Source organism: Pantoea sp. E956-1 (genome assembly GCF_982223955.1).
This window is the reverse complement of sequence record NZ_CEUYZP010000002.1, coordinates 1-226,793: the sequence shown is the minus strand read 5'-3', so window position 1 is coordinate 226,793 and position 226,793 is coordinate 1. Positions and strand designations below refer to the sequence as shown.

The window sequence follows — 226,793 nt, the reverse complement described above, 5'->3', positions numbered from 1 at the left end:
GCGCCACCGAGGGCACCGTCTGAATCACATTCAGTACGCCGAACACCCCACCCTGCCAGCCAGGCCGCCGGAACAGCGTGACGCCCAGCGGCAGCGCAATCATCAGCGCAGGCAGCACCGTTCCTGCCAGCAGGGTGAGATGACGGCTCAACGCGGCATCAAACACCGCGTGGCGGTTGGCATACTCTTTCAGCAGGGAGAGATCGCTGAGCTGGCCACTGAACAGCAGCAGCAGCGGCAGCAGCCAGACCTGCAGATTGAGCAGCAGCTGTGCCAGCCGATGACGGGTCAGTTGCCGCACCTGATCGGTGATCAGCAGCAGGATCAGCGCGCCGCTGCACCACAGTCCGCTGGCAAAGCTGGTGCGCGCCAGACGGCTGCCCTGCTGGCTGAGTAAAGTGGCCTGATGACCGCTGAGCCAGATAATCGCCGCCAGCATCAGTTCTGCCGCCAGTAGCGCCACAATCAGCGTAAGGCGGCCAGGCTGTCGCCACAGCAGCAGCCACAGCGTCGCCAGCGGCAGCAGCAACAGCCCGAAGCGGCTAATCTGCCAGCCCATCAATGGTTCACCCGCCACCAGACGGTTCGGGGCGAAGTTCAGAAACGGCAATGCCACCAGCGCCAGACTCAGCAGCGTCAGCAGCAGCAGTGCCACCGGCTGCTCAATCGGACGGCGTATCGCTTCCCGCGATATCTGCATCGGTTACAGCAGCTTTTTCTGCTGCAGCCATTCGGTCGCTACGCTGCTGGCATCCTGACCGTCGACCGCGATTTTGGCGTTGAGCTGTTGCAGCGTCTTCTCATCAAGCGCGCTGAACACCGGCTTCAGCCACTCTGCAATCTGTGGATAGGCTTTGAGTACCGATTCACGGATTACTGGCGTCGGCGCATAAATCGGCTGAACCCCTTTAGGATCGCTGAGCGTCTGCAGACCTAATGCCGCCACCGGACCGTCGGTGCCGTACGCCATCGCCGCGTTTACGCCGGAAGTCTGCTGTGCCGCTGCGCTGATGGTGACAGCGGTATCGCCGCCCGCCAGCGACAGCAGCTGGTCCTGCTTGAGGTCAAAGCCATAGGCTTTTTCAAAGGCGGGTAAGGCATCGCTGCGTTCAATAAATTCTGCTGAGGCCGCCAGTTTGAAGGTGCCGCCTTTTTTCAGCCAGGCGCTGAGATCCGCCAGAGAGTTGAGCTGATTTTTTTCAGCCAGATCTTTTCGCACAGCGATAGTCCAGGTGTTATTGGCCGGAGCCGGTGTCAGCCAGACCAGATGGTTTTTCTCCGCATCCAGCTTCTTAACCTTTTCGTAGCCTTCAGCGGCATTTTTCCAGGCGCTGTCTTTCTCATCATTGAAGAAAAATGCACCGTTGCCGGTATATTCCGGATAGATATCAAGTTCGCCCGCCGTGATGGCACCGCGTACCACCTGTGTGGTGCCGAGCTGAATTTTATTGACGGTTTTTACCCCGTGCTTTTCCAGCACCTGAAGGATCACATTGCCCAGCAGCGATCCTTCGGTATCAATTTTTGAGCCGACCCGCACCGGATCTGCCGCGTGTGCCATCCCCATGCTGAGCAGCAACGCGCTGACACCTATCCAACCCCGAATTCTGACCATGACTTTTTCCTTATCGCAGTGTGTTGTTTTTACGTTTTGTTCATGCGTAATAATTCACAAGGCGTTGTGCGCCTGCGCGTTCAGGCTGCTCACCTGCCGCTCTGCAGGAGGCTGGCAAGGTATGCAGCGGAATTATCTGCCTTAAAAGCGTAGCCTGGCGTAGCGGCGATGCAGCTGACTTTATCGCAAATTGATAACGATTTGAGATTATAAATTCATCTCATATAACCGAAATGAATTTACGTCTGGGCGTCTAAACGGCTATTCTCGGAAATCTGTTTTTATAATAAAAGACGCACAACATCATGTCCGACCTGACCTCTTCCGCCCATGTGGCAACAGCAGGGAGTTCGCCCGGTGGCGAAACACAGTGGATCCGCAGCGCAGCTGACGTCTCCCGATTAGTGAACAGTGGCGACAGCGCCCGTAATAATGCCCGTATTGTGGTGGCGATTGCGCTGGGGGGCGTCTTCCTTGACGCCTACGACCTGGGTGCGCTGGCCTTTGGCATCAAAGACATTACGCGCGAATTTAATCTCACCCCGACCGGCACCGGCATGGTCGCCTCGGCAATCACCTTCGGGGCCATTATCGGCGCACTGATCGGCGGCTATCTCACGGATAAAATTGGCCGTTATCGGGTGTTTATGGCCGATATGTTCTTTTTCGTGGTGGCGGCTATCGCCTGTGCGTTTGCCCCCAATGAGTATGTGCTGGCCGGCGCGCGTTTTGTGATGGGCCTGGGGGTCGGAATCGATCTGCCGGTGGCGATGGCGTTTCTGGCGGAGTTTTCCCGGCTGCGTGGCAAGGGGAATAAAGCGGCCAGCGTGGCGATGTGGTGCCCAACCTGGTATGCGGCGATCAGCATCTCTTATCTGCTGGTGCTGCTGCTCTATGCCGTGTTACCCGAAAGCCACACCGACTGGCTCTGGCGGCTAATCCTTGGTTTTGGTGCCGTTCCGGCGATTATCATCATCGCCATCCGTAGCCGTTACATGAGCGAATCCCCGGTTTGGGCGGCGAATCAGGGCAACCTGAAAGGTGCCGCGGCGATTTTACGCAGTGCGTGGAATATTAATGCCCAGGTGGCGCCCGACGCCGCGCTGACGCCTGCCACACCGGTGCGCAAGGCGAGCTGGCGTAACTATGGTGCGCTGTTACAGGGTGTTTATCGCCGCCGTACATTGCTGGCGACCATCACTTCCATTGCCTCATCCTTTGCTTATAACGCGGTGGCGTTTGGCTTGCCGGTGATCATCTCCAGCTTCTTTGCCCAGTCAATGCTTACCACCATTCTGGTGTCGCTGGCGCTGAATCTGCTGTTCGCCTTTGTCGGCGGGATACTGGCGGTGCGACTGGTGCCGCGCCTCGGGGCGTGGAAGATGTCGGTGGCGGGTTATGCCTGTCAGTGCGTGGCGCTGCTCGGGCTGGCGCTGATTGGTCGTCCGGAAGGCGGTCAGGAAGCCGCGCTGGCGATCGGCATGCTGGCGCTGTTCCTGTTTGGACAGGGATTCGGGCCTGGCTCCCATACCATGACGTTTGCGTCGCTGAGCTATCCGACGTCGCTGCGCGGCGTGGGTGTCGGCTTTAACCAGACGCTGATGCGCGGCAGTTCTACCGTTTCGCTGTTTCTGTTTCCGGTGCTGGTCGCGGCGCTGGGCACCGGCGTGTTCTGGGTGATCTTCCTGGCACCACTGGCGGGCCTGCTGGCGCTGCTGGCGATCCGCTGGGAACCGTCGGGTTATGATGTGGATGCGGAAGATTTCGAGCTGCAGCGATAATCAACGGCCAGGGCGTGGATAGCGCGCCGGCTCAGGGAGCAAACGGGCTCATAACCCTGGCGCATTGTTTACCCCGGCCCGGCTTCGCCGGCCAGCATTGAAACCGCACCTTAGTGCGGTTTTTTTATGCCGTAACTGCCGGGAAAGGAAACTGCTCCAGATAGTCCGGGATGCGCGGGAAGGTATGCAAAAACCACGGTGTGAACTGCTGTGGCTGCTGCTGCATCTGCTGCTCAATCAGCGCCATCGGGCGATAATCCCAGGCATCCGCTTCCTGCGGATTCAGCTGCGGCAGGCTGTCGCAGACGGCAAAGAAGACGTGACCATACTCATGTTCAGTCAGGCCATTGCTCAGCTTCAGGTTGTAGCTCAGCTCAAACACCGGCGTCAGCGTCACTACCATCCCCATCTCTTCACGCAGACGGCGCTCGGCGGCGTCGCGGGTTGATTCATGGGGATAAGGATGACCACAGCAGGTATTACTCCACAAGCCACCACAATGATATTTATCGCTGGCACGCCGCTGTAGCAACAGCTCCTGCCGGGAATTGAAGACGTAGACCGTCACCGCGCGGTGCAGTAATCCTTTTTCATGCACTTCCAGCTTTTCCATCTTGCCGGTGGGACGATCGAGGTGGTCAACGAGGATAACTTCAATAGCAGACATGGCGTTTCCTTGAGATTATTCCCAACTATTCTGGCACAGAATGAGCGGTTTGGGCGGATCATCGAGGATTTTTTACCCGGGTCAGGCGGAGATAAGCGGATGACGCAGAGAGGAAATCAGGCCAGCAAGGCTGGCCTGGAGAGGGATTACAGTCGGAAGCTCTGAACCACCCGCTCAAGCTGGGTGCTCTGCGATTCCATCGCCTGCGCGGCAGCAGAGACCTGCTCCACCAGCACGGCGTTCTGCTGCGTGGTGCCATCCAGTTGGGTAATCGCAACGTTTACCTGTTCGATGCCCAGGCTCTGTTCGCGGCTGGCTGACATGATTTCGCTCATCAGCGTTGTCACACTGCTCACGCCCTTCATCAGCTCATCCATGGTCTGACCCGCCTGCTCGACCAGCGCGCTGCCGGTATCGATGTTCGCCACCGACTCTTCGATTAACTTTTTAATCTCACGCGCCGAATTGGCTGAACGCTGCGCCAGGTTGCGCACCTCCGATGCCACCACCGCAAAACCGCGACCCTGTTCACCCGCCCGTGCGGCTTCTACTGCGGCGTTCAGCGCCAGGATATTGGTCTGGAATGCGATGCTGTCGATCACGCTGATGATATCGACCACTTTACGGGATGAGTGATGAATCTCGCCCATGGTGGTGACCACCTGACGGACCACTTCGGTGCCACGTGCGGCCACCTGCGAGGCATCCCCCGCCAGCTGGTTAGCGTGGGTGGCGTTGTCGGCGTTCTGACGCACGGTGCCGGTCAGTTGCTCCATCGACGCGGCCGTTTCCACAATCGAGCTGGCCTGATCTTCGGTACGGGAGGAGAGATTGGCGTTGCCGCTGGCAATTTCCCGCGACGCGGCGGTGATCGCCAGCGCGCTGTCGCCCACCTGCTGGAGCAGCCCCTGCAGATAGCTGATGAACTGGTTAAAGCTCTGCGCGACGGCGTTGAACTCCGGGCTGTTGCTGGCTGGCAGACGCTGAGTCAGATCGGCACCACCAGTCGACAACGCTTCGATATTGCTGTTCAGCACGTTAAGACGTTTCATCATGGCGCGGACAAAGCCCAGCGACACCAGCAGCAGGATTATCGCCAGAGGGATCTGCACCAGGCCCAGACGGGTCAGCATGTTGTGCGACTGCGCTTTCAGCAGGCTGGTTGGCAGGCTGCTGGCGAGATACCACGGGCTGCCGGGGATGGCCTGCACGAACAGCGTCTGCTCGCCTTCACTGCTGTCATAGGTGGTTTCCAGCGGCTGATTGCCAACACCGTTAAGCAGCGTTTTCAGCGGTACTGCCATCGGCATCTGCACGTCAGCCAGGTTTTCGAGCTTCGGTGCAGCATTCACCAGCGCGCCATTGCCCACGACTTTACCATCGGCTTCAACGATCAGGACGTTGCCCTGAATGGTTTCACCCATCTGCTTCGCCAGCTGGTTAAAGAACCCCAGCGTCACGTCGATAGTGGCGACACCCCAGGCCGTGCCATTTTTGTAGATGGCCATAGCACAGTTGGTACGCGGCTGCGGGCTGGCGGCATCCTGATAGGCTTTTGCCCAGGCACACTGGCCTTTTGGCGCGGCCATGCCATCTTTGTACCAGGGTTGCTCCCAGTATTTGTCAGCCGCGTCGGAGTTCCAGTAGGTGTTCACCTGCAGTTCATTGCTGGCATTACGGGCAAAGAAGCTGCTGTCCTTCTCTTTGGCCGGGTCACGACGATTTGGCAGTGGCCAGATCCCGCCACCAAACACATTGCTGTCCTGATACTGGTTAACCAGCGTCGGTAACAGGGTGTCGATGGTGGCGCTGTCCATGACGGATGCGGCTTCGGTAATGGCGCGCTGCTGGGCCTGAACGCGGTTCATCTGTTCAACGATACCGGAAGCCAGTGAATCCACCTGATAGCGAACCAGACGGCTTTCGCTATCGACCAGCTGTGGCGCGACAAACTGATTAATAACCCAAACTGTAACGAGTAAAAGCGCAACAAAGAACGCGATCATTGTTGCGGTGAAGCGGGATTGTGTTGTTTTAAACATCTTTGTTCCCCTGAACCTGGTGCGGCGCGATTGCCTGATCGGGTTTAACGGCACGGCAAACAGGAACTTGAGATGGGCAAGATCACATATTTGAGAAATGTTTGATTTATGTAAAAATTTAATTTCAGACAGGAACTATCACGTCCCCGGCGGGCGCCGGGGAATGGGCGAACAGCCGCATTATTGCTGGCCTACTCTTCTGAACTGACGACCTGCTGGCGCGGACGGAAGATGTGATTATTGCCATCCGCCGTTAACAATTCCCGTAACTTCTGACCGCCATGTTCATCCGCCTGCGCGAACTGCCGCTCCGCTTCCGTAATCGGCGTAGTCCAGAGCAGTGTCGGGCGATCGCCGTCGCGTTTTGGCAGCGAGAACTGCACCTGTTCGGTTGCCAGCTCATTGGCGAGCAGGAAGCTTTCAAAGCCGACGGGTGCCACTTCCGACGCCAGCGTATGGCCCTCGCCCAGCCAGGTCAGACGCGCCCACGGCAGATGCACGAACTCCGCCAGCGCGCTGGCCATCTGCACCGCGTTGCCTTCGGTCATGACCTCACCGTCAACCGCCATACCGAGTTCAATGCGGCGATACTGCGGTGCCAGCTCATCAAACAGATAATCGACCTGCGGCATTGGCCGGATGCTCATGCCGATGGTCAGGAAATACCAGACGCCCTGATGCCAGTGCTGGGAGATCGCCATCGGCGGCCAACTGCCCTGATCGATAGCGTAATATTTCACTGACTCGCCAAAGCGCGCCTGATAGCAGGCCATCAGATCGTTCTGCACCTTATCCCACTCGCTGCCGTCGTGCCATTCGCGCCAGAACTGACGCTGATGCTCCGCACGGGCGTAGTAGTCATTGGTTGATGCCGACCCCAGCGGTGCCGTCAGCCGGTTCTTTTTGATGCAGCCCGCAGAGAAGCTCACCTGCTTCTCCTGATAGAGGCTCCAGCCAGGGATCACCGCCAGCAGCTGGCCGTAGTACCACAGCGCCGCGCCATCATCACTCGGCTCCCATAGCACCTGCAGACCCGCCGGATCCAGCGCGGGTTCGGCTTCCAGATTACGGCAATACTCGGCGCTGAGCAGCGGCGCTATGCCCTGCTCCATCGCCTCGCTATCTTCCTGCGCTGGTGCCGGCAGCAGGTTTCGTAGCCAGCAGCCGCGCACCGCATACTGACTGCGGAACAGGTCGGTTGGCCAGATGTAAAAATAGGCAGTGCGCTCATCCTGTTCGACAATGGCGGTCAGGGTGCGCTGCTGATTGTGGACTTCAGCAATCAGGGATTTGTACGTCATAATGCCTCGACAAAGCCTGGAGGAATCCATTTTCCCCGAGAATAGAGCAGGATCCTGGCTGCGGCTATCTGAGACAAGGGTAATAGTCTCAAAGTGTGGGAGTTGGAGGGGTGGTGAGGAGTACAGCAGGCGCAATTGGCGGGAGCAGAGGCCCATCCGGCAGCATACTCATACCATCACGGTCTGATAATGCTCTTACAGTAACGGGTGGATGCAGCGAAGGAGCGCGATGCACTGCCCAATAAAGTTAACCGGATACGGTGTTGACTGTAGCGTTCACTATGGTTATCAGACTGACTTTTCTAATCAATGGTACACATATCGTCCTGTTTAATGCTTTTTGAAAAAACCTTTCAGCAACCATAAAAGCGCAACAGACATAATGATAGAAATAAGGATATTGGCTGAGAGTACAAAGTCGATGGTTGCCTCATCGCCATTAATATTGAAAAAACCTGCGATGGCATAAAAGAATGTTACCGGCACTATGACAGCAATAGCTTTTGAAATAGCAATCGCACAAAAAACAAACAGAAAAATAGTTATAATAAAGCGCATCGTTAGTATACCTTTACCGTTCCATAGGCTTTGAGCTGGCTGCCCGGGATGTTAAGCGTTGGGCCAGATTTAAGGAACATGTCGCGCATGTAATTGAACTGAAGAGCATGTTGAAGTGTGATGCAGCCTTCACTCAGCCCTAATGGCCCAATAGGGTGCAGACGGAAATTGCCCCGCCTGATGCCTTGTACAAACGTGTAGTCATCAATTTTTCCATCGTCACGAAATAGTCCAAACCATGTTGAGCGATCCGTACCGTATATGTCTTTCAACAACCGTTCTCTAAACGGTCCCAATCTTCCGCCTGAAGGTCGTTCTACAATAAAGTAACGGCCACGAACTATTGGGCCTATATCGGGTACGTTTGTTTTTTCTGGATTATTGCGGCCTTCTTTTTGACCAGAAAAAGCAGGAAATGTACCAATACCAGGGCAGCTCAGGCTGGTCATTTCACGCTGGTCATTTCACGCCGATTGAGAAGTAAATAGCAGCTATATGACATGAGAACTCCATTCCTTATGTGCGAATATAGTAGATCCACTTGATTCTAAAAATTAACTATTGCCTTTTGGTAGTGCAATGTCAATTGTGCCCGGCATCTGCATTTGAGTGGCTGACTGAAGGGACGTTACCTGTTCCCGCAGGAGGGCAAAAAAACCGCCAGGCGGCGGCTCGCCTGAATTTACCAACTTTTATCAGGACTCTTTGTAAAAGAGCCGCCGTGGACAGTGGCATCAATGGCATTACGGCAGTCTTCGGTACCGCGTGGATCAGAGGCTTTCGTGCATTCCTCATATTTAGCTTTGCGCTCCGCGTCATGCGCTTTATACCAATCAATACTCTTCGCGCCAGCATCGCAACCGGTAAGCAGCGTGGTGGCCAGCAAAACCAGTGAAAGCAGTCCTGCTTTCATCAGATCTCCCTTTAGAGAATTAATTGCGACCGCAGTTATAGAGCAGTAGTGCGCCCGAACGAATGAAGCAGGGACTGTAAAAAACAATGGCCGCTATGAGCGAAAGGCGGACATTGCTAACAGCGTTCTGTGAGAATTAGTAGGAAGAAGTTTAGTATAATGCTGTTTTTACACAGCGGCCCGTCCGGACTAAAACCTGTCGCTTTTCGCTCAACCAGAAAAAGGAACCTGTACATGGCAGAGCTATCGAGCATGCAAACTGACGTTGTACGGCAGCACACCGTTCCCCGCTTTCTGTTGGAGCACTTTGGATCATCGGGAAAAAAGAAAAAACACAGGAAGCAGCTGTTCGCTTTCGATAAAGAGAGCGGGCGAGTTTTTGCAACCAACGTCAACGATGCCACCGTCCGGAACACCTTCTACAACGTTGATAATCATCCGGAACATCTCAGCCTCGAACCAATGCTGTGTCAGTATGAAGGGCGCGCCGCATCGGTTATCACCAAAATCCTGCAGAAAAAAAGCCTCAGTATTCTCAGTAAGGTAGAGAGGCTTGACTTGGCGATGTTTACCGCTATTCAGCAGATGCGCACACACAACCAGTATGAGCAGATCAAGCATATCTCGCATTCATTCAAGAAAAAACTTCTGGATATGGGACTATTTGATCAATGGGTCGATGAATTCTCGCTGTCACCTGATACTGAGCTAGGAGATGTTCTTCAGATAATTGCAGGGGACGCGTCAGAAGCAAAAGGGATGTTTCTGGAAATGCTCAGCGAACAACATACTGAAGCTAATGTGTTTATGCAGAAAGATTGGCACTTGCTCGAAACCTCTCTTGACGCCCCCTTTTACATTTCAGATAACCCTGTGTCCCTGTTCAACGGAATATCCCATCCCGGACGTGGCAATCTTGGACTTGCTCTTGAGGGCATTGAAATTTACCTGCCGCTATCCTCCACGATTACGCTGGCGATGCTCTGCCCGTCTCTTGGAGAAAAAGTCAGGCAAGAGCGTGCCTTTATACAGCACTGTATTGCCAATAACATCAGAATTAACGGACACAATCTTTTTGACGAGCTTGAGCGCGTGAATGAGCTTCTGGAAGGGGATGTGATCCGTGCGGATGCTGCCCGGGTTGAGCACCTCAACTGGTTACAGACAGGGCGGGCAGAGCAGTATATATACTGTCAAACAGATAATTTCGATCTTGTACGTGAGATCCTCATTGAGAGTCCAGTGCTGAAAACCGGGCCTAGGATGACAGTATCATGACTACACGGTCCGGGGCGGGGATGAGCGATGCTGAAATTCACGTTTCCTGCTCCCTCCGCATCTGCATTTGGTAATTGCGTACCGCAGTATTCAACTCATCAACATAGCGGCCAAATTCACCGACGGCATACATCAGAAATCGATCATCCATAAGTACTTTATTAAATAAGGTGATTGAAATACCAGCGTTCTCAGCCATAGCGCGAGGAATACCTCGCAGGATTCGTTTCTCAGATTCGGTTTTTTTTGTTGGCTCACAGGAAAGTGTTTGATAGTTGTCTGCAACACCATCGTTATGAGCCATGATATTTCGGATCACTGCTAAATGATCGACATCCTTTATACTTTCACCGCCAAAATTGCGTTTAAGACGCTTGTGGCAATCTTCAATCGTCTTGTGCGTTTTATCTGTAGCCTCGCATGAAAGTTCGTCCATAAGTTTGAGGCAATCAACCATACGGTGTTCGAACAGGCCAAAAATGGTAAGAAATGTGGAGCGGCGTGTAAGCTGTGCAATCAGATGCTTATATGTAGATCTAACTTCGTCTTGATCATAGCCAACGCATGAGCCGCATGAATAGTAGGTGCGTTGAAACGTTGTAATTTGCCCATCTTCATGTTGCCGTTCGTCTGAAAATCCCCCCGACTCAACGGCCCCCGGCTCATCAGCATCAATTAGAGTACGGGATATATTCGCTTCAGCCTGCTCCGCAAGCATCTTCATAACAGGTATCGAAGAAATCGCTCCCCATAAACTTAAGCTAAAAAAAATTTTTGCCATGTCCTGAAATCCTTAGGTATAACCCGTCTAGCTCGGATTTTAGCGCTAACCTGAACTGGCCCAGGTATTTTTAAACAATTTATTTTAAAAATGACAGCTTTGGGCACGTATCGGCCAGTGAGATTGTTCGCAGGCAAGGGCAGCCATGAGCGAATTGCGGACATTGGACTTTCCAAACTTACAAAGTAATCTAATTTTTAGGGTTATCGCGGGATAAATGGACAGAATTGGCAGATTTTACAGGAGTTATACATCAAGGAATAATTTCCATGTCCCGCAGGCTATACCGCGCTTTGAGTCGGTTTTGAAATTCAGTTGTACTCTCGACCTTCTGTAAGTTCTTCCGCCTCCAAGACCAAATTGAGACCTTAATTTATCTTGATAAACACCGCTAATTAGTTTGAAAATGGTGCAATTTCTCCACACAGGGTTTACCCAAATGGCTATGTCACCTCCTCCTATTTTTGAAGGCGACGACTATTACAGCGTCTCTGAAGAATTTTTCAGCAAACTACCAGCTGATCTAAGAGCGCCTTTTGAAAAAATAATGAAGATAGGGGCGGAGATTATTAGCGGTTGCGATAAAGAGATTGAAAGTCTGATTAGACTTATAAAGGTAATACCTACTACAACAAGCCTTAGTTACATTTATCGTCGGCTTCGTACGACCAAGTTTGAAATCACTACTGAATCGATGCTGGAACAGGAGATGTTAACAACCGCTTTTGTGGTCTGCTATGCACGCTTGTTCGCCAAAAGCAATGGCACTTACGTTCTCCAGCGGAATGATCTCCCTGTCCACCTACGGGCTGTTCATGATGATCTGTATAAAATTCGTAACGAACGTTATGCCCATAACGGAGGTCATAAATCGATTGATAGTTTAGTAGGGTTTGCGTTCAGCGGCACACAATTTTATGTACAGCCGCAAATGAGTTTAGGGCTTCATATAGGTGGAAGAAACGAGTGGGAAGACCTAATCAAATTCATCGACGCTTCAATTCACGAACGGCTTTATAAAATACTTGCACGTTTGAAGGAGCAAACGGGCTATGAGTGGATATTTCCAGACGGCCCGACACCAAGTTGGGTGGGCGATTACGGCGATTGAATAAGTCGTGCGAATTGATCACCATCATTGAACTTCAAAGCCCTCAGTCCATAGGCGCGCTTTTAAAACTCTTTTACGGAACACCGAAACCGGGCCATCAGCCCGGGCAAGAGCGCCAGAGCTAAATTTTTCTCTTCAATTTAGTTCAGACAGGATCAATGACGGCAAGTTTGGTCCATTCCTGAAAACCAGCTTTAATGAGATCTTCTTTTAATTCTTTAAGGCATGATTTTGGTACAGCCAGCCAGAATAAGTTCTTGGCCCGAGTTATTGCGACATACCCGATACGTCCTTCTTCATCACCTGTACCTGAAAGCAGTGCTTTGATATTGGATTTCTTAGCCACATACATAACCGCACCGATAGACTCCCCTTTAACCTGATGAACCGTCTCGACTCTTAGCCCGTGTCCTTGAGCCGAAACTGAACTGGTCAGTGTCTGATCTGGTAATAATTTCTTAGTAAGTTTAGTTCCTACATTGCCAGCAACTTTATATCCGCAGTGCTTTTCAATCTCTGCGAGAAGCATTTTAACATTCGTTAATAGCTTGGAGTGCCAGTCGGTCTTAGCCACAAGCGCAGACGAAGGGAGTCCCAAATCAGCGTTGCGACTGAAACACCATAGTAATCGCTTTATTCCCTTCATCTCAGGATCATGTAATACCCCCTGAAGTCTAGAACTGAGGCTATGGGGTATATCCTCCAATAAGCTGAGAATAGCCCGGCAGACCAAATTAAAGCATCCATGATAGTCACCATGCAGATCCCTTAACAACGATGCTTCTGCTAACACCTTGACCATACCTTGTCCTGGAGGGGTAGTCCTACCCGCAATTACTGCGGCTCTGTCTGCTCCCCGACAGAGGAGCACAGCATCCTGATGTTGCATGCCTAACTCATCAATATGGGCCTTGAATGCATCAATTAATTTGGGAAGTTCCAAATCCTTGTATCCGATAAAATAAGCTCCACCTTGTTCTCCCTGGCGGTATGGTTCGTCTTGGCGGCCACTAATAATGTTGGCGATATTTATGATTGGAAGCAGGGAACGATAATTGCGAGTAAGCTTGTAGCCGGTAACTTCTGCACGATCCTCATAGCTATTCAGGAACTCACCGTCAGCACCAGCGAAGCCATAAATCCCCTGATTAACATCCCCGATAAGCGTAACCTGAACCTCTGCAGTAATGAGTTGCTTTAAGATTTCCTTATGCAGTGTTCCCAAATCCTGAGACTCATCGACAAGTATGTGCGGGTAGCGGGTTGCCAGCGCCCTCAATACCGCAGGTTGAGAATCTAGGGTCCTATACACCCAGTATCGACCAATATCATGAGTGTAAGCTCCTAAACGTCCAAGGTCATGAATAATCCTTAAAACCTTAGCTTTATCAAGAATTTCAATGTCATTTCTTACATCGGAATAAAAGACAAAGTCCCCATTCAATATGCTTATTTTTATGTCTTTTAATGGCAAAGGGGGGTGACCTTCACGCCAATATTTAAACCTAGCAAGAAAAGGTTCAGAACCTGACACTAAGTATGCAGCCTGAGGTGCGGCCATAGTCCTGTAAGCATGGGGACGTAAAATATGTTTGGTAAAAAACCCGTCAAGTGTATCGACTTCCACCCTTCGACGATTAGCATCGTCTGGTAGGCCAGCAGCGAGCTCCGCATATCCTGCATTGAAGGTATTGACAGCAACATTGGAGAAAGACAACAGCACAACGCGGCCGCGACTGTTTTGCATTTTCTGTCGAATGGCAATCAGGCGCCGAATGGCTGTAGCTGTCTTCCCGCTTCCTGCGCACGCAGTGACAGCAATTGGCCCTAACGGTGCTTCTATGATATCTATCTGTTCCTTTGATAGTTTCAAGGCTTGACCACTCCATGACAGACATGCTGAATAGCTTTTTTGAGGTACTCAGGGACTTCAAAATCATTTTCTTTCGAAATCTGTTCTGCTAATGCCTGGGCGAATCGACCTTTCTGAATATTGCCGTTGCCTTTTCGCTCAAACATTCCGCAGAACAACGCTTTGGTTTTTGCGGTATTGTCTGGCTGTGCATCAACTATATTACGCAGAGCTTTAGAGATTTTTGGATGCGGGTCGGCTAATGCAGTAAGCATTGGGTCGCGGTTCGCCTCAATGAGTGCCAGATCATATTCAAGGGTCTTCAATCCATGAAAAACTTTTACGAAATTATCCTCCAGACTCTTCATCTTGATGGTATTTGCCGATAACCGCACCTGATCTCCCAACGCTGGGTACACCTCTTTCCTTTTAACTTTTTTCTTTTTCTCAGCATTGCCAGCAGGCTCTTCATCATCAAGAGCATCTGTTTCTTCCTGGTAGGCAGCCTCAGAAAGTAAGTCATCAATTTCCTCTTCAGCCTGTTCACCCTCTACCACGGCTTTAACTTCTTCTTCAAATGGATCTGCATCGGTTACTACAGCGACGGGAATTCGCAGCCCCTGCTCTCCAAAAAGCGGGAGGAAGGAGTCAAAATTAAGTCCCTCAACGCTAATGAGACTGACCCCATATCCCTTGAGATCAAAGTTTATCTTCTTAGCAAGCGCGTCAATCAACATGAGTTCTGCTGCGCCTTCAACAAAAATCACCCGTCGTGCAAAAAATAGTTCAGCCCTTGTTACGTCCAGATACCGCTCTAACTTTTCACGTTTTCCCTTTTCAAATTTTATATCACGTGGAAAAAAGGTCTCAACGCCAGCTTCGTTTTCGATCAAGCATACAAGAGAGTCCAGCTTTGAATTACTGGCAAAATTTGGGGAATGGCTGGTGACAAATAGTTGTACAGGCTTTTCGCCTTCACTCGTTGGAATTCCTGCAAGGTATTGCAGCAATACGCGCTGCAATTGGGGATGCAAATGCGCTTCAGGTTCCTCAATAATCAAACTCCTGAAAGCAGAATCAGTATTTTTAGCCAATTCACTAAGTACTACCGCCATGAAGATCAGATTATTGAAGCCCAATCCATTCTTATCAATCTCCATGGCTTCAGCCGTCAGGGTCAGTCGGGAAGAGAGGCGCTGAAAATCAGTCACGCTGAGCCCGACGGCAAGCTCCTGCGCTAGCTGAGCACCCATCATGATATCATGTCTGGTTGATATCGCTTTATGGGCACTCTGAAGGGATTTGTCTTGTTTAAGTGTTTCGTCAAGTTGCTTTAAAGCCGTATTTATTGCGTCACGACCTGCATCATCGGTGAGCAAATGAAGTAATCGAGCCAGCTGGCTGTTACGGTTAGGACGAAGACCTTGCGCGGCATCGCGGAGAGGCTGGAGATAGACCCCCCGAAGGTTCTCCATCATATCTGAGGTAAGCGAAACTTCTGGGTGATCACCGCACCAACGCCGGACTTTGAATCGTCCCGTCTTATCCATATCGGTATACTGGACATGGATATGCGCCTCCATGGTCTTGTCCCCATTTGGCTTGAGGGCAGTAATAAAGTCCGCTTCATCTTCAAGGCTAAGATCTCGGAAGACAAAATGGAAACTTATATCACCAGTTGGATCACCCTCATGCGGACGGTGTCTATCAGAACCATCGAGGCGAGGATAATTCTCATCATGACCTGCAAGAAGCGTTCGGAGTGCATCGATTGCTGCACTTTTCCCTACGTTGTTTGGGCCTACCAGAACATTTAAACCGGGTTGAAATTTCAGCGTGGCTTCACGCAGTTTGCGAAAATTCTCTATAGTGAGCTCTGCAAGATACATAAGGATCCCTGTCCTATATTGCTATTCTGAATAAATTACGCGAAGCGTGAAATTATACCAGCTTGAATTACGAGCATATTTGAAGCCAAATTATAATATTTGAGTTGATGCCAACTTATAACCACAGGCATTAGTGAATAAGCACGTATCTATTGACCTGCGTCCAATTTTTTGACAGGAAATTTCTATAGAAACGTCCGCTTCTGGCACAAAGCGGACGTTGGTATCTACTTCAATCAGCCTATTGTACCTAACTCCGACAAATTGGCTGCCTTAACAAAGCACGTATCCAGGTGCAGATATCAACTACTCCAGTTGCGTAATCCTTTATGGGCTACAGTAATCCACCCTTTTACCAGTGAACCCCTCACCCCACCCTGCCCATCCGCACCATCGCCCGATACCAGGCTCCGCGCTGAATCGACCACCTTAACCCCACCGCAATCGCATTGATCTTCCGGTCAATGATCGCCTGTTGAAAGCGGCCGATCTCAGTACCGGACATTGCCTGCGCCCAGGCTGGCATCAGCCCGAACCCCGACTTCAGCATGATTTTCATCACCGGTTTTGCCTGCCAGCTGGGTGCAGGGGCATTCATCAGCAATCGCGTTACTTCGGCAGTGCGCTGATCAAAGCGCAGCTCTGAACGCATCTGTTGCAGGTAATCCGCGACGTCGACGACGCTTTTAGGGACCTTCTCAGCCCCCAGCGCTTCGGCAATCTGTGCCGCTTCCTGATAGTACTGATCCTGTTCGGCGCGGCTTAGGTGTGGATTTTTGTAGCGCAGATGGGCGGCCAGAAAACGGCTGGTCTCCGCCACATGCACCCAGGTCAGCAGATGCGGATCGCTGGCGGCATAGGATTTGCCTTCGCTGTCGACGCCGCTGACTTTCAGGTGAATGCGTTTCACCCGGTCGATCAGCGTCTGTGCATCCTGCGAATTACCGTAGGTGGTCACCGCAATAAACTGACTGGTGCGCCGCAGGCGGCCCATCATATCTTCGCGGAAATTAGAGTGATCCCAGACGCCCGCCAGTGCCGCCGGATGCAGCATCTGCAACAGCAGCGCGCTGATCCCGCCGCACATCATGGAGGTGAAATCACCGTGGACGCGCCAGATCACGCTGTCCGGGCCAAACAGGCCGGGATCGCCAGGCGGTTGAGAGAGGTCAAATTCATTCATCGACAGGCCGTTAAGGCGGAATACCTGCTGCTGAATGCGGTCACGCAGATTAATCATAGCGGCTCTGATAGTGGATATGACGCGGCGCGCCGTAGCAGGACGCTAACGACGCGCCGCATCACCTTCCCCTGATGTCAGGGGAAAGGCTGACGGTTATAAATAGTTGAACTGCCCATCCTCGGTACGAACGGAATCGAGTCCAATCATCACGTTGAATTTGCCGGGCTCTGCAACATGCTGCATCTGCTGGTTCCAGAACTTCAGTGCATCCACGTCGATTCTAAAGGTCACGGTTTGCGACTCGCCCGCTTTCAGCATGATGCGCTTAAAGCCACGCAGCTCCTGCACCGGACGGCTGATGGAAGCGACCGGATCGTTGAGGTACATCTGCACCACCGTCGCGCCATCGCGTTTACCACTATTGGTCACGGTCACGCTGGCTTCGATGCTGCCGTTACGCGGCATGGTCGGTGAGGACATTTTTATCGGCGACACGGTGAAAGTGGTATAGCTCAGGCCGTAACCAAACGGATAGAGCGGGCCATTAGCCGCATCGTAGTAGTGCGACGTGTATTTGTTCGGCTTCGCAAAGTTGTAAGGGCGGCCGGTTGGCAGATGGTTGTAGTAGATCGGAATCTGACCCACTGAACGCGGGAAGGAAACCGGCAGTTTGCCCGACGGGTTGTAATCGCCGAACAGCACATCGGCGATGGCGTTGCCGCCTTCAGTGCCGCTGAACCAGGTTTCCAGCATCGCATCGGCCATCCGATTTTCATTCACCACTGACAGCGGGCGTCCGTTCATCAGCACAATCACCAGCGGCTTACCGGTGGCTTTCAGTGCCGCTAACAGCTTCTGCTGGCTCGGCGGGATCACCAGGTCGCTGCGGCTGGAAGCTTCGTGCGCCATACCCTGCGCTTCGCCCACGGCGGCAACCACCACATCGGCCTGCTTCGCTTTGGCGACCGCGTCATCAATCAACTGCTGCGGTGAACGCGTATCCACGGAAACCGCCTGCTCATAGAGGTTCAGGAAGTCCTGAATCCCTTTGTTGTCGGTGACGTTGGCACCCTTCTCATAGAGCAGCGTAGCCTTGCCTTCGGTGGCATTGCGCATGCCCTGCAGCAGCGAAACAGATTGCTTCGCCACGCCAGCGGCGGACCAGCTGCCCATAATGTCGCGCTGACTGTCTGCCAGCGGACCAATCAGGGCAATAGTGCCCGATTTTTTCAGCGGCAGCGTTTCCAGACGGTTTTTCAGCAATACGATACTTTTACGCGCGACGTCGCGCGCTTCAGCCCGGTGCAGACGGCTTTCCGCATTGGTGTCCTGCGGATCGCTCTCTTTCGGACCTAAATGGCTGTAGGGATCGTTAAACAGGCCCATGTCATATTTGACGTTGAGCACATGGCGCGCCGCATCATCAATCTCCGCCATGGTGACGGCGCCGCTCTTCACCAGAGCGGGCAGATACTTGCTGTAATATTCGTCGCTCATGCTCATATCGACGCCCGACTTCAGGGCGATGCGAACCGCTTCCTGCGGATCGCTGGCAACGCCATGTTTGATCAGCTCTTTGATTGCGCCGTGGTCGCTGATGGTGATGCCTTTGAACTTCCACTTATCGCGCAGCAGATCTTTCAGCAACCAGCTGTCCGCCGTAGCGGGCACGCCATTGATCGAGTTCAGCGCCACCATCACGCCGCCGCTACCCGCATCCAGTGAAGCTTTGTATGGCGGCAGATAGTCCTGGAACATGCGCTGCGGGCTCATGTCCACGGTGTTGTAATCGCGTCCGCCTTCAACTGCGCCGTAGAGCGCGAAATGCTTCACGCTGGTCATCACGCTGTAGCGATCGGCAGCACTTTTGCCCTGCATCGACTGCACCATGCTGCGACCCATTTCGCTGGTGAGATACGTATCCTCACCGAAACCTTCGGAGCCACGGCCCCAGCGCGGTTCACGGCTGACATCCACCATCGGCGCCCAGGTCATGTTCAGGCCATCGTCGGCCGCTTCATAGGCAGAGACGCGCCCCACCTCTTTCACCGCATCCAGATCCCAGCTTGACGCCAGGGCTAAAGGAATCGGGAAAATGGTGCGCTGACCATGAATAACGTCGTAGGCGAAAAACAGCGGGATCTTCAGGCGGCTGAGCTGCATCGCCTGATCCTGCATCGCGCGAATATCCTGACGGGTTACGGTATTAAAAATCGCGCCAACCTGACTCTTCTGAATCATGTCGCGAATCACTTCTTTCGGATTATCAGGTCCGACGCTGATTAAACGCAGCTGGCCGATCTTCTCGTCCAGCGTCATTTTTTTAAGCAGTTGATTAACGAAGGCATCCCGCGCCTGCTCGGTCATCGGGTGGTTACCTGGCACTGTCTCAGCCAATGCCGGTTGCATCGCGAGGGAGACAGCGAGACTAACAGAGTAAATCCATTTCATCAGGTTGGGTTCTCTTAAGTAACTGCGCAATATCGAATTAACAGGCGGCAGTGTGCCACAAGATGAGAATAGCAGGTAGCTGCCGCTGTCACACTGCGTTGAGGTGAGTTGACGTGCTACAGTTAGGACGCACTGATAAGACAAGGGAATTGCTCATGATACAAACCTCTGCCCTGCTTTCTGACCTGCGCCGCCTGGTCGGCCCCACCCATCTGCTGACTGAACCTGAACAGACCGCGCGCTATCGCAAAGGCTTTCGCTCCGGCGAAGGCGAGGCGCTGGCGGTGGCGTTTCCCGGTACGCTGCTGGAGCTCTGGCGGGTACTGCAAACGCTGGTCAATGCCGATGTCATTATCCTGATGCAGGCGGCGAATACCGGCCTGACCGAGGGCTCGACGCCGCACGGCGACGATTATGATCGTCCGCTGGTGATTGTCAGCACCCTGCGGCTGGATAAGCTTCAGCTGATCGACGAAGGCCAGCAGGTGCTGGCGTTCCCCGGCAGCACACTCTACCAGCTGGAAAAAGCGCTGAAGCCGCTGGGGCGTGAACCCCACTCGGTGATTGGCTCCTCCTGTATTGGTGCCTCGGTGCTGGGCGGCATCTGTAATAACTCCGGCGGATCGCTGATCAAGCGCGGACCGGCCTACAGTGAAATGGCGCTGTTTGCCCAGATTGATGCACAGGGAAAACTGAAGCTGGTGAACCATCTCGGTATCGATCTTGGGACGTCACCGGAAGAGATTCTGGGGCGGCTGGATGACGACCGCTGGCAGCCTAAAGATGTGCAGCACGATGGCCGCCACGCCTCCGATCATGAATATGCCGACCGGGTTCGTGAAGTGGATGCGGATACGCCCGCCCGCTACAACGCCGATGCGCGTCGCCTGTTTGAAGCCTCCGGTTGTGCCGGGAAGCTGGCGGTCTTCGCGGTGCGACTCGATACCTTCGCCAGCGAACCGCAGCAGCAGGTGTTTTACATCGGCACCAACGAGCCCGACGTTCTCAGCGATATCCGCCGTCACATGCTGGCGCATTTCACCCATCTGCCGGTGGCGGGCGAATATATGCACCGCGACATCTATGACATTGCGGAAGTCTACGGCAAAGATACCTTCCTGATGATCGACAAACTGGGCACCGACAAGATGCCGCTGTTTTTCACGCTCAAGGGGCGGGTTGATGCCTGGCTGAGCAAACTCTCCTTCGTTAAACCGCACTTCAGCGATCGCCTGTTGCAGCGCCTGAGTAAACTGTTTCCGGCGCATCTGCCGAAACGCATGAAGCAGTATCGCGACAAATATGAACACCATCTGATGCTGAAGATGTCTGGCGACGGCGTGGCGGAAGCGCGTAACTATCTGCGCGACTACTTCCGTGAAGGCGGTGGCGAATTCTTCGAATGCGAAGGCAAAGAAGGTGCGCACGCCTTTCTGCATCGCTTTGCAGCGGCGGGTGCGGCGGTGCGCTACCACGCAGTACATGCTGATGAGGTCGAGGACATTCTGGCGCTGGATATCGCCCTGCGTCGCAACGATGCGGACTGGTTCGAAACCCTGCCCGAGGAGATCCGCGCCTCGCTGAGCCATCGTCTCTACTATGGTCACTTCTTCTGTCATGTGTTTCATCAGGATTACATCGTCAGAAAAGGCGTCGATGTGCATGCACTCAAAGCGCAGATGCTGGAGATTCTTCAGGCGCGGGGCGCTGAATATCCCGCTGAACATAATGTCGGTCATCTCTATCAGGCCAAACCGCAGCTGGCGGCGTTCTATCGCCAGCTCGATCCCACCAACAGCTTCAATCCTGGGATTGGCAAAACCAGCAAGCAAAAAGGATGGGCGGTGAAGCAGGTTTAATCGCCTTATCGTTCAGCCTGCTTATCAGAGCAGGCTGAACGTCACACAACGAGGAAGCCCGCTCGCCCCGCGACTTGCCTTTGCAACAGTCCTGCCAATAACTCACATCTTTATCAGAAAATTAATTCCCCTTCCCATATTGCACCTGCTTTATTTTATCTCATCGGGTTATGCGCAATAGTTCACAAAAAACCCTGCCACCAATTGATATTTCGCGTCGCGAAAAATAGATTGTCGCCATAAAAAATTCATAGCAAGCATCTTAATTTCATTCAGGGAAGAATGGTCATGCGAAAAATTAATTACGCGTTAACGTTAATTGAAATAGCCAGCGCAATAATAGCGTCAACAGCAATAAGTTCTTCACCGGCTTACGCCAGCGGATTTATTGAGGGCTCATCGCTGAAAGGTAATCTTTTTTACTGGCAGCGTCAGCGAGATCGCAGAGACACCGATCCCGCCAGTGAATATCAGGGGCAGTATCGGGCTAATTTACATCATGCCTCGCTCAACAGTAATCTCGACTATCAGTCAGGCTATGCCGGAGAGTGGATTGGTCTGGACCTCGCCATTTTTGGTGCTGCTGAGCTTTCTAATAGCGGCCCTGCCGCACCCAATGAAATTGGCTTCAGTAAGGCGCGTACCCGCTGGGATGAAAAGTGGAATGGCGACAGCGGTGGTGCTTCTGTTTATAAAGCCGCACTGAAAGTAAAATATAACGATTACTGGTTGCGCGCCGGTTATATTCAGCCAGCCGGCCAGACAATTATTGCGCCACACTGGAGTTTCTTACCCGGAACCTATCGCGGCGTCGAAATTGGTGCGCTGTATGATTTCCAGCAGGCCGGTGCATTATCACTCTCATGGATGTGGAGCGACAAATATAAAGCGCCCTGGTATCGTGATTTATATAATTTTCGCCAGGCTGATGGCAAAACATCTGTCAGCTACCTGCATTCGTTCGGCATGAAATATGACTTCAGGAATAACCTGGTGCTTGAGGGCGCATTTGGCCAGGCGGCGGATTATATGGATCAATATTTTGCCAAAGCCTCGTGGTCAGCCACGCCCGGCGGCAATGCACTCTACACCAGCTATCAGTTTTACGGGGCGCACGACAAAGTAGCGGGCGGTGCCGCTAATCCCCGTGATGTCTATGAAGGCCTGGCCTGGTTACAGGCAATCACGGTCGGTTACACCGTCGGCCCGGTTGATCTGCGCCTGGAAGGCAGCTGGGTCAAAGCAGAGGGGAATCAGGGCTTCTTCCTGCAGCGCATGACGCCAGGCTACGCCAGCTCCAATGGACGACTGGATATCTGGTGGGATGCCCGCTCCGACTGGAACGCTAATGGCGAAAAAGCGATCTTTGCCGGGGCGATGCTCGACTTAACGCCGTGGCAACTGGCGGGATGGAAAGTGGGCGCATCGTACGTCTGGGGCTGGGATGCCAGACCCGCCACGCTGCCCACCGTTGACCAGAGCCAGCGGCTGAAAGAGTCTGCCTGGAACCTTGATCTGATCTATCAAATCCAGCATGGCCGCGCCAAGGATACCCAGTTTAAACTGCATTACACCCGCTACGACAATCACAGCAATCTGCCCAGTTACAGCGGCGGTTACGGCAACATTTTTCAGGACGAGAAGGACATCAAATTTATGGTTATCGTGCCGTTTACCCTGTTCTGACGCCCTGCAGACTCCCGGATATCTCTTCAGCAGCAAGGATGAATCAATATGTTTAAGTTAAGCCTTATCGCGCTCACTCTGCTGGGCGCTGCAGCCACAGGTCACGCCAGCTCGTCAGCGCAGCAGGTAGTGAATCAGATCAGCCAGTTTGGCGTCACTTATCAGGTGAACGATAATCAGGCCGCTCTGCATGGCATCGACTGCGCCGCGCTGGGTGCCGACTTTGCCGCCTGCAATCGCGCCACCATCACCCTGACCAATAACGGCCCTGCCCTGACCGACAAACACTGGGCAATCTACATGAGCAACGTCCACCAGACGCTGCGGGTCGATAACGAACAGTTTAAAATGACCCACCTGGTCGGTGACTTAACCCGGCTGGAGCCGACAGAGAAATTTACCGGCATTGGCGCGGGCGAAGCGGTGCAGATTCCGATCGTTAACGAATACTGGCAACTGTTTGTCACGGATGTGATGCCGCGCTGGTATGTGACGTCCGGGCTGGCCACCCCCAAAATTATTGCCAGCACCGATCATGAAGATCCCAGCCAGTTTGTGTTGCCGCTGGGTGATCACTGGCGGCGCAGTGCCGATGACCGGAATATCCTGATGCAACCCGCCAGCCGGTTTGATAAAAACAGCGATGTTGCCACCCTGCCCGCTTCCGCGCTGCGGGGTCAAATCACACCCACGCCGCTTGAAGTGAAACTCCGTCCGCAGGATGCCGATCTCAGCCGTGGCGTCAGTCTGTCTCTGACCGGGCTGACCCGTGAAACCGGTGAGGCGGTAAAGCAGCGTCTGACCCTGCTCGGCCTGAAAGAAGCGCCTGATGGATTTGCCATCACGACGCAGATCAAACCGGATCACTTCAGCGGCAAACAGGCTAAACCGGGCGCATACGATCTGGATATCACTCCCCGCCGCGCCATCGTGGTGGGCTACGATGCTGCCGGTGCGTTCTACGGTCTGATGTCGATTCTCTCGCTGGTTCCAGGTGAAGGCGCGCCGCGTATCGCCACGCTGACAGCCCATGATGCGCCCCGCTTTGCCTATCGTGGTGCCTTTCTTGACGTTGCCCGCAACTTTCACAGTAAACAGGCGGTCATGCGGCTGCTTGATCAGATGGCGGCCTGGAAGATGAACCGCTTCCACTTTCACCTCAGTGACGATGAGGGCTGGCGGATTGAGATTCCCGGCTTACCGGAACTGACTAAAATAGGGGCTAAACGCTGCCATGACCTGAGCGAACAGCGTTGTCTGCTGCCGCAGCTCGGTTCCGGTCCGTTCAGCGATAACAACGGCAGCGGCTACTTCAGTCGTGCCGACTACATCGAGATTGTGAAATATGCGCAGGCCCGTCACATTCAGGTGATCCCGGAAATTGATATGCCCGCCCATGCCCGTGCGGCCGTCATCGCCATGGAAGCGCGCTATCAGCGGCTGATGAAGCAGGGACAACCTGAACAGGCCAGTGCGTATCGCCTGATCGATCCCACCGACGACTCCAATACCACCTCGGTGCAGCTCTATGACCGCACCAGCTATCTCAATCCCTGCATTGCGGGTGCGCAGCGGTTTGTCGATAAAGTGATCGGTGAAGTTGTGGCGATGCACCGGGAAGCGGGGCAGCCGCTCGGTGTCTGGCATTTTGGCGGTGACGAAGCGAAGAATATCCGGCTGGGGGCTGGCTACTCGGATAAACGCGACCCTAAACCGGGCACCGGTCTGCGCGACTGGAGTAAAGAAGATCTGCCGTGGGCGAAATCACAGGTTTGTCAGGCGCTGGTGAAGAGCGGCAAAGTGGACGATCTGGCGCACCTGCCGAGCTACTTTGCCCTGACCGTCAGTGACATCGTTAACCGGCACGGCATTAGCAAAATGCAGGCCTGGCAGGATGGTTTAAAACATGCCAAAGATGCGGCAGCCTTTGCCACACCGCGCGTCGCGGTCAACTTCTGGGACACCCTCTACTGGGGCGGTTTTGACACAGCCAGTGACTGGTCACAAAAAGGCTACGACGTGGTGATCTCCAGCCCCGACTATCTCTATCTGGATTTTCCGTATGAAGTTAACCCGCTGGAACGCGGCTATTACTGGGGCACGCGCTTCAACGACGAACGCAAAATCTTTGGCTTCGCGCCGGACAACCTGCCGCAGAATGCTGAAACCTCGGTGGATCGCGACGGCAACTTTTTCAGCGCCAAATCAAAGAAGCCCTGGAGCGGTGCTTACGGCATTTCGGCCCAGCTGTGGAGCGAAACGGTGCGCACTGACGCTCAAATGGAGCACATGATCTATCCTCGCCTGTTTGCGGTAGCGGAACGAAGCTGGCACCGCGCCAGCTGGGAGCAGGATTACAAGGCGGGTCAGGAGTATACAGGGGGCAAAACCCATCTGGTCGATCAGCAGGCGCGCCTGTATGACTGGCAGCGATTTTCCAATCTGCTGGGACAGCGGGAACTGGCGAAGCTGGATAAGGCGGGCATCGATTATCGCCTGCCGGTGCCGGGAGCCAGAATCGTTGATGGCGTCCTGTCGATGAATGTGGCCTTACCGGGCGTGACGCTGGAGTACAGCCTGGACAAGGGCACAAACTGGCAGCGCTACGATGCCACCAGACCGCCGCAGGTCAGCGGTGCGGTGGCAATTCGCTCGGTGAGCCGCGACGGGCAGCACACCAGCCGCGTTGAATCCCTGTAGAAAGCGAAGTGTGAACGGGCTGAAAAGCCAGCGTTTGAACATAAAAAAGGCCGACAGAAGTCGGCCCTTTGATTGCTGCCAATCCTGAAGCAAGGTGAATCTGGCAGCAATGAAGAAACTTAATGCGCTGGGAACACGGTCAGAAGAGGAAAGCGTCCCACGCCATGGACAAAAACGTCAGGAGCGTTTTTGAACAACGCAAAGCGTTGGCCCGGCTACGGGCGCACCTCAGGGATGAGGTGCGTAATTGCGTGGGCCGAGCATGTCATGGATGACAGCTTTTGCGTCTTTCCGATCTGACCGTGTTCCCTGTGCCAGCTCGATTACACAGCTAACCGGGCCACACTGTATTTACCATCAGAGCCGACAGAAGTCGGCCTTTACACACCTAAACCTGGCTCTCTTAAACCAGCTTCTCTTCGGGTACCGGCTCCGCACCCGCCATCTGCTGACGGCGCTCGATAATCATGGTTTGCGGTGTGGAGAGCAGGATGCCCTCTTTACGCAGACGCGTCAGAATATCGAACAGCAGGTCACTCTTCGCCCCTGCGATCTGGCGCTGACCCGCCACGTTACCGGTGACGCTCAGTATAATTCCCTGCTGAGTCAGATCTTTAAACGAAACGGATGGTTCTGGCGTCTCCAGAATGCGTTCATTTTCGTTGTAGACCTCCAGCAGAATATCGCGCACTTTCGCCGGATCGATGTCGAGCGGGAAAGTCAGCGTAATCGTGACCACCCCCTGCGCATTGCCCATGGTGGCATTGCGCACGTTCTGCGAGATAAACTGCGAGTTCGGCACAATCACCGTGGATTTATCGCCCAGCTGGATCTCGGTGGCGCGCACGTTAATCCGGCGGATATCCCCTTCGATACCGCTGATACTCACCAGATCGCCAACCTTCACTGGCCGCTCGGTTAACAGGATCAGCCCCGAGATAAAGTTCTTCACAATTTCCTGTAAGCCAAAACCGATACCTACCGACAAGGCACTGACGATCCAGGCCAGCTTATTCCACTGTAGCCCCATGATCGACAGGGTCAGCAGGATGATCAACACATAACCGATGTTGCTGAACAGTGTTACCAGCGACACCCGCATGCCCACATCCATGGTGGTTTTCGGCAGAAAATCGTTGTCGAGCCAGCGGCGCACTGAGCGCAGCACATAAATGCCGACGATCAGGCAGATTATCGCATTCACCATGTGTGCCGGAACGATGTTCAGGGATTCAAGCCCTTTACCGCCCCAGAACTCAATCACTTTTTGCAGCAGCTCAATCGGCGTTGATGAGGCAAAGGTCCCGTTGACCAGCGCCAGTGCCACAACCAGCACCAGGAAGGTTTTACCGATGGCCGTCAGCAGCGTAGCCGTTTGCTGCAGATGACGCTCATTGATGTTAAGCGAACTCTGAATGCGGCGACCGGTTGCGTTACTGGTCGAGAACAGGCTCTCACAGCCATCATTGAGCAGATGACTGAGGAAGTAGAACGAACCAAACAGCAGGCCGCACCAGATCACTTCATAACTCAGGAAGCGCGCCAGCGTGACGTAACCGATGAGCAGCGACACCAGAATGGCGATGCCGGTCAGCGTCAGGCCCATCTGGATCAGTCCGACCAGCGTTGAGCGCGCTTCCGGCGGTGTGCCCGCCTGGGTCATACGGCGACGAACGCGGTTGGTGCGCATGCTGATCGCCAGCGCGGTACTACCAATCAGCAGTGCCGTCAGGCCGTTGGCAAAAATAGTGGTATTCAGGCTGGTGCCGACGCTGTAGTTAAACGCCTCGACCGTCTGGAAGATAAAGACCAGCACCGCGGTGATCGGTGGAAACGGTTTTAATGCCATCGCCACTTCATTGGAGATGGTCGGTAACCGCCAGCTGGGCCGGCGGGTAGAGAGGAAAGCGCGTCCCAGTCCGGCAATCAGGCCACAAAAAACACTGAGCCGAACCAGTTGATCCACAAAGTCCTGAACGTTTTCAGAAACTTCATCACGGCGGGTAAAGGCCAGGGCGATAAAGTTAAAGGTGAGGACGACGGCCACCAGAGTGGTCAGGGCTATCGCTGCCGCCAGGAAACTGCGACGTAACTTCCCTTCCGGCAGTTTGTGAATGCTGACCCAGGCCAGAAACTCTTCGCTGTAACGACGGCCGGCCGTCATCACTAACAGCGCAGCCAGCAGCCAGAAGACACTGCCCACGCGCCAGCCCGGCTCCCATGAAAGTACTGCGGTGTCCTGCAGCTCCTGCAGAAACTCACCGATTTTCTCGCCATCCAGATCCTGACTATTGAGCAACGGTGACCAGAAACGCGGCCCCAGAATCGTGCCAGAGTTGAGCGCCAGCTGGCTTTTCAACTGGTCACGACGCAGGTTAGTAATCTGCGAGGAAAGCGTCAGCGCACCATTTTTAATGCCTTCGGCCTGTTTAATCTGGTCGTCGAGTTTACTTTTCTGACTCTCCAGCGCGTTACGCTTGCGCGTCACTTCCGGCGTCTCTTTTACGCCGCTGTCGGCCTTGGGTGCTGGCCCCAGTACCTGCAACTGGGCATCCAGTTGCTGGCGATCAGGGATCAGCGCCTGTCCCAGCGTGTCGGCATTACCAGAGAGCTCAAGCGCCATTTCATTCAGCTGAGTCAGCTTGTTTTCGCCAGCATCGACCGAGACCTGACTTTTAATTTTATCGAGGATCTTCTGCATTTTCGGCAGTTCAACCGCGGCATTCAGCTTCGGCGGTGTGTCCTGGTCCTGAGCAGCACTGGTCGTATCATCCGCGGCCAGCGTCAGCGCCGGGGCAAATGCCACCAGCGCCAGCATTAACAATGCAAAAAAGGATCGTAGCTTAAACATATGAGTAAGATTCCGGCAGCTTAAATCAGGCGATCGTCCCTCGCCAGTCGCGCGTAGTGTAGGGCTTTGCAAGGGATGGCAATATAGGAATAACGGGCATTTTTCGGGCTAATTCCGGGCGGTCAGAGGCGTTAAAATGGCTTTAAGCCTCTGACCGCGTTCTCCCGGCGTCCTGCTCAGCCTGCAGGCAATACCCGTGCACGCAGTGCGCGACACCGGCTGTTTTCTACTCGACGTCGGCGCTGCTGGCCCCATTACTGGCGACCTGACCCGACTTCTGCTTTTTATACGCCAGCGCGGCGGCTGGCACCGGCGCCGCTTTACCGGTCTCAATCCAGCTGCGCAGACGGTTAGCGTCGGCGAAGTGGGTATATTTGCCAAAGGCATCCAGCACCACCAGCGCCACCGGACGATTATTAATCATGGTGCGCATCACCAGGCAGTGGCCCGCCTCATCGGTGTAACCGGTTTTGGTCAACTGAATGTGCCAGTCATTTTTATAAACCAGATGGTTGGTATTGCGGAACGGCAGCGCATAGCTCGGATGGGCAAAAACCGCCGTCTCCTCTTTAGTGGTGCTGAGCGCGCCAAGCAGCGGATATTCCCGCGTTGCTTTGAGTAATTTAACCAGATCCTGCGCGCTGGAGACGTTTTGCGTCGACAGGCCGGTTGGCTCCACATAGCGGGTCTGTTTCATGCCCAGTGACCGCGCTTTCGCATTCATCGCCCGGATAAAGGCGTTATAGCCGCCCGGATAAGCATGAGCCAGGCTGGCGGCAGCGCGGTTTTCCGAGGACATCAGCGCCAGCAGCAGCATATTCCGGCGGCTGATCTGGCTGTTGAGCTTAACGCGTGAGAAGACACCCCGCATTTCCGGCGTCTGGCTGACATCGACGGTTATCATCTCATTCATCGGCAGATGCGCATCCAGCACCACCATTGCGGTCATCAGCTTGGTGATAGAGGCAATGGGCCTGACCCGATCCGGGTGGCTGGAAAACAGCACTTTATTGGTTGTGAGGTCGACAATCATCGCACTGCCAGAGGCGATCTGCGGCTGAGCAATAGGCGCCAGCTGCGACAGCGACGTCTTCGCCTGCGCCGGAAGTGAAACAATCTGCCCTGAAACGAGCAGCGCCAGCGAAAGCAGGGTGGAACGAATTTTTGCAGGCATCGTAGAAAAAACCCGGTTATGAATATGTACTGTGTCAGACCGACACAGGCCGCCCGCGTCAGTCAGGTCAGAGCGAAGGCTGGCAGCAGCATCATACGCTTAAGGTTAAGAGATTTCCTGGTGAGAGTGTTTCCGGGCGTAAAAAGAGAACTGCCGCCAGGGCGGCGGCAGTGGCCGGTCAGAACAGATGCGGTCCATATCCCCACAACACCACGGTTAATGCCAGTAACACTTCAAATACCAGCACGCCGATGGCCAGCGTTGAACCGGAAAAGCGCAGGCTCTCGTCACGGTCAATATTAAGAAACAGTGGAATACCGATATAGAGCAGATAACCGGTGTAGAGCAGCGCCAGCGCGCCTGCCAGAACACAGAGCCAGACCAGCGGATAAAGCGCCACCAGTCCACTGAGAAACAGCGGTGTAGCCACATAGCCCGCAAACACCGTACAGCGCTGGACGCCGGGGCGCTGCGGATAATCACGTGCCATCCAGTGAATCACGCGTCCCATTACCGCGACGCCACCCAGAATAATCAGATAGAACAGAATGCCAAGCCCGATCCCGGTCAACAGGTTGAGTTGCACATATTGCCCCTCGCCCAGATTCCAGCCCAGTTGCGTTGTACCGATAAAGGCGCAGATCACCGGAATCGCCGCCATCAGCAGAACATGGTGGGTGTAATGGTGCGATACGCTCTCATTCTCTTGCTTGATATGACGCATTTCCTGATTAGGATGCGCCAGCAGACCCCAGACATGATTCATAGATTCACTCCTCTGATGCAGTGGGCCGCCCGGTGATGCATCCGTCTTTGGGGGGCAGCGTCCTCTCAAGTATAAACGGCAGCAAAACTTTCGTGGTGACCGGACAAAAAAACAGCATAAATAAACGGACCGATGAGGTACGGGCAGAAGCGAAGCCAAATCGCGTATAGACTGGAAGAAACAGTCACTGAACAGGGAGGGTCATTTTGCATCTGGATATCAACGCATTAATTACGCAGTACGGTTATCTGGCACTTTTTATTGGCTGTATCGCCGAGGGAGAAACATTTACGTTGCTGGGCGGCGTCGCCGCGCATGAGGGACTGCTGCATTACGTGGGGGTCGTGCTGGCCGCCATGGGTGGCGGTATTGTCGGCGATCAACTGCTCTACTGGATCGGCCGTCGCTGGGGCACGCGGATCCTGCACCGTTTTAAGAAGCATCAGGATAAAGTGGTGAAGGCGAACCGCCTGATTAAACGCCGTCCCAGCCTGTTTGTGATTGGCGTGCGCTTTATGTATGGCTTTCGTCTCATTGGCCCAATCATCATCGGGGCCAGCCGCCTCAATCCGATGAAATTTTTTATTCTTAACGTCATCGGGGCGGCCATCTGGGCGCTGATCTTTGTCACACTCGGCTATTTCGCGGGCGGCATCATCGCGCCGTGGCTGCATAAACTCGACCAGCACCTGAAGCATCTGCTGTGGCTGGTCGGCGCAGTGGTATTCGCGTTTGCGCTGCGCTGGGTGATCCGCCGCTGGCACACCCGTCGCGCCGATCAGTAATGAATGAACCACGGCTTCGTCAACGACCGCCTCCATCTATAAGAGTAAGCTGACCGGTGATACAGGTCGCCGACGCTGAGCAGCGCAAGGCGACCACGTTAGCGATGCCGTGGGCACTATCTGCCCCCCTCTCTCCCTTCTCTCTCATTAAACCGTGCGTTAACCATCTGTGCCCAAACGAAGCCGCATCAGATGACTCAGCTATAGTTAGGATCGACACTGACAGGGGGATAAGGATGAGTAAGGTAAAACGTAAGATTGAAGACCATGGCGTGATCGGAGATTTGCGCACCTGCGCACTGGTCGCGAATGACGGCACCATTGATTACCTCTGCTGGCCGGAACTCGACAGCCCGTCGGTCTTTGCCGCCCTGCTCGACAGCGATGATGCCGGACTTTTCTCCCTGGCCCCTGACTGGCCCAACGCGCGACGTCAGCAGCTCTACCTGCCCGATACCAACATCCTGCAGACCCGCTGGCTGGATGATGAAGGCGTGGCGGAGATCACCGACTACATGCCGATTTGTGATGATAAGAATAAGCTGCCGCGTCTGATCCGGCGGGTCAAAATGGTACGCGGCAGCGCGACCTTTAGCCTGCGCTGTTCACCGCGTCACGATTACGCCCGGGCGCAGACCCGGGCAGAAGCGCACAACGGCTGTATCGATTTTCACGCCGAGGGCCAGCCGTCGCTGCGTCTCGCCGCCAGTGTGGTGATGACACTGGAGGATGAAAGTGCTACCGCTATCTTCACGCTACAACACGGTGAACATGCCCAGTTTGAATTTGGCAGTGTGGATGATGCGCATATCGAAGCCCTGACCACCGAACACTGCTTTGAAGAGACGCTGAACTACTGGCGACGCTGGAGTGCCCACAGTAACTATCAGGGACGCTGGCGCGAAATGGTGCAGCGTTCGGCGCTGGTCCTCAAACTACTGACCTCACATCAGCACGGCTCTATTGCGGCAGCGGCAACCTTTGGCCTGCCCGAAGAGCTGGGCGGCGAACGCAACTGGGACTATCGCGCCTCCTGGATCCGTGACGCCTCGTTCAGCATGTATGCCCTGATGCGGCTGGGCTACACCGATGAAGCCAAACACTTTACCCACTGGGTTGGTCGCTGCGTTGAAAACAGCCATCACGATGAGATGCGCCTGCAGGTTATGTACCGGCTGGACAGCGGCACCGAACTGCACGAGATGGAGCTGCTGAATCTCTCCGGCTATGCCGACTCTCGTCCGGTGCGCATCGGCAATGACGCCTGGCAGCAGACCCAGCTCGACATCTATGGCGAGCTGATGGATGCGGTCTATCTGGCCAATAAATATGGTGAGGCGATCTCCCAGCGCGGCTGGGAACATGTCGTCAAAATGATCGACTGGCTGTGTGACAACTGGAAGCAGCCCGATGCCGGTATCTGGGAGATGCGCGGTGAACCGGAACATTTCCTGCATTCACGTCTGATGTGCTGGGTGGCGATGGATCGCGCGCTGCGTCTGGGTATGAAGCGATCGCTGCCGATGCCTTATGAACGCTGGGATCGGGCACGCCGGGAGATCCGCGAAGATATCTGGGCTAACTTCTGGAACAGTGAGCGGGGCCACTTCTCTTCGACACGTCATGGCGAACATCTCGACGCCTCAATGCTGCTGATGCCGCTGGTGCGTTTTGTGGGCGCCACCGACCCGGACTGGATTGCCACACTGGATGCGATCAAAACCAACCTGGTCAGCGACGGTATGGTGCGCCGTTACAATACGCATGAGACGCCCGCCGATGGCCTGAAAGGCTCAGAAGGGTCATTTGGCGCCTGCTCCTTCTGGTATGTCGAGTGTCTGGCGCGCGCGGGCCGGATTCAGGAAGCGCATTTTGAATTTGAAAAGTTGCTGAGCTACGCCAATCCACTGGGCCTCTACGCGGAGGAGTTTGACAGCCACGGCCATGCGCTGGGCAACACGCCGCAGGCGCTGACCCATCTGGCGTTAATCAGTGCCGCCTTTTTCCTGAACCGCAAACTCAGCGGCGAACAAACGCAGTGGCAACCGTAGTCAGGGATAAGCCCGGAAAGCCCCATTTTTAGCGCCCTGCTTTCCGGAAATGCGCTAACATCCGCGGTGAATTTACGTAAAGTATTGCAGGCAGGTTAAAATCCCGATTCACAACGTCAGATTAATGAACATATAATGCGCAGCAGGTCACATTGGCCAGCATGAATTCGACACACTGAACAGCCTGAAATATGGCGATAAAGAATTGTAAAATATGAAAATCATTCGCGCTTTCGCTTCAATCGCACTGGCTCTGGCGGCGTTCAGCCAGTCAGCCTTTGCTGTGGTTTACCCGTTACCGCCGGCCAACAGCCGTCTGATCGGCGAAAATATCGAAATTACTGTCCCTGAAGACAGCAAACTGCCGCTGGAAGCTTTTGCGGCGCAGTACCAGATGGGCCTCAGCAATATGCTGGAAGCCAATCCGGGCGTTGACGTTTATCTGCCTAAGGCTGGCAGCAAAATGATCATCCCTCAGCAGCTGATCCTGCCGGACGCACCGCGTGAAGGCATTGTGATTAACAGCGCGGAGATGCGTCTTTACTACTATCCGAAAGGCAGCAAAACCGTGGTGGTGTTGCCTATTGGTATCGGTGAGCTGGGTAAAGATACCCCGATTAACTGGACCACAGCGGTAGAACGTAAAAAAGATGGCCCGACCTGGACGCCAACCAAAGGCATGCATGCGGATTACGCGGCACGCGGTGAAACCCTGCCCGCGGTCTTCCCGCCAGGCCCGGATAACCCGATGGGCCTGTATGCGCTCTATATCGGTCGTCTCTATGCGATTCACGGCACCAACGCCAACTTCGGTATCGGCCTGCGCGTGAGCCATGGTTGTGTGCGTCTGCGCGCTGACGATATCAAATGGCTGTATCAGAACGTGCCAGTCGGTACGCGCGTACAGTTCGTTGATCAGCCGGTAAAAGCGACCGTGGAGCCAGACGGTTCACGCTATGTAGAAGTGCATAACCCGCTGTCGACCACCGAAGAGCAGTTCAACTCGCGTGAGCTGGTGCCGATTACGCTGAATCAGGCGGTGAGCAAAGTTCTGGTTGATGCCAGCGTCAATCAGGATCAGGTTAATGGCGCGATTCAGGGCCGTACCGGTATGCCAGTAAAAGTGAACGGCGTGGAGAACAACATCCAGACTGCGCCAGTTCCGATGCCGGAAAACCCGCAGGCTGCGCCACAGGAAGAACCAATGACGCCAGTCACCTCTCAGGGCGCAAACAGTGGTGCCGCGCAGCCACAGCAGCCGGCCACTGAGCCAGCCGCACCGGCCGCTCCGGTAACCCCAGCAGCACCTGCAGCCGCGGCCAATACCAGCTCGTAATTGCCGCTCTGCTTTCAGAAGCCAGCGCCTGTCGCTGGCTTTTTTATTGCCTGCGTTTGCGCATTTTTCCCGTCACTCCGCTCAGAATGCCCTGTCCGACGATCATTAATCTGTCATATAAAGCGCGTATCACACTGCGTTGACCCGGTGCAAATTAGCATCCGGCATCAGCCACCAGAGGTACACCATGAGCGAAAACAGTCTCTCCTCCTCATCAGCCCGAGGTCGCCCCGATTTCAACGGCAAAAATAGTCGTTTCAGTAAGCCGCTGTTCTTTATTTTGCTGGTTGCCGGACTGGCGTTCGCCGGCCTCAATCTGGTCCGCGATGTTGAAGAGACCAACATGCCGGTCACCAGCTATCTGCCGTTCTTTCTGCTGGGGCTGGCACTGCTGATTGCACTCGGCTTTGAGTTTGTGAATGGCTTTCACGATACCGCCAATGCCGTGGCGACCGTGATCTACACGCATTCGCTGACGCCCGGCGTTGCGGTGGTCTGGTCCGGTTTCTGTAACTTTCTGGGTGTGCTGCTCTCCAGCGGCGTGGTGGCGTTTGGCATTATCTCACTGCTGCCGGTGGAGTTGATCCTGCAGGCCAGCAGCGGCAGCGGGTTTGCCATGGTCTATGCGCTGCTCTTCTCAGCGATTATCTGGAACCTGGGCACCTGGTATTTAGGGCTGCCGTCGTCGTCGTCCCATACGCTGATCGGCTCAATCATCGGCGTCGGCGTTGCCAATGCGATGCTGCACGGACGCAGCGGTCTGAGCGGGGTTGACTGGGATCAGGCATTGAAGGTCGGCTATGCACTGCTGCTGTCGCCGGTGGTCGGCTTTGTCTGCGCCGGGCTGCTGCTGTGGGTGATGAAACTGTTTATCCGCAATCGCCAGCTTTATCAGGCGCCGGAAAGCAATCAGCCGCCACCGGTCTGGATCCGCGGCCTGCTGATCCTGACCTGTACCGGTGTGTCGTTTGCGCACGGCTCCAACGATGGTCAGAAAGGGATGGGGCTGATTATGCTGATCCTGGTGGGCACCATGCCTATCGCCTACGCCCTGAACCGATCGCTGCCACCCGATCAGATCCCGCGCGTCGCGGCGCTGAACGAAGTGACCGCCCATCAGCTGCTGCAACTGCAACCCGCGTCAGCCAATCCTCCACCGGCCCGTGAGGTACTGACCGGCTTTGTTGGCAGCAACAGCATGAATCCCGACGTACTGCCCGCACTGGCGATGACGCTGCGCGAAGTCGGCGATGAGATTCGTCGTTACGGCTCAATGGAAAACATTCCGGCGCAGGCGGTGACCAATACCCGCAACCAGATGTATCTGGCGTCAGAATCGATCAAACATCTGCAGAGCGCCGAGGTCAGACTGCCGCAGGAGACAGAACGCAACCTCAAAGCGGTGAAAACGGAATTCGACAGCGCCACCCGCTTTATTCCGATGTGGGTGAAAGTGGTGGTGGCGATTGCGCTGGGACTGGGCACCATGGTCGGCTGGCGCCGGATTGTGGTCACCGTGGGAGAACGGATCGGTAAAACCCATCTGAGCTATGCCCAGGGCGCCAGCGCCGAACTGGTGGCGATGATGACCATTGGCGCGGCAGACAGTTTCGGTTTACCGGTGTCTACCACCCACGTGCTCTCATCCGGCGTGGCGGGCACCATGGCGGCGAACCGTTCCGGCTTGCAGCTCTCGACGCTGCGTAACCTGGCCGTCGCCTGGATTTTAACGCTGCCGGTATCTATTCTGCTCTCTGCCCTGCTTTACTGGGTGTTCAGCCATTTTTAACGGTCTGCGGCTTATCGTCATTCAGGCGATAAGCCGCTGCTGCCAGTATAGCCGCAGGGTAATCAGCAGCGCCCCCAGCACCATCAACGCCGCTGCCAGATAGACTGACTGCATCCCCCAGTGGCCGATGAGCAATCCCGCCACCGGGCCGGTTAAACCCAGGCCCAGATCGAGAAAAGCGGAATAGGTGCCCAGTGCAGAGCCCTGATCCTGACGCTCAACCCGTTTAACCGCCTCAACGCCCAGCGCCGGAAAGACCAGAGAAAATCCGCTGCCGGTAAGGAATGCGCCCGCCCCGACCAGCCAGGCGCTGTCTGCCTGCCAGATAATCAGCAGTCCCAGACACTCCAGCAGGAAAGAGAAGAGCGACACGCGCAGCCCGCCGAAGCGGGTAATAAAGCGACCAAACCCCAGACGCACCAGCACAAACCCCAGGCTGAACAGCGTCAGCGCATAGGCCGCGCCCTGCCAGTCACGGCTGGCAAAATAGAGGGTGATAAAGGTGGCGATAACACCAAACCCGATGGTGCCGAAGCCCAGCGCCAGGCCATAAAGCCAGACGCGGGAGAAGACGCGGTGAAACGGAATGCGCTCGCCCACGCTGACGGTTACCGCCGGTTTGCGGCTGGCCATCAGATAGCCCGCCACGCCCATCAGCGCAATCAGCCCGGCAAATCCACTCATACCAAATTCACTGTTCAGCAACACGCCCAGCGGTGCACCAACGGCCATTGCCAGATAGGTCGCAACACCGTTCCAGGAGATCACGCGCGCGGTCTGCATCGGCCCGACGATGTTCATACCCCACAGGGTTGACCCGGTACTGCTAAAGCTTTCACCCACGCCGAGAAACAGCCGCCCGATGGCCAGCAGCGCCAGACTCAGCCACGGCCAGTCGCTCAGCAGTGCGGCCACGATAGTCAGCACCCCACTCATACCGCAGCAGAGCAGTCCCAGCATCACCACCCGCTTTGGCCCAAGGCGATCGGCCAGACGGCCCGACTGCGGACGGCTGAGCAGCGTCGCAAAATATTGAATGCTGATAATCAGTCCGGCGATAAAGGAGCTGAAGCCAAGATGATTTTTAACGAAGCCTGGCAGCACGGCCAGCGGCAGTCCGACAGAGAGATAGCAGAAGAAGGTGAAGATAATAACGGAGAGGATTCGTTTGTTGAGCTGGCTGTTGCTCAACGCAGCGGTGTCAGACATAGCAGGCAAAGGGTCCAGGAAATTTTCCCCACTATACCGTCAGGCCGCTAAGGGGTCGCCTGATTTTTTATCACAAACCATGAACATGTGCATGACGATCAATCGCCTGTGCAATGTCGCCCGACGATTTTAACGCACGGATTTCGCTGAATAAGCCATCGGCTTCGCCATAGGCTTTGCGCAGATAACCGAGCCACTGTTTGATACGCGCCACGTGATAGAGGCCGGTATCGCCCTGCTTTTCCAGCCGGCTGTATTTCTGTAATAACCGCACCACATCAGGCCAGGCCATCGGCGGTTCGTTATATTTCACTACCCGGCTCAGGTTGGGGATGTTCAGTGCGCCACGGCCAATCATCACCGCATCGCAGCCGGTTACCGCCATACAGTGGTGCGCGCTTTGCCAGTCCCATATTTCGCCATTGGCAATCACCGGAATGCGCAGCCGCTGACGAATATCGCCAATCGCCTGCCAGTTGATCGCCTCTGCGCGATAGCCCTCTTCTTTGGTCCGCCCATGTACCACCAGCTCGCTAGCACCGGCCTGTTGCACCGCATCGGCAATCTCCAGACTGCGGGCGCTGGAGTCCCAGCCGAGCCGCACTTTCACCGTCACCGGCAACTCTGCAGGCACCGCCTCACGCATCGCTTTCGCGCCGCGATAGATCAGATCGGGATCTTTAAGAAGAGTTGCGCCGCCTCCGCTGCCGTTGACCAGTTTAGAAGGACAACCACAATTGAGATCCACACCCCACGAGCCCAGTTCCACCGCACGTGCGGCGTTCTCGGCTAACCATTCGGGATGCTGCCCCAGCAGCTGCATACGCACCCGCGTGCCGGAAGGCGTGCGGCTGGCGTTATGCAGTTCGGGGCAGAGACGGTAGAAAGATTTTACCGGCAGCAGTTGATCGACCACGCGCAAAAACTCAGTGATGCAGAGATCGTAGTCGTTTACTTCCGATAACAGCTGGCGTACCAGTGAATCCAGCACGCCCTCCATCGGTGCCAGTAAAACCCTCATACTCAGACGTTTCCGGTACGCTTCGCTGCTGCCGGACGACGCGGACGGGCTGCGGGCCTATCGCCCTGAGGAGCGGCCTGGCTCTGACGACGCGCCTGAGGACGCTTTTCGCCGGATGAAGATGAGCGCGATGCGCCTGCACCCTGTCCGCCCTGGCTGCGACCACGGCCGCCGCCGCCACCTGCACCGCCGCGAGACTGCTGCTGACGACCGTTGATGATCGGCTCCGCTTTGATGCTCGGATCGGGTTCATAACCCTCAACGGCCAGACGCGGGATTTCACGCTTCAGCAGACGTTCGATATCACGCAGCAGTTTATGCTCATCGACGCAAACCAGCGACAGTGCGACACCGGTCGCCGCCGCACGGCCGGTACGGCCAATACGGTGAACGTAATCTTCGGCGACGTTAGGCAGCTCGTAGTTCACGACGTGTGGCAGCTCTTCGATATCCAGGCCACGGGCCGCGATATCGGTGGCAACCAGGACGCGAATACCGCCTGATTTGAAGTCGGCCAGCGCGCGGGTACGTGCACCCTGGCTTTTGTTGCCATGGATCGCGGCGGCGGAGATGCCATCTTTGCCCAGCTGCTCGGCAAGGTGGTTCGCGCCGTGTTTGGTCCGGGTGAATACCAGCACCTGCTGCCAGTTGCCTTCGCCAATCAGCTGAGACAACAATTCACGCTTACGCTTCTTATCAACGAAAGCCACCTGCTGCGCGACCTGCTCGGAGGCGGTGTTGCGGCGAGCCACTTCAATCATTTCCGGGTTGGTCAGCAGTTTCTCAGCCAGGCCTTTGATCTCATCAGAGAAGGTGGCAGAGAACAGCAGGTTCTGACGTTTGGCCGGCAGACGGGCCAGCACGCGACGGATGTCGTGGATAAAGCCCATATCCAGCATACGGTCCGCTTCATCCAGCACCAGAATTTCGACCTGTGACAGGTCAACCGCATTCTGTTGTGCCAGATCCAGCAGACGTCCAGGCGTTGCCACCAGGATATCGACGCCGCCACGCAGTTTGACCATCTGTGGATTGATGCTGACGCCACCAAACACCACCATGGAACGCAGCGAGAGATATTTGCTGTAGTCGCTGACGTTTTCGCCGACCTGCGCCGCGAGTTCACGGGTTGGGGTCAGGATCAGGGCGCGCACCGGGCGACGACCACGGATGGGCGTGGCAGTAGCAGAGAGTTTTTGTAACATCGGTAAGGTAAAGCCGGCTGTTTTGCCGGTGCCGGTCTGGGCGCTCGCCAGCAGATCGCGGCCTGCCAGCACAACAGGAATCGCCTGGCGCTGGATAGGTGTGGGTTCGCTGTAGCCTTGTTCGGCGACCGCGCGCAAAATATCGGCACTCAGGCCGAGAGAGTCAAAAGACATTAAGTGATTTACTCCGGTCCGCTCTGACCGTGATTCACGGTGTAGTTTTCAGAGGGATAGTGACGCCAGCCAGGGCTGACGCGTGAAAAGGGCGCAAACTACGATGCGTAAGCGGGCGAGTGTAACAGCTTTAAGAGCAGTGTGCGAGATAGCTCACATTTCCTGACACAACTTAACCGCCTGAAAACAGGAAGGCCACCTTCCGGTGGCCTTCAACTTAACTACGTTTGTTTTCGATTCGTCGCGGTGGCTCTTTCGCCAGCAGCGAGACCAGCGCCGGACCCAGCAACATCACTACGCCGAGACACGCCAGCAGCAGGTTGTTGTGGTAAATACGCGACACCAGGAACAGTGTCATCATGGCGGCGCCAAAGTAGTAAGTGGTGGTCGCTTCTTCAAGATAATCGCCGAGAGTACGTAAACGGGCAATGCGCTGTGTCACCAGCATGGCAACAAAAACCAGTGCGTACATCGCCACCAGCGTGCTGCAGACATCAACCAGCGCTTTGTGTTTCCAGCCCCAGATCAGTGCAGCGATCACCAGCAGATGCATAGCAATATGCAACAACGTCTGACCCGTGATGATTTGAATACGATTAGACCATTTCATTCAGTTCTCCTGGCAGACCCAACAGGTCGCCCAAGTGCTACCGGCACAAGCCGGAAACGATTTCCTCAATGTAAAACAATTTTCGGATAACGCCCTAATTTTCGCCCTCTTTCACCACCCATTTGTGACAAAGACTACACTTTGATTCTATTGATGATGAAAAGGAGTGCGTCGCGAGTATGCCACAAAACAAGCAAGGATTTTCAATAAAAGTCCTGACGATCAATACACACAAGGGTTTCGCCCCTTTTAATCGCCGCTTCATCCTGCCCGAATTACGCGACGCCGTTCGCGCAACGGAGGCGGATGTGGTCTTTCTGCAGGAGGTGATGGGCACGCATGCCATCCACTCCCTTAACCATGAGGAGTGGCCCGAGTCTCCTCATTATGAGTTTCTGGCCGACACCATATGGAACGATTTCGCCTATGGGCGTAATGCGGTCTATCCGGAGGGTCATCACGGCAATGCGGTGCTGTCTCGCTTCCCGATCGCCGACTATGAGAACCGGGATATCTCGGTGGCGGGCAGTGAAAACCGCGGCATGCTGCACTGCCAGATCGCCCTGCCCGAGCCGCACGGCACGCTGCATGTCATCTGTGTTCATCTGGGCCTGAAAGAGGCGCATCGTCACGCGCAGATGAAGAAAATATGTGAAATGGTCAACTCACTGCCGCCCGACGCGCCGGTGGTGGTGGCGGGCGATTTCAACGACTGGCAGCGACGCGCTAACGCTATCCTGAAACATGGCGCAGGCCTGAAAGAGGTATTCAGCATGAAAACCGGACGCCCGGCGCGCACCTTCCCGGCGCGCTTCCCGATCCTGCGGCTCGACCGCATCTATGTCCGCAACGCCACCGTTAGTCATCCGTGGGCGCTGCCGCGCAAGCCCTGGTCCCATCTTTCCGACCATGCGCCGCTGGCAGTGGAGATTCACCTATGAATTTTAGCTGGCAGGAAGGCAACCGGCTGCTGTTGCTGGAAAATGGCGAAGCATTTTTCCCGCGGGTCTTTGGCGCGATCCAGCGGGCGGAACATACGGTATTAATCGAAACCTTTATTCTGTTTGAGGATGACGTGGGCAACGCCCTGCACCGCGAACTGCTGGCGGCAGCCCAGCGCGGCGTGCGGGTCGAAGTGATGGTAGATGGTTATGGCTCTGCCGAACTCTCCGACAAATTTGTTAACAGCCTGACCAGCGCTGGCGTGCGTTTCATCTATTACGATCCGCGTCCGCTGGTGATGGGGATGCGCACCAACGTTTTCCGCCGTCTGCACCGCAAAACCGTGGTGGTGGATGACGTGGTGGCCTTTGTGGGCGGCATTAACTTCTCGGCCGAGCACAACACCGATTATGGCCCGGAAGCCAAACAGGATTATGCGGTGCAGGTCAAAGGCCCGGTGGTGGGTGACATCGCCCGCTATCTGCAACAGGCGATTGGTAGCGAACAGAATACCCGCCGCTGGTGGGGATCGCGCTCTCATCGTCCGGCGGTGAACGCCACGCCTGGCGATGCTCAGGTGCTCTATGTTTATCGCGATAACGACGAGCATCGCGACGACATCGAAGTCCACTATCTGGAGATGCTGCGCGAGGCGAAGCGGGATGTGATTATCGCTAACGCCTACTTCTTCCCGGGTTACCGGCTGCTGCGTGAGATGCGCAACGCCGCGCAGCGTGGCGTCCGGGTGCGACTGATTGTGCAGGGTGAACCGGATATGCCAATTGTGAAGGTGGGCGCGGAGTTGCTCTACAACTATCTGGTCGATGGCGGCGTCGAAGTCTACGAATATATCCGTCGCCCGCTGCACGGCAAGATCGCGGTAAAAGACGACTACTGGGCCACCGTCGGCTCCAGCAATCTCGATCCGCTCAGCCTGTCACTTAACCTTGAAGCCAATCTGATCATCCACGACAGGCCGTTTAACCAGACGCTGCGTGACAACCTGGAAGCGCTACTGGCCAACGATTGCCAGCGCGTGCAGGAAGATCGCTTACCGCCGCGCAACTGGTGGCAACTGAGTAAAAGCGTGGTGGTGTTCCACTTCCTGCGCCATTTCCCGGCCATTGCTGGCTGGCTGCCGGCGCATACGCCGCTGCTGGCCCAGGTGGATGCGCCGGTACAACCAGAAATGGAGACGCAGGATCGCGTTGAAACTGATAACCCGGGAGCAAAATCCTGATGGCAAAAAAACATCCACGCTGGCAACTGGCAAAAAAGATCCTCACCGTGCTTTTTTTCATCGCGGTGGTGGTTCTGCTGGTGGTCTATGCCCGCAAAGTGAACTGGGAAGATGTTTACGACGTCATCGTTAACTACAACCGCTTTGTGGTGCTGACCGCCGCCGGGCTGGTGGTGCTGAGTTACCTGGTGTATGGCTGCTACGACCTGATCGGCCGCGCCTACTGCGGCCATAAGCTGGCCAAGCGGCAGGTGATGCTGGTGTCATTTATCTGTTACGCCTTTAACCTGACACTGAGCACCTGGGTAGGTGGCGTCGCGATGCGCTACCGACTCTATTCACGCCTGGGTCTGGAGAGCGGCACCATTACCCGCATCTTCTCTCTGAGCATCGCCACTAACTGGCTGGGCTATATTCTGCTGGCAGGCGTGGTGTTCAGTGCGGGCATGGTGTCGATCCCCAGCGGCTGGTTTATTGGTGAGACCACACTGCGGCTGATTGGTGTCGCTCTGCTGGTGCTGGTGGCGATCTATCTGTGGGCCTGTGCCTTTTCAAAGCAGCGTCGCTGGACGATTAAAGGCCAGACGCTGCAGCTGCCCTCGCTGCGCATGGCGCTGCTGCAGTTTGCGGTTTCCTGTGCCAACTGGATGGTGATGGGAGCGATTATCTGGCTGCTGCTGGGACGGGACGTCGGTTATCCGATGGTGCTGGGCGTGCTGCTGATCAGCAGTATTGCCGGGGTAATCATTCATATTCCGGCGGGCATTGGCGTACTGGAAGCGGTCTTCCTGGCGCTGCTTAGCGGTCAGCACGCTTCGCATGGCACTATCATTGCGGCGCTGCTGGCTTATCGCGTGCTCTACTTTATCCTGCCGCTGCTGCTGGCCCTGGTGCTCTATCTGGGGCTGGAGAGTCGGGCGAAGCATCTTCGCCAGAAGAACGAGCAGAAGTTGCAGAAGTCGTAATAAAAAAGGGGAGGCGCAGACAGTGCGCCTCCCCCGCTACTCCCTCAGACTTAACGGCGGTTGCCGAAAATCCGCAGCAGCATCAGGAACAGGTTGATGAAGTCGAGATACAGGGTCAGTGCGCCCATAATCGAGTAGCGACGCAGGTTTTCCGTATCGCGGGCATCGATCTGCTCACCAATATTTTTCAGCTTCTGCGTGTCATAGGCCGTTAACCCCACAAACACCACCACCCCGATGTATGTAATCGCCCACATCAGCGCCGGGCTTTTCAGCCAGAAGTTCACCAGCGACGCCAGCACGATGCCGATCAGCGCCATAAATAGCAGGCTGCCAAAACGGCTGAGATCGCGTTTGGTGGTATAGCCGTAGAAGCTCATCGCGCCAAACATCCCGGCCGTGATAAAGAAGGTGCTGGCGATCGAGGAGTTAGTGTAAACCAGGAAGATACTCGCCATGGTCAGGCCGGTCAGTGCCGAATAGAGCATAAACAGCCCGGTTGCCACGGCCCCGCTCAGGCGATGCACCATACCTGACAGGAAGAAGACCAGCCCCAGCTGCACGATAATCAGCCCGAAGAAGGTGATCCGGTTAGCAAACACCAGCTCCATAATCGCTGGCGTGCGCGCAGCGTACCAGGAGACAAACGCCGTCAGTAACAGACCGCAGGTCATCCAGCCATAGACCTGCGCCATATAGGCTTGTAAACCGCGAGATGCGGATTGAACGATGGAATCATTTCGTGGATATCGGTCCATGATGCACCTCTTGTTAAACGGATGAGGACCGGCTCCACACAGGGAACCGGAGGAATAACCTGGCCTGGCAGGCATACGTTGTTTCTGTTTCAGCCCCTGTGGCCAGCGACAGCGCGACACAACCGCCACGGGCCCGTACGGCCTGATGAGGATGCGCACAGTTCAGGGCCAGCATAACAAGAATAGTCGCCCGGAACTGGCTCTAAGTGTGGCACAGCTCAGCTCAACTGTGCCACAACATGCCGCTTAACGTCGCGACAGACACTGCTGATAACGGCTGTCCACGCGCTGCGCAAACCACGCGGTGGTGAGATTACGGGTAATTTTCGGACTTTCCAGCTTGATGCCCGGCAGCATTTCACGCGGTAACTTTCGACCCGCCATGTTATCCGCCAGGGTAAAGACCTGTTTCCAGAGTTCGCTGTCGCTGAACGACGCTTTCTCCCCTTTTTCCAGATCGCGGCGAATGGCGCTATTGCTCATATCGATCTGCTTCGACAGCGTGCGCACCGCCAGTTCGGTGCCGCCCGCCGCATCCGATCCATAAAGAATCAGATCGCCATCCAGCGCCAGCTTCATGCCGGTGGCGCGTGACACCGCCGCCTGGAACGCCGCATTGCGGCTGGCATACCAGCCCGCATTGTAGTCGGCAAAGCGGTAGAGCGGCTGGCTGTAGTCAGCCGGATAGCCGAGCAGGTGCATCGTCCCGAAGTAGATCCCGCCGTGACGGGTAAAGACTTCACGCCGGATGGTGCCATCGATCGGCCACGGGTAGCCTTTGGCGTGCGCTTCGGCAAACGCAATGCTGACCTGCATCGGCCCGCCGGTGTGGATCGGATTGAGATTACCAAACAGCGTCTGGCCCATCGGCACCATATCGATCAGGTCATCGAAAATGGCGCTCAGCTCTTTCTCACTGCGCACTTTGTCCAGCCGGGCGGCGTAGCTTTCACCGGTGGGCGATTTGATCTGCAGCGCGGTACGCACCAGGAAAGCCGGGACATGCACCTGCGCCGCACGGCGGTTGATCTCGCCCCAGGCGATTTTTGGCAGACCCGGCACGGCAGCCTCGGCGCTGAAGTTGCTCTCCTGATCCGCCACGGCGATCACCGCACAGAGGTTGCTGGCGCTGGGATCGATCTGCTGAGTGCGGAAGGTGGTGTAGATATCGTCGCTCCACGCCGCTTTATTGCTGACGTGCGACGGCAGCAGCCGCTGGATCTGCGCTTTGACATCTTCAGGCTGCCGCACCGGCGCCTCTGGGGTTTTCTTGCTGCTACAACCTGCCAGCACCAGTGCGGCGACCAGTGTCAGACGTTGCAGAATCGGGGTGGATGACATGCCTGTCCTCAGAATGAACCAAAGCTCTACTCTACCATCGCCAGAGTTTCACAGGCAGACGAGAACTGAACTAAGGTTACCTTTTTTACCGTTAAAGGAACTTACGATGTTTAAACTCTGGCCTGTTGCGGCGTTCAGCCTGTTATTAACCGGCTGCGGCGCCAATAATACGCCTGCCCAGGTACACTCTCCAGGCGCCCCCACCTCCTCCTCGCTTAAAGTGCTGGAGACCGGCGCCAGCGTGATGCAGTCACGTCTGCCTATCGACGCCATCAACACTTATCTCGACGGATTCCATTTTTATAACGGCGATAAGAACGGTCAGATGGAGGCGCACCACTATGTCACCGTGCTGAACGACGATGTGATGCAGGCGGTGATTTACGACGGCAACACGCGCGACGCACGGCTGATGGGCGTGGAGTACATTATCAGCGAACGGCTGTTTAACACCCTGCCACCTGAAGAGAAGAAGCTCTGGCACAGCCATCAGTATGAGGTGAAATCGGGCACGCTGATTGCGCCAGGCTTACCGGAAGCCGCCGACCACGCCCTGATGAAGCGCATTGTAAACACCTATGGGAAAACCTGGCACACCTGGCACACCGATCGCGACAAAACGCTGCCGATCGGCATTCCGGCGCTGATGATGGGCTTTACGGAGGATGGTCAGATGGACTCGCGACTGCTGGCGGATCGCGATCGTCGTTTTGACGTTGACAGCAAAAAGATCCGCGCCCAGCGTGCGGACATCGTGGCGCATCCTGCTGCCGCAGGTGCCAACGCCTGGCAACAGGGCCAGGTCATTCAGCTGAAGCGCACCGCCGGCGGCGGCGAACACAGTCACGGTCAGACCGGTTTTGGCGCGGCTGAGCAGCTAAAGCAGCCTTAATCACGCGCTAAGCGTCGTGATGCCTGGTGATGCGGGCAGCGGCGTGTCTGCGGTTAACGGCTCAGCGGGCGGAAGCATTCCGGCCCGCTAAGCCGTTAACGCAATCTTAGTCCCAGCGCTGAGCCGCCTGGTGGTCGCTGTCGCGGGCATCCACCCAGCGATCGCCCTGCTCTGTCGCTTCTCGCTTCCAGAACGGTGCACGGGTTTTCAGGTAATCCATGATGAACTCTGCAGCGGAAAAGGCGCTGCCGCGATGGGCGCTGGTCACGCCCACCAGCACGATTTCATCGCCGGGAAACAGTTCGCCCACGCGATGGATCACCGTGACGCGCTGCAGCGGCCAGCGTTCGCGCGCCGCATCAACAATCTCCTGCAGCGCTTTTTCCGTCATGCCGGGATAGTGCTCCAGCGTCAGTGCCGCGACGTCGTTGCCCAGGTTGTGATTACGGACTTTGCCGGTAAAGGTCACGACCGCACCATCTTCATCACAGGCTGCCAGCCAGCGATACGCTTCCGCCATATCAAAGGACGCAGGGCCGACGCGAATCTGCGTTTCCATCTTAGCCTCCGGTCACGGGCGGGAAAAAGGCCACTTCATCACCGGCGTGCAGCGGGTGACTCATCGGCACCAGCGTCTGATTCACCGCCGCCAGCAGCTTGCCTGACTCGAGCGCCAGCGCCCAGCGGTCATCGCGTTCCGCCAGCGCACTGCGCAGCGCGGCCACATCCGGATAATCGGCACCGACCTCAAGCGATGAGGTGCCGGTCAGCTCACGCACCTGGGCGAAAAATAGCACCTTAATCATGTGCGACCGCCTGGAAATCGCCGCTTTTGCCACCGCTCTTGCTGGTTAACCGAAGCTGATCGATAACGATATCTTTCTGTACCGCTTTGCACATGTCGTAGATGGTCAGCGCGGCAACCGACGCGGCCGTCAGCGCTTCCATCTCCACGCCGGTTTTGCCGGTCAGGCGACAGAGCGTGGTGATGCGAACCCGGCTATGGTCAGGTTCAGCCTCCAGGTTCACTTCCACTTTGCTCAGCATCAGCGGATGACAGAGCGGGATCAGTTCCCAGGTGCGTTTCGCCGCCTGAATACCGGCGATGCGCGCGGTGGCAAAGACATCCCCTTTGTGGTGGCTGCCTTCGATAATCATCTGCAGCGTTTCCGGCTGCATCAGCACCAGCACTTCTGCCCGCGCTTCGCGCACGGTTTCCGCCTTGGCGGAGACATCCACCATGTGCGCTTCGCCCGCGGCGTTAATGTGTGTGAGTTGAGACATACTTACCGTTTCTTGAGATGTGAGACAAAATTACAGGGCGCGGTGCGCGCATCAAGCTGGTCAGCGATGATGCGCTCCCAGACGGTGCGGCAGGCACTGGTGGAACCCGGCACGGCCAGGATCAGCGTCTGATTAGCCAGACCGGCAATCGCGCGCGACTGCAATGTCGAACCGCCAATCTCTTCATAGGAAATCATGCGGAACAGTTCGCCAAATCCATCAATCTCGCGATCGAACAGCGGCAGCAGCGCTTCCGGCGTGCTGTTTTTCAGGTTAAAGCCGGTTCCGCCATTAATAATCACGACCTGGACATCCTCACTGGCGATCCAGCGCGAGACGGTGGCGCGAATACGATAGAGATTGTCCGGCACGATGGCGTGATCGACCACCTCATGTCCCGCTTCCGCTGCGGCTTCGCGCAGATAGTCGCCAGAGGTATCGTCACTGGCATCGCGACGATCTGACACTGTCATCACCGCAATCTGCACTGCCTGAAATTCGCTGGCTGGTTTACCCATACTGCCTCCTGAAATTAGCCGCCAATGTAAGAGAGATTCTGTGTGATGCCGGTGTTGCCCTGATGCAGAAAGTGCGTCTGCTTTTTCTGCCCCAGGCTGCTGGCAATGCGTGCCTGCAGTTCGGCCTGCTGGTCGTCTGACGCCAGCAGATCGCGCAGCGGCACACCGCCGTCACCAAACAGGCAAAGGTGCAGATTACCTTGCGCCGAAACGCGCAGACGGTTGCAGCTGGCACAGAAATCTTTGGCATAAGGCATGATCAGACCAATCTCGCCGACATAATCGGGATGGTAAAAGACCTGCGCCGGGCCGTCGCTGCGTCCGCTCTCACGACGCTGCCAGCCCTGGGCGATCAGCTGATCGCGGATGACCATGCCGGAAACGTGCTGATCGCGGAACAGCGTGCCGCCGTCGCCGGTCTCCATCAGTTCGATAAAGCGCAGCTGAATCGGACGGGTACGGATCCAGTCGAGGAACGTGGCCAGATTACGGCTGTTGAGATCGCGCATCAGCACACTGTTGACTTTGACCTGGCGAAAACCGGCGTCGAGAGCCGCATCAATACCGCTCATGACCTGATGGAATTTATCCTGACCGGTAATGGCGTGAAACTGACGGGCATCCAGGCTGTCGACGCTGACGTTGAGTGCGGTTAACCCCGCGTCACGCCACTGCTTCACGTCGCGCGCCAGCCGGTAGCCATTGGTGGTTACCGCGATCTGGCGAATGGAGGCGTTTTCGCGCACCGCCGCAATGATGTCGGTGAAATCACGGCGCAGCGACGGCTCACCACCGGTCAGCCGCACTTTTTCCGTTCCGGCAGCGGCAAAGGCCCGCGTGACGCGGCGGATTTCATCCAGCGAGAGAAAGCTTTTGTTACGAATTCCCTGCGGCTTGTAGCCGTCAGGGAGACAGTAGGTACAGCGGAAATTACAGACATCCGTGACCGACAGGCGCAGGTAATAGAACTTACGCGCGTATGCATCAGTAAATTGTGACACCAGAACACCTTTCCAGATTGGGAGATGCAGTCATTTCTTCCTGCACCCTGGCAGCTCGATGGCTACGGCCTGAACCCCCTATCCGCAGACGTAGGCATTCAGGCTTGAGTGTACGCTGACCCGTTGATCAGCGCGGTAAGCATGATGGTAGCGTGATTTTCGTCACTCTTCCATTTGCTGTTTTCGCTATATATTCTTATACATATCGAATTTTCACCGCATTTTCGCGACAGGATACGTTAAAATGCGATCCAGATTTTGACGTAAGTCATCCGCGCGGGCTTAGCGATTAGAGCCACGCCACGCGAAGGGATATTAAGGAGAAGTATGAATCGCACACTGGCCGATCTTGATCGCGTTGTGGCACTGGGAGGCGGACACGGTTTAGGCCGCGTCATGTCTGCCCTTTCCCCGCTGGGCTCGCGTCTCACCGGTATCGTCACCACCACCGATAACGGCGGATCGACCGGCCGTATTCGTCGCTCAGAAGGCGGTATCGCCTGGGGCGACATGCGTAACTGCCTTAACCAGTTGATCGCAGAACCCAGCGTCGCCTCGGCGATGTTTGAGTACCGTTTTACCGGTAACGGCGAACTGGCCGGACATAACCTGGGTAATCTGATGCTGCGGGCGCTGGATCATCTCAGCGTTCGTCCGCTGGAAGCGATCAACATCATCCGTAACCTGCTTAAAGTTGACGCCTTTTTAATCCCGATGTCAGAGCAGCCGGTGGATCTGGTGGCGATGGATGTTGAAGGCAACATGGTTTATGGCGAAACGGCGATTGATGAGATGAAGCAGCCGCCGCAGGAGCTGATGCTGCATCCCAACGTCCAGCCAACGCGGGAAGCGCTGCAGGCGATTGGTGAAGCGGATCTGATTCTGATCGGGCCAGGCAGCTTTTATACCAGCCTGATGCCGATTCTGCTGATGGAAGAGATGGCACAGGCACTGCGTCGCACGCCTGCCACCATGGTATTTATCGGCAATCTGGGCCGCGAACTGAGCCCCGCCGCCGCCAGTCTCTCAGTGGCTGACAAGCTGCAGTTGATGGAGCGTTATATCGGTAAGCGGGTGATTGATGCGCTGGTCGTCAGCCCGGCGGTGGACACCCGTGGTATTGAAAACCGGCTGATTGTCCGTGAACCGCTGGAGGCCGCCGACATTCAATATCGTCACGACCGCCAGCTGTTACGGGTGGCGCTGGAACACGCCATTCAGGGCTTTAATGGCGCTACGAGGCCGCAATAAACAGCGTTCGCAGCTCATGCAGCTGATCGCGCACGTTGGCCGCCTGTTCGAACTCCAGGTTCTGCGCATGCTGCTGCATCTGCCCTTCCAGCTCGTGAATTTTCTTCTGCAGGGCCTGCGGCGTTAACAGCTGGAAATCGGCCAGCGCATGGGCTTCGCCAGGTCGGGCTGGTTTCGCTTTGCCGCGGGTTTTCACCACGTTTTTGCCCAGTTCCAGAATATCGGTGATTTTCTTATTCAGGCCCTGCGGCACGATGCCGTTCTGTTCGTTGTGCAACTGCTGTTTCTCACGGCGGCGCTCGGTCTCATCAATGGCACGCGCCATCGACGGCGTGATTTTATCGCCGTAGAGAATCGCCTTACCGTTGATGTTACGCGCCGCACGGCCAATGGTCTGAATCAGCGATCGTTCGGAGCGCAGGAAGCCCTCTTTATCCGCATCGAGAATCGCTACCAGCGACACTTCCGGCATATCCAGCCCCTCACGCAGTAAGTTGATGCCCACCAGCACATCAAACTCGCCCAGACGTAAGTCGCGAATAATCTCCATACGCTCTACCGTGTCGATATCGGAGTGCAGATAACGCACCTTCTCACCATGCTCAGACAGATATTCGGTGAGATCTTCCGCCATGCGTTTGGTCAGCACCGTCACCAGCACACGTTCGTTGATTGCCACGCGCTGACGGATTTCTGACAGCAGATCGTCGACCTGGGTTCCGACCGGGCGCACTTCGATAATCGGATCCAGCAGGCCGGTAGGACGCACCACCTGATCGATCACTTCGTCGCCCGACTTTTCCAGCTCATATTTGCCCGGTGTCGCCGAAACATAGATAGTCTGCGGGGCCAGCGCCTCAAACTCTTCAAACTTCATCGGACGGTTATCCAGCGCCGACGGCAGACGGAAGCCATACTCCACCAGCGTCTCTTTACGCGCCCGGTCGCCTTTGTACATGCCGCCAATCTGCGGAATGGTCACGTGCGACTCATCCACCACCAGCAGGCCATCGGCGGGCAGATAGTCAAACAGCGTCGGTGGCGCTTCGCCCGGTCCGCGTGCGGAGAGGTAGCGTGAGTAGTTCTCAATACCGGAGCAGTAGCCCAGCTCACTCATCATCTCCAGGTCAAACTGGGTACGCTGGGTAATGCGCTGCTCTTCCAGCAGCTTATTGTTCTCCAGCAGCACCCGGCGGCGGTCCGCCAGCTCGACTTTGATATCTTCCATCGCCTGCAGAATACGTTCACGCGGCGTGACGTAGTGCGTCTTGGGGTAGATGGTAAAGCGCGGCACGACCGAATCGATCTGGCCGGTCAGCGGGTCAAACAGCGACAAACGCTCAACCTCTTCGTCAAACAGCTCGACGCGCAGCGCAATGTCGTCCGACTCCGCCGGGAAGATATCGATCACTTCGCCGCGCACCCGGAAGGTGCCGCGCTGAAACGCCTGGTCGTTGCGGGTGTACTGTAGCTCTGACAGACGGCGCAGAATACTGCGCTGATCGATAATCATGCCGCGGGTCAGGTGCAGCATCATTTTCAGATAGAGATCGGGATCGCCCAGACCGTAGATAGCCGAAACCGACGCCACCACAATGACATCGCGCCGTTCCAGCAGCGCCTTGGTGGCCGACAGACGCATCTGTTCGATATGTTCGTTCACCGATGCATCCTTTTCGATAAAGGTGTCGGAGCTCGGCACATAGGCTTCAGGCTGGTAGTAGTCGTAGTAAGAGACGAAAAACTCGACGGCGTTGTCCGGGAAAAACTCTTTCATCTCGCCATAGAGCTGGGCGGCCAGCGTCTTGTTCGGCGCCAGCACCATGGTCGGACGGTTGAGGTCGGCAATCACGTTGGCAACGGTAAACGTTTTACCGGAGCCGGTTACGCCTAATAAGGTCTGATGGGCCAGTCCATCCTCCAGCCCCTCTTCCAGGCGACGGATCGCCTCAGGCTGGTCGCCCGAAGGTTTAAAGGCGGAGTTCAATTTAAAGGCTTTGCTCATGAATGCAGTTCCTGCTGGAGAAGTCGGCGGGCAGGCACTCATTTTACTCTGCTATGGTGATTTTGCCAGAAAATAATACTGGATATAAAAACAGTATTGGTGCAATGTTAACGCCAGCAGGATAGCACCTGATGTCTCTGCAGGCTGGCAGCGTTATCGCTCAGCTTGTTGCGCAATGTTATCCCCAGGCAGGGATCTGATTTAACATTTGTCAATAGAGTGTCACAAAATTACAGTACGGTTACCTGACAGATAATTCTCAGGCTTGTTTTTTGATAACAAACTGATTTTATTAAAATAAGGCTATGAGGCCAGATTCTCGTCATTATGTTACCAGGCCGCGTATTTCCTCGCTTCCAACTGGTTTTCATTACCTAATGCACAAGGTTATCCACAGGAATGGTGGATAAGTGATGGCAGCCCCGACGCCATCAGCTGTGTATAATTTTTCCCTGCCTTCTCACCACCGTGAAAATAATTTTTTTTGCGTTAAATTTCGCGTCGCCTGCTGCCGGATTATTCTGCAATTTTAATCTGTCACCGGGTGCCGCACGCAAATCTTCACACCTCATACTAAGATTCTTAATCGGACTTGCTGCCACGTTACCGTACCTCTGCACCAGAAACAGCGCCCCGAGGCACTGCAAAAGTGCAGGCGCGTGATCACCGTGGGGAATTGATAAGTTTTTCTCACCTTTCTTCCCTGACACGAGGCGCTCCGGCAGGAAACAGGGCCGTTTTTAGATCTGGCCTGGGAATTGCAGGAGTCAGTGGCGTCACCGCGCTGAACGCGCACTGTGCTGCAATGGCGAGGCTGCCGTTGCTGATGACTTGTTTGCCAGACGACAGAGCGCGGAAGCAATCAGGCTAATGATCGGGAAGGAGAGTGTCAGATGCTGAGTTTACGTTCGGTAAATCAATTTTACGGTCAAAATCATATTCTGTGGGATGTGGACCTGGATCTGTCGCCTGGCACCTGCACCGGCATTCTGGGCCGTCCGGGCATGGGTAAAACCACGCTGGTGAACTGCATCATGGGCAGATTGCCGATTAACAGCGGCTCTATCTCCTGGAAAGAGGATGGCTCGCCGCCGGAAGATCTGCTGCTGCAACCGGCTGAACAGCGGGCGCAGATGGGGATTGGCTATGTGCCCCAGGGCCGCCATATTTTCACCCAGATGAGCGTGGAAGATAATCTGCTGATTGCCCTGCTGGCGGGGGCCAGCCAGCGCGACCGCCATCGCGCCATTCCCGAAATGGTGTTCGACCTCTTCCCGGCGCTCTACTCTCTGCGCCAGCAGCGCAGCGGCGATCTGCCGATCGATCAGCAGCAACAGCTGGCTCTGGCGCGCGCGCTGGTGCTGCAGCCCAAACTGCTGATTCTGGATGAGCCGACCGACGGGATGTCGCCATGGCTGGAAGAGGAGATGGGCAATCTGATCCGTCGGCTTAACCTCGACTACGGGCTGACCATCCTGCTACTGGAGCAGCGCCTGTCACTGATCCGGCGCGTGGCGGACTATTTTCTGCTGCTGCACCGCGGCCGCAACGTGGCACAAGGCAGCATGGAACAGCTCGATGACCACACCGTCGATAAATGGCTGACGGTGGCCTGACACTTAGCGCCTGCCCCACCGGGCGTAAGTGTTGCAGGCAGGCTGGAAACGGAGCGCGCAGAACCACCGGAGCGCATACAGAGTGCGCAAGGAGGGTGAGCCCTGCCCGGATTCAGAGGGACAAATTAACTAGCCAGACCAGGCTGTTACTCCGGCAGCGTCAGGTAGTGACCACAGGACGCCTGCTGCGCCGCATCGGTAAGAAACGGGATGGTGCCCAGACAGGGCGCAGGTAACCTATTTTTCAGGCTGGTGAGATACGCCTGATAGCGTTTACCCGGGGGTTCAACGGTGTTGGCGATCCAGCCCACCAGCGGCAGGCCGCTCGCGCGCACCGCGTCAGCGGTGAGTATCGCATGGTTGATGCAGCCGAGCTTAATCCCCACCACCAGAATCACGGGCAGCTTTTCGCTGACCACCCAGTCCGCATAAGTGTGCGTCTCCGATAACGGGGTATACCAGCCGCCCGCACCCTCTACCAGAATCCAGTCCGCCAGTGGCTCCAGCGCCGCCAGACCCGCCGACAGCGCCAGATGGGTGATCGGCCTGCCCTCTTCGGCGCTGACGATGTGCGGCGAGGTCGGCTCAAGAAACGCCAGCGGATTGACCTGCTGATAGGTTAACGGCACGCTGCTGTAGCGCTGCAGCGCCAGGGCATCGCTGTTACGGATGCCCTCTGACGTCATCTCACAGCCTGAGGCAACCGGCTTATAGCCCGCACAGCGATAGCCCGCTGCGGCTGCCGCCTGCAGCAGCCCGCCGCTGGCCACGGTTTTACCGACCTCGGTGTCGGTGCCAGTGATAAACAGGCGTTTCATGATGCGCTTACTCCATAGATTAAATGGTAACTCAGGCGATAACCGTGCCGATCGCGCGGCCAGTGCGCCTCTAACTGGTTGAGCCGTTGTCGGGTTAATACCTGCCCGTCACGCCCCTGGTGCAGATGGGTCGCACCAATCCCCTTCAGGGAGCGCATGGCGCTGATCGCATCGGGAAAATGCAGGGTCACCACCTCTGAGGTACAGCGCAGCTGCTCTGCATGGCAGGCCGCTGCAATCTGTGGCTCGCTGAGAAAGCGGTTGGCATGAGGCAGCGCATCCAGATGGGACCAGGCTTCATGAACCTCCTGCAGCGAACCGTCGCCCAGAGTGGAAAACAGCAGCGTGCCATCAGGCCGCAACACCCGCCGGAACTGGCGCAGCGCTCCGGGCAGATCCTCGCTCCACTGTACCGCCAGGTTGCTCCACACCAGGTCAATCGTGTTATTCGCCAGAGGCAGCGCGTCGATATCACCGGCCAGATAGTGCTGCGCCGCGTTATTGTCCCGCGCCTGTTGCAGCATCTGCGGAGAGAGATCCAGTGCCGTTACCTGTTTGCCACGTTCGCGCCACAGCCTGCTGTACCAGCCGGTGCCACAACCGGCATCCAGCAGGTGCAGACCGCTCTGTGCAGGCGCCTGGGCCAGCAGGGAATCGCCGCTAAGACGTTGCAGCGCTGCATGGGCATCGTAATGGCTGGCCGCCCGGCCAAAGGCGCGTGCCACCGCCAGCTTATCAACCCGCAGCGTCATGCAGCACCTCCAGTAACCGGTCGATATCCTCGGGCCGATGAGCCGCGGTCAGGGTGATGCGCAGCCGGGCCGTCCCCGGCGGCACGGTCGGTGGCCGGATCGCGCTTACCCAGCAACCCGCCTCAGCCAGCCGCTGGGAGAGTGCCATCGCATCACCATTTTCGCCCACCAGCAGCGGCTGAATCGCGCTGCCGGAGTCCATCAGTTGCCACGGCAGCGAAGCCGCACCGCGCCGGAAATGGCCAATGTTCTGTTGCAGTTGCTGGCGCAGGGCATCGCCCTGCTGAACTTCACGCAGCGCCGCCTGCAGCGCGCTAGCCTGCGCCGCGGGCATCGCAGTGGAGTAGATCAGATGTCGGCTGAACTGCAGGAAATAGTCGGCGGTGGCCGCGTCGCACAGCAGCGCGGCACCGCTGACGCCAAAGGCTTTGCCAAAGGTGACCACCAGCAGTTCCGGTTTAACGCCCTGCTGCCAGCAGCTGCCGCGCCCCTGCTCACCCACCACGCCGATGCCGTGTGCATCATCCACCAGCAGCCAGCCCTCTGCCTGTCGCGTCTGTTGCGCCAGGGCGGCCAGCGGCGCACTGTCCCCATCCATGCTGAAAATACCTTCCGTCACCACCAGCGTTTCGCCCTCACAGGGAGAGGCGAGCCGGGCTGCCAGGCTCTCCGGCGCGTTGTGATGGAAACGTCGTAGCTGTGCCGGACTATGGCTGGCGGCGTCGAGCAGCGAGGCGTGGCTGAGTTTATCGGCCAGGATGCGATCGTTTTTCTCGCCCAGCAGATGAATAACCGCCTGATTGGCCGCGAAGCCTGAGATAAACAGCAGCGCACGGTCGTAGCCGAGCCAGTCGGCCAGCTGCGCTTCTAGATCGGCGTGCTGACGGTGATAACCGGTGACATGCCCTGAAGCACCCGCCCCTGCGCCCGCCCGCGCCGCGCCCTGTTGCCAGCCCGCAATCACCGCCGGATGCTGGGTTAAGCCGAGATAATCATTGCTGGAGAAGTGGAGATAGCGGCGGCCGCCGCTGTGCAGCGTGCGGGTCGATTGCTGATCGATTACCCGTCGCTGCCGCCAGCCATCGGCCGCACGGCGCTGCGTCAGCGCCTCACGGATACGTTGCTGCCAGCCCATTACAGCGCCGCGTTGTAGAACTGTTCAGTGTCGGCATGGAATAGCTGCTCGCTGAGTTGCTGCGCCTGCTGCTGATCGCCGTGCTGAGTGTGCGTATGCTCCGGGTTAAGACCCAGTTTGCGGAACAGCACGCGATCTTTATCCTCTTCCGGATTCGGCGTGGTCAGCAGTTTGCAACCGTAGAAAATCGAGTTCGCCCCGGCCATAAAGCACATCGCCTGGGTCTGCTCACTCATCTGCTCACGGCCCGCAGAGAGGCGTACATGCGAGGTCGGCATCATGATGCGCGCCACTGCGATGGTGCGGATAAAATCGAACGGTTCCACGTCATCGTTATCTGCCAGCGGCGTGCCTTTGACCTTCACCAGCATGTTGATCGGTACACTCTCCGGCGGCGTTGGCAGGTTGGCTAACTGCACCAGCAGACCGGCGCGGTCGTTAACGGTTTCGCCCAGGCCGACAATGCCACCCGAACAGACTTTGATGCCGGCGTCGCGCACTTTGCCCAGCGTATCCAGACGTTCCTGATAGCTGCGGGTGGTGATGATGGAGCCGTAGAATTCCGGTGAGGTGTCGAGGTTATGGTTGTAGAAATCGAGACCCGCGCCCGCCAGTCGCTGCGCCTGGTGGTCGCTGAGCGTGCCCAGCGTCATGCAGGTTTCCATTCCCATCGCCTTCACGCCTTCCACCATCTTCTCCAGATAGGGCATATCGCGCTCGTGCGGATTTTTCCACGCGGCACCCATGCAAAAACGGGTTGAACCGGCGGCTTTGGCCTGACGCGCTGAGGTCAGCACCTCTTCCACTTCCATCAGCCGCTCCGACTCCAGGCCGGTCTTGTAGCGCGCGCTCTGCGGGCAGTATTTACAATCTTCCGGACAGGCGCCGGTTTTAATCGACAGCAGAGTACTGACCTGCACCTGGCGCGGATCGAAGTGCTGCCGATGCACCTGCTGCGCGTTAAACATCAGTTCAAGAAACGGTTGATCAAACAGCGCTTGCGCCTGTGCAATTGTCCAGCGTTGAGCCATTACTTACTCCAAAAAGGGTGTCATCCCAACGAAAAGCAGGGTTATACTTGTAAACTATATTTTTTTATTTTGGTTTACAACTCCGATGACTATCCCCGTTTTCTCCTCAGACGATGCCCGCTTTGACCGCCAGCATATCTGGCATCCCTACACCTCCATGCAGGATCCGCTGCCCTGCTATCCGGTGGTCGCCGCTCAGGGTTTTCAGCTGCAGCTGGCCGATGGCCGTGAGCTGGTGGATGGGATGTCCTCGTGGTGGGCGGCGATCCACGGTTACAACCATCCGCGCCTGAACCGGGCGCTGACAGAGCAGGTCACCCAGATGTCGCACGTGATGTTTGGCGGCATTACCCATCCGGCGGCGGTGGCGCTCTGCCGTCAGCTGGTGGCGATGACGCCTGAACCGCTGGAGTGTGTCTTCCTGGCCGATTCCGGCTCGGTGGCGGTGGAAGTGTCGATGAAAATGGCGCTGCAGTACTGGCTGGGGCGTGGCGAGACTCGCCAGCAGTTCCTGACGCTGAAACGCGGCTATCACGGCGATACCTTTGCCGCGATGTCGGTGTGCGACCCCGAGAACTCGATGCACAGCCTGTGGCGCGGCTATCTGCCCGAGCATCACTTTGCGGCGGCCCCGGCCTGCGGCTTTGATAATGAATGGCACCAGCCTGATTTCAATGATTTCGCCAGGCTGATAGAACAGCATCACCGGCAACTGGCAGCCGTCATTCTGGAGCCGATTGTGCAGGGGGCGGGCGGCATGCGTTTCTACCATCCGCGCTATCTGCAGCAGGTACGGGAAGCCTGTGATCGCTATGGCGTGCTGTTGATTGCGGATGAGATCGCCACCGGATTTGGCCGTACCGGCAAACTTTTTGCCTGCGAGCATGCGGGCATTACCCCGGATATTCTCTGCGTCGGCAAAGCGCTGACCGGTGGCATGATGACGCTGGCGGCGACCCTGACTACCCGCGAGGTCGCGGACACCATCAGCCGCAGCGCGGCGGGCTGCTTTATGCATGGCCCGACCTTTATGGGCAATCCGCTGGCCTGCGCGGTCGCGGCAGAGAGCCTGACCATGCTGGCGGAAGGTCACTGGCAGCGCCAGGTGGCGGCAATCGAACAGCAGTTACGGGCTGAGCTGCTGCCGCTGCGCAGTTCACCGCAGGTGGCCGATGTGCGCGTGCTGGGCGCGATTGGCGTAGTGGAAACCCATGAGGCGGTTAATATGGCGGCGCTGCAGCAGTTCTTTGTTGAACAGGGCGTCTGGATCCGGCCTTTTGGCCGGCTGATCTACCTGATGCCACCCTACATCATCACGCCGCAGGCGCTCAGCAGGCTGGTGCAGGCGATTGGCGGCGCGCTGGAGCATTCTCAACATTTTGCCGCCTGAAGCGGGCTGACCGCTGGCACTGGCGACACTTTTAGTTATGATGGCAGGCTATTCATCGACAATTAAGGAGATGTGATGCGCGTTTTTAGTCAGGATTTTAATGACGGCGAGAAGATGCCTGAAAAGCATGTTTTTAACGGCATGGGTTATCAGGGCGAGAATATCTCTCCCCATCTTGCCTGGGAAGCGGCGCCGGAAGGCACCAAAAGTTTTGTGGTGACCTGCTACGATCCTGATGCCCCGACCGGTTCCGGCTGGTGGCACTGGGGGGTGGCGAATATTCCGGCCAGCACGACGTCACTGCCGCAGGGTGCCGGCTCCGGCAAAGCGTCACTGCCAGCAGGCGCAATCCAGACCCGTACCGATTTCGGTCAGGCGGGCTACGGTGGCGCGGCGCCGCCACAGGGCGAAACCCATCGCTACATTTTCACCGTGCATGCGCTGGATGTGGAGACGATTGAAGTAGATGAAGGCGCCAGTGGCGCAATGGTCGGCTTTAATGTGCATTTCCATGCACTGGCGAGCGCCTCGCTGACCGTGAATTATCAGTAATTCAGCACGCCTCTCCCTGACAGGAGAGGCGTTTTTCGTAGCGGGTTACGCCTGTAACTGATGAATCACAACCCACATCGGGCCCTGCCCCACCGCATAACGTCCCAGCGGCTTTAACAGCCCTTTCGGTTCGGTAATCCCATACACTTCGATGTGATGAGATTTCTGTCCCGCCGCCACCAGATAGCGTCCGCTGTGATCGATATTAAATCCGCGCGGCTGCGTTTCCGTCGGCTGGAACCCTTCCAGGGTCAGCTCATCGCCCAGGTCGCTGACGCTGAAGACTGCCAGCGTGCTGCTGGTGCGATCGCAGGCATAGAGGAAACGGCCATCCGGCGTCAGATGAATATCGGCTGCCCAGCGCGTACCGCTGAAGTCAGGCGGCATCATATCCAGCGTCTGCACGCTTTCTGCTTCGCCTTCGCCCGTATTTAATGCCCAGACCTCAACCGTGCTGTCGAGCTCGTTCACGCAGTAAGCGTACTGACCGCCCGGATGGAACTGCATATGTCGCGGGCCAGCGCCTTCTACCGTCGTGACCTGCGTCTGTTTACGCGGCGTCAGCTGACCGTCTTCGCCCAGCGTAAACAGGCAGATACGGTCCTGCTTCAGAGCCGGCACGTAGAGCGTCTTGTTGTCGTTATCGATGTTGGCCGAGTGACAGCCATCCAGTCCGTTGATCACCTGCAGCGGAGCCTGCGGAATGCCGTCATCGCCAATCGGGCTGACGCTGACGCAGGCATCATTGTAGGAGCCGCAGAACAGGAACCTGCCCTGACGATCGGTGGAAATGTGAGTCGGGCTGCCGGGCAACGGCGCCTGACCCGCTTCGGTCAGCGTGCCATCGGCGGCGATGCGAAACGCCAGCACGCGGAAATTGGGACGCACACCAACATAGAGAAAGTCGCGGTTCGGACTCACCACCATCGGCTGAACCTGGCCGGCGACATCGGTCACCTGAAGCAACGTCAGCCCACCCTCATCATTCATCTGCCAGACGTGGATCTGCTGGCTCTCGGGACTGGCGGTGTAGACAACTTGTTTCATGCATTCTCCTTTTTTGCTGCCTGATCATGATCTGTGAATCACTGTAGCCTGTTTTATTGCCCTGCGCTGGGATCATTTGTGCCCTGTTTTTTGTCTCCAGGCCGTGGTGAGGTGTAGACTTCAGCCCCTGCAAACCAGGAAAAACGAGAGGATTAATGAGCTACCGTGTAATTGCCCTCGACCTCGACGGCACGCTGCTGACCCCAGCCAAAACGATTCTGCCGCAGTCAATCGAAGCGCTAAATCAGGCACGCCAGGCGGGCGTTCATGTCGCAATCGTGACCGGACGCCATCACTGCGCTATCCACCCTTTTTATCAGGCGTTACAGCTGGAGACACCCGCAATCTGCTGTAATGGCACCTATTTGTATGATTACCAGGCGAAAAAGGTGCTGGCGTCCGATCCCCTCGACCCGCAACTGGCGTTACAGGTGATTGAGATGCTGAATCAGCAGCAGATTCACGGATTGCTCTACGTGGATGATGCGATGCTCTATCAGACCCCAACCGGCCACGTGATACGCACCCTGAAGTGGGCCGAATCGCTGCCTGCCCACCAGCGTCCACTGTTCCGCCAGGTGCCCGACTTAGCCCAGGCGGCACGCGATGCCGGTTCGATCTGGAAGTTTGCCCTGTCGCACAACAACATCCCGGAACTGCAGCAGTTCGCCACCAGAGTCGAAGCGGAACTGGGGCTGGCCTGCGAATGGTCGTGGCACGATCAGGTTGATATCGCCAAAGGCGGCAACAGCAAGGGCAAACGACTGGCGCAGTGGGTTGAATCACTGGGGCTGAGTATGTCCGATGTGATCGCATTCGGTGATAACTATAACGATCTCAGCATGCTGGAAACCGCCGGTCTGGGCGTGGCGATGGGCAATGCTGATGAAGCGATCAAAGCGCGGGCAAAAAAAGTGATCGGCACTAACCTCGAAACCGGTATCGCCGATACCCTCTATCAGTACGTGTTGTAATCAGGGCGTCACCGAGACGCTTTTGATCTGGGCATAAAGCCACTGATCCGGCCGGATGCCCAGCTCATCCCGCGCCCACGGCGTAATGCGCGCCCAGAGTTCGCTGATGCCGATGCGCAGCTTCACCTCAACCTGGTCCCCGACCTCCAGCAATTCCACCACCTGTGCCGGTAAAATGTTGCGGATGGAGCTGTGTTGCGGCGGTTGCAGCGCCAGCGAGACATCGGCTGAGGCAATGCGAATACGCAGCGGGGTTTTAACCGGCTGATTCACCCGGCTGACCCAGATGTGCTGATCGCCCAGCGACAGCGCGGTCATCGGGTAGTCGGGATGCTGCTCCAGCACCTGCACCCGCAGCACGCTGGTCAGTTCACTCACCGGCAGCCAGGGCCGCATCGCGCTGCTGCTCCAGACCCGCTCCAGCGGACCACAGGCTTTAACCTTGCCCGCATCCAGCACCAGCACGTTATCAGCCAGCTGCAGGATCTCCTCCAGACTGTGCGAAACGTAGAGCATCGGAATATCGACCTGCTTCGCCAGCTTTTGCAGATACGGCATCAGTTCACGTTTACGTGGCAGATCCAGTGACGCCAGTGGCTCATCCAGCAGCAGCATATCCGGTGCGGTCAACAGCGCACGGCCAATCGCGACCCGCTGCTTTTCCCCGCCCGACAGCGACAGCGGAAAGCGTGGCAGCAGCGCCTGCAGACCCAGCAGTGAGACCAGGCTGTCGAACTGCGCTTTCATCGCCGGAGCCATACCATATTGCAGGTTGCCACGGACCCGATAGTGCGGGAACAGCCGCGCATCCTGGAACACATACCCGATACGCCGCTTTTCCGGCGGCAGCGCAATCTTCTGCTCTGCATCAAACAGCAGGCGATCGTGTAGCTGGATCCGTCCCCGCTGCGGCTGGGTCAGTCCGCTAATCGCGTTAATCAGGGAGGTTTTCCCGGCGCCGGACACGCCGAAAATGGCGGTGATCCCTTTGGCCGGGATCTGCAGGTCGACCTCCAGCACGTGATCACCCTGCTGCTGCATAAAGTTGAGTGATAGCATCAGCTTCCCATCCGCTTACGGCCTGCACGGGCCAGCCACTCCGACGCCAGCAGAGACGCCATGGCCAGTACGATCGCGATGACGCAGAGCCGTGCCGCCGCCCCTTCCGCACCCGGTGTCTCTATCAGGGTAAACATCGCCAGTGGCAACGTGCGCGTCTCGCCGGGAATATTAGAAACAAAGGTGATGGTGGCGCCGAACTCGCCCAGCGATCGGGCAAACGCCAGCACCGTTCCGACGATCACGCCCGGCAAGGTCAGCGGGAGCGTGATGGTGAAAAAGACCCGCCAGCGTCCGGCGCCCAGCGTGCGCGCCGCCTGCTCCAGCCGGCTATCCACCGCCTCCAGCGCCAGCCGGATGGCGCGCACCATCAACGGAAAAGCGATCACGGCAGAAGCCAGTGCGGCACCGCGCCAGCTGAAAGCAAAGCTGAAGCCGAACCAGTCATAAAGCTTCTCGCCTATGATGCCGCGCCGGCCAAGGCTAATCAGCAGCAGATACCCCACCACCACCGGCGGCAGCACCAGCGGCAGATGGATCAGGCTGTCGAGCAGCGCTTTACCAGGAAAACGGCAGCGCACCAGAATCCAGGCCATCAGGATGCCAAACGGCAGGCTACCGAGCACGGCAATGCCAGAGACTTTAAGGCTAAGCAGTACCGCCTGCCATTCGGGATCGCTGAGTATCATTTCGTCGGTGTGAATCCATAATGTTTGAAAATAGCCGCGGCCTGCGGCCCTTTCAGATAATCATAAAATGCTTTAACCGTGGCAGTGTCGTGATCGTTCACGATCGCCATCGGATATTCTACGGGTTTATGACTGGTTGCCGGAAAATGCCCGACGACCTGCACTTTGTCGCTGGCGACCGCGTCAGAACCATAGACAATGCCATAAGGCGTTTCGTTACGCTCGACCAGCGCCAGCGCCGCCCGTACATTATTGGCTGGCGCTAGCGAAGGTGCAACGCTCTGCCAGGCACCCAGCGTTTGCAGCGCCTCTTTGGCGTAGATGCCCGCGGGAACGTGGTCCGGATCGCCGACCGCCAGACGCTCACCGTGCAGCAATGTTTTCCAGTCGGTCTGCGGGTTCAGCGTCACCGCTTTGGCTGCGGCACTGCGTGGCGCAATCAGCACCAGATCGTTACCCAGCAGGGTATAGCGGCTGCTGGTAATCACACTTTTTTTCGCCACCGCATCATCCATCCACTGCTGATCGGCAGAGATAAAGAGATCGGCAGGTGCACCCTGCTCAATCTGGCGCGCCAGCGTTGAAGAGGAGGCGAATGAGGAGACCACTGTCACGCCCTTTTCTTCTTTGTAATGGCTGGCAATATCCTGCATCGCGTTGGTCAGAGAAGCGGCGGCAAACACGGTAATGTTTTCGGCGGCCACAGCCTGCCCGGCCAGCGAAACAGTGATCAGGGCCGCTGCGCCCCAGCGATAGTGATTTAATGACATGATCTTCTCCGGCTATTCGTTGTGTAGCGGATAATATAACGCAATGTCAGACAGGTTTAGCAAATTATCGGCAGGAGGAACAAAAGGTTGAATCGGGGCGAGGTAAAACGACCGCGCCCGCACAGATGGCGGGCGCGGCAGGCATTAATTCTGCGTACGGGCTGAAGATTTTTCGCGATGACCCACTTTAGAGAAGATGTTAAATACTTCACCCAGGCCATAAATCATACCCAGCATCAGCGCCATCACCACAGGCACCATCAGTATGGCGACGGCGAGGCTTTTAAGTAATTCCAGCATGGAGAGTCTCACTCTGCTAACAAAAAAGAGATTGTAACGGGTCAGCAAAATTTTGCGCAGCCCTTTTCGTGCTTTTACTTTGGTCACAAAACGCCGCTATCATCGGCCTTCGCCTTAACCCTTAGCCGGAGCTGCCATGGAAGCCGAACTGTCCCTTCATATCCGTTTACAACAGAAACTGTTTGCCGATCCGCGACGTATTGCGCTGCTGAAACGTATTCAGCAGACCGGGTCGATCAGTCAGGGTGCGAAGCTGGCCGGCATCAGCTACAAAAGTGCCTGGGATGCCATTAATGAGATGAACCAGATGGCGGATGAAACGCTGGTGGAGCGGGCCACTGGCGGCAAAGGCGGCGGGGGTGCAATGCTGACCCGCTACGGTGAACGCCTGATTCAGTTGTTCCAGCTGATGGAGCAGATCCAGCAGAAAGCCTTTGATGCGTTGCAGCAGGATACGTTACCGCTCGACAGTCTGCTGGCCGCCATCGCCCGTTTCTCTCTGCAGACCAGCGCACGTAACCAGCTGTTTGGCACCGTCGTCAGCAATGACGCACAGCAGGTAGTCCAGCATCTGCTGATTCAACTGGCCGATGGCGTCACACAGCTTAGCGTGGCGCTGACACAGCGCAGCGCCGATCGCCTGCAACTGACCGCGGGTAAAGAGGTTCTGGTGCTGATCAAGGCGCCGTGGATCCGCATCAGTCGTGACGCCGCAGAGGATGACAATCAGCTGGCAGCGACAGTCAGTGCTATCGAACCCGGCGAGCAGATGAGCGAAGTGCTGATGCAGCTTGCCAGCGGCGAAACCCTGTGCGCGACCCTGAGCAATGATCAACTGCAGCAACTGAAGCTGCAGCCCGGCGACGCCGTGATCGCCAGTTTTAATGCGGAAAATGCCATCGTCGCCACCCTGCTCTAGCCGTTGAGTTGACTTCATTACAGGCAATGGTTACAACTCAGTGACACGATGCAAAAAATGGAACAGAACATGGCTTCATTGCACATTTCGCAAGGCACATTTCGTCTTAGCGATACCCGGATACTGAGCCTGAATCAGGTGGAACTGCAGCGCGGCGAAAGCTGGGCGTTTGTCGGAGCCAACGGCAGCGGCAAATCATCACTGGCGCGTGCACTCTCTGGTGAGCTTCCGCCGCTGACCGGTTCAGTCAGCAGCGATTTCAGACGGCCGGTCCGGCTGTCGCTGGAGCAGCTACAAACCCTGGTGGCGCAGGAGTGGCAGCGCAACAACACCGATATGCTCAGCGAAGGTGAAGAGGATACCGGGCTGACCGTGGCAGAGGTGATTCAGGCGGAGGTGCAGCAGCCCGGGCGCTGCGAGCAGCTGGCACAGCAGTTCGGCATCGAAGCGCTGCTTTCACGCCGCTTCAAATATCTCTCTACCGGCGAAACCCGCAAAACCCTGCTCTGTCAGGCATTGATGAACCAGCCAGATTTGCTGATTCTGGATGAGCCGTTTGACGGGCTGGATGTGGCGTCGCGCGCCAGCCTGACCGATACGCTGCGCAGCCTGCAGCAGCCGACATTTACCTTGGTGCTGGTGCTCAATCGCTTTGACGATATTCCCGATTTTATTCAACAGGTTGGCGTGCTGGCGGAGTGTACCCTCACCCACAGCGGGCCACGCCAGGCCATTTTAACGGAAGCGCTGGTGGCGCAGCTGGCACACAGTGAACAGCTGATGGGCATGGCGTTACCTGAGGCGGATGCGCCGGATCAGTTGCCCTCGCTGGCGGATGATGCGCCGCGCGTTATCCTGCGCAACGGTATCGTCTCGTATAACGATCAGCCAGTCATTCAGGGGCTGAACTGGCAGGTCAACGCCGGCGAGCACTGGCAGATCACCGGTCCGAACGGCGCCGGAAAATCGACCCTGCTCAGCCTGGTGACCGGCGATCATCCTCAGGGCTACAGCAATGATTTAACCCTGTTTGGCCGCCGTCGCGGCAGTGGCGAAACCATCTGGGACATCAAGCAGCATATTGGCTATGTCAGCAGCAGCCTGCATCTCGATTACCGCGTCAGCACCAATGTGCGCACGGTGATCCTGTCGGGCTTCTTCGACTCTATTGGTCTCTATCAGGCGGCTTCTGACCGGCAAAAAGCGCTGGCGCAGCAGTGGCTGGCGCTGCTGGGGATGGATAACGGACAGGCCGATGCGCCATTTCACTCGCTTTCATGGGGACAGCAGCGGCTGGTGCTGATTGCCCGCGCGCTGGTTAAGCATCCGACGCTGCTGATACTGGATGAGCCACTACAGGGACTCGACCCGATTAACCGCCAGCTGGTGCGGCGCTTTGTCGATGTGCTGATTGGCGAGGGACGGACTCAGTTGCTGTTTGTTTCGCATCACGCGGAAGATGCGCCCGCCTGCATCACACATCGCCTGAGCTTTATCACCCATGACGGCGGCTATCACTATCAGCAGGAAACCCTGCACTAACGCTCTTGCTACGTATCACCCAACGCCGCTGCTGCGGCGTCTAAATGCGCCCTAGTGTAAACGCTACCATTCATCATCGCCTTTCATGCCGTATTCCCGCACACAATGCCACAAAATAAGAATATTCAGCTTGTGTAAGCGATACCATTTATCCAGACTTGATCACGCTTTCGGGCGCGCTGATGTGCTACTTTTTACCGATGCCTCTTTGGCTTTTGACGCTTACCAGGATCTAACATGGAAAAATTCAACCCGGTCGATCACCCGCATCGCCGTTACAATCCACTGATTGATCAATGGATTTTAGTTTCACCTCATCGGGCCAAACGTCCGTGGCAAGGCGCGCAGGAAACTCCGGCGGTCAATACGTTACCGGCGCACGATCCGGACTGCTTCCTGTGTGCCGGAAACACCCGCATCACCGGCGACAAAAACCCGGACTATGCAGGCACCTACGTCTTTACCAATGACTTTGCTGCGCTGATGACCGACACGCCAGACGCGCCCGAGAGCGACGATATTCTGATGCGATGTGAAAGCGCACGTGGCACCAGTCGGGTTATCTGCTTCTCGCCCGATCACAGCAAAACCCTGCCGGAGATGTCGCTGAGCGCGCTGGAAGAGGTGGTGCGCACCTGGCAGGAGCAGACTGCCGATCTGGGCCAGCACTATCCCTGGGTGCAGGTGTTTGAGAACAAAGGCGCGGCGATGGGCTGCTCCAACCCGCATCCTCATGGTCAGATCTGGGCCAACAGCTTCCTGCCGAATGAAGCGCAGCGTGAAGATGATCATCAGCGCGACTATTTCGCCAAAAATGGCTCGCCAATGCTGGTCGATTACCTGGCACGCGAACAGCAGGATGGCAGCCGTACCGTAGTGGAAACCGATCACTGGCTGGCCGTCGTGCCGTGGTGGGCCGCCTGGCCGTTTGAGACCCTGCTGCTGCCGAAAGCGCATGTTAAACGGCTTACCGACCTCAATGAGGCGCAGCGTTCCGACCTGGCAAAAGCCATTAAGCTGCTGACCAGCCGCTATGACAATCTGTTCCAGTGCTCATTTCCCTACTCCATGGGCTGGCACGGCGCGCCATTTAACGGCGAAGCCAACGATCACTGGCAACTGCACGCTCACTTCTATCCGCCGCTGCTGCGCTCAGCAACGGTTCGTAAATTTATGGTTGGCTATGAAATGCTGGCCGAAACCCAACGCGATTTAACGGCGGAACAGGCGGCGGAACGTCTGCGTTCTGTCAGCGACGTTCACTTCCGTGAGGCACAACAATGAGCTTAAAAACCATCACGCAGCAGCTTTTCTCTGACACCTTCGGTTACGCCGCTACGCATACCATTCAGGCACCGGGCCGCGTTAACCTGATTGGCGAGCACACTGACTATAACGACGGCTTTGTGCTGCCGTGCGCTATCGATTACCAGACGGTAATCGCCTGTGCCCGCCGCGACGATCGCCAGATTCGGGTGGTCGCGGCGGATTATGAGAATGCGCAGGACACATTCTCTCTCGATGAAGAGATCGTCAGCCTGCAGGAACCGATGTGGGCCAACTATGTACGCGGTGTGGTGAAACATCTGCAGCAGCGTCATGCCGATTTCGGCGGTATCGATATGGTGATCAGCGGCAACGTGCCTCAGGGCGCGGGCCTTAGCTCATCTGCGTCGCTGGAAGTGGCGGTCGGCACCGTGGTGCAGCAGCTCTATAATCTGCCGCTGGATGGCGCCGCCATTGCCGTGAATGGTCAGGAAGCGGAGAACCAGTTCGTCGGCTGTAACTGCGGCATTATGGATCAGCTGATCTCAGCGCTGGGCCGGAAAGATCACGCCATGCTGCTCGACTGCCGCACGCTGGGCACGCGTCCGGTGTCGATGCCGGAAAATATCGCAGTGGTGATCATCAACTCCAACTTCCGTCGTACCCTGGTTGGCAGCGAATACAACACGCGTCGTGAGCAGTGTGAAGCGGGTGCGCGTTTCTTCAATAAGAAGGCACTGCGTGACGTTGAACTGGCCGAGTTTGAAGCGGCGCAGGCGCAGCTCGACCCGCAGGTGGCAAAACGCGTGCGTCACGTCCTGACCGAGAACGCTCGTACCCTGGAAGCGGCTGATGCGCTGACGCAGGGCGACCTGACCCGTATGGGCCAGCTGATGGCCGAATCTCACGCCTCAATGCGTGACGATTTCGAGATCACCGTGCCACCGATCGATACCCTGGTTGAGATCGTGAAAGCGCAGATCGGTGAGCGCGGCGGCGTGCGTATGACCGGTGGCGGCTTTGGTGGTTGTATCGTCGCGCTGATGCCACTGGATCTGGTCGATCAGGTCAAAGCCGCCGTAGCGGAGCAATATGAAGCAGCGACCGGCATCAAAGAGACTTTCTACGTCTGCAAAGCCTCTGAAGGAGCCGGCCAATGCTGAACGACGTCAACTCCCATGCGCCCGACGGTCAGCCGTGGCGCATAACGGTGCTGCGCAATGCCAACGGCATGCTGGCAACCTTTATGGACTGGGGCGCAACCTGGCTCTCCGCCCGCGTGCCGATGCAGGATGGCACGGTACGTGAAGCGCTGCTCGGCTGCGCCACGCCCTCTGACTATCTGCATCAGGAGGCCTATCTGGGCGCGACGGTCGGCCGCTACGCTAACCGCATCGCCGGGGCAAAACTGAATAAACTGAATCGCCAGCTGGTGCCGAACCAGGGCGCACATCAGCTGCATGGCGGACCGGAAGGTTTTGATAAGCGCCGCTGGCAGATTGTCAGCCAGTCTGACAGCGAAGTGCACTACCGCATTGATTCGCCTGATGGCGATCAGGGCTATCCCGGCAATCTGATTGCCGATCTGCGCTACCAGCTGGATGACCAGAACTGCCTGAGCATCAGCTATGAAGCACGCTGCGATCAGCCCTGCCCGGTCAATCTGACTAACCACGCCTACTTTAACCTTGATGCGCATCATGGCGACGCTCGCCAGCATCGCTTACAACTGCACGCCGACCATTATCTGCCGGTCGACAGCGAAGGCATCCCGAATGCGCCGCTGAAAGCGGTGGCGGGGACGAGCTTTGATTTCCGCGAAGCCAAAGTCGTGGCACAGGAATTTCTGGCAGACGACGACCAGCGGGCGGTGAAGGGCTATGACCATGCGTTTCTGCTCAACAGCGCAGGCGACGACACTCAGCCTGCGGCAGAACTCTGGTCAGAAGATGGCAGACTGCAGCTCAGCGTGACCACTTCGGCACCGGCGTTGCAGTTCTACTCCGGCAACTACCTGGCAGGCACCCGTGCCCGCGAGCAGGCGAGCTATACTGCATTTCAGGGTATTGCGCTGGAGAGCGAATTTTTACCGGATTCGCCTAATCATGCTGAGTGGCCTCAGCCTGATTGCTGGCTGCAGCCGGGAGATCGCTGGGAATCCGTGACGCGTTATCGCTTCACGCCACGCTGAGCCTCCGGCTGAAAAACGCGCAGTGCGTCACACACAGGCTTACGCGCTGCCCGCTTTTCCGTTATGGTATGGCGCAATCAGCTCGCGTGTCAGGCGGGCAGCAGCAGGTTTCCAATCTCACAGAAACATCACAGTATTAAGGAGTTAAGCTATGGCTGTAACTAAGCTGGTTCTGGTGCGACACGGCGAAAGCCAGTGGAACAACGAAAACCGCTTTACCGGTTGGTATGATGTTGACCTTTCTGAGAAAGGTCGTGGCGAAGCCAAATCAGCAGGTCAGCTGCTGAAAAAAGAGGGCTTTGTTTTCGATTTCGCTTACACCTCCGTACTGAAGCGTGCCATTCACACGCTGTGGAATGTGCTGGATGAGCTGGATCAGGCCTGGCTGCCGGTTGAGAAAACCTGGCGTCTGAACGAGCGTCACTACGGTGCGCTGCAGGGTCTGGATAAAGCGGAAACCGCTGCCAAATATGGTGATGAGCAGGTTAAGCAGTGGCGTCGCGGCTTTGCCGTTACTCCGCCAGAGCTGGATCGTTCAGATGAGCGCTTCCCGGGCCATGATCCGCGTTACGCGAAACTGACCCCGGAGCAGCTGCCAACTACCGAAAGCCTGGCGCTGACCATCGACCGCGTTATCCCTTACTGGAACGACACCATTCTGCCGCGCATCAAAAGCGGTGAGAAAGTGATCATTGCCGCACACGGCAACTCACTGCGTGCGCTGGTGAAATATCTGGATAACCTGAGCGAAGATGAAATCCTCGAACTGAACATCCCTACCGGCGTACCGCTGGTCTATGAGTTCGATGAAAACTTCAAACCGCTGAAACGCTACTACCTGGGCGACCAGGACGAGATTGCCGCGAAAGCCGCAGCCGTTGCGAATCAGGGTAAAGCGAAGTAATTTCTTGCTGAAATGCAAAAAGGCCAGACGAAAGTCTGGCCTTTTTTATTGGGCTGCGCGTACGACGCTGTGCACTGTGTTCGTTGTCAGAATAAAGAGATCAATGAGCCTGGCAACAACTGATTAGCTCAAAGCGCAGGGAACACGGTCAGAAGAGGAAAGCGTCCCACTCAGCCGCGGCGCTGTTTAACCGCTGCCGCCAGCTGACGCAGTACCTTGTCGGTATCTTCCCAGCCGATACAGGCGTCGGTAACGCTTTTGCCATAGACCAGCGGCTCGCCGCTCTCCAGGCTCTGGTTGCCTTCCACCAGATGACTCTCGATCATCACACCGACAATCGCCTGCTCACCGTTAATCAGCTGCTGTGAGACATCGTCTGCCACCACCATCTGACGCTGGAACTGCTTGCTGCTGTTGGCATGGCTGAAATCGATCATCACCTGCTGTGGCAGACCCGCTTTTGCCAGGCCCTCTTTGACCTCTGCAACATGCTGCGCACTATAGTTCGGCTCTTTGCCGCCGCGCAGAATGATATGGCAGTCACCGTTGCCGCTGGTTTCCACAATGGCGGAGTGACCATACTTCGTCACTGACAGGAAACAGTGTGGCGAACCCGCCGCGTTAATCGCATCGATCGCCACCTTAATGGTGCCATCGGTGCCGTTTTTGAAGCCGACCGGACAGGAGAGACCCGACGCCAGCTCACGGTGAACCTGAGATTCCGTGGTGCGCGCGCCAATCGCGCCCCAGCTCATCAGGTCAGCCACATATTGCGGGGTAATCATATCCAGAAACTCGCCCGCCGCCGGTAAACCGCTGTCGTTAATATCCAGCAGCAGCTTACGCGCCAGACGCAGACCGTCATTAAGCTGATAGCTGTTATCCATATACGGATCGTTAATCAGCCCTTTCCAGCCCACCGTGGTGCGCGGCTTCTCAAAATAGACCCGCATCACCACTTCCAGCTCGCCTTTCAGCTCATCACGCAGCGCCAGCAGGCGGTCGGCATACTCTTTCGCCGCTTCTGTGTCATGAATCGAACAGGGGCCGATCACCACCAGCAGGCGATCGTCCTTGCCCTGCAGGATCTGATGAATCGCCTGACGGGCCTGTGAAACGGTCTGTGCAGCACGATCGGTCGCGGGGAATTTTTCGAGCAGCGCAACCGGAGGTAACAGCTCTTTAATCTCTTTGATGCGTAAGTCATCGTTCTGGTAATTCATACTGATTCCATATTATTTCTGGCCCGGCGCCCGCCGGACACAACCTGCCCAATGTAGCCCGAAGCGCCAGGGGTGTAAATTCCTGCTGCGGGTTAAATGTGCGGGTGATATTTGCATTAATCAGGTTAGCGACTAGACTTTTTAATGGTAAGCACTGTTGAATGTCCCGCTTACCAGATTAAATCACCCTGTTTAAGCCAACCGGCGAATTATATTTCGTCCGGGATTTTCTTACCCGAAATTGCACCTCTGGGCTTAAAGCACCTTCATTTATTAACGGGAGCATAATGATGAAAAAGTTTGCCTTACTCTTTTTGACAGCAGCAATGACACTGAGCAGCGGCGCGGTAATGGCTGAGGGCAGCAACAACGGCACAGCGAATCAGGCAGCCAGTGCAGGCGCAGCAGCGGGCGGCGCGAAAGAGAATCTGCCGCCAAATAAAGTTGATAACAGCAAAATTAATAACACTGGCAACGATACGAATCCTGCAACGTCTGGCAGCACCACCAGCCATGGTAATATGTCTGCTAACGAAATGGACCAGAACGCCCAGTGTAAAGATGGGAAATGTCCGAACATCAATAAAAAAGTTCAGACTAAAGTGGGCGGCGGTGACGTAGATACCAAAACCGACGGCACCACCCAGTAATTCTGTTTAACCAGGAGAGCTGACGCTCTCCTGGTTTTTCTCCCCTCTGCTCCACTCTTCCGCTATGCTAATCCTGTGAAATTTACAGGAAATCCTTCATGGCCGTTTTGCTTCTGATTGACGATCATCCGCTGGTTGAAGTGGCACTTGAAGCCGCACTGAGCCAGTCGCCCATTCCGGTTACGCTCCTCTCTGCCAGCAGTGAAAAAGCCGCCCGTCCCCTGCTTCAGCAACCACTGGACATCATCGTGCTGGATATTGGCCTGCCGGATAGCGATGGGCTGGAGTTCCTGCGTCGCCTGAAGATCCACCGGCCCGACTGTCCGGTATTGATCTACTCTGCTCAGCAGACCCGCCACTATGTGCGTCGCGCCCAGGCGTTGGGTGCCGCCGGTTATGTGGTGAAGAGTCAGCGCATGGCGCAGTTGCTCAGCGCCATCCTGGCGGTGCTGGGCGGTCAGACGGCGTTTCCGGTGATGGATGATGAGCCGGAACTCCCGCTGACCCACAAAGAGCGTCAGATTCTGGCGCTGCTGGCCAGCGGCTTATCAAATCTGCAAATCGCCGCCCAGTTGCACATCAGTAACAAAACGGTCAGCACCCATAAAAAGAACATTCTGGAAAAAACCGGTGCCCGCTCGGTGGTGGAACTGGCTGACCTGTGGAAGGCCCAGCAGTGAGAACTCTCCTGCTGATGCTGCTGTTGCTGTGCGGATCCGTTCTGGCTGAGGTACGTCCGGTGAGCAGCATCAATCTGCCGATGATGCTGCCGGTGACGCACGCGGAAACCATGCAGGGCAAAATCCTGCGTGTTGGACTGCTGGAGGAGAACCACGCCCCCTGGGCGATGCGCATCGGCAATGACCTGTATGGCATCAATGCCGACTATCTTTCCGCGCTGCGCCAGCTGACCGGCGCGCAGTTCAGCCTCAACCTCTACAGCGATCAGCCGCATCTGATGCAGGCGCTGAACAGTGGCCAGATCGATTTTGCGCTTGGCATGTGGATTTCCCCCCTGCCAGCCGGTGCCCTGAGCAGCGATAACTGGTACAGCAGCCCGCTTCGGGTTTACCGCAATCAGCAAAACCAGCGTGCCGTGATGTTTAACAGCCAGAATGCCCAGCTGGCGATCAGCGAAAGCACGCTGGCACAACTGCCACCTGCGCTGGCGGCCCGCCACAGCTGGCGACGCTACAGCAGTGATCTGCAGGCGCTCTATACCCTGCTGAATCAGCAAAATGATTATGTGGTAGCGGATGAAACCAGCGCCGGTTTTCTGCTGAGCCAACTGCAACAGGGCCAGATTTATCAGATCGCCTCACACATCGAGGCCGGACAGCTCAACCTGCGCGCGGTCTCCCGCGATCCGGAGCTTATCAGCTGGATTAATCAGAGCCTGCGTCAGCTGCCAGCAGAACTGATGAACACGCTGCAGGCGCGCTGGAGCAGTACCCTGCCGCGCTATCAGGATACGCAGACCCTGATGCTCAGCCCCACTGAACGCGCCTGGATTGCCGATCATCCGCGGATTACTTACACCGCCGAACCTGACAACTATCCCTGGAGTTATCGCGATGCCAGCGGGACCGCCAGAGGCTATGGCGTCGATTTGCTGAAAGCGATAGCTCAGAGCACCGGCCTGCAGTTTGAACCGGTGTGGGTCAGCAATCCGCGTCAGGCAAACACGCTGATCGGCCAGCAGCAGGCGATGCTGCAGCTGATGCAGCCGCTGAACGGCGATGCGATGCAGAGCACCTCGCTGCCGGTGTGGCGCGCGCTGTGGGGCATCTACAGCCTCCAGCCCGATACGCTGGCGCACTGGCGCGACCTGCGCGGCAAGCGGGTCGGCGTGTTGCAGGATGACCTGGCGCTGCGTCTGCTGCCTGCGGATCTGCAGCCGCAGCAGTTTGCCGATCGTAATAGCCTCTATGACGCGCTGGCAAAGGGGCAGATCGACGCGCTGGTCGATAACGTGCTCTCCGCCCGCTGGCGTATCGCCAGCCGCGATGATGCACGCATCCGTCTCGCCTTTGCCGCCAGCGACATCGCCTGGCCGATCGCGCTGGGCGTGACACCTGAACAGCCTGTGCTGCGCACCCTGCTGGATCGCGCGCTGCAGCAGATCCCGGCTGACACGCAGAGCCAGATGCGCGACAGCTGGTCAACCCCGCCACAGCCCGGCAGCGTGATGGTGATGCGTTCGCTGCCGATGATGGTGCTGGCGGTGGCGGGTGCGGCCATTGCACTGCTGCTGTTACTGCTGGCACGCCGCTACTGGCAGCAGCGTCGGGAGCGTCAGCAGCGTGAACAGGCTGAGCACGCTAATGCGATGAAGAGCCAGTTCCTGGCGACCGTCAGCCATGAGCTGCGCACGCCGATGCAGGCGATCCTCGGGCTGCTGGAGCTGGAAAAGCAGCAGCACAGCAGCCAGAACCTGACGCTGCTGCACAGTAGCGCACAATCTTTGCTGACGTTGCTGAATGATCTGCAGGATCATGCGCGCATCGAGAGCAACAGTTTTACCCTGGCTCCCCGTCCGCTGGCGCTGGCGCAGTGGCTCAGTCAGCAGCAGCACTTTTATCATCCGTTAATGCGCGAAAACGGCCCGCATCTGATCGTCGAGGCGCTGACGCCGCTGCCTGATGCCGTGATGATCGATGCCGATCGCCTGCAGCAGGTGGTCAACAACCTGATGACCAATGCGCTGAAATTTACCCGCCACGGCGCGATTCGCCTGACGCTGGCCGCACAGCAACAACAGTTGATTCTGACGGTGAGCGACAGCGGCAGCGGCATTCCGCCAGCGGAACAGCAGAAGCTGTTTGATCCCTGGTATCAGGCGCCGTCCGGTAAATCAGTTTCGGTGCAGGGCAGCGGCCTGGGGCTGTTTATCTGCCGGGAAATGGTGCAACGGATGGGCGGCGACATCCGGCTCGCCTCTGAACCCGGTCACGGCACCCAGGTCACCGTGACGCTGCCACTGGAGGTCTGCGCACCAGCAAACTACGTGGACGAAACCGCCCTGCCCGGCTTCCCACAACTGCGGGTAGCGATTGTTGATGACCATCCGACCAATCTGCTGGTGATGCAGCAGCAGTTGTCGCGTTTTGCAATTCAGGCGGACATCTTTGAGCAGGGGCGCGCGCTGCTGCGAGCCGATGCGCAGCAGCCTTATGACCTGCTGTTTATCGACCAGATGATGCCGCGCCCTGACGGCACGCTGCTGCTGCGGATATTGCGTCGGCGTGACCGCCAGCGGAAGCGTCAGGCGATGCGGGTACTTTGCTCCGCTGACGCGCAGCTGTTGTCACGCCCCCTTCAGGATCAGGAGCGGGTCTTAATAAAACCGGTGCAGTTAGCCGATCTCAGTGCACTGCTGGCGGAATGGCAGGCAGATCCGCTGGCGGCACTGGATGACAATCTGTGGCAACTGGCGCAGCAGAATGAGAAATTCCTCCGCCGTCTGAGCCAGACATTGCACAGCACAGTGACGCAGGATCTGGCCGTGATGCGCGAAGCACGCGAGCGCGAGGCGTGGATACCGTTCGCCGAAGCGGCACATCGGATGAAAGGAAGCTGGTTACTGGTGGGACTGGAGCACGGTGCGCTGCTCAGCCAGCAACTGGCGGAGCAGGCAAAACAGCATCAGGACACGTCTGAGACGTGGCAATCACTGATATTATTAGCAAACAGGTTACTGAAAAAACTGGAATCTTATGGCACATACCCACACTCATAGCGGGCAGGATAGCAATCGCACGCGTCTGGCGGCCGCCTTCGGGGTGACCGTTGTCTTTATGGTGGCTGAAGTGACTGGCGGCTGGCTCTCGGGGTCACTGGCGTTGCTGGCGGACGCCGGGCATATGCTGACCGATGCCGCCGCGCTGCTGATGGCTCTGCTGGCGGTGCAGTTCTCGCGCCGTAAACCCAATGCACGCCACACCTTTGGCCTGCTGCGCCTGACCACGCTGGCCGCGTTTGTTAACGCCATTGCGCTACTGGGCATTACCGCATTGATTGTCTGGGAGGCGGTGCGCCGCTTTGCCGACCCGCAGCCGGTGACCGGCGGCCTGATGCTGGGGATAGCTATTGGCGGCCTGCTGGCCAATATTCTGTCGTTCTGGCTGCTGCATCACGGCAGCGAAGAGAAGAATCTCAACGTACGGGCCGCGGCGCTGCATGTGATGGGCGACCTGCTTGGCTCGGTAGGAGCGATTGTTGCGGCGGCGATTATTATGCTGACCGGCTGGACACCCATCGACCCGATTCTCTCGTTGCTGGTATCACTGCTGGTGCTGCGCAGCGCCTGGGCACTGCTGCGTGAGAGTCTGCAGGAGTTACTGGAAGGGGCGCCGCGATCGCTGGATGTGAACCGGCTGATACGGGATCTCACCCTGAACATTGCAGAGGTGCGCAATGTTCACCATGTGCATCTGTGGCAGGTGGGCGAAAAGCCGCTGCTGACCCTGCATGCGCATGTGATCCCGCCTTACGATCACGATGCGCTGCTGCATCGTATCCACGACTATCTGCGCCAGCACTATCAGATTGCACATGCGACTGTGCAGATGGAGTATCAGCCCTGTGCCGGTGCCGAGTGTGAACTCGGCTTAAGCGGCGCTGCCGCCACCGGCCATGGTCACAGCCATTCACACGACCATGAGCATGCTCATGCTAAAGGCGAAGTGCACACTCACTGAGCCGAGAGCGCGCGGGAACCCTGTTGCCGCGCGCTGCGGATCCACATGCGTGAGCCGTTCAGCGCAATCAGCGTCAGAATCACATACTCCAGCGACATCGCATAGACGCCCTGACGGGCGAAGATCATCACGCTGATCACATTGATGATGACCCACAGCAGCCAGTTCTCGACATATTTGCGCGTCATCAGCACCATCGCGGCAATCGACAACACCATCATGCAGGAGTCCCAGAACGGGAACGCATCCGGCTGCAGCGCGGGCATCGCCACCGACAGGCCAAGGCCGTTCATCAGCGTGACGGCAGCACGGGTTAACAGCGCAAACACCGGATCGATATAGAGGGTCATCAGCGCAATCGCAATCACACAACCCGCCGTCCAGGCCAGCGCCTTAGGCAGCGGCAGCCAGCGGATTTTCAGCGCCGCCTGATGATCGGAGGTTTGCCGACTCCAGGCGTACCAGCCGTAGATATTGGCGGCAAAAAAGAAGAGCTGCAGCAGCAGGCTGGCGTAGAGTTGGATCTGAAAGAAAATCACCGCAAACAGCGTGACGTTAATCAGGCCAAAGGGATAGTTGATGATTTTTTCCAGGCTGGCAAACCAGATGCAGAGTAAGCCCGCCAGGGTGCCGATAGCCTCAATCCATGAGAGATCGTAGCCTCCGGCACCCAGAGGAATGTGAACCAGAATATTATGTGTGCTGAAGAAGTCCATGCTGAGCACCTGTCCGAAAAACGCTTACGCGTTTCCCTTCACGTTGAGTTTAAGTTCCGCTGCAAAGGATAGCATGCGATTAAGCGGCAGTAACGCCGCCTCACGCAGCGTCTCATCCACCTGAATCTCATGTTCCACCCCACCCGACTCCAGCGCCTCTGCGATGGCTTTAAGGCCGTTCATCGCCATCCAGGGACAGTGAGCACAGCTGCGGCAGGTGGCACCTTCACCGGCGGTCGGCGCTTCAAGCAACTCTTTATCCGGCACCGCCTGCTGCATTTTGTAGAAAATGCCGCGATCGGTCGCCACAATCATCTGCGGATGCGGCAGGGATTTGGCGGCCTGAATCAGCTGGCTGGTCGAGCCGACCGCATCCGCCTGATCGACAATCGCCTGCGGTGACTCAGGATGCACCAGCACTGCCGCGTCGGGATAGAGCGCTTTCATGCGCTGCAGCGCCTGGGTTTTGAACTCGTCGTGCACAATGCACGCACCCTGCCAGCAGAGCACGTCCGCGCCCGATTTTTGGGTAACGTAGCGACCAAGATGGCGATCCGGCGCCCAGATAATTTTTTCGCCCAGACTGTCGAGGTGCTCAATCAGCTCGACCGCAATGCTTGACGTCACCACCCAGTCGGCCCGCGCTTTTACCGCCGCCGAGGTATTGGCATAGACCACCACGGTGCGATCGGGATGGGCGTCGCAAAAGGCGTTAAACTCTTCAATCGGGCAGCCGAGATCCAGTGAGCACTCCGCCTGCAGTGTCGGCATCAGGACGGTTTTCTCCGGGCTAAGGATTTTGGCGGTTTCCCCCATAAAGCGCACGCCCGCCACCAGTAGTGTCGTCGCCGAATGGTTGCTGCCAAAGCGTGCCATCTCCAGCGAGTCGGAAACGCAGCCGCCCGTCTCTTCTGCCAGCGCCTGAATTTCCGGATCGGTGTAGTAGTGTGCCACCATCACTGCGTTTCGCGCCTTCAGCAGCGCTTTAATTTTCTCACGGTAGAACGCCTTCTCGTCGTCACTCAGGCGGGCGGGTTTGGCCGGAAAGGGATAAACGGCGCTTTCAGGATCGAACATCACACTCATGACACAGCTCTCGTTTTGTCTAATTAACGAAAATCGCCTGTTCTGGCGACTTATGGCGTCGAATCAGCCATCTTGTTTTATATGCTAAACACGATAGCGGAAAAGCCTGGCTGTGTCGTGCGATATTTATTCTGTCTGCATCACAGCGCCGATCCTGCCGGGCTGCGTTTCATCTGCCAGTACCAGCGGTTTTTGCGGCGCTTCCAGTGCCAGCAGAAAGGCTTTGATATCCAGCCCGCCCGCAAAGCCAGTCAGCTTGCCGTTGGCCCCAATCACGCGGTGGCACGGTGCGACAATCGAGAGCGGATTACGCCCATTGGCCGCCCCGACGGCTCGCACCGCCAGCGGATGGCCGATCTCCCGCGCAATCTGGCTGTAGCTGCGCGTCTCACCAAACGGGATAGCCACCAGCGCCTGCCAGACTTTTTTCTGAAACTCAGTGCCGACAAAATCGAGCGGCAGTTCAAAGCAGCGACGAGCACCGGTGAAGTACTCGCTGAGCTGACGCTCAGTTTCGATCAGAATGGGATGATCGTCATCGCGCGTTTGCGGCAAAAACCGGGTGCGTTTCGGATCGTCGTTTTCCCACAAAATACCCGCCAGGCCGCTATCGCTGGCGACCAGTTTCAATTCACCCACCGGGGTGACTATCGGTTTGAAGTAGTACATGGTGATTCTCCCGTCACGGTTCTGTCGCCTATTATCGCACTTTTCATCAGCCTGACTGGCTGTTTTCGGTCATGGCGATAAACTGTTGTGCTGTCCGAAAACAGCCAGTCTGCCGGGATTCACCGGTGTAGGCTGCGCTTATTTACCGGAGAACTGCCATGCTCGATCCCGACATTGCCTATCAGGCGCTGACCTCTCGTGATACCCGCTTTGACGGCGTTTTCTTTGTTGGTGTGACCTCAACCGGTATCTATTGTCGTCCGGTCTGCCCGGTCAAAGCACCTATGCAGAAGAACTGCCTTTTCTTCAGCAGCGCCGAAGCGGCGGAGAAAGCCCGCTTTCGCCCCTGCCTGCGCTGTCGGCCCGAACTGGCACCCGGTAATGCGCCGGTTGATCAGCCGCACCGTGTGGCGGAGCGACTGGTTCAGCGTATCGAGGAAGGCATGCTGGAGGAACGTGAAGGACTGGAGGCGATTGCCGCTGAATTCGGTATCAGCCTGCGTCAGCTACGCCGTATCGTGCAGCAGGAGCTGGGTGTCTCGCCGCTGGAGCTGAAGCAGACGCGGCGCATGCTGCTGGCTAAACAGCTGCTGACCGAAACCCGGCTGCCGATTATTGACGTTGCCTATGCCAGCGGCTTTGGCAGCCTGCGGCGCTTTAATGATGTCTTTCAGGCGCGTTACCGCATGACGCCAGGCGCGCTGCGCAGAGACGATACGGGCACTCAGTGTGCGCAGCCCGGCGACCGCGTGACGCTGCGGCTGGCCTATCGCCCTCCCTACGACTGGGCGGCGATGCTCTGGTTTTTACAGACGCATCTGATGAAAGAGGTCGAGGCGGTGGAAGATGGCAGCTGGCGACGCACCGTGGTGCTGGGCCGCTGCCGGGGCTGGGTCTCTGTTTCGCATCTGCCGCAAAAGAATGCGCTGCAGGTGACGCTCTCAACCTCGCTGACGCCGGTTCTGCCTCTGCTGCTGCGCCGTCTGCGCGATCTGTTCGATCTCGACGCACAGCCGCAGCGTATCGCCGCCTGTCTGGCGCAGGACCCACTGCTGGCACCCAGCCTGATCTCGCATCCGGGTCTGCGTGTGCCTGGCGCATTCGACGCCTTTGAGCTGGGCGTACGCGCCATTATCGGCCAGCAGGTGACGGTCAAAGCGGCCACCACGGTCAGCAGCCGTTTTGCCGCCGCCTTTGGCGAACCCTGTGAGACGCCGTTCGCCGATCTGACCCGCTACACCGCCCATCCTGAACGCATCGCCGGACTGACGGTAGACGATGTCGCGCCGATGGGGATTGTCAGTGCCGCCCGCTCCCGCGCCATCATCGCCTTTGCAAATGCCTGCGCCAGCGGAGATCTGCGTCTCAGCGCCGCTCAGGCGCCAGACGAGGTCATCAAAAAACTGATCAGCCTGCCGGGCATTGGTCCCTGGACCGCGCACTATATCGCGATGCGCGCCCTGCGCTGGCCGGATGCCTTTCCCAAAGAGGATATTGCCATCCGGAATAACCTGGGCGGCATGTCATCGAAAGAAGCGGAGGCGCGATCGCAGTCATGGCGTCCCTGGCGCAGCTATGCGGTGATGCATATCTGGGAGAGCCTGGCAGTGGCAAAGGCAAAGAAAAAGCCGTGACGGCGAGACTGGGGGGCAAATCTGCCAGCAATACAGAAGCTCTACGCGCAGGGAAAAGGGTCGGAAGAGGAAAGCGTCCCGCCGCCCGGATAAAAACGCCGGGAGCGTTTTTGAACAACGCAGAGCGTTGGCCCGGCTACGGGCGCACCTCAGGGATGAGGTGCGTAATCGCGCGGCCCGAGCAGGTCAGGGATTGGCTTTAGCGTCTTTCCGATCTGACCCTGTTCTCTGCGCAGGCTCGATCTCACAGCGGCTTGCGGCAAACTTCATCGACAACTTTAAAAACCAATCACGTTTTGCTTTGAAAAAGTAATCAGATACCGCAGAAACGAAAAAAGCGCCCTGAGGGCGCTTCTTTCTTAATTGGTGGGTCGTGCAGGATTGCCTCGGCCCATCCGGGGCCTCGCCCTTCGGGTGATGCTGTCGCATCAGCCTGAATCGCCAGGCGATTCAGTCGAACCTGCTGCAGGTTCTCACCCTGCACGAGAAACGCCATGCCGCAGAAACGAAAAAAGCGCCCTGAGGGCGCTTCTTTCTTAATTGGTGGGTCGTGCAGGATTCGAACCTGCGACCAATTGATTAAAAGTCAACTGCTCTACCAACTGAGCTAACGACCCGCTGGGGGCTTACAACCGTTCAACACGCCAGGGCGGCTGAGATAAGATGGTGGGTCGTGCAGGATTCGAACCTGCGACCAATTGATTAAAAGTCAACTGCTCTACCAACTGAGCTAACGACCCATCTTAGGTTGTGAAGCAATGCTGAAGTGTTCTTCTTAAAACTGCGCGGTAAAAGCGCGTCTGAGGAAGATGGTGGGTCGTGCAGGATTCGAACCTGCGACCAATTGATTAAAAGTCAACTGCTCTACCAACTGAGCTAACGACCCATCTTCAGGCTTACCAGACACTTTGCAATGTGTCCCGGCAACGGCGGCATATATTACTGATTTAGCGGGGTAGCGCAACTCTTATTTCTGCTAAATGCTTCAGTTGCTTACCTTTCATACGGCAAGACCAGAAATCACACGATATCTGGCCTGAACCGTACAGATTACAGACTTGTCAGACGTTTTTGCGCCTGTTTAGCAGATTCGGTGTCTGGATAAAGTTTGATCACCTGCTGGAAGACCGCTTTAGCTTTCGCTGTGTCTTTTTTCTCCTGCATGATGACGCCCACTTTCAACAACGCTTCTGCAGCTTTCGGCGACTTCGGATAGTTTTTCACTACCGTGGCGTAATAGTAAGCCGCGTCGTCCTTTTTGCCTTTGTTATAGTTCAGCTGTCCCAGCCAGTAATTGGCGTTCGGCTGATAGGTCGAATCCGGGTAACGCTTTACCCACGCCTGGAGCGCGCTGATCGCCTGGTCATACTGTTTCTTCTCCAGAATCAGCGCCACAGCCGCATTGTAATCGCTGTTAGCGTCACCGGTCTGCGCAGGTGCGCTATCCGTTGATGCTGCCGCGCCTGCGGTTGCTGCTGCGCCGGTATCCGCTGCGGCATTACTGCCAGTTGCCTGCTGACCGCCGCTGGTGCTGGCGCTGCTCAGGCTGTCAATCTGCTGGTAAAGCTGCTTCTGCCGCTCAACCACCTGATTCAACTGATACGTGTTTTGCTGGATTTGCCCACGCAGCGCGTCGATATCACGCTGGTTATCGCTCATCTGCTGCTGCAATTGCTGCATCAGCTGTGCCTGGGCATTAGAAATTCGTTCAAGAGTGGTGACACGGTCTTCGACCGAGCCGGAGCCAACGCTACTGATTGACGCTTGGGCATTAGCGGCCCAGGGGGCCGCTACGCCAATCAGTAACGACAGACTCAACAGATGATGTCTGAAGTTACTAACCATGTGATTCTCTTAGTAGACCAGAACGGCACGACGGTTTTTAGAATACGCTGCTTCGTCATGACCCAGAACGGCTGGCTTCTCTTTACCGTAAGATACGATAGACATCTGATCAGCCGACACGCCTTTGCCCTGCAGGTACATTTTAACCGCGTTAGCACGACGTTCGCCCAGGGCGATGTTGTATTCCGGCGTACCGCGCTCATCCGCATGACCTTCGATGGTCACTTTGTATGACGGGTTGCTGCGCAGGAAGGTTGCATGCTGATCCAGCATCTGTGCGTAATCAGACTGAACGTCATACTTGTCCAGGCCGAAGTACACGATGTTGTTCTGCTGCAGCTGCTGCATCTGCAGACGAGCCTGCTCGTCAGAAGACATGTTGCCGCCGTTGCCGTTCATGCCAGAATTTGCACCGTAAGCGCCGCCATCAGCGCCCATGCCAGTCTGGTCATTGTTGTTGTTCTTGTGTGAGCTACAAGCCGCTACTGCCAGAACCGGCAGAGCCAGCATCAAACCCTTCAGCACTTTGTTCAGTTGCATTTCAAAAATCCCATTATTGTTTATTGTTTGTGATGTCTGAATTGTCAGACATTACAGATACGGCGACCAGGCAGGAAATTTTACCTGGCCATCAGTTGCCGGAAGACGCGCTTTGAAACGGCCGTCGGTAGAAACCAACTGCAACACGGAACCCATACCCTGAGTAGAGCTGTAGATTACCATTGTGCCATTGGGTGCCAGGCTCGGCGTTTCATCCAGGAACGTGTCCGTTAACGTTTGAACGGCTCCCGTTTCCAGATCCTGTTTGGCGACGTGTTGAGCACCACCGTTGGTGCTAATCATCACCATAGACTTACCATCTGTTGCGACATCCGCATCCTGGTTCTGACCGCCTTCCCAGGTAATACGTTGTGGCGCGCCACCGTTAAGTCCGACTTTGTAGATTTGTGGAGCACCAGCCTGATCGGAGGTGTAAGCCAGCGTCTGGCTGTCCGGGAACCAGGTCGGTTCGGTGCTGTTATAGCGACCATCGGTAATCTGACGCGTCTGACCTGAGGCCAGATCCATCACATAGAGGTTCAGGCTGCCGGTTTTAGAGAGCGCAAACGCCAGCTTAGAGCCATCCGGCGAGAACGCTGGGGCGCCGTTGTGACGTGGATAGGAGGCGATCTGACGGATAGCGCCGTTCGACAGCGTCTGAACCACCAGCGCAGATTTGCCGCTTTCAAAGGTCACGTAAGCCACTTTGCTGCCATCCGGAGACCAGGCTGGCGACATCAGAGGCTGTGGTGAACGATGCACGACAAACTGGTTGTAACCATCGTAGTCAGCAACGCGCAGTTCATACGGGAACTGCCCGCCGTTGGTCTGCACCACATAAGCGATACGGGTACGGAAAGCGCCCTTGATACCCGTCAGCTTCAGGAACGTTTCGTCACTGGCCGTGTGAGCGGCATAACGCAGCCACTGCTTCGTCACTTTATAGCTGTTTTGTGCCAGCACAGTACCGGGTGCACCGCCAGTGTCGACCAGCTGGTACGAAACCTGATAGCTGCCATCCGGGTTAGACGCGACCTGACCGACGACCACGGCATCAATGCCGAGTGCACTCCACGCGGCAGGCTGAACTTCCTGCGCGCTGGCAGGCTGCTGTGGCAGACGCGAGCGATCCAGTGGATTAAATTTGCCACTGTTGCGCAGGTCAGCTGCAACGATGCCGCCGATATCTTCCGGCGCTGCGCCAGCACCGGCCCATTTAAACGGCACCACGCCAATCGGGCGCGCAGTGTTGACACCCTGGGTGATCTCAATTCGAACTTCTGCATGCAGCATGGCTGCCCACAGCAGGATAAAAAAGCCTAACGTAACGCGAAGAGCTTGCTTCATTTTATCTCCCTTATCTGAACCTCAGTCCACGATAATTGGCACTGTTCCTGGAAACCACGAGTACAACTTAAGTACGGCACGCTAAACATAGATCAACTTGCCGCCCGTTACTGCATTATTGCGGTTTAAAACGCATTGGGGCGTTTTTAAACACTTCGTAGACCGCCTGCGAAGGCGGCTTCGGAATACGTGCCTGTCTGGCGGCAGCAATCGCGGCCTGACAGAGCGCGGGATCGCCCCCTTCTGACTTAACATCAATCAACAAGCCATCAGGCGCAAGTTTAATCCGCAAATCACAGGTTTTTCCGCGATACAGATCCGCATCATAGAATCGGCTCTGAATCGCACTCACAACCTGACCCATGTAGGAGTTGATTTCCGCGCCTGATGCACCCGCTTTCTTCTGGTTTCCCTGCCCTGCCGCGCCGCCAGAGGTGCCGCTTTTCGGTGCATTTTTACCGGAAGCGAGTCCACCCAGCAAATCATCGACATCGCTGTCGTTGGCAGCATCGGCGGCGGCTTTCGCTTTAGCATCGGCTTTGGCCTTCGCTGCAGCATCGGCTTTGGCTTTGGCTTTCGCCGCGGCATCGGCTTTCGCTTTCGCGGCAGCTTCCGCCTTCTCTTTGGCGGCCTCTTTAGCCGCTTCCGCTTTCTCTTTTGCTGCTTCTGCGGCTTTTTCTTTGGCCTCAGCTGCTTTTTCTTTAGCCTCTTCAGCCGCTTTGGCTTTGGCATCCGCCGCCGCTTTCACTTTGGCCTGAGCCGCCGCTTTCGCATCTGCTTCAGACTTTGCCTTCGCTTCCGCAACGGCTTTCTCTTTTGCGGCAGCGGCAGCGGCGGCTTTCGCCTGCTGATCAGCCTGCTTCTTTGCTTCGGCTGCGGCCTGTTTAGCCTGCTCAGCCGCGGCTTTTGCCTGCGCATCTGCCTGGGCTTTTGCATCCGCTTTGGCTTTGGCAGCCGCCGCTTCCGCCGTTTTTTGCTGCTCCTGCGCCTGCTTAGCCGCGTCTTCGGCGGCTTTCTGCTGCTCAGCCTGCTGTTTCGCCTCTTCTTTCGCGGTTTCCTGCGCGGCTAAACGCTCTTTTTCCAGCGCTTTCAGACGCTGCTGTTCAGCAGCCTGTTTCTGTTGCAGCTCTTCAGCCTGCTGCTGCGCCTGCTTTTTACGCTGCTGCTCAGCCCGCTGGCTGTCACTTTGCTGGTTCTGCTGACGATTGTATTGACTCACGACGGCACCGGGATCGACCATCACTGCATCAATATCACTGCCTCCACCACCCGCACTGCTGGCGTCAATGTGCTCATTAAACGAGCTCCAAATCAGCAGCGCGATCAGCACGATATGCAGAATCACCGAAATGATTATCGCGCGCTTTAACTTCTCGTTTTGCTCGGTTGCCTTCGACACACTCGGTTCCCAAAAAACGGTTCGATTTTAAATCGGCTGCGTCATCAAACCGACAGATTTAACACCCGCCTGGTGCAGCAGGTTGAGCGCTTTAATAATTTCATCGTAAGGCACCTCTTTCGCGCCCCCGATCAAAAAGACCGTCTTAGGATTCGCTTCCAGCCGACGCTGCGCTTCGCTGATTACCTGCTCTGGCGGAAGTTGATCCATACGATCGTGATCCACGACCAGGCTGTACTGACCCACGCCCGCCACTTCGACAATCACCGGCGGATTATCATCGCTGGCAACGGTTTTCGAATCGGTCGCATCAGGCAGATCCACTTCCACGCTCTGGGTAATAATGGGCGCCGTTGCCATGAAGATCAGCAACAGCACCAACAGGACGTCCAGTAGCGGAACGATGTTGATTTCCGACTTCAGGTCGCGGCGTTTGCGACCACGTACTCTGGCCATCATTAACCTCTATTTACTTAGCGCTATCGCTGGAGAAAGCCTGGCGATGCAGAATGGCAGTGAACTCTTCCATGAAGTTGTCGTAGCCCTGCTCCAGTTTGTTCACGCGCTGATTCAGACGGTTGTACGCCATCACCGCCGGAATCGCGGCAAACAGACCGATAGCGGTCGCAATCAACGCTTCAGCGATACCCGGTGCAACCATCTGCAGGGTTGCCTGCTTCACCGCACCCAGTGCGATAAAGGCGTGCATGATCCCCCAGACGGTGCCGAACAGTCCGATATAAGGGCTGATAGACCCGACGGTACCGAGGAACGGGATATGGTTTTCCAGCGCTTCCAGCTCACGGTTCATTGAGATACGCATCGCACGGCTGGCACCATCAATGACCGCTTCCGGCGCATGGCTGTTGGCGCGATGCAGGCGGGCGAACTCTTTGAAGCCGGAATAGAAAATCTGCTCCGAACCGCCCAGCTCTTCCCGGCGCTCCTGGCTCTCCTGATAGAGGCGCGAGAGTTCGATGCCGGACCAGAATTTGTCTTCAAACGCCTCCGCTTCTCTTCCCGCCGCATTCAGAATACGTGTGCGCTGAATAATGATGGCCCAGGAGGCAATAGAAAAGCCGATCAAAATCAACATGATAAGTTTGACCAGAAGGCTCGCCTTCAGGAACAAATCAAGAATGTTCATGTCAGTCACTGCTTGAACTCCGCGACAATAGACTTGGGAAGCGCAATCGGCTTCATCAGATGTGGGTTAATGCAGGCAATCAGGACTTCTGCCTCATTGAGCACTTTGCCTTCAGTATTCACGATACGCTGCGTGAACGTCATGGTAGCCCGTGTCATTGATGTGACCTCGCTCTGGATCTCCAGAAGGTCATCAAGACGCGCCGCCGCCAGATAGTCCACCGATATACGCCGTACCACAAAAGCGATCTGCTGTTCTAACAGCGTCTGCTGATTGAAATGATGCTGTCGCAACATTTCAGTACGTGCTCGTTCATAAAAAGCGATATAGCTGGCGTGATAAACCACACCACCGGCATCAGTATCTTCGTAGTAGACCCGAACCGGCCAGCGAAACAGCGTTGTACTCACTCTACATCCCGGCCTCGTTTTAAACGTTGTTACTATACGCAAGAGAATTGGGGTTGGGAATGGCTCGTCAGAGCCAGGCGAAAATAATTATCACTCCGTAACAAACGGAACGATTTCAGGGAGATTAATTGACCAGACGCTGACAAAAATTCACTGCCAGCGCCGATGAGGCGGGGTCTTAAAGATAAAAACGGTAAAGCGCAATAAATAGCACCAGCATGGCGGGTAACGGGGTAAACAGCGCCTGCCATCGGGTTTGCTGTGGCCGGAAGCCCACACCGTGGATCACCCCACTGCAGACCGCCCAGATCAGCACCAGCCCCTGCAGAGCCGGTAACTGGCCAGCCTGGTTGGCGAAGCGTGTCGGATCCCACATCACGCCGCCTGCGGTCAGCAGCGCCAGCAGCAGTGAAAGGGCCCGTAACGGGCCCTTATCCATCAGATCATACAGCATCCGAATTGGCGTTCGCATCAGTGAGGCTCATCCTGCGCTTCAATGTGCTCAATCGCCAGCGCGGTCACGATACCAAAGGCACAGGCCAGCAACGTGCCGAGAATCCAGGCAAAATACCACATGCGACGTCTCCTTAATTAATAGAGTGAGTGACTGTTGCTTTCAATATGCTCTTTGGTGATACGACCAAACATCTTCCAGTAACACCAGGTGGTGTAGGCCAGGATGATCGGCACAAAGATAGCGGCGGCAACGGTCATGGTTTGCAGCGTCAGCAGGCTGGACGTTGCGTCCCACATGGTCAGGCTCACACCCGGCACCGTGCTGGATGGCATGATGAACGGGAACATCGCAATGCCGGCTGTCATGATGACGCAGGCCAGCGTCAGTGAGGAGAACAGGAACGCCCAGGCACCCTTCTCAACCCGCGAGCAGAGTATGGTCAGCAGCGGCAGCGCAGCGCCCAGCAGCGGGAACAGCCACAGCACAGGATGGTTCTGGAAGTTGACCATCCAGGCACCTGCTTCGCGCACCACGGTTTTGCCCAGTGGGTTAGACGCAGCGAAGTGATCCATGGTGCTGGTCACCACATAACCATCGATACCATATTTCACCCAGACGCCCGCCAGGATAAAGCAGACCATCATCACCAGGGCGGCAAGTTGTGCTGCGGTGCGTGAACGCAGATGCAGTTCGCCGGTAGTGCGCATCTGCAGATAGGTTGCACCCTGCGCCAGAATCATCGCCACACTGACCACACCCGCCAGCAGCCCAAACGGATTCAGCAGCTGGAAGAAGTTTCCGGTGTAGAACAGGCGCAGATACTCATCGGCATGGAACGGCACGCCCTGTAACAGGTTGCCAAACGCTACGCCAATCACCAGCGGCGGCACGAAGCTGCCAATGAAAATGCCCCAGTCCCAGGCACCGCGCCAGCGATTGTCTTCAATCTTAGAACGGTAATCGAAGCCAACCGGACGGAAGAACAGCGACGCGAGCACCAGAATCATCGCTACGTAGAAGCCAGAGAAGGCTGCCGCGTAGACCATCGGCCAGGCGGCAAACAGCGCGCCACCCGCGGTGATCAGCCAGACCTGGTTACCGTCCCAGTGGGGGGCGATACTGTTAATCATGATGCGACGTTCCGTATCATTCCGGCCCAGAATGCGCGTCAGCATCCCGACACCCATATCAAAACCATCTGCGACGGCAAAGCCAATCAGCAGTACGCCAATCAACAGCCACCAGACAAAGCGCAGAACTTCATAATCAAACATGGTCGCTCTCCTTATCCCTGTACCGGCTGGGTGATTGCCGTGATCTGCTCATGATGATAACGCCCGGTTTTCAGGCTGCTCGGCCCAAGGCGGGCGAATTTGAACATCAGGTACATCTCAGCCACCAGGAACATTGTGTAGAGTCCGCAGATCAGGATCATGGAGAACAGCAGATCGCCAACGGTCAGGGAGGAGTTGGCCACCGCAGTCGGCAGCACTTCACCGATAGCCCAGGGCTGACGACCATACTCCGCCACAAACCAGCCTGATTCGATAGCGATCCACGGCAGCGGAATACCAAACAGCGCCGCTTTCAGTAACCAGCGATTTTTACCGATGCGGTTACGCAGTACGCTCCAGAACGCCAGCGCGATAATGCCCAGCAGCATGACGCCACACAGCACCATGATGCGGAAGGCGAAATACAGCGGGGCGACACGCGGGATAGAGTCCTGCGTCGCCTGTTTAATCTGCGCTTCGGTCGCATCAGCCACGTTGTCGGTATAACGCTTCAGCAGCAGACCGTAGCCGAGATCCTGTTTGTGACTGTTGAACGCGTCGCGTACCGCCGGATCCTGGCTGCCACCGCGTAGCTCATTCAGCAGGGCATAGGCTTTCATGCCGTTGCGGATGCGCACTTCATGCTGTGCCATCAGATCTTTCAGGCCGGTGACCGGCGTATCGGTTGATCGGGTGGCGATCAGGCCCAGCAGCCAGGGGATCTGAACTGCGTATCGGTTCTCCTGAGTTGCCTGATCGGGCAGGCCAAACAGGGTAAACGACGCCGGTGCCGGCTGGGTTTCCCACTCCGCTTCGATAGCGGCCAGTTTGGTTTTCTGCACGTCACCCATTTCGTACCCTGACTCATCGCCCAGAACGATGACTGACAGTACCGCCGCCATGCCAAAGCTGGCCGCGATAGCGAACGAGCGTTTAGCAAAGGCGAAGTCACGGCCTTTCAGCATGTACCAGGCGCTGATGCCCATAATGAACATTGCACCGGTGGTATAACCGGCCGCCACGGTGTGAACGAATTTCACCTGCGCAACCGGGTTCAGCACCAGCTCTGCGAAGCTGACCATCTCCATGCGCATGGTTTCGAAGTTGAACTCAGAGGCGATCGGATTCTGCATCCAGCCGTTAGCTACCAGAATCCACAACGCCGACATGTTTGAGCCCAGCGCCACCAGCCAGGTGACTGCGAGGTGCTGCACTTTGCCCAGACGATCCCAGCCAAAAAAGAACAAGCCAACAAAGGTGGATTCCAGGAAGAACGCCATCAGACCTTCAATGGCGAGCGGCGCGCCGAAGATATCGCCGACATAGTGAGAGTAATATGACCAGTTAGTCCCGAACTGAAATTCCATGGTCAGGCCGGTGGCGACACCCAGCGCAAAGTTAATACCGAATAACTTGCCCCAGAACTTCGTCATATCTTTATAAATTTGTTTGCCGCTCAGGACATATACCGTTTCCATGATCGCCAGCAAAAACGTCATACCCAGCGTTAAAGGGACGAACAGAAAATGGTACATCGCCGTTAAGGCAAACTGTAACCGCGACAGCTCGACGATATCTAACATACGGACTCCTTGCTCCTCGCTTTGCCTCCGTCACGCGCGCGATCAGATCGAACGCAATCAGAGTCAGCAACGACTGTTTATTGATTCCAGTTTTTTATTACCCGCAGAACAGGTCTGTGAGCTGCCCGAACAGGCGAGTAGCGAATGAAGCAGCTCATAAAATTGTCAATCAGCGCTTTCATTAACGCGTGCTTTAACAGGAGGAAAGCGGGTGTTATCCCGGATTGAGCAGACGTTTGAAAATGTGTGTAAAAGGCTGGATTGATGCAGCGCAATTTACGCCTTTAGCGTTGCGCTTTGCCAGAGATATAGTTGGATATAAGTCGCGATTAATTGATCTGGATTAACGCAATAAGTTTCCAGATAAGGTCAGGTAGGTTTCTTGTTAATGAGGTGTCAATAATGAAATAAAGCGCGAAGTAATAATTTACCTTTGCCACTTTTCCTTAACGTCATGAGCCGTGAGCCGGTTATTTAACCGTGTATTCTTCTTTTTAGCTTCCTGCATTATACCGCGCATTTACAGGCATAAAAAAAGCCACCCGAAGGTGGCTTAGTCTCAGATGACGCTGACTTATTTAGCAGGTAATACGGCTTTAACTGCGTCACCGATATCCGCCAGGCTGCGGACGGTCTTCACGCCAGCCGCTTCCAGCGCAGCAAATTTCTCATCTGCTGTGCCTTTACCACCGGCAATGATGGCGCCAGCATGGCCCATACGCTTGCCTTTCGGCGCGGTGACGCCAGCAATGTAGCCTACAACCGGCTTGGTCACGTGCTCTTTAATGAAGGCTGCAGCTTCTTCTTCTGCGCTACCGCCGATCTCACCGATCATTACGATAACTTCAGTCTGTGGATCATCCTGGAACATTTTCAGGATGTCGATGAAGTTAGAGCCCGGGATCGGGTCACCACCGATGCCAACGCAGGTCGACTGGCCGTAGCCGATATCCGTGGTCTGCTTAACCGCTTCATAGGTCAGGGTGCCTGAACGTGACACGATACCGACGCGGCCCGGCTGGTGAATGTGACCCGGCATGATGCCGATTTTACATTCGCCTGGGGTGATAACGCCTGGGCAGTTTGGACCGATCATCCGCACGCCTGCTTCATCCAGCTTCACTTTCACGGTCAGCATATCCAGGGTCGGAATGCCTTCGGTGATGGTGATGATCAGTTTGATGCCCGCGTCGATCGCTTCCAGGATGCCATCTTTACAGAAAGGAGCCGGAACGTAGATCACGGTGGCGGTCGCGCCTGTTGCTTCTACCGCTTCGCGTACGGTGTTGAACACCGGCAGGCCGAGATGGGTCGTGCCACCTTTGCCTGGCGTTACGCCGCCAACCAGTTGGGTGCCGTATGCCAGCGCCTGCTCAGAATGGAAAGTCCCCTGGCCACCGGTGAAACCCTGGCAAATGACTTTGGTGTTTTTGTCGATCAGAATGGACATTATTTACCCTCCGCGGCAGCAACAACACGCTGTGCGGCGTCTGTCAGGCTGGTTGCTGCAATGATGTTCAGACCGCTGTCCGCCAGTTTCTGGGCGCCCAGCTCGGCGTTGTTACCTTCCAGACGTACCACAACTGGCACGTTCACACCCACTTCAGCGACTGCGCCGATGATGCCGTCGGCAATCAGGTCGCAGCGTACGATACCGCCGAAGATGTTAACGAATACGGCTTTAACCGCATCGTCAGACAGGATGATTTTGAAGGCTTCGGTCACGCGCTCTTTGGTTGCGCCGCCGCCGACATCAAGGAAGTTGGCCGGTTGACCGCCGTGGTGTTTAACGATGTCCATGGTGCCCATCGCCAGACCTGCGCCGTTAACCATACAACCGATGTTGCCTTCCAGCGCAACATAGTTCAGTTCCCACTGTGTCGCATGGGCTTCACGCGGATCTTCCTGGCTTGGATCGCGCATTTCACGCAGCTCTGGCTGACGGAACAGGGCATTGCCATCAGCACCCAGTTTGCCATCCAGGCAGATCAGGTCGCCCTGTTTGGTGATCACCAGCGGGTTGATCTCAACCATCGCCAGATCGCGTTCCAGGAACAGTGTCGCCAGACCCATGAAGATCTTGGTGAACTGACCAACCAGCTTGCCGGTCAGGCCAAGTTTGAACGCCAGCTCACGACCCTGATAAGGCTGCGGGCCAGTGAGTGGATCCAGCGCCATTTTGTGGATCAGGTGCGGGGTCTCTTCCGCCACTTTTTCAATTTCCACGCCGCCTTCAGTTGAGGCCATGAAAATTACGCGACGCGTTGCGCGATCGACCACAGCGCCCAGATAGAGCTCCTGATCGATATCGGTCGCCGCTTCAACCAGAATCTGGTTTACCGGCTGGCCGTTTGCGTCTGTCTGATAGGTGACCAGGCGTTTGCCCAGCCAGTTTTCAGCAAATGCGCGAATCTCTTCTTTGCTGTTAACCACTTTCACACCGCCCGCTTTACCGCGGCCACCGGCATGAACCTGACATTTAACTACCCACGGGCCTGCGCCAATTTTAGAGGCTGCTTCTTCCGCTTCACGTGGTGTAGTGCAGGCGTAACCCGTTGGTGCCGGCATGCCATACCGTGCAAACAGTTGTTTCGCCTGGTATTCGTGTAAGTTCATGATGTTCTATCCATTCAGGTCTGAAAAGAGTAATGAGGTTGGGCGCGCAGCAAGGCGCGCCCGGTGAAAATCAGACATCCAGCAGCAGGCGCGCCGGATCTTCCAGCATCTCTTTCACTGCAACCAGATAACCAACTGATTCACGGCCATCGATCAGACGGTGGTCGTAGGAGAGCGCCAGATACATCATCGGCAGCACCACAACCTGACCATTGACCGCCATCGGACGATCTTTGATGGCGTGCATGCCCAGGATGGCGCTCTGCGGTGGGTTGATGATCGGGGTGGACATCAGTGAACCAAAGACACCGCCGTTGGTAATGGTAAAGTTACCGCCGGTCAGATCCTCAACTGTCAGCTTGCCGTCACGGCCTTTCACTGCCAGCTCTTTGATTTTCTTCTCGATGTCCGCCATGCTCAGCGCATCCACGTCACGCAGGACGGGTGTAACCAGACCACGTGGCGTTGAGACCGCAATGCTGACGTCGAAGTAGTTGTGGTAAACCACATCTTCACCATCGATAGAAGCATTCACTTCCGGATAGCGTTTCAGCGCTTCAACAACCGCTTTGATGTAGAAGGACATAAAGCCCAGACGTACACCGTGACGCTTCTCGAAGGCCTCACCATACTGCTTACGCAGATCCATGATGGGCTTCATGTTGATTTCGTTGAAGGTGGTCAGCATCGCGGTGCTGTTCTTCGCTTCCAGCAGACGCTCAGCAACACGCTTACGCAGACGGGTCATCGGCACGCGTTTTTCGCTGCGGTTAGCCACTGGCTGCTGCGCGGCGGCCGCATCAGCAGCTGGCGCAGCGGCTTTGGCAGCCTGCGGTTTGTTGGCAAGATGTTTTTCAACATCTTCACGGGTCAGACGACCGCCAACACCGCTGCCTTTGATCTGCGAGGCATCAAGATTGTGCTCTGCAATCAGACGGCGGATAGCCGGGCTGAGCGCATCGTTGCTCTCTTCTTCCAGTGACGCAGTCTGACGCTGAGCCGGGGTAGACTCTTTGCTTTCAGACTTCGCGCTGCTCTCTTTACCGGCACTGTTGCCCTCTTTCAGACGGCCCAGGATCTGGCGGGAAGTGACGGTGGCGCCCTCTTCTTCCAGAACAGCTTCCAGGATACCGTCCGCAGAGGCTGGCACTTCCAGCACTACTTTGTCAGTTTCGATTTCGACCAGCACTTCATCGCGAGTGACTGCATCGCCTGGTTTTTTATGCCAGGTTGCCACAGAGGCATCGGCAACCGATTCAGGCAGGTCGGGAACGAGAATATCTACGCTACTCATTATCTTTCCTTTTAATTAATTAACGTTCAGCGCGTCATTAACCAGGTCTTGCTGCTGTTGTTGGTGTACGGACATGTAACCCACGGCCGGTGAGGCGGAGGCCGGGCGGCCTGCATAACGTAAGGTGGCACCAAACGGCACAACTTCACGGAAATGATGCTGACTGCAATACCAGGCGCCCTGATTCAGTGGTTCTTCCTGACACCAGACAAAATCCTGCACGTGAGCATACGCTTTTAATGCTTCCTGTACCGCGTGATGCGGGAACGGATAGAGCTGCTCGATGCGCACGATAGCCACATCAGTCTGCTCATTTTTACGACGCTGCTCCAGCAGGTCGTAATAGACTTTACCGGAGCACAGCACGACGCGTTTCACGCCCTGCGGATCCAGATCATCGACTTCGCCAATCGCAGGCTGGAAGCTGCCGTTAGCCAGTTCATCCAGCGTGGAGATCGCCAGCGGATGACGCAGCAGTGATTTCGGCGACATCACAATCAGCGGACGGCGCATACCGCGCAGCGCCTGACGACGCAGCATATGGTAAACCTGCGCAGGGGTAGACGGCACGCAGACCTGCATGTTCTGCTCAGCACAGAGTTGCAGATAACGCTCCAGGCGCGCAGAGGAGTGCTCTGGCCCCTGACCTTCATAACCGTGCGGCAGCAGCATGACCAGGCCACACATCCGGCCCCATTTCTGCTCACCGGAGCTGATGAACTGGTCGATAACAACCTGTGCACCGTTGGCGAAGTCACCAAACTGCGCTTCCCAGATGGTCAGGATGCGCGGCTCTGCGGTGGCATAACCATATTCAAAGGCCAGTACCGCTTCTTCTGACAGCACGGAGTCCCACACTTTGAACTGGCCCTGACCGCTGTGCACGTGGTGCAGCGGGGTATAGGTTGAGCCGTTCGCCTGGTTATGGACTACCGCGTGACGATGGAAGAAGGTCCCGCGACCGGTATCTTCACCCGACAGACGCACCGGAATGCCTTCATCAACCAGCGTGGCATACGCCAGGTTTTCCGCGCCGCCCCAGTCAAAGGCTTTCTCGCCTTCGGCCATCAGACGACGGTCGTTGTAAATCTTGGCAACACGCGACTGCACTTCCACCTCTTCAGGCACCTGGCTGATACGCAGCGCCAGCTCCTTCAGACGTTTCATGTCGACCTGAGCGGGGTAAGGTTCATCCCACTCATGGTTCAGGTAAGGTGACCAGGTAAAGGAGTGCAGGCTCATTGGACGCCATTCCGGCACCACACACTCGCCCGCATCCAGCGCGTCACGGTAGAGATTGACCATTTCGGTCGCATCTTCCTGCGTGGCAATGGCCTCACCTTCCAGACGGTCAGCATAAATTTTACGCGGCGTCGGGTGTTTTTTGATTTTCTGATACATCAGCGGCTGGGTCGCACTTGGCTCATCCGCCTCGTTGTGACCATGACGGCGATAGCAGACCAGATCGATAAACACATCACGCTTAAAGGTGTTGCGATAGTCGAGCGCCAGACGGGTCACAAACGCGACCGCTTCCGGATCGTCAGCATTGACGTGGAAAATCGGTGCCAGCACCATTTTGCCGATATCGGTGCAGTAAGGGGTCGAACGCGCATCTTTCGGGTTGGAGGTGGTGAAGCCAACCTGGTTGTTGATGACGATGCGAACGGTACCGCCCACTTCATAACCGCGCGCCTGTGACATGTTCAGGGTTTCCTGAACCACGCCCTGGCCAATCACGGCCGCATCACCATGAATGGTGATCGGTAAAACTTTATTGCTGGCGGGCTCATCCAGACGATCCAGACGGGCACGTACTGAACCCATCACCACCGGGCTGACGATCTCCAGGTGCGACGGGTTAAACGCCAGCGCCAGGTGAACCAGGCCGCCTTCGGTTTCCACGTCAGAGGAGAAGCCCATGTGGTACTTCACGTCACCGGTGCCCAGATGCTCTTTATGCTTACCGGCGAATTCGTCGAACAGATCCTGTGGCTTTTTACCCAGCACATTGATCAGCACGTTGAGACGGCCACGGTGCGCCATACCCAGTACGACTTCACGGGTTCCGCTCTTACCGGCATGACGGATCATTTCGCGCAGCATCGGAACCAGTGCATCGCCGCCTTCCAGCGAGAAGCGTTTGGCACCCGGGAATTTCGCTCCGAGATATTTTTCCAGCCCTTCGGCCGCGGTCAGCTCTTTCAGGAAACCTTTTTTCTCTTCATTGCTGAAGGCTGCACGGCCCGCGACTGACTCAAGACGCTGCTGAATCCAGCGTTTCTCATCAGTGTTGTTGATGTGCATATATTCTGCACCGATCGAGCCGCAGTAAGTCTGAGTCAGCGCCTCGAACAGTTCGGCCAGCTTCATGGTCTCTTTGCCAATGGCAAAAGAGCCGACGTTAAAGCTTTCCTGAAAATCGGCCTCGGTCAGATCGTGAAACGCGGGATCGAGATCGGCTACCCGGTCCTGTTTCCACAGACCAAGCGGGTCAAGATTGGCGTGCTGATGACCGCGGAAACGAAACGCGTTAATCAGCTGCAGCACTTTTACTTGCTTGGAGTTGGTTTCAGGATCGGAGACAGATGAGGTGTAACGAGATGCGTCTTTCGCCAGGCGACGGAAGTACTCACGTGTGGTGGAGTGAAACTGCTCAGGTTTCATTCCGGTGCCCGGTAACTGCTGGAACATCGAGCGCCACACTGCATCGACAGAGTCAGGATCGGTCAGGAAATCCTCATAGAGCTGCTCTATGTAAGACTGATTCGCGCCGGCCAGCCAGGAAGAGTCCAGCCAGGGCTTCATCGCGCTGTTCTGCATTGTGATCCCTTAAGCATTGCTATGCTTTTTTGAGGTTTCATTTGTTGCCGCTTTCGCGGTTTGCCGTAGTGAGTTCAGCGATACGAGCACTTTGCGCAGCGCGCGTGGCCCGTAAGGGAACCTTTGTAAACGTGGTAATCACCGCGCTTACAGAGGCTTCCGTAAAACACCGGGAACCTGAGGTTCCCGGCAGAAACTGCTTATGCGCCGCGCTGCAGCAGCATTGACTTGATATGGCCAATGGCGCGCGTCGGGTTCAGCCCTTTCGGGCATACGCTCACACAGTTCATAATGCTATGACAGCGGAATACGCTGAAAGCATCATTCAGATTGTCGAGACGCGCATCGGTTTCGGTGTCGCGGCTGTCAATCAGGAAGCGGTATGCGGCCAGCAGGCCAGCAGGACCAATGAACTTCTCAGGATTCCACCAGAATGATGGGCATGAGGTTGAGCAGCAGGCACAGAGTATACATTCGTACAAGCCATCCAGGTGTTCACGTTCATCCGGCGACTGCAGATGTTCACGAGCGGGCGGATTTTCCCCATTATTCAACAGGAAAGGCTTAATTTTCTCATACTGTGCATAAAACTGGCTCATGTCTACGACCAGATCACGCACCACCGGCAAACCTGGCAGCGGACGGATAACAATTTTCTGTTTGCCGTTGCCCAGTGCCGAAACTGGCGTAATGCAGGCCAGTCCATTTTTACCGTTCATGTTCAGGCCATCGGAACCGCAGACGCCTTCACGACAGGAGCGACGAAACGCCAGGGTCGGATCTTTCTCTTTCAGGCGAATCAGCGCATCCAGCAGCATCATGTCGCGACCATCTTCCGCTTCCAGGGTGTAATCCTGCATGCGCGGTTTGTCATCGACGTCCGGATTGTAGCGATAAATTGAAAACTCGAGTCTCATGATCGTCTCCGAAATTAGTAGGTACGCACTTTCGGCGGGAAGGCCGCGCGCAGTTTCGGCTGCATGTTCACCTCACGGCGCGTCATGCTTTCGGTTTCCGGGACATAAAGACTGTGGCACAGCCAGTTTTCATCATCACGATCCGGGAAGTCGAAGCGACTGTGCGCACCGCGGCTCTCGGTGCGATAGTTAGCCGCTACCGCTGTGGCGAAAGCCGTCTCCATCAGGTTATCCAGCTCCAGGCACTCAATACGCTGGGTGTTGAAATCCGGTGAGCGGTCATCCAGACGCGCTGACTTCAGGCGCTGGCGAATCTCTTTCAGCTCTTCCAGACCCTGTGCCATCGCTTCGCCCTCACGGAATACCGAGAAGTTATTCTGCATGCAGCGTTGCAGCGCTTTACGAATCTCAACCGGATCTTCACCCGTGGTATTGTTTTCCCAGCGGTTGAAGCGTGCCATCGCCACAGCGATCTCATCTTCGGTGGCATCACGCAGGTCACCCTGCTCCTGAATACTCGCCAGCAGATGCAGACCCGCTGCACGGCCAAAGACCACCAGGTCAAGCAGTGAGTTGCCGCCCAGACGGTTGGCACCATGCACCGATACACAGGCAATTTCACCGACTGCGAACAGGCCTGGAATCACCACATCTTCGCCCTGCTCATTGACGCGCAGCGCCTGGCCGGTCACTTTGGTCGGAATACCGCCCATCATGTAGTGGCAGGTCGGAATCACCGGAATCGGCTCTTTAATCGGATCGGCGTGCGCAAAGGTGCGTGACAATTCAAGGATGCCCGGCAGACGTGACTCAAGCACCTCTTTACCCAGATGATCCAGTTTCAGTTTGAGATGTGGACCCCACGGGCCATCACAGCCGCGACCTTCACGGATTTCAATCATCATTGAGCGCGCAACCACGTCGCGGCCCGCCAGATCTTTGGCGTTCGGCGCATAACGCTCCATGAAGCGTTCGCCATGTTTGTTCAGCAGATAACCGCCTTCACCACGGCAGCCTTCGGTGACCAGCACGCCCGCACCGGCGATACCGGTTGGGTGGAACTGCCACATCTCCATATCCTGCACCGGTACGCCCGCACGCAGTGCCATCCCTACGCCGTCACCGGTGTTGATGTGTGCATTGGTGGTGGACTGGTAAATACGGCCCGCGCCGCCGGTGGCCAGAATGGTCGCTTTCGCTTTGAAATAAACGGTTTCGCCGGTTTCGATGCAGATAGCGGTACAACCCACGACTGCGCCATCAGCGTTTTTCACCAGATCCAGTGCATACCATTCAGAAAAGATAGTGGTTTTGTTTTTCAGGTTCTGCTGATAAAGAGTGTGCAGCAATGCATGACCGGTACGGTCAGCCGCCGCCGCCGTACGTGCCGCCTGCTCGCCACCGAAATTCTTTGACTGGCCACCAAACGGACGCTGATAGACACGACCGTCTTCCAGACGCGAGAAAGGCAGACCCATGTGTTCCAGTTCCAGAATCGCTTCCGGGCCGGTTTTACACATATATTCAATCGCGTCCTGGTCACCGATATAGTCGGAGCCTTTGACGGTGTCGTACATGTGCCATTCCCAGTTATCTTCGTGGGTATTACCCAGCGCAACGGTAATACCGCCCTGCGCAGATACGGTGTGGGAACGGGTCGGGAAAACTTTAGATAACAGGGCACAGCTCTGGCCGCCCTGGGAGATTTGCAGTGCGGCTCGCATTCCTGCGCCACCTGCGCCGATTACCACGGCATCGAACTCTCTGATTGGCAAACTCATTTACACACCCCACACCACAACAAATCCATAAATCGCATACCACAACAGCGCCACGACAATCACAAACTGCAACAACAAGCGGGTTGGCATTGATTTAACGTAGTCTGTTAACACCTGCCACATGCCAATCCAGCCGTGGATCAGAATGGAGAACAGCGTCAGCAGCGTGAACACTTTGGTGAATGCGGAAGCGAAGAAGCCACGCCACAGGTCATAAGTCAGCGTGTCTGTCATCACCACGAAACCGAGGATGTAGACGATGTAGAGCGTAATGAGAATTGCAGTTGCCCGCAGCAGCAGCCAGTCCTGAATGCCGTTGCGACCCAATGCGGATGCATTGCTTACCATACGAGGACTCCCGCCAGAATTGCCAGCACGACAGTGATCACAAAAGTCATATGAGCGGAACGCTTACCAACCTGCAGCGTTTCGGCCAGATAACCAAAATCCATCAACATATGACGAATCCCGCTCACCGCGTGATAGGCCAGCGCTGTTAAGATGCCCCACATGATGAACTTCGCGAAGAAGCCATCCATAATGGTCGCAGCGTGCTGGAAACCTTCAGGAGAGGAGAGAGAGAGACCGAGCAGCCACAGCAGGATGCCAATGGCAACCAATGTGATTACGCCGGAGACGCGGTGAAGAATGGACGATATTGCAGTAACGGGAAACCGGATCGTCGAGAGATCCAAGTTGACAGGTCTTTGTTTTTTCACGGTTTTGCCCACACAGCTCTTTTTTATTTTGCTTCCTCCGGACCTGAGGCGGAGTCTAATCACAACGCGTGGCAGACTTTAACCGTCACCAAAAAAGCAACATCCAGTGTTAGTTGACGCGGTAGTAAACGCTGGGTGGCTCCTGGTGTCAGGGTGTTCCGGAGACCTGCCTGGAGTATAGGAGGATCACATTCTGATTACAATTCCCCTACAAACTCTTTGGTATATTTTAGGTGGAACAGTGATCCTACTCACGATTTTCACAATTGATACAATTTTAATTATCTGATTTGACAATAGTTCAACAATTCAGTTACAAACTAAGCCTGTAAATTCCTATGATGCGCAAAAGTTATGGGGATACACTTTCCCCTAAGCGCAAGTTATGTAACATTGCGATAATGAGCTTTAAAAAGCATCAGGTTATTGGTTACCAAGAAGTTATGTCCTGACCGGATCTTTAACAACCGCGATATGCAGCATGTCCATGGCTCACCGGTTCCCACTGGGAACGCGCCGCTCACTCTGTACCCTGCACCCGTTTTATCCCCGCAGAGTGATACTGTGTAGTTTTGCCAACCGCAACATGAACGCGTTTCAGGTGTCTAAAGATCCTTACCTACATAAGGCGCTATGGAGACGAAAATGACAGATAAAAAAGTAACGCTAACCCTGCAAGATGGAACATCTATTGAACTGGACGTGCTGAAAGGTACGCTGGGCCAGGATGTCGTTGATGTCCGCACTCTGGGTTCAAGTGGCCTGTTCACCTTCGATCCCGGTTTTACGTCTACCGCGTCCTGCGAATCTGCAATCACCTTTATCGATGGGGATGAAGGTATCCTGCTGCACCGCGGTTTCCCTATTTCCGATCTGGCGACCCACTCTAACTATCTGGAAGTCTGTTACATCCTGCTGAACGGCGAAGCACCAAACCAGAAACAGTTTGATGAGTTCCGCACTACGGTTACGCGCCACACCATGATTCATGAGCAGATTACCCGCCTGTTCCACGGCTTCCGTCGTGACTCTCATCCGATGGCGGTAATGTGCGGTGTTACAGGTGCACTGGCTGCGTTTTACCATGATTCGCTGGATGTAAACATTGAGCGCCACCGCGAAATCGCGGCATTCCGTCTGCTGTCTAAAATGCCGACGATGGCAGCAATGTGTTACAAATATTCTATCGGCCAGCCGTTTGTCTATCCGCGCAACGATCTCTCCTATGCGGGTAATTTCCTGCATATGATGTTTGCCACGCCGTGCGAAGAGTACAAAGTGAATCCGGTACTGGAACGCGCCATGGACCGCATCCTGATCCTGCATGCTGACCATGAGCAGAACGCTTCAACCTCTACCGTTCGTACCGCTGGTTCAAGCGGCGCGAATCCGTTTGCCTGTATCGCCGCCGGGATCGCCTCCCTGTGGGGACCGGCGCACGGCGGTGCCAACGAAGCGACCCTGCGTATGCTGGAAGAGATCAGCACCGTTGAGCACATTCCGGAATTTGTTAAACGTGCCAAAGACAAAAATGACTCCTTCCGTCTGATGGGCTTTGGTCACCGCGTTTACAAAAACTACGATCCACGCGCGACCGTGATGCGCGATACCTGCCATGAAGTCCTGAATGAGCTGGGTATGAAGGATGACCTGCTGGAAGTGGCGATGGAGCTGGAACACATTGCGCTGAACGACCCGTACTTCATCGAGCGTAAACTCTATCCAAACGTGGACTTCTACTCCGGTATCATTCTGAAAGCGATGGGTATTCCATCCTCCATGTTTACGGTGATCTTCGCGATGGCCCGTACCGTTGGCTGGATTGCACACTGGAAAGAGATGCACGACGAAGGCATGAAGATTGCCCGTCCGCGTCAGCTCTACACCGGTTATACCGAGCGCGAATTCAGCTCACAGCTGAAAAAGTAAGGCTCAGTGGATAGCGGAGAGGGATCTCCGCTCAGCCAGTTGAGAAGCCCACATAAGGGCGCATCTGGCAGCAATGAAGAAGTTTAACGCGCAGGGAACACGGTCAGAAGAGGAAAGCGTCCCGCGCCATGGACAAAAACGCCGGGAGCGTTTTTGAATAACGCAAAGCGTTTACCCGGCTACGGGCGCACCTCACGGATGAGGTGCGTAATCGCGCGGGCCGAGCAGGTCAGGGATGACGGCTTTTGCGTCTTTCCGATCTGACTGTGTTTCCTGAGCAGGCTCGATCTCACCGCAGACCAGAACTACACTACCCCGCTTTTGCTTTCTTCAAGTGCCTATCTCTGACAACCCGGACACCAGTAAAAAGGCCGTGATGAGAGCGTGCCCTTCTCAATCACCGTGCTGCAGCGCCGGCATTTTTTGCCCTGCCGATGAAAAACCTCAAACTGAAACGCCGCTTCCTCATGATATTTCTTCATGGTTCCACGCATCCGATAGGCATGACGCGGCACCGACAGCAGCGCTTCGCTGAAAGCAGTCAGCTGATCGTTACTGAGATCCTGCGCCCGATGATTTGGCAGCAGCTGCGCCAGCCACAGAATCTCGGCACGCAGGTAGTTTCCCAGCCCGGCCAGAAAAGCCTGATCCAGCAACAGACCACTGAACTGCCGCCGCCGGAAACGGGGTGACAGCAGCCGCTCTTTCACCTCTTCCACTGTCAGCGCGCTGTTCAGCACATCCGGCCCGATACGATTAAGAAAGGGATGCGCCGCCAGCGTATCCGCGTTGAGCAGCTCAATATCAGAGGCGCTGTAGAGCAGGATCGCTTTGCCCGCCGTCGCCAGTCGCACCCGTAACTGACGGGTGGAATTCAGTTCGGTATCAGGTTTTACAATGCGCCAGACACCATACAGCTGGTTATGACTGTAGAGCGTCAGGCCATTGCTGAAATGAGTCAGCAGCGCTTTACCCCGCGTCTCAATCGCCTGAACCTGCTCACCAATCAATGCCGGTTCATAGGTCTTGAGCTGAGGAAACGCGAACCACGCTTCCGTTAACGGCTGCCCCACAATGGCGGCTTCAAGTTTATCCGCCACGCGACGAATTTCCGGTCCTTCAGGCATCGTTCATCCTCTTAATGAGTGGCGCCGCCAGCCTGTTTAATATCTTCGCCGGTCTCCAGCGTGACCTTTACCGCAATTTCCAGCGCCTGAATAATGGACGCCAGCGCCATGCTCGGTGCCCCCCGGATGCTGCGCAGCCTGTTCAGGCAGATATGGAATATGGATAAAGCCTCCCCGCACCGGACTGTCATGCTGTTCAAGCCAGTGCAGCAGGCCGTACATTACGCGGTTACAGGTAAAGGTGCCCGCCGTTTGCGACACTGAAGCGGGGATCCCCGCTTCACGCACCGCCGCCACAATCGCTTTGATGGGCAGACGGGAAAAATAGGCTGCCGGGCCACCTGCTACAACGGGTTCGTCCACCGGCTGGTGACCGGCGTTATCCGGGATACGGGCGTCGTCGACATTAATACCAATGCGTTCAACGGTAATGTCGCTACGGCCGCCCGCCTGCCCCACCGATAGAATGGCATCCGGTTTCACCTCTTCCAGCGCCTGATTCAGCACGTTAAGTACGTCGCTGAATACCACCGGCAACTGGCGGATCACTATCGTCGCTCCGCTAATCTGTTTGCCTTCCAGTGCGCGCACCGCTTCCCATGAAGGGTTAATCGTTTCACCGCCAAAAGGTTCAAAGGCGGTCATCAGGACAGTTTTCATGCAACCTCACAGGAACATCAGGAAATAGAGCAGGAAAATGTTAACGATTAACAGTAGCACACCGGTCGGAATCTGAGCCTTGATCACCGCGTTACGATCGGGCAGTTCCAGCAGCGCCGCCGGGACGATATTGAAGTTGGCCGCCATCGGCGTCATCAGCGTGCCGCAGTAGCCGGAGAACATGCCAATTGCCGCCATCACTGCCGGGTTTCCGCCGTGCTGCAACACCAGAATCGGGATGCCGACGCCTGCGGTGATAATCGGAAACGCCGCAAAAGCATTACCCATGATCATGGTTAACAGCGCCATCCCGACGGCATAGACCGTTACCGCGACAAAGCGATTGTCCACCGCCAGCCAGGTTTCTGTCAGATGTGAAATGGCGCTACCCACGCCCGCGCTGGTAAACAGCAGCCCCAGGGTGGCAAGGATCTGTGGCAGGATAAAGGCCCAGCCAATCGAATCCAGCAGGCGACGGGTCTCCTGCATCGACTGCACCGGTTTCTCGTGGGTCAGTTTTAACGCCACCAGCCAGCCAATCACACAGCCGACCATCATTGAAAACAACGTCACCAGCGTGGCGTGGTTACCGGGGCCGAACACCGCATCCTGCAAACCGGGAATATGGTTAAACGCCAGCACACCGACCACGGTCACAACCGGAATCGCCAGCGCAGGCAGAAACAGTTTATTGCGCAGACGCAGCGCACTGGCCTGTTTCTCTTCCTCGCTGCGCTGATGATAGCGACCCAGCCTGACACCGCCAAACCCGGCAATCAGCGCCATCACCACCACAATGACACCGATGCCGATGTGCAGCATACGGGTGCCTGCCGCATCTGAACCCATCCAGGCGCTCATCAGTTGCGTCGTCCAGTCACCGACCAGAAAAACCAGGCCATACAAGGCCCAGAACAGCCCGGTGGTAAAGCGATGCGGATTCGCGCTGTCACGCCAGGAAAGCACCGCCACCACCAGCAGGATAATGCCCGCCAGCCACATCAGATATTGTTGCTGGAACATTACTCACCTCCTTTGGCTTTCAGCGCCTGACGGTTCAGCTGCTGCAGCTCTCGCGCCAGTTGCCGATCCAGCCGTACCAGACGTGCCGAGTGGATCAGGAACGCGGCGACGGCAGTCGGAATGCCCCATAAGGCGATGTGCAGCGGTTCGGTCTGAATCCCGGCGGACTCCTGCATAAAGTTGTGCATAAAGATAATCGCGCCAAACGCCACGAAAATATCCTCACCAAAGAAGAGACCGACATTATCGGTCGCCGCTGACATCGCGCGCAGCCGATGGCGCAACTCAGGTGAGATCTCGCCATAGCGGTTTTCCGTTGCCCCTTCCGCCATTGGTGCCAGCAACGGACGCACCATCTGCGGATGTCCGCCGAGACTGGTTAACCCCAGCGCGGCGGTGATTTCGCGCACAAACAGATAGACGATCAGCAGCCGTCCGGCGGTTGCCGTTTTGATCTGTGCAATCCAGGCCTGCGCACGCTCTTTCAGTCCGTGACGCTCCAGCAGACCAATGACCGCCAGCGGCAGCAGCAGGATCAGCGGCAGGTTGCGGGTGTTAAGAAAACCCGCCCCGAGCTTTTCCAGGATATCTGCCAGCGGCATCATCGCGGCAAGACCGGTCACAAACCCGGCGACAATCACCACCAGCACCGGATTGAACCGTAACAGGAAGCCGACGACGATGGCGGCGATGCCCAGTAATGGCCAGAGATTTACTGCACTATCCATGGATTCCCCTCAGAGTTGAAAAACCCGGCATACGCCGGGCTAAGTGTGGTTATTCAGTTGCTGGTGACACGAATCTGCTGATCGGCAAACGCATCACGCAACCGCTGTGCAAACTGCAGTGCATGTGCGCCGTCGCCATGTAAGCAGACGGTCTGTGCATTCACCGCTACCCATTCTCCGGTGATACTTTTGACTTTGCCCTGCTGCACCATCGTCAGCGTCTGACTGATAGCCTGCTGTTCATCTTCAATCAGCGCGCCCGGCTCGCTGCGCGGCACCAGCGCACCGCTGCTGAGATAGCCACGGTCGGCGAACACCTCTTCCCGCGTGCGTAAGCCGTAGTGCGCCGCCGCGCGAATCGATTCGCTGTTAGCCAGTCCCACTACAATCAGCTGGCTGTCGACCGCCCTGATAGCGCGGGCAATGGCGTCCGCCAGCACCGGATCGGCCGCAGCCTGGTTGTAGAGCATGCCGTGCGGTTTAACATGAAGCAGTCGCGCACCTTCACTTTCCGCCAGACTTTTCAGCGCACCAATCTGATAGATCATCTGGGCATAGACCGTTTCCGGCGGCAACTGCATGGCGCTGCGGCCAAAGTTCTCCCGATCGGGAAAAGCGGGATGCGCACCAATCGCAACACCGGATGCCTGTGCCCAGCGCACAGACTGCAGCATGGTCTGCGCATCACCTGCGTGAAAGCCACAGGCGATGTTGGCGGAACTCACCAGTTGCAGCAGCGCCTGATCGCTGGCGCAGCCCTCGCCCAGGTCGGCGTTTAAATCAATGTTCATTGAGTCCCCACTTCATCTGGTCCAGTGCGCGTTGCTGATGCTGACGTGCCAGCATCGCTTCCGGCAGGGTGCAGTGAATAAAGTGAATCGGCTCACCCAGCCGGATTTGTGCCAGGTGATAGAGATCGGCTTCGATAACCGAGGCGATGCGCGGATAGCCGCCGGTGGTCTGGGCATCCGCCATCAGCACGATGGGTTGTCCATTCGGCGGCACCTGAATCACACCCGGCATCACGCCGTGTGACAGCAGCTCGCGCGGGCTTTCGCGCTGAAGTTCACGTCCCTCAAGCCGGTATCCCATCCGGTTACTTTGCGGGCTGAGTTTCCATGCGGTACGCCAGAATGCCTGCTGCGCTTCGCGGCTGAATTCATGATACTCCGGGCCAGGTAATGCGCGGATGCGGTTGCCCCACAGCAGCTGCCGTACCCCGACTTTACCGTCAAACTCACGGGTCGGTTTACCCAGCGGAATCTGATCGCCATCCCGTAAGGTTCGCCCCTGAAAGCCGCCAAATTTTGCTTTAAGATCGGTGCTGGCAGAACCGAGCATCGCCGGGATATCAAAACCGCCCTGCACTGCCAGATAGCTGCGCATGCCGCGCTGTGGCATCGCCAGCGACAGGAGCTGCCCCCGTTTCACCCGCGTGCGCCAGCCCGTCCAGACCGGCTGGCCGTCAAGCTCCGCATGGCAGCCTGCGCCTGTCAGCGCAAACCAGCCATCGCGCGTGAACTCCGCTTTGAACTGGCCAAGCACCATCTCCAGCACCGCGCTGTCGGGATCATTGCCCACCAGCAGGTTGGCGGTGAACATCGCAGGATGATCCAGTACACCGCCAGGGCTGATGCCATACTGACGCCAGCCGTAACGGCCAGCATCCTGAATCGTGGCGGCCAGGCCGGCTCGCAGAATATTTAACATACGCCCTCCTGTTGCGGCACAAAGCGAACCCTGTCACCGGGACGGAGCAGCGTAGGCGGTTGCTGCAGGGGATCAAACAGCGCGGTGCGCGTCTGGCCAATCAGCTGCCAGCCGCCGGGCGAAGCCAGCGGATAGACGCCGGTCTGGCTGCCGCCAATGCCCACCGAGCCGGCGGGCACGGCAACTCTGGGCTCAGCACGCCGCGGAATGTGCAGGCGCGGATCCAGTCCGCCCAGATAGGGGAAACCGGGCTGAAAGCCGATAAAAAACACCACATAGTCGCTGCTGCTGTGCAGCTCAACCACCTGACGGGGCGTCAGCGCGGCGTGTTCCGCCACGACCGTCAGATCGGGGCCCGCTTCGCCGCCATAGATCACCGGGATCTCCACCTGACGCGACTCCGGCAACTGCGCTTCGCTCTCTTCCCACCAGCGCTGAAGCCGCTCTATCGCATCCAGCGGGCTCTGCTGGGGATCACGCAGGATCAAAGTGATGTTGTTCATGCCGGGAATCACCTCCAGCACGCTGGCATAGGCGTGCAGTCGCTGGTTCAGTCCCCAGATACGTTGCTGACTCTCCAGTGAGATCGGCGGTTCCAGCTCCAGCACGACAGCGCGTTCACCCAATAAATAACACCGTGCTCGTTGCAACAGCTACCTCCCGCTCAGTTGAGATCGCGCCTGGCCGACCTGACCGGATGCCCGGTGCAGCCCATTGCTTATCTACGTAAAGCAAACAGTTATGCGAAAGTGACAGGGATGTGTCAACAGATTTAGGTCCTGCGCAGGCGCGCAGGACAAGGGAGAATGTCAGGCAGGATTGGGAATATCGATGAAGGTCACATCAAGATCGTGGTGTTGCGCCAGCCAGTCACCCAGCGCTTTTACGCCGCCGCGCTCGGTGGCGTGATGGCCTGCAGCAAAGAAATGCAGTCCCTGCTCACGCGCGCTATGAATAGTCTGTTCAGAGACTTCACCGGTGATAAAGGCATCGACGCCCGCTGCTGCCGCCTGGTCGATAAAACCCTGCCCGCCCCCGCTGCACCAGGCAATGCGACGGATCAGCGCTGGCGCGTTGTCACCACAATGCAGCGGTTCACGTCCCAGCCGCTCACCGATTCGGCGGGCCAGCTGTTCGCCGGACAGGGGCTCAGCCAGCTCCCCCCAGAACACCAGCGGCATCACTTCGCCGCGCACTTCGATATCCAGCAGTTTCGCCAACTGGGCGTTGTTGCCTAGTTCAGGATGCGCGTCGAGCGGCAGGTGCCAGCCATAGAGATTGATATCGTTGGCCAGCAGGGTCCGCAGACGACGACGCTTCATGCCTTTAATCGCGGCCGGTTCACTTTTCCAGAAATAGCCATGATGGACGATAATCGCATCGGCCTGACGTGCCACCGCCTCATCCAGCAGCGCCTGACAGGCAGTGACGCCAGTGATAATCGTTTTGATCTCGCTGCGTCCCTCAACCTGCAATCCGTTGGGGGCGTAATCACTGAAACTGTGGCTGTCGAGTTGCTGATTGATCAGCGTCTCTAATTCGTAATGGTTCATTCAGGCTCCTTCGAGGCCTCAGGCTGCGCTTTTGGCGCGCTCAAAGGCGTCTAATGTCTTTTTACGTGCCACCTTATGATCCACGATTGGTGCCGGATAATCGAGTTTCTTATGATGCTTCTCCGCCCAGACATGGGGCTGGTGAATATCGCTGTCAGGGACGTCGGCCAGTTCCGGCAGATAGTGACGGATAAAGTCCCCCTTCTCATCGAAGCGCTCACCCTGCGTGGTCGGGTTAAAGATGCGGAAATAGGGCGCCGCGTCCGTGCCGGTCGATGCCGCCCACTGCCAGCCGCCGTTGTTCGCGGCCAGGTCACCATCAATCAGCTGTTGCATAAAATAGCGTTCACCTTCACGCCAGTCGATCAGCAGATCTTTGACCAGGAAACTGGCAGTGATCATTCGTAAGCGATTGTGCATCCAGCCCAGTGCCTTCATCTGACGCATTGCGGCATCGACAATCGGATAGCCGGTTTTACCCGCTTTCCAGGCGTCGAAATGTACGTCGTTACGCTGCCATTCAACGTTTCGCGTCCAGTCGATAAACGGCTTGTGTCGGCACAGCGCCGGATAAGCAACCAGCAGGTGACGGTAGAATTCACGCCAGACCAGCTCATTCAGCCAGGTGAACGCGCGGCTGTTCTCCAGCGCATCGGGATGTTCATGCAGCACGCGATGCAGGCACTGACGTGGCGACAGTACGCCGGTCGCCAGATAAACCGACAGACGGCTGGTGGCGTCCAGCGCCGGAAGGTCGCGCTTAGCGGGATAGTCGAGAACCGGTTGCGTGGCGAAATGGCGCAACCGCTTTAGCGCCGCCGCTTCGCCTGGCGGAAACAGATCCTGATCAAAGTCTTCAGTTGGATAGTCAAAGGCGGGGATCGGGGTGGTTTTCAGCGGTGCGCCTTCGCGCGCTTTCGGCGCAGGCACGCATTCAGGCAGACCCTGCTGCAACCGGCGGACAAAGGCTTTGCTGAACGGGGTAAACACCTTATACATTGAGCGATCGCCGCTCTGCACGCTGCCGGGCGGCAGCAACAGGCTGTCATCGAAGCCCTGGCAAATCACGCCCGCCTGGTCGAGACGCTTTTCAGCCTCCGCATCGCGCTGGCGTTCATTAACTTCATACTGGTAATTGTAGAAGAGCTGATCGACCTGCTGCTTAGCGCAGAACTGCACCAGCGCATCAATACTGTCGCTGAAGGCGTGGCACGCCTGGTAGTGCAGCTCTATGCCCCGCTCCGCCAGCGCACGCTGCACCTGCAACAGGCTGGCGTGGATAAATGCTGCCTGCTTCGGTGACATCTCATGCTGCTGCCACTGTGCTGGCGTGGCAAGGTAGAGCGCGATCACTTTTGCATGGCTGTCGCGGCAGGCGGCGTGCAGCGCCAGATTGTCGTTGACGCGTAAATCGTTACGCAGCCAGACCAGATGGGTGGTCATACTCCTCCTGAATTACTGACCGTAGCGTAAGCACAAGGCTTCGGGATAGGGATCGAAATAGCGTTGCTGTGCCAGCCACGGGTGCGGGTACTCCGCCATGTAGTGCTTGAGAATGGTAATCGGCACCAGCAGCGGTTGTGTGCCCTGACGGTAGCGGTCAATCAGCGTTGCCAGCTCCTGGCGCTGCGGTGAACTCAGATGCGTGCGGAAGTAGCCTTGTACATGCATCAGCACATTGGTGTGATTGCGACGTGAAGCAGGTCGTGACATCAGTTCCATCATGCGATTGCGGTACTCAAAGGCAAAGGCGTCCAGCGACTCCCACTGGCTCATGGAGGCGACAAAGGGCCCCAGCTCGCGGTATTTCTCCTGCGAATGCGCCAGCATCATCAGTTTATAACGGCTGTGGAAGGCGATCAGCCCATGCCGGGTCAGGCCGTTTTCCCACATCTGATTAAATTCATGCAGTGCGCAGATACGGCCGATAAAGTTCTCACGCAGGGCAGGATCGTGAAGACGACCATCTTCCTCCAGCGGCAGCCAGGGCATCTCGCGCTGCAGGAATTCAGCAAAAATACCGGTGCCCACTTTGCGGTTGTTGTTGTTGTCGGGCTCATAGACCCGCACCCGCTCCATGCCACAACTGGGTGATTTGGCGCAGAGGATATAGCCACAGAGGTGATGCAGCGATTTTACCCGCTCAGCAGACCAGTCACGCATCTGCGTCGTAACCTCTTCTCCGCCATCTTTACTGAAGCAAAGATGCAGCTCATCGTCAGCCTGCTTCACCAGACGCAATGCCGGGCGCGGCGTTGGCAGACCAATCGCCATCTCAGGGCAGATGGGCTCAAAATGGACAAACGGGGTGAGATCGTCGGTCGCAAAAGTAAGACGCTTATGCCCACCATCAAATCTGACGCGGTCGCCGAGCAGGCATGCACTGATTCCAACGGGGATTTTTTTGCTCATACTTGTACAACCTCCGAAATCTTGTAGAGGTTTAAGTGTAGCGTAAAATGGTCAGGAATAAAGGGGTAAAACGGGATTCCGGATCGCTTATTCTCAGAAAAAACGCAAAAAAAAGCCTGGTCAGTTGACCAGGCCTGTTTTGCGGCAGGGCAAATTACCAGAACGCGCCACCACTCGCTTCAGACTGCGCCAGCCAGACTGGCTTGGCGCTGGTCTTACACCAGACGCGGTGCAGGTAACTGTAGAAACGTGCCCGATCCTGTCGAAACAGCATAACAGGGAGTGCCAGTACGCCGAGAAGCACCACCAGCGTACGTCGCGCAATAATTTTATAACGTGGATAAGCCCGATACATGGTTTCTCCTCCCGGTAAGTGAAATAGTGTGAATGTGATCTGTGTTCAACTTTACGCCAGGTTGTGTAATTTTACTACTCATCTGACCACTTATTTACCGCTATTTATACTGTTTAAGAATTAACCTGTAATTAAGTTACAGAAAGGTTACTGCCTGGTTGCGTGAGCGTTGAAATGACTGACAGATTATGGTCGCGGACGCCAGCATAAAATATTGATAAAGTAGCGCTTCGGTCCCCACTCAAGGCAGGTATTGCGTGACCACGGTTTTGATCGTTGAAGATGAAAAAGAGATCCGGCGCTTTGTCCGGCTGGCGCTGGAAAATGAAGCCCTTAAGGTGTTTGATGCCGATACGCTGCAGCGCGGACTGATTGAAGCGGCGACCCGCAAGCCGGACTTAGTGATCCTGGATCTGGGTCTGCCGGATGGAGATGGCACCGATTTCATTCGTGACCTGCGCCAGTGGAGCGCCATACCGGTGATTGTGCTGTCAGCGCGCAGCGATGAGCAGGATAAGATCGCCGCACTGGATGCAGGAGCAGATGACTATCTGACTAAACCCTTTGGCATTGGCGAACTGCTGGCGCGCGTCCGGGTTGCGCTGCGTCGTCATAGTGGCCAGCAGCCGGATGCCAGAGTGACGTTCGCCGACGTCAGCGTCGATTTCGCCGCACGACGGGTGCAGCGCGGCAGCAGTGAGATTCACCTTACCCCGATTGAATTTCGTCTGTTGAGTATTCTGCTTAACAATGCCGGAAAGGTGCTGACGCAGCGGCAGTTGCTGAGTCAGGTCTGGGGACCCAATGCAGTGGAGCACAGCCACTATCTGCGCATCTATATGGGGCATCTGCGCCAGAAACTGGAAGCCAATCCGACACAGCCGGCTCATCTGCTGACGGAAACCGGGATCGGCTATCGCTTTATGCCATAAAAAAGGCGCCAGAGGCGCCTTTCATGACTGCAAACAAACTCAAATCTGAGTAAATACTGACCGCAACGGATAAACCCCGAGGCGCAGGGAACACGGCGAGAAGAGGAAAGCGTCCCACCGCCCGGATAAAAACGCCGGGAGCATTTTTGAACAACGCAACGCGTTGGCCCGGCTCCGGGCGCACCTCAGGGATGAGGTGCGTAATCGCGTGGGCCGAGCGTCTCATGAATGACATCTTTTGCGTCTTTCCGATCTGGCCGCGTTTCCTGAGCTGCACGGCCTCAAAGCGATGAAGGCCGCACTTTACCAGCAGCTCTGAGGCGCGCGATGCGCCTCTTAATCTGCCCGACTAATCAGGCGTTTTTCAGCACTTCGCTGACAATCTCAACGGCTTCTTTCTCAATCTGTGCGCGGTGTTCAGCGCCCAGGAAGCTTTCACAGTAGATTTTGTAAGCGTCTTCGGTGCCTGAAGGACGGGCAGCAAACCAGCCATTCTCCGTCATCACTTTAAGACCGCCGATAGATGCACCATTGCCTGGCGCGGCAGTCAGACGAGCGGTGATAGGATCACCCGCCAGGGTATCAGCGCTGACCATCTCCGGTGACAGCTTCGACAGCGCGGCTTTCTGCGCTGAGGTGGCTGATGCCTGCAGACGGTTATAGCTTGGTGCGCCAAAGCGCGCTGCCAGTTCGTCATAGTGCTGCTGCGGGTTTTTACCGGTCACGGCAGTAATTTCAGCGGCCAGCAGACACATGATGATGCCATCTTTGTCCGTAGACCACGGCGTACCGTCGAAACGCAGGAATGAAGCGCCTGCGCTCTCTTCGCCACCGAAACCGAAGCTGCCGTCATACAGACCATCAACAAACCATTTGAAACCCACCGGCACTTCCACCAGCTTGCGACCAATATCGTTGACCACACGGTCAATCATGGCGCTGGAGACCAGAGTTTTACCCACGGCAACATCCTGGCCCCACTGTGGACGGTGCTGGAACAGATAGTTGATTGCCACCGCCAGATAATGGTTTGGATTCATCAGACCCGCCGGGGTAACAATGCCGTGACGGTCATAATCGGGATCGTTGCCGAACGCCAGATCAAACTTGTCACGGTAAGCCAGCAGGCCTGCCATTGCGCTTTCAGACGAGCAGTCCATGCGAACCACGCCATCTTTATCCAGATGCATAAAGCGGAAGGTCTGATCGACCGCGTCATTCACCAGCGTCAGATCCAGCTTGTAGTGTTCAGCAATACGCTGCCAGTAAGCAATACCGGAACCACCCAGTGGATCCACACCCAGCTTCAGGCCCGCTTTCTGAATCGCCGGGAAGTCGATAATCTCTGCCAGACCTTCAACATAAGGCTGGATCAGATCTTTCTCGACCACATGACCGCTGGCCATCGCCTGCTCCAGCGGCAGACGTTTCACCTCTTTCAGGCCATCTTTGATCAGCTGATTGGCGCGATCTTCCACCACTTTGGTGACGTTGGTATCAGCAGGTCCGCCGTTAGGTGGGTTGTACTTGATGCCGCCATCTTCCGGTGGGTTATGCGACGGCGTAATCACGATGCCGTCAGCCAGCGCGCCACCCGCTTTGTTGTGCTCAAGTATCGCATTCGAGATCGCAGGGGTCGGCGTATAGCCATTATCCTGCTGCACAATCACATCAACGCCGTTTGCCGCCAGCACTTCCAGAACAGACAGGATGGCGGGTTCTGACAGCGCATGGGTGTCTTTACCGACGTAGCAAGGCCCGGTGATACCATTCTTTTTACGCTCTTCGGCAATCGCCTGAGCGATCGCCAGAATGTGCATCTCGTTGAAGCTTTGACGCCCTGCACTGCCGCGATGGCCGGAAGTGCCAAATTTCACCGCATGTTCCGGGTTCGCCACATCGGGCTGCAGGACATAATATTGTGACGTTAATTGTGCAACGTTAATCAAATCGCTCTGCTGGGCGGGTTGCCCGGCACGTGGGTGATTGGCCATTGGCGCTGCTCCCTGACGCTTAAGTTTTAAATGGTGCCGCAAACTTTCTCGGTCAGTTCCGCAGGGAACTGCATCGAGAGCATGATGTGTTCGATCATGCTGCATTTACGACCAGTATTGGTGTTGGTGATCACCCAGTACGGCGTGCCGGGCACATGCTTCGGCTTAGTATGGGTGCCATTCTGCAACAGCGTATGCTCATCACCTGCAAAATAGACGCGGGTGCGGCCCTGCAGAGATGCAGTAGCTTCAGCAAAGGCTGCGGTATCAAGACGATAGAGCGTTGACAAGATAAGCATAAAGCGATTCACCGCCCGCTTCTGCTCCGCATATTCATCGGAAAGCAGCAGCTCACGCACCGCGCGGACACGATCCTGCGGGCGCGAACCCACAGACGCAGGCTGGGACTCTTTCGCTGCCTCTTTTGAGGCTGGCTGTGCAGGCGAAGCGGGTGCAGTCTGACCAGCCGTGAACTTCAGCATACGACGCAGAATGTCGGATGCGCTTTCACCAATGTGTTGCGTGTGGCTGGCAATATAACGGTAGAGCTCTTCGTCAACTTCGATCGTTTTCATCTTATTCCGTACGGTTCTTTCTCATGACAGAACCACCTGTTTCCTGAAAAGCTCTGAGTATAGTCAGGCAATTCAAAGGGTGTGTGGGTTCTAACATCAGGATTATAAAGTTAAAGTCAGGCGGGTTGTTAGCAATCTAACGGTTTACGGGCAAAAGTCAGAATATGTCCTAATGCCGCCGGAACCGGCGCGCCTGAAAAGGTGAAACCATGATAACCTAAGCTCAGGTCTCAAACTTAAGAACTTTGCTATGATTTTGAACGCCCGTCTGCAAACTGAACAATCCCCTGCTGATTCTCTGCCCATCCTGCTTATTCACGGTCTGTTTGGCAGTCTCGATAACCTCGGCGTGCTGGCTCGCGGGCTGAAAGATGCCGGTCCGTTGCTGCAGGTGGATGTCCGCAACCACGGACTCTCACCACGATCTGACGAGATGAACTACGCTGTAATGGCGCAGGATATGGTCGATACGCTGGATGCACATGGCATTGATCGCGTCGCGGTGATCGGCCACTCGATGGGCGGTAAAATCGCCATGACCATGAGCGCACTGGTGCCGGAACGCATTGAGCGCCTGGTGATGATCGATATCGCCCCGGTGGATTACCAGACGCGCCGCCATGACCAGATATTTGCCGGCATTCGTGCCGTCACCGATGCGGGCGTCTCATCCCGCAGCGAGGCGGCGAAGGTCATGCGAACGCTGATAGAGGAAGAAGGGGTGATCCAGTTCCTGCTGAAATCATTCCAGGAGGGGGAGTGGCGCTTCAACGTCCCGGTGCTGTGGGATAACTACACCACGATTTCTGGCTGGCAGCCGGTTCCCGCCTGGAATCACCCGGCGCTGTTTATACGCGGCGGCGACTCCAGCTACCTGGATAACAACTATCGCGATGCGTTGCTGCAGCAGTTCCCGGCCGCGCAGGCGCATGTGATCGGTGGCGCAGGACACTGGGTTCATGCAGAGAAACCCGATGCCGTTTTGCGCAGTGTCCGCCGCTTTTTTGCGCTTTAAAAGCAAATAGATGGCGGTAAAGGTTTAGGATTGGCGTCCGGCGTAAGCGTGAAGTATGATGGCGCGCTAAAATTTTGCCGCGGAACAGTTTTGCTGCGGCAATGGCCAATAATTTATAATCTGCGCGGTGAGTGTCTGGCGCCCGCCCCCATTCAGTTTTACTAAGCCATGGCAAAAGAACAGACTGACCGCACGACGCTCGATCTCTTTGCTGATGAGCGCCGCCCTGGTCGACCTAAAACCAGTCCGCTTTCGCGTGATGAACAGCTGCGCATTAACAAGCGCAATCAACTGAAACGTGACAAAGGACGCGGACTTCGTCGTGTCGAACTGAAAATGAACAGTGACGCCGTCGATGCACTCAATACGCTGGCAGAACAGCGCAATCTCAGCCGTAGCGAACTGATTGAACAGATGCTACTGGCACAGCTCAAACTGGATTAATGCGGGCGAATCGCACGCAGAGGCAAATGTCGGGGCTTTAACCGTTCACCGGTTTTCTCTCGTCTGCTATTATTCGCTGAAATGTGCTGCGGCACACATCTCATCATCAGGATTTAAGAGGTTATTTTACTCATGGCACTCGTAGGCATCTTCTTCGGCAGCGATACCGGCAATACCGAAAACATTGCAAAAATGATCCAGAAACAGCTGGGTACAGATGTTGCAGAAGTCCATGACATCGCAAAAAGCACAAAAGAAGATCTGGAAGCGTTTGATATCCTGCTGCTGGGTATTCCGACCTGGTACTACGGCGAAGCCCAGTGCGACTGGGATGACTTTTTCCCGACGCTGGAAGAGATCGATTTTAACGGCAAGCTGGTTGCGCTGTTTGGCTGTGGCGACCAGGAAGATTACGCAGAGTATTTCTGTGATGCCATGGGCACGATTCGCGACATTATCGAACCGCACGGAGCCGTGATTGTCGGACACTGGCCAACTGAAGGCTACCACTTCGAAGCTTCGAAAGGCCTGGCCGATGACACCCACTTCCTGGGCCTGGCCATTGACGAAGATCGCCAGCCTGAGCTGACCAGCCAGCGTGTTGACCAATGGGTTAAGCAGATTTTTGATGAACTGCAGCTGAAAGAGATCATCGAAGCCTGATCCTGCCCGACTCAATGTGAGCGCCAGCTCACATTGAGGCAATGAAAATGCCTATAGAAATAATAGCCACATTTTTTTAACTTTCTCCGTTTAATCTGTAGAATACCCGCATCGATCTTCCGCTTATTTTCTCAGGCGGCAAGACTAAGTGATGTGCTAACAGACCTCTGTCAGAATCTTCCCCGGCCCGGTGACGAATCCCCAATAGCCCATGATGATTCAGACACGCCCTCTGGTTTTCATTTCATCGCTTCAGTTCTATAATGAGACGCAAATGAGAATGAGCACAGATCGACATTCAAGGCGATAAGCCACAAAAGTGAATATTAGTAACAGGACAAAATCCGCATGACTGACAACAACACCGCATTAAAGAAGGCTGGCCTGAAAGTAACGCTGCCCAGACTGAAAATTCTGGAAGTGCTTCAGGAACCTGAGTGCCATCACGTCAGTGCGGAAGATTTGTATAAACGCCTGATCGACATTGGCGAAGAGATTGGCCTGGCGACCGTTTACCGTGTTCTGAACCAGTTTGATGATGCCGGTATTGTGACTCGTCACAACTTTGAAGGCGGCAAGTCTGTCTTCGAACTGACGCAGCAGCATCACCACGATCACCTGATCTGCCTGGATTGCGGCAAGGTTATCGAGTTCAGCGACGAATCGATTGAAACGCGTCAGCGTGAAATCGCGACCCGCCATGGTATCAAGCTGACCAACCACAGCCTCTATCTCTATGGACACTGTACGCTGGGCGATTGTCGTGAAGACGAAACGCTGCACGACCAGTAACGCTGGCGCGGCCTGAAACAAAAAAACCGGTGAATTCACCGGTTTTTTTTCGTCTGTTTTCTGCCCTCAACTCAGGCGACCAGCGTCTCCTGCAGATAGCGCCAGCGTGGAATGGAGCTGCTGCAATCCAGAATGGCCAGCGAAATGCGGCTCTGGTTATTGCCGTTCATCATCTGCATTTCACGATACTGTACGACGATCTCTTTTTCATGATGAGAGAGAATGACATGTTCGCAGGTGGCAATGCGCATCCCTTCCCGCTGCCCTTGCAACTGCTGGAAAAGCTCCTCGACCTCATTCAGATTGTACTCTTTGCCCTTTGGGGTCACCATGCGAAATTCAGGATGAAAGTAGGACATCAGCAGCTGGAAACTGTCGTCAGATCCGGCTGGCTGATTAAAAATACGTTCAATGAGCTGATGTAAAACGACGACACTGTGTTTGGCTTCCTGGGCGAGAACTGTCATTTTTTTTCCTTCTGTAACCCGCTTTGCAACCTCTGAGAGCCGATAGCCTACCTGAAAGCTGCCAATTCACATCCTGAAATTGATTAATTTTTTTAAACTCAGATTACTCCCACAAGGCGGTATTGAACCGGTTGTGGTTAGTGCAGAATAAACGTCGGCGATGGTAAAAATCGGGGCAATAAAAAAGGGCGATAAATCGCCCTTTTGTCATTTTATGAGGTCGGCCTCAAAAAATTTATTCGCCCGTTTTAGTCCAGGTATCACGAAGACCGACGGTGCGGTTAAACACCAGTTGTGTCGGTTTAGAGTAAACGCTGTCGGCGCAGAAATAACCTTCACGTTCAAACTGAAACGGTGTTGTCGGTTCCACATCGCGCAGGCTGGGTTCAACAAAGCCGTTTTTGATGGTCAGTGACTCAGGATTAATGACCGCCAGGAAGTCCTCTGCAGCAGCCGGGTTTGGCACACTGAACAGACGGTCATACAGGCGGAACTCAGCTGGCTGCGCGTGATCCGCAGAAACCCAGTGAATTACGCCTTTAACTTTGCGGCCATCGGCTGGATCTTTGCTCAGCGTATCAACATCGCTGGTGCAGTAGATGCAGGTAATATTGCCCGCTTCATCTTTGGCGACCCGCTCAGCACGAATCACATAGGCGTTACGCAGGCGGACTTCTTTGCCCAGCACCAGACGCTTATATTGTTTGTTCGCCTCTTCACGGAAATCCGCGCGATCGATCCAGATCTCGCGGCTGAACGGCACTTCACGCGTGCCCATCTCCGGTTTACCCGGATGATTTGGCATGGTGACGATTTCGCTATGGCCTGCTGGCAGGTTTTCGATCACCACTTTAAGCGGATCTAAAACCGCCATGGCGCGGGGCGCATTCTCGTTAAGATCATCACGGATACAGGACTCCAGTGAAGCCATCTCCACGATGTTATCCTGCTTAGTCACGCCAATACGACGGCAGAACTCACGGATAGAAGCGGCGGTGTAACCACGGCGACGCAGACCTGAAACGGTCAGCATGCGCGGATCGTCCCACCCTTCTACGTGCTTCTCTGTTACCAACTGAGTGAGTTTACGTTTCGACATCACCGCATACTCCAGATTCAGGCGCGAGAATTCATACTGACGCGGATGAACCGGAATAGTGATGTTGTCCAGCACCCAGTCGTAGAGACGACGGTTGTCCTGGAACTCCAGCGTACAGAGTGAATGCGTAATGCCTTCCAGCGCATCGGAGATGCAGTGGGTAAAGTCATACATCGGGTAGATGCACCACTTATTGCCGGTCTGGTGGTGTTCCGCGAACTTGATGCGGTAAAGCACCGGATCGCGCATCACGATGAAATTAGAGGCCATGTCGATTTTAGCGCGCAGACAGGCGGTGCCTTCGGCAAACTCACCGTTTCGCATCTTCTCAAACAGCGCCAGATTCTCTTCCACGCTGCGATCGCGATAAGGGCTGTTTTTACCCGGCTCTTTCAGAGTGCCGCGATATTCGCGAATCGCATCCGGACTCAGTTCATCAACGTAGGCCAGTCCTTTGGAAATCAGCTCGATGGCATAGTTGTAGAGCTGATCGAAATAGTTTGATGAGTAACAGACCTCACCGCTCCACTCAAAACCCAGCCACTGAACGTCACGCTTGATGGATTCAACGAATTCCATATCCTCTTTAACCGGATTGGTATCGTCGAAACGCAGGTTGCATTGCCCCTGATAATCCTGGGCGATGCCAAAATTCAGACAGATCGATTTCGCATGACCAATATGCAGATAGCCATTGGGCTCCGGCGGAAAACGGGTATGCACGCTGCTGTGCTTACCGCTCGCCAAATCTTCGTCAATGATCTGACGAATAAAGTTAGTTGGGCGGGCTTCAGCCTCACTCATCTCAAAAATCCTCAATACGAATAACGGGTGATTTGTACCACGAAGTAACGGAGTATGATCCACAAAGCGTCTGAGGGAAACAACCGTTTGTTAAGCCTTTAAAACAAAAAAGGCAGGAATCGCTTCCTGCCTGTGGGGTTCTGTTGCGGGGATTAGCCTTTCACTTCATACAGCGGGGTTTCCCCTGCGATTACCTGACCCTGTGCCAGTAAAGTCAGACCGGCGAAATCGTCGCTGTTGCTGACCACGACCGGACTCACCATTGAGCGGGCATTGGCGTTAAGGAATTCAAGGTCCATCTCCAGCACGGGCTGACCGGCGACCACGCTGGCTCCCTCTTCAACCAGACGTGTGAAGCCTTTACCTTCCAGCGCCACGGTATCCAGCCCCATGTGCACCACAATCTCCACGCCATTTTCGGTTTCCAGACAGAAGGCGTGATTGGTGTTAAAGATTTTCACCAGCGTACCGGCAATCGGTGCCACTACCCATTTGTCGCTGGGCTTGATCGCCAGACCGTCGCCCACCGCTTTGCTGGCAAAAGCTTCATCCGGCACATCATCCAGCGCCACGACTTCACCGCTGACCGGCGCCAGCAGCGTGGCGATGACCTGCTTCTCACTGTTCAGCACCGCCTGCGGTTTAACGCCCGGCTCGGCCGGCGCACTGCTGGCAGCCGCTGCCGCGACCGGACCTTTGGTCAGCACTTTTTTCATGGCCGAGGCGATGCTTTCTGCCTGGGTACCCACAATGATCTGCACGCTCTGTTTGTTAAGACGGATCACGCCGGACGCGCCAAGACGCTTAGCAACCGCCTCATTCACCTGCGCCGAGTCATTCACGTTAAGACGCAGACGGGTGATACAGGCATCGATGCTGGTTAAATTAGCTGAACCACCAATCGCCCCAATGTAGCGGCGCGCCAGTGACTCTGTGGCACTTTCACCGCTATCCGTTTTATCAACGTTAACGTCATAACCATCCGTTTCATCACCATCAACTGCCAGCTCGCGGCCCGGCGTCATGAGGTTGAATTTTTTGATGGTAAAGCGGAACACCACATAATAGATAACGAAGAAGACCAGGCCCTGCGGGATCAGCATGTACCAGTGTGTTGCCAGCGGGTTACGGGTCGACAGCACCATATCCACCAGCCCGGCGCTGAAACCAAATCCGGCAATCCAGTGCATGCTGGCAGCGATGAAGACTGAAATACCGGTCAGGACGGCATGAATCAGATAAAGCACGGGTGCCACGAACATGAAGGAGAACTCCAGCGGTTCGGTAATACCCGTAAAGAAGGCAGCAAACGACGCGGCCAGCATGATACTACCGACTTTGACGCGGTTCTCAGGACGCGCACAGTGGTAGATAGCCAGCGCAGCACCTGGCAGACCAAACATCATGATCGGGAAGAAGCCCGCCTGATAACGACCGGTGATGCCGACGGTTGCCGATCCATCAGCCAGTGACTGTGCACCGCCAAGGAATTTAGGAATGTCATTAATGCCCGCAACATCGAACCAGAACACCGAGTTCAGGGCGTGATGCAGACCGACCGGAATCAGCAGGCGGTTAAAGAAGGCGTAGATACCGGCACCGGCAGAGCCGAGCTTCTGGATATGTTCACCAAAGTTAACCAGACCATTAAACACCACGGGCCAGATATACATCAGGATAAAAGCGACAAAGATCATCAGGAACGAAACGAGAATCGGCACCAGCCGGCGTCCGCTGAAGAAAGAGAGTGCCTTAGGCAGTTCAACGTGGCTGAAGCGGTTATAGACCTCTGCCGACAAAATACCGACAAGGATGCCGACAAACTGGTTTTCAATTTTGCCAAAGGCTGCTGGCACCTGATCCAAAGGAATTTTCTGAATCATCGACACTGCAGCTGGTGAGCAGAGCGTGGTGACCACCAGAAAGCCGACATAGCCAGTCAGGGCAGCGGCACCATCTTTATCTTTTGACATGCCGTAGGCAATACCGATCGCAAATAGCACCGACATGTGCTCAATGATTGCCGCACCCGACTTGATCAGCAATGCCGCCAGCGCATTACCTGCGCCCCAGCTGTCTGGATCGATCCAGTAGCCCACGCCCATTAATATCGCTGCTGCTGGCAGGGTTGCTACCGGCACCATCAGTGCACGCCCCACCTTTTGTAAGTAACCTAACATATCCCCTTCCCCCTATGAGCCTGACTTGTCGCTTTGCGCCGCTTAATGTTGTTATGTCAGCTGCAAAGATCGTTAATACACTTCATATCACGCAGCGAAGTGTAATGATAAATTAATTCGCCTCGCAAATTAAAAGCCTGGTAAATGTGATTTTTATCACTAAAAAACATCGTTTCAAACGGCAACATCTGGCTATGACCGTAAACTTATTTTATGATCCGAAATATTGAATTATGCGCCGCCCGTGGCGACAATGAATCATCTGTTCAGATTGGTGACTCACGCAACGGCTTAGCCATCCCCTTTCTATTTTCAATTGAGGTGAAACATGAGACTGATTCCTTTAGCGACACCAACCCAGGTGGGAAAATGGGCCGCCCGACATATTGTTAATCGTATCAATGCGTTTAACCCGACGGCGGATAAACCTTTTGTCCTGGGTCTGCCAACCGGCGGTACGCCACTGGAAGCGTACAAACACCTGATTGATATGCACAAAGCGGGCCAGGTCAGTTTTAAAAACGTAGTGACGTTCAATATGGATGAATATGTTGGCCTGCCAAAAGAGCATCCTGAGAGCTATCACAGCTTCATGTATCGCAATTTCTTCGATCACGTTGATATTCAACCGGAAAATATCAACCTGCTGAATGGTAATGCCCCCGATATTGACGCAGAATGTCGTCAGTACGAAGAGAAAATTCGCGCGCTGGGTAAAATTCACCTGTTCATGGGCGGCGTCGGCAACGACGGTCATATCGCCTTTAACGAACCGGCTTCCTCTCTCGCTTCCCGTACCCGCATTAAAACCCTGACCCATGACACCCGCGTGGCGAACTCCCGCTTCTTTAACGGTGACGTTGATCAGGTGCCTAAATATGCGCTGACGGTCGGCGTCGGTACGCTGCTGGACGCAGAGGAAGTGATGATTCTGGTTACCGGCCATGTTAAAGCGCAGGCATTACAGGCGGCGGTTGAAGGCAACGTTAATCATATGTGGACCATCAGCTGCCTGCAGCTGCACGCGAAATCGGTGGTGGTGTGTGATGAGCCGGCCACCATGGAACTGAAAGTGAAAACCGTGAAATATTTCCGCGAAATGGAAGCGGAAAATATGAAAGGCGTGTAACAGAACATTGTCATGCCCTGCTGTTACGTTGAGTGGCAGCAGGCCAGGACGGGAGAAGAGAGATGTACGCATTAGTTAACGGTCGAATCTACAGTGGCCATGAGGTTCTGGATAATCACGCGGTGGTGGTTGCCGATGGGCGTATTGCGCGCGTCTGTCCGCGTGAAGCGCTCCCGGCGGATATTGAGCAGCGGGATATGGCGGGGGCGAATATTGCGCCAGGCTTTATCGATCTCCAGCTCAATGGCTGCGGTGGCGTGCAGTTCAACGACAGCCTTGAGGCGCTCAGCATTGAAACGCTGGAAACGATGCAGCGCGCCAATGAAAAGTCTGGCTGCACCAGCTTTTTACCGACGCTGATAACCAGCAGTGACGCCCTGATGAAACGGGCGATTGAAACCATGCGCGCTTATCTGCAGAAACATCAGAATCAGGCGCTGGGTCTGCATCTGGAGGGACCCTGGCTGAGCAAGGCGAAAAAAGGCACCCACGATCCGGCGCTGATTCGCCTGCCGGATGCGGCAATGGTGCAGTACCTGTGCGACAACGCGGACGTCATCACCAAAGTCACGCTTGCTCCTGAAAATGCAGGCAGCGATGTGATTCGTCAATTGACTGATGCCGGGATTATTGTCTCAGCCGGTCACTCGAATGCGACCTATGAAGAGGCTAAAGCGGGCTTTTCTGCTGGCGTGAGTTTCGCGACGCACCTGTACAACGCCATGCCCACCTTTGCCGGACGTGAACCCGGGCTTATCGGTGCGCTGTTTGATTCGCCTGATGTATACTGCGGCATTATTGCGGACGGTTTACATGTACATTACGCTAACGTGCGCAATGCGAAACGCATTAAAGGCGACAAACTGGTGCTGGTCACGGATGCCACTGCACCGGCTGGCGCAGACATAAGCGAGTTTATTTTTGCAGGCAAAACAATCTATTATCGCGATGGGCTTTGTGTCGACGAAAACGGTACATTAAGTGGTTCTGCCCTGACGATGATTGAAGCGGTACAAAACAGCGTTGAACATGCAGGGATCGCACTGGACGAAGCGTTGCGCATGGCAACACTCTACCCGGCACGGGCGATGGGCGTGGAAAGGCAGTCAGGCTCGATCGAAGCAGGAAAAATCGCGAACCTGACTGTGTTTACGCGCGACTTTAAAATCATAAAGACGTTTGTCAACGGAGACGACGTCCTGAGCGAGTAAGCACTGAATGACCACTGGCGGCCAGTCTCAAATAGGAAATGTCGATCTTGTTAAGCAACTCAATAGCGCAGCGGTTTACCGGCTGATTGATCAACAGGGGCCGATATCGCGCATTCAGATTGCCGAACTTAGCCAGCTCGCGCCCGCCAGCGTCACCAAAATTACCCGTCAGTTGATTGAGCGCGGCCTGATCAAAGAGGTAGACCAGCAGGCGTCTACCGGTGGTCGCCGCGCCATCTCCATTATCACTGAAACCCGCCATTTCCATACCATCGGCGTCCGCCTCGGACGCAACGACGCCACTCTGACTCTGTTTGACCTCAGCGGTAAATCGCTGGCGCAGGAAGATTATGCGCTGCCGGAACGCACTCAGGAGACGCTGGAACATGCGCTGTTTAACGCCATCAGCAGCTTCATTGAGCAGCACCAGCGTAAAATTCGCGAGCTGATCGCGATTTCAGTGATCCTGCCGGGGCTGGTCGATCCGATTAACGGCGTGATCCGCTATATGCCACACATCTCTGTCAGCCGCTGGCCGCTGGTCGCCAACCTGAAAACACGTTTTAACGTCACCAGTTTTGTGGGTCATGATATTCGCAGCCTGGCGCTGGCCGAGCACTATTTCGGTGCAAGCCGCGACTGTGCTGACTCGATTCTGGTGCGTTTACACCGTGGCACGGGGGCCGGCATTATTGCCAACGGCCATATTTTTCTTGGCAGCAACGGCAACGTTGGCGAGATCGGCCATATTCAGGTCGACCCGCTTGGCGAGCGCTGTCACTGCGGCAACTTTGGCTGCCTTGAAACCATTGCCGCCAACGGCGCCATTGAAAATCGGGTACGGCATCTGCTGAATCAGGGCTATCCCAGCGTACTGACGCTGGAGGCGTGCCAGATATCCCACATCTGCAAAGCGGCCAATCAGGGTGATGCACTGGCCTGTGAAGTGGTTGAGCACGTTGGCCGTTATCTTGGCAAAGCTATCGCCATCGCGATCAACCTGTTTAATCCGCAAAAAGTGGTGCTGGCGGGTGAGATCACTGAAGCAGAAAAAGTGCTGCTGCCCGCGATTGAGGGCTGCATTAATACTCAGGCATTAGAGGCCTTCCGTAAAAATCTGCCGGTCGTGCGTTCCACCCTGGATCATCGTTCTGCTATCGGTGCCTTTGCGCTCGCTAAACGTGCCATGCTTAACGGCATTCTGCTGCAACATCTTCTGGAAGACTAAGAGCCTATCCCATTAGGCGTAATTGGTGCAGGCGGTCTGGACACGGACAGCGCGGAACAATCCGTAGTACACGTAGTACGTGAGGATGACTCGCTGCGCTCGCCCCTTCAGGGCCGCCCTGACGGGCGTTCAGGTTGCTAAAGCAGCCTGTGTGAGCACTGCCCAGGTTCAGAATGACAAATAAAATAGCCTAATGGGATAGGCTCTAAGCTAACCCGCTGCTGTGGCGGGCCACATCGGATCTGACTATGACCATTAAAAGCGTAATTTGTGATATCGATGGCGTGCTGATGCACGACAACACGGCCGTTCCCGGCGCACAGGAGTTTTTACAGCGCATTCTGGCCAAAGAGATGCCGCTGGTGGTGCTGACGAACTATCCCTCGCAAACCGAGCAGGATCTGGCCAACCGTTTTGCCTCGGCCGGTGTCGAGGTTCCCGATTCCGTTTTCTATACCTCCGCAATGGCAACCGCCGACTTCCTGCGCCGTCAGGAGGGCAAAAAGGCGTATGTAATTGGTGAAGGCGCACTGATTCATGAACTCTACAAAGCGGGCTTTACCATTACCGATGTAAATCCCGATTTTGTCATTGTCGGAGAGACGCGCTCGTTTAACTGGGACATGATGCATAAAGCGGCCTTCTTCGTGGCTAATGGCGCTCGCTTTATTGCCACCAACCCCGATACCCATGCGCGCGGTTTTATTCCTGCCTGTGGCGCGCTCTGTGCGGGTATTGAGAAGATATCAGGCCGTCGCCCGTTTGTTGTCGGCAAACCCAGTCCCTACATCATGCGCGCCGCACTGAACAAAATGCAGGCCCACTCGGAAGAGACCGTGATTGTCGGCGACAATCTGCGAACCGATATTCTGGCCGGTTTTCAGGCGGGTCTGGAGACGGTGCTGGTGCTCTCCGGCGTCTCGACACTGAGTGATATCGATGCCATGCCGTTCCGTCCGGACTGGATCTACCCTTCTGTGGCCGATATCGACCTGTTCTGATTCATTTCTCTTATGACGCATCCGGCTAATCTGTGATGCGTCACACCTTTTTGCGCTATATCGCCTACTTTTACTGCCTGATTTCTGCGCGAAAAAGCCATTTCATTGCCGATACCTCAAAGAAACGACTTTAAAATTATCGTTTATTCAATTTTATTGCCATGCAAGCAATCTTTTTATCAGTAAATCACGATTCCTCTTGCATTGAATACACCAAATAGCGCATTTTCTTATGTATCACGCAGCATCAGGCTGCCGGACAAACGCAAAAGATAACATCGCCGTAAGGTGAGCTCAGGAGTCAGTTATGTGTTCAATTTTTGGTGTGCTGGATCTGAAAACCGATCCTGTTGAGCTGCGCAAAAAAGCGCTGGAATGTTCACGCTTAATGCGTCATCGCGGCCCGGACTGGTCAGGCGTCTACGCCGATGACCATGCTATTCTGGCGCATGAACGTCTCTCCATTGTTGACGTTAACAATGGCGCACAGCCGCTGTACAACGCCGATCACACCCACGTACTGGCAGTTAACGGCGAAATTTATAACCATCAGGCACTGCGCGCTGAACTCAGCGATCGCTACGCGTTTCAGACCGGTTCTGACTGTGAAGTGATTCTGGCGCTCTATCAGGAGAAAGGTGTCGATTTCCTCGATGAGCTGGAAGGCATGTTCGCCTTTATCCTCTATGACACCGTTAAAAAAACGTATCTGATTGGTCGCGACCATATCGGCATCATCCCGCTCTATATGGGTAACGATGAGCATGGCAACCTGTTTGTTGCTTCAGAAATGAAAGCGCTGGTGCCTGCCTGCCGTTCAATCAAAGAGTTCCCGCCGGGAAGCTATCTCTCCAGCACCGATGGCGAGATCCGCCGTTACTGGCAGCGCGACTGGATGGAATATAAAAACGTTGAGCACAACACCACCGACGCCGCAGGCCTGAAACATGCGCTGGAGGAATCCGTAAAAAGCCACCTGATGTCAGATGTACCTTACGGCGTGCTGCTGTCAGGCGGCCTGGACTCTTCCATCATTTCAGCCGTGACCAAGCGTTACGCGGCGAAGCGGGTTGAAGATCAGGATAAAAGTGATGCGTGGTGGCCACAGCTGCACTCCTTCGCGGTCGGGCTGGAAGGTTCACCCGACTTAAAAGCGGCGAAATCTGTGGCGGAACATCTGGGTACCGTACACCATGAAATTCATTTCACCGTGCAGGAAGGTCTGGATGCCATTCGCGATGTGATTTATCACATTGAAACCTACGACGTCACCACTATTCGTGCGTCTACGCCAATGTACTTAATGTCGCGTAAAATTAAAGCGATGGGCATCAAGATGGTGCTGTCGGGCGAAGGCGCAGATGAAGTCTTCGGCGGCTATCTCTATTTCCATAAAGCGCCAGACGCCAAAGAGTTCCACGAAGAAAACGTGCGTAAACTGCAGGCGCTGCATATGTTCGACTGCGCCCGTGCCAACAAAGCGATGTCCGCCTGGGGTGTTGAAGCCCGCGTACCGTTCCTGGATAAAAAATTCCTGGATGTGGCGATGCGTATTAACCCGGCCGATAAAATGTGTGGCAGCAACGGTAAAATGGAGAAGCACATTCTGCGTGAATGTTTCTCCTCTTACCTGCCAGAGAGCGTGGCGTGGCGTCAGAAAGAGCAGTTCTCAGATGGCGTGGGTTACAGCTGGATCGACTCACTGAAAGAAGTGGCTGCGAAGCAAATCAGCGATCAGCAGCTGGCTACCGCTCACTTCCGCTTCCCGTTCAACACGCCGGGTTCGAAAGAAGCCTATCTCTATCGTGAGATCTTTGAAGAACTGTTCCCGTTGGCGAGCGCGGCAGAGTGTGTGCCTGGCGGTCCATCGGTCGCCTGTTCTTCTGCCAAAGCGATTGAGTGGGATGAAGCGTTTAAAAACATGGACGATCCTTCTGGTCGTGCCGTGGGCGTGCATCAGTCAGCCTATAAATAAGCCGACAGAGAGCCACCAGAATGGGCCCGCTGTGGCCCATTTTTTTTCGATTAGCCTTGTATTCACTGAAAAATTGCCGAATAAATACCCAGGCTGGTTATAAGCCAGTCAAACAGCGATTATCTGGCAAAAAACGGTAAAAAAATTGTTGACGCTGTCTGGTCAACTCCGCATAATGCGCCCCGCAACGCCGATGAAGGTAACGCGAAAAAAAGATGGCTACGTAGCTCAGCTGGTTAGAGCACAGCACTCATAATGCTGGGGTCACAGGTTCGATTCCCGTCGTAGCCACCATCTTTTTTTGCGGGAGTGGCGAAATTGGTAGACGCACCAGATTTAGGTTCTGGCGCCGCAAGGTGTGCGAGTTCAAGTCTCGCCTCCCGCACCATTTCATTATTCGGCAGCGTGGATGGGATATCGCCAAGCGGTAAGGCACCGGTTTTTGATACCGGCATTCCCTGGTTCGAATCCAGGTATCCCAGCCAATTTCGATGATTCTCGAGGCTGAGAACGGACGAATGGGATATCGCCAAGCGGTAAGGCACCGGTTTTTGATACCGGCATTCCCTGGTTCGAATCCAGGTATCCCAGCCATCATTGAAATGCAGTACAATTTGGCTACGTAGCTCAGCTGGTTAGAGCACAGCACTCATAATGCTGGGGTCACAGGTTCGATTCCCGTCGTAGCCACCATATAATTGGGGTGTCGCCAAGCGGTAAGGCACTGGTTTCTGATACCAGCATTCCGGGGTTCGAATCCCTGCACCCCAGCCATACAAAAGACAATTTGAAAAACACCATTATTGGGGTGTCGCCAAGCGGTAAGGCACTGGTTTCTGATACCAGCATTCCGGGGTTCGAATCCCTGCACCCCAGCCAAATTGCACAACCTGGCCCGCTTTTGCGGGCTTTGTTGTTTTTGTCGTTCCCCTTCCTGATTGCAGGCCCGCCGTATGGCGAGCCGACATGCGCAATCGGCTATAACCCCAGCGCGTAGCGCAATACCTGCCGCTTCAGTACCCCGGAATGTTCGGCGGCAATCAATCCGAGATTACGTGCAAACCGCAGCGGTGCCAGCTGATTGCTGAAGGCAAAATAGAACAGATCCATACCGCCCTGCATCAGCATGTTGTCTTTACGACGTTGCCGGTGATAGCGCTGCAATACGCGCTCGGATGCCCAATCCTCTGCCGCCCCGCGTGCGCTGACCAGCACATTAATCAACGCATCAATATCGCGATAGCCCAGATTCACGCCCTGCCCGGCCAGCGGATTAATGGTATGCGCGGCATCACCGACCAGCGCCAGTCCTGGCAGGACATACCGTGAAGCATGACGCCGTACCAGCGGGAAGCCGCCCGCCGCGTGAGCTTTGAAACGTCCCAGCCGTGCCGGGAAGTGGCTGGCAATCTCTTTTTCCAGCTGGGTTATCGGCATCGCCTGTAGCTGACGGACTCTTGCAGGCGCGTCATACCAGACCAGTGAGGCCCGGTTGTCATACAGCGGCAGAAAGGCGCGCGGTCCCTGAGGTGTAAAGTGCTGCCAGGTCGCATCGCCTGCCGGATGTTCGCAGGTTACGCTGATCAGTAAACAGGATTGCGCATAGCTCCAGCCATGAATACCGATCCCGGCCATTTGTCGCACCTGAGAATTCGCGCCATCAGCCCCAATCACCAGGCGCGCGTGTAAGGCAACGTCGTCGTTGAGGTCGATGCGCCAGCCGCCATTTTCTGGCTGCAGGTTCTCCAGTGTTGCCGGGCAATAGCAGGTCACGCCCAGCGACTGCATCTCCTCCCATAACGCCCGCTGAAGCACGCTGTTCTCGACCATAAAGCCCAGCTCGGGCAGCCCCAGCGAGGCCGCATCAAAACTCACCTGCGCCGTCTGCCACTCCCAGGTTTCCAGCCTGCGATAGGGCGCGCTGCGCATCGCCTCTACCCGTGGCCAGATGTTGAGTTGCTTCAGCAGCCCCACCGAGGATGAGCCAATCGCCGAAATTCGCAGATCGGGATCGCTGTCGGCATCAAAAGGCGCGGGTTCGGCACGCTCAATCACCGCAACGCGAAAATGTTGCTGCGTCAGTCCACAAGCCAGCGCTGCACCGACCATGCCACCGCCAACAATCACTACATCAAACTGATTATCCTGCATTGCTTATGTCCCTCTCTTATTCCCGCCAGCCTGCGCAATACGGGTCTGAATAAAGCAAAGTGTACCGGAAAACCGGATTGCTGGCAGAAAAGCCCTGAGGCTGGTCACAACAGCATCAAAGCATTACAATACGCGCCCCGCACTTCACTGCACTGAATCAATGGTTAGCGCGATGACAAAAAAACTGCATATCAAAACCTGGGGATGTCAGATGAATGAGTATGATTCATCCAAGATGTCTGATCTGCTGAACAGTACGCACGGCTATACGCTGACCGAGGTTCCTGAAGAGGCGGATATTCTGCTGCTTAACACCTGTTCGATTCGTGAGAAAGCGCAGGAGAAGGTATTCCACCTGCTGGGCCGCTGGAGAAAACTCAAAGAGCGCAATCCGGATGTGATTATCGGCGTGGGCGGCTGCGTGGCGTCGCAGGAAGGGGATCATATCCGCCAGCGTGCGCCCTGCGTGGATATCGTTTTTGGTCCGCAGACACTGCACCGCCTGCCGGAGATGATCAACACCGTGCGCGGCACCAAAAGCCCGGTGGTCGACATCAGCTTCCCGGAAATCGAGAAATTTGATCGCCTGCCGGAACCGCGCGCAGAGGGCCCGACTGCCTTTGTCTCCATCATGGAAGGCTGCAACAAATATTGTACTTTCTGCGTGGTGCCTTACACCCGTGGCGAGGAAGTGAGCCGTCCCAGCGATGACATTCTGCTGGAGATCGCTCAGCTGGCGGCGCAGGGCGTGCGTGAAGTTAACCTGCTTGGCCAGAACGTCAACGCCTATCGTGGTGCCACCTTTGATGGTGAAATCTGTACCTTCGCTGAGCTGCTGCGCCTGGTCGCCGCCATCGACGGCATCGACCGCATTCGCTTCACCACCAGCCACCCGATTGAGTTCACCGATGACATCATCGAGGTCTACCGCGATACGCCGGAACTGGTGAGCTTCCTGCACCTGCCGGTTCAGAGTGGATCAGACCGTATTCTGACGCTGATGAAGCGTGCTCATACCGCGCTGGAGTATAAGGCGATTATCCGCAAGCTGCGCGCGGCGCGTCCGGATATTGAGATCAGCTCTGACTTCATCATTGGTTTCCCCGGTGAAACTCAGCAGGATTTCGAACAGACTATGAAGCTGATCGCCGAGATCAATTTCGACGTCAGCTTCAGCTTTATCTACTCTGCCCGTCCCGGCACGCCCGCTGCTGACCTGCCGGATGATGTCAGTGAAGAGGAGAAAAAGCAGCGTCTGTGGATCCTCCAGGATCGCATCAACCAGCAGGCGCAGGCGATCAGTCGCCGCATGGTGGGCACAGTGCAGCGTATTCTGGTGGAAGGCATCTCCCGCAAGAACGTAATGGAAGTCTCTGGCCGCACCGAAAATAACCGCGTGGTGAATTTCGAAGGCTCGCCAGAAATGATCGGCCGCTTTGTGGACGTTGAGATTGTCGATGTCTACACCAACTCGCTGCGCGGCAAACTGGTGCGTACTGAAGACGAGATGGGGCTGCGCATGGCGGAAAGTCCGGCGTCCGTGATCGCCCGTACCCGTAAAGAAAATGAAATCGGCGTGAGTCTGTTCCAGCCGTGATGCCTGCTTTACTGTGCGGCAGCGCGCATCGCGTTGCCGCCAATTTCACCTTTCACCCCTTGCTTTCTGAAAGTGTTGCCCAAATATCTCTCCATAAGCTTGCGCCCAGGCGTTACGGCATAAATAATTTCGTTATGGTGCATCCGGTTAAGCTTAACGGTGCGTCAGACACATCCCATAACTGGCCCTGCGTGACCCAAAGGATTCGTTTGAATATCGAAACTCGTGAAATCGCCCTTGAACCGGCTGATAACCGTCGTCTGATGAGCCTGTGTGGGCCTTTTGACGATAATGTAAAACAGCTTGAGCGTCGTCTGGGCATTGAGATCAATCGTCGCGACAACGTTTTTAAGCTGTCAGGACGTCCACTCTGCGTCAATGCCGCAGCAGATATTCTGAAAACCCTCTATGTCGATACCGCGCCTGTGCGTGGCGATATCCCGGATATCGAGCCTGATCAGATTCACCTGGCGATCAAAGAGAGCCGGGTACTGGAGCAAACCGCTGAGAGCGTGCCGGAGTACGGTAAAGCGGTCAATATCAAGACCAAACGCGGTGTGATCAAACCGCGCACCCCAAATCAGGCCCAGTACATCGCTAATGTGCTCGACCACGACATCACCTTCGGTGTCGGCCCGGCCGGTACCGGTAAAACCTATCTGGCGGTAGCCGCGGCAGTCGATGCGCTGGAGCGCCAGGAGATTCGCCGCATCATGCTGACCCGCCCTGCCGTCGAAGCGGGTGAAAAGCTCGGCTTTCTGCCGGGCGATCTGAGCCAGAAAGTCGACCCTTATCTGCGTCCCCTCTACGATGCGCTGTTCGAAATGCTCGGCTTCGAGCGGGTAGAAAAGCTGATGGAGCGCAATGTCATTGAAGTCGCCCCGCTGGCCTACATGCGTGGTCGTACCCTGAACGATGCATTCATCATTCTTGATGAGAGCCAGAACACCACCATCGAACAGATGAAGATGTTCCTGACGCGTATCGGCTTTAACTCTAAAGCGGTGATTACCGGCGACGTTACCCAGATTGACCTGCCGCGTCATGTTAAGTCAGGTCTGCGTCATGCCATTGAGGTGCTGGCGGACGTTGAAGAGATCAGCTTCAACTTCTTCCACAGCGAAGATGTAGTGCGCCATCCGGTGGTTGCCCGCATTGTTACCGCCTATGAGGCATGGGAAGCCGCGGATCAGACCCGCCGCGACCAGCAGGCCGAAGAGCGTAAACGCGAAGCGCTGGCAGCACAAAGTGCTACGCAGGAAAGCAAATGAGCGAGGTGATTCTCGACCTGCAGGTCGCCTGTGACAACACCGCTGACCTGCCTGATGAAAGCCAGTTTCATCGCTGGCTGTCAGCGGCTGTCACCCCTTTTCAGCCCGAAAGCGAAGTCACGGTGCGTCTGGTTGACGAAGCAGAAAGTCATGAGCTTAATCTGACTTATCGCGGCAAAGATAAGCCGACCAACGTGTTATCTTTCCCGTTTGAAGCGCCGCCAGGCATTGAGCTGCCGCTGCTGGGCGATCTGATTATCTGCCGTCAGGTGGTTGAGCAGGAAGCGGCTGAACAGGGTAAAAGTGTTGAAGCCCACTGGGCGCACATGGTGGTACACGGCACGCTGCATCTGCTGGGTTATGACCATATCGAAGACGACGAAGCGGACGAGATGGAAGGGCTGGAGACCGAGATAATGCTTGCTCTTGGGTATCCTGATCCGTACATTTCGGAGAAAGAAGACGCCTGAATCCTGTATTCAGTCAATCCGGCTGTCAGTACAGATTGCTGACAGCCCCCATTCCTCATCAGAGAGATCTTTAAAAACCGCCATGAGCGACGACCATTCTCAAAACAGCGATGCACCCAGTAGTAAAAAGGGATTTTTTTCCCTGTTGATCAACCAACTCTTTCACGGTGAACCTAAAAACCGTGATGAGCTACTGGAGCTGATCCGCGACTCGAATAACAAAGAGCTGATTGACCAGGACACCCGCGACATGCTCGAAGGGGTACTGGATATTGCGGAGCAGCGCGTGCGTGACATCATGATCCCGCGCTCGCAAATGATCACCCTGAAACGTAATCAGAGCCTTGAAGAGTGTCTGGATGTCATCATCGAATCCGCCCATTCTCGTTTCCCGGTGATCAGCGAAGATAAAGATCATGTGGAAGGGATTCTGATGGCGAAAGATCTGCTGCCGTTTATGAGCAGCGAATCTGAGCCTTTCAGCATTGAGAAAGTGCTGCGTCCTGCGGTGGTTGTGCCTGAAAGTAAGCGTGTTGACCGGATGCTGAAAGAGTTCCGTTCCCAGCGTTACCACATGGCGATCGTCATTGATGAGTTTGGCGGTGTCTCCGGTCTGGTGACCATCGAAGACATCCTGGAGCTGATTGTCGGTGAAATTGAAGATGAGTATGACGACGAAGAAGATCGTGATATCCGTCAGCTCAACCGTCACACCTTTACGGTGCGTGCACTGACTGCCATTGAAGATTTCAACGAGGTGTTTGGCACGCAGTTCAGCGACGATGAAGTCGACACCATCGGTGGTCTGGTGATGCAGGGCTTCGGTCACCTGCCCGCTCGCGGTGAAAGCATCGAGATTGAGGGTTACCAGTTCAAGGTGGCGATGGCTGACAGCCGCCGCATCATCCAGGTTCACGTGACTATCCCGGAAAATTCGCCACAACCTCAACTGGAAGACGAATAAGTCTATGGCTTTAGCCTCACTCTACCCGCGTCAGCGGGTTCGCCTGCTGCTGGCTTTAATAACGGGTGCACTTGGCACCCTCGCCTTCTCTCCTTACGATTTCTGGCCCGCGGCACTGCTCTCGCTGTGCGGTTTACAGCTGCTGACCCTTAACCGCTCCAGCCCGCAGGCCAGCGCGATCGGGTTTGTCTGGGGATTAGGCTTGTTCGGCAGCGGCATCAACTGGGTTTATGTCAGTGTCGCTACCTTTGGCGGCATGCCTGGCCCGGTCAATGTCTTTATCGTGGCGCTGCTGGCAGCTTATCTGGCACTCTACCCGGCGCTGTTTGCCGGCGTACTGAATCGCATCTGGCCGCGAACGACGCTGTGGCGCCTGGCGCTGGCGGCACCGGCATTGTGGCAGATCACCGAGTTCCTGCGTGGCTGGGTGCTGACCGGCTTTCCGTGGCTGCAGTTTGGTTACAGCCAGATCGATGGCCCGTTAAAAGGCCTGGCCCCGCTGGCCGGCGTAGAGACGCTGACCTTCCTGCTGATGGGGGTGGCTGGCCTGCTGGCTTATGCCCTGCAACAACGCAACGTCAGGAGTCTGGTGGCGGCGCTGCTGCTGCTGGCACTGCCATGGCCGTTGCGCTACATCCAGTGGGTTCAGCCGATGCCCGAGCGGGCCGTCGAGGTAGCGCTGGTGCAGGGGAACATTCCGCAATCGATGAAGTGGGATCCGCAGCAGCTGCTCACTACCCTGCGCATTTACAACGGTCTGAGTCAGCCGCTGATGGGTAAAGCGCCGATTATTATCTGGCCTGAATCGGCAATTACCGATCTGGAGAGTAATCAGCAGCCGTTCCTGCGTTCGCTGGATGACGAACTGCGTGAGCGCGGCAGTTCGCTGATCACCGGCATTGTGGACTCACGGCTTGAGCAGAACCGTTACCACGATTACAACACTGTCATCGTGCTGGGTGGCAAAGCGCCATACAACTACTTCAGCGGCAATCGTTACCAGAAGAATCACCTGGTACCGTTTGGCGAATTTGTGCCGCTGGCCGATCTGCTGCGTCCGCTGGCCCCGTTCTTCGATCTGCCGATGTCGGCCTTCAGTCGTGGCAATTATCTCCAGCCGCAACTCAGCGTGGCAGGCTATAACCTGACCAGCGCCATCTGTTATGAGATCGTGCTGGGTGAACAGGTGCGGGCCAACTTCCATCCCGACACCAACTTCCTGCTCACCGTTTCGAACGATGCCTGGTTTGGTCACTCTATCGGCCCATGGCAGCACTTCCAGATGGCGAGGATGCGTGCGCTGGAACTTGGACGCCCGCTGTTGCGCAGCACCAATAATGGTGTGACGGCGGTGGTCAATGCCAGTGGTGATGTGGAAGCCATGCTACCGCAGTTTACCCGCGATGTGCTGACCAGCAAGGTTACGCCAACGCAGGGAGAAACCCCGTATGCGCGGGCTGGCATCTGGCCAGTGTGGTCACTGACGCTGCTGGCGGCGGTGATAGCACTCCTGCGCCGTCGTCGATAGCATCCCCACCTATGCTCACTGAAGGCGAAGCACCTGCTTCGCCTTTTTCATGGTGACTCTTCGGTTTTTTTCACTCCCCACGCCGCACACTCTGCTGACTTTCTAACCCATTACCTCTTTCTGGCACGATGATTGCAAAATGTTTCACTGCTTTTCGCAAACAGGCTGATTGCAGGCGCTGATGCCGGGCGGCTTGCACCAAAACAATTGACGCTGCTGCACCATTAACGCGCAGGGTGAAAAAATTGCCTTTTTTTGGTGCGTATCACCTCGCAAAAAAGAAACTTTTTTGTTTCATTGCGTTAACAATCCGCTATGTTAGTGACTCTTCTGCGCCCGTTTAAACCGCAGAATGAGCAGAAACGCAGCAGAAAACAGACACAACATCATAATCAGCGCAGGTAATATCCTGTGCCTTTTTCATACGAAGGAGTTGGAACATGCAACTACGCAAAGTGGCATTATCTCTTCTGCTGATCAGCGCAGCGGCGGGAGCGGCCCAGGCGGAAGATCTCAGCGGCACCCTGAAGAAGATCAATGACAATGGCGTCATTGTGGTCGGGCATCGCGAATCATCAGTTCCCTTTTCTTATTATGACAACCAGCAAAAAGTCGTCGGCTACTCACAGGCTTACTCAAATGCTATCGTTGAAGCGATTAAAGCAAAGCTGAACAAGCCTGATCTGCAGGTCAAAATGATCCCGATCACCTCACAAAACCGTATTCCGCTGCTGCAAAACGGCACCTACGATTATGAGTGTGGATCGACCACTAACAATCTTGAGCGCCAGAAACAGGCCGCCTTCTCAGACACTATTTTTGTTATCGGCACCCGTCTGCTGGTGAAGAAAGATGGCCCGATCAAAGATTTCGCTGACCTGAAAGGCAAAACCGTAGTGGTGACCTCAGGTACCACCTCTGAAGTGCTGCTGCACAAACTCAACGACGAACAAAAACTGGATCTGCGCATCATCAGCGCAAAAGATCACGGTGACTCGTTCCGTACGCTGGAAACCGGTCGTGCCGTGGCCTTTATGATGGATGATGCCCTGCTGGCAGGCGAACGCGCCAAAGCTAAAAAGCCGGACAACTGGGAAATCCTGGGCACACCACAGTCAAAAGAAGCCTATGGCTGCATGCTGCGTAAAGATGATCCGCAGTTCAAAGCCCTGGTGGATGAAACCATTGCCAAAGCCCAGACCTCTGGCCAGGCAGAAAAATGGTTTGACACCTGGTTCAAACAGCCGATTCCACCAAAGAACCTGAACATGAACTTTGAGCTGTCTGATGACATGAAAGCGCTGTTCAAAACGCCAAATGATAAAGCACTGAATTAACAACAAAATACCCAATGGATTTCAGACTGCATTGAGGCGGCAGGAGAATGACTCCCCATGAGCTTACTCCGGTAAGTAATTCGGGTGAGTGAACGTAGCCAACAAAAATGCAGCCTGAAAGACGACGGGTATAACAAGGGCGGCCTGGCTGCCCTCTCGATTGCTGAAACCGCGGCATGGACAGACAGACTGACACGGGTCGTTCCCCTGAGTCAGGAAATAAAACGCCGTTCATCAATCTTCAGGGTAGCTTAGCTACCCTTTTTTTCCGGAGCTCGTTATGGGTATCGATTGGAACTGGGGCATATTCCTCGAACAGGCCCCGTTCGGTAACACGACCTACCTCGGCTGGCTGTGGTCCGGTTTTCAGGTGACGATTGCCGTCTCCTGCTGCGCCTGGATTATCGCTTTCTGCGTGGGTTCATTTTTCGGCATTCTGCGCACCGTGCCTAATCGCCTGCTGTCGACCATTGGCACCTGCTATGTCGAACTGTTTCGCAACATCCCACTGATCGTCCAGTTCTTCTTCTGGTATCTGGTGGCGCCCGAGCTGGTGGGTGAAAAGCTCGGCATGTGGTTTAAGTCTGAGCTGGATCCCAACATTCAGTTCTTCCTCTCCTCGATGATCTGTCTTGGCCTGTTTACCGCCGCCCGCGTCTGCGAGCAGGTGCGCGCAGCGATTCAGTCACTGCCGAGTGGACAGAAGAATGCCGGTCTGGCGATGGGCTTAACCCTGCCGCAGACCTATCGCTATGTGCTGCTGCCGAATGCGTATCGCGTGATTGTGCCGCCGATGACCTCGGAAATGCTGAACCTGGTGAAGAACTCCGCTATCGCCTCCACCATTGGTCTGGTCGATATGGCGGCGCAGGCGGGCAAATTGCTCGACTATTCTGCCCACGCCTACGAATCCTTTACCGCTATTACGCTGGCCTACGTTGCGATTAACCTGGTGATTATGTTGTTGATGAGTCTGGTCGAGCGCAAAGTCCGGCTGCCAGGCAATGCGGGAGGCAAGTAATGTACGAGTTTGACTGGAGTTCGATTACACCCAGCCTGCCCTATCTGCTTAATGGCTTAGTGATCACCTTTAAGATCACGATTACCGCCGTGGTCTTCGGCATCCTGTGGGGCACCCTGCTGGCGGTGATGCGTCTGTCGACGTTTAAGCCCGTCAGCTGGTTCGCTAAAATTTACGTCAACCTGTTCCGCTCGGTGCCGCTGGTCATGGTGCTGCTGTGGTTCTATCTGGTGGTGCCGAGTTTTCTGCAGCAGGTGCTGGGCCTGTCGCCCAAAACGGATATCCGACTGATTTCGGCCATGGTCGCCTTTTCACTGTTCGAAGCGGCGTACTACTCTGAAATTATTCGCGCCGGCATCATCAGTATCTCGCGTGGACAAGGCAGTGCGGCTCTGGCGCTGGGCATGACGCAGTGGCAGGCAATGCGACTGATCATCCTGCCACAGGCGTTCCGCGCCATGGTTCCGCTGTTACTGACGCAGGGTATCGTGCTGTTCCAGGATACCTCGCTGGTTTATGTCTTAAGCCTGGCGGACTTCTTCCGTACCGCGTCCACCATTGGTGAGCGTGATGGCACCCAGGTTGAAATGATTCTGTTTGCAGGTCTGGTCTACTTCGTTATCAGCCTGAGCGCATCGCTGTTGGTCAGCTATCTAAAAAGAAAAAGGACGGTTTAAATGATTAGCCTGAAAAATGTTTCTAAGTGGTATGGTCACTTTCAGGTGCTGACCGACTGCTCAACCGACGTCAAAACCGGTGAAGTGGTGGTGGTGTGCGGCCCGTCCGGCTCCGGTAAATCAACACTGATCAAAACCGTAAACGGACTCGAGCCGATTCAGCAGGGCGTGATTGCGGTGAACGGCACCGAGGTGAATAACAAAAAGACTAATCTTGCGCAGCTTCGCAGCCAGGTCGGGATGGTGTTCCAGCACTTCGAACTGTTCCCGCATCTGAGCATTATCAACAACCTGGTTCTGGCGCAGGTGAAAGTGCTGAAACGCGACAAAGCGGCAGCCCGCGATAAAGGGCTGAAGCTGCTGAAGCGTGTGGGTCTCTCCGCTCATGCTGAGAAGTTTCCCGGCCAGCTCTCAGGGGGTCAGCAGCAGCGAGTGGCGATTGCGCGAGCGCTCTGCATGGACCCTATCGCGATGCTGTTTGATGAACCCACCTCCGCGCTGGATCCGGAAATGATCAACGAAGTGCTGGATGTGATGGTTGAACTGGCACAGGAAGGGATGACGATGATGGTGGTGACCCATGAGATGGGCTTCGCCCGTAAGGTCGCCAATCGCGTGATCTTTATGGATGAAGGGAAAATTATCGAAGACACCAACAAAGATGACTTCTTTAATAACCCACAGTCTGAGCGCGCTAAAGATTTCCTCGCAAAAATCCTGCACTAAACCTCACGAACAGGCGGGTCACCCAGGGTGGCCCGCTTCATTTAGCTACGCCGCACTATCAGGGTTCGAAAGGCTGACGCTGGAACTGGTCATTGCCGCATTCCGGACAACGTGACAGCGTTTCAGGCGTGTAGATTGCCCGGGTGAACTGGCATTTCTCACAGACCAGATTGCCCAGCCCCACCACTTCCCCGCTCTGATAAACCCCGTGATGATGCAGATCCTGGAAGACCTCTCGCCACTCCAGCTGACTTTTATCGGTGATATCCGCCAGCTCTTTCCAGACGCTCTCACGGATGATGCGCATAAACAGTGAGTCCGCCAGCGGTTCTTCCACATCGGTGTAGCTGCGTGCAAACTCGCCCAGATCACGGCGCACTGAGCTGAGCGCCTGGTCAATCTCCTGTTCCGTCATATCATCGCGCACCAGCAACTGGCTTCGTCGCCCGGCAATCAGCTCATCAAGGTTACGATCGCCCTGACGGAGACGTTCGGTCAATACGGCTAACGACTCGCGATATTCCTGAGCCACTTTATTCATTTTGTTCTCCTTTATGCAGACCCTCGCTGAACTAAGTTTAGTCGTAATGTTGCTTTTGCCGTGTCGTCTGTACAGTGAATTACAAAAGGGTGAAGGCTCTGACGCTTTCGGCAGAAATCGTGCCGGCAAAAGTGGGAAGTGTTGTTGATACGCGGCCTTATGGGTATGCTATGCGGATCTTAGAGCCAGAAAAATGTTTTTCATAAAGGACCACAGGCAGCCATGCAAGAGCAATACCGCCCGGAAGAAATTGAATCCCGTGTGCAGCAGCACTGGGATGAAAACGAAACGTTTAAAGTGACTGAGCAGGAAGGTAAAGAGAAATACTATTGCCTCTCCATGTTGCCCTATCCTTCTGGCCGCCTGCACATGGGCCACGTTCGTAACTACACCATCGGCGACGTAATCGCGCGTTATCAGCGTATGCTCGGCAAAAACGTACTACAGCCGATTGGCTGGGATGCTTTCGGCCTGCCTGCGGAAGGCGCTGCGGTGAAAAACAACACTGCACCGGCCCCGTGGACTTACGACAATATCGCCTACATGAAAAACCAGCTCAAACTGCTGGGCTTTGGCTATGACTGGAGTCGTGAACTGGCAACCTGCCAGCCAGAATACTATCGCTGGGAACAGTGGTTCTTTACCAAACTGTATGAAAAAGGCCTGGTCTATAAAAAGACCTCTGCCGTGAACTGGTGCCCGAACGATCAGACGGTGCTGGCGAACGAGCAGGTGATCGATGGCTGCTGCTGGCGCTGCGACACCAAAGTTGAGCGTAAAGAGATCCCGCAGTGGTTTATCAAAATCACCGATTATGCGGAAGAGCTGCTGAACGACCTGGATACGCTGGAAGAGTGGCCTGAGCAGGTTAAAACCATGCAGCGTAACTGGATTGGCCGCTCTGAAGGTGTCGAAATCACCTTCGATGTGGCTGACAGCGAAGAGAAGGTCACCGTCTACACCACCCGCCCGGATACCTTTATCGGCGCAACCTATGTTGCTGTTGCCGCAGGCCATCCGCTGGCTACCCAGGCATCGGTCAATAATCCGGCGCTGGCTGACTTTATCGCTGAATGCCGCAATACCAAAGTGGCCGAAGCCGATATGGCGACCATGGAGAAGAAAGGCATGGCGACCGGCCTGTCTGTTGTTCATCCGCTGACCGGCGAACTTATCCCTGTCTGGGTTGCCAACTTTGTACTGATGGAATATGGCACCGGCGCCGTGATGGCGGTTCCGGCGCACGATCAGCGCGACTGGGAGTTTGCCACTAAATACGATCTGCCGATTAAACCGGTCATCCTGAATCTGGATGGTTCCATTCCTGACGTCAGCGCCGCGGCGATGACTGACAAAGGTGCGCTGTTCAACTCAGGTGAGTTTAACGGCATGGATCACGCCACCGGTTTTAACGCCATTGCAGATTTGCTGGCGGCAAAAGGCGTGGGCGTGCGTAAAGTGAACTACCGCCTGCGCGACTGGGGTGTCTCCCGTCAGCGCTACTGGGGTGCCCCTATCCCGATGGTGACGCTGGAAGACGGCACCGTCATGCCTGCACCAGAAGACCAGCTGCCGGTGATCCTGCCGGAAGATGTGGTGATGGATGGCATTACCAGCCCAATCAAAGCGGATCCGGAGTGGGCTAAAACCACGGTAAACGGCCAGCCTGCTCTGCGTGAAACTGACACCTTTGACACCTTTATGGAGTCTTCCTGGTACTACGCGCGTTATACCTGCGCCAGCTACAAGGAAGGCATGCTGGATCCGGCAGCGGCAAACTACTGGCTGCCGGTCGATCAGTATGTAGGCGGTATTGAACACGCCATCATGCACCTGATGTATTTCCGCTTCTTCCACAAGCTGCTGCGTGACGCGGGCCTGGTGAACTCTAATGAGCCAGCCAAACGTCTGCTGTGCCAGGGCATGGTGCTGGCTGACGCCTTCTACTCCCTCGGTGCCAACGGCGAGCGCAACTGGGTTTCACCGGTTGACGTTGAGGTTGAGCGGGATGAGAAAGGCCGCATTGTTAAAGCCACAGACACGCAGGGCCGTGAAGTGATCTACGCGGGCATGAGCAAAATGTCGAAGTCGAAAAACAACGGCATCGACCCACAGCTGATGGTTGAGCGTTACGGCGCGGATACCGTGCGTCTGTTTATGATGTTTGCTTCACCGGCGGAGATGACGCTGGAGTGGCAGGAGTCGGGCGTTGAAGGGGCGAACCGCTTCCTGAAACGTGTCTGGAAGCTGGTCTTCGAGCACACACAGAAAGGTGCGACCGTAGCACTCAATGTAGAGAGCCTGAATGACGAGCAGAAATCGCTGCGTCGCGATCTGCACAAAACCATCGCCAAAGTGGCGGATGATATTGGCCGTCGTCAGACTTTCAACACCGCCATTGCGGCGATCATGGAGCTGATGAACAAACTGGCACGCGCCCCGCAGGAAAGCGAGCAGGATCGCGCCCTGATGCAGGAAGCGCTGCTGGCCATCGTCCGTCTGCTCTATCCGTTTACCCCGCACGCCTGCTATGTTCTGTGGCAGACGCTGGGTGGCGAAGGCACTATCGATGAAGCGAGCTGGCCGGTTGCGGATGAAGCCGCTATGGTTGAAGATTCGCTGCTGGTAGTGGTTCAGGTTAACGGTAAAGTGCGCGGTAAAATCACCGTGCCAGCCGATGCAACACAGGAACAGGTTCAGGCACGCGCTGCGCAGGAGCATCTGGTAGCGAAGTATCTGGACGGCGTGACTATCCGTAAAGTCATTTATGTACCGGGCAAACTGCTTAACCTGGTCGTAGGTTAAGTTCAGGAGGAACTGTGCGACATCCGATTATCAGGCTGTTTGTCATGCTGGCGGTGGTGATCACCGCTGGCTGTGGTTTTCATCCGCGCGGCACCACTCAGGTGCCCAGCGAACTGAAAACCCTGATTGTTTCAACCGGCGATCCTTATGGGCCGCTGGCGCGTACTGTGCGTCAGCAGCTGCGTATCAACGATGTCAAAATTGTTGAAGACAGCAAACAGAATCGCACCGATATTCCGACGCTGCGTCTGGGTCCGGAAGCCTCGGGTCGTAATACCGCGTCGGTCTTTATCAGCGGCACTACTGCCGAGTATCAGCTGGTGATGACCCTCACTGCGCAGGTGCTGTTGCCAGGCAAAGGTATCTATCCTATCAGCACCACGGTTTATCGGTCGTTCTTCGATAACCCGAACGCTGCGCTGGCAAAAGATGCCGAGCAGGATCTGATTACGCAGGAGATGCGTCAGCGTGCTGCTGAACAGCTGGTACGTAAACTGCTGACGGTACACGCTGCGCAGATCAACAGCAAAGAGACCTTACCGGCGTCAGTGATTCCGGTGCCGGGTCAGGGTTCACAGGAAGCGCCCACTTCCTCTGCTACCAGCCTGCAATGATCAGGATTTATCCTGAGCAACTCAGCGCGCAGCTCCGTGAGGGGCTGCGCGCCTGTTATTTGTTAGCCGGTAACGAACCGCTGCTGCTGCAGGAAAGTTCAGATGCGATTCGCGTCGCCGCAACCGCGCAGGGATTCGAAGAACATTTTAGTTTTACGCTGGATGCACAGACTGACTGGGAGAGCCTGTTCGTCAGTTGCCAGTCACTGAGCCTGTTTGCTCAGCGTCAGACCATGACGCTGCAATTCCCCGATAATGGCCCTAACGCCGCGATGGCAGAACAGCTGGTTAAGCTGTCGCAGTTGCTGCACGCCGATATTCTGCTGATCTGCCGAATGGCGAAGCTGACCAAAGCGCAGGAAAACAGCGCGTGGTTTAAAGCGTTGTCCGCCTCTGCGGTATTGGTGCCCTGTCAGACGCCCGAACAGGCGCAACTGCCACGCTGGGTCGTTAATCGCGCTAAGGCGCTGAAATTATCGGTAGATGACGCGGCCGTGCAGCTATTGTGTTACTGCTATGAAGGCAATCTGCTGGCGCTGGCGCAGGCGCTGGAGCGGCTCTCGCTGCAGTGGCCCGACGGCAAGCTGACACTGCCCCGGGTTGAAGAAGCGGTCAGTGATGCCGCGCACTTTACTCCCTTCCACTGGGTGGATGCCCTGCTGGCGGGAAAAAGCCGCCGCGCCCTGCATATTCTGCATCAGCTGGAGAAAGAAGAGAGCGAAGTGGTGATACTGCTGCGTACGCTGCAGCGCGATCTGCTGACGCTGCTGCATCTGCAACGCCACCAGACAGCTCAGCCGCTGCGTACGCTGATGGATCAGCAGCGTATCTGGCAGAACCGCCGTGCGCTGTTTACCGACGCGCTGCAACGGCTGGATGCCACGCGTCTGCAACGCGCTATTCATCTGCTGAGCCAGATTGAGATCACCCTGAAACAAGATTATGGACAGCCGGTGTGGCCGCAGTTGCAGACCCTGACGCTGCTGCTCAGCAGTCGTGCTTTTCCGACGAGCTTTGCCCATGTCTGAGTTACACGCGCTGTTTGGCGGCACCTTTGATCCGATTCATTTTGGCCATCTGCGCCCGGTCGAAGCGCTGGCGCAACAGACCGGCCTGCAGAGTGTAACGCTGCTGCCCAACAATGTGCCGCCGCATCGTCCGCAACCGGAAGCCAGCGCTGCCCAGCGGGTTGCTATGCTGCGCTGCGCTATCCGCGACCTGCCGCTGTTTGAGATCGATACCCGCGAGCTGGAACGCGACACGCCGTCCTGGACCGTGACCACCCTGGAAGCCTGGCGAACCGAGCGCGGTGCAGAGCAGCCGCTGGGATTTATTATTGGTCAGGATTCATTGCTGAGCTTATCAAAATGGCATCGCTGGCAGGATCTGCTGTCACTCTGCCATCTGCTGGTGTGCCAGCGACCCGGCTATCCGACCCGGTTCGACTCGCCTGACATGCAGCGCTGGCTTGAGCAACACCTCGCTCAGGATATCCGGCAGTTGCATCAGCAGCCCGCAGGCCATATCTGGCTGGCGGACACTCCTCTCTATGACATTTCGGCCACGGAAATTCGCCGCCGTCGCCACCAGAATCAGCCCTGCGACGATCTGTTGCCCGCTGCGGTTATCGATTATATCGACCGCGAAGGCTTATATCGCGACTGATCCGGGCATGCTATACTACGCCGCTTAATTTTTTGGCTGCACTCTCCGGGCTTACAGCCGGCTCGTTACCACCAGATTCCAAGGGGAACCTTTTGCAAGGTAAAGCACTCCAAGAGTTCGTTATTGATAAGATTGATGATCTCAAAGGCCAGGACATTGTCACCATCGACGTTCAGGGCAAATCCAGCATCACCGATTTCATGATCATCTGCACCGGCACCTCCACGCGTCATGTGACTTCGATCGCAGAACACGTAGAGCAGGAGTCACGTTTAGCAGGCCTGATGCCATTAGGCATTGAAGGTAAAGGCGCGGCAGACTGGGTCGTGGTCGATCTGGGTGATGTCATCGTGCATGTGATGCAGGAAGAGAGTCGCCAGCTGTATGAGCTGGAAAAACTCTGGGGCTAATCGGTGAAACTGCAACTTGTTGCCGTCGGCACGAAAATGCCTGACTGGGTGCAGACCGGTTTTATGGAATATCTGCGCCGCTTCCCGAAAGATATGCCGTTTGAGCTGACCGAAGTGACCGCAGGTAAACGCGGTAAAAATGCTGATATCAAACGCATTCTTGAAAAAGAGGGTGAAGCGATGTTAGCAGCGGTCGGCAAAGGCAATCGCATCGTCACGCTGGATATTCCTGGTCATCCGTGGGAAACCCCGCAGCTGGCGCAGCAGCTTGAACGCTGGAAGCTGGATGGTCGCGATGTCAGCCTGCTGATTGGCGGGCCTGAAGGCCTGGCCCCTGCCTGTAAAGCGGCGGCAGAGCAGAGCTGGTCACTGTCAGCATTGACGTTGCCCCATCCGCTGGTGCGCGTGCTGGTAGCCGAAAGTCTGTATCGGGCCTGGAGCATAACGACAAATCATCCTTATCATCGTGAATGACCGATCAGCCCACATCAGACATGACAAGTAGCGGATGAAATTACAAAGCAACGCCTTTCGCGATTACAGCGCCGAACAGAAACTCTTTGTCCGTCGGGCTTTTATCGCCTTCGTCGGTATCTTACTGCTCTCTTCAGTCCTGGTGGTTAACCTTTACCACCTGCAGATTCTTCGCTTTGATGATTACAGCACCCGCTCCAACCAGAACCGTATCAAACTGGTGCCTGTGGCTCCCAGCCGCGGCATAATCTACGATCGTACCGGCACACCGCTGGCACTGAACCGCACCATCTATCAGGCAGAACTGGTTCCGGAAAAAGTTGATAATCTGCAACAGACCCTGGAAAACTTACGCCCGATTCTTGAGCTGACTGACGAAGACCTCGAAAACTTCCAGAAAGAGCGCAAACGCTCGCGTCGTTTCACCTCCATCCCGGTTAAAACCGGTCTGAATGATGTGCAGGTCGCGCGCTTTGCGGTCAATCAGTACCGCTTCCCCGGCGTGGAAGTCAAAGGTTACCAGCGACGCTACTACCCTTACGGTGCCACGCTGACCCACGTGGTCGGTTACGTCTCAAAAATCAACGATCGTGATGTTGCACGCCTCGATAAAGAGGGTATATGGCCTAACTACGCCGCGACGCACGATATCGGTAAGCTGGGCATTGAAGCCTATTACGAAGATTTGCTGCACGGCAAAACCGGCTTTGAAGAGGTTGAGGTCAACAACCGTGGCCGGGTCATTCGCCAGCTGCATGAGGAGTCCCCTCAGGCAGGCCGTGATATCTATCTGACTATCGATCTCAAACTGCAGCAATATGTCGAGACCCTGCTGGCGGGCAGTCGCGCGGCCGTCGTGGTCAGCGACCCGCGCACCGGCGAAATCCTCGCCATGGTCTCTACGCCCAGCTATGACGCCAACCTGTTTGTCGACGGTATTTCCAGTAAGGATTACCGCGGCCTGCTGGAAGATGAAAACCGCCCGCTCTATAACCGTGCGATTCAGGCCGCCTATCCACCGGCTTCGACGGTTAAACCTTATGTGGCGGTCTCTGCCCTGAGTGCTGGCGTGATTAACCGCAATACCAGCCTGTTTGATCCCGGCTGGTGGCAACTTCCCGGTTCAGAAAAACGCTTCCGCGACTGGAAAAAATGGGGCCACGGACGTCTGAACGTCACCAAAGCGCTGGAAGAGTCTGCCGATACCTTCTTTTATCAGGTTGCCTATGACATGGGCATCGACCGTCTGTCGGAGTGGATGAATAAATTTGGTTACGGTAGCCGTACCGGCATCGATTTACCGCAGGAGAGCGCCGGTAACATGCCGACCCGCGACTGGAAACAGAGACGCTTTAAAAAGCCGTGGTATCAGGGCGATACCATTCCGGTGGGGATCGGACAGGGTTACTGGACCGCTACGCCGTTGCAGATGAACAAAGCGATGATGATTCTGATCAACGACGGTGTCGTCAAGGTGCCGCATATGCTGCGCGCCACCCGCGAAGGCCGGACTCTGGTGCCCTATCGCCAGCCGCCTGAAGCCCCGATTGGTGATATCCATTCCGGCTACTGGGAAATTGCCAAAGATGGCATGTATGGCGTGGCGAATCGGCCCAACGGCACCGCGCATAAGAGCTTTGCCGATGCGCCCTATAAAATCGCCGCCAAGTCCGGTACCGCCCAGGTCTTTGGTCTGAAAGAAAATGAAACCTATAACGCCCATAAAATTGCTGAACGATTACGCGACCATAAATTAATGACCGCGTTTGCCCCTTATGACAAACCTCGGGTCGCCGTGACCATTATCCTGGAAAACGGTGGCGCCGGTCCGGCTGTCGGCACCGTCATGCGCCAGATTCTGGATCACATTATGTTGGGTGATAACAATACTGTCCTGCCGGACGCCGCGCCTGTGCCGCCCGGTTATGAAGGTGAATAAACATGTCGATGCAAGATAGTCCGCAGAAACGTTCGATCTGGATGCGCATCCACATCGATCCGCTGTTTATGCTGATCATTCTCGGCCTGCTGACCTACAGCGCCGTGGTGATCTGGAGCGCCAGTGGTCAGGATCCCGGCATGATGGAGCGTAAACTCGGTCAGATCGCGATGGGGCTGGTGATCATGATTGTGCTGGCGCAGGTGCCGCCGCGCGTCTATGAAGGCTGGGCGCCCTATCTCTATATTGTCTGCGTCATTCTGCTGGTGGCGGTGGATGCCTTTGGGCAGATTAGTAAAGGCGCCCAACGCTGGCTCGATCTCGGCTTTGTGCGTTTTCAGCCCTCTGAGATTGCCAAGATCGCGGTGCCTTTGATGGTGGCGCGCTTTATCAACCGCGATGTCTGTCCGCCAACGCTGAAAAATACCGGCATTGCGCTGATTCTGATCTTCCTGCCCACCCTGCTGGTGGCGGCACAGCCCGATCTCGGCACCTCGATTCTGATTGCCGCCTCCGGCTTGTTTGTGCTGTTCCTCTCGGGTATGAGCTGGAAACTGATTGGCGTGGCCGTGTTGCTGGTCGCCGCCTTTATCCCGATTTTGTGGTTTTTCCTGATGCACGATTATCAGCGTGACCGCGTGATGATGCTGCTCGACCCGGAAACGGACCCGCTGGGTGCGGGTTATCACATTATCCAGTCGAAAATTGCTATTGGCTCGGGAGGCCTGCGCGGCAAAGGCTGGCTGCAGGGCACCCAGTCTCAGCTGGAGTTTTTGCCGGAACGTCATACCGACTTTATCTTTGCGGTTCTGGCCGAAGAGTTAGGCCTGGTTGGCGTGCTGCTGCTGCTGACCCTTTATCTGCTGCTAATCATGCGGGGATTGGTTGTGGCAGCCCGGGCGCAGACCACCTTTGGCCGGGTCATGGCGGGCGGTTTAATGCTGATTTTATTCGTTTATGTTTTCGTTAACATTGGCATGGTTAGTGGTATCTTACCGGTAGTTGGCGTGCCGCTGCCGCTGGTCAGTTATGGCGGCTCCGCGCTTATCGTGCTTATGGCGGGATTTGGCATTGTGATGTCGATCCACACTCACCGAAAAATGTTATCTAAAAGTGTCTAAGAGGCTGCAGATGCGTAAGGAATGGCTTGGCGTTGCACTGGCATCACTGGTTCTGGCGGCCTGTACCACGCCGGAACCCCAAAATACGGCGCCGCCGCAACCGGCTTACAATGGACCGGTGGTGGAGATTCCAGGCGTTGAGCCACGTTATGAGCCGATCAATCCAGGCACCAGCCAGGATTACAGCGTGAACGGCAAAAATTATCGCGTCATCAAAGATCCGTCGAACTACAGTGAAGTCGGCCTCGCCACCTGGTACGGTGAAGAGGCGAAGGGTAACCGCACCGCTACCGGCGAAGCCTACGATCCCGATGCGCTGACCGCGGCCCACCCTACTCTGCCGCTGCCGAGCTATGTGCGCGTGACCAATATCGCGAATGGCCGTCAGATTGTGGTGCGCGTTAACGATCGCGGCCCTTACACGCCAGGACGCATTATCGACCTGTCGCGGGCTGCCGGCGACCGCCTGAATATCTCCAATAATTCGCGCGTGCGGGTTGATTACATCAAGGTCGCCCCAGACGGCACGCTCTCTGGCCCCGGCACCATCGGGACCGTCGTGGCAAAACAGAGCTACTCTCTGCCTGCCCGTCCTGACCTGAGTGGTGGCGCGGTAATGAACGGCGGCAGCGCAGCGCCCTCAGAGCCGCCTGCGCAAAATGTTGAGGCCATCAGCAACAGCACGCTGCAAAGCGGTGACAACATGGGCGCGCCGGTGCAGAGTAGCGGCTTTCTTGGTGCACCCCAGCCATTAGCGACCGGCGTACTGGAAGGAAACGAACCGCCAGCCGCCGCACCCGCCAGTTCCGCACCGGAAGGCAGTGCTGCTCCCGCAGCAGCCAGCGCCGCGCCTGCAGCCAGTAGTGGTGCCGGTGGATATGTGGTGCAAGTCGGTGCGCTGAATGACCCGGCACGTGCCCAGCAGATGATGAAAAGCCTGAGCCAGCGTTATGGCGTGCCCGGTAAGGTAGAAAACGCGGGCAACAATGTGTATCGCGTTCAGCTCGGCGGCTATACCTCCCGCGCCGAAGCGGCTGCGCTGCAACAGCGTCTGAGCAGTGAAGGCCAGGCCGCCTCATTTATTACTAACACGCGTCGCTGAACCGTTTGTCAGACAGCTGCACGTTACGTCTGCTAACAACCCAATCATCATGCCCGGTGCCAGTTAATCTGGCATTGAGTATGATGAGTGACATTTTCAACCTCAAACTCACGGATGTTGTAGTCCTACACATGAACACGCTGAAATCATCTCGTTTGCTGAAACGCCTGACAGTGGGATCACTGATCGCTTTCTCTCTCAGCCATGCTGCTATTGCTGATGACGTCAATCTCAAGACCATGATTCCGGGCGTGCCGGACATTGATGCCGAAGCGTACGTCCTTATCGACTACAACTCAGGCAAAGTGCTGGCAGAGAAAAATGCCGATGCACGCCGCGATCCTGCCAGTCTGACCAAGATGATGACCAGCTATGTCATTGGTCAGGCCGTTAAAGCGGGTAAAATTCATCAGGACGATATGGTCACCGTCGGCCCGGATGCCTGGGCGACCGGCAACCCGGTGTTCAAAGGCTCCTCGCTGATGTTCCTGAAGCCAGGTGACCGCGTGCCGGTCTCTCAGTTGACCCGCGGGATTGTGCTGCAGTCCGGTAACGACGCCTGTGTTGCGATGGCTGACTATGTCGCTGGCAGCCAGGATGCGTTCGTTAACCTGATGAACAACTACGTCAAAGCGATTGGCCTGCAGAATACCCACTTCCAGACCGTCCACGGCCTGGACGCTGAAGGTCAGTACAGCTCCGCGCGCGACATGGCGCTGATCGGTCAGGCGCTGATCCGTGACGTGCCGGAAGAGTATGCTGTTTATAAAGAGAAAGAGTTCACCTTCAACAATATCCGTCAGATGAACCGTAACGGTCTGCTGTGGGATACCAACCTGAACGTGGATGGCATTAAAACCGGCCACACCAATGCAGCAGGTTACAACCTGGTGGCGTCAGCGACTGAAGGTCAGATGCGTCTGATCTCCGCTGTTATGGGCGGTCATACCTACAAAGGTCGTGAAACCGAGAGTAAGAAACTGCTCACCTGGGGTTTCCGTTTCTTTGAAACCGTTGCGCCACTGAAAGCGGGCAAAGAGTTCGCCTCTGAGCCAGTCTGGTTCGGCGATAACGACCGTGTGCAGCTGGGCGTGGAAAAAGATGCTTACCTGACCATCCCGCGTGGCCGCATGAAAGATCTGAAAGCCAGCTATGTGCTGACCAACACGGAACTGCATGCACCACTGAAGAAAAACCAGGTAGTCGGCAGCATCAACTTCCAGCTGGATGGCAAGACTATTGAACAGCGTCCGCTGGTGGTGCTGAACGAGATCTCTGAAGGAGGTTTCTTTGGCCGTATCGTTGATTACATCAAGCTGATGTTCCATCACTGGTTCGGTTAAGCGTGGCGGGTGATTGAAAAATCACCCCTTCGCCCCCATTACCAGATATTATGATGCTCCCGCTCAGGCGGGAGCCTGTTTTTTATGCACCGGAGTTAATATGAAAACCAAACTGAATGAGCTGCTCGAATTCCCTACCCCGTTTACCTACAAAGTAATGGGTCTGGCACAACCGGAGCTGGTTGATCAAGTGGTTGAAGTGGTGCAACGCCATGCGCCAGGCGACTACAGTCCTGAAGTTAAGCCGAGCAGCAAAGGCAACTATCACTCCGTAAACATCACTATCACCGCCACCCACATCGAGCAGGTGGAACGCCTGTACGAAGAGCTGGGCAACATCGAAATTGTGCGAATGGTACTGTAATTTACGGGTCGGCAAGGCGCCTCTGCCTGACGGTTTGCCGACGTTATCCTCAGCGTTTTTTTCTTTAGCGGGCACTCGTTTTGTCAGTTGAAACTCTTCTTGTCCGTCAGTCAGGTCTGCGCGACTGGCAATCTGTCTCCGACGCCATGCATCACTATACCGACCAGCGCAACGACCAGAGTCGTGATGAGATCTGGCTGGTTGAACATCCTCCGGTCTTTACTCAGGGTCAGGCGGGCAAAGCAGAGCATCTGCTGATGCCAGGCGAGATCCCGGTGGTGCAGAGTGACCGTGGGGGTCAGGTCACCTATCACGGGCCGGGACAGCAGGTGATGTACGTCCTGATCGATGTGAAACGCCGTAAGCTCGGCGTACGCCAGCTGGTGACCATTCTGGAAGAGACGGTTATCGCCACCCTGGCAGAATTTGGCGTCAGCTCCCGCGCCCGTGCTGATGCACCTGGCGTCTACGTTGGGGAAGAGAAAATCTGCTCACTGGGATTACGCATCCGTAAAGGCTGCTCGTTTCACGGTCTGGCGCTGAATGTTGCCATGGATTTGTCGCCCTTCCTGCGCATCAATCCCTGTGGTTACGCCGGCATGAGCATGACCCAGTTGAAAAATTTCCAGCCAGAGGTGACGACAGAGCAGGTACACTCGCCGCTGGTCAACGCGTTTGCACGGCTGTCAGGTTATGAAAATGTTGAATGGATTTCAGGGGATCTCCCTGTTAAACCTTAACGCAGAATGCGAATTTACAAATATGTAACTTATCCGCGCTGACTGTGGCTGCTTCGCAGGCGATGTGATGATATAATTTTTGCACTTTTTTCAAATAAAGTTGAAAGCAGCCTTCCCGGTTTGAGTGGGAACGCTTTCAAATCGCAATCCGACCGGAACCTGCTGATTTATGAGTAAACCAATTCAGATGGAACGCGGCGTCAAATATCGTGACGCAGACAAAATGGCGCTGATCCCGGTGAAAACCGTGGCTGTTGAACGGCAGGAGATGTTGCGTAAGCCGGAATGGATGAAAATCAAGCTGCCAGCTGACTCCAGTCGTATTCAGGGCATTAAAGCCGCGATGCGCAAAAACGGGCTGCACTCAGTCTGTGAAGAGGCATCCTGCCCTAACCTCGCTGAATGCTTCAACCACGGCACCGCCACCTTTATGATCCTTGGCGCAATCTGTACCCGTCGTTGTCCGTTCTGCGATGTGGCACATGGCCGCCCCAATGCGCCTGATGCTAACGAACCCGCTAAACTGGCGCAGACGATTGCCGATATGGGCCTGCGCTACGTGGTGATCACCTCGGTTGACCGCGATGATTTGCGTGATGGTGGCGCACAGCACTTTGCCGACTGCATCAGCGCGATTCGCGAAAAAAATCCGACGATCAAAATCGAAACGCTGGTGCCGGACTTCCGTGGCCGTATGGATCGCGCGCTGGAGATTCTCACCGCGACGCCACCAGATGTGTTTAACCACAATCTGGAAAACGTACCGCGCGTCTACCGCCAGGTGCGTCCGGGCGCAAACTACGAGTGGTCACTGAAGCTGCTTGAACGTTTCAAAGAGGCGCATCCTGATATCCCGACAAAATCGGGTCTGATGGTGGGTCTGGGTGAAACCAATGCAGAAATCGTTGAAGTGATGCGCGATCTGCGTCGCCATGGTGTCACCATGCTGACGCTGGGACAGTATCTGCAGCCGAGTCGTCACCACCTGCCGGTTCAGCGCTACGTCAGCCCGGCTGAGTTCGATGAGATGAAAGAAGAAGCGATGGCGATGGGCTTTACCCATGCCGCGTGCGGTCCGTTTGTCCGCTCTTCGTATCATGCGGATATGCAGGCCAAAGGCGAAGAAGTGAAATAAGTACGCCTCTGCGGTCAGAAACCGGAAAAAACAAAAAACCAGACTGGAGACAGCCTGGTTTTTTTATCTGTGCCTGAAATAAAAAGTAACAGTTATTTGCAGCAAATAACCGATTAATCTTTATGAACGACGCGTTCTGCCGGCGCGTCTTCAGCCGCAGTTCGGGTTGCGCTGGTATCTTCATCTTTCATGGCTTTTTTAAAGCCCTTGATTGCGGAACCCAGATCGCCACCCAGTGAGCGCAACTTGTTGGTACCAAAAAGCAGTACGATAAGCGCACCGATAATCAGCAGCTTGGCAATACTGATACCTTCCATATTTAACCTTTCAACTTTATCGAATCACGGTGACTGTTATTTACGCGCAGTTTGCCTGTGGCGACAACTGCAATCTGTAACAGAGTAAGATCTCAGATAAAGCGACTGAGAAACGCCTGGGTGCGGGGATGCTGTGGATTCGCGATCACCTCTTCAGGCGTGCCCTGCTCTACCACCACACCCCCATCCATAAAGACCACCCGATCGGCGGCTTCACGCGCAAAGCTGATTTCATGGGTCACTACGATCATCGTTAATCCCTGGTCGGCCAGGGTACGCATGGTCGCCAGTACTTCACCTACCAGTTCCGGATCGAGCGCGGAGGTCGGCTCATCAAACAGCATCAGCTGCGGTTTGATCGCCAGCGCCCGCGCAATCGCCACACGCTGCTGCTGTCCGCCCGACAGATGACGTGGCCAGGCGTGCGCTTTATCGCTTAACCCCACCGTCGCCAGCAGCGATCGGGCATGGGCCATCGCCTCCTGACGCGGGAATTTATGCACGCCGATGGGCGCTTCAAGGATGTTCTGCAGCACAGTCATATGGGGGTAGAGATTGAACTGCTGGAACACCATGCCAATTTTCTGGCGCTGATGGGCGATCTGGCGTGGCGACAACCGGTGCAGCACATGCCCTTTAAGTACGTAACCGATCTGCTCATCACCGACCCGAATCGATCCGGCGTTCATCTCTTCAAGATGATTAATGCAGCGCAGAAACGTAGATTTACCGGAACCGGACGGCCCGAGGATCACCACGACCTCACCGGGCCAGACATCCAGATCGATTCCTTTCAGAACCTGATTGTCGCCGTAATTCTTCTGCACGTTGCGGGCGCAGACCAGGGGTTCATGCTGACTCATTGTTCCTCCTGCTGGGGTTGCGCGTTAGCCGCGACGGCGGCGCGTCTGGGGGCGCTGGCCACCCGACGAGTGCCACGCGCGTAGTAACGCTCGATGGCGGACTGGCCCAGATTGAGGATCGAGGTGATCAGCAGATACCAGATCACCGCCACCATCAGCATCGGAATGATCTCGAAGGTACGGTTGTAGATCGCCTGCACTGAGTAGAGCAGATCGCCCATTGCGATCACACTGACCAGCGACGTCGCCTTGATCATGCTGATCAGCTGGTTGCCAGTAGGCGGAATAATCGATCGCATCGCCTGCGGAATGATGATGCGCCGCAGCGCACGTGAACGACTCATACCAAAGGCCTGCGTGGTCTCTACCTGACCGTTATCCACCGACAGCAGACCGGCGCGAATAATTTCTGCCATATAGGCCGCTTCATTCAGCGCCAGCCCGGCAATAGCCGCCGTCAGCGGGGTGATCAGATCGTTGGTATTCCAGCTGGCCAGCGTGATATCGGTCCACGGCAGCGTCAGCGACAGCGCCGGAAACAGCGTAGAAAGGTTGTACCAGAAGATCAGCTGCACCAGCAGCGGCGTGCCACGAAAGAACCAGATATAGAGTCCGGCAACGCTGCGCAGCAACCGGTTCTCAGAGAGCCGCCAGACGCCCAGCAGCAGGCCGAGCAGCGTGCCGAGCACCATCGACACCACTGTCAGCCCCAGAGTGACCTGCAACCCTTTAAGCACGGATCCTTCCGTAAACCACTTGAGCACCACCTGCCATTCAAAGTTAGGGTTGGTCGCCACCAGCCACAACAGATTAGTGCCGATCACCAGCACTAAAATCCAGCTGATCCAGCGTCCGTAAGTGGGCGCGCTGCGAGCGAACGCCACGTCGCGCAGCTGTGCCTCGCCTCTGTCACCGCTGTGCAGATGGCGCGGCGGGCTCATTTGCTGGCCTCTTTCGCCAGATTCAGTCCGGGTGCGGTGGTCATGTTGCCCTCAAGCTGCCACTTTTTCATGATGGCCGCATACGTCCCGTTCTGATACAGCTCTTTGTAGGCATCCAGCACCACCTGACCCAGCGGCGAGCCTTTCGGCACCACCGTGCCCTGGAAAATATCGCCAAAGCCGTTTTTCTGCCCTTTGCCTGCCAGCTCAAGTTGCCCCTTCGCCTGATTAACAAAGTAAGTCAGCGGCGCCTGTGATGAGAAGAACGCATCGGAGCGTTTAGAGCGTACCGCCAGAATTGATGAAGGCTGATCGGTAAAGGCCTGCACCGTCACTGGCGGTTTCCCGTCGGCCACACACCGGGCTGACTGCTTACGGATAACCTGTTCCGCAGAGCCAGCCGCCATGACGGCGATGCGCTTGCCGCAGGTGTCGTCCAGCTGATTGATTCTGGCCGGATTGCCCTTCTGCACGCCAAACACCACAAACTCCTGCACAAAATCGATGAAATCTACTTTCTGCTGACGGTCCGGATAATCACCAATCGGCCCAATCGCCAGCTGATAACGCCCCGCATTGATGCCGGTGAGTACGCCCGATAAACCACTCACCGTCGCATGCTCGATCTTCACACCCAGCAGTTGCGCCAGCGCAGTGGTTAACTCTGCTGAAGCGCCCTCCATTGAGTGCGGGCCATTCACAATTTCATAGGGCGGAAATGAGCCGTTATTCACTGAAATCATTTTGCCCGATTTTTTGATCTCATCCGGCAGCCTGTCATGCAGCGCCTGGTCAACTTTTTGCACCGGAATAGCGTCGGCAGCCTGCGCCAGGGATGCAGTCAGCCCCAGCGCCACGATTAAGGCGGTTGCTCTCTTCGTCATAATGGATTCCTGGTTCAGCGGATCAGTTGAGTTCGGGACGGGCAAAGCGCCGGTTTTCCAGCACCGGCAGCACCCGGCGGGCATAGGCGACGCGCTCAGGATCGAGATCGGCAAACAGCAGCGCCGGTGATTCCGCCGCATTCGCCACCGCTACGCCCAGCGGATCGACCACCAGACTGTTGCCGATATTGCGCGGGCCACACTCCCCCACCGCCACCATATAGCAGGTGTTCTCCAGCGCACGGGCGCGGGTCAGCAGTTCCCAGTGCATCTCTTTCAGCGGACCTTTAACCCAGGCGGCAGGCAGCACCAGCACCTCTGCACCATCCAGCACCAGCCGACGCGCCAGCTCCGGGAAGCGCACGTCATAGCAGGTCATTAATCCGACTTTCATACCCGCGACCTCAATCAGCGGCGGAATGACGTGGCCGGGATTGACCCGCTGCGACTCCTGCATCGCAAAGGCATCGTACAGATGCAGCTTTTCATAGGCGGCGATGATCTCACCGTTGCGGATCGCCACCAGCACGTTGAGCGCTTTTTGCTCGCCGGTGGGAACGTGAATGCTCATCATGGTGGTCAGCGCAGTGTGCTTGCTGGCGGCCAGCAACTGGCTCAGAAAAGGGCCATCCAGCGGTTGCGCCGCCTTCAGCACTAAATCGGGGTCGGCGATATCACGTGCCAGCACCCCTTCCGGCAGTACCAGCAGATCGGCGCCACCTTCTGCCGCCCGCTGCATTAAGTCCAGACAGATACGGGCGTTCTCCTGCCATTCGCGGTTCACCGCAAATTGTCCCAGTGCCACTTTCATCATTTCTCTTCTCCCGCAGCGGCCGGAAACATTGCTTCCGGCGTCAGTACCTGATGAGTCAGCCCTTGCTCATAAAGCTCACGGCCAAAGTCCGCAATCATCTTTCTGTTAACGCTAAAACCATTCTGATTCCACTCAGCGGGCAATTCCTGCGCAGTGCGTCGCAAATCGTCCAGCAGCCACGGCGTGGTGTCGGCATATTTCTCTCGTTTCTGCATCCACAGCCGGTAAGAGCGATCGATGACCTCACTTAACGCCGCTGGCAGCCATGGATGCTCCGCCGCCAGTGCCGGTTTCAACGCCAGAATGTGGATGCCCGGCACATAGCCGACACGATTAAAGTAGTCCCGTTCCGCCTGATAAAAATCGGTCTGCAACTGCCGTAATCCTGAATCAGGCAGGAAAAAGCCCTCCGGCATAAATGGCGTGAAGATGGCATCCAGCTCACCCGCCTGCAGCATCTCTATCAGCGGTCGCTCGTCGGGCGCGGGTTCAATGCGGCCCGGGCGGCCAAATCCCGCCAGCCGATCGACAATCGGATGATCGGCAGTAAGACGGCCGGCATACCAGAACACATCATCGATTTCGACGCCTGCTTCACGCAGCACTGTGCGTGTCCAGGTATTGCCCGAATCCTGCCAGCCGGTGACACCGATTCTCTTACCTTTCAGCTGCGCAGGCGTGGTGATGGGGCTGTTGCTGGTGGTGATAATGCAGCGCTGGCGGAAGCCGCGCATCAGGAAGTGCGGCAGGCCAAGCAGTGTTTCGTCTCCTCTGGCCCGGCCCTGAGCATAGCGGCTGAAGGAGACTTCGCCCGCGTCATAGTCGGGGCTGGTCGCCAGATCATTCACCAGCGTGCCGACGCGGTCGATCTGCAGTTCAAAACCTTCTGGTCTGATATCGCCCAGCGCCAGCGGGGTGAAGTAGTCCCAGTCGCGTACCGCCAGTCTGATGAGTAGCCTTGCCATGATCTCTCCGTTTTCGCAGCACCGTCGGGACGGCGCATAAAATAGTGCTTGAATTTGATACTAGATCCGGAATACTTACCTGAACAATCATTAATTTGTTACTGAACAAAGTATTTTCTTATGACAGAGAGCGTCGACCTCAACTGGTTTTGCAGCCAGATAAAATCGCCTTCGGTGAAAGGCATTGCACAGGCAGCCTCCGCGCTGATTCGTGACGGACAGATCGCGACAGGCATGCAGATGCCTGCGGTGCGGGAGATAGCGGAGCAGCTGGGTGTCAGCCCGGCAACCGTTTCTGCTGCCTGGGCGCAGCTCAGAAAGCAGAAAGTGCTGGCGGGCAAGGGGCGCAGTGGTGTCTGGGTCAGTAGTAATACGGTGATGCCACGTCCGATTCGCTTTGAGAAGATCGGCAACTACGGCGATAACATCCGCGCCGATCTGACCCTCGCCGCGCCCGACCCCGCCCTGCTGCCTGACCTGCAGCGTGCGCTGCAGGCGGCCCTGCACTCACCGCAGCTCAACAGCTACACCCGTGAGGCGATTTCCGCGCCGCTGCTTCAGGCGATCGCGCCGCGCTGGCCCTATGCAGCAGAGGCGTTTCTGGCGACAGATGGCGGTTTTGACGCGATGAACTTGCTGGTGCAAACCCTGGTGTCGCCGGGTGATCGCGTGATTATTGAAGATCCAACCGCGACCCGGCTGCTCGATATACTGGATAACGTCGGCGCAGAAATTCTGCCGCTGGCGTGTGATGATCAAGGGCCGCTGCCTGAGGTTCTGTCTCTCCTGCTGGAGCAGGCACCGGTGATGCTGATCTATCAGCCCCGCACTCACTCGGCCACCGGGAACAGCATCAGCCCGGCACGACGTCAGGCACTGGCGCAGGTTCTGCAACAGAGCAACACACTGATCGTTGAGGATGATGGTATTGGCGATCTCTCTGCGGAGGCGAGCTGGAGCCTGGGTTCAATCTTTCCTGAACGCACGCTGCACGTCCGTTCGTTTTCCAAAGCCTATGGACCGGATCTGCGGCTGGCGGTGCTCTCTGCTACCTCGGAGATGGTCAGGCGCATTCAGTCATGGCGAAATTTTGGCGTCAGCTGGACCAGCCGTATTTTGCAGGATGCGGTGGCGTGGCTGCTGGAGAATGAGGAGACGCAACAGCAGATCGCCTTCGCACGCGCAACCTACCGGCAACGGCGTGAAGCGTTGCTGGCGGCGCTGGCACAGCGTGGGCTTGCTCTGCCGCTTCGCGACGGATTAAGCCTCTATATTCCGGTGACTTCAGAGCAGTTTGCCATGATTACGCTGGCTGCCCGCGGTATTGCGGTCGTGCCAGGCGAACGCTGTCGGCTCGGCCCTACCCAATTTATTCGCGTCAGTATCGCCAGCCTCAGGGATGATCAGCGGGAGATGATTGCCGGGGCGCTGGTCATCGCCAGCGGACGGGAAGTTAACTCGCTTGCAGATCTTTGATGAGATAACAGGGGGATTCAACATAGCCTTCACGGGCGTAGAACTGGTTCGCCTTGAGACGTGACTGATGGCAATGGACTTCCATGCGATCACAGCCACGACGAGCCGCCAGCGTTTCGGCATGCTGAATCAGCTGCTGGCCGACGCCTTTACTGCGTTCACCTTCTGCAATGCAGAAATAGCTGATGCGGGCAAAATCACCGGCCAGGGCCAGTTGAGGAATAAAATGCAGGGAAAGGAAACCCAGCACCTGACTGCCCTGTTCAGCCACCAACAGCGCTTCACTGGGATCGCTACATAGCTGCGCCAGGCGCTGTTCAATAAAGCTTTCGGTGCCGCCGTAGCCTAACTCACTCAGCAATGCACTCAACGCAAAACTGTCTTTCAACTCTGCCTGACGTATGTTCATCCTGCCTCCTCACTCACCGGGTTTTGTCGCACCGTTATATAGTGTCACAAGCTAAAAAGCTGCATTTCGGATTGTTATAAATAAGTTACGGGTATTTAGTGTGAACCGCCGCGCAGTTTGTGCGGCAACCCGCCGATACTGAGGGTATGGTCTGGAGGATGAAGCGCAGATTACAGCCATAAAAAAACCCGCCATAAGGCGGGTTTTTAGAATTCTGACTGTTAACTTACAGACTGATAACGTTAGCAGCAGATGGGCCTTTAGCGCCGTCGGTGATTTCAAACTCTACGCGCTGACCTTCAGCCAGAGTTTTGAAGCCGTTGCTCTGGATTGCAGAGAAATGTACGAATACATCTTTGCTGCCATCTTCAGGAGTAATGAAACCGAATCCTTTAGATTCATTAAACCACTTAACGTTACCTTTGATCTTAGACATCTATATTACCTTTACATGAAAAATGGACACTAAACTGTGTCGGGGTCTAGTACAGCAATTGCTGAGGGATTTGTCCAGCATGATTTGATGAAAAAGTGATAAATATCGACATTCTGTGCATCCATCACACTTTCCTGCTTTTCGACTTGCGAAACCCCATTGAACGGGTATCAGGCGCAAAGCGTGCGCCGGTCGCTAACCTGCTGGAAAAGAACCCCTTTTTAATTTTAAACGGTTACATTATTGACGTTAAAAAGAAAAATCTTATTAAAACGCATTCCTGTTCTTAATGACGGTTACGCCGGTAAAAGGACGATTTTTACCCTCATCCAGCGGGTAAATCTTATGAACTAAACGCCATTTTTTTGCTTTTACAGGCCACGGATGGACTACTGGCTATTTACTGAGCGCTGAATCTTACATTCACTGGCGCAGAGCCCGCACTTCCTCCAACAAAAAATGCGACTGCAGCGCCATTAACCCCAGTCAGAGCACGCTATTCGCGGGAATTTTAGCCAACCGGAAATAAACACTGAGCAAGATCAATGAAATGCTTTTTAGTAGCTAAATTCGCATTTGGCAACAAACAACCAGACTCATAAGAAATTACTTTTCTCATCGCACTCCGAAATAATACTGCCTGGCAACAGATAAAGTCTGCTTAACCGGACCGGCAGGAACAGGCATACGTTAATACTGAGCAAGAGGAGGATAAAAGACAGGATGGTGATGAAGATACGCTGCGGTCAGTGTGGAAGTGCCCGGTTCGTTTTTACTGATTACCGGGAAGAAGGAAATCCCAACTTTCATGGTGCCTACTGCGCATACTGTAAGAAACCGCTGGGCTCAGAGGATCTGCTGCCTAATACGCCGATGGATTCCATTACAAACGCTCTGCTGGCCAGCCAGAAAACATTTCGGGCACCTGATGATTAGGTGCCCGCAGTCGCTGAAGCGTTAACAGATATCAGAAAATCAGTTTGAACACCCCTGTCAGGGTCAGTAAGCCCACGATAAAAATGATCGCGATAATCCACAGAATAATTTTCATTTCCTTTCCCCTCACCAATTAAACACTTTTCCTGTAAGCAGTATAGACAGGAAAAAGCGCCCTGCCGCTTCACTTACGGTTCAACTGGTCATAAGTTCATCAACCCTGAGCTTTATTTAAATTCTGAGATAAGGATCGCAACACCACTTTTTATCGGCTCTCTTTCTTCGTTTTACAGGACACTCCTGGCTAAAATTTAGGCGGCAAGGCAGGCCTCAATAGTGATGAGATTGAAAATGAGTCGCGAGGAGATCTTATGAGCACGATTAATACCAGCATGGGCCGCTACAGCCTCAAGGCAAAAAACAGCGGTAACCACATCAAAGGGACTTTCGCCATCAACGATGAAGGCGGCACGCAGCTCTCTCTGCAGGAGTTTGACGAGCACTACCTTGATGATGTGGTGAATAACGTTATCTACCCGGTTACCGGTGGCAACCGTGACATTGCACACGCGCTGCGGGAACAGATGGTGAAAGCCGGTTTTGAACCGCCTCATTAACGTGGCAGATTCAGACTGAATCTTCTCTGTCAGGCCGCATTTTGCGGCCTTTTTTATGCTGTCTTTCCCGCACATCCCGCCTTAACCAGCAACAGGGGCTGCACGCGCGACAGGATGTTCAAAGCCCAAAAAGGCAGCGGGAGAGGCGCGAAAGCAAAGAGCCGCTGGCAGGCTTGCCAGCGGCCAGAGGTTAAATCGCCCAAGAGAGCAGCAGGCAACCCACCAGACCACAGACCGAAATAATGGTTTCCAGCGCCGACCAGGAGCGGATGGTTTCGCCAATCGTCAGGTTGAAATACTCTTTGAACAGCCAGAAGCCCGGGTCGTTAACGTGCGAGAAGATTACGCTGCCGGACCCTACGGCGATGACCATCAGTTCCGGGCTGGCGCCGCTGGTGACAATCAGAGGTGCCACAATCCCCCCGGCGGTAATGGCCGCTACCGTGGCAGAACCCAGAGCAATACGCAGCACCGCCGCTATCGACCAGGCCATAAAGATTGGCGACAGTTGAGTAGAATGCATCATGCTGGCGATATATTTATCCACGCCGCTGTCCACCAGCACCTGTTTGAAGGCACCGCCACCGCCGATGATCAACAACATCATGGCGATGATTTTGATCGAGTCGGTCAGGGTATCCATGACCTGTTCCATCGTGCGACCGCGATTCAGTCCAAAGGTGAAGATCGCAATCAGCACGGCAATCAGTGTCGCCATCACCGGGTCGCCAAAGAACTCCGCATAGGGCAGCAGCACATGGCCTTTAGGCAACAGCATCTCCGCCACTGCACGCAGCGCCATCAGCACCACAGGTACCAGTGCCGTCCAGACGCTGACGCCAAACCCAGGCATTTCCGCCTCGGTAAAGGTTTTCGGGTTATAAAGTCCCTCAGGAATCGGTTTGTCGATGCCTTTCAGGAAGCGGGCATAGACCGGACCCGCCAGAATCACCGTAGGAATACCCAGCAGCGTACCAAACAGCAGCGTTTTACCCATGTCAGCGTTAAACAGCGTCGCGATTGCGGTCGGGCCTGGATGCGGCGGAAGAAAGCCGTGCGTCACTGACAGGGCAGCCGCCATCGGCACCCCGACATAGAGCAGCGGCACACGTGCCGACGCCGCCACGCTGAACACCAGCGGCAGCATCAGTACAAAGCCGACTTCATAGAACAGCGCAAATCCGACGATAAAACCGGTCAGCACCAGCGCCCACTGAATATGCTTAGTGCCGAATTTTTCAATCAGGGTGGTGGCAATACGCTGCGCACCGCCGCAGTCGGCCAGCAATTTACCGAGCATGGCACCAAAGCCCATGATGAGCGCCAGGCTGCCCAGCGTGCCACCCACGCCCGCTTTGATTGAGGTAATCACTTTATTTACCGGCATGCCCTGCATCACACCGACCGCCAGCGCCACCAGGATCAGCGCGATAAATCCATTAAGCTTAAAGCGAATCATCAGCAGCAGCAGTAACGCGACGCCAATCGCCACATAGAGTAATGGCATAGCTTTTCTCCACCTTGTGCACTGAACATCATTCAGTGTCGGTTTATTATCATGATCCCCTGAGGGCTACAGAACAGTGCGCTGTAAGATGTTTACACATCCCGACAAACGCTGTTACCGATAACATGTTAAGGGTAACATCAGCAGGAAAGCACCACCCCGCCGGGTGTGAATTTCTGTTTTGCGAAGGTGATCAACTTTTTGCCAATGCGTTATCAGAAAGTTTGCCAGTCCCGGCGTCCTGCTTTTCGTTACACTCAGATTTTAGCGAAATGTAAAAAGGATGCGCTGGTGAGTGAGAACCTGAGTGAGCTGTACAGCAATCAACGAACCCTCTTTGGCCGGGGGAGCCTCGATAAGCTGGTGCCCCTGCTGGCCGCCCGGTCACAGCCTACCCTGCTGTTTTGTGGACAATCTTTTCTGCAGGGCCCGGCCTATGCCCGGTTAAAAACCGGACTCAACGATCACATTATCGGCTATGAAATTGTCAGTAATGAAGCCTCACCCACCGAGATTGATGGCTGGGTAGCGCGCTGGCGTGGTCATGTCGATCGGGTCGTGGCGATTGGCGGCGGGAGTGTGCTGGATGCGGCAAAAGCCTTTAGCGCGATGGTACAACACCCGTTGCCAACCGCCCGCTATCTCGAAAAAGTGGGTGACACCGCAGTTCAGCCCATCACGTTGCCGCTGATTGCTATCCCGACCACCGCCGGTACCGGCAGTGAAGTGACGCAAAATGCGGTGGTGACTGACCAGCGTGACATTCAGATAAAAGCGTCACTGCGCCACCCGGTCTTTGTGCCGGAAGTGGCGATTCTCGATGCTGATCTGCTCAAAGGCGCGCCTGACCGGGTGCTGGCGACCTGCGGTATTGATGCGTTTACCCACCTGTTTGAAGCCTATCTCTCCGGCAAAGGCAACCTCTTTACCCGCCAGATGGCGCTGAGCGGCCTGCGTCAGTTTGTTCAGGCCTGGCCTGCCCTTAATCGCGAGGATGCTGCTGGCGACGCGGCACGGGAAGCGATGATGATGGCGTCGTGGCTGGGGGGTGTCAGTCTCAGCAGTGCGGGTCTGGGGGTGATCCACGGTATTGCGGGGGAACTGGGCGCGATAAAGCCGTTCCATCACGGTGAAGTGTGCGGACGTCTGCTGTTTCCGTTCCTGGATCTGTTGTCCGACAGCGAACAGCCGCTGCAGCGTAAGCTGATGGCGGAACTGCACCCGCAGCTCTTCAGCGAAACCACGGACTCACCGGCGCAGTTTCTGAAACAGTGGCTGCAGCAGCAGGCGATCACCCCGTTCTGGCAGGATGGCCCTTCGCTGAGCCACGCCGAAGTGGAGTGGATTCTGGCGCGTGCCAACAGCAAAAATTCGCTGGTCAATTACAGCCGCGAACAGATGCAGATGATGATCGCGCAGGCCTGGCAAATCACGGCGTGACCCGGAGCGGCGTTGCCTGTCTTCACTGACCGGGCAACCTCGCCAGGCTACGCTGACTCTCAGCGCTTTCCTGTTGCGCCTGGTCTCTGCGCCAGGCGGCTTTGCTGAATCGCAGTACCACGCGCCTGCGCTCAATGGCAGCGCTATCCGGTCTGGCTTAATCGCAATACCGGGAGGCTAAGCCTGCGTGGCGCTAAAAGGCCCTTCACCTGCCAGCATCTGCTCAATCACCTGCAGCACGCCCTGCTCGTTGTTAGAGGGCGCGGCGTAGCGTGCCGCCTGTTTCACCCGCTGTGGCGCGTTGTCCATGGCAAAACTGAAGCCAGACTGTCTGAGCATCTCCAGATCGTTACCGCCATCACCAAAGGCCAGCACCTGGTCATGCGCGATCCCCCAGCGTTGTGCCAGCAGATCCAGACCGTGCGCTTTATGATTTCCCGGCACGATCAAATCAACCGAGCCGTGACCGCTTGAGGTCGCTGCCACACGCCCCTGATGCAGACGTTCAATATCCGCCATCAGTGGCTCGATATAGTCATCAGAAAGATTCAGCGCAAACTTAAACAGCCGGTCGTCCTGCACCTCATCCAGATGATGAATCGGCTTCAGCCGGTGACAGTAGTGGCGCATCTTCTTCAGCCAGTTCTCTTCCATGCCGTCGAAGTACCAGGCGCTCTCCCGGCCACACAGCAGATAACGCAGGCCCGGATAGTTGCCGTTTTGCAGGGTATCGATCACCGCGTCAACATCGCGGCGTTCAAAGGCACCGCAAAACAGTTCCTCATCACGATCGATAATCCATGCGCCGTTTTCGGCCACAAAGGCGATATCGCTGGCGATCTCCGGGAAGAAGGATTTGAGCTGGTAATACTGATTGCCGCTGGCCACCACAAATTTGATGTCACGGGCGGTGAGTTGCTGATAGCAGTCGAGAAAGCGGGATCGATTGTACTGCTTGTTATCGTCCAGAAAGGTGCCATCCATATCTACCGCAACCATTTTAACCGTCGTCATCATGACTCCTTACACAGGGAATTTTCAGCGTGGAGTGTCAGGATAGCCGCTGGCGCAGCAAAACGGAAAGAAAGAGGGATGGCCGCAGCCATCCCATGGGGATCAGTTCAGGGCGCTGTTCAGCACCAGCGCGGTAATTACCCCGGTTGCGGCAGCAATCAGCACATAGTTGCCGTCGATGTTTGCCCAGTGATAACCGCGCGGCGGTTCACGCAGACCGCGTTCATGCCAGTCGGCTACGCGGTAATGGTCGCCGCGGTACGCCTGCGGGACAGGATGCCCGCGACGGAAGTCGTGCCCCTGCCAGGCGAAATGATCGCGATCATTGCGGGTCTCTCTGCCACGACCGTTTTTATCCTGATCCGGGCGATCATTGACACTGTCATGACGGTTGTTGCCGCGATCACGATCCTGGTCAGGACCGTGATTATCAGAGCGTTGATTAACGTTCTGATGCGGCACAGGCATGCGGTGCGCGCCATCATGATCGTCTGCCCGTGAGGCCTGAGAAAAGAGCGTGCTGCATGTCAAAAGTGAAGCGATAAGCGTTAATGTTGTTTTTTTCATGATACTGCCTCCGAAAATAACGGCTGTTCAGGCACCGTTGATCGGCATCATGGCAATAATTGTGGCGCGAGACATCTGTAAAAGTCTTAAAATCCGGTAACTTACACACTATTACGCTTACTTAGCGATTTCTTAACACAGGACATGCGATGACAACGTTACTGACGCAATCCAGATATTAAACGGGCAGCCTGCGCTGACTGAACATCACGCTCTGGTTGACGGATGATGTCCGGTGAAAAGTCAGGATGCTGAAACGCACCCTGACATTTTTGCGGTTATGGCGTGCTGAGGATCACTGGCGCATCCGGTAACCCGGTAAAGTGCGTCACGATGTGATGATAATCAGCCGTCGGGTCCAGATCCCGGAACACGTCCGGATAGAGATCTTTTGCCAGAATTTCCATGCCGATAATGTTGTAAGGGTGATTATAAAAATGGTGATAAACGCCATACACCCTTTTCTGTTTCACCGGTTCGATCTGCTCCAGACCGGTGCGGCTCTGCAGGCGGTTAAAGGTGGCGGTCACGTCGGTCTGACTGGCACCGTAACCGAACGGCAGCACGTTACTGTTCGGGCGTTTGGAGCCGGTCATGATATAGACGTCCGGCTTCATGGCGATAATCTTCTCCAGCGACACAAATCCTGAGCTACCGGGCAACAGTGCAGAACCGATATTCCTGCCACCGACCGCTTCCACCAGCGCGCCCCAGCCGTTATGACCGTGGGTAAAGCAGCAGTTGTCGCTGTTACCGGCAATCGGTTCAATAAACACGGTTGGCTTGTGCGGCACCTGCGCAATCTTCTGCTGAAGCATCTGCCAGCGCTGCTGGTAAAAATCGGCGTAGGCTTTTGCCTCAGCTTCGCGATTCAGAACGGTGCCCAGCACTTTCACGCTCTTCAGGGTGTTCTCTTTCGGATGGAGTTCATCATCGAGGAACAGCACCGGGATATGAAGATTTTTCAGGGTGGCGAGCACGCCTGTCTGCGTCAGGGCCGGTTTGGCCCGCAGTTGCGCAATCATCAGATCGGGCTGCTTCGCCAGCACGCTCTCCAGATTGACCTGCCCCTGATCGTTAAAGCCCATATCAACAATCGATGCCGCCTGCGGCCAGCGCTGCTTCAGCAGGTCCCAGGTCTGGGTATCCTGCTTTTTCGGCAGGTTGTTCCAGGCGACGACCCGCTGAAACGGGTTCTGCCGATCCAGTAACGCCAGTGCCATCACGTCACGCCCATCCTGCAAAATCACATGCTGCGGCTCTTTTTGCAGCGTAATTTTCTGACCATCCAAATCGGTCACCGTAACCGGATAGGTGGTGGCCGCACAGGCGGTCGACAGTAAAAGAGAGGTGGCAGCAACTATCCCGATTTTCATTTTTCTCATACCTGATTAAGGAATAATAATTATTCGCGTTAACTCTAACATGCTAATAAATAACAAATGTAAATATTGCTAACCAGATACGTCAGCCCGGAGGTTCTATGACCGCATCCACCGCGTCTTCGCACCACAAAATCCTGGTCAGCGCCTGTCTGATGGGATGTCGGGTACGCTATAACGGCAGCAGTAAGACTCTGATGCAGGCGGCGCTGACGCAGTGGCGTCAGGAGCAGCGGCTGGTCATCTGCTGCCCGGAACTGGCCGCAGGATTGCCCACGCCGCGTCTGCCAGCTGAAATTGTGGGAGGCGATGGCGCAGAGGTGCTGTTGGGACGCGCCAGGGTGATTGAGAGTGACGGGCGGGATGTGACACAGATTTATATGCTGGCCGCCTGGCTGGCACTGCGCACTGCGCAGCAGGCCGGATGCCGCTATGCCCTGCTCAGTGAAAGCAGCCCGACCTGCGGCAGTCAGGCTATTTATGATGGCCGTTTCAGCGGTCAGCAGCAGCCCGGTGCGGGCGTGGCGACCGCACTGTTACGACAGCACGGCATCGCGGTTTATTCAGAGCAGCAGGCGGACGAACTGCTGGCGCACCTCAACCAGGTTGAGATGCGTCAGCCGCGCTAAGTGTTACTTCACCAGCGAATAGAAAATTGCGGAGATCGCTATCAGTCCAATCAGCGCAACAAACAGGTTGCTGATGTGACCGCTGTACTTGCGCATCGCGGGGACCTTCTGGATAGCGTACATCGGCATCAGGAACAGAATCATCGCAATGACCGGCCCGCCAAGCGTCTCAATCATGCCGAGAATATTGGGGTCCAGTGTCGCCACCAGCCAGGTCGTCAGCAGCATAAAGAGTGCAGTCAGGCGATTCAGTCTGGCGGGCGCGATGGTTTTGCCGCGACTGCGCAGCGCCTTGTTAACCATGCCGTTAAATCCTTCGCGCGCGCCAAGATAGTGACCGAGAAACGATTTCGTGATCGCCACAATGGCAATCAGCGGTCCCAGCCAGGCGATCATCGGCACCTTAAAATGGTTCGCCAGATAGGAAAGAATGGTGATGTTCTGTGCCTTGGCGGCGTGTAAATCTTCAGGCGACAGGCTCAGCACGCAGCTGAAGACAAAGAACATCACCGTCACCACCATCATCAGGTGCGAGCAGGCCAGAATGCGCGAACACTTTTTCTCTGCGGCATCGCCATACTCTTCCCGCTTTGCCAGCGCGAATGAGGAGATGATCGGCGAGTGATTAAACGAGAAGACCATCACCGGAATCGCCAGCCACAGCGTCATCCACAGGCTACTGCCCGCGGGCTGAACGTTCAGGGTCGAAAGCACAGCGCCGTGCCAGTGCGGGATCAGATAGCAGGCCATCAACATCAGCACCGCCACAAAGGGATAAACCAGCACGCTCATCGCTTTGACAATCATCTTCTCGCCGAAACGCACAATGGTCATCAGTCCGACAATCAGCAGCAGCGACAGCAGTACGCGCGGTGGCGGCACCAGGCCGAGCTGATTCACCATCAGGCTCTCTACCGTGTTGGTGATCGCTACGCTGTACATCAGCAGAATCGGGTAAATAGCGAAGAAATAGAGCAGCGTAATCAGCTTGCCCGCACCAACGCCGAAATGCTCCTCGACCACCTCGGTGATATCTCCGGCCGGATTTTTACCGGAGAGCACGAATCGGGTCAGGGCGCGGTGCGCAAAAAAGGTCAGCGGAAACGCCAGTATCGCCATAATGATTAGCGGGATCAGCCCGCCGACGCCAGCATTGATAGGCAGGAACAGCACACCCGCCCCAATCGCCGTGCCGTATAAACCGAGCATCCACATGGTGTCGGTTTTACGCCATCCCGTATCGACGTCACTCTCAAGCGCGCCCAGCGTGCCAGTTTGCGTGGTTTTCATCAGATTTTCCGTGTTAAAAGCCGCCAGTAACCTGAGCCGTCAGGCAGACAAATGTCCGCCCCACTCTCCGCCTCAGCTGCAACCGGATCAGTCGACATGACGCTGACCCGCCCATGCATAGGTAATCGATTGCGTGCGCCACTTTTTACACCACCTGACGATAAAAGTTCAAGCCAGGCAGATAAACGCGCATAGAGTGCTGAAAAAACCGTCAGGTTGTGCAAAGTAACTGCGCGGCGATCATGCCATCTTTGTGGCGATTTTACCGCCCCTAAAAAGGTGATCCCTGTAACGGTTCAGCGCAACGGGCTACGCTTAAACAGATGCTGTCGCGATCGTGCTGACAGGTGCACAGGAGAAGAGAATGAAAATTGCCTGCCTCGGATGGGGATCGTTGATCTGGAAAGCTGGCGCACTGCCGGTGGCCAGTCAGTGGCACCATGATGGCCCTGCCGTACCGATTGAGTTTGTGCGCATCAGTGATGGCGGCGAACTGGCGACAGCGATCTGCCTGAATGCCCACCCGGTGCCGGTGTACTGGGCCTGGCTGAATACCGCTTCACTTGAGAGCGCCTGCCGCGCATTGCGCATCCGTGAGGGGATTCCGGACAGCCGCCCCGATGGCATCGGGATGATGACGGTGACAGAGAGCTCAGCAGGGCCGCTGGCAGAGTGGGCCAGGACCAAAGGCATAGAAGGTCTGATCTGGACCGCTCTGCCTGCCCGCATGGCGGGTGTCGAAGGCCAGATCCCGACGCTGGACGACGCGCGGCACTATCTGCAGCAGCTCACCGGAGAAACACGTGAGCATGCCTGGCACTACATTGAACAGGTTCCGGCACAAATCGACACGGCTTATCGTCGTACCTTTGCCGACCTCGCGCTCTGGCAGCCCGATTCCCGATCCGTGACGGTCGCCACCACGCAGGTGCAGCCGCCCTGTCAGCCCGGCTGAAACTGGCCAGCCGGCTGCACCGCTCTGCTTACTCCTTAAAGGGTTACTACACTTCTGACAGGTTTCGATTTCAGGTTTCCTGAGTCTTTCCCGCGCGTGTCCATGCCTTCTGGCCTGGCCGCCGTCCCCTAATCATCAGGAGATGAACAGATGAAAGCATTAACTTATCACGGCCCCCATAAAGTCAGCGTCGATAACGTGCCCGATCCCGGTCTGGAAGCTGCAGATGACATTATTCTGCGTGTAACCGCCACCGCTATTTGCGGTTCAGACCTGCACCTTTACCGCGGCAAAATCCCCGGTACCGGGCACGGAGATATCTTTGGTCATGAGTTTATGGGCGAAGTGGTTGAGGCAGGCAGCGCAGTGACCGCCGTGGCCAAAGGCGATCGGGTGGTTATCCCGTTTGTTATCGCCTGTGGCGACTGTTTTTTCTGCCTGATGAGCCAGTATGCTGCCTGTGAAAATACCAACAGCGGACGGGGTGCCATCCTGAACCGGAAAAACATCACGCCGCCCGCGGCCCTGTTTGGTTTCAGCAAACTCTATGGCGGTGTGCCCGGTGGGCAGGCGGAATATGTCCGGGTGCCGAAAGCCAATACCGGCCCGTTTAAAGTGCCGTCGGTGCTGTCGGATGAGAAAGTGCTGTTCCTGTCAGACATTCTGCCCACCGCGTGGCAGGCGGTGAAAAACGCCGAGGTGAAACCCGGCTCCAGCCTGGCGATTTTCGGTGCCGGACCGGTTGGCCTGCTCAGTGCCGCCTGCGCCCGACAGCAGGGAGCCGAACAGATCTACATGATCGACCACAACAACTACCGCTTAAACTTTGCCCGCGATCGCTACGGTGTTATACCGATTAACTTCGATGAGATCGATGACCCGGCTGGCTGGATTATCGAACACAGCACCGGCAATCGCGGTGTGGATGCGGTGATTGATGCAGTAGGATTCGAGGCAAAAGGCAGCATGACCGAAACCGTGCTCACCAATCTCAAACTGGAGGGCAGCAGCGGTAAAGCGTTGCGTCAGTGTATTGCCGCAGTGCGGCGTGGCGGTATCGTCAGCGTGCCGGGCGTCTACGCCGGATTCATTCACGGTTTCCTGTTTGGTGACGCCTTCGACAAAGGACTGACCTTTAAGATGGGACAGACCCACGTACACGCCTATCTGCCGGATCTGCTGAAGCTGATCGAACAGGGCCATCTGACGCCGGAAGAGATTGTGACCCACCATCTGCCGCTGGAAGATGCTGCACGTGGCTACGATATTTTCGCCAAACGCGAAGAGGAGTGTCGCAAGGTGATTCTGGTGCCTGGCATGGCAGCGACCCAGGCCACGATCTGATCGCCTGAACCTTAAAACCGGTCCCCGGCAGCGCACTCTGCCGGGGTTGTCATCTTAAAACGACTTACGTTCCAGGCTGCTTCGCCACTCCCGCCCCTCCAGCAGATGTTCATCCGGCGAATCCGCCGTATCCACCTGACTGCCCTGCTCCAGCATTCGCGCACTGCGTGAATGGGGATGACTTTCGCTGATCACCTGTTGTGAAAACGCGCCAAACGATAACAGCAAAAACAGTAATGCACTGGCCAGCCTCACTTTCATACGCACACCTCTTTGGTAACGGTGCCGCTATGCTGCCTGAAGGGTTTTCATTTTCTGTCAGTAACAGGCAAAGTTATGTGGTAAGCGGGAACAAGCTGCGACGGGTTTAACTGCGGTTCAGGATAGCCAGTCAGCCCGGCATCATAAGTTTCCCGGCTAATCGACCGTTTTCTTTCAGGAGAATGCTATTGAACCTCAATCAGTTTGATCAGCCGGTCGGTGAGGCTCTGCCCGACTGGCAACCGGTCAACAGGCCACCCTGTATGCCACTCACGGGTCAGCACTGCCTTCTCCTGCCGCTGAGCATCGATCATGCAGAATCGCTATTGCAGGCATTTATGCTCGCACCGGATGATCGCGACTGGACCTGGCTGAGCGCGGAGCGGCCCGCCTCTCTGCCGCAGATGCAGCGCTGGATTGCGGATAAAGTGGCAGATGCAGCCCTGGTGTCCTTCACGGTCTGCTCGCCAAATCAGCAGCCCTGCGGTGTGGTCTGCTTCGCCAGCATTGAGCCCGGACACGGCACGCTTGAAATCGGCCACGTCACCTGGTCGCCGCTGATGCAGCGCAGTGTCATCGGCAGCGAGGCGATTTATCTGCTGCTGCAACAGGCTTTTTCGCTCGGCTATCGGCGGGTGGCGTGGCGCTGTGATTCAACCAATATCGCATCACGACGCGCGGCAGAACGGCTGGGGTTCCGCTTTGAGGGCCGTTTTCGTCAGGTGATTACGCGTAAACAACGTAATCGCGATACCGACTGGCTATCAATTATTGACCGTGAATGGCCGGATGTTCAGCGCGCCCTGAGTGCCTGGCTGAGTGCGGATAATTTCGCTGCCGGTGGGCAGCAAAAGCGCCCGCTCAGCGCCTGCTTCGCCGACGTTAACCCGGCTGATGCAAACGCGACAAGTCCTGAACGCGGAGCGGATGCTGGCGACTAATGCAGCCGACGCACAGTCAGTGCCGCAGACCAGTGCTGGTGCTGACAACGCGGGCAGACCGCCTGCTGCTCAGCCTCAATCATCTGCGTCTGGCCGCAATGGGTGCAGGCATAGAGCGCGCTGACCGGTACGGTGCTGTAATCCTGCCGATGCTCGGGCGGCAATACGCTTAACCCGGCGCGCATCCCGTCGTCGTCATAGAAGTAAAGGCTGAGCTGACCATCGACCTCCACCAGCGCCAGCCGGATCTGCCCCAGATGCTCCACACCACTCTGGCGCAACTCCATATAAAACTCATCTTCGGAAATATTCAGTCGATCCAGACTCTCCAGCACATACAACCCCTCTTTAATCAGGGTAATCACGTCACCCTGAATAAGCCGTGAAAAGCGCGGGCTGTGCGCCGTCAGCCAGGTCGTGAAGCGGTAGAGCGCCAGCAGGACCACAAACACCATAATAACCGGCAACACCGGCACATCATCGTAAAACGTCACATCACCGGACGCGGAACCCAGCGTCAGGATCACCACCAGCTCGAACAGCGACAGCTGGCGCACGCCGCGTCGTCCTGACACTTTCAGGAAGGTAAACACCACCAGATAAGCGATCATGACCCGCGCCACCACTTCAAACAAAAAGGTGGCCGGTTGGTCGTTAAGCAAAAAACGGTGCCAGTCGAATGAGAACATAGTCTGTTAAACATCCTGTTTTAAGGTACGCGTATCGCCCGTTGCTGACCCGCAGATTCAGGCCAGTGATAAGTAAATCTTGTCGCCAGCAGGTCAAAAGGCAAGCGAAGCTGTAACGCGAAAGCGGGCGAGTCTGACCTTTCTGCATGTTGAGGAAAAGGTTAATAAAGCTGAAAAGGGCAGTGCGTCTGTTCACGCTGCGCTTATCGTTTCGATCACAAAAACGATATTAAAAACTCCTGTTTCAGAATGGGTTATTTTAACCGCTGCGCTTTTTTCTTTTTACTTCAATAAATTGCGAAGCAAACCTTACTGCCTATACTTTCCAGTAAGGCTTCCGTAAACCCCGTCAACATCCAGAGAAGCCAGCCTTTTTCTGCCGATAGCGCCGCTGGTCTATACCTGCTATCTCACTCGTCCACACCGCGACAGGCCCTGATGCCTGCAATTCAGTGTCTGTGGCTTATGGCATGGATCGCCCGTCCGTTCAGAGTGATCAGATCGATCAGTCTGCAATGCAAACCCTGACGCCCTGACCCGTTTCACAACGGCTCGTCAGCGGGAAGCGTGTTGCTTTTTTTCGGGAGATGCCATGACGCCCTTTTCCAGTTTCTGGCAGGCCGGCTACGAAGGTGCCGATCATATCAATCCTGCCGGCCTTGCGCTGTCGATGAACGATCTTAACCAGCATCAGGCGCGTGCAGCAGAGGATTATGCCGCGCTGGCCCCCTTTTCCCTTCGCACAGTGCGCGAAAGCGTTGGCTGGCGATTATGTGAGCGTGATGGCCGCTATGACTTCTCCACGGTTGCGGCCCGGATGCAGGCCGCAGAGCAACAAGGCATTCAGCTGAGCTGGACAATCTGCCACTACGGCTGGCCCGCTGGCGTCAGCCTGTTTGATCACGACTTTGTCAGCCGTTTCGCCGCCTTCTGTGGCGCACTGGCCCGCTTCCTGGCCCCCTGGTATCAGCAGGCGCCGGTCTACTCTCCGATGAATGAGATCTCCTTTGTCAGCTGGGGCATCTCGGTTGGGCTGTTCGCCTGTGAGGCGATCCCGGAGGCGGATCGGGCGGATGCCGCCAAGCAGCAGCTGGTGCGCGCTACGCTGGCAGCCTGTGACGCCATCTGGCTGGCCGATCCGCGCGCCCGTCTGCTGCACTGTGATCCACTGATCCATATCGTGCCCGATCCCGCCGATCCGGCCAGCGACGTGCTGGCACGTGAGATGTGTGACACCCAGTATCAGGCGTGGGACATGCTGAGCGGCAGGCGTAACCCGGAACTGGGCGGTGCCCCACGCTATCTCGATCTGATTGGCGTGAATTACTACCACGACAACCAGTGGGAGCAGGGATCGAACCAGCGGCTTTACTGGCATCTGGGCGACAGCCGACGCCTGCCGCTGCATCGGATGCTGCAGCAGGTCTGGCAGCGTTATCAGCGGCCGCTGCTGCTGGCGGAAACCAGCCACGTCGGCAGCGGACGCGGTCGCTGGATCCTTGAGATCGCCGCGCAGGTTGCGCAGGCGCAACTGGCAGATGTTGAGCTGCTCGGCATCTGCCTCTATCCGATCCTTGATCGTCCCTTATGGGAGGAGACTACCTTCTGGACCCGCAGCGGTTTGTGGGATCTCGATCTGCTGGGGGCCGATCCCTATGCCCGCCAGCTACAGCCGCCATATGCCGACGCGTTACGTCAGGCGCAGCGCTTTTTGCAGCACATCCAGCCCTCAAAACACCCCTGTCAGGAGCACACTATGAAACCACCTGTTCTCATCGTTTTCAGCCATTTACGCTGGGGATTTGTTTTTCAGCGTCCGCAGCAGCTACTGACACGACTGGCACAGCACTATCGTGTGCTGTTTGTTGAGGAGCCGGTCTGGCAGGCGGAGCCACAGGGCCTGCATCAGAGCTCGCCTGCCGCCAACATCACGGTGATCCAGCCGCATACCGACAGCGACGCACCTGGTTTCCACGACAGCCAGATAGCCCCGCTGCTGCTGTTGCTGACGCCGCTGCTGGAGGAAGACGAACAGCCGCTGATCTGGTTCTATACGCCGATGGCGCTGCCGTTGCTGACCCCTTTTGATCCGTCACTGGTGATTTACGACTGCATGGATGAGCTTTCCGCTTTTCAGAATGCGCCGCGCCAGCTGCAGCAGCGCGAATCCGCGCTGATGACCCGCGCCGATCTGGTCTTTACCGGCGGCACCAGCCTCTATGAAGCGAAGCGTGACAAACATCCTCAGGTCTACTGCTTTCCCAGCAGCGTTGATGCTATTCATTTTGAGCAGGCGCGCGATCGCAGCAATCGTCATCCGTTGCAGGATGCGATTCCGGCACAGCGTCTTGGCTATTATGGCGTGCTGGATGAGCGCATAGACCTGCCGCTGATTGCGGCGCTGGCGGACAGCCACCCCGAGTGGCAGATCATTATGGTTGGCCCGGTGGTAAAAATTGATCCCGCCAGCCTGCCGCAGCGCGACAATATTCACTGGCTCGGCCAGCAGCCCTATCAGGCACTGCCGCAGTTTCTGGCAGGATGGGATGTCTGTCTGATGCCGTTTGCCATCAATGCGTCGACGCGCTACATCTCACCGACCAAGGTGCTGGAGTATATGGCGGCGCAGTTGCCGATTGTCAGTACCGCGATTATTGACGTAGCGCGGCATTACGCAGAGGAAGTGGCGGTGGCAGAGAGCCACGCTGAATTTATTACCGCCTGTGAACAGGCGATGTTGATGGGTGCCGCAGAACGGCTGGCGCTGGCGGGACGGATGCAGGCAAAGGTCGATGCCACCTCATGGGATCGCACCGCTGAACAGATCCATGGACTGATCCAGCAGGCGCTGACGCAGCGTCAGCCCGCACTAAGGTCGGCCAGTCAGGGCAGCGCGCAGGCGAATGTGATGCCGTTAACCCCATTGATGCTGGAGAGTGAAGCCGTGCCCTGCCTGATTATCGGAGCCGGGCCAACCGGGCTGAGCGCCGGGTATCACTATGGCGAAGGCGCAGTGTTGCTGGAGAAAAATGCTACGCCTGGCGGCTGGTGCCGCTCAATTGACGATCAGGGTTTTACCTTCGACTATGCCGGTCACATTATGTTCTCGCAGGATCCCTACGTGTTACAACTGTATGAGATGTTGCTGGGTGACAACCTGCACTGGCAGGCGCGTGAAGCCTGGGTCTACAGCGATGGCGTTTACACCCGCTATCCCTTCCAGTCTGCGCTGCACGGCTTGCCGGTCGAGGTGGTAAAAGAGTGCGTGCTGGGCGCTATTGAGGCGCGTTATGGCGAAACGGCCGCCGCCGCTGTGCCACTGGAGCGGGCGCGGGCACGGCGGGATTGCTGCGCAGATGGCGCGATCCCCGATGAGGGCAGCAGCTCAGGCGTGGTTGAAGGCGAAGAGGATTTCCAGCACTTCATTATGCGCACCTGGGGTAAAGGCATCGCGCGTCACTTCGCCCTGCCCTATAACCAGAAACTGTGGAAAGTGCCGCTGACCGACATGGAAACCTCATGGCTGGGCGGACGCGTTCCGTTGCCCGACCTGGCGCAGATCATTGATGGCGCGCTGCAACCGCTGGCGAAACCGGTTGGCCCCAACGCCCGTTTCGGCTATCCGCTGCGCGGTGGTTTCCAGGCACTGATGTCCGGCTTTTTGCCGCACCTGAAATGTACGCTGGAAACGGATGCCACGCTGACCCGCATCTACCCGCAGGCACATGTCGCGCTGCTGGCGGAGGGGCGCTACTACCGTTATGAGCAATTGATCAGCACCATGCCGCTGCCGGAGCTGATTAAACTGATGGGCGATGAGGTGCCGGAGAATGTCCAACGGGCGGCGCAGCAGTTAAAGTTTGTCTCGGTGCGTTGCGTGAATCTGGGAATCGGACGCGCTGACCTGACCGAAAAGCACTGGATTTACTATCCTGGCGATACGCTGTTTCACCGCATCTTTGTGCAGGGCAATGCCAGTCCGCACTGTAATCCGCCGGGCGGTTTCGGCTTAACCTGCGAAATCACCTATAACGCAGCCCATCCGCTGCCGCTGGAGGGAGATGCGCTGATTGAGCGCTGCCGTCAGGATTGCATCAGAGTCGGCATGATCACGGCGGACGATCCGCTGCTCTGCGCCTCAGAGGTCGATATGCCCTACGCCTACGTGGTCTATGACCATGCGCGCAGCGCTAACGTGGCGCTGATCCGACAGTGGCTACTGACCCAGGACATTCATCTGTCAGGCCGCTACAGCGAGTGGGAATATTACAATTCGGATCACGCCTTCCTTGCCGGTAAACGCGCCGCCGAAAATGTCCGGCTGCAGCATGTCAGCGAACGGACGCTCGGCTGACCCGGCGCAGTCGCTACGAAAGCCGCTGGCTGCACTTCGCGGCTTTCAGCGACTGCAGCTGCGTCAGTCGCCGCTCCGCCTTCTGGCTGGCATTGTATTTCGCAATGCCATTGCCCAGCCCGAAATCCCCGACAAAGCCCAGTACGGTCAGTGCATCGAACTGGCCGGTCTGCTCAATATCACTCTGCACGCTGTGCGCTTTCACCAGCTCCTGATCCAGCGCGCTGCAGTTTAGCATCGCCGTCTCTTCCGGGGTGACCGCGGACGCCTGCGGGTACTGCTTGGTGGCGCAGCCGCTTAATACCAGCGTCAGCAGCACGATTAAGACGCTCTGTTTACTCATTTTTCATTGCCTGTTTTTTATCCAGTTAACACTGTTATCGGCACCATCCCCCGGGATCATGAATCTCAGCCCTACCAATAATGGTCGAAACCGCTACGCTAATGTAGGATTCAGCGCGCTGCTGTCAGTTGCAGCGTGTTACCGATCGGAAGTCACGCAGCGAACGTACATTGCCCGTTCATCACTTCTGCCAGACCTTTCAAACAGTTAGCCAGCACGATGCTGCTATCAGTAACGTTTAAAAAGCAAAGCCTGACCGATAATCAGTGACGAGGCCGCTGCATAAGCAAAGCCAGACACAGAAAAATTCGTGCGTCGGGTTTATCAGAGTTTGTTCCAGATGAGGTTTTTCCATGCGTTTTAAAGGATTGAACATCGGGTTTTTCATTTTGATTCTGGCTATCGCCACCCTCGCTTTTTTTGAGGTGCTTTCGCCCTATTTCTCGCCGATTTTATGGGCGGCGATTCTGGCGGTGATTTTCCATCCGCTTAAAACGTATCTGCGGGTCCGACTGGGCGAGCGCAATGGCCTGGCCGCGTTAATTACCCTGTTCTGTATTTGTCTGATTGTGTTCACGCCGCTGGCCATTATCGCCTCATCGCTGGTCGTCGAAACCAACGCGGTCTATCACAAACTGCAGACCAATTCGGCACAATTCCCGGCGGTTTTCGCCGATCTGTTGCAGCATCTGCCGCGCTGGGCAAAACATTATCTGGCTGAAAACAACCTGGATAACGCCGAACAGATTCAGCAGAAGCTCTCCTCGTTTGCCCTCAAGGGCGGTCAGTATGTGGCAGGCAGCGCCTTTATCATCGGTAAAGGGACGTTCAGCTTCACCGTCGGCTTTGGCGTGATGCTGTATCTGCTGTTCTTCCTGCTGAAAGATGGCTCCTATCTGGTGCATCTGATCCTGGAAGCGCTGCCGCTCTCAACCTACGTAAAGCATCATCTGATGGTGAAGTTTGCTGCCGTGGCGCGCGCGACGGTGAAAGGCACGGTGGTGGTCGGTATTGTTCAGGGTATTCTCGGCGGGCTGGCATTCTGGTTTACCGGCATCGACGGCAGCCTGCTGTGGGGCGCACTGATGGCCTTCCTCTCCCTGATTCCGGCAGTCGGTTCTGCCATTATCTGGGTGCCTGCGGCGATCTTCTTCTTCGCCACCGGAGCACTGTGGAAAGGGCTGTTCCTGGTCGGTTTCTTCGTGGTGATTGTCGGACTGGTGGATAACATCCTGCGTCCGCTGCTGGTCGGCAAAGACACCAAAATGCCGGATTATCTGATCCTGATCGCCACGCTGGGCGGCATGGAGATTTACGGCATCAACGGTTTTGTTATCGGTCCGGTGATTGCCGCCCTGTTTATCGCCTGCTGGAACCTGCTCTCCGGACGCGATAACCGCGAAAACATCGAAGCCATCGACGAAGAGTTTATCGAAGAAGGTAAGAAGCAGTCCGATACCGCGGCAGAGGCTGCGGCTGAAGCGGCGGCGGCCTCCGCCGATGCGGCTGCAGAGACGGAAAGGAAAGTCGCGGCGTTAGCCGCCTCGGAGAAAGAAACAGCGGAAAAGAAAGCGTAATCCGTGCCAGGCAAACTCAGGTTAGTATCGCAGTGAGAGCGAGGCCTGCTCAGGAAACACGGTCAGATCGGAAAGGCGCAAAACCCGCCATCCATGGCATGCCCGGCCCGCGCGATTACGCACCTCATCCCTGAGGTGCGCCCGTAAACGGGCTAACGCTTTACGTTGTTCAAAAACGCTCCCGGCGTTTTTGTCCCAGGCGCGGGACGCTTTCCTCTTCTGACCGTGTTCCCTGCGCGTTGAGCTTATGCGTTGCTGCCAGGGGCATTACGAGTCGGCTTTATCACCCATAAAAAAACCCACCTTTCGGTGGGTTTTTTTTAACCTGAGAACAGCCGCGAATTAGTTAGTCGCTTTGTTTTTCAGATCTTCAGCACCCTGCTTGGTTTTATCCCAGCCTTTCTCAGTGCCTTCTTTGGTTTTGTGCCAGCCTTTCTGCGTACCTTCGGTGATTTTACTGCCGGTGGTATCGCTTTTGCCTTCAGCGGCGTGCTCAGACTTCAGCTTCAGCTCTTTGCCTTCGTTCTGGGTCTGATGCAGTTTTTCCTTCGCGGTATCGGCGCCTTTATGCGCTTCCGCAACGGTGTTGTCTGTGGTGGTAGCAGCAAATACCGGCGAGGCAAGCAAAATAGCAGACAGTGCAATAATTGATTTCTTCATAATTCCCTCTGTATGAATCGTTGCCGTGTAGGTTTTAATCCTGGCATAGTGTTCCCAGGAAAGATTTAAGAATAAACCAGGAATGGAAAAGGGCCAGTTTTCACCAGAAAAAGCCGCCGGTTGTAGCTTTTTCGTCCATTACCAAAGTGCGAGTTGCGGATCGTCGTCCGGTTTCGGCTGGCTTCGGGTGACGCGAGCAGGCGGTGCAGGCTGCTGCATCTGCCGGGCGATCCACAGCAGCAACACCGTCACTACATAGCCCTGCTGCACATCGCTCAGCGGCTGGTGCTGTCCGATGTTGTGCCACTTGCTCAGACAACCACGACAGCAGGTTGCGGTGGCATGCTGGGCGATAAACACCGGATGGCCGCGCATCGGCGTCTGCTTGCCATCATTCTCAGGCTGCGCCGGCGCCAGCCGCTGTGCCACAAACTCAGCGGCGTGCTGGCGCAATACCGGCTCGCCTTTGCTGCTCGCATAATCATATTCCGCGCGTCCCAGACGAAAACGCTGGCGGAACGGCGAGCGTGACAGCCGGGTAAACAGATCGTCAGAAACCTTCATGCTGATTGCCAGTCACTCATATTTACGACCCGCCAGATAGCGTACGCCCTGCGAACCGAACGCCTCACGATGGAGTTCATTGGGCTGCAGATGAAATGTCTCACCGGGATGATAGGTGGTATCGCCTTGTTCGGTACTGATGGTGATGTCACCACTGAGAATCAGTGCCAGTGCTTCAAAGGGATGTACGTGATTATCAAGCTGGGCGGCGGCTGCACGCTCAATCAACAGAGGCTCGTCAAAACCCTGTTCGGCTAGCAATTTTCTGAATTCGTGTTCTGTCATCGCAACTCCTCAATGTGGATCTGACACTTAGCAGTGTAGACGATCTTTATCGCCGCTTATGGCACTCAACAGGTTACGTAAAGTAGCGCAAGCAGGGTTGTTCGCCGGTCAGGCCAGTGCTGTACTTGCCGCCTCATTACAGCCATTTTGACATCGGGATAACGCAAAAGTATGTCTCAACAGGAGAAAACTGCCCTGCTGCTGATTAATCAGCGCTCACGCAAAGGACGCGCCGAGGCCAGCCGGGCACAGTCGCTGCTGGCTCAGGCCGGGTTCACCCTGCTGCAACCGGCCGGAGATGAGACCCGCAGCTACAGCGAACTCATCGCGGCGTATGCCCATCGCGTTGATGCGGTGATCGTCGGTGGTGGCGACGGTACACTCAATGCAGCCGCGCCGGGGCTGATGCAGACCGGCCTGCCGCTGGGCATTTTACCGCTGGGCACCGCCAACGATTTTGCCCGAACACTGGGCATACCTGCCAGCCTGGAGTCCGCGATAAAGATTATCGCTGACGGGCAGCTGCGCGCAGTGGACCTGGGTGAAGTGAATCAGCATCTGTTCCTGAACGTCTCCAGCATCGGCTTTTCGGTGGAACTGGCGCGCAACCTCACGGCGGAATCGAAAAAACGCTGGGGCGTGGGCGGTTATGCACTGGCGGCTTTGCGGGTGCTGCGGCAGAGCCGTCCCTTCAGCGCCACGCTGGTGCATCAGGGCCATCGGACGCCGATTAAAACGGTTCAGGTATCGGTGGGCAATGGACGCTTTTATGGGGGCGGCATGACAGTGGAACAGCGTGCCGCTCCGGACGATGGGTTGCTGGATGTCTACAGCCTGGAACTGCAGCATAGCTGGCAGCTCATTGCATTGCTGCCCTTTCTGCGGCGCGGCACTCACGGTCGCTGGCGTAACGTGCGGGCGTTCAGCGCCACGGAGCTGACGATTGAGACACGCCGTCCCCATTACATCAATGCAGATGGTGAGATTATCGGTCAGACACCCGCGCATTTCCGCCTGATCGCCCATGCACTGCGGGTTTATGCACCGGGCGACAGCGCAGCAAAATAGCCCGACAGTATGCGTCGTCACCGATCGCGGTAAGAAACTAGTGCCGGGTGCTCTTTTTTTCAGCGTAGTCGATGTGTTCGGAAAGACTGGCGACCAGCTTTTTCGCCATGTCGAGGGTCAGCCCCAGAAACAGGGTCTCCTGTGGGCCCTTTTCGCGCGGGGCGTCGGGATCGATATAACCGAATTTCACTACCAGTGCCTGATGGGTGTTCAGGGGACCAATATGCCAGCCGGTAACCGGATAGAAGGTAAAACGCGTAAATTCATTCATTGAATCCTGACTGTAAAAGCATAACGCTGATTGATAGTCAGGCCAGCTCTGATGATAAAACATGAGTGGAGTAGTAAGTCTGAACGAAATCGACAGGATTACAAGGGCAGCGGCAGAGCAAGCGCAGCGTGACGCGGTGATGAAACATGCTGCGTTCAGGGCCTGGTGCAGCATGCGGATAAGGATAAATTGCGGGGCGTAACCTGCGCTGAGACGGCACGGGCACGGGCACTCTCCTGTCAGGCTAAGCCGCTCGCCCGTCAGGCCTGGTTATCAGTTCGGGGAATAATCGAGATATGGCCGTTCACCTCCAGCACCGCATATTTAATCTGATCAAACCGCTCAAGTCCCTGCCCGGATCGCGCCGCCTCCAGCACATCATCAGGACTGATGCCAGTCATCTTCATCCGCTCGGTCAGCAGATTGCCATTCTCTACCAGGATCACCGGGCCGCCATCAATCACCTGCTCCACCACCGGAAAACGGTTTTTCAGTTTGCCCAGCAGGATATCAATCGTCACCAGCGTAATGATAGTCAGCGCCGCACCGGTCACCGAAAAATCGTCACCCAGCAGCGCCTGCTGGGTTGCTTCACTGATGATCAACAGCAGAATCAGATCGAAAGAGGTCATCTGCAGCAGGGTGCGTCTGCCGGCGATTTTGATCACCACCATCAGCACCAGATAGATACCCGCCGCACGTAATACCGTTTCCATAAAGCGCCTCTGTCAGGGATAGATCCATTGATTAAAACGGGCCGGAGGATGATCGCCACTGCTGACGCTGACAGCAATGCGTCCGGGGTTGCGGGGCTGCAGACCCAGCCAGATCGCGTGATCCGGACCAGTATCACGCGATGAAAAGGTCAGCCGCAGATCGCTGCCAAGAGTGATTGCCTCCAGTGGCTGCGGTTGCAGGGTCTGAATCTGCAAATTATCCAGCGCGCCGTTACCAATGATGATGCTGAACCGCTCAGCCGGCGGTGATTTAAGCCGGATACGCATGTCCATATTGCTCTGAACCCGGCCAAAACGTTCATATTCGACCTGAATCGCGCCATCTGGCGATGCGGCGCTGCCGTTACTCAGCAGCCCTTTAGAAAACAATCCGCAGGCCCCCAGAATCACCAGCGCAATCAGGACGTATTCGCCGATGCGCTGAATCAGCCATTCGCGACGTATCCAGCGGATATCTTCTTTTATCGGGTAATCCCGACTGCCTGTGTACTCTTTTTTCACCCTGCGATTACCTCCTCTGTAAGCACCCAGCCTCAACGGCTCGCTGCCTGAAGCATAGCTGACCTGGTCATTTAGCGCGCCGTTCAATCCAGAACGACCAGCTGTGATAGAGCAGCGTCAGCGGCATGGCAATCGCCGCGCCCACCAGCACGAATCTCTGCGTGACCGGCGATGAAGCGCTTTCACTGATGGCGAACTGGTGCGGCACCAGCCACGGATAAAGGCCGCACAGCAAACCGATAAACACGGCCCCGATCAGCATCAGTGCAATAATAAGCTGCAACAGCGGCCTGGCCCGCCAGAGCGCCACCGGCAAAACGATCCATAGCGTGACGATTGCCACGCCAGCTACTTTTCCCAGCGGTCGTTGCCAGCTCTGCTGCCAGATATCGGCGTTAAAATAGAGTTCGGACAGAAAGATGATCAGCGCCAGCAGCCACCATAACCAGCTTTGTGCTTCCGCCAGGGGTTGAACTCTGTCGCCGATTCGCCAGCCGATCCAGCAACAGGCCAGCAGCGAATTGATCGCCATTAATCCCGCTCCGCTCATCAGCGGAACCAGGCTCAGCCCATCGGGCAGACCTGTATGAGGCTGAGCACTGATGATCATGCCCGCGCACCAGCCCTGGATAAACGTCGCCAGCGCCGAACAGCTGGCCATGATGCGGTCCAGCCAGCGGCGTAATCGGGTCGCGCTCTGAGCGCGATACTCGAGCGCCATCGCCCGCATCACCAGTGCCAGTAGCATGGTGAACAGCGGCGCGCTCAACTCACTGAGCAGCAGACTGTAAACCGGTGGAAACAGTGCCAGTAAACCGCCCGCGGCCAGCACCAGCCAGGTTTCATTCGCATCCCAGACCGGCAGAATGCTGTGCGTCATCAGTTCACGCTGTTGATCGTCGTGAAACCAGAAAAACAGCATACCTACGCCCAGATCGGTCCCATCCAGTAACAGGTAGAGCAGCAAAGAGAGACAGATGATCATCGCAGACAAATCGGCCATAGCGACTCCTAATGGGGCGTTTTCAGCTCAATGACCACCGGCTCACCCGAAGGGAGTTCACCTTTAACCCGACGCAGCAGATAGCGTAAGCCGAGGGCGAACACCAGGCCGTAGATCATTAGTACTGCCAGGAAAATGCTCAGTGTGGTACTCAGGGCCAGTGGTGAGACGCTTTGTGCTGTGCGCACCATGCCATAAACCGTCCACGGCTGACGCCCGACTTCAGTCACCACCCAGCCTGACAGCAGTGCGATAAAGCCTGCCGGTGAAAGCCAGGTCAGCCAGCACAGCAAGCGCCCTGACACCGCCAGCCGTCCACGCCAGCGCTGAAGATTCGCAGCCAGGGTGGTCAGCAATATGATCAGCCCCAGCCCCACCATCAGGCGAAAAGCGAAAAAGACCGGTAACACCGGTGGAATCGCATCCGCAGGAAATTCGCTCAGGCTTTTAATATGACCGGAGAGGTTGTGCCGCAGATAGAGCGATCCGAGATCGGGCAGGCTGATCTCCAGATAGTTGCGCTGCGCCTGCTGATCCGGCAGCGCGAACAGTCGCAGGGGTTCGCCCTCGCCCGGTGCAGGAGGATGCCAGCCACCTTCAATCGCAGCCAGTTTGGCGGGCTGATAGTCGCGGGTATTTTCACCGTGCAGATCGCCCAGTACGATCTGCAGTGGAACGGCAAACAACAGAAAGGTCAGCGCGCTGTTGAGCATCAGTCGCGAAGCGGACTCTCCGCTGAAATGACGCAGCCGCCAGGCCGCCACGCCCATGATCATCACTGCTACTGCAATCAGCGACGCCATCACCATATGGCTGAAGCGCCACGGAAAGGAGGGAGCCATTAATATCGACTGCCAGCTTTCGGCCAGAAAAACACCGTTCTGATCGCGTGTGAAACCGACCGGCGTGTGCATCCATGAATTAGCGGCCAGAATCCAGAACGCGCTAAGCAGCGCCCCGAGCGCCACCAGACAGGTCACGGCAAAATGCACGCCTGGCCGGATTTTATTGAAGCCAAACAGCATCACGCCGGTCAGGGCCGACTCAAGGAAAAAGGCGATCAACACCTCATAAAACATCAACGGCCCGATAACGCCACCCACCTGATGAGAGAAGCGCGCCCAGTGGGTTCCGAACTGAAACTCCATCACCACACCCGTGACCGCGCCGATCGCTACCGTCAGGGAAAAAATCGCCAGCCAGAAATGCAGCGCATCACGGGCGGCCTGTTGCTTCCCCCACAGCCAGCGCGCTTCATACCACACCAGAAATGGGGCAAGCCCCAGCGTCAGTGCTGCGAGCGTAATGTGCATGCCCATGGTTAGCGCAAACTGCGTCCGGGCAATCATTAACACCCAGTCGTGATCATTCACAATCGGGCTTTCCCTCCGCGCCACGCGCAGGCAGCGACGGGCAATGTCCTGATGTTAATAAGCGCGGACGGCGAGTTCGTTCGGTCATCAGCCTTTCTCCGGATAAAGATGCGTTGCCACAGATCAGCGCTGCAAAATTTATTTCGCCGGGATGGTCGGGTTATAAGATTGTATTATCAGCGTAGCGAAAAAATAAAAAACCGGCCAGATCAACTGAGCCATGCAATAAATAAGCGGAGCGATGGCAGGCTTATTTTACTTCATAAGTGTCTTATTTTACTGAGAGATAGAATTATTAACGCCTCTTATTCATCGCTACGCTTAAATAGCCGTAAGCGTAGCGACAGAATAAGCCGCAGCGTGCGATTCGGTTAGTTTACAGCCAGCCGGAGCGACGCAGTTTGGCCCATAACCCGCCGCAGGCCAGCAGGGTCAACCCCACCGCCAGCGGATAGCCATACAGCGACTTCAGCTCCGGCATATGTTCGAAGTTCATGCCATACATACTGAAGACCACGGTCGGGATCACCAGGATCGCACCCCAGCCTGCCAGCTTTTTCACCACTTCGTTCTGCTGCACCGTCACCAGCGCCAGATTGACCTGCATGGCGCTGGTCAGCATTTCGCGCATATCTTCCGCGTCGGTGACGACATGGCGGGCGTGATCCTGCACGTCGCGGATGTAGGCGCGCAGCGGGCGCGGGATCAGATCTTCGTGCAGGTGGATCAGCTGATTGCAGATCTCCTCTACGGGCAGCGCCGCATTACGTAGCGACAGCAGATGACGTCGCATGGTGTAGACCGACTGTACCGATTTGCGATCAAATTCGCTGGTAAAGAGATCGTTCTCCATCTGTCCGACTCGTTCATTCAGCGAAGTAGAAAGCTGGGCATAGCGATCCACAATAAAATCGAGCAGGCAGTAGAGCGGATAAGCGGGACCAAACTTCAGCAGCGCCGGGTTTTCAGACGCCCGCTGCCGCACCGGGGCGTAGCTTTCCGATGCGCCGTGACGGATGCTGATCAGAAAGTTTTTTCCGACAAAGAAATGGGATTCGCCCAGTTCGCAGCTGTCATCTTTAGCGCACACCGTTTTCACCACGATAAACAGCGATTCGCCATAGTGTTCGATTTTAGGTCGCTGATGGGCATTGAGCGCATCCTCAACCGCCAGTTCATGAAGGCCGAACTCCTCTTTAATCTTCGCCATAAACTCAGCGTCTGGCTGCCACAGCCCCAGCCAGATAAATGCCTCCGGCTCCTTAATCACTTCACTGATATCATCGACTTCGACCTCTTCGCCCGCGCATCCCGGACGATACACCCTGCTGCTTACGATCATCTTCTGCTTTCCCGTTGTGACAGTACATGCAGCTTAGCCAATCCCGCGCCTGTAACCGGATAAAAACCGTAAGGATTTGCTGCGACGCTGTACGAGCAGCGGATTACCACTTCAGCCCCAGACCGGTAGAGAAAATGCCTTCATTAAGGGTGTCGGGGATGCCACTGACCAGATTACGGTGATAGCCAACATGCAGCGTTGACCAGGAGGTCAGGCTGTAGCGCATCCCGACTTCGGCATCCAGCATAAATACCCCGTCATCATCCAGCGAATGGCCAACATCGCCATTGCTGTAAAGCGTGACCGACTTGCCCAGCAGATAGCGCTGATAGTTCCAGCGCAGCGAGCCGCCAAAGTGGCGCTCTTCCCGGTCATCGCTGTAGCCATACTCAAAGGCACCGCCCAGCACCGAGAGTGAGAACGCGCTGAGTTCGGTGTCCCACAACTGATAACCTGGCCCGGTGCCGATCAGCGCCTGACGTGACAGATTCTCCACCCAGTCGCGCTTGTAGGTGGCGCGGGTCTGCCAGAAGAACTGCTCCCTGACCAGATAGTCAAAGGCGTAGCGCAGACTGTAGTTATCAGTATTGATGTTCTCGTTTTCCTGCTCGCGATTGTAGGTCGCCCCGATATCGTGACGCCATTTTCCCTGATTCAGTTTCGTGTTGAGCGCGAAGCTGTAGTCGTCAGTTTTGGTCGAGGCTTTTTTGACCTTCACGCCCGCATCGATGTTGCCGGTCCAGGCAAGCTGATCGCTGCGGACTTTGGCTTTCATAAACTCATCAATGCGCCGCAACGAGACCTGCTGCTCCTGCTCGTTGCGTTCCACCCAGACATAGCCGGGATCGGATGAGGAGAGCCGCACCTGATAATGTTCGCCGGTCTTTTTGTTTTCGACATTCACCGGATTCTCACTGGCGAGCGTACTGACCGCACTCCAGTCCAGCGTAACGGTACCGGCGTAGTGTGTCTCTATCGCCAGCTTGCCGTCGCTGAGATAACGAATCGTGCCGGTCAGCCGATCGCCATTATTCAGCCAGACGGTATCGGCAGTGGCCTGCTGTGCCCATCCGGCGCCGCAACTGATGACCAGCAGCGGGATAAACGAGGTGGCGCAACGCATAGCTTTCCCTGTAAAGGCGTCGTCTTGCACGGGCGACGCGTCACCGCAAATTCTGACCTGACAATTAAGCCGATTCTGTGACGATATGCAATGCGCCGCCTGGGTCAGGAGAGATCGTGCAGTGCTTTGCCGAGCGGTGGAGTAATAGCGAAGTCCGTAAAACTCATCGCCAGCCCTTCACGTTCCGGCGAGCAGCCCATCACTCCGACAAACCGCCGTGCCTGACCGGGCCACGGGCAGAGCCGTAACAGCGGCCAGCTCACGCCGTCGGTGGAGTACTGAATTCTTAAGGCCGCATTTTCCAGCGTGGCGCGCAGCCAGAACTGGCGCGCATCGCCGGGAAACACACCGGTAGACCAGTCGGAAAACTCGCGCGTCACTACGCTGCCAATCGCGGGCTGGTCATCGTTAAACTCAATGCCTGCTTTAACCCAGTGCGTTTCGTTATCCTGAATAAACAGCCCGGCCTGATCGTAGAGCTGACTGAAATCCGCCCTCACCTGCACCTGAACGGTAAAGTCGTTTTCCACCCAGAAGCCAAAAGCGTGGCCGCTGTGCCGTTCGAAGCCGTACCAGGTACGCTGCCAGAAATCGCTGTTGAGCGCGGTTTCGAACCTCAGCGTTTCGCCATCCAGACTGTGTACAGGCGGCTGATTAATCCAGACGCCACCTTCAGTGGTAATGGAACTGACTGCTGTCATAGGCACTCCTTTGGGTAAGTTAAACCGCCCGCGTTCTGGCCGATCTGCGGCGTGGTGATTGACCTGATTATCATAGCGTTGATTGGTGAACGGGCGGCAGACGATTGCGGCAAATCTGATGATGCCGATGTGGCAGGCAGTGAGGTCAGCAGACCCGTGGCTGCAGATACTCCGGCTCTGTTTGCGGTTTCGCTTATTCCTCTTTTTATTCTCCTGTCATAAATAAATAGCAGCGACCAGGTCCAGCTCACTGAACTATTTCATTTTGTTAATCCCCTGGCGAAAACAGCATTTAACAACCAGGCTTGTTTTGTCTGAGGGCAACTGAACTCATTAAATATAAGGATTAAGCCACCATGGTAGATAAATCAGAGATTTTAGATCACGCGCAGGTTGTTGATGTGAATGGCGAACATGTCGGGGTTGTCGACCACTTCGAAGGCGACGACAAAATTAAGCTGGCGAAAAGCGATCCTGAAGCGGGCGGCAAACACCACATTATTCCATTCAGCTGGGTGAAAGAGGTTGATGATAATAAAGTCATCCTGTCTAAAGCCAAAGCGGATGTTGAAAGTGAGTGGCAGTCTGCATAAAACATTAGCCGTGGCGCCCGCCACGGCTTATTTCATTTATTCTGTTATGTAAATCCTGCGTCCTGCCCTTCCCATTCTTCATCTATTACTGCTTTATATTTCACAATGCTTAAAACGACCTGGCGATAACAGACCTGGACATTGACTGCCCTGATTCCGTCCACCGGGAACCGTCACAGACTGATATTTTCAACCAGCGGTGCGGAATAACAGCCGAATACAGCGTCGATCAGCAGGTAACTTTCGGAACCGGGCAATTCAAAATGCCACCATTCGGTTGCGATGCCGGTAAAGCCGCCGCCAAGCATGATGGCATTGAGCATCAGCCGGTTGCGCTGCGCCTGAACCGCCACAGCAGGATGATAAGGATGGGAGAGCTCACTCATCTCATCGAAGCCGGTGCCCATATCCACGATCCCGCCACGCTCGTCGATAAGCGTAACGTCTACCGCGGTGCCGCGGCTGTGGTTTGATCCGCGCGTCAGCGGCGCAACATAGTCCTGATTCGGGCAGGCATTCCACAGGATCGCCTGCGCTTCGGGTGGCCGGTACGCGTCGAGGATCAGCAGCTTATAGCCCGCAACGTTTGCAATTTCGATGCTTTTTACCAGTGCTTTAGCCGCATCAACGTGCAGCAGACAGCGCGGGTATTTGTAAATCGGCTGGCCGGTCAGGTTATCGGCGGTGGCATATTTAAGATCGATCGCTAACTGAGGAAATGCCTCAGCAATATCTGTCAGATTTTTACTTTCCATGACGCGATGCTCCCTGTTTTTATGCCCGGTGGCGGGTTGTCGTGAACGGAGGTTTTGAAGCGGTCATCATGGCATTGCGGCGGAAGGAAAAAAAGGTGTGACGGTTATCTGCGTCTGGGCGGGGTGTGGAATTTTGTTTACTGGGGATGATTGCTGGTGGCATTTATGGCTTCAGAGATCGGTATGAGCGAGGTAATCATTTCGGTGACGTCAGGAACTACGGCGCTTTATAAAAAAGCGTGGTCAGGTGGAAATCGTTATTTCATTTACGCTAAATATAAATCGACTGTATGTTTTACAACGTCTGAAGTGTTGCAGTTAATTACTTTATTTTGAGATCTACGCCGCAAGTATTAGCATTTAAATTGAGAGCAGCCTCGCTGATTTTCATTGATTTTCATCTGGACTTTATTCGTATTAGTTGATTATATGTACAGGTATTTAGCGCGATACAAAGGTGTTGGAGCACCTCTGTATCGCTAATCACAACCACTATTGAACGAGAATAGAGATCATGACTGATTCAGAGTGTAATGCAGTTGGTTTAAATTCAGAAGCCCCTTCCGTTACCCAGCGCAAATTAACGGTGAGTTACGCCAGCCGGTATCCCAGTTACGCGCGTATTCCGTCGATTATCATGAAAGGCCAGTGGCTGGCTGACGCCGGATTTACCACTGGCACCGAAGTAGAAGTAAAAGTCACGGCGGGCCGTATTGTGCTGACCGTCAAACCACCAGAGCCGGTCGATGAGCAGCTGGTTAACGCGTTAGCGCAGTTGAATAACCTGCCTGCAAGGAAACAGAAGCAGGTTCTGGCTTTGTCGGGTGTGGTTACGGGTCAGATTTAATTTCTGCTGAAGAGATGCCGCTTCTGGTTGGGGAGCGGCAGATTAGTATTGCTGGCAATGATTATCCGCGTTTCTATATTTAAAGGATCTTTTTCCCCGCCAGCGTAGCGCTCCACTGTTTTAATCGCCTTTTATAATGAGAGGACAGATAATCTAAAGATTGGAATGATTTCAGGAGCATTAGTAAATAGTTATAAGCTGGTTGCTATCGGAAAATAAATATTATCTATTTACCCACTATGTTTTTGTAAGAATCGTACTACTATAAAATGAGGGCAAAAATCAGGCAATTAACAATCGACAAAAATCAGCGCTTACATCCTCTGGTGAATTTATATGATTTCCATGCTAAGTTAAGAGGCGTAACAAAATAGACCACAAGGAATGCAAAAGTCAGAACAACAATATATGAAATGGAATCTGAAGCATCTGCATTGAAAATGCCATCCAGTCCAATAAGCATCAAAATAATAAGAGCAATAACTCCGCCCCAGAAGCGTTTACTTAGATCAATCACGAGGCTCTGAAGTGTATCTTTTTTCGACTCATCTTTTTTTATAATACTTTTGAGTTTACCGATCTCTTTAGCAGAGAAGCCATTATTAAAGAGTTCTTTCTCAAATTCGTTCATCTGATTCATCCTGAATGACGTTGTTATACGTGCGAAATATAGCACAGTGAACCCAGCCCATGCTAACCCCCCTCTTTACATGGGCGGCACCGGTACCGCCCGATGATATTGTCTGCACTGCTGTCATTGCTGTGGTGTAACCCGTTAATCCCGCGTTGGCTGCCCCTCCTTAAGTGCTCTATCGATGCGCCTGTTGCATCTGACGAATAAGCGGCCAGCAATACAGCTGCTGAAAGCCGGTTGATGTGGCCAACGCAGCTCTGGCTGTACCCTGATGAGATACGATCCAGAGGTAAGAGAAAGATGTGATGCACATCACAAGGTAAGCGAAGTGCTGAAAAAGTTATTAACTTATTACTCTCTTGCAAAATCAGGCATCTTTCTCAGACTTAAGAGTCAACCTTAGCTAAGGAGGAAACATGAGTGACGAATTCAAAAAGTGCATCGAAGCCTGCTATCTCTGCGCAGCAGCTTGTGATAACTGTGCCGCATCATGCCTGGCTGAAGAAGAGCTTGAAATGATGCGTGAATGCATCAGGATGGACATGCAATGCGCCAACATATGCCGCCTGGCCGCTCAGTTCATGACCTTAAAAAGTGAGTTTGCCAAAGAACTTTGCCGCGTTTGCGCTGATGTCTGTCAGAAATGCGGAGATGAATGTGGTAAGCACGAACATGACCATTGTCAGGAATGCTCAAAAGCCTGCCATCTCTGTGCAGAGCAATGCCGAAAGATGGCAGCATAAACTTTATCAACATAAAAAACCCGCTTCGGCGGGTTTTTTATTGGCAATCGGAAATATAAAAACAGCGTAACGGCGAGGTGACAGATTGCAACGCTAAAATTATCTCGGGGACACGGAAGAGACATTCGATATGTACATTCACGGTTATCGGTGGCGTTGACCGCGATAATCGTTACTTCATCGGGTCTGACTGAGTGATAAATGATGCGTACCAGGCGGCTGGTCCGGCTTAAGCAATCATCCCGGATGGACACGATGCATGTATAAGTCCACACTAACTGGCGGGATTAAGCCCAGGTTATGATCTGATTTCAATGGCTAGCCAGGGTCACAACAGCCGGTTAATTAAACAGAAAAACCAGCGCGAGATGAAGCAGCGTGGATATAACAATTAACCCTCGTCACTCTCTTCAGATAAGGTTAAAAATGAAAACAATTACAATCGCAGCGACCACTTTATTACTCACAGCCTGTGTACCCCATAATGACAGACAACATGCTGTAGGCATGGCTAACCCAGCCTCTGTGTATTGTGAAAAGATGGGCGGCAAGCTGGACATAGTTAAGGGCCCGGATGGTGAATCAGGTTACTGTACTCTGCCAGGCGGGGAGCGCATCGAGGAGTGGGCACTGTACAGAAGGGATAACCAGTAGACTCGCTGGTCGGAAGGGATATCAGGGCAGCTATCAAGGAGCCGTAAGAATGGGACGTGGCTTTATAAAAGGAGGATTACCAGCATACGGCCGCATTGATGTTCCTGATTTCACAACGTGTGTAGTGCGATGAAAATACTGATATTTATTATAATCTTCTCCGCAACCTGGTTTCTCATACCTGAAGGCATCATCAGATCTCTGGTAGAAGGCCACATTAGCGGTGATGGTGAAGGCGCTATGGATAGTTTCGAATTCACAGTGATTGCACTTAAGGCGGTGCTTTCTGTTCTGCTGGCCTTTATCGGTGTCTGGCTATATCGCAAAGTTAACCAACCATAACGAAGCGACATTCAGGAAGCTGTTCATCGACGGTATCCAGACGTACCTCAAGGGGCTGAACCCGCGGTGGCATATGGTGCCGTTTAGAGGGGAGCAGAGCAGAACGGGATTGCACACCAGGTGAGTGTGACTTTCAATAGATGTTAATAGACATCCGAATAAATTAACCTGGCTGAACGCCTTGATATTCGCGGAATGAGTAGACTTTAAGAAGCTTCAGAAGGGAGAATTTGGTACCCCTAAAGGATTCAAACCTTCTGACCAGTCTACTGTTCTATATGTGATTTTTTATTTCAATTTGTGATCTGCCTCCAAAAATGCCCCCTTAGAAAACGACCACTCTCAAGGCTGAGGTTCATCACTGCATGATTATGTGGGCGTAAATGACTCTGAACATAGTAAATGTTAAAAAAATTCTTAATTTACCTCACAAATAGAAAATGTATAATACTTAATCATTTGACTGAAAGGGAATGATTTTGAATGAAAGGAATCGACAAAAAACTTATCATCTTCACTACAAAAAAAAGATTCAATGACAGAAATGCTGATGACATGCAAAGTGGCGACATGGATGCTGATATACTGAAAAAGCATTATCATCTCGGGCAAGTATCAACTTTCATCGACTGGACTACTTTTCGTCCCTCCTATCAGCATCCTGCTGCTAATTCTATACAGCCAGTTAGTAGAGAAAAAGCCATTGCGATGTTATATGATGAGCTACGATCTCAGTCCTATGCCTTTTCTTTCCGAGGACCATACCAGGGCTTGATTATAAATCTTTTCAATCACATGCAACGTAGTAATGGAAATGGTTTTCAGCATCCGTTTATGAATAATGCCTAAAGAAATCTCATTTTGAGTGATAACTCTATCGATAGCACATTATCCATAATTAAAAAAACTATCGAGCAATTTGATTTTAATAAGTCACAATTGACGAAAGAACATTTTTCAAATGTGTTATCTAAAAGTCGTCTACCAAAATACACAAGATGGAAAGATTTCGTCAATGGAATGGGCATTACCGTCCATGACATAAACAGCACAGAAATTTCTATAGAAAGCCTGACTTTCCAGGACAATAACTATACTGCGACTATCAAATACAGAGCACAAGACCATTTTGGCTTAGATAAAGAAGATATCTTAAAAGCTAAATTCAACTCAATTACTTTCTTTAGAATATGGTTCGTTCTACAGAGGGCTAAGCATCTGGCTCAAAAGCCATTTTTCACAAATTTCGAAGCAACTATAACATTGACAGGAGAAAACAATGTTTAAATTCAAAAGGATTGGAGCAGTTCTGATTTTGTTAATATCAGTATATTGCATATGGATTGCTGTAAGACCAGCAAAAATAGTCAGAGTTGATAATGGTGCAGTTTTTGTAGAACATTTACCGATGACTACAGAAGGAAAACTAAAATGGTGGTTAGAAAACAAAGATTTGCTTCAGAATAAATATCATATTATCAATACCCCAGATAACTTCACTGTTATCATCATGAACTTCGATGGTTATGAAAAGTTACCAACAGGAACCAGAGATGGTTCAATTGATGACTATACCTGCTTTGATGATACTAATGGCGAGCATAAGAAATGTGTATATAACAGCATAGCATTAGTTATAAGAGGGAGCGTTGATAGAAAAGCATTTATAAATATAGGCGATAAAACATATATACAGAGTTATGATGGCAGAGTAACATTAAAATAAAAAAGATATTTCTTACCAAATCGCTTCAAAATTTAAATAGTCTGAGCAGATAAGTCAGACTATTTAAAAATTACTTTGGCTAAATCCTTTTTTAATAACCACATCATCTTCTTTAACAAGAAAAGAATTTATTTTGCTTTTCTGTTCTTCAATCATTTTTTTTGAATTATGTTTATAATCTTATTAGCATCAATATCAGATGCTAAGGCTGGAAAAAACCGTCAGTCAGCACTATTGTGTTCAACAGGTTCGGTTAATTCAGAACATTCAACTATGGTCACGATATTTAAGCAATCCTGAGAGGCGTAATGCTCTCTAAACATAATATAAATAATATCTTCAGCAGTATACATTCTATAGCTTTCAGTGATTTTATTTTGTTCTGATAAATTTATTAAATCATCATGCACTTTGTTAAGAAACTCTTTTGCCTCAGCAAATGATATTTATTCATCTTTCATTTCATCTTTATTCATAAAACCCTCCATTTTTATTTATAATTCCTTAACGCAACTCTATTCTTTGTCAATATAATTCACATAAAATCTAATGGAGATTTTTGGAAGCACTAATTGTCAGAGTGAATTATGTCTTCACGAATCGCCGTGTAAGCAAGTCCCAGCACATGGGAAAAGACACTCTTAACAGGGCCATAGCAAAGCTTTGCGGTATTGAGCCTGGCAGGAAGAAGCAACCGCCCAATGTTATGGGTGATATTGAATATTTTACCGTTCATGATCTGCTAAGAACGAGCAGGAGCTTACTATGCCACTACACCCGCTTCTCTTTACCAGCTATACGGTATTTGAGTCTCCAGCTTTTGGCTCCGTTTGGAAATATTTCAAGATACATACCACCACAATCGGAAAGTTTGTATGACTTTTCCTTTGGCTTCGCAGAGTCGATTTGTCGGGCTGTTAGCTTCATTTGGGGCATCGTTTCCGTTGAACCTGTCGATGCCCCCTATCCTGCCCCCAATCGGAACAAGTACGCAATAGGTCACCCTGGACCAAACTGGACCACAGAGAAGTGTTATATTCTGTTTTTAAAGGAAAAAGTAGACCAGAGAGGATGTTAACAGAAGAAAATTTGGTACGCCCTACAGGATTCGAACCTGTGACCTACGGCTTAGAAGATAGTAGGTCATCATTTAACACACTGATTTAAGGCCATAAATCCATGCTCGCGCAAAGTGATGTGTCGTACTGTGTCGTTAAGTGCACTTCTCAGAAATCTATCTGCGTTATGTGGCGACACAATTACGACACACCATTTCATTCGTTCTAGTCACACGACAAGGCTCGGGCCTTCCCCATCAAATAATCGGCCGGAGCGGTTCATAAACGGACACGACCTCAGCCGTTACTTTCCCCAGCACGATAATCCCTTCCATGCCCTCTCCGTCGATCGTCTCTCCGTCTGAGGTGATAATCCCGGTACTGAATAATTTTCCCACCTGCGGGAACTCGCCTATCTGGAATGCGATCTTATCGCCCGGAACGGGCTTGAGTGACTTGTCCGCCAGCACGAACCCATCTGGCGTCTCAATCAGGATCATGTTGTTGCGGTGAGGCATCAGTACATCGTTAAGATCGATGCGCCGCTCGATGTAATCGGACGCTGGTGATGGAAATCCCATAATTACCTCACGTATCCCATGTTGCGTAACGACCAGGTCTTATTCTCGCTTTCCTCTGTGACCAGCTCGAAGAAGAAGTTCTGGTAGTACCGTATCCACCGATTGCACTCTGCCAGCGTCCAGACGTGATTCAGGTCATCCAGCCGCTTCTGGAACGCCGCAGTGGTGACAATCTGCCGCCCCCTGCCGTCCTTCGTTATCGCTCCAGTGAACGCCGCGTGTATGTCACTCTCTCTAGCCATAATTAATCCTCCTCTGATAAATACTGTATGGATAAACAGTAATATCGATCGGTAGATTTGATCAAGGCGGAGCGGTGAACAGATTTGTAAAGGGTCTGATGGGAAAGGAGATTTCAATCTGGCGGTTAAGGCAGGGTGTGTCTAACCTCAAATTACCCACCCCGCAGCCTGCTCAGAGAGGCGCGGCAAAGTCATTGCCCGGTCGCCTGGCTTTTTTCTTACTGCTGAGCACCCATTCAAGAACTCCCATGCTTTAATATGGAATGAGTCCAGTATTCTGCCTATAATCGGCGGCCTCAAGGTAATCATCTGATTAAGGCTAAATGCCCTACATGAATGGATAAGGCAATGTCAATGGATGTTGAAGGAATTCGCACTGTCAAGGCTTACCGTAGCGATATTGATGGCCTGCGCGCAATTGCAGTGATTTCAGTGATGCTTTTTCATTTATCTGTCTGGCCATTTACAGGCGGATTTGTAGGAGTTGATGTTTTCTTTGTGATTAGTGGCTATCTGATTGCGGGTGGCATATTAAATGAGAAAGATAATAAGAATTTTATTTTAGTAAATTTCTACATTAGAAGGATAAGAAGGCTATTCCCAGCCTTAGCATCTACACTGCTTTTAACCTATCTTATTGCATTTCTAATATTTTCACCGCAAGACTTTGAGAAGATGTCCGCATCAACTTTTGCTGCTGTTTTTGGAGCCTCGAATATATATTTTTGGTCCAGCTCAAACTACTTCGACTTAACTTCAATACAAAAACCGCTCTTGCACACATGGTCTTTAAGTGTTGAGTTTCAATTTTATATATTCTTCCCGGCACTTTTAATCATCTTATACAAACTTAAAACTAATTTCTTCTATTTATGCTTTACACTTATATCGACAGCTGGATTCGCTTTATCATTGATAGCTATAAATAAGGATTCAAGTGGCGCTTACTACCTTACCCAGTATAGATTTTATGAATTTATGATAGGTGCTGTGGTATTTATTTTTAGGAGAGGTAAATTTCTTTCAAGTTCTAAGGTAGTTAATGATTTTCTTTTCGTTATAGGGCTTGTGCTTATTGGTTACGGAATTTTTGGGTTCTCTACAAAAACCTCCTTTCCCGGCGTTAGCGCTTTGATTCCTGTAATAGGGTCAGCTCTTTTCATCCTGACTGGAGACCGTTCCAAGCTATCAGGTTTTGCAAGCACTCGGCCAATAAAATACATCGGAGAAATCAGTTACTCTCTTTATTTAATTCACTGGCCTTTGATAGTTTTCTTAAGCTATATTTTAGCTAGAGATCTCACCACCTGTGAAAAAACAACATTGTTTTTTAGCTGCTTTATCCTTGCATCTCTTATGCATAGATTTATCGAAGTTCCTTTTCGTCAAGTTAACAGTAATCAGAAAAGATTTCTGTCATCCTGCTGTGCCTTGTCATTGTCCATAGCGATTGTTTCCAGCCTTAGTTGGTTAAACAATGGGTGGCTATGGAGGCTTCCAGAGAATATACGGAGTCTGAATATAGTCGACACTAAGGCTGGTGAAGAATATATATGGCAAAAGCACAATGAAATGTCAATTAAGCAATCATTCTCACATAATGGTAAAAAGAGATTGATTATTATAGGTGATTCACAATCCGCTGATATTGTTAATATGATGAATGAGTCTGGGGATCTCAACAACTATGACATTTTGGTGAAGACTGTTTTTACTCAATGCGGAACCATATATGTTCCAAACGAAATCAGGGATGAATATTTTTTGAATGAGAACATTGGAACAATAAGCAGGAAGGATTTAATTTCTGATTGCAAAAAACAGATGGACTCTGTCATGAAAACTGCAGATCTCGCTGAGGCAGACATGATCTTTATATCCATGAGATGGCAGCCGGAAAATGTTTATCTATTGCGAACAGCAATTAAATCCTTGCAAGCAAAGACCAGTGCAAATGTTTATGTTTTTGGCAATAAAGTGCTGGCAAGAAGCAGCCTTGGATTCATCGATTTTCACAGAAGCGTTGATGGTGTGGAGAATTACGCCTCTAAATTTAGAAGCGCCAGATACGAAAAAGCCAATGATTTAATTATGAAAATACCATCCATAAATTACATTGATATGATGAGCCTTATTTGCCCTTCATCTGATTATTGCAGTGTTGTCACGTCCGACCTTAAGCCAGTATTCCTTGATCCTTCACACCTTACTAAAGATGGCGCTAGATATCTTTCTCAGAGGTTTTTGAAGCTTTCATTTTAATGTAAAAAGAGTCTTAGCCGTTCTTATAAACTGGAAACGGCTAACACTCATCTCTAGTTAGTAATCTTAAATGGAGTTACGCAAGTCAATTATATGAGGGATAAGGACAAGGTAGTAAATACATCTAAGATTCAAAGCTAATGGGAAGGCTGATACCTCCCCTATTTTTCTACTCTGGCTTAGTTGGCCATGAGATTTCACCAGAGGTGTTGGCCGAAACCCTGCTTAAAAGGACTCGGTATTTTTTCCACAGAGGTAATAGCTTTGCCTCATCATCAGTAGCCATTTCCAAATCGACCGCATCCTGAAGGATTGCTATTCTCTGAGTCGCTTCAGACATGAGTTGGTCTTTATACGAAAGATTGCTGGAAACTGCTGTTTCCTCCTGCCCTGAAATCTCTTCTTCAGTCAGAGGAGGAGCCGCAAATTCCCCATCAGCGTAGGTATAACCGGTGCTGACCGCGTACCCGTCTTTAATCTCTACCGCCGTCACGCCCTTACCAAAATCCATAGGCGACGCTGTAGGGCCATCCCATACAATGGTATTGATGACTTTACCATCTTCGATTAACGCATAATTAGTCATGTTACCACTCCACAATCAGTAAGCCTGCCGAACCAACGCCGCCCGCCTTTCCTGCGCCAGATGTGTCGATGTTGTTTGCGCCACCGCCGCCGCCGCCAGAACCATATCCGTACGAGTCGCCGCCTGCTGAGGTGGATGCACCAGCACAAATACCGCCCGAACCACCACCACCATATGCAGTCGAGCCGCCTGCCCCCGCGATCCCATAACCACCGCTGGTTGTTGGGATAACAGTGGATGCTGTGCCGCCTGATGGATAGCCTGTACCACCTACACCGCCAGCTGATGTCGATGTGCTATAAGTTCCGCCGTTGCCGCCAACCCCAGCAGCTAAGCTCAGAAGGCTGCCAAAGCTGGTAATGCCGCCTGTGCCACCTGCGCCTGCTGCTGATGCAGTTGATGCTGTGCCAGATGTTCCACCTGCGCCAACGGATACTGCTATGACTTGCCCTGGAGTGACCGTAACGGGAACCCTGACCGCTGATTGTCCAGCGCCACCACCACCACCGCCGGTAGCTGCTGATGATGTACTGTTGCGGGAGCTTCCGCCGCCGCCGCCGCCGCCGCCTGCGCAACCAGACAGATAAACGGTAGTTACTCCCAGTGGGACCGTAAAAGATCCAGTACTTGTATACTTGGCGAATCTGATTGGAACTTGGTCTAATGTAATGTTTGTTCCATCACCAATTACTCTCTGGGTTTGACCGGCCGCCAAAGTTACTCCGGTGCCGCTCGGTGTCTTAACGGTCACACTGAAGCTTCCGGTTGTGCCATTGACTACCGTCCAGCTTTTCTTCCAGGCAGGAATTACAATATTGATATTCGCGCTGAGAGCACCGGCGAGCGTAATTCTTTCTTTTGATGCCTGCAGTGTTGTCAATGTGACACTTGAGCCTGAAAGGCCAGTGATGGCTGTGGATCCGTAATTGTCAGAAGGGACCCATCCTGTAGTTGCTGAACCATTCACTTCCGGATTGCTGGTATTGCCATCCACCGTATTAAGCCAATAACCATCCAGTGACGAGTTAGGAATGCGAGATCCTTTAGGGTATCCGCTTACGGCAGTATTGAAATCTGCGTTAAATGGATAACCTGCACCTGACTGAGCCCACCTAATCGCAGCTGTAATGTCATTCAGCACCCCGTTGAAATCGGTACCGAAAGGCGGCACACCACCAGCAGCCAAAGGTGTTCTGGTTAAAGGAGGGAATCCATCTGTATACGACGCCCGGCCTGCTGTGATACCAACCTGAGAGTCGTTAGGGATTGTCTGTTTTGAGCCAGAATCGGCGAACGGTATTGGCAATAATTTAGGCTGCGAGCTGTTCTGCATTTTGTATTCCTGAGTCAGGGAAGAAAGTGCCGCTATCAAATGGCTGCATTTCAGCCTCGGCAAATCCAAAGGCGTTGTTGAAATCGAGTGACATAATGCTGACGCTGACGCCTGCAGGTTTGGCGATCGCATTTGAGTTGAGCAGGATGGCCCACTCAACCGGCGTCAGGTTGAAGCCAAATACGTAGCTCATGGACATCACACCGGTAATGGCTACGAACGTGTCGCCTTGGTCGCCAAACAGGTAGTACAGGGCTTTGTTCAGCGATGGGATAGAGCAATCAGTGATGTTCGCCATCGCCTTTGCAAGTATCAGCTTTCGGTAGCCGTCATCAGCCAGCCTGACCGTAGATGTCAGCTGCACGCCCTCAAAGAAAGGTGCTTCATCAAAGGGTTTAGGTGATTCGTCACTGGCACTGATAAATGCTTCGTCAAAGCCGAAATACGTCGCTGACTCCCTGACGTTGAGCAGTCGTGACACGCCAACTATCTTTCCCCACACATCCAGTCCGTACCCGGTAGCAGTCGAAACGTCCCAGATGGCCGTCAGGAATTCTTCGGTGAATTCCGACATATCCATGGAGGTGTTGAATGTTTCAATCAGGCTTCGGAGATTGGGGCTGGCGGCGTACTGTGTGAGGATCGTGTTTTTCACGTTCTTCATACAAGGCTCACAGAGATGTCACTGGCATCGAGAGAAGGTATCTGGTCAACGCCATATTCAACTGACGATGCGTAGTTCACGCCATCCAGGCTGACGGTTACCGACAGGACATTGACTGAAGCCGTGTCGATGTTATTCAGCACCGAGTAATAGCCACCGGCAAATACCTTGGACGCGATGCGCGCTTTCGGCACCAGATCACTATTGCCATTGAAGGCGCGGATGATTGCTGACTTAACCTGATCCACAATGTCCGATGGAAGCGATTGTGAATCTTCCAGCTGAACATTGAATCGGGTTCTGGCTTGCGCCGGGGTGTTCCACGTCATCGTGTATTTTGGGTTGATGTTCGTGCCGCGTGAGGTGTCGGTCACCACCGCAGACGTATTGCCCACCATTCCGCAACCAGCTTGATTCTTCAGGTAAATAGCCTGGGCGATATCCTGTGCATTTCCTCCATACACGGCGATGTAAACGCTGTGAGCAGGTACGGGATAATTGGTTGAGCCGATGTTGACCGTTGCGCCGGAGTGATTAGACCAGACATATGCATCCACCACGCCATCCACATCAAGCACGGCGGCATAGATAGACTCTGGCGTACCCTTCGCGTTGAGCGCTACAGATTGCTTGCGCCTGTACTCGAAGTTAGCGCGCGTCTCAACATCGTTACCGGGAACGCCTGCAGCTGCATTGTCAATGCCTGACCAGCCAGTCACCGCCCGATAGATGGTGTTCAGTGACCCTGCCGGGCATGGGATAGCGCCACTGGCCTGGTTCTGGAATACGATGTCGATCGCACCTGATGCCGGAATGGTCGCTTCAGCTAGCGAGGTGTAGATGTAGCCTGCTTCGTCCTGCGCGGTGCTGCCGGACGGAATCACCGTACCCACCAGACCTGTAGCCGTGGCAGTCACAGTGGTTCCCTGCGCGGCTATGCGGTCGATGAAGTAAATGCGCCCGATAGCGTCCTGAAAGCGGCCCGCTGCATAGTCCGGATTGATACCGTTCACTATAGAAAGCATCTGGTCGTTTTTATCAGCGATGATGGCTGTCTCGCTCATGGCGATCTGCCCCTGCGGCGTGGTCAGGCTCTTGCTCATCCCGCCGCCCAGCGCGCTGTCTAAATCACTCAGTCGACCGTCTAAAATATCCTTCTCATCCGGCACTGACAGGCCGATGTCGGAAAACGTGGCCGCCGGCACCGATGTAGTAACGATTACTGTGTCTGCCATTTTGGCCTCAGAAATTGATGGTGCTCTTGTCGTAGTTGGTGTCGGTAATTGTCATGACGCCGGATGCGATGCGGTTCTGTTTGCCGATTACAGTCGTGCAGGTTGCGGTCTGAACGTAGTCGAGCTTCAGCGCCTCTGACTGCATCTTGGTGTTGATAAGCTGAGTGCCGGGCCAGTGGCCCAGAATGCGCTGGTAATAAGGGATGCCGAGTGACGTGTCATACCATGCCTCACCGAGGAATGTCTTACACGCGCACGCTACATCCTGTGCAACCGCATAGGGGTTTGGGGTTGTCGCAAGGTTGCCGGATCCATCAAGTGTCAGGTCCCAAGCGTCGGTATTTAGCTGGAGGGATTTAGTTATCATGCTTTCTCCGGGCGTAAAAAAACCCGCCGGAGCGGGTCATTGTGATGTCAGCTTTCCGGCTCGAAGTAGCCGCTGATAGCTTGGTATGTATTTTGACGGTTCCGTCATACAGTCGTGCATGAATTCAGGGTCTGACTGACCGGCACCTGAGTGAGCGAATCTGTCTGCAATATCTTTATTCCTGCGCAGAGAGCTTATAATTCCGTCCGCTTCGTCATTCCCGATCATAAGCTCACTGGCTACCTGATAGGTTGACTGCCGCCACTGGCCGTCGTCTTTGTCAAAGGCTGCAAGTGATGCGACAGAATAGAGGCGTGGCACAGCGCTGCATGCAGTAATTACAGCTGATGTATCTAATTGCTGCGCGCTAACAGCGCCTGACAGACCGAGCAGAACAAGGGCGATTAATTTCATAGTTCCTCCATGGGGCTGTATGAATTCTAACCCTACATGTCCGCAATTGAATGCAATTTATTGCGGCTTGCCAGTATTTCCACTGCCGGTCTGTACACCAGTGTGAACATGGTCAGAAAGCTTAATGCCCTTGCCGGTAACTTCACCCTGTGCGGTGATATTTCCTTTGAAATTGAAGTCACCCGCATAGCTTCCTGAGCCCTGATTAACGGGGCCATTCAGCACTATGCTGGATGAGTTAAGGGTGACGCTTGTTGCGGCGTTTATTTCGACTGTAGGGGCCGTCATGCTCACCACCAGAGGTGAAACGATATCAATGCCGTCATCAGCGAAACGGACATACTGTACCGGCAACGCGTTCAGCATTCCGCCCAGATAGACACCGTCAGCCTCATTGTGCGTGCGTGATGACCCTGGCATATCCTCTTTCTTTGTCTCGCGCACACGGCTGGTATCACGGTCACATGAGAGCATAAGGCCAATATCACCAACGACCGGATCCATAATCAAAGCGCTGCTGCCGCGTTGAAGTCGCCAGACGGGAATGTTAAACACCTGGCTGTTTTCTATCGGCGTTCCTTCGCCGGTGAATCCCAATACCAGCGGGGTGACGTTTACCAGCGGCGGCTCTTCATCGGAGATGAATTTGACTTTTTCCACCCGGACTATCTGGATGAAGGAGTTTTTATTGAGCATTGCGCGGAACATAAACGCCTGAGCGTTGGAGTCGTGGTTAATATCTTCCGGCCTGACAGCCATTCTCTTTTCTGTCATTGCGTAATAACTCCAAGGTCAGTACTGGCGGCGTAAACTACCGTGCACCACGGGCCGCCTTCCATCCAGGTTGAAAGATGATGGTTGGCAGATATGACGGTATATTCGCCGCTGGCGTTTGGAAGTTCTGTGTCGAGCGTGACTTTCCTGCCAAGGCAGAACAGGTTGCTGAATGTCGAGGTGAAGTTAATGCCGTAGCCGCTCATGACCGGATAGCCGATTAGCCCGTTATCTTTGGAGACGTAAGGTCTTACATCATCTACCCTGCCACCCTGCGGCCAAATGTAAATCACACCAAGCCTGAAATCTGAATTTATGCCTGCGGCGCTGCATATCTGCCGGATCTGACTTATCGGGTCGCCACGGAAATATACTCCGGACAATTTCGCTTTTACGCCGCTGTTAACCACCGTGTAGCTGATTGTTTTAGCGATCGACTGGATTGCAGTAGCCACGTCAACCGCACCTTCTGCCGAAAATGGTGATGCAGTGATGGTCTGCTCAAATCCGGTTGCAAAGGCGCTGATGATTAGCGGGGCATCAGGCATCTGATTCATGTCCGCGAAGCAGTTGGTGATTGAGCCCAGAAATATCGGGGTGTCATCCGCCCACACTTTGATCATGTTCTGCTTAATGCTGCTTAACTGGCGGCCTTTGTAACTCAACAGGGCCATGTTAGCCATGCTCAAGCCGAACACCCGGGAATTCATTTCTGAACCAGCCACGCCGCCATACGCGCCCATCTCGACTTCCGCCTTTATGTTATCGATGGTCAGGATGTCATTACCCTTTTCATCGAATGCGCCATCTTTGAGCGTGAACTGAAACTTGAGACTGCGTTTTTTATAGGTCATGCTGCGGCGCTCATTTCGTCAGGCGTGGCATAAAAGAGAATGAACCGTTCACCTAGGCCTTCATAGTTCGGGTCATCGCTGCCTTTTGTGTCAGCAAAGAACAGCTCACCCTGAAAGCCCAGATAGGGGTAGCGCACAAGCCGGTTACCATTCAGGCAAATCACGCCCTGCGCAATCCATACATCACCTAGGCCAATATCTACATATAGACCGGTTGAGCGCTGGGCAATGCGCAGAGTGACGGACTGCTCACCCAGCTTAACGGTAAGCTCCTGAGCCTTTATTGGCTGCAATGTAATCGTCTGCATCAGGTAAGCGCCTTAACTAGGTCTGTGACCGATAATGAAAGTTTATTGATAGATGAGGTAGCCGCGCCGTTAATCGATGCTGTGGTGGTCTGAGTGAGGTTATTTACGGTGGATGAAACTTTATCCGCCACTTGGGTTGCTGCGCTCGAAACGGAGTTTTTCAGGCCAGTGAGCGCTGACGACACGCCGCTCTGTGTTGCCTCTGTGGTAGACGAGTTCACCTTTTCCGTCACCGCGCTGGGTGCCAGGCTGGCTCCATTAGCGGTTGTAGTGCTCTGCGCAGTAGTGCTGGTCAGTGTGACCTCTGCAGACTCCAGAACCGACTGGAATATCGCCTCAACAGTCAGCAAGGTGACATCACGGTCAGACGTGCGGTAGTTGTAGCGCACCAAATCGTACTTCTCGTAAGTGGTGTCAGGCGTTTCGATGTCATACGTCATCGTGTCTTCAACCATCGCATCCAGCGCTGCAAGCATATCGGCACGGCTGGTGAGGCTGAAGTTTGTGAGGTTAGGCAGAGACCCGGTTAACCCGGACCAGCCCTCCAGCACAAACAGCACCCTGATTACCGGCGGCCGCTTCACCTTGTTATAGGAGTTGTACGACCCTGCCTCGATCGGTGCGGAGACAACAGAAGCATCAGCACCATACTCCACGCCGAGAAAGGACGAAGGCGACAGCGCCTTGCCCGTACCGTTGTTGAAGTAGATGCCATAGCCGGGGCCGATAATGCTGTTGATGACTGAGAAGATGCCGCCACCCTGCACAGCATTGAGCAACGTGGTTTCATTCAGAGAGAAGTTCATAATCAGCCCTGCCCTGACATAGAAGGAACCAGCAGGCTGTTGCGGCTGACGTTACGCTGCAGATCCTGACCGAGTGCATTAACAGACGTAGCATTGCTCTGCACGCTCATTTCACCAATGTGAATCTCGGTTTTGTTGCTGGGTTGCTGGACAGTTACTGGCGCATGCAGGCTGGCAGAACTGACTGCGCCAGTCTGGATTCCTGCAGTGTTAGGCATGGTTTGTCCATGAGATTTATTGCTCTTGAGCAAGTCATCAACCATTCGCATTGCATCTAAAGCAGATGGAATTTTTGGATCGGATTGTTCATTAACTCTGCGATTATCGAGGCCAGCCATCCTAGCTTCAGGTAATGGAATTCCAGCACCATTGGCTATCTGCTCGTCGCTTACATAGCCTTTCCCATTCTCATGGTTGATGATGCCGCGGATCAGCTTGAATACCGTCTCACCATCTTCACCTGACAGCTTCTCATCAGCCTGCTTGCCGGTGGCGCTTACCAGTTGGCGGATGTAGGACTCAACATTATTACCATCACCTGCAGGAGCATACTTTTTAACAACATCCTCAATGGTGTTAATGCCACGACTAAAATACAGTTGAATCTGTCTGTATAAGGCCGCCACGCCTGCTTCCATGCTTTCGAAAACAGCAAACCGGCCATTTTCTCCGCCCTCTTTTGTTGCGCCCGCCTGTCCAGCAAAGTTCAGGTTGCCGGGATTGTTGTTGCGGATGCCGCGTGGCTTAGTGCCGTAGGCATCATACTTGTTATCCGCATCACCGGTTTTACTGATAGAGTCCCACCATGCATATGACTTTTTGAGCCAGGCGTCAGCCTTGCCCATGATCCCATCTGTACTGCCAGTATTGTTGTTCATCTTATCAACAAGGTACTGGCCGGTACTCTTCCCTTCTTTTTTTGCCTCGTCTTCGTTTGACTTCAGCTTGTCCCATGCGCTTACTGCTGCGATAGCCGCCAACAGTGGGCCAAATCCACCCCGCACCTTTGAGATGCCAGACAGCATTTTCAAAGCCCAACTACCGGCTACGAATGCAGCCAGAATCTCCAGGGCGTTCTGCCAGCCGCCAACAGCGTCAACAACCTGGTTGATTTCATTGGATGTGTCGGAAAAGAACTTCTGAATCTCAGGGCCATGATCTGTTATCCAGATTCCCACCTTTTCAATCAGCGGGATCAGCTTTTCTACGTATGGAATCAGAGCCTCATAAAGCACCTGAGACGCTGCAGAGAAGTTCTGTTTCATCTCCGCCAATCGGCGGTTAAACTCCTGAGCTTTACGAGTCGCATCCTCGGTGGCGCGGGACATCTTCGCGAAACGGTCAGCATCGGTAACGAGGTTGCCGTTGGTCAGCGCCTGCTGAGTCTGATTATCAAAGTTGAACATTCCACCAAAGCGGCGCTGTGCATCTTTGCTGAGCTTTCCCCAGTTATCCGCAATTTTGCGCATAACCTCTTCGGAGTTGTCGTTCTGGTAATCGAAGTTGGCACCGGTTGCGCCGGCAAAGGACGACAAAGCAGCGAAGAGAGGGTTATCCTGACCACCACCCGTTCTGATTTGAGTCAGTACGTTCTGAAAACCAGTCAGTGTGCCGGTAATCTTCTCAGCGCTCGAACCGGCCGCCTCTGCCGCCCTCTGCCAGCCATCCAGTGATTTGGCCGACATATCCAGAGACTGAGAGTTAACCGCAAGCTGCTGCAGGTTATCGGTCATGCCGGTGATGAAGTTTTTGAAACCCTGAACGGACAGCGTTACGCCAACCAGAGCCAGCAGTTCAGTCCGGATTGATCCAAAGAAAGAGGCCGCTCTTTTACCTGCGGCCTCCATGTCTTTAGCAACCTGCTCCGACTGCTTTCTGGTGTCGTCGAGACCGCCTTTTACTTCCTTTTGGCCTTTATTAAACCCGCTCGCGTCGAGGCCCAGCGTGACAACAAGCGCATCGATAATAGTTGCCATCAGTTAGACTCCTGCGATTTATTGACCACCATCCGGTTATAGTTGTCGACCGTAATGATTTCGAGCCACCACCATAAATCCTCAACGCCAAGCGTCGTGCTCAACTCAGTGAGAGAGCACTTACCAGAAGAGAGGACTGTAGCTATGGTCTTGGGGACGTTGACGTATTCAGCAAGCCCGTGGACCTGCTCATGCATCATTGGTGGGATATCTATTGGGCGGCGGCCTGAAAAAAATCCACGTGCAGTTTGAACACCTCCGCCCTCAGTTTCAGGCGGGTTGATATCTCTTCGATATCATCATCGATGAGGCGGCGCTTAATGTTCTGGTTAGAGGGGTCAGGCACGCACTGAACACACTCCATCAACTCATCGAGCAGTGGTTTTGCTTCTGCCGGCGGAATCTGCGAGACCATTTTTAGTCCGGTGCCAGCCATTGCAGCGATACCCATATCCGCGAAGTTATCCGGCAAATCGACGCCGCTGCGAGCCATCGCCATGCCTGCGCGAATAGCCCACCATTCAGCCTGAGCGGCTGACATTTCGCGGATGTAGAAAACCTTGCCAGCATCGCGCCCGGCTGTTTCTGTGTAGAAGAGTTCTTTGCGTGCCATGTTATGCCTTATGCGGTGTAGTTTTCGCCGGTCACTGATTCCCAATTGATCTGGTAGGTCATCTGCTGCAGTACGCGGTTAGCGTCAGGAATAGCCTTCACGCGCTGGAGGATGCCATTGGTCAGTGTGAACTTACGGCTGATGGCTGGCAGGATGATGGTCGCGTTGCAGCGGAAGATAGCCTTCGACGTAACCGAGGTTAACTGCCATGTCTCGAACATCTCACGGCTCGGGCTGTCCGGCATGATGGTGATTGTTTGCAGGTATTCGCCAAACACAAAGCCGCCTGACAGCTTGCCGTCAGCGCCACGCACAGCAACTGCCATCTCGGTATCGCCCAGCGCAAACATCGCGTCTGCAGCGTAGCCTTCAAGCGTCTGCGCTGATGGGTACAAGTTGGTAACAGTGAGAGCGAAAATAGCGTCAGCACTGGTGATGGTATTAGCCATTTAGTCGCTCCTTACTGGACTTCAATTGAGGCGAGAGTGATTTTCTGCACACAGCCGCCATCGCAATACCACAGCGTCATGCTTGGGCTTGTTCGGTCAACTCGCTGGGCTGATGTTGGGTTGGCGATGTACAGATACCAGCCTTTCGCCAGAAGCGATGCAGAGATGTCGGATCCGACAGCATTAATGATTTCTGAGCGTTGTGCAGCAGAGAGGCTGACGCCTGTCCGGATGCCGCCAAAGGTCACGCCCTGATTGATGGTGTCAGCAAACCCGGCTTCGATAATCGCCTTGCCACGCGCGTTGTACGGGATGGAGCGGTTAGATTTGAGCGTTACGATCGCATCCTGCATCAGGTTGGCATTCAGCCAGAGCTGGAAGCAGAAGCTGTCAAACCACTTGAAGTCACCGCTGATTGAACCGTCAGCCCAGTACTGCGTTGAATAGTTGTTAGCGGTGTAGGCGCCGTAGAAGTTGTAGCCATTGGCAATCAGCGCATCGTAATCGCTGGATGAGTTAACGTTAGCCACCAGGCCAGAGACCGACCGGAACTTAAACGGTACGCGCCCTTCCTGACGATCAAAGTCCAGAGCGGCTGCATAACCCAGAGCTGAAGCTGCATGCACGTTAGCGCCGTATACAGGTAGCACGTTGGCATAGTTGTTCACGACCAGAATCTGATGAGCGATCGTTTCGGTACTGCCACTGACCAGCGCCGACGCCTTATCGGTGTGAGCAACGTAGGCAAAGCGATAATTCTGCGCACTAGCCCAGCCTGCCAGAGCCAGATGCTCATCATCAGTACACTCAAAGGCAGTGGTGAAGGTCGCCCAGTCCTGGCTGCTGTTCAGCACTGAGATGAAGAAGTCAGTCGGGTTCTGCGCTACGGCACCCTGTGAGATGACCGCACCAGTCGCCGCAGTTAGCTTAAGACCGGTTGCTACATCGCCGGATGCGTAAGAGATGGTGCTACCCGCGCCGGTCGTTGCAGAGGTGATGACGAATGCTTTCTGCGTGGTATCGAACGTGACTACAACTGAATCACCGATTGCCGACTCAATCAGGTCAGCCGCCGCTGCAAAGCTGGTTGCGCCGCTCAGGTTGATATTGGTCGATGTCTCGGTTGTGCCGTCTACCGTAATGGTCAGGATGCCACTCAGCAGCTTTAACTGGTCGAGAGTAACTGCAGCCATAGAACCAGAGCGCAGCCATGCTGCTACCGGCGCATCGTTGTATTGAGCAAACAGGAGCTTGCCCGGGTTCTTCGTCGAGTTGTCATAGCCGCTGAAGTAAATAGCAGCCATTGCGTACTCATCTGAGGCGCTGCCAAAGTATTTGGCTACATCCTCTTTGGTAGAAAACGATGCGACGTTACCCACCGGCGCATAGGTACTTTGGGTGAGGATAAGACCATTCAGATCAACCGCGTTACCGCCAGCAGCGAGCACGCCAGGGTTAATCTGGACATCTTTAGTTAACGGAATTGCCATTTATAAATTCTCCGGTGGGAATTTTAAATCTGCGGCCACAATGCCGACTTGAATGCTGTCCATGAAGTCCAGGGGGGTGGCTATCACGGCATTAAATTGCGCGATGAAGTCGAGCGTCCAGCGGCTTTCATACTGCTGTTCGGCGTTGATCATCGTTGTCTGGTGCGGCTCTCCAGCGTAAAGCGGGGTGACCGGCATGTTGTTTTGGCGAAACCAGTTAGCTGAGTATTCAGAACGGATCATGGTGCCGACTATGGCAGCCATCTCCTGCGCTGAGTTGCCGTAGAAATCCAACTGACATCGCCACTGGTTGCTGCGCTGAGTTAGCTCACTACCCTGCCCGACTCCCGGGTCGTTGTATCCGAAGCGGTTTGTTGACAGTCCGGTGATAAACATTGGTGTCATGGTGACGAAGTCCTGATTCGGCATAGGAACCAGGTTCTCCTGCGCCAGAAACACCTCAGCGTCGATGAGGGATAATAAAAAACCGCGCAAGGCGGCTGTAAGATCATCCTGTGTAATGCTTATGGTCGCGCTCATGTGGATACCTGCAGCGTGACAGCGAAGGAGCACCAGTCAGGCCACTCTTCCAGTGGTTGCGTAATCAGCCAGGTCTCGCCGTTAACAATGAGCTTGTCGCCTCCCTTTTGCTTAGGTCGGTTTACGCCTTCAAAGTTACCGTTAACGTAGGCCTTCTTTTTGATGCCCTGCAGGTTTAGCCCGTCGAGCTTCATCAGATCGGTATAGGCCAGTGGCTGAAGCTGCACAGTCACGGTCTGTTCTGCATAAGCAGGCACACGATGGCCTGCCGCGTCTGTCGTATATGTGCCTAGGCTTACCATCATCACGCCTGGAACGTCCGGATTAACAACGGTGATGGCCCGGCGCACAATGCCATGCAGGTTCATATTCACCCCTTAAAGAAATTAACTACGCGTTGCCAGAATGACGGAGCGCCCGCCGCGTGCTCTTCAATCTGATAATCAACGGCGTTAATCATCACAGAGGTGTCAATCAGAGGTTTATCGAACCCTTTTTTGGCAATAGTGCTGGGGGCAAGTGGAGGGTCAGAGAAGTTCCTGATCGATTCTTGCATCTGTCCTTTAATCCTCTCCCCCATGAGGGAAAAGGTTGCTCTGCCGTCATAGTCGTTAGCGATAAGGATTTTACTAATGTCATCGGGCCATTCAGGAGATTTTTCCTCGATCATGTTCCTGATGAAAGGTCTGGGTGGCCGATTCATCGCTGGGTCGCCGAACTCGTTGGCTGCAGCCACCATTGGAACAGTAGTCCCATCTGGATAGGTTGCTCCATCGAGAAACCCAACCTTGATGGTCGTTCCATTGCCGACCTTTCTTGCTATTTCAGCAAGCTTCTTTTCCATTGCTGCGCCGCCAGTAAAACTCGTCATCGCTACCTCCGGTATGAACCTCTGCGGTTGTAGTGATAGGGGTACATTGACGGTGACCCACCAGGCAGGTAACGAATCGTCCGGAATGGCAGCGTGGCCTGCCAGTACGCCGCACCATATGGCGTTTGCAGATACCACCATGATGCTGAGCTGGACGGCCCGGCATCTACCGACACAGAGACCGAACCTTCCGACGCGCTCGTTACCCGCCCAACTAACCCGCTTGATGCCTGCCCGCCTACGCCGCTATTCATCGCAGCAAGGTGAGCAACCAGCATATTCAGGAATACAGCCCGCTGATTCACATCATCTACCGGGCTTGTATCGGTGTTATTCAGGTAGACCGTTGCCTCAACGAAATACGCCTTCAGCAGGTCATCACTCACCGAGCTGAACTCGGGATAACGCGCCCTGAACGCGTTCACATCAAAGACAACGACTGCCATGATTAACCCTTAGAAGCCTTCATGGCCTCTTCGTCTTTGGTTACGCCGTCAACAGGCTTATCTTGCGGCAAACCTTCAAGGCCAGTTTTGATGTCAGCATTTTCGTTTGCCTTTGATTGGGCGCTGTTGGTTTTAGCCTGAGCAAATACGAGTTCATTTTTTACATATGGCTGGCTTGCGTGCTCTTTCAGCCATGTTTCAAAGAACTCTTTATCAACATTCTCAGTCAGGCCGTAGCCCCCAATCACATTGGATGAGTTTGCGCCAAGAATGTGAACAACCTTGCCGCCAACATCAATCAGCAAGCCGTTTGGCAACTTGCAACCCACAGTAACTACTTCAGCCATTTTCTTAAGCTCCGATCATGGTGGCGACTGCCAGCGGTTGACGAATGATTGTTCCCCAGGTGCCGCCTGATTTCTTCTGCTTCCAGCTCGATTCTTCAGTGACAACTGCATGCGCACGCATTTTCTCGGTGAAGGCAGCATAAGTCGTATCCTGCTCGCCAAGGCGCTCGGCAATCATCTGGACCATTTCACCTGCATCAGTTGAGTATTCAACTGCAGTTTCGATAGTCAGGTTAGGGAAGTTTTTCTTCAGCAGGTCAGTAACATTGACGTTATACATGTTGGTTTTCGTCAGATTGACCTCAAGTGTCGGAGACATCCCTAACTTGATGCGATCGGTGCGCTCCACGAGACCTTTTGTCTGTGCGACAAGCTGCTTCCAGAGACGGCCCGCGATGTCGTCATATACATACTGACCATCTTTGTCATCCCACTTAACGCTGCCGCCTGCTCCAGTCGGTGCTGGCGTAACCGAAGGTTGAAGGCCTGGATCGTTTAATGCTCCAAAGTTTTGCAGGCCAGCAATACCGTAGAAGTAGGACTTGTTCTGGAACTTGTTCAAAACCAGAGCAGAGGCTACGTTCAATTCAGCCGCATAACCGATACGTGCTGCACCGTACATGTCCAACTCGCGCTCACCCCAGCGGGTGTGGGTCTGGTAGTGATATGACTGGCGAGAGACCCAGTTCACGTTAGCGCTGACCATGCCGTTATGGTTGTAGTCGCCATATGAGCTGACTTCGCCAGTTGACTCAACAATAGGAAACTGAGCTGTTAGCGTGGTCCAGTCGCCTTTTTTTACTTCGCCATAAATCTGCGCAGCCTTCATTGGCGTCACCAGAACGCGGATCAGCTCAGGGTCAACGTAGTTGGTGAAGTAAGCCGGGATGCCTGAACTGCCGGTGGTAACCATGGTCGGCTGAGCATCCATCGCCAGCGCGTAGTTTTCTGCATACTCAGGATTAAGGTACTGCGCTCGCTCTGCGCCTCGCAGCACGATGCCGTACTTGCCGCTTGCCGCGGAGTAGTGCTGTTGAAACTTATTCATTAATTGCTCCAGGTGCTGATTTTGACCAGTTCGCCTGCTGCTGCGACGCTACCGGCTTTGAATGGGGTTTCGACATAACCGGCGATCGTTGCGCCCGCTGCGCCAGTCTGAACCTGACCAGTGGTCAGTGATGCGAAGATTTTCTGTCCACGCGTGGCGGCAGTTGATGTACGCGCCCAGAAGTCACCAGCAACCATCAGGGTTACTTCGCGGCCAGACTGGATAACGTTTGAGTCCGTACCCAGCCAGGTGGTGATGACTGCCTGACCGTCACGGTGAACAAAGCCAGCAGGTGCACCGGTACCAGCGTTTGATGCGACGCCGTTAACGTCCCACGCAAAGCGGCCGATTGTCAGGCCATTGGTGCCCGCAACCAGCGCTGCTTCGCCTGCCAGATAGGTAGCGTGCTCGTTGGTGCTGGCAAAGCCACCCTCAACACCCGGTGCTGGATATTGGTTAATTACACTCTGAAAACCTGCCATGTTAGAAACCTCGTTTCAGCTTGCCAGCGGTCGGGAAATCTTTCTCAAACTCACTGATTGATGCGGAGTCCTGAGCGATAACAGGACGTGAATTTTCTTTCTGCTGGATGGCCATGCGCACCAGTGAAGGGAATGCCGATGGATGTACGTCAGTGATATCCACTTCAGCCTGCTCAAGCGCGGTGCGGTAGACGTCCTCTGCGGAGTCCATAGCAACCACATCACCAATCAGTGGGCGAACAGCCTGTTCTGCTTCACGCACACGGCGGAAGTTCTCAGCGGCAGTCTTGGTGGCGCTGTCAGCAGCCAGCCGAATAGCGGAGTCCATAGCGGTTTTGGATACCTTGTCTTTGTCGTCTTTCTTGTCGTCGTCTTTGTCTTCATCTTCAGCGACAGCAGGTGACAGAGCGGCGGCGATTTTGGCGATCATATCTTCAGATACGCCAGCTTCACGCAGCAGAGAGATGATCGACTCGTTGTCGTCATCGCCAGCCACTTTCGGCTCTTCTTCCGGCTCGATGCCTTCAGCAGACGCTTCGATGATTTCAACCAGCTCTTCAGGCTCCAGCTCCATGTCGGCAGCCAGCTTGGTTTTGTATTTGGCGATAATGGCCTGTGCGATTGTCTTTGGTGATTTGTTCGCATTCAGGATGGCGGTGAGGTCTTTGGGTGCAGCATCCTGAGCCAGGCGCGGCTTCAGAAACGCTCCCAGCGCGGCACGTGCGGCAACGCCTTTGCGGTCTAACTTCATGTATTTAAGCTCCAGTGGGAGTGAATCCCCGACAAGTACATCGGGACCAGCGCGGCCTGTTTCGACCAGTGCTTCGTGGTTAGCGACGATGTCACGCATGATGCCGTCATGTTCTTCGCCATCAGGTGTCACGCCGGAGGTCATGTCTGCCACGTACTGATACGAGGCGGACAATTCGCGTTGTTCTCCGGTTTCAATTCCCGCAATTGCTGAGTTATCCCAAATGGATAGACCCACCGAGAGGTAGGTCCCATCAAACTCACAATTTGAATGGGTCGTACCTACGCGGTATTCGCGAGGCGGGTCGCCAGGGAAATCGGGGGTGTGGATACAGAGAATGGGAATATTGTTGAATGTTGGTGCGGCTTTCTTCAGTTCGTCAGGATGACGCCAGAGCCGGTAAATTTTGTCTGGCTCTAAACCCAGCGCCTCAGCATTCGGAATCTCGCGCCCATAGTAGGGGCAGACGTTCGCCTTGCTGATGTTGCTCTTGGTGACCTGAAGCCTGCCGTTACCATCGAATGAGCGCACGGATGCGCGGTCAAACGCTAACCGTTCGATAGTCATGTGTGATTCCGCTTAATTAAGGCTTTTTAGGTGGAGGGGCGGGTTCGTGTATTGATGGATCAGGCTGATAACCATAACCAGGAAGCCGTGGGATTTTTGGTCCGGGCATTGGCGTGAAGTTTTTTGATGGTTTCATTTCTTCAAAACACTTCCAGCATCCCACTGGCGGCCTTAGCCACATGTCGTGCTTATTGCATTTGACCATTTATGACTCCAATCCGGGAATGACCGGGGACCAGGTGCAGCGACAGTTAATCTCTTCACCCGGAAGAGTCCACTTACCATCGAGGTAAAGCCCTTTAGACAGGTCGAACTTCTCTCCATCAGCCTTCACATGTGATTGCCGCGGATCTTTACCTGCGTGAGAGTGTCGCCAGATTCCCTCCTTGATGCCGAGAGACTGTTGTCTTGCCGTCTGCATAACTGCGGTGGCTTTGTTGTTCTGATCACGCGCGATGAGTGCTGCGCGGCGGCGGGTGATGCCATATCGCTTTTGCAGCTCATCAGTCAGCGTCGAAAGGTCACGCCCACGACTGACCGACTGCATTACCAGCGTCTGAACCTGCGTAAGGTATTGCTCAGGGATGCTGGTAATCAGGTTCACGTTTTCCGTGATGGTCGCCTGCAATGCGTTATTCATCGTTGGCGTCATCTTGAATGGGACTGTGAAGCCCGCCGTCTCCAGTGCGTTATAGAGCGACACGTCAGAGTTCTTCTGTGCCTGGCCTGCGAACCGGTCAGCCAGCTTTGCGGCCACATCATCGAAACGCTTCTGCCACTGCCTGGCTAACTTCTTCATCGCGTCACGCATGAATACTGCGGGCGATGCGTCCATTGCCATGGCGCCGGATGCCTGGTAATTCGCTTTCAGCCAGTACACTACCGAGTCGTTCATTTCGGTAACGAGTGAATCAAGCTTCTTTCGATACCAGGCTTCGACACCGGCGTTAGGCCTTGTCGGGCGGATCGTCTTTTCCGTTACCTTCCTCGTCGTCATCGAGGTCTTCTTCTTCGATTTCGAGGTCATCGCTTAAGTCCAGTGAGTGATATGGGCTGTCAGGGTCATCAGCAATCTTCTCGCGCACTTCATTGGCTGAGAGCGCCTGCACCTGAGTGACGTAAACCGCATCAGTCTGCGCATCCACCAGGCGGATATCTGCACGCTCTTTCGCGCTCATCTCGTAGAGCGGCTCAAACTCGAAATAAATCTCCGGGTCGATGTCGCCAAACTCTGATAGCTGAATAACGTCCAGCACGCGCTTCAGAGGCTCCTTGAACATTGCCTGCTGTAGTGAGTGGATGTAGTCGTAGAAAACGCGAATCTCGCCGTCTGATGAAGCATTCAGGCCATTCGGTGTAATACCCAACAACTTAACCAGCGGGATGCCGGACACTGCCGCCATGTGCTCCTGAGACTGAGCCTGCAATGTGTCGAGGCCAGACAGGGGAGCATTGACGAATTCAACCGTCTCAGGGCTCGTTGTGTCGTTGTCTTTCGCAAAAGCACCGCGGTTATCACGGCAGCGGTTAAACAGGTCGAGGCGGGCCAGCACCGAATCAGCGCCACCACCCTGCAGTACCGTGCTCATGTTCGTACCGATGACCGGGATACTGAACGAGTGGATCATGTCACTAACGCTATCACGCGTGCGCAGCCAGTTGTTCACGTATGGCTCTGCCATTTGCACCAGTGATAGCCCGCGGAAGTTGTAGCTGGCTTTCAGCAGGTCTGGCACCTGACGCGATACGAAGTCGATCATGCGGCTGGCGTGCACTGTCTTGCCCATCACAAACCATTCGGTCGGCTTGTAGAAGTCAGGGTTGAGCGGGTTCTGCGCGTTATATACGCCGGGGTAAGTCCAGACAGGCTCAATCACCTGCAAACCTTTGAGGCTGCCTTTCGGGATTTTCTTGTCAGAGATGAAAAGTTTCTGCCTGAGTTCATTCTCATCCGTCCAGGCCGATACGTTTTTTGGTGACAGGACGTCGATATAAATCTGGCCGCCGCCAAAGTAACCATCGTGCTCAGCCGCTTCTCTGAACTTCTCACGCACATGGAATCGCTCCAGTGCATCAGTGATGGCCTTCACGCGCTCTGACTTGTCGTCATCACCAACCGTGCGTAGCTTTATCCACTTACGCGTCATCTCCTCAGCGATGGTGCCGACCATCTTGCGGTATTCAGGCTTCTGCGCCATTGCCGCCAGATAGGGGTAACCGGGGAATGAATCCAGCGTGCCATAGCCCATGCCATACGCATCATTCAGCGCGCCGTAATCGGTGGAGTCCATCGCAAGGATGGCTCTCTCAACCGATGCAGGGATAACGCCTTTCGGTGGCTCGTATCGCTGGAATTCACGCTGAGGCTTAGGCTGTACTGAGGCGACCGCTTCGGGGTTAATCTTCATCTGAACCTTTTCAGGCTCTTTCACCGGCTCAGGCGCGGCGATTTCTTTTTTCTTAAACCACCACATCAAATTCTCCTGAGTTGATTTGGGTCGATAGCCATAGGTGCGCGACCTGAAATCAGGTTGTCGTCAATGGCATCCATCCATGTATCGAGAATGTCGTCATTGTCATGGCTGTCATCAGCAGAGAACGCCGCGCATTCGGTCATAGCCGTCAGCACCCATGACGTTGTTCCAGCCACCGTGCCGTCTTCGTAATAGACGTGCATGATCGCCGCACCATCATGGTTGTGCGTGGCAGGGATATAGACCTTGCCGGTTTTAATCTGGGGGATAACGTTCAGGCACCGGACCAGCTTGTTCTGGCCTGCACCGCGAGGGATTTCTTTGACCGGGATACTCAGCTGACCGGGTGTGGCACTGCGCTTCTTCAGGGTGGTAATCAGCCCCTGTCCGGCCTGCTTCTCTTCAATGGCCGCATAACGCATCGGCATTGTCCGCAATGATCCGGCAGCACTCCATTTCACCCAGAGCTCTTCTGCCTTTTTCAGCAGGTCTTCAGGGTCCCAGCGACCACGTACAACGTCGATGATGTAGAGATTGCCATCAACACCCATGCCAACCAGCGTGAACACGGTGTAATCAAGCCAGTCCTCAACCTTGCCGCTATTGGTATCGACGTACACGGCGCGGTACTGAAGTTTTGGTAGCGTGGTGTAGGTGTTGAACCAGTCGGTATCAATAATGCCGCCAGTAAGCGCCATAGGGTTCTGCTGATACTGAGACAGGAAGGTGTAACGGTCTTTCTCCCATAGCTGCAGGAGGTCGTTCACATCTTCCATCTGAGGCCAATACGACCAGTATCTGGTGCCTGACACCTCAACAGAGTCGGTGTCTTTAACCGTCTCCCAGCACAGGGATCGCCACGGCTCAGCAAGCGACTGAATGTACTTCTCATCAATCATTGCCGGGATGGCCACGTGATGGAAGTTGACACCCATCCCTCCTGAAAGCATGAATCCTGTCGCGTCATCCGTATGGAGGCGCTGCTGGATGCTCACAAATGGCGTGGGGTGGTCTTTCGACTTATCACCACGGCGCGAGCGTATGGTGTTAACCAGAAGCGTGTTGGCGCTGTTTCTGCGCGACTCGCTGAGCATATCGACCGGCTTGTTATAGTCGTCGAGCATGACCATGCCGGAGAAGTCAGGGCCGTAGTAACCACCACGACCACCGGTAATCTGTCCGTTGCTGGAGCGAGATACCGTCTGGCCGGTTGAGCGTCCTCGGGTATCGATGATTTCCCACTCTTCAGCCTGATTGACGCCGAATCCACACGGCCACAGCTCCTGATACTCTTTGCTGGCGATGATGTCGCGGGTGCGGCGTGAGTTACGCTTAACCAGCGTGTCAGCAAATGAGATGTTCAGGTTACGAAATCGCTTGAGCCTGCCTTCCTGAACCAGTGCATTAACGTAGGCCGGAAAGTGGATGGAGAAGAACTCTGTCTTTGTGCCACCTGGTGGGATGTTGATAATCAGGTTGCGCGGCTGTAATCGACCGGCGATCAGGTCATCAATCTTTGAAGCCATCAGGCGGTGATGCCAGTTAACCAGCAGTCGGTCACCCTGCACCATTTCGAACCACAGCCGGGTAAAGTTGAGAAACGATTTAGTCGATTTGATCTTGATAGCGACACGCTCGGGGAATGACATATCATCCCATTCGATAACTTTCGCCATATCAGTCCAGCCCGTCTAGTTTCTCCTCCAGCTGCGATTGTGCTGCTGCGTAATCTGCCGGGGTGTAGTTCACCACCTGCACCGTTCCTGACTGCTCCGTTTTCACGTTCTCTTTGAACGCTTGCACTGTTACGTGCTTACCAAGCAATTCGAGGTTTTTAACCTTGTCCGGCCACTTAATCTTTTTCAGGAAGCCGGGGTCATCGCCAGCCATTTCCGTGACATCCATTCCCGACAGGGTTGTGCGCCATGTCTTCGGCCAGTCTTTAATTGGCTTGAGCTCCCCATTGGATAGCAGAATGTCGAGCACGTCCATCTGGTCAATCTCCACCAGGCGACGGAGAACGTAAGCGGCATCAATACCAACCTCTTCATTGCGCTCTGCTTTGAGCTCTGCAATGCGGGCTAAAATGTCATCATTTGCCATCATGCGCGCAGCTTGGTTGCGAGATGACTTCTCGCTATAGCCCGCCCTGATGGCCGCCTGAGAGGCGTTGAGATCTTTTATGAACTCACGGGCAAACAGCTCTTGTTTGTCGGTGAGCTTTGCCATTACATCATTCCTGCAGTTTTAAACTTTGCCAGTAGCGCGTTGAAGTCAGTCACCAGACCTGCAACATCAGTCGCTGCTGAATCTGCTTGCGCGGCCATTTTCTTTACGCCGCCATTTACTGATGTTGTTGCAGCCGGGAGGGTGTATGGAGCGCCTGCGCCAATAGCGGTTCGGGCAGCAGCAGCATCTGTAGCAGTTAGAACTGCCTTACCAACAGTGGTGGCGTCAGTGATTTGCGAGGAAGTCACGTTGCTGCTTCCACCGCCGCTGATATCATCAGGTGTTGCGACTGTGACGGGATAGCCACCTACTGACATGCATTTCGTGGTCATATTCGGTTCCTCATGTTTGGAAAGCATTATCAAAGCCACTCAGTGAATGGCTTCTGTAATGCCTTAGTGCTTATCTCCGCACAACTTCACCCACAGGTCGTTGTGATCGTTAATCGCCCTGACGGTTCGGATGTCCATCAGGTCGGCGTCTTTACCGTGGGTGCGGATAACAGAATCCTGAGTGCAGAGCGAATCGACTG

Annotated in this window: 217 protein-coding genes, 10 tRNA genes, 1 other RNA gene, 3 pseudogenes and 1 riboswitch (1 of these 232 running past the window's edge); of the genes and pseudogenes, 88 read left to right on the top strand and 143 right to left on the bottom strand. The window is 55.0% G+C overall.

The genetic code is table 11. From position 1 onward, the window contains the following. Together AC0T7J_RS08550 and osmF are read right to left on the bottom strand one after the other, a co-directional pair. On the bottom strand, positions 1 to 700 hold the 5' portion of the coding sequence (locus tag AC0T7J_RS08550; protein ID WP_473793475.1) for an ABC transporter permease. The gene continues 476 nt to the left of window position 1, outside the view; 700 of the gene's 1,176 nt are visible here — the first part of the coding sequence; it begins with the start codon at positions 698 to 700; the stop codon falls past the left edge of the window. Positions 701 to 703: 3 nt separating this feature from the next. Further along, the gene (gene osmF, locus AC0T7J_RS08545; RefSeq protein ID WP_473793473.1) at positions 704 to 1,615 is read right to left on the bottom strand and encodes a glycine betaine ABC transporter substrate-binding protein OsmF; all 912 of its coding nucleotides are present in this window, start codon (positions 1,613 to 1,615) and stop codon (positions 704 to 706) included. Positions 1,616 to 1,920: 305 nt separating this feature from the next. Here osmF and AC0T7J_RS08540 point away from each other — a divergent pair, with 305 nt between their 5' ends. Then, on the top strand, positions 1,921 to 3,396 hold the full coding sequence (locus AC0T7J_RS08540) for an MFS transporter (RefSeq protein WP_473793472.1): 1,476 nt from the start codon (positions 1,921 to 1,923) through the stop codon (positions 3,394 to 3,396). Between the two features lie 124 nt (positions 3,397 to 3,520). On the opposite strand, the gene idi is transcribed toward AC0T7J_RS08540, so the two are convergent. The 6 genes from idi to AC0T7J_RS08510 all read right to left on the bottom strand — a co-directional run bounded on the left by idi (position 3,521) and on the right by AC0T7J_RS08510 (position 8,877). Beyond that, on the bottom strand, positions 3,521 to 4,063 hold the full coding sequence (gene idi / locus AC0T7J_RS08535; protein WP_010669710.1) for an isopentenyl-diphosphate Delta-isomerase: 543 nt from the start codon (positions 4,061 to 4,063) through the stop codon (positions 3,521 to 3,523). Between the two features lie 146 nt (positions 4,064 to 4,209). Next, positions 4,210 to 6,105 (bottom strand): methyl-accepting chemotaxis protein, encoded by a 1,896-nt coding sequence (locus AC0T7J_RS08530; RefSeq protein ID WP_473793470.1) that lies wholly within the window; start codon positions 6,103 to 6,105, stop codon positions 4,210 to 4,212. 191 nt (positions 6,106 to 6,296) lie between these two features. Beyond that, entirely contained in the window at positions 6,297 to 7,406 is a 1,110-nt protein-coding gene (locus AC0T7J_RS08525) for a suppressor of fused domain protein (RefSeq protein WP_473793468.1), read from the bottom strand. 330 nt (positions 7,407 to 7,736) lie between these two features. Continuing rightward, positions 7,737 to 7,964: a hypothetical protein gene (locus AC0T7J_RS08520; protein WP_109653063.1), complete on the bottom strand. Its 228-nt coding sequence runs from the start codon at positions 7,962 to 7,964 to the stop codon at positions 7,737 to 7,739. 2 nt (positions 7,965 to 7,966) lie between these two features. Then, positions 7,967 to 8,413 carry a DUF2778 domain-containing protein gene (locus AC0T7J_RS08515; RefSeq protein WP_473793466.1) on the bottom strand — a complete coding sequence of 149 codons (447 nt, stop codon included), beginning with the start codon at positions 8,411 to 8,413 and terminating at the stop codon, positions 7,967 to 7,969. Positions 8,414 to 8,646: 233 nt separating this feature from the next. Further along, positions 8,647 to 8,877 (bottom strand): EexN family lipoprotein, encoded by a 231-nt coding sequence (locus tag AC0T7J_RS08510; RefSeq protein ID WP_163842926.1) that lies wholly within the window; start codon positions 8,875 to 8,877, stop codon positions 8,647 to 8,649. Between the two features lie 234 nt (positions 8,878 to 9,111). On the opposite strand from AC0T7J_RS08510, the gene AC0T7J_RS08505 reads away from it, so the two are divergent. After that, positions 9,112 to 10,155 carry a DUF4238 domain-containing protein gene (locus AC0T7J_RS08505; RefSeq protein WP_473793465.1) on the top strand — a complete coding sequence of 348 codons (1,044 nt, stop codon included), beginning with the start codon at positions 9,112 to 9,114 and terminating at the stop codon, positions 10,153 to 10,155. 37 nt (positions 10,156 to 10,192) lie between these two features. Here the strand turns inward: AC0T7J_RS08505 and AC0T7J_RS08500 are convergent, their stop codons facing one another. After that, positions 10,193 to 10,936 carry a hypothetical protein gene (locus tag AC0T7J_RS08500; RefSeq protein ID WP_473793464.1) on the bottom strand — a complete coding sequence of 248 codons (744 nt, stop codon included), beginning with the start codon at positions 10,934 to 10,936 and terminating at the stop codon, positions 10,193 to 10,195. A gap of 439 nt (positions 10,937 to 11,375) precedes the next feature. Between AC0T7J_RS08500 and AC0T7J_RS08495 the strand changes: the two genes are divergently transcribed. After that, positions 11,376 to 12,047 (top strand): hypothetical protein, encoded by a 672-nt coding sequence (locus tag AC0T7J_RS08495; protein ID WP_473793463.1) that lies wholly within the window; start codon positions 11,376 to 11,378, stop codon positions 12,045 to 12,047. Between the two features lie 145 nt (positions 12,048 to 12,192). Here AC0T7J_RS08495 and AC0T7J_RS08490 read toward each other — a convergent pair whose 3' ends face one another. The 4 genes from AC0T7J_RS08490 to bglX form a co-directional block, all read right to left on the bottom strand. After that, positions 12,193 to 13,920 carry a UvrD-helicase domain-containing protein gene (locus AC0T7J_RS08490; RefSeq protein ID WP_473793461.1) on the bottom strand — a complete coding sequence of 576 codons (1,728 nt, stop codon included), beginning with the start codon at positions 13,918 to 13,920 and terminating at the stop codon, positions 12,193 to 12,195. Then, positions 13,917 to 15,788, bottom strand: a complete 1,872-nt coding sequence (locus tag AC0T7J_RS08485) for an ATP-dependent nuclease (protein WP_473793459.1) — start codon at positions 15,786 to 15,788, stop codon at positions 13,917 to 13,919. The genes AC0T7J_RS08490 and AC0T7J_RS08485 overlap by 4 nt, the downstream gene beginning before the upstream one ends. A gap of 367 nt (positions 15,789 to 16,155) precedes the next feature. Further along, positions 16,156 to 17,028 carry an oxygenase MpaB family protein gene (locus tag AC0T7J_RS08480; RefSeq protein ID WP_473793457.1) on the bottom strand — a complete coding sequence of 291 codons (873 nt, stop codon included), beginning with the start codon at positions 17,026 to 17,028 and terminating at the stop codon, positions 16,156 to 16,158. Positions 17,029 to 17,124: 96 nt separating this feature from the next. Continuing rightward, positions 17,125 to 19,422, bottom strand: a complete 2,298-nt coding sequence (bglX, locus tag AC0T7J_RS08475; protein WP_473793455.1) for a beta-glucosidase BglX — start codon at positions 19,420 to 19,422, stop codon at positions 17,125 to 17,127. A gap of 155 nt (positions 19,423 to 19,577) precedes the next feature. Here bglX and dld point away from each other — a divergent pair, with 155 nt between their 5' ends. The 3 genes from dld (at position 19,578) to AC0T7J_RS08460 (ending at position 25,667) form a co-directional block, all read left to right on the top strand. Continuing rightward, a complete protein-coding gene (gene dld, locus AC0T7J_RS08470; RefSeq protein ID WP_473793453.1) occupies positions 19,578 to 21,281 on the top strand; it encodes a D-lactate dehydrogenase in 1,704 nt (567 codons plus the stop codon). Positions 21,282 to 21,569: 288 nt separating this feature from the next. Then, positions 21,570 to 22,967 (top strand): chitoporin ChiP, encoded by a 1,398-nt coding sequence (gene chiP / locus AC0T7J_RS08465; protein ID WP_473793451.1) that lies wholly within the window; start codon positions 21,570 to 21,572, stop codon positions 22,965 to 22,967. 48 nt (positions 22,968 to 23,015) lie between these two features. Then, positions 23,016 to 25,667 carry a beta-N-acetylhexosaminidase gene (locus AC0T7J_RS08460; RefSeq protein ID WP_473793449.1) on the top strand — a complete coding sequence of 884 codons (2,652 nt, stop codon included), beginning with the start codon at positions 23,016 to 23,018 and terminating at the stop codon, positions 25,665 to 25,667. 403 nt (positions 25,668 to 26,070) lie between these two features. Here AC0T7J_RS08460 and AC0T7J_RS08455 read toward each other — a convergent pair whose 3' ends face one another. The 3 genes from AC0T7J_RS08455 to AC0T7J_RS08445 all read right to left on the bottom strand — a co-directional run bounded on the left by AC0T7J_RS08455 (position 26,071) and on the right by AC0T7J_RS08445 (position 30,458). Then, positions 26,071 to 28,518 carry a DUF3772 domain-containing protein gene (locus AC0T7J_RS08455; protein ID WP_473793447.1) on the bottom strand — a complete coding sequence of 816 codons (2,448 nt, stop codon included), beginning with the start codon at positions 28,516 to 28,518 and terminating at the stop codon, positions 26,071 to 26,073. Between the two features lie 226 nt (positions 28,519 to 28,744). After that, positions 28,745 to 29,692: a D-alanyl-D-alanine endopeptidase gene (gene pbpG / locus AC0T7J_RS08450; protein WP_473793444.1), complete on the bottom strand. Its 948-nt coding sequence runs from the start codon at positions 29,690 to 29,692 to the stop codon at positions 28,745 to 28,747. Positions 29,693 to 29,870: 178 nt separating this feature from the next. Beyond that, positions 29,871 to 30,458, bottom strand: coding sequence for a Yip1 family protein (locus AC0T7J_RS08445; RefSeq protein ID WP_191922009.1), 588 nt, complete (start codon positions 30,456 to 30,458; stop codon positions 29,871 to 29,873). Positions 30,459 to 30,664: 206 nt separating this feature from the next. On the opposite strand from AC0T7J_RS08445, the gene AC0T7J_RS08440 reads away from it, so the two are divergent. From AC0T7J_RS08440 to AC0T7J_RS08425, 4 genes are all read left to right on the top strand, one after another. Then, the gene (locus AC0T7J_RS08440) at positions 30,665 to 31,243 is read left to right on the top strand and encodes a DedA family protein (RefSeq protein WP_473793442.1); all 579 of its coding nucleotides are present in this window, start codon (positions 30,665 to 30,667) and stop codon (positions 31,241 to 31,243) included. A gap of 236 nt (positions 31,244 to 31,479) precedes the next feature. Then, entirely contained in the window at positions 31,480 to 33,294 is a 1,815-nt protein-coding gene (locus tag AC0T7J_RS08435) for a glycoside hydrolase family 15 protein (RefSeq protein WP_473793440.1), read from the top strand. A gap of 214 nt (positions 33,295 to 33,508) precedes the next feature. Continuing rightward, a complete protein-coding gene (locus AC0T7J_RS08430) occupies positions 33,509 to 34,630 on the top strand; it encodes a L,D-transpeptidase family protein (RefSeq protein ID WP_473793438.1) in 1,122 nt (373 codons plus the stop codon). Positions 34,631 to 34,817: 187 nt separating this feature from the next. Then, a complete protein-coding gene (locus AC0T7J_RS08425; RefSeq protein ID WP_473793436.1) occupies positions 34,818 to 36,419 on the top strand; it encodes an inorganic phosphate transporter in 1,602 nt (533 codons plus the stop codon). A 21-nt stretch (positions 36,420 to 36,440) separates the two neighbouring features. Here the strand turns inward: AC0T7J_RS08425 and AC0T7J_RS08420 are convergent, their stop codons facing one another. The 4 genes from AC0T7J_RS08420 to AC0T7J_RS08405 form a co-directional block, all read right to left on the bottom strand. After that, positions 36,441 to 37,628, bottom strand: a complete 1,188-nt coding sequence (locus tag AC0T7J_RS08420) for an MFS transporter (RefSeq protein WP_473793434.1) — start codon at positions 37,626 to 37,628, stop codon at positions 36,441 to 36,443. Positions 37,629 to 37,698: 70 nt separating this feature from the next. Further along, a complete protein-coding gene (dusC, locus tag AC0T7J_RS08415) occupies positions 37,699 to 38,649 on the bottom strand; it encodes a tRNA dihydrouridine(16) synthase DusC (protein WP_473793432.1) in 951 nt (316 codons plus the stop codon). A 2-nt stretch (positions 38,650 to 38,651) separates the two neighbouring features. After that, complete coding sequence (gene rhlE, locus AC0T7J_RS08410) at positions 38,652 to 40,028, bottom strand: ATP-dependent RNA helicase RhlE (protein ID WP_033779545.1); 1,377 nt, start codon at positions 40,026 to 40,028, stop codon at positions 38,652 to 38,654. Positions 40,029 to 40,245: 217 nt separating this feature from the next. Next, the gene (locus AC0T7J_RS08405; RefSeq protein ID WP_031594396.1) at positions 40,246 to 40,638 is read right to left on the bottom strand and encodes a YbhQ family protein; all 393 of its coding nucleotides are present in this window, start codon (positions 40,636 to 40,638) and stop codon (positions 40,246 to 40,248) included. Between the two features lie 179 nt (positions 40,639 to 40,817). Here AC0T7J_RS08405 and AC0T7J_RS08400 point away from each other — a divergent pair, with 179 nt between their 5' ends. Genes AC0T7J_RS08400 through AC0T7J_RS08390 form a run of 3 tightly spaced genes read left to right on the top strand, consistent with a single transcriptional unit; the run spans position 40,818 to position 43,785 of the window. After that, a complete protein-coding gene (locus AC0T7J_RS08400; RefSeq protein WP_039387699.1) occupies positions 40,818 to 41,579 on the top strand; it encodes an endonuclease/exonuclease/phosphatase family protein in 762 nt (253 codons plus the stop codon). Beyond that, positions 41,576 to 42,820, top strand: a complete 1,245-nt coding sequence (gene clsB, locus AC0T7J_RS08395; protein ID WP_473793429.1) for a cardiolipin synthase ClsB — start codon at positions 41,576 to 41,578, stop codon at positions 42,818 to 42,820. The genes AC0T7J_RS08400 and clsB overlap by 4 nt, the downstream gene beginning before the upstream one ends. Then, positions 42,820 to 43,785 carry a lysylphosphatidylglycerol synthase domain-containing protein gene (locus AC0T7J_RS08390; RefSeq protein WP_473793427.1) on the top strand — a complete coding sequence of 322 codons (966 nt, stop codon included), beginning with the start codon at positions 42,820 to 42,822 and terminating at the stop codon, positions 43,783 to 43,785. The genes clsB and AC0T7J_RS08390 overlap by 1 nt, the downstream gene beginning before the upstream one ends. Before the next feature lie 50 nt (positions 43,786 to 43,835). Here AC0T7J_RS08390 and AC0T7J_RS08385 read toward each other — a convergent pair whose 3' ends face one another. Continuing rightward, positions 43,836 to 44,543, bottom strand: a complete 708-nt coding sequence (locus AC0T7J_RS08385) for a Bax inhibitor-1/YccA family protein (protein ID WP_010260256.1) — start codon at positions 44,541 to 44,543, stop codon at positions 43,836 to 43,838. 246 nt (positions 44,544 to 44,789) lie between these two features. Continuing rightward, a complete protein-coding gene (locus tag AC0T7J_RS08380) occupies positions 44,790 to 45,884 on the bottom strand; it encodes a DUF1615 domain-containing protein (RefSeq protein ID WP_207091482.1) in 1,095 nt (364 codons plus the stop codon). 106 nt (positions 45,885 to 45,990) lie between these two features. Here AC0T7J_RS08380 and AC0T7J_RS08375 point away from each other — a divergent pair, with 106 nt between their 5' ends. Then, a complete protein-coding gene (locus tag AC0T7J_RS08375; protein WP_473793425.1) occupies positions 45,991 to 46,776 on the top strand; it encodes an OBAP family protein in 786 nt (261 codons plus the stop codon). A gap of 106 nt (positions 46,777 to 46,882) precedes the next feature. On the opposite strand, the gene moaE is transcribed toward AC0T7J_RS08375, so the two are convergent. The 5 genes from moaE to moaA form a co-directional block, all read right to left on the bottom strand. Beyond that, entirely contained in the window at positions 46,883 to 47,335 is a 453-nt protein-coding gene (gene moaE, locus AC0T7J_RS08370) for a molybdopterin synthase catalytic subunit MoaE (RefSeq protein WP_473793423.1), read from the bottom strand. A 1-nt stretch (position 47,336) separates the two neighbouring features. Next, positions 47,337 to 47,582 carry a molybdopterin synthase sulfur carrier subunit gene (gene moaD / locus AC0T7J_RS08365; RefSeq protein ID WP_022626012.1) on the bottom strand — a complete coding sequence of 82 codons (246 nt, stop codon included), beginning with the start codon at positions 47,580 to 47,582 and terminating at the stop codon, positions 47,337 to 47,339. Then, entirely contained in the window at positions 47,575 to 48,060 is a 486-nt protein-coding gene (gene moaC / locus AC0T7J_RS08360) for a cyclic pyranopterin monophosphate synthase MoaC (protein ID WP_473793420.1), read from the bottom strand. The genes moaD and moaC overlap by 8 nt, the downstream gene beginning before the upstream one ends. A gap of 2 nt (positions 48,061 to 48,062) precedes the next feature. Then, the gene (gene moaB, locus AC0T7J_RS08355; RefSeq protein ID WP_418156541.1) at positions 48,063 to 48,578 is read right to left on the bottom strand and encodes a molybdenum cofactor biosynthesis protein B; all 516 of its coding nucleotides are present in this window, start codon (positions 48,576 to 48,578) and stop codon (positions 48,063 to 48,065) included. A gap of 14 nt (positions 48,579 to 48,592) precedes the next feature. After that, positions 48,593 to 49,579 (bottom strand): GTP 3',8-cyclase MoaA, encoded by a 987-nt coding sequence (moaA, locus tag AC0T7J_RS08350; RefSeq protein ID WP_473793418.1) that lies wholly within the window; start codon positions 49,577 to 49,579, stop codon positions 48,593 to 48,595. Next, a riboswitch (molybdenum cofactor riboswitch) is annotated at positions 49,569 to 49,702 on the bottom strand. (Overlaps the previous gene by 11 nt.) Before the next feature lie 204 nt (positions 49,703 to 49,906). Here moaA and AC0T7J_RS08345 point away from each other — a divergent pair. Further along, positions 49,907 to 50,830 carry a gluconeogenesis factor YvcK family protein gene (locus tag AC0T7J_RS08345; RefSeq protein ID WP_473793417.1) on the top strand — a complete coding sequence of 308 codons (924 nt, stop codon included), beginning with the start codon at positions 49,907 to 49,909 and terminating at the stop codon, positions 50,828 to 50,830. Here the strand turns inward: AC0T7J_RS08345 and uvrB are convergent. Next, complete coding sequence (uvrB, locus tag AC0T7J_RS08340) at positions 50,814 to 52,835, bottom strand: excinuclease ABC subunit UvrB (RefSeq protein ID WP_473793416.1); 2,022 nt, start codon at positions 52,833 to 52,835, stop codon at positions 50,814 to 50,816. The two genes, AC0T7J_RS08345 and uvrB, sit on opposite strands and share 17 nt — an antisense overlap. Before the next feature lie 431 nt (positions 52,836 to 53,266). Continuing rightward, positions 53,267 to 53,545 (bottom strand): hypothetical protein, encoded by a 279-nt coding sequence (locus tag AC0T7J_RS08335; protein ID WP_473793415.1) that lies wholly within the window; start codon positions 53,543 to 53,545, stop codon positions 53,267 to 53,269. Positions 53,546 to 53,728: 183 nt separating this feature from the next. Between AC0T7J_RS08335 and AC0T7J_RS08330 the strand changes: the two genes are divergently transcribed. Then, positions 53,729 to 54,451 carry an ABC transporter ATP-binding protein gene (locus AC0T7J_RS08330; RefSeq protein WP_010260222.1) on the top strand — a complete coding sequence of 241 codons (723 nt, stop codon included), beginning with the start codon at positions 53,729 to 53,731 and terminating at the stop codon, positions 54,449 to 54,451. A 146-nt stretch (positions 54,452 to 54,597) separates the two neighbouring features. Here AC0T7J_RS08330 and bioD read toward each other — a convergent pair whose 3' ends face one another. The 4 genes from bioD to bioB are packed head-to-tail and all read right to left on the bottom strand — an operon-like array spanning position 54,598 to position 58,187. Further along, positions 54,598 to 55,269 carry a dethiobiotin synthase gene (bioD, locus tag AC0T7J_RS08325; protein ID WP_473793414.1) on the bottom strand — a complete coding sequence of 224 codons (672 nt, stop codon included), beginning with the start codon at positions 55,267 to 55,269 and terminating at the stop codon, positions 54,598 to 54,600. Beyond that, positions 55,266 to 56,021 carry a malonyl-ACP O-methyltransferase BioC gene (bioC, locus tag AC0T7J_RS08320; protein ID WP_473793413.1) on the bottom strand — a complete coding sequence of 252 codons (756 nt, stop codon included), beginning with the start codon at positions 56,019 to 56,021 and terminating at the stop codon, positions 55,266 to 55,268. Before bioC ends, bioD begins: the two co-directional genes overlap by 4 nt. After that, positions 56,005 to 57,156 (bottom strand): 8-amino-7-oxononanoate synthase, encoded by a 1,152-nt coding sequence (gene bioF, locus AC0T7J_RS08315; protein ID WP_473793412.1) that lies wholly within the window; start codon positions 57,154 to 57,156, stop codon positions 56,005 to 56,007. The genes bioC and bioF overlap by 17 nt, the downstream gene beginning before the upstream one ends. After that, positions 57,156 to 58,187 carry a biotin synthase BioB gene (bioB, locus tag AC0T7J_RS08310; RefSeq protein ID WP_473793411.1) on the bottom strand — a complete coding sequence of 344 codons (1,032 nt, stop codon included), beginning with the start codon at positions 58,185 to 58,187 and terminating at the stop codon, positions 57,156 to 57,158. The genes bioF and bioB overlap by 1 nt, the downstream gene beginning before the upstream one ends. A gap of 85 nt (positions 58,188 to 58,272) precedes the next feature. Between bioB and bioA the strand changes: the two genes are divergently transcribed. Both bioA and AC0T7J_RS08300 read left to right on the top strand, forming a co-directional pair. Further along, complete coding sequence (bioA, locus tag AC0T7J_RS08305; RefSeq protein ID WP_473793410.1) at positions 58,273 to 59,577, top strand: adenosylmethionine--8-amino-7-oxononanoate transaminase; 1,305 nt, start codon at positions 58,273 to 58,275, stop codon at positions 59,575 to 59,577. A 75-nt stretch (positions 59,578 to 59,652) separates the two neighbouring features. After that, positions 59,653 to 60,129, top strand: coding sequence for a kinase inhibitor (locus AC0T7J_RS08300; RefSeq protein ID WP_473793409.1), 477 nt, complete (start codon positions 59,653 to 59,655; stop codon positions 60,127 to 60,129). A 45-nt stretch (positions 60,130 to 60,174) separates the two neighbouring features. On the opposite strand, the gene pgl is transcribed toward AC0T7J_RS08300, so the two are convergent. Further along, complete coding sequence (pgl, locus tag AC0T7J_RS08295) at positions 60,175 to 61,176, bottom strand: 6-phosphogluconolactonase (RefSeq protein WP_473793408.1); 1,002 nt, start codon at positions 61,174 to 61,176, stop codon at positions 60,175 to 60,177. Positions 61,177 to 61,331: 155 nt separating this feature from the next. Between pgl and AC0T7J_RS08290 the strand changes: the two genes are divergently transcribed. After that, complete coding sequence (locus tag AC0T7J_RS08290; protein WP_473793407.1) at positions 61,332 to 62,150, top strand: pyridoxal phosphatase; 819 nt, start codon at positions 61,332 to 61,334, stop codon at positions 62,148 to 62,150. Here the strand turns inward: AC0T7J_RS08290 and modC are convergent, their stop codons facing one another. From modC to AC0T7J_RS08270, 4 genes are all read right to left on the bottom strand, one after another. Continuing rightward, a complete protein-coding gene (modC, locus tag AC0T7J_RS08285) occupies positions 62,151 to 63,209 on the bottom strand; it encodes a molybdenum ABC transporter ATP-binding protein ModC (protein ID WP_473793406.1) in 1,059 nt (352 codons plus the stop codon). It abuts the gene before it with no gap. Continuing rightward, positions 63,209 to 63,898, bottom strand: coding sequence for a molybdate ABC transporter permease subunit (modB, locus tag AC0T7J_RS08280; protein ID WP_473793405.1), 690 nt, complete (start codon positions 63,896 to 63,898; stop codon positions 63,209 to 63,211). The genes modC and modB overlap by 1 nt, the downstream gene beginning before the upstream one ends. After that, a complete protein-coding gene (modA, locus tag AC0T7J_RS08275; RefSeq protein WP_473793404.1) occupies positions 63,895 to 64,668 on the bottom strand; it encodes a molybdate ABC transporter substrate-binding protein in 774 nt (257 codons plus the stop codon). Before modA ends, modB begins: the two co-directional genes overlap by 4 nt. A gap of 144 nt (positions 64,669 to 64,812) precedes the next feature. Next, positions 64,813 to 64,968, bottom strand: coding sequence for an AcrZ family multidrug efflux pump-associated protein (locus AC0T7J_RS08270; RefSeq protein ID WP_473793402.1), 156 nt, complete (start codon positions 64,966 to 64,968; stop codon positions 64,813 to 64,815). 136 nt (positions 64,969 to 65,104) lie between these two features. Between AC0T7J_RS08270 and modE the strand changes: the two genes are divergently transcribed. From modE to gpmA, 6 genes are all read left to right on the top strand, one after another. Next, positions 65,105 to 65,887, top strand: a complete 783-nt coding sequence (gene modE, locus AC0T7J_RS08265; RefSeq protein ID WP_473793401.1) for a molybdenum-dependent transcriptional regulator — start codon at positions 65,105 to 65,107, stop codon at positions 65,885 to 65,887. A gap of 69 nt (positions 65,888 to 65,956) precedes the next feature. Continuing rightward, positions 65,957 to 67,429, top strand: a complete 1,473-nt coding sequence (gene modF / locus AC0T7J_RS08260; RefSeq protein WP_473793399.1) for a molybdate ABC transporter ATP-binding protein ModF — start codon at positions 65,957 to 65,959, stop codon at positions 67,427 to 67,429. Positions 67,430 to 67,666: 237 nt separating this feature from the next. Next, the gene (gene galT / locus AC0T7J_RS08255) at positions 67,667 to 68,713 is read left to right on the top strand and encodes a galactose-1-phosphate uridylyltransferase (protein WP_473793397.1); all 1,047 of its coding nucleotides are present in this window, start codon (positions 67,667 to 67,669) and stop codon (positions 68,711 to 68,713) included. Beyond that, positions 68,710 to 69,858, top strand: a complete 1,149-nt coding sequence (gene galK / locus AC0T7J_RS08250) for a galactokinase (protein WP_473793396.1) — start codon at positions 68,710 to 68,712, stop codon at positions 69,856 to 69,858. The genes galT and galK overlap by 4 nt, the downstream gene beginning before the upstream one ends. Continuing rightward, on the top strand, positions 69,852 to 70,886 hold the full coding sequence (gene galM, locus AC0T7J_RS08245) for a galactose-1-epimerase (protein WP_473793394.1): 1,035 nt from the start codon (positions 69,852 to 69,854) through the stop codon (positions 70,884 to 70,886). Before galK ends, galM begins: the two co-directional genes overlap by 7 nt. Before the next feature lie 151 nt (positions 70,887 to 71,037). Then, on the top strand, positions 71,038 to 71,790 hold the full coding sequence (gene gpmA, locus AC0T7J_RS08240) for a 2,3-diphosphoglycerate-dependent phosphoglycerate mutase (RefSeq protein ID WP_003851893.1): 753 nt from the start codon (positions 71,038 to 71,040) through the stop codon (positions 71,788 to 71,790). Positions 71,791 to 71,960: 170 nt separating this feature from the next. Here gpmA and aroG read toward each other — a convergent pair whose 3' ends face one another. Further along, positions 71,961 to 73,013 (bottom strand): 3-deoxy-7-phosphoheptulonate synthase AroG, encoded by a 1,053-nt coding sequence (aroG, locus tag AC0T7J_RS08235; RefSeq protein WP_010669658.1) that lies wholly within the window; start codon positions 73,011 to 73,013, stop codon positions 71,961 to 71,963. A gap of 287 nt (positions 73,014 to 73,300) precedes the next feature. On the opposite strand from aroG, the gene AC0T7J_RS08230 reads away from it, so the two are divergent. From AC0T7J_RS08230 to zitB, 4 genes are all read left to right on the top strand, one after another. After that, entirely contained in the window at positions 73,301 to 73,663 is a 363-nt protein-coding gene (locus tag AC0T7J_RS08230; protein ID WP_473793393.1) for a YbgS-like family protein, read from the top strand. A 98-nt stretch (positions 73,664 to 73,761) separates the two neighbouring features. Next, entirely contained in the window at positions 73,762 to 74,343 is a 582-nt protein-coding gene (locus AC0T7J_RS08225) for a response regulator (RefSeq protein ID WP_473793391.1), read from the top strand. Between the two features lie 14 nt (positions 74,344 to 74,357). After that, positions 74,358 to 77,402 carry a hybrid sensor histidine kinase/response regulator gene (locus tag AC0T7J_RS08220; protein WP_473793967.1) on the top strand — a complete coding sequence of 1,015 codons (3,045 nt, stop codon included), beginning with the start codon at positions 74,358 to 74,360 and terminating at the stop codon, positions 77,400 to 77,402. Beyond that, the gene (gene zitB / locus AC0T7J_RS08215; protein ID WP_473793389.1) at positions 77,380 to 78,363 is read left to right on the top strand and encodes a CDF family zinc transporter ZitB; all 984 of its coding nucleotides are present in this window, start codon (positions 77,380 to 77,382) and stop codon (positions 78,361 to 78,363) included. The genes AC0T7J_RS08220 and zitB overlap by 23 nt, the downstream gene beginning before the upstream one ends. Here zitB and pnuC read toward each other — a convergent pair. The 3 genes from pnuC to AC0T7J_RS08200 all read right to left on the bottom strand — a co-directional run bounded on the left by pnuC (position 78,357) and on the right by AC0T7J_RS08200 (position 80,834). Further along, positions 78,357 to 79,079 carry a nicotinamide riboside transporter PnuC gene (pnuC, locus tag AC0T7J_RS08210; RefSeq protein WP_010260155.1) on the bottom strand — a complete coding sequence of 241 codons (723 nt, stop codon included), beginning with the start codon at positions 79,077 to 79,079 and terminating at the stop codon, positions 78,357 to 78,359. The genes zitB and pnuC overlap by 7 nt on opposite strands. Positions 79,080 to 79,103: 24 nt before the next feature. Continuing rightward, entirely contained in the window at positions 79,104 to 80,165 is a 1,062-nt protein-coding gene (nadA, locus tag AC0T7J_RS08205; protein WP_473793387.1) for a quinolinate synthase NadA, read from the bottom strand. 126 nt (positions 80,166 to 80,291) lie between these two features. Beyond that, positions 80,292 to 80,834: a methylated-DNA--[protein]-cysteine S-methyltransferase gene (locus AC0T7J_RS08200; protein ID WP_473793386.1), complete on the bottom strand. Its 543-nt coding sequence runs from the start codon at positions 80,832 to 80,834 to the stop codon at positions 80,292 to 80,294. A 158-nt stretch (positions 80,835 to 80,992) separates the two neighbouring features. Here AC0T7J_RS08200 and AC0T7J_RS08195 point away from each other — a divergent pair, with 158 nt between their 5' ends. After that, a complete protein-coding gene (locus tag AC0T7J_RS08195) occupies positions 80,993 to 82,468 on the top strand; it encodes an AlkA N-terminal domain-containing protein (RefSeq protein WP_086905433.1) in 1,476 nt (491 codons plus the stop codon). A 364-nt stretch (positions 82,469 to 82,832) separates the two neighbouring features. Here the strand turns inward: AC0T7J_RS08195 and AC0T7J_RS08190 are convergent. From AC0T7J_RS08190 to sdhC, 23 genes are all read right to left on the bottom strand, one after another. Continuing rightward, positions 82,833 to 82,966: non-coding RNA, RtT sRNA (locus tag AC0T7J_RS08190), on the bottom strand. A 43-nt stretch (positions 82,967 to 83,009) separates the two neighbouring features. Next, positions 83,010 to 83,085 (bottom strand) — tRNA-Lys (locus AC0T7J_RS08185). A 47-nt stretch (positions 83,086 to 83,132) separates the two neighbouring features. Next, a tRNA-Lys gene (locus AC0T7J_RS08180) sits at positions 83,133 to 83,208 on the bottom strand. A 70-nt stretch (positions 83,209 to 83,278) separates the two neighbouring features. After that, positions 83,279 to 83,354 (bottom strand) — tRNA-Lys (locus AC0T7J_RS08175). Positions 83,355 to 83,518: 164 nt separating this feature from the next. Then, entirely contained in the window at positions 83,519 to 84,313 is a 795-nt protein-coding gene (gene cpoB / locus AC0T7J_RS08170) for a cell division protein CpoB (RefSeq protein ID WP_473793383.1), read from the bottom strand. A 9-nt stretch (positions 84,314 to 84,322) separates the two neighbouring features. Next, a complete protein-coding gene (pal, locus tag AC0T7J_RS08165) occupies positions 84,323 to 84,853 on the bottom strand; it encodes a peptidoglycan-associated lipoprotein Pal (protein WP_010260771.1) in 531 nt (176 codons plus the stop codon). Positions 84,854 to 84,904: 51 nt separating this feature from the next. Continuing rightward, on the bottom strand, positions 84,905 to 86,200 hold the full coding sequence (tolB, locus tag AC0T7J_RS08160; RefSeq protein ID WP_010260769.1) for a Tol-Pal system beta propeller repeat protein TolB: 1,296 nt from the start codon (positions 86,198 to 86,200) through the stop codon (positions 84,905 to 84,907). A 115-nt stretch (positions 86,201 to 86,315) separates the two neighbouring features. After that, complete coding sequence (tolA, locus tag AC0T7J_RS08155) at positions 86,316 to 87,599, bottom strand: cell envelope integrity protein TolA (RefSeq protein ID WP_473793381.1); 1,284 nt, start codon at positions 87,597 to 87,599, stop codon at positions 86,316 to 86,318. A 27-nt stretch (positions 87,600 to 87,626) separates the two neighbouring features. After that, positions 87,627 to 88,055 (bottom strand): colicin uptake protein TolR, encoded by a 429-nt coding sequence (gene tolR, locus AC0T7J_RS08150; protein WP_010260764.1) that lies wholly within the window; start codon positions 88,053 to 88,055, stop codon positions 87,627 to 87,629. 13 nt (positions 88,056 to 88,068) lie between these two features. After that, positions 88,069 to 88,755, bottom strand: a complete 687-nt coding sequence (gene tolQ / locus AC0T7J_RS08145; RefSeq protein ID WP_010260762.1) for a Tol-Pal system protein TolQ — start codon at positions 88,753 to 88,755, stop codon at positions 88,069 to 88,071. Then, positions 88,752 to 89,156 (bottom strand): tol-pal system-associated acyl-CoA thioesterase, encoded by a 405-nt coding sequence (gene ybgC / locus AC0T7J_RS08140; protein WP_010260759.1) that lies wholly within the window; start codon positions 89,154 to 89,156, stop codon positions 88,752 to 88,754. Before ybgC ends, tolQ begins: the two co-directional genes overlap by 4 nt. Positions 89,157 to 89,334: 178 nt before the next feature. Continuing rightward, positions 89,335 to 89,628 carry a cyd operon protein YbgE gene (ybgE, locus tag AC0T7J_RS08135; protein WP_473793379.1) on the bottom strand — a complete coding sequence of 98 codons (294 nt, stop codon included), beginning with the start codon at positions 89,626 to 89,628 and terminating at the stop codon, positions 89,335 to 89,337. Then, entirely contained in the window at positions 89,628 to 89,732 is a 105-nt protein-coding gene (gene cydX / locus AC0T7J_RS08130; RefSeq protein ID WP_010260755.1) for a cytochrome bd-I oxidase subunit CydX, read from the bottom strand. Before cydX ends, ybgE begins: the two co-directional genes overlap by 1 nt. Positions 89,733 to 89,747: 15 nt before the next feature. Beyond that, positions 89,748 to 90,887, bottom strand: coding sequence for a cytochrome d ubiquinol oxidase subunit II (cydB, locus tag AC0T7J_RS08125; protein WP_473793376.1), 1,140 nt, complete (start codon positions 90,885 to 90,887; stop codon positions 89,748 to 89,750). Between the two features lie 11 nt (positions 90,888 to 90,898). Continuing rightward, positions 90,899 to 92,470 (bottom strand): cytochrome ubiquinol oxidase subunit I, encoded by a 1,572-nt coding sequence (gene cydA, locus AC0T7J_RS08120; RefSeq protein ID WP_473793375.1) that lies wholly within the window; start codon positions 92,468 to 92,470, stop codon positions 90,899 to 90,901. Positions 92,471 to 93,044: 574 nt separating this feature from the next. Continuing rightward, on the bottom strand, positions 93,045 to 93,920 hold the full coding sequence (gene sucD / locus AC0T7J_RS08115) for a succinate--CoA ligase subunit alpha (protein WP_010260744.1): 876 nt from the start codon (positions 93,918 to 93,920) through the stop codon (positions 93,045 to 93,047). Then, positions 93,920 to 95,086 (bottom strand): ADP-forming succinate--CoA ligase subunit beta, encoded by a 1,167-nt coding sequence (gene sucC, locus AC0T7J_RS08110; protein WP_003853151.1) that lies wholly within the window; start codon positions 95,084 to 95,086, stop codon positions 93,920 to 93,922. The genes sucD and sucC overlap by 1 nt, the downstream gene beginning before the upstream one ends. 70 nt (positions 95,087 to 95,156) lie before the next feature. Beyond that, complete coding sequence (odhB, locus tag AC0T7J_RS08105) at positions 95,157 to 96,380, bottom strand: 2-oxoglutarate dehydrogenase complex dihydrolipoyllysine-residue succinyltransferase (RefSeq protein ID WP_010260740.1); 1,224 nt, start codon at positions 96,378 to 96,380, stop codon at positions 95,157 to 95,159. Positions 96,381 to 96,395: 15 nt separating this feature from the next. Continuing rightward, complete coding sequence (gene sucA / locus AC0T7J_RS08100; RefSeq protein ID WP_010260738.1) at positions 96,396 to 99,203, bottom strand: 2-oxoglutarate dehydrogenase E1 component; 2,808 nt, start codon at positions 99,201 to 99,203, stop codon at positions 96,396 to 96,398. Between the two features lie 200 nt (positions 99,204 to 99,403). Continuing rightward, positions 99,404 to 100,120 carry a succinate dehydrogenase iron-sulfur subunit gene (locus tag AC0T7J_RS08095; RefSeq protein WP_031593670.1) on the bottom strand — a complete coding sequence of 239 codons (717 nt, stop codon included), beginning with the start codon at positions 100,118 to 100,120 and terminating at the stop codon, positions 99,404 to 99,406. 14 nt (positions 100,121 to 100,134) lie between these two features. Further along, a complete protein-coding gene (gene sdhA, locus AC0T7J_RS08090) occupies positions 100,135 to 101,901 on the bottom strand; it encodes a succinate dehydrogenase flavoprotein subunit (protein ID WP_086905426.1) in 1,767 nt (588 codons plus the stop codon). Continuing rightward, the gene (gene sdhD, locus AC0T7J_RS08085; RefSeq protein ID WP_473793371.1) at positions 101,902 to 102,249 is read right to left on the bottom strand and encodes a succinate dehydrogenase membrane anchor subunit; all 348 of its coding nucleotides are present in this window, start codon (positions 102,247 to 102,249) and stop codon (positions 101,902 to 101,904) included. It lies immediately after the preceding gene. Continuing rightward, the gene (sdhC, locus tag AC0T7J_RS08080) at positions 102,243 to 102,632 is read right to left on the bottom strand and encodes a succinate dehydrogenase cytochrome b556 subunit (RefSeq protein WP_473793369.1); all 390 of its coding nucleotides are present in this window, start codon (positions 102,630 to 102,632) and stop codon (positions 102,243 to 102,245) included. The genes sdhD and sdhC overlap by 7 nt, the downstream gene beginning before the upstream one ends. A 633-nt stretch (positions 102,633 to 103,265) precedes the next feature. Between sdhC and AC0T7J_RS08075 the strand changes: the two genes are divergently transcribed. Then, entirely contained in the window at positions 103,266 to 104,549 is a 1,284-nt protein-coding gene (locus AC0T7J_RS08075; protein WP_473793367.1) for a citrate synthase, read from the top strand. 338 nt (positions 104,550 to 104,887) lie between these two features. Here the strand turns inward: AC0T7J_RS08075 and nei are convergent, their stop codons facing one another. From nei to AC0T7J_RS08020, 11 genes and pseudogenes are all read right to left on the bottom strand, one after another. After that, entirely contained in the window at positions 104,888 to 105,676 is a 789-nt protein-coding gene (nei, locus tag AC0T7J_RS08070; protein ID WP_473793365.1) for an endonuclease VIII, read from the bottom strand. Positions 105,677 to 105,687: 11 nt separating this feature from the next. Beyond that, positions 105,688 to 106,336, bottom strand: a pseudogene (gene pcp / locus AC0T7J_RS08065) (pyroglutamyl-peptidase I). Positions 106,337 to 106,342: 6 nt separating this feature from the next. Beyond that, positions 106,343 to 107,359 (bottom strand): DUF979 domain-containing protein, encoded by a 1,017-nt coding sequence (locus AC0T7J_RS08060; protein ID WP_473793364.1) that lies wholly within the window; start codon positions 107,357 to 107,359, stop codon positions 106,343 to 106,345. Further along, positions 107,359 to 108,087, bottom strand: a complete 729-nt coding sequence (locus tag AC0T7J_RS08055; RefSeq protein WP_086905422.1) for a DUF969 domain-containing protein — start codon at positions 108,085 to 108,087, stop codon at positions 107,359 to 107,361. The genes AC0T7J_RS08060 and AC0T7J_RS08055 overlap by 1 nt, the downstream gene beginning before the upstream one ends. Before the next feature lie 53 nt (positions 108,088 to 108,140). Next, positions 108,141 to 108,878: a 5-oxoprolinase subunit PxpA gene (gene pxpA / locus AC0T7J_RS08050; protein ID WP_473793362.1), complete on the bottom strand. Its 738-nt coding sequence runs from the start codon at positions 108,876 to 108,878 to the stop codon at positions 108,141 to 108,143. Continuing rightward, entirely contained in the window at positions 108,868 to 109,797 is a 930-nt protein-coding gene (pxpC, locus tag AC0T7J_RS08045; RefSeq protein WP_473793361.1) for a 5-oxoprolinase subunit PxpC, read from the bottom strand. Before pxpC ends, pxpA begins: the two co-directional genes overlap by 11 nt. Continuing rightward, positions 109,791 to 110,447, bottom strand: coding sequence for a 5-oxoprolinase subunit PxpB (gene pxpB / locus AC0T7J_RS08040; protein WP_473793360.1), 657 nt, complete (start codon positions 110,445 to 110,447; stop codon positions 109,791 to 109,793). The genes pxpC and pxpB overlap by 7 nt, the downstream gene beginning before the upstream one ends. Positions 110,448 to 110,606: 159 nt before the next feature. Beyond that, a complete protein-coding gene (locus AC0T7J_RS08035; RefSeq protein WP_010260703.1) occupies positions 110,607 to 111,350 on the bottom strand; it encodes a type 2 GTP cyclohydrolase I in 744 nt (247 codons plus the stop codon). An 18-nt stretch (positions 111,351 to 111,368) separates the two neighbouring features. Continuing rightward, a complete protein-coding gene (phrB, locus tag AC0T7J_RS08030; RefSeq protein WP_473793357.1) occupies positions 111,369 to 112,793 on the bottom strand; it encodes a deoxyribodipyrimidine photo-lyase in 1,425 nt (474 codons plus the stop codon). A gap of 12 nt (positions 112,794 to 112,805) precedes the next feature. Then, the gene (locus AC0T7J_RS08025; protein WP_473793355.1) at positions 112,806 to 113,762 is read right to left on the bottom strand and encodes a YbgA family protein; all 957 of its coding nucleotides are present in this window, start codon (positions 113,760 to 113,762) and stop codon (positions 112,806 to 112,808) included. 154 nt (positions 113,763 to 113,916) lie between these two features. Further along, a complete protein-coding gene (locus AC0T7J_RS08020) occupies positions 113,917 to 114,117 on the bottom strand; it encodes a DUF2517 family protein (RefSeq protein WP_031592216.1) in 201 nt (66 codons plus the stop codon). Positions 114,118 to 114,374: 257 nt separating this feature from the next. On the opposite strand from AC0T7J_RS08020, the gene kdpE reads away from it, so the two are divergent. Next, the gene (gene kdpE / locus AC0T7J_RS08015) at positions 114,375 to 115,049 is read left to right on the top strand and encodes a two-component system response regulator KdpE (protein ID WP_010260694.1); all 675 of its coding nucleotides are present in this window, start codon (positions 114,375 to 114,377) and stop codon (positions 115,047 to 115,049) included. A gap of 353 nt (positions 115,050 to 115,402) precedes the next feature. Here kdpE and pgm read toward each other — a convergent pair whose 3' ends face one another. Then, positions 115,403 to 117,043 (bottom strand): phosphoglucomutase (alpha-D-glucose-1,6-bisphosphate-dependent), encoded by a 1,641-nt coding sequence (gene pgm, locus AC0T7J_RS08010; protein WP_031592218.1) that lies wholly within the window; start codon positions 117,041 to 117,043, stop codon positions 115,403 to 115,405. A 26-nt stretch (positions 117,044 to 117,069) separates the two neighbouring features. Continuing rightward, positions 117,070 to 117,618, bottom strand: coding sequence for a replication initiation negative regulator SeqA (seqA, locus tag AC0T7J_RS08005; protein WP_473793352.1), 549 nt, complete (start codon positions 117,616 to 117,618; stop codon positions 117,070 to 117,072). A 250-nt stretch (positions 117,619 to 117,868) separates the two neighbouring features. Between seqA and ybfF the strand changes: the two genes are divergently transcribed. The 4 genes from ybfF to fur all read left to right on the top strand — a co-directional run bounded on the left by ybfF (position 117,869) and on the right by fur (position 120,532). Further along, the gene (gene ybfF / locus AC0T7J_RS08000) at positions 117,869 to 118,633 is read left to right on the top strand and encodes an esterase (RefSeq protein WP_473793350.1); all 765 of its coding nucleotides are present in this window, start codon (positions 117,869 to 117,871) and stop codon (positions 118,631 to 118,633) included. Positions 118,634 to 118,801: 168 nt separating this feature from the next. Further along, positions 118,802 to 119,077: a LexA regulated protein gene (ybfE, locus tag AC0T7J_RS07995; RefSeq protein ID WP_010260688.1), complete on the top strand. Its 276-nt coding sequence runs from the start codon at positions 118,802 to 118,804 to the stop codon at positions 119,075 to 119,077. 132 nt (positions 119,078 to 119,209) lie between these two features. Further along, the gene (gene fldA / locus AC0T7J_RS07990; RefSeq protein ID WP_010260687.1) at positions 119,210 to 119,740 is read left to right on the top strand and encodes a flavodoxin FldA; all 531 of its coding nucleotides are present in this window, start codon (positions 119,210 to 119,212) and stop codon (positions 119,738 to 119,740) included. Between the two features lie 348 nt (positions 119,741 to 120,088). Next, a complete protein-coding gene (gene fur / locus AC0T7J_RS07985; RefSeq protein ID WP_009091454.1) occupies positions 120,089 to 120,532 on the top strand; it encodes a ferric iron uptake transcriptional regulator in 444 nt (147 codons plus the stop codon). Positions 120,533 to 120,603: 71 nt separating this feature from the next. Here the strand turns inward: fur and AC0T7J_RS07980 are convergent, their stop codons facing one another. The 3 genes from AC0T7J_RS07980 to nagE all read right to left on the bottom strand — a co-directional run bounded on the left by AC0T7J_RS07980 (position 120,604) and on the right by nagE (position 125,082). After that, positions 120,604 to 120,999 carry a hypothetical protein gene (locus tag AC0T7J_RS07980; RefSeq protein ID WP_263054289.1) on the bottom strand — a complete coding sequence of 132 codons (396 nt, stop codon included), beginning with the start codon at positions 120,997 to 120,999 and terminating at the stop codon, positions 120,604 to 120,606. A 235-nt stretch (positions 121,000 to 121,234) separates the two neighbouring features. Continuing rightward, positions 121,235 to 122,902 carry a glutamine--tRNA ligase gene (glnS, locus tag AC0T7J_RS07975; protein WP_010260682.1) on the bottom strand — a complete coding sequence of 556 codons (1,668 nt, stop codon included), beginning with the start codon at positions 122,900 to 122,902 and terminating at the stop codon, positions 121,235 to 121,237. A gap of 152 nt (positions 122,903 to 123,054) precedes the next feature. Beyond that, positions 123,055 to 125,082, bottom strand: coding sequence for an N-acetylglucosamine-specific PTS transporter subunit IIBC (gene nagE, locus AC0T7J_RS07970; RefSeq protein ID WP_473793346.1), 2,028 nt, complete (start codon positions 125,080 to 125,082; stop codon positions 123,055 to 123,057). 328 nt (positions 125,083 to 125,410) lie between these two features. On the opposite strand from nagE, the gene nagB reads away from it, so the two are divergent. The 12 genes from nagB to AC0T7J_RS07910 all read left to right on the top strand — a co-directional run bounded on the left by nagB (position 125,411) and on the right by AC0T7J_RS07910 (position 132,505). Then, positions 125,411 to 126,211: a glucosamine-6-phosphate deaminase gene (nagB, locus tag AC0T7J_RS07965; protein ID WP_010260676.1), complete on the top strand. Its 801-nt coding sequence runs from the start codon at positions 125,411 to 125,413 to the stop codon at positions 126,209 to 126,211. Positions 126,212 to 126,273: 62 nt separating this feature from the next. After that, entirely contained in the window at positions 126,274 to 127,422 is a 1,149-nt protein-coding gene (nagA, locus tag AC0T7J_RS07960) for an N-acetylglucosamine-6-phosphate deacetylase (protein WP_010671285.1), read from the top strand. 7 nt (positions 127,423 to 127,429) lie between these two features. Continuing rightward, positions 127,430 to 128,650: a DNA-binding transcriptional regulator NagC gene (gene nagC / locus AC0T7J_RS07955; RefSeq protein WP_473793344.1), complete on the top strand. Its 1,221-nt coding sequence runs from the start codon at positions 127,430 to 127,432 to the stop codon at positions 128,648 to 128,650. Between the two features lie 248 nt (positions 128,651 to 128,898). Then, positions 128,899 to 129,651 (top strand): HAD-IIA family hydrolase, encoded by a 753-nt coding sequence (locus AC0T7J_RS07950; protein WP_010260664.1) that lies wholly within the window; start codon positions 128,899 to 128,901, stop codon positions 129,649 to 129,651. A gap of 307 nt (positions 129,652 to 129,958) precedes the next feature. After that, on the top strand, positions 129,959 to 131,626 hold the full coding sequence (gene asnB / locus AC0T7J_RS07945; RefSeq protein WP_031592223.1) for an asparagine synthase B: 1,668 nt from the start codon (positions 129,959 to 129,961) through the stop codon (positions 131,624 to 131,626). A gap of 217 nt (positions 131,627 to 131,843) precedes the next feature. After that, positions 131,844 to 131,920 (top strand) — tRNA-Met (locus AC0T7J_RS07940). Between the two features lie 9 nt (positions 131,921 to 131,929). Continuing rightward, a tRNA-Leu gene (locus AC0T7J_RS07935) sits at positions 131,930 to 132,014 on the top strand. 22 nt (positions 132,015 to 132,036) lie between these two features. Then, positions 132,037 to 132,111 (top strand) — tRNA-Gln (locus AC0T7J_RS07930). Between the two features lie 34 nt (positions 132,112 to 132,145). Further along, positions 132,146 to 132,220, top strand: a tRNA-Gln gene (locus AC0T7J_RS07925). A 22-nt stretch (positions 132,221 to 132,242) separates the two neighbouring features. Further along, a tRNA-Met gene (locus AC0T7J_RS07920) sits at positions 132,243 to 132,319 on the top strand. Between the two features lie 6 nt (positions 132,320 to 132,325). Next, positions 132,326 to 132,400: transfer RNA gene (locus AC0T7J_RS07915), tRNA-Gln, on the top strand. A 30-nt stretch (positions 132,401 to 132,430) separates the two neighbouring features. Further along, positions 132,431 to 132,505: transfer RNA gene (locus AC0T7J_RS07910), tRNA-Gln, on the top strand. A gap of 99 nt (positions 132,506 to 132,604) precedes the next feature. Here AC0T7J_RS07910 and ubiF read toward each other — a convergent pair. Beyond that, positions 132,605 to 133,777, bottom strand: a complete 1,173-nt coding sequence (gene ubiF, locus AC0T7J_RS07905) for a 3-demethoxyubiquinol 3-hydroxylase (protein ID WP_473793341.1) — start codon at positions 133,775 to 133,777, stop codon at positions 132,605 to 132,607. Positions 133,778 to 133,949: 172 nt separating this feature from the next. Between ubiF and miaB the strand changes: the two genes are divergently transcribed. The 9 genes from miaB to AC0T7J_RS07860 all read left to right on the top strand — a co-directional run bounded on the left by miaB (position 133,950) and on the right by AC0T7J_RS07860 (position 143,368). Beyond that, entirely contained in the window at positions 133,950 to 135,374 is a 1,425-nt protein-coding gene (gene miaB, locus AC0T7J_RS07900) for a tRNA (N6-isopentenyl adenosine(37)-C2)-methylthiotransferase MiaB (RefSeq protein ID WP_473793340.1), read from the top strand. 209 nt (positions 135,375 to 135,583) lie between these two features. Then, positions 135,584 to 136,645, top strand: a complete 1,062-nt coding sequence (locus AC0T7J_RS07895) for a PhoH family protein (RefSeq protein ID WP_010258952.1) — start codon at positions 135,584 to 135,586, stop codon at positions 136,643 to 136,645. Then, positions 136,642 to 137,115, top strand: coding sequence for an rRNA maturation RNase YbeY (gene ybeY, locus AC0T7J_RS07890; RefSeq protein WP_033785461.1), 474 nt, complete (start codon positions 136,642 to 136,644; stop codon positions 137,113 to 137,115). The genes AC0T7J_RS07895 and ybeY overlap by 4 nt, the downstream gene beginning before the upstream one ends. A gap of 82 nt (positions 137,116 to 137,197) precedes the next feature. Then, entirely contained in the window at positions 137,198 to 138,079 is an 882-nt protein-coding gene (corC, locus tag AC0T7J_RS07885) for a CNNM family magnesium/cobalt transport protein CorC (protein ID WP_473793338.1), read from the top strand. 4 nt (positions 138,080 to 138,083) lie between these two features. Continuing rightward, entirely contained in the window at positions 138,084 to 139,607 is a 1,524-nt protein-coding gene (gene lnt, locus AC0T7J_RS07880; RefSeq protein WP_473793336.1) for an apolipoprotein N-acyltransferase, read from the top strand. Between the two features lie 440 nt (positions 139,608 to 140,047). After that, positions 140,048 to 140,944 (top strand): amino acid ABC transporter substrate-binding protein, encoded by an 897-nt coding sequence (locus tag AC0T7J_RS07875; RefSeq protein ID WP_010258958.1) that lies wholly within the window; start codon positions 140,048 to 140,050, stop codon positions 140,942 to 140,944. Between the two features lie 280 nt (positions 140,945 to 141,224). Then, a complete protein-coding gene (locus AC0T7J_RS07870) occupies positions 141,225 to 141,965 on the top strand; it encodes an amino acid ABC transporter permease (RefSeq protein WP_010258960.1) in 741 nt (246 codons plus the stop codon). Further along, complete coding sequence (gene gltK / locus AC0T7J_RS07865; protein ID WP_473793333.1) at positions 141,965 to 142,642, top strand: glutamate/aspartate ABC transporter permease GltK; 678 nt, start codon at positions 141,965 to 141,967, stop codon at positions 142,640 to 142,642. The genes AC0T7J_RS07870 and gltK overlap by 1 nt, the downstream gene beginning before the upstream one ends. After that, entirely contained in the window at positions 142,643 to 143,368 is a 726-nt protein-coding gene (locus AC0T7J_RS07860; protein ID WP_010258962.1) for an amino acid ABC transporter ATP-binding protein, read from the top strand. Between the two features lie 58 nt (positions 143,369 to 143,426). Here the strand turns inward: AC0T7J_RS07860 and AC0T7J_RS07855 are convergent, their stop codons facing one another. Then, on the bottom strand, positions 143,427 to 143,909 hold the full coding sequence (locus AC0T7J_RS07855) for a zinc ribbon-containing protein (RefSeq protein ID WP_010258963.1): 483 nt from the start codon (positions 143,907 to 143,909) through the stop codon (positions 143,427 to 143,429). Positions 143,910 to 144,131: 222 nt separating this feature from the next. On the opposite strand from AC0T7J_RS07855, the gene leuS reads away from it, so the two are divergent. The 13 genes from leuS to lipA all read left to right on the top strand — a co-directional run bounded on the left by leuS (position 144,132) and on the right by lipA (position 157,621). Continuing rightward, entirely contained in the window at positions 144,132 to 146,714 is a 2,583-nt protein-coding gene (gene leuS, locus AC0T7J_RS07850; protein ID WP_064704645.1) for a leucine--tRNA ligase, read from the top strand. 14 nt (positions 146,715 to 146,728) lie between these two features. Beyond that, on the top strand, positions 146,729 to 147,328 hold the full coding sequence (gene lptE, locus AC0T7J_RS07845) for an LPS assembly lipoprotein LptE (RefSeq protein WP_031592230.1): 600 nt from the start codon (positions 146,729 to 146,731) through the stop codon (positions 147,326 to 147,328). Beyond that, complete coding sequence (gene holA, locus AC0T7J_RS07840) at positions 147,325 to 148,356, top strand: DNA polymerase III subunit delta (protein WP_010258966.1); 1,032 nt, start codon at positions 147,325 to 147,327, stop codon at positions 148,354 to 148,356. Before lptE ends, holA begins: the two co-directional genes overlap by 4 nt. Continuing rightward, positions 148,349 to 148,993 (top strand): nicotinate-nucleotide adenylyltransferase, encoded by a 645-nt coding sequence (gene nadD, locus AC0T7J_RS07835; protein ID WP_473793330.1) that lies wholly within the window; start codon positions 148,349 to 148,351, stop codon positions 148,991 to 148,993. The genes holA and nadD overlap by 8 nt, the downstream gene beginning before the upstream one ends. Before the next feature lie 92 nt (positions 148,994 to 149,085). Next, the gene (gene rsfS, locus AC0T7J_RS07830; protein ID WP_013357099.1) at positions 149,086 to 149,403 is read left to right on the top strand and encodes a ribosome silencing factor; all 318 of its coding nucleotides are present in this window, start codon (positions 149,086 to 149,088) and stop codon (positions 149,401 to 149,403) included. Positions 149,404 to 149,406: 3 nt separating this feature from the next. Beyond that, positions 149,407 to 149,877 carry a 23S rRNA (pseudouridine(1915)-N(3))-methyltransferase RlmH gene (rlmH, locus tag AC0T7J_RS07825; protein WP_473793328.1) on the top strand — a complete coding sequence of 157 codons (471 nt, stop codon included), beginning with the start codon at positions 149,407 to 149,409 and terminating at the stop codon, positions 149,875 to 149,877. Positions 149,878 to 149,911: 34 nt separating this feature from the next. Further along, positions 149,912 to 151,816: a peptidoglycan DD-transpeptidase MrdA gene (mrdA, locus tag AC0T7J_RS07820; protein ID WP_031592233.1), complete on the top strand. Its 1,905-nt coding sequence runs from the start codon at positions 149,912 to 149,914 to the stop codon at positions 151,814 to 151,816. A gap of 8 nt (positions 151,817 to 151,824) precedes the next feature. After that, positions 151,825 to 152,937 (top strand): peptidoglycan glycosyltransferase MrdB, encoded by a 1,113-nt coding sequence (mrdB, locus tag AC0T7J_RS07815; RefSeq protein WP_031592234.1) that lies wholly within the window; start codon positions 151,825 to 151,827, stop codon positions 152,935 to 152,937. A 10-nt stretch (positions 152,938 to 152,947) separates the two neighbouring features. Then, positions 152,948 to 154,039, top strand: a complete 1,092-nt coding sequence (rlpA, locus tag AC0T7J_RS07810; RefSeq protein ID WP_473793326.1) for an endolytic peptidoglycan transglycosylase RlpA — start codon at positions 152,948 to 152,950, stop codon at positions 154,037 to 154,039. A 131-nt stretch (positions 154,040 to 154,170) separates the two neighbouring features. Then, a complete protein-coding gene (gene dacA, locus AC0T7J_RS07805) occupies positions 154,171 to 155,382 on the top strand; it encodes a D-alanyl-D-alanine carboxypeptidase DacA (protein ID WP_052271547.1) in 1,212 nt (403 codons plus the stop codon). Between the two features lie 100 nt (positions 155,383 to 155,482). Continuing rightward, positions 155,483 to 155,746 (top strand): DUF493 family protein YbeD, encoded by a 264-nt coding sequence (gene ybeD, locus AC0T7J_RS07800; RefSeq protein ID WP_003854030.1) that lies wholly within the window; start codon positions 155,483 to 155,485, stop codon positions 155,744 to 155,746. An 80-nt stretch (positions 155,747 to 155,826) separates the two neighbouring features. Next, positions 155,827 to 156,486: a lipoyl(octanoyl) transferase LipB gene (lipB, locus tag AC0T7J_RS07795; RefSeq protein ID WP_473793324.1), complete on the top strand. Its 660-nt coding sequence runs from the start codon at positions 155,827 to 155,829 to the stop codon at positions 156,484 to 156,486. A gap of 169 nt (positions 156,487 to 156,655) precedes the next feature. Beyond that, positions 156,656 to 157,621, top strand: coding sequence for a lipoyl synthase (gene lipA, locus AC0T7J_RS07790; RefSeq protein ID WP_473793323.1), 966 nt, complete (start codon positions 156,656 to 156,658; stop codon positions 157,619 to 157,621). 113 nt (positions 157,622 to 157,734) lie between these two features. Here lipA and tatE read toward each other — a convergent pair whose 3' ends face one another. From tatE to AC0T7J_RS07760, 6 genes are all read right to left on the bottom strand, one after another. Then, positions 157,735 to 157,938: a twin-arginine translocase subunit TatE gene (gene tatE / locus AC0T7J_RS07785; RefSeq protein WP_473793321.1), complete on the bottom strand. Its 204-nt coding sequence runs from the start codon at positions 157,936 to 157,938 to the stop codon at positions 157,735 to 157,737. A gap of 92 nt (positions 157,939 to 158,030) precedes the next feature. After that, a complete protein-coding gene (locus AC0T7J_RS07780) occupies positions 158,031 to 158,801 on the bottom strand; it encodes an amino acid ABC transporter ATP-binding protein (protein ID WP_473793319.1) in 771 nt (256 codons plus the stop codon). After that, positions 158,798 to 159,742 carry an amino acid ABC transporter permease gene (locus AC0T7J_RS07775; RefSeq protein WP_473793318.1) on the bottom strand — a complete coding sequence of 315 codons (945 nt, stop codon included), beginning with the start codon at positions 159,740 to 159,742 and terminating at the stop codon, positions 158,798 to 158,800. Before AC0T7J_RS07775 ends, AC0T7J_RS07780 begins: the two co-directional genes overlap by 4 nt. Further along, the gene (locus tag AC0T7J_RS07770) at positions 159,739 to 160,626 is read right to left on the bottom strand and encodes an ABC transporter substrate-binding protein (protein WP_473793316.1); all 888 of its coding nucleotides are present in this window, start codon (positions 160,624 to 160,626) and stop codon (positions 159,739 to 159,741) included. The genes AC0T7J_RS07775 and AC0T7J_RS07770 overlap by 4 nt, the downstream gene beginning before the upstream one ends. 22 nt (positions 160,627 to 160,648) lie before the next feature. After that, positions 160,649 to 161,437: a deaminated glutathione amidase gene (locus AC0T7J_RS07765; RefSeq protein WP_473793964.1), complete on the bottom strand. Its 789-nt coding sequence runs from the start codon at positions 161,435 to 161,437 to the stop codon at positions 160,649 to 160,651. Continuing rightward, on the bottom strand, positions 161,437 to 162,405 hold the full coding sequence (locus AC0T7J_RS07760) for an ABC transporter substrate-binding protein (protein ID WP_473793314.1): 969 nt from the start codon (positions 162,403 to 162,405) through the stop codon (positions 161,437 to 161,439). The genes AC0T7J_RS07765 and AC0T7J_RS07760 overlap by 1 nt, the downstream gene beginning before the upstream one ends. A gap of 120 nt (positions 162,406 to 162,525) precedes the next feature. Here AC0T7J_RS07760 and AC0T7J_RS07755 point away from each other — a divergent pair, with 120 nt between their 5' ends. Then, positions 162,526 to 163,881 (top strand): aminotransferase-like domain-containing protein, encoded by a 1,356-nt coding sequence (locus tag AC0T7J_RS07755; RefSeq protein ID WP_473793312.1) that lies wholly within the window; start codon positions 162,526 to 162,528, stop codon positions 163,879 to 163,881. On the opposite strand, the gene AC0T7J_RS07750 is transcribed toward AC0T7J_RS07755, so the two are convergent. The 3 genes from AC0T7J_RS07750 to AC0T7J_RS07740 form a co-directional block, all read right to left on the bottom strand. Further along, positions 163,859 to 164,290 carry a GNAT family N-acetyltransferase gene (locus tag AC0T7J_RS07750; RefSeq protein WP_473793310.1) on the bottom strand — a complete coding sequence of 144 codons (432 nt, stop codon included), beginning with the start codon at positions 164,288 to 164,290 and terminating at the stop codon, positions 163,859 to 163,861. The two genes, AC0T7J_RS07755 and AC0T7J_RS07750, sit on opposite strands and share 23 nt — an antisense overlap. A gap of 226 nt (positions 164,291 to 164,516) precedes the next feature. Then, positions 164,517 to 164,726 (bottom strand): transcription antiterminator/RNA stability regulator CspE, encoded by a 210-nt coding sequence (gene cspE, locus AC0T7J_RS07745; protein ID WP_006118399.1) that lies wholly within the window; start codon positions 164,724 to 164,726, stop codon positions 164,517 to 164,519. 967 nt (positions 164,727 to 165,693) lie between these two features. Continuing rightward, complete coding sequence (locus tag AC0T7J_RS07740; protein ID WP_019105993.1) at positions 165,694 to 165,777, bottom strand: small membrane protein YohP; 84 nt, start codon at positions 165,775 to 165,777, stop codon at positions 165,694 to 165,696. 256 nt (positions 165,778 to 166,033) lie between these two features. Between AC0T7J_RS07740 and AC0T7J_RS07735 the strand changes: the two genes are divergently transcribed. Beyond that, positions 166,034 to 166,279, top strand: a complete 246-nt coding sequence (locus AC0T7J_RS07735; protein WP_010258994.1) for a hypothetical protein — start codon at positions 166,034 to 166,036, stop codon at positions 166,277 to 166,279. A 190-nt stretch (positions 166,280 to 166,469) separates the two neighbouring features. On the opposite strand, the gene gntT is transcribed toward AC0T7J_RS07735, so the two are convergent. Next, a complete protein-coding gene (gntT, locus tag AC0T7J_RS07730; RefSeq protein ID WP_010258995.1) occupies positions 166,470 to 167,786 on the bottom strand; it encodes a gluconate transporter in 1,317 nt (438 codons plus the stop codon). 291 nt (positions 167,787 to 168,077) lie between these two features. Between gntT and AC0T7J_RS07725 the strand changes: the two genes are divergently transcribed. Further along, a complete protein-coding gene (locus tag AC0T7J_RS07725; protein WP_473793307.1) occupies positions 168,078 to 169,226 on the top strand; it encodes an iron-containing alcohol dehydrogenase in 1,149 nt (382 codons plus the stop codon). A 177-nt stretch (positions 169,227 to 169,403) separates the two neighbouring features. Here the strand turns inward: AC0T7J_RS07725 and AC0T7J_RS07720 are convergent, their stop codons facing one another. From AC0T7J_RS07720 to AC0T7J_RS07710, 3 genes are all read right to left on the bottom strand, one after another. Then, positions 169,404 to 170,240: a Cof-type HAD-IIB family hydrolase gene (locus AC0T7J_RS07720; RefSeq protein WP_473793305.1), complete on the bottom strand. Its 837-nt coding sequence runs from the start codon at positions 170,238 to 170,240 to the stop codon at positions 169,404 to 169,406. Positions 170,241 to 170,342: 102 nt separating this feature from the next. Next, a complete protein-coding gene (locus AC0T7J_RS07715; protein WP_473793303.1) occupies positions 170,343 to 170,807 on the bottom strand; it encodes an RcnB family protein in 465 nt (154 codons plus the stop codon). Between the two features lie 278 nt (positions 170,808 to 171,085). Then, positions 171,086 to 172,183 carry an ABC transporter substrate-binding protein gene (locus AC0T7J_RS07710; RefSeq protein WP_473793301.1) on the bottom strand — a complete coding sequence of 366 codons (1,098 nt, stop codon included), beginning with the start codon at positions 172,181 to 172,183 and terminating at the stop codon, positions 171,086 to 171,088. Between the two features lie 107 nt (positions 172,184 to 172,290). Between AC0T7J_RS07710 and AC0T7J_RS07705 the strand changes: the two genes are divergently transcribed. Continuing rightward, positions 172,291 to 172,818 carry a 2-thiouracil desulfurase family protein gene (locus AC0T7J_RS07705; protein WP_473793299.1) on the top strand — a complete coding sequence of 176 codons (528 nt, stop codon included), beginning with the start codon at positions 172,291 to 172,293 and terminating at the stop codon, positions 172,816 to 172,818. A gap of 3 nt (positions 172,819 to 172,821) precedes the next feature. On the opposite strand, the gene AC0T7J_RS07700 is transcribed toward AC0T7J_RS07705, so the two are convergent. After that, positions 172,822 to 174,108: an HAAAP family serine/threonine permease gene (locus AC0T7J_RS07700; protein WP_473793297.1), complete on the bottom strand. Its 1,287-nt coding sequence runs from the start codon at positions 174,106 to 174,108 to the stop codon at positions 172,822 to 172,824. A 364-nt stretch (positions 174,109 to 174,472) separates the two neighbouring features. On the opposite strand from AC0T7J_RS07700, the gene AC0T7J_RS07695 reads away from it, so the two are divergent. Continuing rightward, positions 174,473 to 175,063, top strand: coding sequence for a hypothetical protein (locus tag AC0T7J_RS07695; protein WP_473793295.1), 591 nt, complete (start codon positions 174,473 to 174,475; stop codon positions 175,061 to 175,063). 150 nt (positions 175,064 to 175,213) lie between these two features. Continuing rightward, the gene (locus tag AC0T7J_RS07690; RefSeq protein WP_473793293.1) at positions 175,214 to 176,407 is read left to right on the top strand and encodes a zinc-dependent alcohol dehydrogenase; all 1,194 of its coding nucleotides are present in this window, start codon (positions 175,214 to 175,216) and stop codon (positions 176,405 to 176,407) included. A 54-nt stretch (positions 176,408 to 176,461) separates the two neighbouring features. Here the strand turns inward: AC0T7J_RS07690 and AC0T7J_RS07685 are convergent, their stop codons facing one another. Continuing rightward, the gene (locus tag AC0T7J_RS07685; RefSeq protein WP_473793291.1) at positions 176,462 to 176,668 is read right to left on the bottom strand and encodes a hypothetical protein; all 207 of its coding nucleotides are present in this window, start codon (positions 176,666 to 176,668) and stop codon (positions 176,462 to 176,464) included. Positions 176,669 to 176,856: 188 nt separating this feature from the next. On the opposite strand from AC0T7J_RS07685, the gene AC0T7J_RS07680 reads away from it, so the two are divergent. Further along, the gene (locus AC0T7J_RS07680; protein ID WP_473793289.1) at positions 176,857 to 177,609 is read left to right on the top strand and encodes a GNAT family N-acetyltransferase; all 753 of its coding nucleotides are present in this window, start codon (positions 176,857 to 176,859) and stop codon (positions 177,607 to 177,609) included. Here AC0T7J_RS07680 and AC0T7J_RS07675 read toward each other — a convergent pair. Next, positions 177,606 to 178,298, bottom strand: a complete 693-nt coding sequence (locus tag AC0T7J_RS07675; RefSeq protein ID WP_473793287.1) for a YetF domain-containing protein — start codon at positions 178,296 to 178,298, stop codon at positions 177,606 to 177,608. The two genes, AC0T7J_RS07680 and AC0T7J_RS07675, sit on opposite strands and share 4 nt — an antisense overlap. 592 nt (positions 178,299 to 178,890) lie before the next feature. On the opposite strand from AC0T7J_RS07675, the gene AC0T7J_RS07670 reads away from it, so the two are divergent. Then, entirely contained in the window at positions 178,891 to 182,652 is a 3,762-nt protein-coding gene (locus AC0T7J_RS07670) for an NAD(P)-binding protein (protein WP_473793285.1), read from the top strand. 13 nt (positions 182,653 to 182,665) lie between these two features. On the opposite strand, the gene AC0T7J_RS07665 is transcribed toward AC0T7J_RS07670, so the two are convergent. After that, the gene (locus AC0T7J_RS07665) at positions 182,666 to 182,995 is read right to left on the bottom strand and encodes a hypothetical protein (protein WP_010259013.1); all 330 of its coding nucleotides are present in this window, start codon (positions 182,993 to 182,995) and stop codon (positions 182,666 to 182,668) included. 353 nt (positions 182,996 to 183,348) lie between these two features. On the opposite strand from AC0T7J_RS07665, the gene AC0T7J_RS07660 reads away from it, so the two are divergent. Continuing rightward, a complete protein-coding gene (locus AC0T7J_RS07660) occupies positions 183,349 to 184,572 on the top strand; it encodes an AI-2E family transporter (protein ID WP_031593237.1) in 1,224 nt (407 codons plus the stop codon). A 342-nt stretch (positions 184,573 to 184,914) separates the two neighbouring features. On the opposite strand, the gene AC0T7J_RS07655 is transcribed toward AC0T7J_RS07660, so the two are convergent. The 3 genes from AC0T7J_RS07655 to AC0T7J_RS07645 all read right to left on the bottom strand — a co-directional run bounded on the left by AC0T7J_RS07655 (position 184,915) and on the right by AC0T7J_RS07645 (position 186,081). Continuing rightward, positions 184,915 to 185,232 (bottom strand): hypothetical protein, encoded by a 318-nt coding sequence (locus AC0T7J_RS07655; protein WP_010259015.1) that lies wholly within the window; start codon positions 185,230 to 185,232, stop codon positions 184,915 to 184,917. A 138-nt stretch (positions 185,233 to 185,370) separates the two neighbouring features. After that, a complete protein-coding gene (locus AC0T7J_RS07650) occupies positions 185,371 to 185,796 on the bottom strand; it encodes a DUF4186 domain-containing protein (RefSeq protein ID WP_473793281.1) in 426 nt (141 codons plus the stop codon). 12 nt (positions 185,797 to 185,808) lie between these two features. Further along, on the bottom strand, positions 185,809 to 186,081 hold the full coding sequence (locus AC0T7J_RS07645) for a cupin domain-containing protein (protein WP_010259018.1): 273 nt from the start codon (positions 186,079 to 186,081) through the stop codon (positions 185,809 to 185,811). Between the two features lie 171 nt (positions 186,082 to 186,252). Between AC0T7J_RS07645 and AC0T7J_RS07640 the strand changes: the two genes are divergently transcribed. Further along, entirely contained in the window at positions 186,253 to 187,149 is an 897-nt protein-coding gene (locus tag AC0T7J_RS07640; protein WP_473793279.1) for a lipid kinase, read from the top strand. Between the two features lie 37 nt (positions 187,150 to 187,186). On the opposite strand, the gene AC0T7J_RS07635 is transcribed toward AC0T7J_RS07640, so the two are convergent. From AC0T7J_RS07635 to AC0T7J_RS07600, 8 genes are all read right to left on the bottom strand, one after another. Next, positions 187,187 to 187,420: a hypothetical protein gene (locus tag AC0T7J_RS07635; RefSeq protein ID WP_473793277.1), complete on the bottom strand. Its 234-nt coding sequence runs from the start codon at positions 187,418 to 187,420 to the stop codon at positions 187,187 to 187,189. A 260-nt stretch (positions 187,421 to 187,680) separates the two neighbouring features. Continuing rightward, the gene (locus tag AC0T7J_RS07630) at positions 187,681 to 188,136 is read right to left on the bottom strand and encodes a DUF421 domain-containing protein (RefSeq protein ID WP_473793275.1); all 456 of its coding nucleotides are present in this window, start codon (positions 188,134 to 188,136) and stop codon (positions 187,681 to 187,683) included. Between the two features lie 12 nt (positions 188,137 to 188,148). Next, entirely contained in the window at positions 188,149 to 188,658 is a 510-nt protein-coding gene (locus AC0T7J_RS07625) for a hypothetical protein (RefSeq protein WP_473793273.1), read from the bottom strand. A gap of 67 nt (positions 188,659 to 188,725) precedes the next feature. Then, entirely contained in the window at positions 188,726 to 189,661 is a 936-nt protein-coding gene (locus tag AC0T7J_RS07620; protein ID WP_473793271.1) for a cytochrome d ubiquinol oxidase subunit II, read from the bottom strand. Between the two features lie 8 nt (positions 189,662 to 189,669). Then, a complete protein-coding gene (locus AC0T7J_RS07615; RefSeq protein ID WP_473793269.1) occupies positions 189,670 to 191,034 on the bottom strand; it encodes a cytochrome ubiquinol oxidase subunit I in 1,365 nt (454 codons plus the stop codon). Between the two features lie 376 nt (positions 191,035 to 191,410). Next, complete coding sequence (locus tag AC0T7J_RS07610) at positions 191,411 to 192,376, bottom strand: magnesium and cobalt transport protein CorA (RefSeq protein WP_473793268.1); 966 nt, start codon at positions 192,374 to 192,376, stop codon at positions 191,411 to 191,413. A 103-nt stretch (positions 192,377 to 192,479) separates the two neighbouring features. Continuing rightward, positions 192,480 to 193,499, bottom strand: a complete 1,020-nt coding sequence (locus tag AC0T7J_RS07605; protein WP_473793266.1) for a DUF481 domain-containing protein — start codon at positions 193,497 to 193,499, stop codon at positions 192,480 to 192,482. A gap of 104 nt (positions 193,500 to 193,603) precedes the next feature. Next, on the bottom strand, positions 193,604 to 194,200 hold the full coding sequence (locus tag AC0T7J_RS07600; protein ID WP_050499089.1) for a DUF1349 domain-containing protein: 597 nt from the start codon (positions 194,198 to 194,200) through the stop codon (positions 193,604 to 193,606). Between the two features lie 356 nt (positions 194,201 to 194,556). On the opposite strand from AC0T7J_RS07600, the gene AC0T7J_RS07595 reads away from it, so the two are divergent. After that, positions 194,557 to 194,793 (top strand): DUF2171 domain-containing protein, encoded by a 237-nt coding sequence (locus AC0T7J_RS07595; RefSeq protein ID WP_090963114.1) that lies wholly within the window; start codon positions 194,557 to 194,559, stop codon positions 194,791 to 194,793. 173 nt (positions 194,794 to 194,966) lie between these two features. On the opposite strand, the gene ddpX is transcribed toward AC0T7J_RS07595, so the two are convergent. Next, complete coding sequence (gene ddpX / locus AC0T7J_RS07590) at positions 194,967 to 195,548, bottom strand: D-alanyl-D-alanine dipeptidase (RefSeq protein WP_473793264.1); 582 nt, start codon at positions 195,546 to 195,548, stop codon at positions 194,967 to 194,969. Positions 195,549 to 196,062: 514 nt separating this feature from the next. Between ddpX and AC0T7J_RS07585 the strand changes: the two genes are divergently transcribed. Next, a complete protein-coding gene (locus AC0T7J_RS07585) occupies positions 196,063 to 196,395 on the top strand; it encodes a SymE family type I addiction module toxin (RefSeq protein WP_473793262.1) in 333 nt (110 codons plus the stop codon). Between the two features lie 307 nt (positions 196,396 to 196,702). Here the strand turns inward: AC0T7J_RS07585 and AC0T7J_RS07580 are convergent, their stop codons facing one another. After that, entirely contained in the window at positions 196,703 to 197,026 is a 324-nt protein-coding gene (locus tag AC0T7J_RS07580) for a hypothetical protein (protein WP_473793260.1), read from the bottom strand. 419 nt (positions 197,027 to 197,445) lie between these two features. On the opposite strand from AC0T7J_RS07580, the gene AC0T7J_RS07575 reads away from it, so the two are divergent. The 5 genes and pseudogenes from AC0T7J_RS07575 to AC0T7J_RS07555 all read left to right on the top strand — a co-directional run bounded on the left by AC0T7J_RS07575 (position 197,446) and on the right by AC0T7J_RS07555 (position 200,494). Continuing rightward, positions 197,446 to 197,772, top strand: coding sequence for a four-helix bundle copper-binding protein (locus tag AC0T7J_RS07575; protein ID WP_473793258.1), 327 nt, complete (start codon positions 197,446 to 197,448; stop codon positions 197,770 to 197,772). A 426-nt stretch (positions 197,773 to 198,198) separates the two neighbouring features. Then, on the top strand, positions 198,199 to 198,426 hold the full coding sequence (locus tag AC0T7J_RS07570) for a putative hemolysin (RefSeq protein ID WP_346441199.1): 228 nt from the start codon (positions 198,199 to 198,201) through the stop codon (positions 198,424 to 198,426). Between the two features lie 129 nt (positions 198,427 to 198,555). Then, on the top strand, positions 198,556 to 198,768 hold the full coding sequence (locus tag AC0T7J_RS07565; protein WP_473793256.1) for a hypothetical protein: 213 nt from the start codon (positions 198,556 to 198,558) through the stop codon (positions 198,766 to 198,768). Positions 198,769 to 199,251: 483 nt separating this feature from the next. Next, positions 199,252 to 200,055, top strand: a pseudogene (locus AC0T7J_RS07560) (DUF3289 family protein). Beyond that, the gene (locus AC0T7J_RS07555; protein ID WP_473793254.1) at positions 200,048 to 200,494 is read left to right on the top strand and encodes a DUF943 family protein; all 447 of its coding nucleotides are present in this window, start codon (positions 200,048 to 200,050) and stop codon (positions 200,492 to 200,494) included. Before AC0T7J_RS07560 ends, AC0T7J_RS07555 begins: the two are co-directional and overlap by 8 nt. A 774-nt stretch (positions 200,495 to 201,268) precedes the next feature. On the opposite strand, the pseudogene AC0T7J_RS07550 reads toward AC0T7J_RS07555, so the two are convergent. From AC0T7J_RS07550 to AC0T7J_RS07540, 3 genes and pseudogenes are all read right to left on the bottom strand, one after another. Then, positions 201,269 to 201,421 (bottom strand): annotated as a pseudogene (locus AC0T7J_RS07550) (Arm DNA-binding domain-containing protein); the annotation flags it as partial. Between the two features lie 388 nt (positions 201,422 to 201,809). Beyond that, complete coding sequence (locus AC0T7J_RS07545; RefSeq protein ID WP_473793252.1) at positions 201,810 to 202,133, bottom strand: S24/S26 family peptidase; 324 nt, start codon at positions 202,131 to 202,133, stop codon at positions 201,810 to 201,812. A 2-nt stretch (positions 202,134 to 202,135) separates the two neighbouring features. Beyond that, positions 202,136 to 202,375, bottom strand: a complete 240-nt coding sequence (locus AC0T7J_RS07540) for a hypothetical protein (RefSeq protein WP_143990317.1) — start codon at positions 202,373 to 202,375, stop codon at positions 202,136 to 202,138. Between the two features lie 348 nt (positions 202,376 to 202,723). Here AC0T7J_RS07540 and AC0T7J_RS07535 point away from each other — a divergent pair, with 348 nt between their 5' ends. Then, positions 202,724 to 204,637, top strand: a complete 1,914-nt coding sequence (locus AC0T7J_RS07535) for an acyltransferase family protein (protein ID WP_473793251.1) — start codon at positions 202,724 to 202,726, stop codon at positions 204,635 to 204,637. 169 nt (positions 204,638 to 204,806) lie between these two features. Here the strand turns inward: AC0T7J_RS07535 and AC0T7J_RS07530 are convergent, their stop codons facing one another. From AC0T7J_RS07530 to AC0T7J_RS07400, 27 genes are all read right to left on the bottom strand, one after another. Beyond that, a complete protein-coding gene (locus AC0T7J_RS07530) occupies positions 204,807 to 205,223 on the bottom strand; it encodes a tail fiber assembly protein (protein ID WP_336747906.1) in 417 nt (138 codons plus the stop codon). A gap of 1 nt (position 205,224) precedes the next feature. Then, positions 205,225 to 206,556: a glycine-rich domain-containing protein gene (locus AC0T7J_RS07525; protein WP_473793248.1), complete on the bottom strand. Its 1,332-nt coding sequence runs from the start codon at positions 206,554 to 206,556 to the stop codon at positions 205,225 to 205,227. Next, positions 206,534 to 207,220, bottom strand: coding sequence for a DUF2612 domain-containing protein (locus tag AC0T7J_RS07520; protein WP_473793247.1), 687 nt, complete (start codon positions 207,218 to 207,220; stop codon positions 206,534 to 206,536). Before AC0T7J_RS07520 ends, AC0T7J_RS07525 begins: the two co-directional genes overlap by 23 nt. Beyond that, on the bottom strand, positions 207,217 to 208,455 hold the full coding sequence (locus AC0T7J_RS07515) for a baseplate J/gp47 family protein (protein ID WP_473793245.1): 1,239 nt from the start codon (positions 208,453 to 208,455) through the stop codon (positions 207,217 to 207,219). Before AC0T7J_RS07515 ends, AC0T7J_RS07520 begins: the two co-directional genes overlap by 4 nt. A 7-nt stretch (positions 208,456 to 208,462) precedes the next feature. After that, a complete protein-coding gene (locus AC0T7J_RS07510) occupies positions 208,463 to 208,822 on the bottom strand; it encodes a contractile injection system sheath initiator (RefSeq protein ID WP_473793243.1) in 360 nt (119 codons plus the stop codon). A gap of 36 nt (positions 208,823 to 208,858) precedes the next feature. After that, complete coding sequence (locus tag AC0T7J_RS07505; protein ID WP_473793241.1) at positions 208,859 to 209,236, bottom strand: hypothetical protein; 378 nt, start codon at positions 209,234 to 209,236, stop codon at positions 208,859 to 208,861. A 57-nt stretch (positions 209,237 to 209,293) separates the two neighbouring features. Then, complete coding sequence (locus tag AC0T7J_RS07500; protein ID WP_473793239.1) at positions 209,294 to 209,932, bottom strand: oxidoreductase; 639 nt, start codon at positions 209,930 to 209,932, stop codon at positions 209,294 to 209,296. Between the two features lie 74 nt (positions 209,933 to 210,006). Then, positions 210,007 to 210,864 carry a hypothetical protein gene (locus AC0T7J_RS07495; RefSeq protein ID WP_473793237.1) on the bottom strand — a complete coding sequence of 286 codons (858 nt, stop codon included), beginning with the start codon at positions 210,862 to 210,864 and terminating at the stop codon, positions 210,007 to 210,009. Continuing rightward, complete coding sequence (locus tag AC0T7J_RS07490) at positions 210,861 to 211,172, bottom strand: phage baseplate plug family protein (RefSeq protein WP_473793235.1); 312 nt, start codon at positions 211,170 to 211,172, stop codon at positions 210,861 to 210,863. The genes AC0T7J_RS07495 and AC0T7J_RS07490 overlap by 4 nt, the downstream gene beginning before the upstream one ends. Beyond that, the gene (locus AC0T7J_RS07485) at positions 211,172 to 211,978 is read right to left on the bottom strand and encodes a hypothetical protein (protein WP_473793234.1); all 807 of its coding nucleotides are present in this window, start codon (positions 211,976 to 211,978) and stop codon (positions 211,172 to 211,174) included. The genes AC0T7J_RS07490 and AC0T7J_RS07485 overlap by 1 nt, the downstream gene beginning before the upstream one ends. A gap of 2 nt (positions 211,979 to 211,980) precedes the next feature. Next, positions 211,981 to 213,954: a hypothetical protein gene (locus AC0T7J_RS07480; protein ID WP_473793233.1), complete on the bottom strand. Its 1,974-nt coding sequence runs from the start codon at positions 213,952 to 213,954 to the stop codon at positions 211,981 to 211,983. Positions 213,955 to 214,165: 211 nt separating this feature from the next. Beyond that, positions 214,166 to 214,567 (bottom strand): hypothetical protein, encoded by a 402-nt coding sequence (locus AC0T7J_RS07475; RefSeq protein ID WP_473793231.1) that lies wholly within the window; start codon positions 214,565 to 214,567, stop codon positions 214,166 to 214,168. Positions 214,568 to 214,575: 8 nt separating this feature from the next. Further along, entirely contained in the window at positions 214,576 to 215,016 is a 441-nt protein-coding gene (locus tag AC0T7J_RS07470; RefSeq protein WP_313677143.1) for a phage tail fiber protein, read from the bottom strand. An 11-nt stretch (positions 215,017 to 215,027) separates the two neighbouring features. Then, positions 215,028 to 216,506 carry a DUF3383 domain-containing protein gene (locus tag AC0T7J_RS07465; RefSeq protein WP_473793230.1) on the bottom strand — a complete coding sequence of 493 codons (1,479 nt, stop codon included), beginning with the start codon at positions 216,504 to 216,506 and terminating at the stop codon, positions 215,028 to 215,030. After that, complete coding sequence (locus AC0T7J_RS07460; protein WP_473793228.1) at positions 216,507 to 217,046, bottom strand: phage neck terminator protein; 540 nt, start codon at positions 217,044 to 217,046, stop codon at positions 216,507 to 216,509. Further along, positions 217,043 to 217,414, bottom strand: coding sequence for a hypothetical protein (locus AC0T7J_RS07455; RefSeq protein WP_425016343.1), 372 nt, complete (start codon positions 217,412 to 217,414; stop codon positions 217,043 to 217,045). The genes AC0T7J_RS07460 and AC0T7J_RS07455 overlap by 4 nt, the downstream gene beginning before the upstream one ends. 2 nt (positions 217,415 to 217,416) lie before the next feature. Next, positions 217,417 to 217,917, bottom strand: coding sequence for a hypothetical protein (locus AC0T7J_RS07450; protein ID WP_473793226.1), 501 nt, complete (start codon positions 217,915 to 217,917; stop codon positions 217,417 to 217,419). Positions 217,918 to 217,919: 2 nt separating this feature from the next. Continuing rightward, the gene (locus tag AC0T7J_RS07445; RefSeq protein ID WP_473793224.1) at positions 217,920 to 218,363 is read right to left on the bottom strand and encodes a DUF4054 domain-containing protein; all 444 of its coding nucleotides are present in this window, start codon (positions 218,361 to 218,363) and stop codon (positions 217,920 to 217,922) included. A gap of 2 nt (positions 218,364 to 218,365) precedes the next feature. Continuing rightward, entirely contained in the window at positions 218,366 to 218,710 is a 345-nt protein-coding gene (locus AC0T7J_RS07440) for a hypothetical protein (protein WP_473793222.1), read from the bottom strand. Between the two features lie 4 nt (positions 218,711 to 218,714). Further along, positions 218,715 to 219,758, bottom strand: a complete 1,044-nt coding sequence (locus AC0T7J_RS07435) for a DUF2184 domain-containing protein (protein WP_473793221.1) — start codon at positions 219,756 to 219,758, stop codon at positions 218,715 to 218,717. After that, the gene (locus AC0T7J_RS07430; RefSeq protein ID WP_307618064.1) at positions 219,758 to 220,240 is read right to left on the bottom strand and encodes a structural cement protein Gp24; all 483 of its coding nucleotides are present in this window, start codon (positions 220,238 to 220,240) and stop codon (positions 219,758 to 219,760) included. The genes AC0T7J_RS07435 and AC0T7J_RS07430 overlap by 1 nt, the downstream gene beginning before the upstream one ends. A 1-nt stretch (position 220,241) precedes the next feature. After that, positions 220,242 to 221,558: a DUF2213 domain-containing protein gene (locus AC0T7J_RS07425; protein WP_473793219.1), complete on the bottom strand. Its 1,317-nt coding sequence runs from the start codon at positions 221,556 to 221,558 to the stop codon at positions 220,242 to 220,244. A 205-nt stretch (positions 221,559 to 221,763) separates the two neighbouring features. Beyond that, entirely contained in the window at positions 221,764 to 222,453 is a 690-nt protein-coding gene (locus tag AC0T7J_RS07420) for a phage head morphogenesis protein (RefSeq protein ID WP_473793963.1), read from the bottom strand. Between the two features lie 52 nt (positions 222,454 to 222,505). After that, entirely contained in the window at positions 222,506 to 224,032 is a 1,527-nt protein-coding gene (locus tag AC0T7J_RS07415) for a DUF1073 domain-containing protein (protein WP_473793218.1), read from the bottom strand. Then, complete coding sequence (gene terL / locus AC0T7J_RS07410) at positions 224,032 to 225,708, bottom strand: phage terminase large subunit (protein ID WP_473793216.1); 1,677 nt, start codon at positions 225,706 to 225,708, stop codon at positions 224,032 to 224,034. The genes AC0T7J_RS07415 and terL overlap by 1 nt, the downstream gene beginning before the upstream one ends. Position 225,709: 1 nt before the next feature. Then, positions 225,710 to 226,261 carry a terminase small subunit gene (locus AC0T7J_RS07405; protein ID WP_473793214.1) on the bottom strand — a complete coding sequence of 184 codons (552 nt, stop codon included), beginning with the start codon at positions 226,259 to 226,261 and terminating at the stop codon, positions 225,710 to 225,712. Beyond that, positions 226,261 to 226,593: a head fiber protein gene (locus tag AC0T7J_RS07400; RefSeq protein ID WP_473793212.1), complete on the bottom strand. Its 333-nt coding sequence runs from the start codon at positions 226,591 to 226,593 to the stop codon at positions 226,261 to 226,263. Before AC0T7J_RS07400 ends, AC0T7J_RS07405 begins: the two co-directional genes overlap by 1 nt. Positions 226,594 to 226,793: the final 200 nt, after the last annotated feature.

Bases quoted from the DNA above. Each gene is read 5' to 3' on its own strand.
- miaB (WP_473793340.1), top strand. From the start codon at position 133,950: ATGACAAAAAAACTGCATATCAAAACCTGGGGATGTCAGATGAATGAG.
- rlpA (WP_473793326.1), top strand. From the start codon at position 152,948: ATGCGTAAGGAATGGCTTGGCGTTGCACTGGCATCACTGGTTCTGGCG.
- AC0T7J_RS07530 (WP_336747906.1), bottom strand. From the start codon at position 205,223: ATGACTAATTATGCGTTAATCGAAGATGGTAAAGTCATCAATACCATT.
- nagE (WP_473793346.1), bottom strand. From the start codon at position 125,082: ATGTTAGGTTACTTACAAAAGGTGGGGCGTGCACTGATGGTGCCGGTA.
- nagC (WP_473793344.1), top strand. From the start codon at position 127,430: ATGACCACTGGCGGCCAGTCTCAAATAGGAAATGTCGATCTTGTTAAG.
- AC0T7J_RS07545 (WP_473793252.1), bottom strand. From the start codon at position 202,133: ATGGGATTTCCATCACCAGCGTCCGATTACATCGAGCGGCGCATCGAT.
- bioD (WP_473793414.1), bottom strand. From the start codon at position 55,269: ATGAAACGCCTGTTTATCACTGGCACCGACACCGAGGTCGGTAAAACC.
- AC0T7J_RS08485 (WP_473793459.1), bottom strand. From the start codon at position 15,788: ATGTATCTTGCAGAGCTCACTATAGAGAATTTTCGCAAACTGCGTGAA.
- bioF (WP_473793412.1), bottom strand. From the start codon at position 57,156: ATGGGCTGGCAGCAACGTATCCGTGAGGCGCTGACGCAGCGCCGTGCG.
- AC0T7J_RS08540 (WP_473793472.1), top strand. From the start codon at position 1,921: ATGTCCGACCTGACCTCTTCCGCCCATGTGGCAACAGCAGGGAGTTCG.
- moaE (WP_473793423.1), bottom strand. From the start codon at position 47,335: ATGGAAACGCAGATTCGCGTCGGCCCTGCGTCCTTTGATATGGCGGAA.
- AC0T7J_RS07755 (WP_473793312.1), top strand. From the start codon at position 162,526: ATGACAGAGAGCGTCGACCTCAACTGGTTTTGCAGCCAGATAAAATCG.
- pal (WP_010260771.1), bottom strand. From the start codon at position 84,853: ATGCAACTGAACAAAGTGCTGAAGGGTTTGATGCTGGCTCTGCCGGTT.
- tatE (WP_473793321.1), bottom strand. From the start codon at position 157,938: ATGGAAGGTATCAGTATTGCCAAGCTGCTGATTATCGGTGCGCTTATC.
- AC0T7J_RS07740 (WP_019105993.1), bottom strand. From the start codon at position 165,777: ATGAAAATTATTCTGTGGATTATCGCGATCATTTTTATCGTGGGCTTA.
- cydA (WP_473793375.1), bottom strand. From the start codon at position 92,470: ATGTTAGATATCGTCGAGCTGTCGCGGTTACAGTTTGCCTTAACGGCG.
- AC0T7J_RS08480 (WP_473793457.1), bottom strand. From the start codon at position 17,028: ATGATTAATCTGCGTGACCGCATTCAGCAGCAGGTATTCCGCCTTAAC.
- fur (WP_009091454.1), top strand. From the start codon at position 120,089: ATGACTGACAACAACACCGCATTAAAGAAGGCTGGCCTGAAAGTAACG.
- AC0T7J_RS07765 (WP_473793964.1), bottom strand. From the start codon at position 161,437: ATGAAAGTGGCACTGGGACAATTTGCGGTGAACCGCGAATGGCAGGAG.
- fldA (WP_010260687.1), top strand. From the start codon at position 119,210: ATGGCACTCGTAGGCATCTTCTTCGGCAGCGATACCGGCAATACCGAA.
- AC0T7J_RS07570 (WP_346441199.1), top strand. From the start codon at position 198,199: ATGAAAACAATTACAATCGCAGCGACCACTTTATTACTCACAGCCTGT.
- pbpG (WP_473793444.1), bottom strand. From the start codon at position 29,692: ATGCCTGCAAAAATTCGTTCCACCCTGCTTTCGCTGGCGCTGCTCGTT.
- ddpX (WP_473793264.1), bottom strand. From the start codon at position 195,548: ATGGAAAGTAAAAATCTGACAGATATTGCTGAGGCATTTCCTCAGTTA.
- AC0T7J_RS08515 (WP_473793466.1), bottom strand. From the start codon at position 8,413: ATGACCAGCCTGAGCTGCCCTGGTATTGGTACATTTCCTGCTTTTTCT.
- AC0T7J_RS08530 (WP_473793470.1), bottom strand. From the start codon at position 6,105: ATGTTTAAAACAACACAATCCCGCTTCACCGCAACAATGATCGCGTTC.
- tolR (WP_010260764.1), bottom strand. From the start codon at position 88,055: ATGGCCAGAGTACGTGGTCGCAAACGCCGCGACCTGAAGTCGGAAATC.
- odhB (WP_010260740.1), bottom strand. From the start codon at position 96,380: ATGAGTAGCGTAGATATTCTCGTTCCCGACCTGCCTGAATCGGTTGCC.
- AC0T7J_RS07500 (WP_473793239.1), bottom strand. From the start codon at position 209,932: ATGCTCAATAAAAACTCCTTCATCCAGATAGTCCGGGTGGAAAAAGTC.
- AC0T7J_RS08270 (WP_473793402.1), bottom strand. From the start codon at position 64,968: ATGCTGGAATTACTTAAAAGCCTCGCCGTCGCCATACTGATGGTGCCT.
- galM (WP_473793394.1), top strand. From the start codon at position 69,852: ATGCTGAACGACGTCAACTCCCATGCGCCCGACGGTCAGCCGTGGCGC.
- AC0T7J_RS08075 (WP_473793367.1), top strand. From the start codon at position 103,266: ATGACAGATAAAAAAGTAACGCTAACCCTGCAAGATGGAACATCTATT.
- AC0T7J_RS08330 (WP_010260222.1), top strand. From the start codon at position 53,729: ATGCTGAGTTTACGTTCGGTAAATCAATTTTACGGTCAAAATCATATT.
- AC0T7J_RS08390 (WP_473793427.1), top strand. From the start codon at position 42,820: ATGGCAAAAAAACATCCACGCTGGCAACTGGCAAAAAAGATCCTCACC.
- phrB (WP_473793357.1), bottom strand. From the start codon at position 112,793: ATGACCACCCATCTGGTCTGGCTGCGTAACGATTTACGCGTCAACGAC.
- moaC (WP_473793420.1), bottom strand. From the start codon at position 48,060: ATGTCTCAACTCACACACATTAACGCCGCGGGCGAAGCGCACATGGTG.
- AC0T7J_RS07780 (WP_473793319.1), bottom strand. From the start codon at position 158,801: ATGAGTCAGCATGAACCCCTGGTCTGCGCCCGCAACGTGCAGAAGAAT.
- AC0T7J_RS07455 (WP_425016343.1), bottom strand. From the start codon at position 217,414: ATGAACCTGCATGGCATTGTGCGCCGGGCCATCACCGTTGTTAATCCG.
- AC0T7J_RS08020 (WP_031592216.1), bottom strand. From the start codon at position 114,117: ATGTATCGGGCTTATCCACGTTATAAAATTATTGCGCGACGTACGCTG.
- AC0T7J_RS07470 (WP_313677143.1), bottom strand. From the start codon at position 215,016: ATGGCTAATACCATCACCAGTGCTGACGCTATTTTCGCTCTCACTGTT.
- AC0T7J_RS08425 (WP_473793436.1), top strand. From the start codon at position 34,818: ATGAGCGAAAACAGTCTCTCCTCCTCATCAGCCCGAGGTCGCCCCGAT.
- AC0T7J_RS08300 (WP_473793409.1), top strand. From the start codon at position 59,653: ATGCGCGTTTTTAGTCAGGATTTTAATGACGGCGAGAAGATGCCTGAA.
- AC0T7J_RS07540 (WP_143990317.1), bottom strand. From the start codon at position 202,375: ATGGCTAGAGAGAGTGACATACACGCGGCGTTCACTGGAGCGATAACG.
- aroG (WP_010669658.1), bottom strand. From the start codon at position 73,013: ATGAATTACCAGAACGATGACTTACGCATCAAAGAGATTAAAGAGCTG.
- terL (WP_473793216.1), bottom strand. From the start codon at position 225,708: ATGGCGAAAGTTATCGAATGGGATGATATGTCATTCCCCGAGCGTGTC.
- moaD (WP_022626012.1), bottom strand. From the start codon at position 47,582: ATGATTAAGGTGCTATTTTTCGCCCAGGTGCGTGAGCTGACCGGCACC.
- AC0T7J_RS08290 (WP_473793407.1), top strand. From the start codon at position 61,332: ATGAGCTACCGTGTAATTGCCCTCGACCTCGACGGCACGCTGCTGACC.
- idi (WP_010669710.1), bottom strand. From the start codon at position 4,063: ATGTCTGCTATTGAAGTTATCCTCGTTGACCACCTCGATCGTCCCACC.
- lipA (WP_473793323.1), top strand. From the start codon at position 156,656: ATGAGTAAACCAATTCAGATGGAACGCGGCGTCAAATATCGTGACGCA.
- seqA (WP_473793352.1), bottom strand. From the start codon at position 117,618: ATGAAAACGATCGAAGTTGACGAAGAGCTCTACCGTTATATTGCCAGC.
- AC0T7J_RS07645 (WP_010259018.1), bottom strand. From the start codon at position 186,081: ATGACAGAACACGAATTCAGAAAATTGCTAGCCGAACAGGGTTTTGAC.
- osmF (WP_473793473.1), bottom strand. From the start codon at position 1,615: ATGGTCAGAATTCGGGGTTGGATAGGTGTCAGCGCGTTGCTGCTCAGC.
- AC0T7J_RS08505 (WP_473793465.1), top strand. From the start codon at position 9,112: ATGGCAGAGCTATCGAGCATGCAAACTGACGTTGTACGGCAGCACACC.
- AC0T7J_RS07430 (WP_307618064.1), bottom strand. From the start codon at position 220,240: ATGGCAGGTTTTCAGAGTGTAATTAACCAATATCCAGCACCGGGTGTT.
- asnB (WP_031592223.1), top strand. From the start codon at position 129,959: ATGTGTTCAATTTTTGGTGTGCTGGATCTGAAAACCGATCCTGTTGAG.
- AC0T7J_RS07620 (WP_473793271.1), bottom strand. From the start codon at position 189,661: ATGGCCGATTTGTCTGCGATGATCATCTGTCTCTCTTTGCTGCTCTAC.
- AC0T7J_RS08460 (WP_473793449.1), top strand. From the start codon at position 23,016: ATGTTTAAGTTAAGCCTTATCGCGCTCACTCTGCTGGGCGCTGCAGCC.
- AC0T7J_RS08430 (WP_473793438.1), top strand. From the start codon at position 33,509: ATGAAAATCATTCGCGCTTTCGCTTCAATCGCACTGGCTCTGGCGGCG.
- AC0T7J_RS08455 (WP_473793447.1), bottom strand. From the start codon at position 28,518: ATGTTTAAGCTACGATCCTTTTTTGCATTGTTAATGCTGGCGCTGGTG.
- sdhD (WP_473793371.1), bottom strand. From the start codon at position 102,249: ATGGTAAGCAATGCATCCGCATTGGGTCGCAACGGCATTCAGGACTGG.
- uvrB (WP_473793416.1), bottom strand. From the start codon at position 52,835: ATGAGCAAAGCCTTTAAATTGAACTCCGCCTTTAAACCTTCGGGCGAC.
- AC0T7J_RS07505 (WP_473793241.1), bottom strand. From the start codon at position 209,236: ATGAAATTAATCGCCCTTGTTCTGCTCGGTCTGTCAGGCGCTGTTAGC.
- AC0T7J_RS07690 (WP_473793293.1), top strand. From the start codon at position 175,214: ATGAAAGCATTAACTTATCACGGCCCCCATAAAGTCAGCGTCGATAAC.
- AC0T7J_RS07710 (WP_473793301.1), bottom strand. From the start codon at position 172,183: ATGAAAATCGGGATAGTTGCTGCCACCTCTCTTTTACTGTCGACCGCC.
- AC0T7J_RS07400 (WP_473793212.1), bottom strand. From the start codon at position 226,593: ATGACCACGAAATGCATGTCAGTAGGTGGCTATCCCGTCACAGTCGCA.
- AC0T7J_RS07860 (WP_010258962.1), top strand. From the start codon at position 142,643: ATGATTAGCCTGAAAAATGTTTCTAAGTGGTATGGTCACTTTCAGGTG.
- bioA (WP_473793410.1), top strand. From the start codon at position 58,273: ATGACTATCCCCGTTTTCTCCTCAGACGATGCCCGCTTTGACCGCCAG.
- AC0T7J_RS08035 (WP_010260703.1), bottom strand. From the start codon at position 111,350: ATGAACCATTACGAATTAGAGACGCTGATCAATCAGCAACTCGACAGC.
- AC0T7J_RS08220 (WP_473793967.1), top strand. From the start codon at position 74,358: ATGCTGCTGTTGCTGTGCGGATCCGTTCTGGCTGAGGTACGTCCGGTG.
- mrdA (WP_031592233.1), top strand. From the start codon at position 149,912: ATGAAATTACAAAGCAACGCCTTTCGCGATTACAGCGCCGAACAGAAA.
- AC0T7J_RS07415 (WP_473793218.1), bottom strand. From the start codon at position 224,032: ATGTGGTGGTTTAAGAAAAAAGAAATCGCCGCGCCTGAGCCGGTGAAA.
- AC0T7J_RS07705 (WP_473793299.1), top strand. From the start codon at position 172,291: ATGACCGCATCCACCGCGTCTTCGCACCACAAAATCCTGGTCAGCGCC.
- AC0T7J_RS07420 (WP_473793963.1), bottom strand. From the start codon at position 222,453: ATGAACGACTCGGTAGTGTACTGGCTGAAAGCGAATTACCAGGCATCC.
- AC0T7J_RS07715 (WP_473793303.1), bottom strand. From the start codon at position 170,807: ATGAAAAAAACAACATTAACGCTTATCGCTTCACTTTTGACATGCAGC.
- dusC (WP_473793432.1), bottom strand. From the start codon at position 38,649: ATGAGGGTTTTACTGGCACCGATGGAGGGCGTGCTGGATTCACTGGTA.
- AC0T7J_RS07695 (WP_473793295.1), top strand. From the start codon at position 174,473: ATGAAAATTGCCTGCCTCGGATGGGGATCGTTGATCTGGAAAGCTGGC.
- sdhA (WP_086905426.1), bottom strand. From the start codon at position 101,901: ATGAGTTTGCCAATCAGAGAGTTCGATGCCGTGGTAATCGGCGCAGGT.
- AC0T7J_RS08195 (WP_086905433.1), top strand. From the start codon at position 80,993: ATGCTCGATCCCGACATTGCCTATCAGGCGCTGACCTCTCGTGATACC.
- ubiF (WP_473793341.1), bottom strand. From the start codon at position 133,777: ATGCAGGATAATCAGTTTGATGTAGTGATTGTTGGCGGTGGCATGGTC.
- AC0T7J_RS07490 (WP_473793235.1), bottom strand. From the start codon at position 211,172: ATGCAGACGATTACATTGCAGCCAATAAAGGCTCAGGAGCTTACCGTT.
- tolB (WP_010260769.1), bottom strand. From the start codon at position 86,200: ATGAAGCAAGCTCTTCGCGTTACGTTAGGCTTTTTTATCCTGCTGTGG.
- AC0T7J_RS07595 (WP_090963114.1), top strand. From the start codon at position 194,557: ATGGTAGATAAATCAGAGATTTTAGATCACGCGCAGGTTGTTGATGTG.
- pgl (WP_473793408.1), bottom strand. From the start codon at position 61,176: ATGAAACAAGTTGTCTACACCGCCAGTCCCGAGAGCCAGCAGATCCAC.
- AC0T7J_RS07565 (WP_473793256.1), top strand. From the start codon at position 198,556: ATGAAAATACTGATATTTATTATAATCTTCTCCGCAACCTGGTTTCTC.
- sucA (WP_010260738.1), bottom strand. From the start codon at position 99,203: ATGCAGAACAGCGCGATGAAGCCCTGGCTGGACTCTTCCTGGCTGGCC.
- AC0T7J_RS07535 (WP_473793251.1), top strand. From the start codon at position 202,724: ATGTCAATGGATGTTGAAGGAATTCGCACTGTCAAGGCTTACCGTAGC.
- AC0T7J_RS08200 (WP_473793386.1), bottom strand. From the start codon at position 80,834: ATGTACTACTTCAAACCGATAGTCACCCCGGTGGGTGAATTGAAACTG.
- AC0T7J_RS08500 (WP_473793464.1), bottom strand. From the start codon at position 10,936: ATGGCAAAAATTTTTTTTAGCTTAAGTTTATGGGGAGCGATTTCTTCG.
- dacA (WP_052271547.1), top strand. From the start codon at position 154,171: ATGAACACGCTGAAATCATCTCGTTTGCTGAAACGCCTGACAGTGGGA.
- AC0T7J_RS07610 (WP_473793268.1), bottom strand. From the start codon at position 192,376: ATGATCGTAAGCAGCAGGGTGTATCGTCCGGGATGCGCGGGCGAAGAG.
- AC0T7J_RS08230 (WP_473793393.1), top strand. From the start codon at position 73,301: ATGATGAAAAAGTTTGCCTTACTCTTTTTGACAGCAGCAATGACACTG.
- ybfF (WP_473793350.1), top strand. From the start codon at position 117,869: ATGATTTTGAACGCCCGTCTGCAAACTGAACAATCCCCTGCTGATTCT.
- ybgE (WP_473793379.1), bottom strand. From the start codon at position 89,628: ATGCGAACGCCAATTCGGATGCTGTATGATCTGATGGATAAGGGCCCG.
- AC0T7J_RS07605 (WP_473793266.1), bottom strand. From the start codon at position 193,499: ATGCGTTGCGCCACCTCGTTTATCCCGCTGCTGGTCATCAGTTGCGGC.
- nei (WP_473793365.1), bottom strand. From the start codon at position 105,676: ATGCCTGAAGGACCGGAAATTCGTCGCGTGGCGGATAAACTTGAAGCC.
- sucD (WP_010260744.1), bottom strand. From the start codon at position 93,920: ATGTCCATTCTGATCGACAAAAACACCAAAGTCATTTGCCAGGGTTTC.
- AC0T7J_RS08525 (WP_473793468.1), bottom strand. From the start codon at position 7,406: ATGACGTACAAATCCCTGATTGCTGAAGTCCACAATCAGCAGCGCACC.
- pgm (WP_031592218.1), bottom strand. From the start codon at position 117,043: ATGGCCAATCACCCACGTGCCGGGCAACCCGCCCAGCAGAGCGATTTG.
- AC0T7J_RS07870 (WP_010258960.1), top strand. From the start codon at position 141,225: ATGGGTATCGATTGGAACTGGGGCATATTCCTCGAACAGGCCCCGTTC.
- AC0T7J_RS07465 (WP_473793230.1), bottom strand. From the start codon at position 216,506: ATGGCAATTCCGTTAACTAAAGATGTCCAGATTAACCCTGGCGTGCTC.
- corC (WP_473793338.1), top strand. From the start codon at position 137,198: ATGAGCGACGACCATTCTCAAAACAGCGATGCACCCAGTAGTAAAAAG.
- AC0T7J_RS07635 (WP_473793277.1), bottom strand. From the start codon at position 187,420: ATGAATGAATTTACGCGTTTTACCTTCTATCCGGTTACCGGCTGGCAT.
- AC0T7J_RS07495 (WP_473793237.1), bottom strand. From the start codon at position 210,864: ATGACCTATAAAAAACGCAGTCTCAAGTTTCAGTTCACGCTCAAAGAT.
- modF (WP_473793399.1), top strand. From the start codon at position 65,957: ATGGCTTCATTGCACATTTCGCAAGGCACATTTCGTCTTAGCGATACC.
- AC0T7J_RS08405 (WP_031594396.1), bottom strand. From the start codon at position 40,638: ATGAAATGGTCTAATCGTATTCAAATCATCACGGGTCAGACGTTGTTG.
- chiP (WP_473793451.1), top strand. From the start codon at position 21,570: ATGCGAAAAATTAATTACGCGTTAACGTTAATTGAAATAGCCAGCGCA.
- AC0T7J_RS08225 (WP_473793391.1), top strand. From the start codon at position 73,762: ATGGCCGTTTTGCTTCTGATTGACGATCATCCGCTGGTTGAAGTGGCA.
- AC0T7J_RS07510 (WP_473793243.1), bottom strand. From the start codon at position 208,822: ATGATAACTAAATCCCTCCAGCTAAATACCGACGCTTGGGACCTGACA.
- AC0T7J_RS07750 (WP_473793310.1), bottom strand. From the start codon at position 164,290: ATGAACATACGTCAGGCAGAGTTGAAAGACAGTTTTGCGTTGAGTGCA.
- AC0T7J_RS08375 (WP_473793425.1), top strand. From the start codon at position 45,991: ATGTTTAAACTCTGGCCTGTTGCGGCGTTCAGCCTGTTATTAACCGGC.
- bglX (WP_473793455.1), bottom strand. From the start codon at position 19,422: ATGAAATGGATTTACTCTGTTAGTCTCGCTGTCTCCCTCGCGATGCAA.
- AC0T7J_RS07950 (WP_010260664.1), top strand. From the start codon at position 128,899: ATGACCATTAAAAGCGTAATTTGTGATATCGATGGCGTGCTGATGCAC.
- AC0T7J_RS07515 (WP_473793245.1), bottom strand. From the start codon at position 208,455: ATGGCAGACACAGTAATCGTTACTACATCGGTGCCGGCGGCCACGTTT.
- AC0T7J_RS07760 (WP_473793314.1), bottom strand. From the start codon at position 162,405: ATGGCAAGGCTACTCATCAGACTGGCGGTACGCGACTGGGACTACTTC.
- AC0T7J_RS08420 (WP_473793434.1), bottom strand. From the start codon at position 37,628: ATGTCTGACACCGCTGCGTTGAGCAACAGCCAGCTCAACAAACGAATC.
- AC0T7J_RS07480 (WP_473793233.1), bottom strand. From the start codon at position 213,954: ATGGCAACTATTATCGATGCGCTTGTTGTCACGCTGGGCCTCGACGCG.
- AC0T7J_RS07665 (WP_010259013.1), bottom strand. From the start codon at position 182,995: ATGAGTAAACAGAGCGTCTTAATCGTGCTGCTGACGCTGGTATTAAGC.
- lnt (WP_473793336.1), top strand. From the start codon at position 138,084: ATGGCTTTAGCCTCACTCTACCCGCGTCAGCGGGTTCGCCTGCTGCTG.
- AC0T7J_RS07450 (WP_473793226.1), bottom strand. From the start codon at position 217,917: ATGACGAGTTTTACTGGCGGCGCAGCAATGGAAAAGAAGCTTGCTGAA.
- nadA (WP_473793387.1), bottom strand. From the start codon at position 80,165: ATGAGTGTGATGTTCGATCCTGAAAGCGCCGTTTATCCCTTTCCGGCC.
- AC0T7J_RS07475 (WP_473793231.1), bottom strand. From the start codon at position 214,567: ATGGCACGCAAAGAACTCTTCTACACAGAAACAGCCGGGCGCGATGCT.
- zitB (WP_473793389.1), top strand. From the start codon at position 77,380: ATGGCACATACCCACACTCATAGCGGGCAGGATAGCAATCGCACGCGT.
- AC0T7J_RS07650 (WP_473793281.1), bottom strand. From the start codon at position 185,796: ATGAAGGTTTCTGACGATCTGTTTACCCGGCTGTCACGCTCGCCGTTC.
- pxpA (WP_473793362.1), bottom strand. From the start codon at position 108,878: ATGAACATTGATTTAAACGCCGACCTGGGCGAGGGCTGCGCCAGCGAT.
- AC0T7J_RS08520 (WP_109653063.1), bottom strand. From the start codon at position 7,964: ATGCGCTTTATTATAACTATTTTTCTGTTTGTTTTTTGTGCGATTGCT.
- AC0T7J_RS07460 (WP_473793228.1), bottom strand. From the start codon at position 217,046: ATGAGCGCGACCATAAGCATTACACAGGATGATCTTACAGCCGCCTTG.
- moaB (WP_418156541.1), bottom strand. From the start codon at position 48,578: ATGGGTAAACCAGCCAGCGAATTTCAGGCAGTGCAGATTGCGGTGATG.
- AC0T7J_RS07435 (WP_473793221.1), bottom strand. From the start codon at position 219,758: ATGAATAAGTTTCAACAGCACTACTCCGCGGCAAGCGGCAAGTACGGC.
- AC0T7J_RS07685 (WP_473793291.1), bottom strand. From the start codon at position 176,668: ATGAAAGTGAGGCTGGCCAGTGCATTACTGTTTTTGCTGTTATCGTTT.
- AC0T7J_RS07585 (WP_473793262.1), top strand. From the start codon at position 196,063: ATGACTGATTCAGAGTGTAATGCAGTTGGTTTAAATTCAGAAGCCCCT.
- pnuC (WP_010260155.1), bottom strand. From the start codon at position 79,079: ATGGACTTCTTCAGCACACATAATATTCTGGTTCACATTCCTCTGGGT.
- AC0T7J_RS07855 (WP_010258963.1), bottom strand. From the start codon at position 143,909: ATGAATAAAGTGGCTCAGGAATATCGCGAGTCGTTAGCCGTATTGACC.
- cspE (WP_006118399.1), bottom strand. From the start codon at position 164,726: ATGTCTAAGATCAAAGGTAACGTTAAGTGGTTTAATGAATCTAAAGGA.
- AC0T7J_RS07775 (WP_473793318.1), bottom strand. From the start codon at position 159,742: ATGAGCCCGCCGCGCCATCTGCACAGCGGTGACAGAGGCGAGGCACAG.
- cpoB (WP_473793383.1), bottom strand. From the start codon at position 84,313: ATGGTTAGTAACTTCAGACATCATCTGTTGAGTCTGTCGTTACTGATT.
- bioB (WP_473793411.1), bottom strand. From the start codon at position 58,187: ATGGCTCAACGCTGGACAATTGCACAGGCGCAAGCGCTGTTTGATCAA.
- AC0T7J_RS07520 (WP_473793247.1), bottom strand. From the start codon at position 207,220: ATGAAGAACGTGAAAAACACGATCCTCACACAGTACGCCGCCAGCCCC.
- AC0T7J_RS07580 (WP_473793260.1), bottom strand. From the start codon at position 197,026: ATGAACGAATTTGAGAAAGAACTCTTTAATAATGGCTTCTCTGCTAAA.
- glnS (WP_010260682.1), bottom strand. From the start codon at position 122,902: ATGAGTGAGGCTGAAGCCCGCCCAACTAACTTTATTCGTCAGATCATT.
- sucC (WP_003853151.1), bottom strand. From the start codon at position 95,086: ATGAACTTACACGAATACCAGGCGAAACAACTGTTTGCACGGTATGGC.
- AC0T7J_RS07405 (WP_473793214.1), bottom strand. From the start codon at position 226,261: ATGGCAAAGCTCACCGACAAACAAGAGCTGTTTGCCCGTGAGTTCATA.
- AC0T7J_RS08095 (WP_031593670.1), bottom strand. From the start codon at position 100,120: ATGAGACTCGAGTTTTCAATTTATCGCTACAATCCGGACGTCGATGAC.
- AC0T7J_RS07660 (WP_031593237.1), top strand. From the start codon at position 183,349: ATGCGTTTTAAAGGATTGAACATCGGGTTTTTCATTTTGATTCTGGCT.
- AC0T7J_RS07575 (WP_473793258.1), top strand. From the start codon at position 197,446: ATGAGTGACGAATTCAAAAAGTGCATCGAAGCCTGCTATCTCTGCGCA.
- AC0T7J_RS07735 (WP_010258994.1), top strand. From the start codon at position 166,034: ATGAGCACGATTAATACCAGCATGGGCCGCTACAGCCTCAAGGCAAAA.
- AC0T7J_RS08345 (WP_473793417.1), top strand. From the start codon at position 49,907: ATGAATCGCACACTGGCCGATCTTGATCGCGTTGTGGCACTGGGAGGC.
- AC0T7J_RS07445 (WP_473793224.1), bottom strand. From the start codon at position 218,363: ATGGCAGTCGTTGTCTTTGATGTGAACGCGTTCAGGGCGCGTTATCCC.
- AC0T7J_RS07875 (WP_010258958.1), top strand. From the start codon at position 140,048: ATGCAACTACGCAAAGTGGCATTATCTCTTCTGCTGATCAGCGCAGCG.
- AC0T7J_RS08510 (WP_163842926.1), bottom strand. From the start codon at position 8,877: ATGAAAGCAGGACTGCTTTCACTGGTTTTGCTGGCCACCACGCTGCTT.
- dld (WP_473793453.1), top strand. From the start codon at position 19,578: ATGATACAAACCTCTGCCCTGCTTTCTGACCTGCGCCGCCTGGTCGGC.
- holA (WP_010258966.1), top strand. From the start codon at position 147,325: ATGATCAGGATTTATCCTGAGCAACTCAGCGCGCAGCTCCGTGAGGGG.
- AC0T7J_RS07720 (WP_473793305.1), bottom strand. From the start codon at position 170,240: ATGACGACGGTTAAAATGGTTGCGGTAGATATGGATGGCACCTTTCTG.
- AC0T7J_RS07630 (WP_473793275.1), bottom strand. From the start codon at position 188,136: ATGGAAACGGTATTACGTGCGGCGGGTATCTATCTGGTGCTGATGGTG.
- AC0T7J_RS08380 (WP_207091482.1), bottom strand. From the start codon at position 45,884: ATGTCATCCACCCCGATTCTGCAACGTCTGACACTGGTCGCCGCACTG.
- nadD (WP_473793330.1), top strand. From the start codon at position 148,349: ATGTCTGAGTTACACGCGCTGTTTGGCGGCACCTTTGATCCGATTCAT.
- modB (WP_473793405.1), bottom strand. From the start codon at position 63,898: ATGATACTCAGCGATCCCGAATGGCAGGCGGTACTGCTTAGCCTTAAA.
- AC0T7J_RS07640 (WP_473793279.1), top strand. From the start codon at position 186,253: ATGTCTCAACAGGAGAAAACTGCCCTGCTGCTGATTAATCAGCGCTCA.
- AC0T7J_RS07555 (WP_473793254.1), top strand. From the start codon at position 200,048: ATGTTTAAATTCAAAAGGATTGGAGCAGTTCTGATTTTGTTAATATCA.
- AC0T7J_RS08060 (WP_473793364.1), bottom strand. From the start codon at position 107,359: ATGTTCCAGCAACAATATCTGATGTGGCTGGCGGGCATTATCCTGCTG.
- AC0T7J_RS07980 (WP_263054289.1), bottom strand. From the start codon at position 120,999: ATGACAGTTCTCGCCCAGGAAGCCAAACACAGTGTCGTCGTTTTACAT.
- AC0T7J_RS08385 (WP_010260256.1), bottom strand. From the start codon at position 44,543: ATGGACCGATATCCACGAAATGATTCCATCGTTCAATCCGCATCTCGC.
- gpmA (WP_003851893.1), top strand. From the start codon at position 71,038: ATGGCTGTAACTAAGCTGGTTCTGGTGCGACACGGCGAAAGCCAGTGG.
- AC0T7J_RS07675 (WP_473793287.1), bottom strand. From the start codon at position 178,298: ATGTTCTCATTCGACTGGCACCGTTTTTTGCTTAACGACCAACCGGCC.
- leuS (WP_064704645.1), top strand. From the start codon at position 144,132: ATGCAAGAGCAATACCGCCCGGAAGAAATTGAATCCCGTGTGCAGCAG.
- AC0T7J_RS08435 (WP_473793440.1), top strand. From the start codon at position 31,480: ATGAGTAAGGTAAAACGTAAGATTGAAGACCATGGCGTGATCGGAGAT.
- gntT (WP_010258995.1), bottom strand. From the start codon at position 167,786: ATGCCATTACTCTATGTGGCGATTGGCGTCGCGTTACTGCTGCTGCTG.
- AC0T7J_RS08055 (WP_086905422.1), bottom strand. From the start codon at position 108,087: ATGGATAGTGCAGTAAATCTCTGGCCATTACTGGGCATCGCCGCCATC.
- AC0T7J_RS07655 (WP_010259015.1), bottom strand. From the start codon at position 185,232: ATGAAGAAATCAATTATTGCACTGTCTGCTATTTTGCTTGCCTCGCCG.
- pxpC (WP_473793361.1), bottom strand. From the start codon at position 109,797: ATGTTAAATATTCTGCGAGCCGGCCTGGCCGCCACGATTCAGGATGCT.
- AC0T7J_RS07485 (WP_473793234.1), bottom strand. From the start codon at position 211,978: ATGAACTTCTCTCTGAATGAAACCACGTTGCTCAATGCTGTGCAGGGT.
- AC0T7J_RS08400 (WP_039387699.1), top strand. From the start codon at position 40,818: ATGCCACAAAACAAGCAAGGATTTTCAATAAAAGTCCTGACGATCAAT.
- mrdB (WP_031592234.1), top strand. From the start codon at position 151,825: ATGCAAGATAGTCCGCAGAAACGTTCGATCTGGATGCGCATCCACATC.
- nagA (WP_010671285.1), top strand. From the start codon at position 126,274: ATGTACGCATTAGTTAACGGTCGAATCTACAGTGGCCATGAGGTTCTG.
- AC0T7J_RS07700 (WP_473793297.1), bottom strand. From the start codon at position 174,108: ATGAAAACCACGCAAACTGGCACGCTGGGCGCGCTTGAGAGTGACGTC.
- AC0T7J_RS07425 (WP_473793219.1), bottom strand. From the start codon at position 221,558: ATGACTATCGAACGGTTAGCGTTTGACCGCGCATCCGTGCGCTCATTC.
- cydB (WP_473793376.1), bottom strand. From the start codon at position 90,887: ATGTTTGATTATGAAGTTCTGCGCTTTGTCTGGTGGCTGTTGATTGGC.
- AC0T7J_RS08025 (WP_473793355.1), bottom strand. From the start codon at position 113,762: ATGAGCAAAAAAATCCCCGTTGGAATCAGTGCATGCCTGCTCGGCGAC.
- ybfE (WP_010260688.1), top strand. From the start codon at position 118,802: ATGGCAAAAGAACAGACTGACCGCACGACGCTCGATCTCTTTGCTGAT.
- modC (WP_473793406.1), bottom strand. From the start codon at position 63,209: ATGCTATCACTCAACTTTATGCAGCAGCAGGGTGATCACGTGCTGGAG.
- nagB (WP_010260676.1), top strand. From the start codon at position 125,411: ATGAGACTGATTCCTTTAGCGACACCAACCCAGGTGGGAAAATGGGCC.
- AC0T7J_RS07670 (WP_473793285.1), top strand. From the start codon at position 178,891: ATGACGCCCTTTTCCAGTTTCTGGCAGGCCGGCTACGAAGGTGCCGAT.
- galK (WP_473793396.1), top strand. From the start codon at position 68,710: ATGAGCTTAAAAACCATCACGCAGCAGCTTTTCTCTGACACCTTCGGT.
- gltK (WP_473793333.1), top strand. From the start codon at position 141,965: ATGTACGAGTTTGACTGGAGTTCGATTACACCCAGCCTGCCCTATCTG.
- galT (WP_473793397.1), top strand. From the start codon at position 67,667: ATGGAAAAATTCAACCCGGTCGATCACCCGCATCGCCGTTACAATCCA.
- bioC (WP_473793413.1), bottom strand. From the start codon at position 56,021: ATGACGCTGCGGGTTGATAAGCTGGCGGTGGCACGCGCCTTTGGCCGG.
- clsB (WP_473793429.1), top strand. From the start codon at position 41,576: ATGAATTTTAGCTGGCAGGAAGGCAACCGGCTGCTGTTGCTGGAAAAT.
- AC0T7J_RS07525 (WP_473793248.1), bottom strand. From the start codon at position 206,556: ATGCAGAACAGCTCGCAGCCTAAATTATTGCCAATACCGTTCGCCGAT.
- AC0T7J_RS07600 (WP_050499089.1), bottom strand. From the start codon at position 194,200: ATGACAGCAGTCAGTTCCATTACCACTGAAGGTGGCGTCTGGATTAAT.
- ybeD (WP_003854030.1), top strand. From the start codon at position 155,483: ATGAAAACCAAACTGAATGAGCTGCTCGAATTCCCTACCCCGTTTACC.
- AC0T7J_RS08445 (WP_191922009.1), bottom strand. From the start codon at position 30,458: ATGAATCATGTCTGGGGTCTGCTGGCGCATCCTAATCAGGAAATGCGT.
- ybeY (WP_033785461.1), top strand. From the start codon at position 136,642: ATGAGCGAGGTGATTCTCGACCTGCAGGTCGCCTGTGACAACACCGCT.
- rhlE (WP_033779545.1), bottom strand. From the start codon at position 40,028: ATGTCTTTTGACTCTCTCGGCCTGAGTGCCGATATTTTGCGCGCGGTC.
- modE (WP_473793401.1), top strand. From the start codon at position 65,105: ATGGAAGCCGAACTGTCCCTTCATATCCGTTTACAACAGAAACTGTTT.
- AC0T7J_RS07770 (WP_473793316.1), bottom strand. From the start codon at position 160,626: ATGACGAAGAGAGCAACCGCCTTAATCGTGGCGCTGGGGCTGACTGCA.
- modA (WP_473793404.1), bottom strand. From the start codon at position 64,668: ATGTCATTAAATCACTATCGCTGGGGCGCAGCGGCCCTGATCACTGTT.
- AC0T7J_RS08495 (WP_473793463.1), top strand. From the start codon at position 11,376: ATGGCTATGTCACCTCCTCCTATTTTTGAAGGCGACGACTATTACAGC.
- cydX (WP_010260755.1), bottom strand. From the start codon at position 89,732: ATGTGGTATTTTGCCTGGATTCTCGGCACGTTGCTGGCCTGTGCCTTT.
- AC0T7J_RS07440 (WP_473793222.1), bottom strand. From the start codon at position 218,710: ATGGCTGAAGTAGTTACTGTGGGTTGCAAGTTGCCAAACGGCTTGCTG.